Source organism: Archangium violaceum (assembly GCF_016887565.1).
Classification (GTDB): Bacteria; Myxococcota; Myxococcia; order Myxococcales; family Myxococcaceae; genus Archangium; species Archangium violaceum_B.
In genome coordinates, this window is sequence record NZ_CP069396.1 from 6319836 (window position 1) to 6550521 (window position 230686).

Annotated in this window: 183 protein-coding genes and 3 pseudogenes (2 of these 186 only partly in view); 100 read left to right on the forward strand and 86 right to left on the reverse strand. The window is 68.9% G+C overall.

Annotated features, from left to right (window positions below; all coding sequences use genetic code 11):
• The 3 genes from JRI60_RS25410 to JRI60_RS55170 form a co-directional block, all read left to right on the forward strand.
• Positions 1 to 691, forward strand: the 3' portion of a protein-coding gene (locus JRI60_RS25410) for a PfkB family carbohydrate kinase (protein ID WP_204228463.1). It extends 500 nt beyond the left edge of the window; 691 of the gene's 1191 nt are visible here — the last part of the coding sequence; its start codon lies beyond the left edge, outside the window; its stop codon occupies positions 689 to 691.
• A complete protein-coding gene (locus JRI60_RS25415) occupies positions 688 to 1284 on the forward strand; it encodes a 7-cyano-7-deazaguanine synthase (RefSeq protein WP_204228464.1) in 597 nt (198 codons plus the stop codon). The genes JRI60_RS25410 and JRI60_RS25415 overlap by 4 nt, the downstream gene beginning before the upstream one ends.
• A 145-nt stretch (positions 1285 to 1429) precedes the next feature.
• Positions 1430 to 1945: a nitroreductase family protein gene (locus JRI60_RS55170; protein ID WP_204228465.1), complete on the forward strand. Its 516-nt coding sequence runs from the start codon at positions 1430 to 1432 to the stop codon at positions 1943 to 1945.
• Positions 1946 to 2093: 148 nt separating this feature from the next.
• Here the strand turns inward: JRI60_RS55170 and JRI60_RS53555 are convergent.
• Both JRI60_RS53555 and JRI60_RS25425 read right to left on the reverse strand, forming a co-directional pair.
• Positions 2094 to 2789: pseudogene (locus JRI60_RS53555) on the reverse strand (hypothetical protein); the annotation flags it as partial.
• A gap of 118 nt (positions 2790 to 2907) precedes the next feature.
• Positions 2908 to 3753 carry a nuclear transport factor 2 family protein gene (locus JRI60_RS25425; RefSeq protein ID WP_239470721.1) on the reverse strand — a complete coding sequence of 282 codons (846 nt, stop codon included), beginning with the start codon at positions 3751 to 3753 and terminating at the stop codon, positions 2908 to 2910.
• Between the two features lie 71 nt (positions 3754 to 3824).
• Between JRI60_RS25425 and JRI60_RS25430 the strand changes: the two genes are divergently transcribed.
• A complete protein-coding gene (locus tag JRI60_RS25430) occupies positions 3825 to 4691 on the forward strand; it encodes a LysR family transcriptional regulator (protein WP_204228467.1) in 867 nt (288 codons plus the stop codon).
• Between the two features lie 43 nt (positions 4692 to 4734).
• Here JRI60_RS25430 and JRI60_RS25435 read toward each other — a convergent pair whose 3' ends face one another.
• Complete coding sequence (locus JRI60_RS25435) at positions 4735 to 5520, reverse strand: NAD(P)H-dependent oxidoreductase (RefSeq protein ID WP_204228468.1); 786 nt, start codon at positions 5518 to 5520, stop codon at positions 4735 to 4737.
• 100 nt (positions 5521 to 5620) lie between these two features.
• On the opposite strand from JRI60_RS25435, the gene JRI60_RS25440 reads away from it, so the two are divergent.
• Positions 5621 to 6538, forward strand: a complete 918-nt coding sequence (locus tag JRI60_RS25440; RefSeq protein WP_204228469.1) for a LysR family transcriptional regulator — start codon at positions 5621 to 5623, stop codon at positions 6536 to 6538.
• Between the two features lie 42 nt (positions 6539 to 6580).
• Here the strand turns inward: JRI60_RS25440 and JRI60_RS25445 are convergent, their stop codons facing one another.
• Complete coding sequence (locus JRI60_RS25445) at positions 6581 to 8008, reverse strand: aldehyde dehydrogenase family protein (RefSeq protein ID WP_204228470.1); 1428 nt, start codon at positions 8006 to 8008, stop codon at positions 6581 to 6583.
• A 119-nt stretch (positions 8009 to 8127) separates the two neighbouring features.
• Here JRI60_RS25445 and JRI60_RS25450 point away from each other — a divergent pair, with 119 nt between their 5' ends.
• Positions 8128 to 9039, forward strand: coding sequence for a LysR family transcriptional regulator (locus JRI60_RS25450; RefSeq protein ID WP_204228471.1), 912 nt, complete (start codon positions 8128 to 8130; stop codon positions 9037 to 9039).
• Positions 9040 to 9111: 72 nt separating this feature from the next.
• Here the strand turns inward: JRI60_RS25450 and JRI60_RS25455 are convergent, their stop codons facing one another.
• Positions 9112 to 10005, reverse strand: a complete 894-nt coding sequence (locus JRI60_RS25455) for an alpha/beta fold hydrolase (RefSeq protein WP_204228472.1) — start codon at positions 10003 to 10005, stop codon at positions 9112 to 9114.
• A 189-nt stretch (positions 10006 to 10194) separates the two neighbouring features.
• On the opposite strand from JRI60_RS25455, the gene JRI60_RS25460 reads away from it, so the two are divergent.
• Complete coding sequence (locus JRI60_RS25460) at positions 10195 to 16758, forward strand: IPT/TIG domain-containing protein (protein WP_204228473.1); 6564 nt, start codon at positions 10195 to 10197, stop codon at positions 16756 to 16758.
• A gap of 207 nt (positions 16759 to 16965) precedes the next feature.
• Positions 16966 to 17241, forward strand: a complete 276-nt coding sequence (locus JRI60_RS25465) for a hypothetical protein (protein WP_204228474.1) — start codon at positions 16966 to 16968, stop codon at positions 17239 to 17241.
• Here the strand turns inward: JRI60_RS25465 and JRI60_RS25470 are convergent.
• A complete protein-coding gene (locus JRI60_RS25470) occupies positions 17196 to 18461 on the reverse strand; it encodes a PAS domain-containing sensor histidine kinase (RefSeq protein ID WP_204228475.1) in 1266 nt (421 codons plus the stop codon). The two genes, JRI60_RS25465 and JRI60_RS25470, sit on opposite strands and share 46 nt — an antisense overlap.
• Positions 18445 to 19608: an alcohol dehydrogenase-like regulatory protein ErcA gene (gene ercA, locus JRI60_RS25475; protein ID WP_204228476.1), complete on the reverse strand. Its 1164-nt coding sequence runs from the start codon at positions 19606 to 19608 to the stop codon at positions 18445 to 18447. Before ercA ends, JRI60_RS25470 begins: the two co-directional genes overlap by 17 nt.
• 248 nt (positions 19609 to 19856) lie before the next feature.
• Here ercA and JRI60_RS25480 point away from each other — a divergent pair, with 248 nt between their 5' ends.
• Genes JRI60_RS25480 through JRI60_RS25490 form a run of 3 tightly spaced genes read left to right on the forward strand, consistent with a single transcriptional unit; the run spans position 19857 to position 23889 of the window.
• Positions 19857 to 20630 carry a TetR/AcrR family transcriptional regulator gene (locus tag JRI60_RS25480; protein WP_204228477.1) on the forward strand — a complete coding sequence of 258 codons (774 nt, stop codon included), beginning with the start codon at positions 19857 to 19859 and terminating at the stop codon, positions 20628 to 20630.
• A complete protein-coding gene (locus JRI60_RS25485) occupies positions 20627 to 23386 on the forward strand; it encodes a phosphoenolpyruvate synthase (RefSeq protein ID WP_204228478.1) in 2760 nt (919 codons plus the stop codon). Before JRI60_RS25480 ends, JRI60_RS25485 begins: the two co-directional genes overlap by 4 nt.
• Complete coding sequence (locus JRI60_RS25490) at positions 23383 to 23889, forward strand: hypothetical protein (RefSeq protein ID WP_204228479.1); 507 nt, start codon at positions 23383 to 23385, stop codon at positions 23887 to 23889. Before JRI60_RS25485 ends, JRI60_RS25490 begins: the two co-directional genes overlap by 4 nt.
• A gap of 23 nt (positions 23890 to 23912) precedes the next feature.
• Here JRI60_RS25490 and JRI60_RS25495 read toward each other — a convergent pair whose 3' ends face one another.
• From JRI60_RS25495 to JRI60_RS25505, 3 genes are all read right to left on the reverse strand, one after another.
• Positions 23913 to 24845 carry a polysaccharide deacetylase family protein gene (locus JRI60_RS25495; protein ID WP_204228480.1) on the reverse strand — a complete coding sequence of 311 codons (933 nt, stop codon included), beginning with the start codon at positions 24843 to 24845 and terminating at the stop codon, positions 23913 to 23915.
• A gap of 67 nt (positions 24846 to 24912) precedes the next feature.
• Entirely contained in the window at positions 24913 to 25464 is a 552-nt protein-coding gene (locus tag JRI60_RS25500; protein WP_204228481.1) for an antibiotic biosynthesis monooxygenase family protein, read from the reverse strand.
• 37 nt (positions 25465 to 25501) lie between these two features.
• Positions 25502 to 25930 carry a hypothetical protein gene (locus JRI60_RS25505; protein WP_204228482.1) on the reverse strand — a complete coding sequence of 143 codons (429 nt, stop codon included), beginning with the start codon at positions 25928 to 25930 and terminating at the stop codon, positions 25502 to 25504.
• A 267-nt stretch (positions 25931 to 26197) separates the two neighbouring features.
• Here JRI60_RS25505 and JRI60_RS25510 point away from each other — a divergent pair, with 267 nt between their 5' ends.
• Positions 26198 to 26503, forward strand: a complete 306-nt coding sequence (locus JRI60_RS25510; protein ID WP_239470722.1) for a hypothetical protein — start codon at positions 26198 to 26200, stop codon at positions 26501 to 26503.
• Between the two features lie 78 nt (positions 26504 to 26581).
• On the opposite strand, the gene JRI60_RS25515 is transcribed toward JRI60_RS25510, so the two are convergent.
• Together JRI60_RS25515 and JRI60_RS25520 are read right to left on the reverse strand one after the other, a co-directional pair.
• Complete coding sequence (locus tag JRI60_RS25515; protein ID WP_204228484.1) at positions 26582 to 27040, reverse strand: hypothetical protein; 459 nt, start codon at positions 27038 to 27040, stop codon at positions 26582 to 26584.
• Entirely contained in the window at positions 26989 to 28008 is a 1020-nt protein-coding gene (locus tag JRI60_RS25520; RefSeq protein WP_204228485.1) for a hypothetical protein, read from the reverse strand. The genes JRI60_RS25515 and JRI60_RS25520 overlap by 52 nt, the downstream gene beginning before the upstream one ends.
• Before the next feature lie 218 nt (positions 28009 to 28226).
• Between JRI60_RS25520 and JRI60_RS25525 the strand changes: the two are divergent.
• Positions 28227 to 28367, forward strand: a pseudogene (locus tag JRI60_RS25525) (LysR family transcriptional regulator); the annotation flags it as partial.
• Positions 28368 to 28403: 36 nt separating this feature from the next.
• On the opposite strand, the gene JRI60_RS25530 reads toward JRI60_RS25525, so the two are convergent.
• From JRI60_RS25530 to JRI60_RS25540, 3 genes are all read right to left on the reverse strand, one after another.
• Positions 28404 to 29096: a RibD family protein gene (locus JRI60_RS25530; protein ID WP_204228486.1), complete on the reverse strand. Its 693-nt coding sequence runs from the start codon at positions 29094 to 29096 to the stop codon at positions 28404 to 28406.
• Positions 29097 to 29107: 11 nt separating this feature from the next.
• Positions 29108 to 30754 carry a Na+/H+ antiporter gene (locus JRI60_RS25535; RefSeq protein ID WP_204228487.1) on the reverse strand — a complete coding sequence of 549 codons (1647 nt, stop codon included), beginning with the start codon at positions 30752 to 30754 and terminating at the stop codon, positions 29108 to 29110.
• A 181-nt stretch (positions 30755 to 30935) separates the two neighbouring features.
• Positions 30936 to 32279, reverse strand: coding sequence for a cytochrome P450 (locus JRI60_RS25540; RefSeq protein ID WP_204228488.1), 1344 nt, complete (start codon positions 32277 to 32279; stop codon positions 30936 to 30938).
• 211 nt (positions 32280 to 32490) lie between these two features.
• Between JRI60_RS25540 and JRI60_RS25545 the strand changes: the two genes are divergently transcribed.
• The gene (locus tag JRI60_RS25545) at positions 32491 to 33669 is read left to right on the forward strand and encodes a cytochrome P450 (protein ID WP_204228489.1); all 1179 of its coding nucleotides are present in this window, start codon (positions 32491 to 32493) and stop codon (positions 33667 to 33669) included.
• Positions 33670 to 33750: 81 nt separating this feature from the next.
• Here the strand turns inward: JRI60_RS25545 and JRI60_RS25550 are convergent, their stop codons facing one another.
• Complete coding sequence (locus JRI60_RS25550; RefSeq protein WP_204228490.1) at positions 33751 to 35667, reverse strand: DUF7151 family protein; 1917 nt, start codon at positions 35665 to 35667, stop codon at positions 33751 to 33753.
• 71 nt (positions 35668 to 35738) lie between these two features.
• Between JRI60_RS25550 and JRI60_RS25555 the strand changes: the two genes are divergently transcribed.
• Positions 35739 to 37817, forward strand: a complete 2079-nt coding sequence (locus tag JRI60_RS25555; protein ID WP_204228491.1) for a prolyl oligopeptidase family serine peptidase — start codon at positions 35739 to 35741, stop codon at positions 37815 to 37817.
• Positions 37818 to 37889: 72 nt separating this feature from the next.
• Complete coding sequence (locus JRI60_RS25560) at positions 37890 to 38483, forward strand: hypothetical protein (protein WP_204228492.1); 594 nt, start codon at positions 37890 to 37892, stop codon at positions 38481 to 38483.
• 19 nt (positions 38484 to 38502) lie between these two features.
• On the opposite strand, the gene JRI60_RS25565 is transcribed toward JRI60_RS25560, so the two are convergent.
• Together JRI60_RS25565 and JRI60_RS25570 are read right to left on the reverse strand one after the other, a co-directional pair.
• Positions 38503 to 39411 (reverse strand): hypothetical protein, encoded by a 909-nt coding sequence (locus JRI60_RS25565; RefSeq protein ID WP_204228493.1) that lies wholly within the window; start codon positions 39409 to 39411, stop codon positions 38503 to 38505.
• 53 nt (positions 39412 to 39464) lie between these two features.
• The gene (locus tag JRI60_RS25570; RefSeq protein WP_204228494.1) at positions 39465 to 41018 is read right to left on the reverse strand and encodes an FG-GAP-like repeat-containing protein; all 1554 of its coding nucleotides are present in this window, start codon (positions 41016 to 41018) and stop codon (positions 39465 to 39467) included.
• A 332-nt stretch (positions 41019 to 41350) separates the two neighbouring features.
• On the opposite strand from JRI60_RS25570, the gene JRI60_RS25575 reads away from it, so the two are divergent.
• Positions 41351 to 44749, forward strand: coding sequence for a WD40 repeat domain-containing serine/threonine protein kinase (locus JRI60_RS25575; protein ID WP_204228495.1), 3399 nt, complete (start codon positions 41351 to 41353; stop codon positions 44747 to 44749).
• Positions 44750 to 44786: 37 nt separating this feature from the next.
• Here the strand turns inward: JRI60_RS25575 and JRI60_RS25580 are convergent, their stop codons facing one another.
• The 6 genes from JRI60_RS25580 to JRI60_RS25605 all read right to left on the reverse strand — a co-directional run bounded on the left by JRI60_RS25580 (position 44787) and on the right by JRI60_RS25605 (position 52555).
• Positions 44787 to 45755, reverse strand: coding sequence for an FHA domain-containing protein (locus tag JRI60_RS25580; RefSeq protein WP_204228496.1), 969 nt, complete (start codon positions 45753 to 45755; stop codon positions 44787 to 44789).
• A gap of 100 nt (positions 45756 to 45855) precedes the next feature.
• Positions 45856 to 47778: an FG-GAP-like repeat-containing protein gene (locus JRI60_RS25585; RefSeq protein ID WP_204228497.1), complete on the reverse strand. Its 1923-nt coding sequence runs from the start codon at positions 47776 to 47778 to the stop codon at positions 45856 to 45858.
• A 68-nt stretch (positions 47779 to 47846) separates the two neighbouring features.
• On the reverse strand, positions 47847 to 48218 hold the full coding sequence (locus JRI60_RS25590; protein WP_204228498.1) for a hypothetical protein: 372 nt from the start codon (positions 48216 to 48218) through the stop codon (positions 47847 to 47849).
• A 13-nt stretch (positions 48219 to 48231) separates the two neighbouring features.
• Positions 48232 to 49533 (reverse strand): UDP-glucose dehydrogenase family protein, encoded by a 1302-nt coding sequence (locus JRI60_RS25595; RefSeq protein WP_204228499.1) that lies wholly within the window; start codon positions 49531 to 49533, stop codon positions 48232 to 48234.
• Between the two features lie 40 nt (positions 49534 to 49573).
• Positions 49574 to 51232, reverse strand: a complete 1659-nt coding sequence (locus JRI60_RS25600; RefSeq protein WP_204228500.1) for an MDR family MFS transporter — start codon at positions 51230 to 51232, stop codon at positions 49574 to 49576.
• An 18-nt stretch (positions 51233 to 51250) separates the two neighbouring features.
• On the reverse strand, positions 51251 to 52555 hold the full coding sequence (locus JRI60_RS25605) for a glycosyltransferase (protein ID WP_204228501.1): 1305 nt from the start codon (positions 52553 to 52555) through the stop codon (positions 51251 to 51253).
• Positions 52556 to 52742: 187 nt separating this feature from the next.
• On the opposite strand from JRI60_RS25605, the gene JRI60_RS25610 reads away from it, so the two are divergent.
• The 4 genes from JRI60_RS25610 (at position 52743) to JRI60_RS25625 (ending at position 57994) form a co-directional block, all read left to right on the forward strand.
• Positions 52743 to 53348, forward strand: a complete 606-nt coding sequence (locus JRI60_RS25610) for a TetR/AcrR family transcriptional regulator (RefSeq protein WP_239470723.1) — start codon at positions 52743 to 52745, stop codon at positions 53346 to 53348.
• 105 nt (positions 53349 to 53453) lie between these two features.
• Positions 53454 to 55148: a hypothetical protein gene (locus JRI60_RS25615; protein ID WP_204228502.1), complete on the forward strand. Its 1695-nt coding sequence runs from the start codon at positions 53454 to 53456 to the stop codon at positions 55146 to 55148.
• A gap of 306 nt (positions 55149 to 55454) precedes the next feature.
• On the forward strand, positions 55455 to 57623 hold the full coding sequence (locus tag JRI60_RS25620) for a TonB-dependent receptor (protein WP_204228503.1): 2169 nt from the start codon (positions 55455 to 55457) through the stop codon (positions 57621 to 57623).
• A complete protein-coding gene (locus tag JRI60_RS25625; protein WP_204228504.1) occupies positions 57620 to 57994 on the forward strand; it encodes a hypothetical protein in 375 nt (124 codons plus the stop codon). Before JRI60_RS25620 ends, JRI60_RS25625 begins: the two co-directional genes overlap by 4 nt.
• A gap of 74 nt (positions 57995 to 58068) precedes the next feature.
• On the opposite strand, the gene JRI60_RS25630 is transcribed toward JRI60_RS25625, so the two are convergent.
• Together JRI60_RS25630 and JRI60_RS25635 are read right to left on the reverse strand one after the other, a co-directional pair.
• The gene (locus tag JRI60_RS25630) at positions 58069 to 60450 is read right to left on the reverse strand and encodes a WD40/YVTN/BNR-like repeat-containing protein (RefSeq protein ID WP_204228505.1); all 2382 of its coding nucleotides are present in this window, start codon (positions 60448 to 60450) and stop codon (positions 58069 to 58071) included.
• Between the two features lie 120 nt (positions 60451 to 60570).
• Positions 60571 to 61533: a helix-turn-helix transcriptional regulator gene (locus tag JRI60_RS25635; RefSeq protein WP_204228506.1), complete on the reverse strand. Its 963-nt coding sequence runs from the start codon at positions 61531 to 61533 to the stop codon at positions 60571 to 60573.
• 66 nt (positions 61534 to 61599) lie between these two features.
• Between JRI60_RS25635 and JRI60_RS25640 the strand changes: the two genes are divergently transcribed.
• Both JRI60_RS25640 and JRI60_RS25645 read left to right on the forward strand, forming a co-directional pair.
• The gene (locus JRI60_RS25640) at positions 61600 to 62190 is read left to right on the forward strand and encodes a dihydrofolate reductase family protein (RefSeq protein ID WP_204228507.1); all 591 of its coding nucleotides are present in this window, start codon (positions 61600 to 61602) and stop codon (positions 62188 to 62190) included.
• A gap of 69 nt (positions 62191 to 62259) precedes the next feature.
• The gene (locus tag JRI60_RS25645; protein WP_204228508.1) at positions 62260 to 62856 is read left to right on the forward strand and encodes a Uma2 family endonuclease; all 597 of its coding nucleotides are present in this window, start codon (positions 62260 to 62262) and stop codon (positions 62854 to 62856) included.
• Here JRI60_RS25645 and JRI60_RS25650 read toward each other — a convergent pair.
• Both JRI60_RS25650 and JRI60_RS25655 read right to left on the reverse strand, forming a co-directional pair.
• Positions 62849 to 64234 (reverse strand): tripartite tricarboxylate transporter permease, encoded by a 1386-nt coding sequence (locus tag JRI60_RS25650; protein ID WP_204228509.1) that lies wholly within the window; start codon positions 64232 to 64234, stop codon positions 62849 to 62851. The genes JRI60_RS25645 and JRI60_RS25650 overlap by 8 nt on opposite strands.
• Positions 64234 to 64743: a hypothetical protein gene (locus tag JRI60_RS25655; RefSeq protein ID WP_204228510.1), complete on the reverse strand. Its 510-nt coding sequence runs from the start codon at positions 64741 to 64743 to the stop codon at positions 64234 to 64236. Before JRI60_RS25655 ends, JRI60_RS25650 begins: the two co-directional genes overlap by 1 nt.
• A gap of 536 nt (positions 64744 to 65279) precedes the next feature.
• Between JRI60_RS25655 and JRI60_RS25660 the strand changes: the two genes are divergently transcribed.
• Complete coding sequence (locus tag JRI60_RS25660; protein WP_204228511.1) at positions 65280 to 66923, forward strand: DEAD/DEAH box helicase; 1644 nt, start codon at positions 65280 to 65282, stop codon at positions 66921 to 66923.
• A gap of 33 nt (positions 66924 to 66956) precedes the next feature.
• On the opposite strand, the gene JRI60_RS25665 is transcribed toward JRI60_RS25660, so the two are convergent.
• Positions 66957 to 68861: a potassium transporter Kup gene (locus JRI60_RS25665; RefSeq protein WP_204228512.1), complete on the reverse strand. Its 1905-nt coding sequence runs from the start codon at positions 68859 to 68861 to the stop codon at positions 66957 to 66959.
• Positions 68862 to 69068: 207 nt separating this feature from the next.
• Here JRI60_RS25665 and JRI60_RS25670 point away from each other — a divergent pair, with 207 nt between their 5' ends.
• The 8 genes from JRI60_RS25670 to JRI60_RS25705 all read left to right on the forward strand — a co-directional run bounded on the left by JRI60_RS25670 (position 69069) and on the right by JRI60_RS25705 (position 78736).
• Positions 69069 to 69797 carry an SDR family NAD(P)-dependent oxidoreductase gene (locus JRI60_RS25670; RefSeq protein WP_204228513.1) on the forward strand — a complete coding sequence of 243 codons (729 nt, stop codon included), beginning with the start codon at positions 69069 to 69071 and terminating at the stop codon, positions 69795 to 69797.
• 211 nt (positions 69798 to 70008) lie between these two features.
• Positions 70009 to 72303 (forward strand): S8 family serine peptidase, encoded by a 2295-nt coding sequence (locus JRI60_RS25675; RefSeq protein WP_239470724.1) that lies wholly within the window; start codon positions 70009 to 70011, stop codon positions 72301 to 72303.
• A 71-nt stretch (positions 72304 to 72374) separates the two neighbouring features.
• A complete protein-coding gene (locus JRI60_RS25680) occupies positions 72375 to 73076 on the forward strand; it encodes a hypothetical protein (protein WP_204228515.1) in 702 nt (233 codons plus the stop codon).
• Between the two features lie 85 nt (positions 73077 to 73161).
• Entirely contained in the window at positions 73162 to 74352 is a 1191-nt protein-coding gene (locus JRI60_RS25685) for a glycosyltransferase family 87 protein (RefSeq protein WP_239470844.1), read from the forward strand.
• 241 nt (positions 74353 to 74593) lie between these two features.
• Positions 74594 to 75604 carry a sensor histidine kinase gene (locus tag JRI60_RS25690; RefSeq protein WP_204228517.1) on the forward strand — a complete coding sequence of 337 codons (1011 nt, stop codon included), beginning with the start codon at positions 74594 to 74596 and terminating at the stop codon, positions 75602 to 75604.
• A gap of 68 nt (positions 75605 to 75672) precedes the next feature.
• On the forward strand, positions 75673 to 77172 hold the full coding sequence (locus JRI60_RS25695) for an ATPase domain-containing protein (protein ID WP_204228518.1): 1500 nt from the start codon (positions 75673 to 75675) through the stop codon (positions 77170 to 77172).
• Positions 77173 to 77174: 2 nt separating this feature from the next.
• Positions 77175 to 77531, forward strand: a complete 357-nt coding sequence (locus JRI60_RS25700; protein ID WP_204228519.1) for a response regulator — start codon at positions 77175 to 77177, stop codon at positions 77529 to 77531.
• Positions 77532 to 77635: 104 nt separating this feature from the next.
• Positions 77636 to 78736: an NADH:flavin oxidoreductase gene (locus JRI60_RS25705; protein ID WP_204228520.1), complete on the forward strand. Its 1101-nt coding sequence runs from the start codon at positions 77636 to 77638 to the stop codon at positions 78734 to 78736.
• A gap of 54 nt (positions 78737 to 78790) precedes the next feature.
• Here the strand turns inward: JRI60_RS25705 and JRI60_RS25710 are convergent, their stop codons facing one another.
• Together JRI60_RS25710 and JRI60_RS25715 are read right to left on the reverse strand one after the other, a co-directional pair.
• Positions 78791 to 80407, reverse strand: coding sequence for a carboxylesterase/lipase family protein (locus JRI60_RS25710; RefSeq protein ID WP_239470725.1), 1617 nt, complete (start codon positions 80405 to 80407; stop codon positions 78791 to 78793).
• A gap of 114 nt (positions 80408 to 80521) precedes the next feature.
• Positions 80522 to 81757: a serine hydrolase domain-containing protein gene (locus JRI60_RS25715; RefSeq protein ID WP_204228522.1), complete on the reverse strand. Its 1236-nt coding sequence runs from the start codon at positions 81755 to 81757 to the stop codon at positions 80522 to 80524.
• Positions 81758 to 81981: 224 nt separating this feature from the next.
• Between JRI60_RS25715 and JRI60_RS25720 the strand changes: the two genes are divergently transcribed.
• Positions 81982 to 83313, forward strand: coding sequence for a carboxypeptidase-like regulatory domain-containing protein (locus JRI60_RS25720; protein ID WP_239470726.1), 1332 nt, complete (start codon positions 81982 to 81984; stop codon positions 83311 to 83313).
• A 7-nt stretch (positions 83314 to 83320) separates the two neighbouring features.
• Here JRI60_RS25720 and JRI60_RS25725 read toward each other — a convergent pair whose 3' ends face one another.
• Entirely contained in the window at positions 83321 to 83911 is a 591-nt protein-coding gene (locus JRI60_RS25725; protein WP_204228523.1) for an ankyrin repeat domain-containing protein, read from the reverse strand.
• 45 nt (positions 83912 to 83956) lie between these two features.
• Entirely contained in the window at positions 83957 to 85486 is a 1530-nt protein-coding gene (locus JRI60_RS25730) for a catalase (RefSeq protein ID WP_204228524.1), read from the reverse strand.
• A gap of 315 nt (positions 85487 to 85801) precedes the next feature.
• Between JRI60_RS25730 and JRI60_RS25735 the strand changes: the two genes are divergently transcribed.
• The 5 genes from JRI60_RS25735 (at position 85802) to JRI60_RS25755 (ending at position 89511) form a co-directional block, all read left to right on the forward strand.
• Positions 85802 to 86233, forward strand: coding sequence for a nuclear transport factor 2 family protein (locus JRI60_RS25735; RefSeq protein ID WP_204228525.1), 432 nt, complete (start codon positions 85802 to 85804; stop codon positions 86231 to 86233).
• A 68-nt stretch (positions 86234 to 86301) separates the two neighbouring features.
• Positions 86302 to 86703 (forward strand): nuclear transport factor 2 family protein, encoded by a 402-nt coding sequence (locus tag JRI60_RS25740; RefSeq protein WP_204228526.1) that lies wholly within the window; start codon positions 86302 to 86304, stop codon positions 86701 to 86703.
• A gap of 18 nt (positions 86704 to 86721) precedes the next feature.
• The gene (locus tag JRI60_RS25745; RefSeq protein ID WP_204228527.1) at positions 86722 to 87111 is read left to right on the forward strand and encodes a nuclear transport factor 2 family protein; all 390 of its coding nucleotides are present in this window, start codon (positions 86722 to 86724) and stop codon (positions 87109 to 87111) included.
• Positions 87112 to 87197: 86 nt separating this feature from the next.
• Positions 87198 to 88412, forward strand: coding sequence for a nuclear transport factor 2 family protein (locus JRI60_RS25750; protein WP_204228528.1), 1215 nt, complete (start codon positions 87198 to 87200; stop codon positions 88410 to 88412).
• Positions 88413 to 88503: 91 nt separating this feature from the next.
• Entirely contained in the window at positions 88504 to 89511 is a 1008-nt protein-coding gene (locus JRI60_RS25755) for a glutamine amidotransferase-related protein (RefSeq protein WP_204228529.1), read from the forward strand.
• A 29-nt stretch (positions 89512 to 89540) separates the two neighbouring features.
• On the opposite strand, the gene JRI60_RS25760 is transcribed toward JRI60_RS25755, so the two are convergent.
• The 6 genes from JRI60_RS25760 to JRI60_RS25785 are packed head-to-tail and all read right to left on the reverse strand — an operon-like array spanning position 89541 to position 95616.
• Positions 89541 to 90914, reverse strand: coding sequence for a DUF6986 family protein (locus tag JRI60_RS25760; protein ID WP_204228530.1), 1374 nt, complete (start codon positions 90912 to 90914; stop codon positions 89541 to 89543).
• A gap of 16 nt (positions 90915 to 90930) precedes the next feature.
• Positions 90931 to 91272, reverse strand: coding sequence for a hydroxyisourate hydrolase (uraH, locus tag JRI60_RS25765; RefSeq protein ID WP_204228531.1), 342 nt, complete (start codon positions 91270 to 91272; stop codon positions 90931 to 90933).
• Complete coding sequence (gene uraD, locus JRI60_RS25770) at positions 91269 to 91781, reverse strand: 2-oxo-4-hydroxy-4-carboxy-5-ureidoimidazoline decarboxylase (RefSeq protein ID WP_204228532.1); 513 nt, start codon at positions 91779 to 91781, stop codon at positions 91269 to 91271. The genes uraH and uraD overlap by 4 nt, the downstream gene beginning before the upstream one ends.
• Positions 91778 to 92794 carry an allantoicase gene (gene alc / locus JRI60_RS25775; protein ID WP_204228533.1) on the reverse strand — a complete coding sequence of 339 codons (1017 nt, stop codon included), beginning with the start codon at positions 92792 to 92794 and terminating at the stop codon, positions 91778 to 91780. The genes uraD and alc overlap by 4 nt, the downstream gene beginning before the upstream one ends.
• An 18-nt stretch (positions 92795 to 92812) precedes the next feature.
• Complete coding sequence (gene allB, locus JRI60_RS25780; RefSeq protein ID WP_204228534.1) at positions 92813 to 94177, reverse strand: allantoinase AllB; 1365 nt, start codon at positions 94175 to 94177, stop codon at positions 92813 to 92815.
• Positions 94174 to 95616, reverse strand: a complete 1443-nt coding sequence (locus tag JRI60_RS25785; RefSeq protein WP_204228535.1) for an FAD/NAD(P)-binding protein — start codon at positions 95614 to 95616, stop codon at positions 94174 to 94176. Before JRI60_RS25785 ends, allB begins: the two co-directional genes overlap by 4 nt.
• Positions 95617 to 95795: 179 nt before the next feature.
• Here JRI60_RS25785 and JRI60_RS25790 point away from each other — a divergent pair, with 179 nt between their 5' ends.
• The gene (locus JRI60_RS25790) at positions 95796 to 96713 is read left to right on the forward strand and encodes an alpha/beta fold hydrolase (RefSeq protein WP_204228536.1); all 918 of its coding nucleotides are present in this window, start codon (positions 95796 to 95798) and stop codon (positions 96711 to 96713) included.
• Between the two features lie 6 nt (positions 96714 to 96719).
• Here the strand turns inward: JRI60_RS25790 and JRI60_RS25795 are convergent, their stop codons facing one another.
• Positions 96720 to 97259, reverse strand: a complete 540-nt coding sequence (locus tag JRI60_RS25795; protein WP_204228537.1) for an ester cyclase — start codon at positions 97257 to 97259, stop codon at positions 96720 to 96722.
• Between the two features lie 124 nt (positions 97260 to 97383).
• Between JRI60_RS25795 and JRI60_RS25800 the strand changes: the two genes are divergently transcribed.
• From JRI60_RS25800 to JRI60_RS25815, 4 genes are all read left to right on the forward strand, one after another.
• A complete protein-coding gene (locus JRI60_RS25800; RefSeq protein WP_204228538.1) occupies positions 97384 to 99789 on the forward strand; it encodes a GH92 family glycosyl hydrolase in 2406 nt (801 codons plus the stop codon).
• Positions 99790 to 99996: 207 nt separating this feature from the next.
• Positions 99997 to 100890 carry a lytic transglycosylase domain-containing protein gene (locus tag JRI60_RS25805; protein ID WP_204228539.1) on the forward strand — a complete coding sequence of 298 codons (894 nt, stop codon included), beginning with the start codon at positions 99997 to 99999 and terminating at the stop codon, positions 100888 to 100890.
• A 52-nt stretch (positions 100891 to 100942) separates the two neighbouring features.
• Positions 100943 to 101695 carry an ABC transporter ATP-binding protein gene (locus JRI60_RS25810; RefSeq protein ID WP_204228540.1) on the forward strand — a complete coding sequence of 251 codons (753 nt, stop codon included), beginning with the start codon at positions 100943 to 100945 and terminating at the stop codon, positions 101693 to 101695.
• Positions 101696 to 101697: 2 nt separating this feature from the next.
• Entirely contained in the window at positions 101698 to 102501 is an 804-nt protein-coding gene (locus JRI60_RS25815) for an ABC transporter permease (protein ID WP_204228541.1), read from the forward strand.
• A gap of 384 nt (positions 102502 to 102885) precedes the next feature.
• On the opposite strand, the gene JRI60_RS25820 is transcribed toward JRI60_RS25815, so the two are convergent.
• Positions 102886 to 106200, reverse strand: a complete 3315-nt coding sequence (locus JRI60_RS25820; protein ID WP_204228542.1) for an ATP-binding protein — start codon at positions 106198 to 106200, stop codon at positions 102886 to 102888.
• Between the two features lie 128 nt (positions 106201 to 106328).
• Here JRI60_RS25820 and JRI60_RS25825 point away from each other — a divergent pair, with 128 nt between their 5' ends.
• Positions 106329 to 107597, forward strand: a complete 1269-nt coding sequence (locus JRI60_RS25825; protein WP_204228543.1) for a leucine-rich repeat domain-containing protein — start codon at positions 106329 to 106331, stop codon at positions 107595 to 107597.
• Between the two features lie 69 nt (positions 107598 to 107666).
• On the opposite strand, the gene JRI60_RS25830 is transcribed toward JRI60_RS25825, so the two are convergent.
• Entirely contained in the window at positions 107667 to 108215 is a 549-nt protein-coding gene (locus JRI60_RS25830) for a chalcone isomerase family protein (RefSeq protein ID WP_204228544.1), read from the reverse strand.
• A gap of 298 nt (positions 108216 to 108513) precedes the next feature.
• Here JRI60_RS25830 and JRI60_RS25835 point away from each other — a divergent pair, with 298 nt between their 5' ends.
• Entirely contained in the window at positions 108514 to 108960 is a 447-nt protein-coding gene (locus tag JRI60_RS25835; protein ID WP_204228545.1) for an STAS/SEC14 domain-containing protein, read from the forward strand.
• A 41-nt stretch (positions 108961 to 109001) separates the two neighbouring features.
• On the opposite strand, the gene JRI60_RS25840 is transcribed toward JRI60_RS25835, so the two are convergent.
• Together JRI60_RS25840 and JRI60_RS25845 are read right to left on the reverse strand one after the other, a co-directional pair.
• Entirely contained in the window at positions 109002 to 110297 is a 1296-nt protein-coding gene (locus JRI60_RS25840; protein WP_204228546.1) for a cation:proton antiporter, read from the reverse strand.
• 39 nt (positions 110298 to 110336) lie between these two features.
• On the reverse strand, positions 110337 to 110825 hold the full coding sequence (locus tag JRI60_RS25845) for an FKBP-type peptidyl-prolyl cis-trans isomerase (RefSeq protein ID WP_204228547.1): 489 nt from the start codon (positions 110823 to 110825) through the stop codon (positions 110337 to 110339).
• Between the two features lie 220 nt (positions 110826 to 111045).
• On the opposite strand from JRI60_RS25845, the gene JRI60_RS25850 reads away from it, so the two are divergent.
• The 3 genes from JRI60_RS25850 (at position 111046) to JRI60_RS25860 (ending at position 114998) form a co-directional block, all read left to right on the forward strand.
• Positions 111046 to 111516, forward strand: coding sequence for a YaiI/YqxD family protein (locus JRI60_RS25850; RefSeq protein WP_204228548.1), 471 nt, complete (start codon positions 111046 to 111048; stop codon positions 111514 to 111516).
• Positions 111517 to 111576: 60 nt separating this feature from the next.
• A complete protein-coding gene (locus JRI60_RS25855) occupies positions 111577 to 112182 on the forward strand; it encodes a Uma2 family endonuclease (protein ID WP_204228549.1) in 606 nt (201 codons plus the stop codon).
• Between the two features lie 152 nt (positions 112183 to 112334).
• Complete coding sequence (locus JRI60_RS25860; RefSeq protein ID WP_239470727.1) at positions 112335 to 114998, forward strand: GH92 family glycosyl hydrolase; 2664 nt, start codon at positions 112335 to 112337, stop codon at positions 114996 to 114998.
• Between the two features lie 54 nt (positions 114999 to 115052).
• Here the strand turns inward: JRI60_RS25860 and JRI60_RS25865 are convergent, their stop codons facing one another.
• The gene (locus JRI60_RS25865) at positions 115053 to 115463 is read right to left on the reverse strand and encodes a hypothetical protein (RefSeq protein WP_204228550.1); all 411 of its coding nucleotides are present in this window, start codon (positions 115461 to 115463) and stop codon (positions 115053 to 115055) included.
• Positions 115464 to 115570: 107 nt separating this feature from the next.
• A complete protein-coding gene (locus JRI60_RS25870) occupies positions 115571 to 116146 on the reverse strand; it encodes a hypothetical protein (protein WP_204228551.1) in 576 nt (191 codons plus the stop codon).
• Positions 116147 to 116216: 70 nt separating this feature from the next.
• Between JRI60_RS25870 and JRI60_RS25875 the strand changes: the two genes are divergently transcribed.
• Entirely contained in the window at positions 116217 to 117692 is a 1476-nt protein-coding gene (locus JRI60_RS25875) for a DUF2252 domain-containing protein (RefSeq protein ID WP_204228552.1), read from the forward strand.
• Positions 117693 to 117725: 33 nt separating this feature from the next.
• On the opposite strand, the gene JRI60_RS25880 is transcribed toward JRI60_RS25875, so the two are convergent.
• Positions 117726 to 118631: a cupin-like domain-containing protein gene (locus JRI60_RS25880; RefSeq protein WP_204228553.1), complete on the reverse strand. Its 906-nt coding sequence runs from the start codon at positions 118629 to 118631 to the stop codon at positions 117726 to 117728.
• 142 nt (positions 118632 to 118773) lie between these two features.
• Here JRI60_RS25880 and JRI60_RS25885 point away from each other — a divergent pair, with 142 nt between their 5' ends.
• Genes JRI60_RS25885 through JRI60_RS25895 form a run of 3 tightly spaced genes read left to right on the forward strand, consistent with a single transcriptional unit; the run spans position 118774 to position 125842 of the window.
• A complete protein-coding gene (locus tag JRI60_RS25885; protein WP_204228554.1) occupies positions 118774 to 122322 on the forward strand; it encodes a hypothetical protein in 3549 nt (1182 codons plus the stop codon).
• A complete protein-coding gene (locus JRI60_RS25890) occupies positions 122319 to 124160 on the forward strand; it encodes an ABC transporter ATP-binding protein (protein ID WP_204228555.1) in 1842 nt (613 codons plus the stop codon). Before JRI60_RS25885 ends, JRI60_RS25890 begins: the two co-directional genes overlap by 4 nt.
• Positions 124161 to 124165: 5 nt before the next feature.
• Positions 124166 to 125842, forward strand: a complete 1677-nt coding sequence (locus tag JRI60_RS25895) for an alpha-amylase family glycosyl hydrolase (RefSeq protein WP_204228556.1) — start codon at positions 124166 to 124168, stop codon at positions 125840 to 125842.
• A 1-nt stretch (position 125843) separates the two neighbouring features.
• Here JRI60_RS25895 and JRI60_RS25900 read toward each other — a convergent pair whose 3' ends face one another.
• The 7 genes from JRI60_RS25900 to JRI60_RS25930 all read right to left on the reverse strand — a co-directional run bounded on the left by JRI60_RS25900 (position 125844) and on the right by JRI60_RS25930 (position 134438).
• Positions 125844 to 126431, reverse strand: coding sequence for a nucleotidyltransferase family protein (locus JRI60_RS25900; protein WP_204228557.1), 588 nt, complete (start codon positions 126429 to 126431; stop codon positions 125844 to 125846).
• A 3-nt stretch (positions 126432 to 126434) separates the two neighbouring features.
• A complete protein-coding gene (locus tag JRI60_RS25905) occupies positions 126435 to 127568 on the reverse strand; it encodes an XdhC family protein (protein ID WP_204228558.1) in 1134 nt (377 codons plus the stop codon).
• Positions 127565 to 129778, reverse strand: coding sequence for a xanthine dehydrogenase family protein molybdopterin-binding subunit (locus tag JRI60_RS25910; RefSeq protein WP_204228559.1), 2214 nt, complete (start codon positions 129776 to 129778; stop codon positions 127565 to 127567). The genes JRI60_RS25905 and JRI60_RS25910 overlap by 4 nt, the downstream gene beginning before the upstream one ends.
• Positions 129775 to 130761 carry an FAD binding domain-containing protein gene (locus JRI60_RS25915; RefSeq protein WP_204228560.1) on the reverse strand — a complete coding sequence of 329 codons (987 nt, stop codon included), beginning with the start codon at positions 130759 to 130761 and terminating at the stop codon, positions 129775 to 129777. Before JRI60_RS25915 ends, JRI60_RS25910 begins: the two co-directional genes overlap by 4 nt.
• A gap of 15 nt (positions 130762 to 130776) precedes the next feature.
• Positions 130777 to 131472 (reverse strand): (2Fe-2S)-binding protein, encoded by a 696-nt coding sequence (locus tag JRI60_RS25920; protein WP_204228561.1) that lies wholly within the window; start codon positions 131470 to 131472, stop codon positions 130777 to 130779.
• A 117-nt stretch (positions 131473 to 131589) separates the two neighbouring features.
• Positions 131590 to 132525 (reverse strand): DUF2381 family protein, encoded by a 936-nt coding sequence (locus tag JRI60_RS25925; RefSeq protein WP_343213423.1) that lies wholly within the window; start codon positions 132523 to 132525, stop codon positions 131590 to 131592.
• Positions 132522 to 134438 carry a serine/threonine-protein kinase gene (locus JRI60_RS25930; protein WP_204228563.1) on the reverse strand — a complete coding sequence of 639 codons (1917 nt, stop codon included), beginning with the start codon at positions 134436 to 134438 and terminating at the stop codon, positions 132522 to 132524. The genes JRI60_RS25925 and JRI60_RS25930 overlap by 4 nt, the downstream gene beginning before the upstream one ends.
• Before the next feature lie 113 nt (positions 134439 to 134551).
• On the opposite strand from JRI60_RS25930, the gene JRI60_RS25935 reads away from it, so the two are divergent.
• Positions 134552 to 134923, forward strand: a complete 372-nt coding sequence (locus JRI60_RS25935; RefSeq protein WP_204228564.1) for a helix-turn-helix domain-containing protein — start codon at positions 134552 to 134554, stop codon at positions 134921 to 134923.
• Between the two features lie 19 nt (positions 134924 to 134942).
• On the opposite strand, the gene JRI60_RS25940 is transcribed toward JRI60_RS25935, so the two are convergent.
• Both JRI60_RS25940 and JRI60_RS25945 read right to left on the reverse strand, forming a co-directional pair.
• A complete protein-coding gene (locus JRI60_RS25940; RefSeq protein WP_204228565.1) occupies positions 134943 to 135350 on the reverse strand; it encodes a helix-turn-helix transcriptional regulator in 408 nt (135 codons plus the stop codon).
• Between the two features lie 200 nt (positions 135351 to 135550).
• The gene (locus tag JRI60_RS25945) at positions 135551 to 136768 is read right to left on the reverse strand and encodes an FAD-dependent monooxygenase (protein ID WP_204228566.1); all 1218 of its coding nucleotides are present in this window, start codon (positions 136766 to 136768) and stop codon (positions 135551 to 135553) included.
• Positions 136769 to 136797: 29 nt separating this feature from the next.
• Between JRI60_RS25945 and JRI60_RS25950 the strand changes: the two genes are divergently transcribed.
• A complete protein-coding gene (locus JRI60_RS25950; RefSeq protein ID WP_204228567.1) occupies positions 136798 to 137994 on the forward strand; it encodes a trans-sulfuration enzyme family protein in 1197 nt (398 codons plus the stop codon).
• Position 137995: 1 nt separating this feature from the next.
• Here JRI60_RS25950 and JRI60_RS25955 read toward each other — a convergent pair whose 3' ends face one another.
• Positions 137996 to 140026, reverse strand: a complete 2031-nt coding sequence (locus JRI60_RS25955; protein WP_204228568.1) for a protein kinase domain-containing protein — start codon at positions 140024 to 140026, stop codon at positions 137996 to 137998.
• Between the two features lie 78 nt (positions 140027 to 140104).
• A complete protein-coding gene (locus JRI60_RS25960) occupies positions 140105 to 140242 on the reverse strand; it encodes a hypothetical protein (protein ID WP_204228569.1) in 138 nt (45 codons plus the stop codon).
• Positions 140243 to 140449: 207 nt separating this feature from the next.
• On the opposite strand from JRI60_RS25960, the gene JRI60_RS25965 reads away from it, so the two are divergent.
• The 5 genes from JRI60_RS25965 to JRI60_RS25985 all read left to right on the forward strand — a co-directional run bounded on the left by JRI60_RS25965 (position 140450) and on the right by JRI60_RS25985 (position 152464).
• Complete coding sequence (locus JRI60_RS25965) at positions 140450 to 141505, forward strand: acyltransferase domain-containing protein (protein WP_204228570.1); 1056 nt, start codon at positions 140450 to 140452, stop codon at positions 141503 to 141505.
• Between the two features lie 132 nt (positions 141506 to 141637).
• On the forward strand, positions 141638 to 145864 hold the full coding sequence (locus JRI60_RS25970; RefSeq protein WP_204228571.1) for a protein kinase domain-containing protein: 4227 nt from the start codon (positions 141638 to 141640) through the stop codon (positions 145862 to 145864).
• A gap of 85 nt (positions 145865 to 145949) precedes the next feature.
• Positions 145950 to 147977 carry a D-arabinono-1,4-lactone oxidase gene (locus tag JRI60_RS25975; RefSeq protein WP_204228572.1) on the forward strand — a complete coding sequence of 676 codons (2028 nt, stop codon included), beginning with the start codon at positions 145950 to 145952 and terminating at the stop codon, positions 147975 to 147977.
• Positions 147974 to 149809 carry a patatin-like phospholipase family protein gene (locus JRI60_RS25980; RefSeq protein ID WP_204228573.1) on the forward strand — a complete coding sequence of 612 codons (1836 nt, stop codon included), beginning with the start codon at positions 147974 to 147976 and terminating at the stop codon, positions 149807 to 149809. Before JRI60_RS25975 ends, JRI60_RS25980 begins: the two co-directional genes overlap by 4 nt.
• Positions 149810 to 150016: 207 nt before the next feature.
• Positions 150017 to 152464: an ATP-binding protein gene (locus JRI60_RS25985; protein ID WP_204228574.1), complete on the forward strand. Its 2448-nt coding sequence runs from the start codon at positions 150017 to 150019 to the stop codon at positions 152462 to 152464.
• An 81-nt stretch (positions 152465 to 152545) separates the two neighbouring features.
• Here the strand turns inward: JRI60_RS25985 and glgB are convergent, their stop codons facing one another.
• The 5 genes from glgB to JRI60_RS26010 all read right to left on the reverse strand — a co-directional run bounded on the left by glgB (position 152546) and on the right by JRI60_RS26010 (position 160506).
• Positions 152546 to 154744, reverse strand: coding sequence for a 1,4-alpha-glucan branching protein GlgB (glgB, locus tag JRI60_RS25990; RefSeq protein ID WP_204228575.1), 2199 nt, complete (start codon positions 154742 to 154744; stop codon positions 152546 to 152548).
• On the reverse strand, positions 154741 to 156078 hold the full coding sequence (locus tag JRI60_RS25995) for a maltokinase N-terminal cap-like domain-containing protein (RefSeq protein ID WP_204228576.1): 1338 nt from the start codon (positions 156076 to 156078) through the stop codon (positions 154741 to 154743). The genes glgB and JRI60_RS25995 overlap by 4 nt, the downstream gene beginning before the upstream one ends.
• Positions 156075 to 157736: a maltose alpha-D-glucosyltransferase gene (gene treS / locus JRI60_RS26000; RefSeq protein ID WP_204228577.1), complete on the reverse strand. Its 1662-nt coding sequence runs from the start codon at positions 157734 to 157736 to the stop codon at positions 156075 to 156077. The genes JRI60_RS25995 and treS overlap by 4 nt, the downstream gene beginning before the upstream one ends.
• Positions 157737 to 157751: 15 nt before the next feature.
• Entirely contained in the window at positions 157752 to 159752 is a 2001-nt protein-coding gene (locus JRI60_RS26005; protein ID WP_204228578.1) for an alpha-1,4-glucan--maltose-1-phosphate maltosyltransferase, read from the reverse strand.
• 562 nt (positions 159753 to 160314) lie between these two features.
• Entirely contained in the window at positions 160315 to 160506 is a 192-nt protein-coding gene (locus JRI60_RS26010; protein WP_204228579.1) for a hypothetical protein, read from the reverse strand.
• 208 nt (positions 160507 to 160714) lie between these two features.
• Between JRI60_RS26010 and JRI60_RS26015 the strand changes: the two genes are divergently transcribed.
• Together JRI60_RS26015 and JRI60_RS26020 are read left to right on the forward strand one after the other, a co-directional pair.
• The gene (locus JRI60_RS26015) at positions 160715 to 160990 is read left to right on the forward strand and encodes a hypothetical protein (RefSeq protein WP_204228580.1); all 276 of its coding nucleotides are present in this window, start codon (positions 160715 to 160717) and stop codon (positions 160988 to 160990) included.
• 66 nt (positions 160991 to 161056) lie between these two features.
• Positions 161057 to 161797 (forward strand): PHP-associated domain-containing protein, encoded by a 741-nt coding sequence (locus tag JRI60_RS26020; RefSeq protein WP_204228581.1) that lies wholly within the window; start codon positions 161057 to 161059, stop codon positions 161795 to 161797.
• A 125-nt stretch (positions 161798 to 161922) separates the two neighbouring features.
• On the opposite strand, the gene JRI60_RS26025 is transcribed toward JRI60_RS26020, so the two are convergent.
• Genes JRI60_RS26025 through JRI60_RS26035 form a run of 3 tightly spaced genes read right to left on the reverse strand, consistent with a single transcriptional unit; the run spans position 161923 to position 163502 of the window.
• The gene (locus JRI60_RS26025; protein ID WP_204228582.1) at positions 161923 to 162663 is read right to left on the reverse strand and encodes a hypothetical protein; all 741 of its coding nucleotides are present in this window, start codon (positions 162661 to 162663) and stop codon (positions 161923 to 161925) included.
• A 13-nt stretch (positions 162664 to 162676) separates the two neighbouring features.
• A complete protein-coding gene (locus JRI60_RS26030; protein ID WP_204228583.1) occupies positions 162677 to 163255 on the reverse strand; it encodes a hypothetical protein in 579 nt (192 codons plus the stop codon).
• A 46-nt stretch (positions 163256 to 163301) separates the two neighbouring features.
• The gene (locus tag JRI60_RS26035) at positions 163302 to 163502 is read right to left on the reverse strand and encodes a hypothetical protein (protein ID WP_204228584.1); all 201 of its coding nucleotides are present in this window, start codon (positions 163500 to 163502) and stop codon (positions 163302 to 163304) included.
• A 54-nt stretch (positions 163503 to 163556) separates the two neighbouring features.
• Here JRI60_RS26035 and JRI60_RS54605 point away from each other — a divergent pair, with 54 nt between their 5' ends.
• The gene (locus JRI60_RS54605; RefSeq protein ID WP_275439648.1) at positions 163557 to 163712 is read left to right on the forward strand and encodes a hypothetical protein; all 156 of its coding nucleotides are present in this window, start codon (positions 163557 to 163559) and stop codon (positions 163710 to 163712) included.
• Between the two features lie 74 nt (positions 163713 to 163786).
• Here JRI60_RS54605 and JRI60_RS54610 read toward each other — a convergent pair.
• Together JRI60_RS54610 and JRI60_RS26045 are read right to left on the reverse strand one after the other, a co-directional pair.
• Positions 163787 to 163885, reverse strand: a pseudogene (locus JRI60_RS54610) (FmdB family zinc ribbon protein); the annotation flags it as partial.
• A gap of 17 nt (positions 163886 to 163902) precedes the next feature.
• Positions 163903 to 165111, reverse strand: a complete 1209-nt coding sequence (locus tag JRI60_RS26045; RefSeq protein WP_204228586.1) for a hypothetical protein — start codon at positions 165109 to 165111, stop codon at positions 163903 to 163905.
• Positions 165112 to 165339: 228 nt separating this feature from the next.
• On the opposite strand from JRI60_RS26045, the gene JRI60_RS26050 reads away from it, so the two are divergent.
• The 6 genes from JRI60_RS26050 to JRI60_RS26075 all read left to right on the forward strand — a co-directional run bounded on the left by JRI60_RS26050 (position 165340) and on the right by JRI60_RS26075 (position 170689).
• A complete protein-coding gene (locus JRI60_RS26050; RefSeq protein ID WP_204228587.1) occupies positions 165340 to 165783 on the forward strand; it encodes a Fur family transcriptional regulator in 444 nt (147 codons plus the stop codon).
• On the forward strand, positions 165780 to 166301 hold the full coding sequence (locus JRI60_RS26055; RefSeq protein ID WP_204228588.1) for a TlpA family protein disulfide reductase: 522 nt from the start codon (positions 165780 to 165782) through the stop codon (positions 166299 to 166301). Before JRI60_RS26050 ends, JRI60_RS26055 begins: the two co-directional genes overlap by 4 nt.
• Positions 166302 to 166400: 99 nt before the next feature.
• Positions 166401 to 166676 carry an FtsB family cell division protein gene (locus tag JRI60_RS26060; protein ID WP_204228589.1) on the forward strand — a complete coding sequence of 92 codons (276 nt, stop codon included), beginning with the start codon at positions 166401 to 166403 and terminating at the stop codon, positions 166674 to 166676.
• A gap of 2 nt (positions 166677 to 166678) precedes the next feature.
• Positions 166679 to 168844: a sensor domain-containing diguanylate cyclase gene (locus JRI60_RS26065; RefSeq protein WP_204228590.1), complete on the forward strand. Its 2166-nt coding sequence runs from the start codon at positions 166679 to 166681 to the stop codon at positions 168842 to 168844.
• 144 nt (positions 168845 to 168988) lie between these two features.
• Positions 168989 to 169792, forward strand: a complete 804-nt coding sequence (locus tag JRI60_RS26070; protein WP_204228591.1) for a class I SAM-dependent methyltransferase — start codon at positions 168989 to 168991, stop codon at positions 169790 to 169792.
• Positions 169793 to 169882: 90 nt separating this feature from the next.
• Positions 169883 to 170689, forward strand: a complete 807-nt coding sequence (locus JRI60_RS26075) for a hypothetical protein (RefSeq protein WP_204228592.1) — start codon at positions 169883 to 169885, stop codon at positions 170687 to 170689.
• Between the two features lie 222 nt (positions 170690 to 170911).
• On the opposite strand, the gene JRI60_RS26080 is transcribed toward JRI60_RS26075, so the two are convergent.
• On the reverse strand, positions 170912 to 172609 hold the full coding sequence (locus JRI60_RS26080; protein ID WP_239470728.1) for an HAD-IG family 5'-nucleotidase: 1698 nt from the start codon (positions 172607 to 172609) through the stop codon (positions 170912 to 170914).
• A gap of 100 nt (positions 172610 to 172709) precedes the next feature.
• Between JRI60_RS26080 and JRI60_RS26085 the strand changes: the two genes are divergently transcribed.
• From JRI60_RS26085 to JRI60_RS26100, 4 genes are all read left to right on the forward strand, one after another.
• Positions 172710 to 173018, forward strand: a complete 309-nt coding sequence (locus JRI60_RS26085; protein WP_204228593.1) for a hypothetical protein — start codon at positions 172710 to 172712, stop codon at positions 173016 to 173018.
• Entirely contained in the window at positions 173015 to 175252 is a 2238-nt protein-coding gene (locus tag JRI60_RS26090) for a serine/threonine protein kinase (protein ID WP_204228594.1), read from the forward strand. The genes JRI60_RS26085 and JRI60_RS26090 overlap by 4 nt, the downstream gene beginning before the upstream one ends.
• A 4-nt stretch (positions 175253 to 175256) precedes the next feature.
• Positions 175257 to 175916, forward strand: a complete 660-nt coding sequence (locus tag JRI60_RS26095) for a response regulator (protein WP_204228595.1) — start codon at positions 175257 to 175259, stop codon at positions 175914 to 175916.
• Between the two features lie 114 nt (positions 175917 to 176030).
• Positions 176031 to 177413, forward strand: coding sequence for a cytochrome P450 (locus tag JRI60_RS26100; protein WP_204228596.1), 1383 nt, complete (start codon positions 176031 to 176033; stop codon positions 177411 to 177413).
• 204 nt (positions 177414 to 177617) lie between these two features.
• On the opposite strand, the gene JRI60_RS26105 is transcribed toward JRI60_RS26100, so the two are convergent.
• Positions 177618 to 178277 (reverse strand): hypothetical protein, encoded by a 660-nt coding sequence (locus tag JRI60_RS26105; protein WP_204228597.1) that lies wholly within the window; start codon positions 178275 to 178277, stop codon positions 177618 to 177620.
• Positions 178278 to 178430: 153 nt separating this feature from the next.
• On the reverse strand, positions 178431 to 179675 hold the full coding sequence (locus JRI60_RS26110; protein ID WP_430384412.1) for a hypothetical protein: 1245 nt from the start codon (positions 179673 to 179675) through the stop codon (positions 178431 to 178433).
• 267 nt (positions 179676 to 179942) lie between these two features.
• On the opposite strand from JRI60_RS26110, the gene JRI60_RS26115 reads away from it, so the two are divergent.
• Positions 179943 to 181895 (forward strand): alpha,alpha-trehalase, encoded by a 1953-nt coding sequence (locus tag JRI60_RS26115; protein WP_239470729.1) that lies wholly within the window; start codon positions 179943 to 179945, stop codon positions 181893 to 181895.
• 99 nt (positions 181896 to 181994) lie between these two features.
• Here the strand turns inward: JRI60_RS26115 and JRI60_RS26120 are convergent, their stop codons facing one another.
• On the reverse strand, positions 181995 to 185333 hold the full coding sequence (locus JRI60_RS26120; protein ID WP_204228599.1) for a hypothetical protein: 3339 nt from the start codon (positions 185331 to 185333) through the stop codon (positions 181995 to 181997).
• 263 nt (positions 185334 to 185596) lie between these two features.
• On the opposite strand from JRI60_RS26120, the gene JRI60_RS26125 reads away from it, so the two are divergent.
• Positions 185597 to 187366 (forward strand): ATP-binding protein, encoded by a 1770-nt coding sequence (locus tag JRI60_RS26125; protein WP_239470730.1) that lies wholly within the window; start codon positions 185597 to 185599, stop codon positions 187364 to 187366.
• Between the two features lie 3 nt (positions 187367 to 187369).
• Here the strand turns inward: JRI60_RS26125 and JRI60_RS26130 are convergent, their stop codons facing one another.
• Complete coding sequence (locus JRI60_RS26130) at positions 187370 to 188590, reverse strand: cytochrome P450 (RefSeq protein WP_204228600.1); 1221 nt, start codon at positions 188588 to 188590, stop codon at positions 187370 to 187372.
• Positions 188591 to 188686: 96 nt separating this feature from the next.
• Between JRI60_RS26130 and JRI60_RS26135 the strand changes: the two genes are divergently transcribed.
• The 4 genes from JRI60_RS26135 (at position 188687) to JRI60_RS26150 (ending at position 192941) form a co-directional block, all read left to right on the forward strand.
• Positions 188687 to 190030 (forward strand): M16 family metallopeptidase, encoded by a 1344-nt coding sequence (locus JRI60_RS26135; RefSeq protein ID WP_204228601.1) that lies wholly within the window; start codon positions 188687 to 188689, stop codon positions 190028 to 190030.
• 2 nt (positions 190031 to 190032) lie between these two features.
• Positions 190033 to 191436, forward strand: coding sequence for a M16 family metallopeptidase (locus JRI60_RS26140; RefSeq protein WP_204228602.1), 1404 nt, complete (start codon positions 190033 to 190035; stop codon positions 191434 to 191436).
• Positions 191433 to 192137: an RluA family pseudouridine synthase gene (locus JRI60_RS26145; protein WP_204228603.1), complete on the forward strand. Its 705-nt coding sequence runs from the start codon at positions 191433 to 191435 to the stop codon at positions 192135 to 192137. The genes JRI60_RS26140 and JRI60_RS26145 overlap by 4 nt, the downstream gene beginning before the upstream one ends.
• A 405-nt stretch (positions 192138 to 192542) precedes the next feature.
• Positions 192543 to 192941, forward strand: coding sequence for a hypothetical protein (locus JRI60_RS26150; RefSeq protein ID WP_204228604.1), 399 nt, complete (start codon positions 192543 to 192545; stop codon positions 192939 to 192941).
• A 29-nt stretch (positions 192942 to 192970) separates the two neighbouring features.
• Here JRI60_RS26150 and JRI60_RS26155 read toward each other — a convergent pair whose 3' ends face one another.
• Positions 192971 to 193288 (reverse strand): DUF3817 domain-containing protein, encoded by a 318-nt coding sequence (locus JRI60_RS26155; RefSeq protein WP_204228605.1) that lies wholly within the window; start codon positions 193286 to 193288, stop codon positions 192971 to 192973.
• A gap of 276 nt (positions 193289 to 193564) precedes the next feature.
• Between JRI60_RS26155 and JRI60_RS26160 the strand changes: the two genes are divergently transcribed.
• Both JRI60_RS26160 and JRI60_RS26165 read left to right on the forward strand, forming a co-directional pair.
• A complete protein-coding gene (locus JRI60_RS26160) occupies positions 193565 to 194074 on the forward strand; it encodes a hypothetical protein (RefSeq protein ID WP_204228606.1) in 510 nt (169 codons plus the stop codon).
• A gap of 89 nt (positions 194075 to 194163) precedes the next feature.
• Positions 194164 to 194628 carry a hypothetical protein gene (locus tag JRI60_RS26165; protein WP_204228607.1) on the forward strand — a complete coding sequence of 155 codons (465 nt, stop codon included), beginning with the start codon at positions 194164 to 194166 and terminating at the stop codon, positions 194626 to 194628.
• Positions 194629 to 194634: 6 nt separating this feature from the next.
• Here JRI60_RS26165 and JRI60_RS26170 read toward each other — a convergent pair whose 3' ends face one another.
• Together JRI60_RS26170 and JRI60_RS26175 are read right to left on the reverse strand one after the other, a co-directional pair.
• Complete coding sequence (locus tag JRI60_RS26170) at positions 194635 to 198420, reverse strand: protein kinase domain-containing protein (protein WP_239470731.1); 3786 nt, start codon at positions 198418 to 198420, stop codon at positions 194635 to 194637.
• Positions 198417 to 198872: a response regulator gene (locus JRI60_RS26175; RefSeq protein ID WP_204228608.1), complete on the reverse strand. Its 456-nt coding sequence runs from the start codon at positions 198870 to 198872 to the stop codon at positions 198417 to 198419. Before JRI60_RS26175 ends, JRI60_RS26170 begins: the two co-directional genes overlap by 4 nt.
• Before the next feature lie 209 nt (positions 198873 to 199081).
• Here JRI60_RS26175 and JRI60_RS26180 point away from each other — a divergent pair, with 209 nt between their 5' ends.
• Positions 199082 to 200281 carry a peptidase C39 family protein gene (locus tag JRI60_RS26180; protein ID WP_204228609.1) on the forward strand — a complete coding sequence of 400 codons (1200 nt, stop codon included), beginning with the start codon at positions 199082 to 199084 and terminating at the stop codon, positions 200279 to 200281.
• 174 nt (positions 200282 to 200455) lie between these two features.
• Here JRI60_RS26180 and JRI60_RS26185 read toward each other — a convergent pair whose 3' ends face one another.
• From JRI60_RS26185 to JRI60_RS26200, 4 genes are read right to left on the reverse strand one after another with little or no spacing between them, the layout of a single operon-like run.
• Positions 200456 to 201823: a M50 family metallopeptidase gene (locus tag JRI60_RS26185; protein ID WP_204228610.1), complete on the reverse strand. Its 1368-nt coding sequence runs from the start codon at positions 201821 to 201823 to the stop codon at positions 200456 to 200458.
• Positions 201813 to 202502: a hypothetical protein gene (locus JRI60_RS26190; RefSeq protein ID WP_204228611.1), complete on the reverse strand. Its 690-nt coding sequence runs from the start codon at positions 202500 to 202502 to the stop codon at positions 201813 to 201815. The genes JRI60_RS26185 and JRI60_RS26190 overlap by 11 nt, the downstream gene beginning before the upstream one ends.
• Positions 202499 to 203902: a hypothetical protein gene (locus JRI60_RS26195; protein WP_204228612.1), complete on the reverse strand. Its 1404-nt coding sequence runs from the start codon at positions 203900 to 203902 to the stop codon at positions 202499 to 202501. Before JRI60_RS26195 ends, JRI60_RS26190 begins: the two co-directional genes overlap by 4 nt.
• A gap of 39 nt (positions 203903 to 203941) precedes the next feature.
• Positions 203942 to 204517 (reverse strand): hypothetical protein, encoded by a 576-nt coding sequence (locus JRI60_RS26200; protein ID WP_204228613.1) that lies wholly within the window; start codon positions 204515 to 204517, stop codon positions 203942 to 203944.
• 200 nt (positions 204518 to 204717) lie between these two features.
• On the opposite strand from JRI60_RS26200, the gene JRI60_RS26205 reads away from it, so the two are divergent.
• The 17 genes from JRI60_RS26205 (at position 204718) to JRI60_RS26285 (ending at position 219862) form a co-directional block, all read left to right on the forward strand.
• Positions 204718 to 205542 (forward strand): MlaE family ABC transporter permease, encoded by an 825-nt coding sequence (locus JRI60_RS26205; protein WP_204228614.1) that lies wholly within the window; start codon positions 204718 to 204720, stop codon positions 205540 to 205542.
• A 23-nt stretch (positions 205543 to 205565) separates the two neighbouring features.
• Entirely contained in the window at positions 205566 to 206306 is a 741-nt protein-coding gene (locus JRI60_RS26210; RefSeq protein WP_204229103.1) for an ABC transporter ATP-binding protein, read from the forward strand.
• Positions 206307 to 206318: 12 nt separating this feature from the next.
• Complete coding sequence (locus JRI60_RS26215) at positions 206319 to 207842, forward strand: MlaD family protein (protein WP_204228615.1); 1524 nt, start codon at positions 206319 to 206321, stop codon at positions 207840 to 207842.
• Positions 207843 to 207962: 120 nt separating this feature from the next.
• A complete protein-coding gene (locus JRI60_RS26220; protein WP_204228616.1) occupies positions 207963 to 208886 on the forward strand; it encodes a PfkB family carbohydrate kinase in 924 nt (307 codons plus the stop codon).
• 142 nt (positions 208887 to 209028) lie between these two features.
• The gene (locus JRI60_RS26225) at positions 209029 to 209376 is read left to right on the forward strand and encodes a TIGR02266 family protein (RefSeq protein WP_204228617.1); all 348 of its coding nucleotides are present in this window, start codon (positions 209029 to 209031) and stop codon (positions 209374 to 209376) included.
• Between the two features lie 31 nt (positions 209377 to 209407).
• Positions 209408 to 210139: a metallophosphoesterase family protein gene (locus JRI60_RS26230; RefSeq protein ID WP_204228618.1), complete on the forward strand. Its 732-nt coding sequence runs from the start codon at positions 209408 to 209410 to the stop codon at positions 210137 to 210139.
• Between the two features lie 303 nt (positions 210140 to 210442).
• Positions 210443 to 210847, forward strand: a complete 405-nt coding sequence (locus tag JRI60_RS26235) for a hypothetical protein (protein ID WP_204228619.1) — start codon at positions 210443 to 210445, stop codon at positions 210845 to 210847.
• A complete protein-coding gene (locus tag JRI60_RS26240) occupies positions 210831 to 211523 on the forward strand; it encodes a DUF3396 domain-containing protein (protein WP_239470732.1) in 693 nt (230 codons plus the stop codon). Before JRI60_RS26235 ends, JRI60_RS26240 begins: the two co-directional genes overlap by 17 nt.
• A gap of 65 nt (positions 211524 to 211588) precedes the next feature.
• Entirely contained in the window at positions 211589 to 212302 is a 714-nt protein-coding gene (locus JRI60_RS26245; protein WP_204228621.1) for a hypothetical protein, read from the forward strand.
• A 57-nt stretch (positions 212303 to 212359) separates the two neighbouring features.
• Positions 212360 to 213202, forward strand: a complete 843-nt coding sequence (gene asd, locus JRI60_RS26250) for an archaetidylserine decarboxylase (RefSeq protein ID WP_204228622.1) — start codon at positions 212360 to 212362, stop codon at positions 213200 to 213202.
• Positions 213203 to 213228: 26 nt separating this feature from the next.
• Positions 213229 to 214473 (forward strand): histidine--tRNA ligase, encoded by a 1245-nt coding sequence (gene hisS, locus JRI60_RS26255; RefSeq protein WP_239470845.1) that lies wholly within the window; start codon positions 213229 to 213231, stop codon positions 214471 to 214473.
• 131 nt (positions 214474 to 214604) lie between these two features.
• Complete coding sequence (locus JRI60_RS26260) at positions 214605 to 215012, forward strand: S24/S26 family peptidase (RefSeq protein WP_343213424.1); 408 nt, start codon at positions 214605 to 214607, stop codon at positions 215010 to 215012.
• A complete protein-coding gene (locus JRI60_RS26265) occupies positions 215009 to 215299 on the forward strand; it encodes a PqqD family protein (protein ID WP_204228625.1) in 291 nt (96 codons plus the stop codon). The genes JRI60_RS26260 and JRI60_RS26265 overlap by 4 nt, the downstream gene beginning before the upstream one ends.
• The gene (locus tag JRI60_RS26270) at positions 215296 to 215772 is read left to right on the forward strand and encodes a hypothetical protein (RefSeq protein ID WP_204228626.1); all 477 of its coding nucleotides are present in this window, start codon (positions 215296 to 215298) and stop codon (positions 215770 to 215772) included. Before JRI60_RS26265 ends, JRI60_RS26270 begins: the two co-directional genes overlap by 4 nt.
• A gap of 8 nt (positions 215773 to 215780) precedes the next feature.
• Positions 215781 to 218849: a PQQ-binding-like beta-propeller repeat protein gene (locus JRI60_RS26275; RefSeq protein ID WP_204228627.1), complete on the forward strand. Its 3069-nt coding sequence runs from the start codon at positions 215781 to 215783 to the stop codon at positions 218847 to 218849.
• 7 nt (positions 218850 to 218856) lie between these two features.
• A complete protein-coding gene (locus JRI60_RS26280; protein ID WP_204228628.1) occupies positions 218857 to 219048 on the forward strand; it encodes a hypothetical protein in 192 nt (63 codons plus the stop codon).
• A 46-nt stretch (positions 219049 to 219094) separates the two neighbouring features.
• Positions 219095 to 219862: a hypothetical protein gene (locus tag JRI60_RS26285; protein ID WP_239470733.1), complete on the forward strand. Its 768-nt coding sequence runs from the start codon at positions 219095 to 219097 to the stop codon at positions 219860 to 219862.
• 13 nt (positions 219863 to 219875) lie between these two features.
• On the opposite strand, the gene JRI60_RS26290 is transcribed toward JRI60_RS26285, so the two are convergent.
• The 4 genes from JRI60_RS26290 to JRI60_RS26305 all read right to left on the reverse strand — a co-directional run bounded on the left by JRI60_RS26290 (position 219876) and on the right by JRI60_RS26305 (position 226087).
• Complete coding sequence (locus JRI60_RS26290; protein ID WP_204228629.1) at positions 219876 to 221216, reverse strand: hypothetical protein; 1341 nt, start codon at positions 221214 to 221216, stop codon at positions 219876 to 219878.
• Positions 221213 to 223381: a hypothetical protein gene (locus tag JRI60_RS26295; protein WP_239470734.1), complete on the reverse strand. Its 2169-nt coding sequence runs from the start codon at positions 223379 to 223381 to the stop codon at positions 221213 to 221215. Before JRI60_RS26295 ends, JRI60_RS26290 begins: the two co-directional genes overlap by 4 nt.
• A gap of 108 nt (positions 223382 to 223489) precedes the next feature.
• Positions 223490 to 224410: a DUF2381 family protein gene (locus JRI60_RS26300; protein ID WP_343213425.1), complete on the reverse strand. Its 921-nt coding sequence runs from the start codon at positions 224408 to 224410 to the stop codon at positions 223490 to 223492.
• A gap of 18 nt (positions 224411 to 224428) precedes the next feature.
• Positions 224429 to 226087 carry a serine/threonine protein kinase gene (locus tag JRI60_RS26305; RefSeq protein WP_204228631.1) on the reverse strand — a complete coding sequence of 553 codons (1659 nt, stop codon included), beginning with the start codon at positions 226085 to 226087 and terminating at the stop codon, positions 224429 to 224431.
• Between the two features lie 167 nt (positions 226088 to 226254).
• Between JRI60_RS26305 and miaA the strand changes: the two genes are divergently transcribed.
• Together miaA and JRI60_RS26315 are read left to right on the forward strand one after the other, a co-directional pair.
• Positions 226255 to 227154 (forward strand): tRNA (adenosine(37)-N6)-dimethylallyltransferase MiaA, encoded by a 900-nt coding sequence (gene miaA, locus JRI60_RS26310; protein WP_204228632.1) that lies wholly within the window; start codon positions 226255 to 226257, stop codon positions 227152 to 227154.
• Positions 227151 to 227993 carry an SDR family oxidoreductase gene (locus tag JRI60_RS26315; protein ID WP_204228633.1) on the forward strand — a complete coding sequence of 281 codons (843 nt, stop codon included), beginning with the start codon at positions 227151 to 227153 and terminating at the stop codon, positions 227991 to 227993. The genes miaA and JRI60_RS26315 overlap by 4 nt, the downstream gene beginning before the upstream one ends.
• Here the strand turns inward: JRI60_RS26315 and JRI60_RS26320 are convergent.
• Together JRI60_RS26320 and JRI60_RS26325 are read right to left on the reverse strand one after the other, a co-directional pair.
• On the reverse strand, positions 227981 to 229714 hold the full coding sequence (locus JRI60_RS26320; protein ID WP_204228634.1) for a response regulator: 1734 nt from the start codon (positions 229712 to 229714) through the stop codon (positions 227981 to 227983). The two genes, JRI60_RS26315 and JRI60_RS26320, sit on opposite strands and share 13 nt — an antisense overlap.
• A gap of 51 nt (positions 229715 to 229765) precedes the next feature.
• Positions 229766 to 230686, reverse strand: the 3' portion of a protein-coding gene (locus JRI60_RS26325; RefSeq protein ID WP_204228635.1) for a diguanylate cyclase. It continues 39 nt past the right edge of the window; only the last 921 of its 960 coding nucleotides appear in the window; the start codon falls outside the window, past its right edge — the gene reads right to left on this strand; its stop codon occupies positions 229766 to 229768.

Genomic DNA, 230686 nt, shown 5'->3' on the forward strand with positions numbered 1-230686 from the left:
TGCGGCAGCGCAGTCCTTGTTGAAACGCGGTGCCGAGGTCGTGGTTGTCAAGTCCGGAGCGAAAGGCGCCTATATCGTGGAAGCGAGCGGCGTTTCCCACGTCTCAGCCTACCGGACGGACCGGGTCTGGACGGTTGGCTCTGGGGATGTGTTCGCGGCCATCTTCGCCGCCTACTGGGGAGCTCACGGAGCCACCACGGTCCATGCCGCCGAGCTCGCCTCCCGCGCCGTCGCCGCATACGTCGACTCGATGGCGCTCCCCGTTCCGCTGCCGCCCGTACTGCTCCAGAGCCCTCGTCCCAAGACTGTGGCCGCAGGTGGGAAGGTCTATCTCGCGGCTCCCTTCTTCACGCTCGGCCAGCGCTGGTTGGTCGACGAGGCACGGCGCGGCCTGGGTGAGCTGGGTCTCGAGGTCTTCTCTCCCGTTCACGACGTGGGAGCCGGCCCGGCGGACCAGGTGGCGCCCGCCGACCTCGCCGCGCTCGACGTCTGCGACGCGGTGTTCGCCATCCTCGATGGCACGGACAGCGGCACCCTGTTCGAAGTCGGCTACGCGCGTGCCCGTGGCAAGCCCGTCTATGCGCTCGCTCAGACTGTCTCGGATGAGGACTTGAAGATGGTGCAGGGCTCCAACTGCCGCATCTTCGATGACTTCGTGACGGCTCTGCACCACACGGCGTGGCGGACATGAAGACGGCACTGCTGCTCTCCGGTGGAATGGACTCGATAGCCATCGCCTGGTGGCGACGACCGGAGCTGGCCATTACTGTGGACTACGGCCAGCGTCCCGCCCTGGCGGAGCTCCGCGCCGCAGCGTCGGCCGCCGAGGCCATGGGAATCGAGCACCTGTCCGTGAAGGCGGACCTCAGCGCCCTGGGCAGCGGAGACATGGCTGGAGCCGAGCCCCTGTCCCTGGCCCCTGTGACTGAGTGGTGGCCTTTCCGGAATCAGATGCTCGTCACGCTCGCGGCCATGAAGGCCGTGGCCCATGGCGTCCAGCGTCTGCTCATCGGAACCCTGAAGACCGATGGACTTCATGCGGATGGTCGGCCGGACTTCGTCATGACCCTGGACGCGTTGCTGCGCCTGCAAGAGGGCGGACTTCGGCTGGAAGCACCAGCAATCGCGCTGACCTCCGCCGAGCTGATCCGCACCTCGAACATCCCCATGGAGGTCCTCGCCTGGGCACACTCCTGCCACGTGGGTATCCATGCCTGTGGCCAGTGTCGGGGGTGTCAGAAGCACTATCAAACCCTGGCGGAGCTCGGTGTTGACCCCTACTGATAAGGATCCACGACCGAGACGCAACGCCGGAACGCCGGTTCCTCTCGGCTGGCCCGTCCGGTCCCGTGTCGGCTGTCCACCAGTGGTGCCGCCCATCCCCCAGACATTCGCCGCCGTCCTGGAGGCACGGCGCTCGATTCGAGTCATGCAGCGGGCGCCGCTCCGTGAGCTCGTCAACGCGCTCGCGTTTGCGACGCGCCCACGCGCTTTACGTGAGGGGGATGTCCTCATGCGGTCGCGAAGGCCCAGCCCATCGGCGGGTGCGCTCCATCCCATCGAGCTCGTCCTCGTGGACTGGCGAGGGAGCCCGCGCGTCATGCGCTACGACACACTTTCACACCAGCTCGAGCTCCTGACCGTCGCCGACCCGGAGGCGCTCAGGCGATTCATTCGAGCCTGCGGCGACTTGCTTCCCGAGGTCCGGGGAACCGCGCTCGTCCTCATCGGTCATGCGTCACGGGTCGCGGCGGTGTACGAAACGGCGGCCTCCCTCTTGTGGCGTGATGCGGGAGCCCTGACGCAGACGCTGTTTCTCACCGCGACAGCCTTCCGGCTGGCTTTCTGTCCGCTCGGTATCCTCGGACATGAGGTCGTGCAGGCCCTGGGACTGCCTGCGGATGCTCTCGCGACGGGCGCTGCCTTGATGGGACGTTCCCCTTGAACTTTCGAGTCGAGGTGGACTCCAGGACGCTTGCCGGAAGACGACGCATGTAGTCCCACATCAGCCCGTCAAGCATCGCGGCTGGCACCTCGAGCGCGGTGGCGAACGCCAGGAACGCCGCCTCGAGCTCACGATAGTGGCGCTGCGGCTCCTGATCCTGGGCGAAGAGGCCCATGTGCCGTCCCGCTCGGAGGATGTGGACGTCGATGATGGCGACCTCGCTGGAGCCCCTGTGGTTGCGGACGATCCACGATGCGGTCTTCAGCCCAATGCCGGGGAGCTCCGCCAGGCGGTCCCTCAGCACCGTGTCGCTGGCATGGAGCTCCAGCCCCGCGAGCTGGGCGAGACACGCCGACAGGTAGCGCGCCTTCTGCCGGGGGAACCGATAGCCGCAGGTCCGGCCATGGATGACGAAGGGCCTGCTCAGCGCGACCTCGAGAGCCTCGGCCGTGGGTGTCCCCACCAGGAGCCCCTGGTCCCGCAGCCGCGCGAACGCGGCGAGACCGAGCTCAGCCTTCATGCCAAAGCCACCCAGCATGCAGGCCGCCACTTCCTCTGACAGCGTCCGGCCCAGGCGCAAGTCGCGATAGCTGCCGAGCTTCTCGTGCTGCCAGGCTTGCCCGCGCCAGAACGCGGGCGTCAGGAGCTCGTCGAATGCGCCCCACGGAATTCCTGCTAGCACATATGAGTCGGGCAGGGGCAGGGGCAGCTTCTGGACCGTGCCACCTATGACTGAGTACATGATCTGCACGGCATCTCCGAGGTGGGCTCCTCGTGGCGAAGGAGCGCGACGGCGCGGCAGTGCACCACAGTCTTGGCGTTCCGCGAAACCTTCTTGCCGCATCGCGGTGGATTCTGATCGCCGAGCCGCTCCCTTCAGAGGCCCGTGGCCTTCTCCATGTGCTCGGGGTAGCGGATTCCAGTACACGCCGCGGTACAGGGCTGCGGCGTCTGTGTGCGCGTCAGGGGCCGGGCCGTGGATTGCCCCATGCCGCCGCGGCGATCTTCCACTGCCCGTTGGTGCGCACGAGCAGCAGGTGATCGATGTAGCGCACGCCCTCGAACACGACGTCGAGTTTGGCGGCCGCCACGCTCCCACGGACCTCAACCTTCAGGATGCGCCAGGGGCTCGCGCGGTCCTGCACCCCCACGTCCTGGTTCGCCGCGTAGCGGGCCGCGGCCTCGGAGAGGGGCTCCCACGAGAAGGGGACTCCCTGGACGTGCACGCGGAAATAGAGGCAATCGGGGGTGTGCGTCTGGTGCAGCAGGGCGGGGCTGTAGATGGCGTGCGCCTCGATCTTCCCGGCGAGCACCGCGCGAATCTCCTCCTGTGCGGAGGCGGACGCGGTTGCTTGCTCCCCGGCTTCGAGCCGCTGGAACACCTTGCCCACGATTCGCCAGCCCGCGGGCGTGTCCACCACGAGTAGCAGGTCGTCGAACGTGTGTCCGGGCCAGCGGGAAACCGCCTCCACCAGGGCGAGCGGGCCCTCGTGGTCGAGCACTGTCATGTGTCGCTCGGTAGCGGGCAGCGGGTGGCTCGCCCCCTCGTCCAGCCGCTGCCACCATTCCAGTTGCGTGAGTGCCCGTGGCACCCCGCCATCGCCCTCCACCCAGTGCATGACGGCGCCGGGATGGAAGGCCGAGCGCAGCAGGTGGCTGGAACTCGTGTCGGAGGCGAGGAAGTACGTTCGTACGGCCTCCTCGGGTGTGAGGTTTTGACGAGGGGGAGGGGAGGGAGACATGGCGCGGGTGTGCGAGCAGGCGGGGAGCAGTGCGAGGGTCATCAGCAAGAGGAGTGACCTGGGCATGGCGGGAATGTGCGACCGAACCTGCCCGGGCACCAATTGATAGTTCCGGGCCCGAATCATAGAAATGCTCGATGGACTTCCCGGAGCTTCCCTTCCTACGCACCTTCGTGATCGTCTACGAGGCGCGCAGCATCACGGCGGCCTCGGCGCGCCTGCACCGCACCCAACCCACGGTGAGCTACCAATTGCGCCGTCTGGAGGAGGCGGTTGGCGCGCCGCTGTTCGAGCGCCGCTCGGCGCGCCTCGTCCCCACGCCCATGGCGGACCGGCTCTTCCGGTTTCTCAGCGGCTTCGCCCGTGATGTGCAACTCGTGCTGCGGGGAGACGAGGAGGACCGGCCGTTGGAGATCGCGGCGGTCTCCGGCTTCGGTCGCTACGTTCTGTTCCCAAGGGTGCTCGAATCGGAGCGGCTACGGCGGGCGCTGACACTGCGCTATCCATCGGCCGAGGAGGTCTTCCGCCGGGTGCTCGAAGGACAGGTGGACGTGGGCTTCTCCTACCGGGCCACGGTGCACCCGCGCCTCGTCCTGGAGCCTGTGTATGAGGAGAAGCTGGTGCTCGTGGCGGGGCCCGCCTGGGCCCGCCGCTTGCGCGCCCAGGCGGGCTTCCAGGACGTGCCGCTCGTGACGTACGACGAGGGCGACTATGTGGTGGGCCGCTGGCTCGGTCACCACTTCGGCAGGCGCCACCCACGCTGGTACAGCACCGCGCATTTCGAGGAGCTGGAGGAGGTGCTGGAGCTGGTGGCGCGCGGGCAGGGCGTCGCTGTCGTCCCCGGCTTCTGCATCACCAGGGAACGCCCCCTGCGGGTGGTGGGTTGGGGCAAGGCCGCGCTGACGAACACGATCTACGCGGTGCAGAGAACCCATGCGCCCGTGCATCCGGCCGTCGTGGAACTGCTCGCCCGCCTGCGCGGGTCCAGGAGTGGACCCGCATGACCCTGTGGGGGGAACCGGGCGATGGGCCCAGGCCTATGCGGTCTCAGTCCGCGTCGTCGACATGCAGCGCGAAGCTCGAGCGCCCCGTCCCAAGACCCGCGCGAAGCTCGAGCGACGGGATGTTGTAGTCGCCATGATTCTGGCGCCGATAGGGAATGGGCGGCTCGCTCATGATCGTCGCCAGCCTTCGCCCGAGCGTCGATGTGGCCGCATCGAACCCGGCCGCATCGAGCTTGTCGGCCCGGTAGACGACGAAGGGCCGGAGCACGTCGAAGCCGGGGTAGAACAGCATCCCGTGGTTGATCGGGAACAGGAGGTCGTCGATCGGCCCGTTGACCCCGCGCGGCCCGTAGTGCGAGGCCCAGCCGCCAACCGTGACGCTCAGCATCGCCCGCTTGCCGACGAGCATGCCCTCCCCGTAGCGATCACCCCAGTGTGTCTCGGAATGCTCGCCGACCCCGTAGGCGAAGCCATAGGCATAGACGCGCTCGAACCAGCCCTTGAGGATCGCCGGCATGGTGAACCACCACATCGGGAACTGGAGGATGAGCAGGTCCGCCCAGCGCAGCCTGGCCTGTTCCGCGGTGACGTCAGGGGGCTGGCAGCCGGTCGCATAGGCCACGCGCGATGCCTCGACAGGGCGCAGCCGCTCGTCCTTGGCGAGCTGCGGGAAGTCGCCGCGGTCGAGCACCGCCGACCAGCCGGCGCGATAGAGATCGGTGATCTGCACCGAGTGACCGGCCCGCTCGAGCGTCGCCGCCGCATGGCGCGCCAGCGCGGCATTGAGCGAGTGGGGATCTGGGTGAGCAAGGACGATGAGCGTGTTCATGGGCGGCCTCTTTCGGAGTGTGGACCGCACTGAAGTAGACCGGCGGCCATTTTGCCGCTATTCGCATGGGACGCATGATGGTTTGCCGGAAAAGGGATAGATGACGGCAGAGCTTCAGCATCTGCAGACCTTCGTCCGCGTCGTCGAGCGCGGCAGCCTCAGCGCGGTCGCGCGTGAGCTCGGCGTCGGCCAATCGACGATCAGCCGCCACCTCAGCGCGCTCGAGGCAAGCGTCGGGACCCCGCTTCTCCATCGGACGACACGGCACAGCGCGCTCACCGAGGCGGGTACCCGCTATTACGAGGAAGCACTGCGCATCCTCGAGCTCGTCGACCGCGCCGGCGAGGCGGCGCGTGCCGCCGTCGGCACCGCGGCGGGACGGCTGCGTGTCACCTGTTCCTCCGCGTTCGGTATCCTGCATGTCACCCGGTGGTTGCTGGCCTTCCAGGCGGAGCATCCGGGCGTGAGCATCGATCTCAGCCTGACAGACGAACGCGCCGACCTCGTGCGCGACGGCTTCGACCTCGCGATCCGCATCGGCACCCTGCACGATAGCGCCCTGGTTGCGCGCAAGCTCGGTGAGGCGCGGCGCGTCGTCGTCGCCGCGCCGGCCTATCTGGCGCGCCATGGCACGCCGCGCCGGCCCGAGGACCTTGCCCGCCATAACGCGATCCGCTTCGCCGGCCGGCCCGACATCGCACGACTGGCGTTCGCCGCCCGGGACGGCGGCACCGTGACCGTCCGGTTGCAGGGCGACTTCGAGGTCAACCATGGGCTGGCGATCCGCGAGGCGCTGCTCGCCGGGCGCGGACTGGCGGTGGCGCATTGGTGGCTCGTCGCAGACCTCGTCGAGCGCGGCGACCTGTCCGTCGTCCTGTCGCACCACCGGCTCGCGACCCTGCCGATCCACCTGCTCACCGTGCGCGGCGCGCGGGCGACCACCCGGCTGCGCCTGCTCGTCGACCATCTCGTCAGCGCCGCCGCGACGATCCCGGGTCTCGAGCGCGGCGGGCCATGAGGTGAGGGCCGTCCCAGGCGGGGGCCTCGAGCGGCGAACGCGTCATCGAGCGGCTGCCACCACCACGGCCTTCGGTTCCAGGTAGGCCTCCAGTCCATACGGGCCGTTCTCGCGGCCGATGCCGGACTGCTTGAAGCCGCCGAACGGGGCCTTGGGCTCGTGGGCGAGGGTGTTGACCAGTACGCGGCCGGCCTCGAGCCGCGCGGCCACTCGCGCGCCGCGCTGGGGATCGCCAGAGGCCACGTAGCCGTGCAGGCCGTAGGTCGTGTCGTTGGCGATGGCAACCGCCTCGTCCTCGTCACGGTAGGTGATGAGCGACAACACCGGCCCGAAGATCTCCTCGCGCGCGATGGTCATGTCGTTGCGCACGCCGGTGAACACGGTGGGTTTCACGCACCAGCCACGTTCCATGCCCTCGGGCCGGCCTTCGCCGCCGACCAGCAGGCGCGCGCCTTCGTTGATGCCCAGGCGGATGTAGCGCTGCACGCGCTCCCACTGTTTCGCGCTCACCATCGGGCCGATGGCGGTGTCGGCGTCGCGCGGGTCGCCGGACTTCGTCGCGTGCACTTCGCGGGCGAGCAGCGATTCGAACTCGGCCTGTCGAGACGCCGGCACCAGGATGCGGGTACCGGCGATGCATGCCTGTCCACTGTTCATGAACCCGGCTTGCACCGCCAGTGGTACCGCGGTGGCGAAGTCGGCATCGTCCAACACCACCATGGGCGACTTGCCGCCCAGCTCCAGCGTCACCCGTTTCAGGGTTTCCGCGCCGGCGCGAAGGATGGTCTTGCCCACCACGGTCGAGCCGGTGAACGAAATCTTGGCCACGTCCGGCGAGGCGCTGAGCTCCGCGCCCACCACCTCGCCACGCCCGGTGACGATGTTGAATACACCGGGCGGCAGGCGGGCCTCGTGCAGTGCCCGGGTGACGATGCGCGTCTGGAGCGCGCTCATCTCACTGGGCTTGAGCACCGCGGTGCAACCGGCGGCCAGCGCGGTGGCCAGTTTGCCGCAGATGAAGCCGGCGTCGTTGTTCCAGGGAGTGATCAGGCCGGCCACGCCCATCGGCTGCATCACCACCCGCGCGGCCCCCGCCTGGCGCTCGAAGTCGTACCGCGCCAGCACCTCGATCATTTCGCCGATCACCTGGTGGGCATGGCTCGCCATCCAGCGGGCGCGCGACACCGGCGCGCCGTACTCGCTGACGATGGCCTCGAACAGCTCGTCCTCGCACGCGGCCACCGCCGCCCGCATGCGCTCGAGCATCGCGATGCGCTCGGCCCGGGTCGTGCGTGAGAACGCCGGGAAGGCACGTCTGGCCGCGTCGATGGCGCGACGCGCGTCCTCGGCATCGGCCAGTCGCACCTGACCGATCACCTCCTCGGTGGCGGGGTTGAACAGGTTGAACCATTCGTCGCCATGCGGGGTGACGAAGGCGCCGTCGATGTAGATCTGGTCGATGCGTTCCATAGAAAGGACTCCGGTGAAGGCCGGGCTTGGTACCCGTCGAAATCCAGTCTGTGGGTGGCTGACCATCCCGACAAGCAGGTGTATTCTGCAAGGGCCATCCTGAAAATCAGGACAATCCCATGCACCGCTCAGGACTGATCGAACTGGAGACCGTGCTCGCCGTCGCCCGTCTCGGCAGCTTCCGCGCCGCCGCCAGGCAACTGGGCATGTCCACCTCGGCGGTCAGCAGCGCGGTCGCTGGGCTGGAGGCGCGGCTGCGGGCGCGCCTGTTTCACCGCACCACCCGCAGCGTGGCGTTGACCGAGGCCGGCCAGCGCTACGTGCAGCGCATTGCTCCGGCGGTGGCGGAGATCCGCGGTGCCAACGAGGACATCAACAGCCAGCCCGAAGCCCCGGCCGGCACGCTGCGAATCAACGCGCCGAGGGACGCGGTGCGGATGATCTTCGAGCCCCTGTTGCTCGAATACCTGCACCGCTATCCGCAGGTGAATCTGGACATCGTCAGCGAGGAGCGGATGATCGACATCGTCGCCGACGGTTTCGACGCCGGCATCCGCCTGGCCGAAGCGGTGCCGCGGGACATGGTCTCCGTGCCGCTCAGCGAGGACCTGCGCATGGTTGTCGTCGGCTCACCCGCTTATTTCGCGGAACACGGCAAGCCGCGGGTGCCGGACGACCTGACCGGCCACGCCGCCATCCGCATGCGTCTGTCGCATGGCGGTCTGTATCGCTGGGAATTGGAGCGCCGCGGCGAGGCACTGGAGATCGATCTACCGCCGCGGGTGGCCCTCAACGATCAGCACACCGTGCGCCAGGCCGCCCGCGCGGGGATCGGCCTGGCGTTCCTGTCCGAGTGGCACATCGCCGATGACCTGGCCAGTGGCCACCTGGTGACCGTGCTGGACGACTGGTGCCCCTCCTTTCCAGGCCTTCGCCTGTATTACCCCAGGCACCGGTACGTACCGGCGGGATTGAAGGCGCTGGTGGAGCTGATCCGCGAGAAGAACATCGGTCGCCGCGCGGCGCGCTGAGCCACTCGAGCAGGTGTTGGGGAGGGGCCGTGCCCCTGGATTCGAGACCCAGGGGCGCGGGTTCAAATCCTGTTACGGGCGCAAGAACCTGGCGATGTGCGCGGCGGCGGCGTCGGACGAGGCTGGCTCCCTCCACATGTTGTGGGTGGCCCCGGCGAGCTCGATCCACCTTGCATGCTTGACGTTGCACGCGAACGCCATCGCGGCCTGCTGGAAGGCCGAGTCCGCGGCGCTCGCGTCGACACCCAGGGAGGGCGGAATCGTGGGCAGGCTGAAGTCGCGGGTGAGGAGCAGCGCCTTCTTCACCGCCGGCCAGGTCTCCGTCACATCGAACTGGGTGTAGGCCGTGAGCCCGGTGATGTACTCGTCATACGTCATGCTCGAGGAGGAGGGATCGAAGAACAGGGCCTCGATCTGGAGCACGCTGTAGGGTCCGGCCGGCAAGCCGAAGACGTTGTCCGGGAGGAACTGGATGGGCGGAACCTGGCCCAGCGAGATCTGCCCGTCATCGAGGAGCACCACCTTGTTGAGTGCCCGGGTCGGATGCGCCTGCTCGAAGGCCAGCGCCTGCAGCGCACCGGCGGAGTGTCCCGCCAGATACGCGTTGTGAATCCCCTCCTGGTTCATGAAGGCGAGGATGACCTTGTTCATCAGGTCGACGAGGTCGGCCCTGATGGCGTGGTCCGACTGTCCCTGATTGAGCGGATCGATGGAGAGGACGGCGTAGTCCGCGAACAGGTCCCGGTGGAAGATCGAATCACCGGTGGTGCCCGGGTCGCCGTACCCGGGGATGTAGATGATCGTCTTCTTCTTGCCGTGATTCCAGTACACGCCGTGGAACGAGAGCCCCTCCTGCTCGACCCAGACGTCTCGGGTGGGAACCTGTGCCGTGGCTGGAGCCGCTCCGAGGAAGAGCACCGCGGCGAGAACACCCAATATCCATGACCCCATTCTCATGCTGTTCATCTGGCTGTCCTTTGCCGGCGGGAGACGGAAGCGCCACGGTCCGCCGGAAGTGGCCAGATTGCGGTCGCCGCGTGACATGTCAACGCCGAAGAGATGCTCGAAGATGCCGCCGCCCACCTCGATGCTGGCCCTGGACCTTCCTCCGTGGAACCCCGAGGATGCGCATCCCTCGCGGAGGAGCACGACGGCATGTCACGGTTCTGGGGATTCTTCCTGGTGGTCTCGGCGCTGGTGTTGGGGGGATGTGGGGATGCGCGTCCGGTCTCGGATGCAGCTCGGAGAGAGGCTCGTCAGGAACTGGCCGCTCCGACCTTCACGAGCTTCAGCCCGACGAGTGGTGAGGCCGGGTGGACCACCATCACCCTGACCGGTACCGGCCTCACCGGGACGAGGGTGGTGCGCTTCAACGGCGTGGCCGCCGAATTCACGGTCTACAGCGACACGAGGGTGTCGGCGGATGTGCCCGATGGGGCTTCCTCCGGGCCCATCACCCTCGTCACGGACGCGGGCTCGGTGAGCTCCTCGACCTCCTTCACGGTGCTTCCAGAGCCGGAGCCCACCGGTTTCTCGCCGCGGTATGGAACCGCCGGCACCACGGTCACCCTCACCGGCAACAACCTGGCGGGCGCGACGGATGTCACCTTCGATGGGGTCGACGCCACCTCCTTCACGGTGGTCGACAACACCCGAATCACCGCCACGGTTCCACCGGGCGCGACGACCGGAGAGCTGCGGGTGGACGCGCCGGGCGGGTACACCTCCTTTGGTATCTTCACCGTGCTCAGCAGCGCCGTGCCCACCCTCACGTCCTTCAGCCCGGCCTCCGCGGGCAAGGACAAGCGCGTCACCCTCACCGGGACGGGCTTCACGGGAGCCACCGCGGTGAGCTTCAACGGGACCGATGTCTCCTCCGTCTACGTGGAGAGCGACACCAGCCTCTACGTCTACGTCCCCACGGGCGCGACCACCGGTCGTCTCCGTGTGTACAACTCGCAGGGAGTGGGGAGTTCCTCGTCCGACTTCACCGTCCTGCCCGCCCCTCGCATCACCGGCTTCAGTCCCACGTCCGGCCCTGTCGGTACGGTCGTCACCCTGAACGGCAGTGGCTTCACCGGTGCCACGGACGTCCGCCTGGGGAACACCACGCTGACCGTCACCCCCAAAAGCGATACCCAGCTCACCGTCACCGTCCGGACCGGAACCCTGAGCGGAACCTTCCGCGTCGACGCTCCGGGCGGACAGGCCACCTCCGACTCCAGCTTCTCCGTGCAGAGCGGTGGCAGCCCCACCCTGAGCAGCTTCTCTCCGAATTCCGGCTGGGTCGGCACCAGCGTCACCCTCGATGGCGCCAACTTCACCGGGACCACGGAGGTCAGCTTCAACGGCACTCCCGCGACGAACTTCTCGCTCAGTGGCGACTCGCGCCTCTATGTCAACGTTCCGAGCGGTGCCACCAGTGGGTCCATCCGCGTGGTGAACACGAAGGGGCAGGTGGGTTCGCCCCCTTTCACCGTCATGGCGACGCCCACGCTCACCGGGTTCAGCCCCGCGAGCGGCGCGGTGGGGACCGTGGTGACGCTCACCGGCAGCGGCTTCGCGGGGTCCCCGTCCGTGCGGTTCGGGGGAGAGTACGCGGACGCCACCGTGGTGAGTGCCACCCAACTGACCGCCATCGTTCCGGCAGGAGCCGAGTCGGGGCAGCTGGTGGTCTCCGTGGGGGGGCAGTGGCTCACCTCCACGGAGAGCTTCACGGTGCTCGGCAGCGCCGCGCCCACCCTCGCCCGGTTCTCCCCGGCGAGCGGTGACGTGGGCACCGACGTCATCATCGATGGGTCGTACTTCACCGGGGTGAGCCGGGTCGAGTTCAACGGAGTCCCGGCGTCATCCGTCTCCCTCACGAGCGATGGGCGGCTGCGTGCGTCCGTGCCAGCCGGTGCCAGCACCGGCCCCATCCGGATCGTCACCAGCGCGGGGGCGGTCACCTCGAGCACGCCCTTCACCGTGCTCTCGATGCCGGCCATCACCGGCTTCACTCCCGCGCGTGGCACCATCGGCACCACGGTGACGCTCACCGGCACCGGTTTCACCCGGGTCCGCCGGGCGTGGTTCTCGCCGTCACGGGACGCCACCTTCATGGTGGTCAGCGACACCGAGATGAAGCTCATCGTCCCTCTCGGGGCGATCACCGGGAGCATCACCCTCATCTCCGGGTCTGTCAGCTACTCCGATCGCGAGTTCGTCGTGGATGCCAACAGCGCGCCCACCCTCACGAGCATCAGCCCTTCGGCGGGCGGCGTCGAAACGATCGTCTATCTCTACGGCTCGGGGTTCACCGGCACCACGCGGGTGAGCTTCAATGGCATCCCGGCGAGGTATTTCTCCCCCTCCGCTGATGGCGCGTTGACCGTCCAGGTGCCGCCCGGAGCCACGAGCGGGCCCATCCAGGTCACCAACTCGGTGGGCAGCGCCACGTCCAGCACCTCCTTCACGGTCCTCCCACCGCCGGCCGTTACGGGCCTCTCACCGACGAGTGGCCCGGTCGGGACCCGGGTGACGCTCACCGGCACGGGCTTCACCGGCACCAGCACCGTGCGCTTCGGAGGCGTCTCCTCCTCCCGGATCGAGGTGCTGAGCGATACCCAGATGACCGCCGACGTGCCGGGCGGAGCGCTCTCCGGGCCCGTGACGCTCCACGGAGCGGCGGGCAACTCCCTGACTTCCGTGGACTTCTCCGTGGTGAGCGGCTGTGCGCCCTTCATCACCGGGTTCTCTCCGGACTCCGGTGGGCCGAATGGCGTGACCATCACGGTGCGGGGTGGCTGCTTCACCGGGACCACCCAGGTGCGCCTCAATGGCACCCCAGCCCGGTTCTCGATGGGCTCCGACGGGGTCCTCTATCTCTGGGTACCCGAGGGAGCGACCTCGGGTCCCATCTCGGTGCGGAACTCTCTGGGCACCGCCACGTCGAGCCTGCCTTTCACGGTAGTGCCGGGACCGGTCATCTCCCGCATCTCGCCCACGAGCGGCCCGCCCGGCACCCAGGTGACGATCACCGGTACGGGCCTCGCCAGTACGTATTGGGCGGGCGTGACGGGGGGGAGCAGGGGGGGCTCCTACAAGGTCCTCGGTGACACGCAGGTCGTCGTCACCATCCCCTGGGGTGGGCGCTCGGGTCCCATCTCGCTCATGACGAACGGTGGCAGTGCGGTCTCGACGGAGATCTTCACCGTCCAGGCCGTGAACGCGCCCACCCTCACCGGCTTCGCCCCGGCCCGGGCCGGCCCCGGTACGGAGGTGCTGCTCGAAGGCTCCAGCTTCACCGGCCTCACCGAGGTCCGTTTCAACGGGGTGAAGTCGGAGCTCTTCTCGTACACCGGGAGTGACACGCGGCTGTTCGTCGTGGTGCCTCCGGGAGCCACCACCGGTCCCATCACCGTGGTGAACACCCAGGGCAGCGCCACCTCCTCGGCCAGCCTCATCATCGACTCCGGGAGCGCCGTGTCGCTCACCGGCATCAGCCCCGCCCGAGCCGCGGTGGGCGCCACCGTCGAGCTGTCCGGCACGAACCTGTCCGGGTGCCAGGCCCTCTTCCCCGGCCTCACCAGTGGAGCCAGGGTCCTCTCCAATACGGGGACGCGGATGCAGGTCGTCGTGCCGGAGTCCTCGGCGTCCGGGTTCCTCCAGGTGCGCTGTGCCACGGGAGCGGCGTGGATCAACTTCGAGCTGGCGCCGCCGCCGCGCATCACGGGCATCAGCCCGTCGTCCGGCCCCTCCACCGGAGGGACGCGGGTGGGCCTCACCGGCTCGGGCTTCGAGCCGGGTGCCACGGTGTCCTTCGGTGGGGTGGCGGCGAGCGGGGTCACCGTGGCGGATGGCGAGCACCTCACCGCCACGGCTCCGGCGCACGCGGTGGGGGTGGTGGACGTGGTGGTCTCCAACCCGAGCGGGAGCCGCGCCACCCTGGGCGGGGGCTTCACGTATGAGAAGGCCCCCGCGCCGGTGCTCACGGGCGTCGCTCCGGGCTCCGGGCCGACGCGAGGGGGGAGTGCGCTCACGCTCACGGGCTCGAACTTCGTGGCGGGGGCCCGGGTGACCCTGGGCTCCGTCGAGGCCACCGATGTGACCGTCGTCAGTGCCAACACCCTCACCGCCACGGCTCCGGCGCACGCCGCGGGGGTCGTGGACGTGGCGGTCATCAACCCGGACGAGCAGTCCGCGGTGCTCGCCAAGGGGTTCACCTACCTGGCGCCGCCGACGATCTCCTCCGTCACCCCGGATTCCGGCGAGAGCAACGGGGGCCAACGCGTGACGATCTCCGGCTCGGGCTTCCGGACCGGAGTGAAGGTGCGCTTCGGTGGGGCGGAGGCCGAGGGCGTATCCGTCCTCGGTGACACCTCGCTCTCGGCCTTCACGCCGGTGCATGCCCCGGGCCTCGTGGACGTGCAGGTGGAGAACGCGGACGGGCAGTCGGCCACGCGGGGTGGTGGCTTCACGTACGTTGCCTCGCGGGGGCCGTACCTCACGTTCGTGAGCCCGAACACCGGCGTGTCCTCGGGTGGAGAGTCCTTCACCCTGCGCGGCGGAGACTTCGCGCCCGGAGCCACCGTGAGCATGGGCGGCGTCAGCGCGACGAGCGTCACCGTGGTCGATTCCACCACCCTCACCGGGCTCACGCCCGCGCATGCGCCGGGGAGGGTGGACGTGGTGGTGCGCAACCCGGATGGGCAGACGGCCACGCTCGGTGCTTCCTTCACCTACAGCCTGTCCCCGGCGCCGGAGGTGACGGGGCTCGGCCCCATCGAGGGCACCTCCAACGGTGGCACGCGGATCTTCCTCACTGGCAGGTACTTCGTCCCGGGCATCACGGTGCTCGTCGGCGGGGTGCCGGCCACGGAGGTGTACGTGAACGATGCCACGTCGCTCGCCGCGACCACGCCCGCGCATGCGCCGGGGAGGGTGGACGTGGTGGTGAGGAATCCCGACGGGCAGACCGGCACCCTGGCGAACGGCTTCACGTACGTCGCGGCTCCCGCGCCGGGAGTCTCGGGCATCAGCCCCGGAAGGGGCCCGAGCACCGGCGGGACGCGCGTCACGCTCACGGGGAGCAACTTCGTACCGGGTGCCACGGTGTTGATCGGCGGAGCGAGCGCCACCGAGGTGACGTGGGAGGCCTCCAACACCCTCACCGCGACCACGAGCGCTCGGGCGGCGGGCACGGTGGACGTGGTGGTGAGGAACCCCGATGGGCAACTGGCCACGCTGCCCGGATCCTACACGTACGAGCTCGCGCCGGCGCCGACCCTGGCCGCCATCAACCCGGGGCATGGTCCCGCCACGGGAGGCACGCGCGTCACCCTCACCGGTACCCACTTCGCGCCGGGGGCCCAGGTGCTCCTCGGGGATGTCGCGGCCACGGAGGTGAGCGTGACCAGCGCGACGTCCCTCTCCGCGACCACGCCCGCGCACGCGCCGGGCAGGGTGGACGTGGTGGTGCGCAACGCGGACGGGCAGGGCGCCACCCTGGCGGGGGCCTTCACCTACGACGTGCCGCCTCCGCCCACTGTCCTCTCGGTGGCTCCGGGCAGTGGCCTCTCGACGGGAGGAGCGCGGGTGACCGTCACGGGGACCGGCTTTGGCCCGGGGGCCTCGGTGCGCTTCGGCGGTGAGGTGGCCAGCGGCGTCACCGTCACCAGTGACACCTCGCTCTCCGCGATCCTGCCGCCGCACGCGCCGGGCAATGTGGATGTGGTGGTGCGCAACACCGATGGGCAGGAGGGCTCCCTGCTCGGGGGCTTCACGTACGAGGCGGCTCCGGCCCCCACGCTCGTGGGGCTCTCTCCGGGGAGCGGCTCGGGCAACGGCGGGACGATGGTGACGCTCAGCGGCAGCGGTTTCGTTCCGGGAGCCCGCGTGACGTTCGGGGGTGTGGCGGCCCCGGTGGTGGAGGTGGCGAGCCCGAGCTCCCTCACGGCCACCACGCCGGCCCACGCGGCGGGACGAGTGGACGTCACCGTGACCAATCCGGATGGGCAGGGGGCGACGTTGTCCGGGGCGTTCACCTATGAGGCGGCGCCTCTCCCGGTCCTCTCCTCCATCTCGCCGGCCGCGGGCCCGTCCAGGGGCGGCACGGCGGTCACCCTGCGGGGCTCGGGCTTCGTGCCGGGCGCCACCGTGCGCTTCGGAGGCGTGGCGGCCACCTCGGTGCTCGTGGTGAGCGGCACCTCCATCAGTACCCTCTCGCCGGCCCACGAGCCGGGTCGGGTGGACGTGGAGGTCATCAACCCGGGCGGGGGTCGGGCAGTCCAGGCGGGAGGTTTCCTCTACGAGGTGGACGGGCCCCCGACGGTCTCCTCCGTCAGCCCCAACACCGGCTCCACGAAGGGGGGCACCGTCATCACCATTCGAGGCCTCAACTTCGCCCCCGACGCCCGAGTGATGCTCGGAGGGGTGGATGCCACGAATGTCGTCGTGGCCAGCTCGACTTCCCTCACGGCCACCACACCTCCCCGCGCCACGCCGGGGACAGTGGATGTGTTCGTCCTCAACCCGGGTGGGGCCGACGGCCGTCTGGCGGGGGGCTTCACCTATACGGAGGAGCCGCGGCCGGATGAGGGGGAGGGCGAGGAGGAGGGCGGGGGGTGTGGAGGTTGCGCGGGAGTCCCTGGCCTGCCGGGGGTCGCGCCGTTCCTCCTGCTCGGCCTGGCGCTGCGGCTGCGACGGAATCCACTCAAGGCCACCGTCTCAAGATTCTGACACCTCCATTGATTTCCGAGGCGACTCTCTAGAGCCAGATTGGCGCGAAGGCCCATCGGACGGGCGGGTACGCATTCTGCATTCCCGCTGAACATGACATCGAGAATCCTCTCTCTGCTTGCATTGCTGATGCTGTCCGCCTGTGCCGAGGACCCCGTCGACGGGGTCTGCCGGGAAATAGCCTGTCTGGCCGTATACACCCCGCCCGTGTCGCTCGTCGTGAAGTCACCCGCTGGACGGGTACTTCCCGACATCACCGTGACGGGAGTGGAGGCCCCTTCGTGCAACCGCGTCGGGCCGGATGCAATCTCCTGCTTCATCGGCACGGGGCCGGGCCAGTATGTCTTCGACGTCCAGGCGGAAGGCTTCCAGCCGGTTCACCTTGAAGTGAATGTGCCCCAGCGAGAGCGGACGAAGTGCGACTGCTGCTCACCCGGCTATGCGCCGCAGTCCCTGGGGCTCAGGCTCGAGCCAGCGACCTGAGCAGCATCCCCGCGGTCCGGTCTGGAGACGAGTGGCAGGGAGAAGGTGAAGGTCGTGCCTCGACCATCCGCCGGCTCCAGACGCAGCTGTCCTCCCTGGAGCTCGGCGAGCTGGCGGGAAATGTAGAGACCCAGTCCGAGCCCCGGAGAGTCCTGTCCCACTTCCCTCAGGCGCCCGAATGGCGTGAAGAGCAGGGCACGTTGCTCCTCGGGGATTTCCGGCCCCTGGTCGCGCACCCGCACGCGAGCAATCCCTTCCATCCTCTCGAGACGGACCTCGACGGGTGCTCCTTCGAGTGAGTACTTGTCAGCGTTCTCCAGGAGATTCGAGAGCACCTGCACGACGCGGGTGGTGTCCGCCTCGACGTACGCCGGTTCCGAAGGCAGTCGAAGACTGAAATGCCGGTCGGGCGCACGGGCGCGGAAGTCCGCCACCACATCGGCCACGAGCGCTCGCAGATCGATGTGCGTGGGCCTCATGACGATCTGATCGTGCTCGAGGCGGGAGACCTCGAGCAGATCCTCGACCAGGACGGCGAGCCGACGGGCCAGGCGGAGCATCCGGTTGAACAGCTCGCCTCCGCGGGCATCCTGCCCGGTCCGCCGGGCCCCCTGCTGAAGCAGGAGCAGCAGGGAGGTGAGGGGAGTGCGAAGCTCATGGGACGCGATGCCGAGGAACTGAGCCTTCGCTCGCGCCGCTGCCTCCGCCTCCTCCTTCGCCGCACGGAGCGCCTGCTCGATTCTCATCCGCTCCGTGACATCGCGGGCGATGATGACCAGGTATTGGCGCTGGCCGAACGTATCCTGGCGGAGGGAGAGCTCGAGCACCCGTTCCTCGCCCTCTCGCTGGAGCGACAGCAGCCCCGGGCCCGCTCTGGGCTCCCTCTCGCTCGGGTGGACGCACGCCTCGAGCACGCACCACTCGTCCGAAGCGAAGAAGGACTCGAGCGGCTGGCAGAGCTGAGCGGTGCTGGAGACACCGAGCATCCACAGCCCCTTCCGGTTGGCATCCACGACTCGGAGGGTGGGCAACTCCGTGACGATGATGGCCTCCCGGGTCTCGTCGAGCAGCGTCCGGAAGCGAGCAAGTTCCGTGAGGTGCTCCTGTAGCGCGCCGTAGTAGCTCTTGCGAATCGAGCGCTCGCCGAGCCCGATGATGGCGTCTCGCAGAGCCTCCCAGGTCACGGGCTCTTCAGGCGCTTCATCAAAAGGCTTGTTCATACAGCACCTCCACGTCGCGGAGTGTCAAGCGACGTGGGTTCGTTGCCATGCACGGGTCCGCGAGGGCATTCCGGGCGAGGAAGGGAATATCGGAGCGTGAGATTCCCTTGTCCCGCAGCCTCTGGGCGAGGCCCGAGCCGTGCTTGAGTTGCCGGATGGCGGTGAGAAGGGCCTCCTTGCGTCTGCTCGGCGCGAGTCTGGCGGGCTCGAGCCCCAGCTTCTCCGCGATGAGGTCGAAGCGCTCGGGTGCTGCCTCGTAGTTGAAGGCCACGACATGGTCGATGAGGAGGGTGTTTGCTTCGCCGTGAGGGTTGTCGATGAGCCCTCCCATGGCGTGGGCCATGGCATGCACGGCACCGAGCGAGGTGTTCGAAAAGGCGAGCCCGGCCTCGAGGCTGCCTTCCATCAACTGATGGCGAGCGGCCTCATGGAGAGGGCTCTCCATGGCCGCTGGCAGGTTGTTCCAGATGAGCGAGATCGCCGCGAGCGCATACACATCCGTGAGTGTCGAGTGGGCATTCGAGACGAAGGCCTCGATTCCGTGCACGAAGGCGTCCATGCCGCAGCAGGCGATGAGAAAGGGGGTGAGCGTCCTCGTGGTGTCGTAGTCGACGAGCGAGATATCGGGGACGATCGCCTTGCTGATGATGGAGACCTTCAGACGGCGCTCGGTGTCCGTGATGATCGCGAACTGGGAGACATCCGCCGAGCTCCCCGCGGTTGTCGGGACGCAGACGAGCGGAGGGATGGGACTGGTGATCCGATCCACGCCCTCGAACGTGAGGATGTCCTCCTTGTTGGCCAGGACGATGCCAATCCCCTTCGCACAGTCCATGGGGCTTCCGCCCCCGACCGCCACGAGGGCATCACAGTGCTCTTGCTGGTAGACCTGGACTCCTCGATGTACCTCTTGGGCGCGGGGGTTGGGGCTCACGTCCGCGAAGAGGTGGTAGCGCACCCCCTCTTGCTCCAGTGACGCGAGGGCGTCCCGAGGCCAGCCCGCCAGGACCACGCCGGGATCGGACACGACGAGGACCCGGGTCGCGCCAAGGTTGCGCGCATAGCGGCCGGCCAGCTTCCTCGCACCCGGGCCGTAGACGATCTCGGGCGCGACGAACTTTCGGAGCTCTGTACTCGGTGTCGTCATGAGACCAATGACGGGTTGCCCGGTCCGGCATGGGGCAAGCAACCCCCCTTCCAGTAAATGTAGAGTCGGCCGTTGCCCCCTGGGTAGAACCTGTCAGGGGGGCGAGTGGACCCAAGAAAGAGTGATGCGCAAGGCCTCATGCCTCGCGGCTCCATCGACTTGATACGGCGTGAGAGAGACATCTCTCAGTCTGTATTGACGGCGTGATACGAGGGAGATATGTATCTCTCGTAGCGTCTCGATACGCCATGCCACTGCCCGAGAACATCATTGAAGCCGCCGCCCGCCTGGTCGCCCTCCATGGGCCGGATGGGTTCACCATGGATGACCTGGCGCGGGAGTCAGGGCTGTCTCGCGCCACGCTGTACCGGCAGGCCGGCAGCCGCGAAGCCGTGCTCGCCACGCTCTCCGAGCAGGGGATGGAGGTCGGCAGGCGAGTCGATGTGAGGGACCGCATCCTGGCGGCGTGCCGCGTGGTGTTCACCCGGGCCGGCTTCGAGGCGGCCACGCTCGAGGATGTCGCACGCGAGGCCGGAGTGGGCCCCGCCACGGTCTACCGCCAGTTCGGAGACAAGCAGGGGCTCATCACCGCGTTCGCCAGTCACCTCGGCCCGCGCCGCGCGATGCAGGAGGCGGCCCTGAGTCCCACCGGCGACCTGCGCGCCGACCTGGAGCGCGTCGCCGTGACCGTGATGCGTTACGTGGCGGAGGATCTCGATCTGCTCAAGCTCGCGCTCCTGGAGAAGATGCGCGGTGGGCAATGGGCGGACCTCCTGAACGCCTCCCCGATACGTGCCCGGACGACCCTCGCCCGGCTGCTGGAGTCCTATGCCGCCAGCGGAGCGCTCGGGCCCGATGACCCCGGGCGCATGGCCCTGGCGTTCGCCGGAATGCTCTTCGCATCCTTCGTGGGCCCGCTGCTGGAGGGTCAGCCCCCGCCAGACCCCGAGGCGACCGCTCGTTTCATCACCCATGTGTTCCTGGACGGCGTCGCGTCCAAGAAGGCTCGGAGAACCCCATGAGCGCCGTTGAACCCACCCACCTCACCGCCTCGCGGAGCACGGGCATGGAGCCGCTGATCCTCCCCTTCGAGCGCATCTCCGCGGCGGATCTCCCCCGCGTGGGGGGCAAGGGGGCCAACCTGGGCGAGATGGCCCGCGCCGGGTTCCCGGTGCCTCCCGGCTTCTGTGTCACCACGGCCGCCTTCGATGCGTTCCTGGCCGGATGCGGGGAGCTCCAGGCGCTGTACGCACAGTTGGAGGCGCTGGATGGGAAGGATGTGGAGGCGGCCCGCCGTGCCGCCGAGTCCACTCGCGCCGCGCTCGGCCGCGCGCCCATTCCCCCGGCCGTGGCCGACGCGGTGCTCGCCACCTGGAGGGAGCTGGGAACCGAGGCCTGCTGGGCGGTGCGCTCCAGCGCCACGGCGGAGGATCTCCCGGATGCCAGCTTCGCGGGCCAGCAGGACACCTATCTCAACATCCGCGGGGCCGAGGCCCTGCTCGACGCGGTCCGGCGGTGCTGGGTGTCGCTGTTCACCGATCGCGCCGTGCTGTACCGGGCCCGGAGCGGCTTCGGACACCACGGCGTCAGGCTGAGCGTCGTCATCCAGCGCATGGTGCTGCCCGAGGTGTCCGGCATCCTCTTCACCGCCGATCCCATCACCGGGCGGCGGGGCACCGTCTCCATCGATGCCGGCTTCGGCCTGGGCGAGGCGCTCGTCAGCGGGCTCATCAACGCCGACCTCTACAAGGTGGACAAGGAGACGGGGGAGGTTCTGGAGGTCCGGGTCGGCGACAAGGCCCTCGCCATCCGCCCCAGGCCCGAGGGCGGAACCTGGGAGGAGCGTCTGCCCGAAGCCACTCGCCGCGCCCGGGCCCTGGATGACGCGGCCCTGCGGGAGCTGGTCGCGTTGGGCGTGCGGATCGAGACGCACTACGGAAAACCGCAGGACATCGAGTGGTGCATCGAGGCGGGACGGCTCTACGTGGTCCAGACCCGGCCCATCACGAGCCTCTACCCGCTGCCCGAGCCCGCCCCCGACGACGAGGGCCTGCACGTCTACGCCAGCTTCGGCCACATCCAGATGATGACGGACCCCATGCCGCCGCTCGCCGTCCAGGTGTGGCAGCTGATGATCCCGTTCGGCAGGCCACCGACGGGCTCGGGGGATGCTCCCAGCGAGACCCGGGCCCTTGCCCTCGCGGGCAGCCGGCTCTTCGTTGACCTGACATCCGTGCTGCGCCATCCCGTCCTGCGGCGGGTGATTGGAGGCGTTCTCGGTCACATCTACGAGAACGTGGGCCAGGGCCTGGAGACGTTGGCCAGCCGGCCCGCCTTTCAGCGCGGCGCGAGCAGGGGACGGACCTCGATGAGGGCCTTCGGCCGCTTCTTCCTCCCCATCATGGCCCGGGTCCTGGCCCGGCTGATCGCCGTGAATCCCGACCGGCTCCTGCCCGGCGTCGAGGCCTTCAGCGAAGCGCGGATCGCCGAGGCGCGTGCCCGGCTCGCGGCGGTGGCTCCGGGCGAGGCGCGGCTGCGCGAGGCGCGGCGCGTGCTCTCGGAGCTCTTCTCCCGCGTCATCTACGTCCTGGCCCCGAACATCGCCGTGGGGGTCATCGGGGACCGTCTCCTTCACAGGCTGGTCCAGCGGGGGGTGCTCATCGGTACGCAGGAGGACCTCTCCGCGCTGGAGCGAGGCCTGCCCGGCAACATCACCACCGAGATGGACCTGGCCGTGGGCGACCTGGCGGACCGGGTGCGTCCTCATCCGGCACTGGCGGAGTTGCTGCGAAGCCGTCCCGCCACCGAGGCCCTGGCCGCCGCTCGCGACGTGGAGGGCGGGCCCGGATTCCTCGAGGCCTGGAGGGCCTTCATCGATCGTTATGGCATGCGCGGGCCCGGAGAGATCGATCTGTCCCGGCCTCGTTACAAGGACGACCCCGCGCCGCTCATCGCGGCCATCGTCGGAGGCATCGGGTCAGCTCCGGCCCACCGTTCCGCGGGCGAGCACCGGGCCCACCACGCGGCGCTGGCCGCCAAGGCCGAAGCCACCAGCGAGCGCCTGTGCGCCGCATCGCGGCGCGGTTTGACCGGAGGGCTGCGAGCGGCGCTGGCTCGCCGGTTGGTGCGCGTGGTCCGGGCGGGCATGGGGCTGCGAGAACACCCCAAGTTCCTGCTCGTCCGCGTCCTGGATCTCGTGCGCGACTCGGTGCGTGAGGCCGGAGCCCTTTTGGTGCAGCGCGGGGCGCTCGCGAGGGTGGACGATGTGTACCTGTTCCGCTTCGAGGAGTTGATCGCCGCGCTCGAGGCCTCCCCGGCGCCCGATCTGCGCCCCCTCGCCGAGGAGCGGCGAGCGACACTCCGGCGCGACGCCAGACGCTCGCCGCCGTTCGTGATGGCGAGCGATGGAGAGATTCCCTCGCTGGCGGCCCGCGTGGACCTGCCCCCGGGTGCCTTGTCCGGGACGGCGGCCTCCGCCGGAGTGGTGGAAGGAGTGGCCCGCGTGGTGCTCGACCCGGCGAGTGAGGTGCTCCACGCGGGTGAGATCCTCGTGGCACCGCATACGGACCCCGGCTGGACGCCCCTGTTCGTGCACGCGGCCGGACTGGTGACGGAAGTGGGAGGGCTCATGACGCACGGCTCGGTCGTGGCCCGCGAGTACGGCATCCCGGCCGTGGTCAGCGTGACGGGCGCCACGCAGCGCATCCGCACCGGCCAGCGCATCCGCGTGGAGGGGACTCGCGGCTTCGTGGAGCTGCTGGACGGAGGTGCACCGTGAAGACCGCGCTGATCATCATGGGCGTGTTGCTGCTGGGAGTGGTGGGGCTGGCGGCATGGCGAGGCGGCTGGCCGCTGGTGTCCGAGGGGCTGAAGCGGGGAGGGCGGGAGAGCGTGACGCTGCTGCCCCTGCTGGTGGTGGTCTTCGTGCTCACCGGCTTCGTGCAGGTGCTGCTGCCACGCGAGCTGGTGGCGCACTGGCTGTCCGACGAAGCGGGTCTGCGGGGAATCGCGGTGGCGTGGGTGGCGGGCGCGCTCACCCCCGGAGGTGGACCCATCGGCATGCCGCTGGCCGCGGCCCTGGTACGCTCCGGGGCGGGGCTCGGCGTCGTCGTCACCTACCTGACCTCGCTCTCCCTGCTGTCCTTCATCCGCCTGCCGATGGAGGTCGCCATGTATGGTGGCCGGCTGACCGGACTGAGGCTGTTGATCTCTCTCCTGCTTCCCCCCGTGGCCGGGCTGCTGGCCCATGCGCTCGGGCCAGCCCTCATGGGACGCACCTGAGTCGAGAGCGGCGGCAGGCTGGATTACATCCCTTTTGCGGTCAGCGCCGCGATCTCGAAATCTCCATCATCCACCAGCCTCTCCCATCCCTCGAACTTGCCGAGGCCAAGCACCCGGGACATCGACAACAGCAGGCTTTGTCCTGCCACCGGCCGGTCCGGCACGAGCTGGTAGACCGGGTCCGCGAATGCCGCCTGCGGCGTGGTAATCGTCCAGCCCATCTCCTTGAACATCGCGATCACATCGCCCAGCCACATCGCGTTGATCAGGTTGTGGTGCAGGAGGATCACCTGCGCGATATCGCGGCCCTGCAACTTCTGCGACAGCGCGCGGTAGGCGAGGGCGCGCTGGCGGATGTGGCTCAGGTAGGCCTCGCGAATCGCGCTCACATCAGCGGACGGATTCTTCTGCAGCACCTCCACCAGCTTGTCATTGAGCCGCCAGTCGCTCGTGTCGAGGCTGACATAGGCGTTGCGGTAACCCTGCTGCGCCAGGAAGCCGCGCATGCCGTCGCGCTTCTCCGGCGTATTCCCTTCGCGCAGGAAGGTGAAGCGGAACCACTTCTGGTAGCCGGGCAGGCCGCTGATGATGCGGTCGCAGTCGAGGATCTGACGCTGGTACTCCTCCAGCGTCACCTGATTCAGGTCGGGATGCGTCATCGTGTGGTTGCCGATGGCATGTCCCGCCTCGCCCCACGCCCGCGCCAGCGCCAGTCCGGCCTCGGTATTCGCGCCGTTGCCCGCCGTGACGAACAATGCGGCCTTCACGCGGTGCTTTGCCAGCGCGTCCAGCATGGACTTGTTGCGCTGCTGCGCGTTCATGCGCGGGCCGTCGCTGACATGCGGGCCATCGTCGAAGGTAAAGGCAACGGATTGTGCCTGCGCGGTCAGCGCGGCGAATGCCAGCACAGTGGCAGCCATGAGTTTTAGAGATCGCACGCCGGGTTCCTTTTTCAAGTGGTAACGCCGCGGAGTATTACGTGCTGGGCTTCGAAAGCCCACTCACTCGAGCCACCACGGCCAATCAATAGGTAGGACCCGTCTCCGAGGCGAGCTGTTCGAGCGCCTTCTCCCAGCGCGCCCCTCGCTCGTCGTCCTGCCAGCTCGTCACGATGCTGCCGCCGCGGCTCACCACGCTCACGCGAGCGATGGCCTGCGCGTGCGCGGGGCCGCCGACGAACTGGTACATCGCTTCTTCGTCCTTCCAGACGGTGAGCGTGCGTTTCGTGTTGCAGCGCGTGGATTGACTGAACTGGATCGCCACGAGCCCCGGTTGCTGCTGGAGGCTCTGGTCGATGGGGTCCATGAGTTGCTGGAACTCCGCTTGGGCTTCCTCTGTGTGCCTCATGCGCAGGTAGGTGCTGCTCATGATGTAGGTACCGGGCACGAGCTTGCCCTGGGCGTCGACCCCTGGGCCCATCAGGGGACTGGATTGGAAGTCGGGCTCCATCGTGCCGTGCGCGCAGCCGTCGTCACTGGGGACCTCGGGTGATGTCTCAGGGGGTGGCGGGGACACCAAGCCGCCACACGCGGCAACGGAGAAGGAGAGGAGAGCTGCCGCGAGGGTGCGCTTCATGATGTGACTCCTTGGAGTGGAAGGGGACTGCGGGAAGTCAGCGAGTGGCGGGCGCCGCGGCCCGGACGGTGCCGAACAGGAGCGGGGAGAAGTCGCGGCCCAGACGCTTGGAGTGGAAGTCCTCGGAGCGCGCGAAGATCCGCACCTGGATCTCATCCGCCGCCGAGGCGGTGGAGGTCAGCGTGGCGACCCAGTGCCGCGCACCGGCCGGATCCCGTACACGGAGATAGAGATAGGAGCCGGCGGGCAGGCGCTCCTCGACGCGACCGGTGAAGCCGAACCTCGCCGACGGCTCGAGCGCGTATCGCACCAGGGGATTGCCGGAAGGCGCCTCGGGCCAGACCGTGTGGGCCGCCGCGAGCCCCGCGGTGAGCAGGATCCCGCAGACGATGACCGTTCGTCGCAGGCCCGGGAAACGACGGCCCGTACCGTTCGCCTCCGGCCCGAGCTTCTGTGGTGCGTCCATGGTTTCGCCTCCAGCGTGTCCTGCTTCAACACCCTGGGGGCTCGAAACTGTTACCCGACTCCGCGGGCCCAATCGAAGTTCAGAGAGTCATTGCTGTTGCTTCTTAATCTATCAAAAGTTGGAGCCCGGCCCGGGAACACGAGTCTGTTCTTGAAACGAGCTTTGGATTGCGGCTTGAAGTCATTCACGTCATGATTCAAGCCATTGACATTGATGTCTTGGGAGGACGTCAGTATGCGCAGAACCGCTCTTCGTGCTGCTCTTGCCTTGACCGCCGTCGCCACCGCCGCGGGCCTCGCCGTCCCACCGGATGCCGCATCCGCCGCCCCCGCAACCAACTGGGAGACGGGCCTGACGTTCTACGGCGACGAGTTCATGACCCCCGTGGCGAACTTCCCCGCTCCCGACGGCGAGTGCACGCCGTTCCCGGCCACCGCCCACACTCTCGTCGGGTGGAGCAACGTCAACAACGTGATCGCGTACCGGACCGACGACTGCAGCGGACAGCCGATCGCGCTCGGCACGCTGAGGTCGTTCCAGCCAGGCGAATACGCGAGCTTCACCGCCTTCTGAGGTGTCACATGTCGTAGGAGTGGTCGGCGGAGAGGCAGAGGTGAAAGCGCCGCCTCCGCCCCCTCCCTGTGAGTCCTGCTACTTCGTGAGCCACGCGGCGAAGCGCTTGTCGAGGATGGGCGCCGCCTTGTCGACGGCATCCCACGTGTCGTCATCCAGCTTCGGCTCATCGTGACCGAAAGAGCCCGCGCGCTTGCCGAACGTCTTCTTGAGGTCCGCCGTAATCCAGAGGCCGTTCATGTTGTGGAACCAGCGCCACGCCATCTCCCGGAGCCCCGGCGCATCCCGGAGGTGGTCGTCCCAGAGGCCGCGAGGTAGCGCCTGCTTCACGAGCTCCGACCCCTGGGCCTTACGCTTCCCGATTGCGGCGAGCAGCTCGCGGTGCGCCGGGAACCGCGAGGGGTCGAGCAGGCCTCGGGTCGCGGCATAGCCGACGAAGAGCCCGGTCGTGACATCGGGATACTGTTCGAGCGCGCCCGCGCTCTTCACGCCGAGGGTGACGGTGATGGAATCCTCGAACGAGATCTCGAGATCCACGTGCCCCGAGCTGTCGAGCTCATAGACCCAGTATGCGACGGTGAGCTCATCCTCGTCCGCGAAGGCGGCCCGGCGGCCGGTGGGCGGGCCGAGCACCTTCTCGTGACCTCCGCCTCCGAGGTCGCCTTCCACGGCACGCCCAGAATCGTCTCGCCAATCCCAGACCTCACCCACGCGAAGGAGACGTAGGGGATGAACGTCTTGGAGGTCTTCGGGACCAGCGGAAAGGCATCGTTCAGGATGTTGTGCGAGAAGACGAGCTCGACGCCGTGCTTGGGCGCCTCGACGTTCACCGAGTCGTTGTTCTCGTTTGTGGACTGCGGCACCTTCTTGCCGAGCACCTCGGTCACATAGGTGATGACCTCGGGAGAATCCGCGCGCCGTCCGAGCACTGACGCCAGGCGCTGCGTCTTCGGGCCGAGCTTCTTCATCACCGCGGTCGGCGAGAACGTGGGGGCGGCAACCGCCTGCGCTGTCGCGGGGACCTGGGCGTCTCCATCGAGCCAGGCCGCGAAATCGAAGTCCTTCGCCTTCGGCGCCTTGACCTTGTTCTCCTTCAACCACGCAGCCAGCGCCTTTCGCCCGGACGCTCCTTCCTCGTCGTCGAGCTCGTCAATCCCCGTCTCGCCCTGGGACCACAGCGCCAGGAACTCCTCGAGGCTGTTCGCGACGGTCCGCGCCTCGCCCTCGGAGCCAAGCAACGCCACCGCGGCCGGAGCCTTGGCTCCGGTGTTCACGAGCGCGAGCAGCGAGCCATCCGGGAGGTGCAGGAACGCGAAGGCGTCGCGGCGGAGGCGGTCCGCCTTCTCCGGATTCCACTCCTTCGGAATGGCCTCGGCCGCCAGCGCATCGAACCAGCCCAGCTTTCCGTGGGTCTGCCTGGCGACCCAGGCGCCGACGTCCGCGAGCAGCGGTGGAACTTCGTGACCTTTGGGAGCTGCGGAGAGTTTCACTGTGTATTGGGTCATCCGGAGGGAGCTTGTCGGGGTCATCGGGAAATCTCCATGGGAACCTCCACGACCTGGCCCAGGTGGGCAATGCGCTGTTAATCTATGCTTGACAATGGGGTGCGGCCTCACCCGCACGACGCGCAGCGTGTCGCTGACGGATGCGGGCAGGCGGCTCGTGGAGGGCGCGGGTCCGGCACTGGGACAGGCGCTCGCCACCCTCACCGAGGTTTCCGCCCGGGCGGCTCGTGCGGGTGCTCGAGCCCTACGCGCCCACCGTCCCCGGCTTCTTCCTCTACTTCCCCAGCCGTGCGCAGCGCTCCACGCCACTGCGCCTCTTCGTCGAGGTTGCCAGGGAGCTGGCCGCCAGGACGGTGTGAAGTGTCGCCGAGGCGTTGAGCGAGAGCGTGACCAGGTCAGCGCTTCGGCTTGTAGCGCAGCCAGAGCAGGTCGCCCGTGCGCTTCTCGAAGGAGACCAGCTTCAGGTGGCGAGCGGGCCCCTTTCCCGCTCTCGCATCGAAGAGCGACGGGGTGCCGATGGCACCGTCCGCGATGGGCGCCACCAGCACGCTCAGCTCGTCGATGAGGTCCGCGGCCAGGAAGGAGCCATTGATCTTCCCTCCGCCCTCGAGGAGCAGCTTCTTGATGCCGAACTCCTTCCTGAGCTTCTCGAGCACCTTCTTCAGGTTCAAGTCCGTCTTGCCACCAAACAGGTAGGAGACGCCCTTGGATTGAAGGAAGGCCAGGTAGTCGTCCGAGACCTTCTCCGTGAGGACCGTAATCACGTGCTCCTCGTCGATGGAGCTCGACTTCCAGGTGAGCTTGCCGGAGGGGTCCAGCGCGATGGCATAGGACTCCGCATCGCGCCTCGCGATGAAGTCCGTCCTCGGAATCGGCTGTGACACCTTGCGCGCTGGAACCCTTGCCTTCCCGGCGTAGGGCTCCATCGAAATCCGGCCGATCATCCACGCATCGGCGTCGAAGGTCCGGGCCGTACGCTCGTACTCGGCATGGGCGCTGGGCGGGAGCTTCCAACTCCCGGTGACGATCCGCCCATCGACGGAGGGAACCATGTGGCAAATCACGTACGGCCGTTTCGCTCCATTCATCTGTCAGGTCCTCATGCAATCGAGTCCGATGCCCCCCCGGAATCGGCGCCGGGGACGAGCTGCTGCAAGTCCAACTCCTTCAGGTCGAGCTCCTGCTCGACTCGCTGAAAGGCCGCATCGCCGATGGTGCCGTCCGCCCGCAGCGCGAGGAGCCGCTGCCGCTCGGCCGAGGTTGCCCTGCGCACGATGGCCGCGTTGACGTTGACCGCGCGGCCGTCACTCGCGGTCGCCCCGTGAGACGTGTGGCCGTCGCCGTCCAGTTCCGCTTCGGCGCGCCGGAGCATGACCTCGTAGCGTCGACGCAGCAGCCCCGACAGCTCCTCGTCGGGCAGCTCGGTCGTGGTCGAGAGCGCGGCGCGCAACGTCTCGACACGGGCGAGCCGCACCTCTCGCTCCACCGAGCCGTCGTCCTCGAGCTGGAGCACGTTGATGAGTGGGCGCAGCGTCATGCCCTGGACGACGAGCGTCCCGAGCACGACGGAGAATGCGGTGAACAGGACCAGGTCACGGTAGGGAAACGCGGGACCGTCGGACCCGCCGGTCGGAAGCGCGAGCGCCGCGGCGAGGGTCACGATCCCTCGCATGCCGCACCACCCGACGACCGCCGCGGCGCGCTTCGACAGGGCCACCGTGTCGCGATGCCCCGTCGTGCCGTCCGGCGCTGGACGACACCGCCAGCGGCTGAAGGCCGCGGCGCCCGACACCCAGGCGATCCGCGCGAGGATCGTCGCGACGCACACCGCGCCCGCGATGCCGGCGTACTCGATGAGCGTGCGCGAGTCGAGCCGGCCGAGGATCGCCTTCAGCTGGAACCCGACGAGGATGAAGGCGAGCACGTTCAACACGAACACAGCGAACTCCCAGACCGCATACGAAGGGATCCGGACGCGTGCCGGGATCACGTCCGCGGCGCGGCGGGTGGTCGCCATCGCGAAGACGACCACGGTGAGGATGCCGGAGAGATGGAGCCGCTCCGCGAGCATCCAGACCGCGAACGTCCCGCAGAACTGAACGACGACCGCGATGGCGACGTCGTGTATCCGCGCGGTCAGCAGGAGGATCACCCGCGACAGCACGAACCCGAGCACCACGCTGCCCACGGTGACGATGAAGAGCAGCGGGAGCACGCCCGCTGGCGACAGCGCGCCCGCGAGCGTCGCACCGACGGCCAGACGGTAGATCAGAAGCGCGCTCGCATCATTGAAGAGGCTCTCGCCCTCGAGGATGACGAGGAGCCGATGCGGCGGACGGAGCTGCTTGAGGACGGCGGTCGCGGCCGCCGCGTCAGGGGGCGCGACGATCGCGCCGAGCGCGACCGCGACGGCCCAGGGCATGCCGGGCACGAGCAGGCGGGCCACCACCGCGACGACGACGATGGTGAGTGCAACGGCGCCGATGGCGAGGCCGGCGACGGTCCGCCAGTTCGCCCGGAGGTCGCGCGGGGACGCATCGAACGCGGCGTCCAGCAGCACCGGCGCGACGAAGAGCGTGAGCGCGAGCTCGGGATCCAGGACGAGCGTCGGCGTGCCAGGAACGAGCGCCAGGCCCGCGCCAGCGAGCGCCACCATCGCCGGGTAGGGAGTCCCGATGCGCTGGGACAGCGCGGTGAGGCCCGCACCGGCGAGCAACAACGCGATGATGATCTCGAAGACGTGCATGCGTCCTATTTCCTCGACCTCTCCTGGGTCTCGGCGATGGAATGACACGAAGAGAAATACGCCCTGGTCCCGCGGAGGACCAGTCGCCATGGAGGCAATGGGCTGTTAAGCCCTGCTTGATAATGCACCGCCGCCTCGCTGGCGGCCGGCGCCAGCTCCGGCACGCAGCGGTGCCCTCGCCTCATCGCCGGGTGAGCTTCACCCAGACGCCGGACTTCGCGCGCAGGGTGGTGCTGAGCAGCAGCTCGGCCACTCGGCCGGGCACGGCCTCCACGTGGAAGCGCTGCGCGAGGCGGGCGAGGATGAGCTGCGCCTCCATCAGCGCGAACTCCTTGCCGATGCACTGCCGCTGGCCCGCGCCGAAGGGCACCCAGGCATGCTTGTGGCGGCCCGCCGAGCGCTCCGGCGTGAAGCGGTCCGGGTCGAAGCGCTCCGGTGCTTCCCATTCCCCCGGGTGGCGGTGGATGTGGTGCACCATCACGGCCATGGACTTGCCGGCGGGGATGCGGAAACCATCGATGACGTCCTCCTCCACCGCCTTGCGTGCCACCCAGTACACCGGTGGGTAGAGCCGCAGCGATTCCTGCGCCACGTTGCGGCACCAGGCGAGCGACGTCAGGTCCGCGAACCCGGGCACGCGCGTGCCCACCGCGCGCTCCACCTCGGCCTGGAGCCGCTGGAAGAGGTGAGGCTGCTGGGTGAGGGCGTGCATGGCCCACGCCATGGTCACCGAAGTCGTCTCGTAGCCGGCGAGGAAGAGCGTCACCGCCTCGTCGCGCAGCTCCCGCTGGCTCATCCGCTCGCCGGACTCCTCGTCCACCATGTCCAGCAGCAGGGAGAGCAGGGTGGCCTCTCCACCCGTGTCCCGGCGCGCCCGCTCGATGACGCCGAACACCGTCTCGTCGATGGTGCGCAGGGCCTCCCGGTAGCGGGCGCGGCCGGGAACGGGCACCCAGCCGGGCAGGGACTGGGTCGCGAAGCCGAGCAGGATGAAGTCGATGACGTAGACGAGCGCATTCGCCACGCGCTCCGTCTCGCTGGGCTCCAGCCCCGCGCCGAACATGGTGCGCACCATCACGTTCATCGTCACGCGGTTGAAGGCCCGGGCGATGTCGAAGGGCTCGCCCGCCGCGGCGGCGGCCTCCCAGCCCTCCAGGCACTCGTCGATGGCCTCCACCATCTTCTGTGTCAGGGCCGCGAGGCGCTGGTGGTGGAAGGCCGGCTGCATCATCCGCCGCTGGCGCATCCAGAAGTCCCCCTCGCTCATGGCCAGGCCGTTGCCGAGCAGGGTGCGCAGGGAGTCGAACACGGGACCGCTCTTGCCGTAGCTGCGCGCCCGGTCCACGAAGACGTGCTGGGCGTGGCGCGGATGGCAGAGCAACACCACCTCACCGACCTTCAGGTCGAGCGTGAAGATGTCTCCGTGCCGCTCGCGCAGCTCGGAGACGTAATCGAGCTTCCGGGTCAGCAGCTCCGGCAGGGTCCCCAGCAAGGGGAGGCCTGGGACGCGGGGCGGTGTCTGCATGTTGGCGGCGTGGCGCAAGTAGGCTCCCCTGGCTGGACGAGGAGAGCATAGACCCACACCCTCAGTCCGGTCTTCAGCTCCGGGCCCCCATCCCGGGGGAATGGAGGCCCGTGATACTTTCACTCGCCTTGCCTACCCCGCGAAGGAGAGCTTCATGACACAGGCCGCGAGCGCGTCGTCTCCCCGTAGTTACAATCTCTTCGATCCCGGAATGTTCGACAACCCGTTCCGCATCTACAACGAGATGCGCGAGGCGGATCCCGTCTACTGGTGTGAGCCGTTGCAGGGATGGATGATCTCCCGCTACGCGGACTGCGTGACGGCTCTGCGCGATGGGGCGCGCTTCTCGGCCGCGCGCATGGCGCACCTGGTGGCGGCGCAGGCGCCGGACGTCAAGCCGGACGACATGCCGTTCTCCTTCCGCCTCAACACCCTGGGGATCATCTTCCAGGACGGGTCGGCGCACGTCCGCCTGCGCAGCCATGCCAACCGGGCCTTCACGCCTCGCGCGCTCGAGGCCTATCAGGCCCTGGTGCGCGACACGGTGGACCAGCTCGTGACCGATGCACTGGCCCGGGGCAGCATGGATTACCAGAAGGACTTCGCCGAGCCGCTGCCGGCCATCATCATCGCCCGCATCTTCGGCGTGCCCGTGCAGGACCGGCACCGCTTCAAGCAGTGGACCGAGGATCTGACACTCTTCTTCAGCCAGGGCGTTTCGGACCGCGCTGGCGCCCAGCGCGCCGAGGCGGGTGCCCGGGACTTCGGTGCCTACCTGCAGGATCTGATCGACAAGCGCCGCCGCGAGCCCGGCGAGGACATGCTCAGCTACCTCATCGAGGGCGAGAGCGAGGGCCGCATCACCGCCGAGGAGCTCGTGGTCCAGGCGGTGATGCTGATCGCCGCCGGCCACATCACCACGCTGGACATGCTCGGTACGGGCATGCTCGCGCTCCTGGAGAACCCGGCCGAGCTGCGCCGCGTCCAGGAGTCGCCCGAGCTGTTGCCCAATGCCATCGAGGAGTTGCTGCGTTTCCAGAGCCCCGTGCAGATCATGCACCGGTTGGTGGCGGAGGACGTGGAGATGGGCGGCCAGCGGATGCGCAAGGGCCAGCTCGCCTACATCAACTTCGCGGCGGCCAACAGGGATCCCCGGGTGTTCTCGGAGCCGGACCGCCTGGACGTGGGCCGGGCCAACGCGAAGCAGCACCTGGCCTTCGGTGGTGGCGCCCACTACTGCGTGGGGGCCAACCTCTCGCGCATGGAGGCGGAGCGGGCCTTCGGAGAGCTCTTCCGGCGCATGCCGGGTCTCCGGATCTCGGCCGAGCCCGTCTGGCGCCGGCATGGGCTGGTGTACCGCGGCCTGGCCTCGCTGCCCATCTCCTGGTGAGGGTGCCGGGTCATTGCCCTCCAAGCGGGCTCTCCTGGCTGGACGAGGAGAGCCCTGGCCCATGGGCGTTTCATGGGCGGGTCATTGGCAGACGTGGCTGTCGTCCAGGCCCAGCAATGTGACCTCGAGCGGCGGGGCGGAAAGTCGCTCGAGGAGGGCGTTCACCCGGCAGCGCGGAAGAGCAGGGGAGGAATAGATGTAGAGCGAGTCGGAGATGAGCCGGGCGGCCGGCAGCTCGAGCGTCTCCAGGACCGGGTTGTCGGCGAGGCCCAGCGAGGTGGCCGTTGCCAGTCTGGGAAACTGGATGGACTTCAGCTGCTCGTTCTCCTGGCCCGCCCGTCCGATGATGATGATCCATGCGTGACGCAGGGATGGCAGGCGGAAGCTCGTGAAGCCGCTGTACAGGACCTGCATGTAGGACGCCACGCTCGTGAGCGAGGCCAGTCCCTCCGCCGAAGTGAGTCGGGCATTTCCGTAGAGCAGAAGCTGATTCCCTATGGAGGTCACGTTGCGCAGGCCGGAGAGCGTCGTGAGCGCATCGTTGTCGGCGATGTAGACCCAGCCGCCCACGCTCCGCAGCGCGGGTGCGTCGAACGTGGTCAGGCCCGCGTTGTCCCAGAGGTTGAACTCTCCCAGGAGCTCCTGGAGGAGGGGCAACGAGAAGGAGGCCAGCGCCTCCGTGTCGCGGACGATGAACTTCTTGCCGACGTGGTAGAGCACGGGCAATTCCAGCCGCTGGAGCCGCGGCATCCTGGCGATGACCAGGTCCTCCAACGCATAATTGAGCGACGGGAGGTGTACCTCCGTGGCGGCGCAGTCGGCGATGGAGAGCGAGCGGACCTGCTGCAGTCTGGGAAACTCGAGCCGGCTCGAGGCCACATTCAACAGGGAGATCCTGTCCGCCCAGTACAGATGGGGAAGACCGAACACCGTGAGCTTGGGATTCGCGTACACCAGAATGCTGGCGCTCACGTTCATGAGCGATGCGAGCTCCATTCCCACCAGCTCGGGGTTCTCGGTGACGCGCAGCTCCCCACTCACATCGCGTAGGGCCCCCAGGTCCACCCGGTCCAGCTTCGGGATGCTGGTGATGATGACGGAGCCGCCGACCCGCTCCAGTGCTGGGAGCGAGACGTTGCGCAGCTCGCGCAGGTAATCCAGATCGAGAGTACCGCCGATGTACTTCAACGCCGGAAGGTCCACGTTGACGACCTTGTCCGTGTAGTCGATCCGCAGGTCTCCGATGATGGCCTCCACGTCCTGGAGCGCCAGCAGCTCCACCTGGGAGCGGATGTCCACGCTGCCGAGGATGACCCGGTCGCAAACGTACTCCGTCTTCGCCACCTCTGAATCCTGCAGGATGCCGTCACCGTTGGTGTCGGGTCCGCTCCGCACCGCCGCCCCCTCTCCGGGGCAGTGGGAACCAGCCAGCACGGCCTCCACCCGCACGAGCTCTCGCGTCTCACACACGTATCGGGTGTCCAGGACCTCCCCATCATCGAGGACACCGTCGCGATCGCGATCCAGTCCGTTGAGGATGCGCCGTCCGCCCGCCGGGCAGTTGACCCCCGGAGTCTCCACTTCGAGGCGCAGCAATGCCTGAGGGGCGGCGTCGTGGCACAGGTACTCGGTGGTGGTGACCTCCGCAGGGTCCAGGACGTCATTGCCGTTCGTATCCGGGCCCGTCAGCAGCGCCGTACCCCCATGGGGGCAGTGGGTCCCTTCTGGCTCGGGGACGATCCGTGAGCGCTGCCCGGGTTGCTGACACGCGTAGTGCGTCTCCTCGATCTCCTCATCCGCCAGACGCCCATCCTGGTTGGTGTCGTGGCCGGTGTGGATGACCGTTCCTCCCAGAGGGCAGGAAGCCCCGCGTGCTACGTCTTCCACCCGGACGAGCCGCTCCGGCTTCACGAGTGGCTCGGGCTCCTCCACGCGGCCACACCCAAGTCCACACATCAAGACGAATCCGCTGATGGCCGCAATCCCCCACTTGCTCATGCGCGCACTCTCTAGTGGAAGTTTTCATCGAAAGCCAGCAGGAGGGGCTGTCTTTGGCGGAGGATTTCCCGATGAAGAACCTGGACCAGGCCCTGGAATTTCCCACGACCCGACGCGATCCGGAGAGCGGCTACACGTTGCACGGCAGGCGGTTCGACGATCCCTACGCATGGCTGGAGCGGCTCGACGCCCCGGAGACCCAGGCGTGGATCGCGGCGCAGGAAGCCGTCACGCACGCCGTGCTGCGCTCGGTGCCGGGACGCGAGGGGCTGAGGGCAGCGGTGGCTCGCTCCGCGCGCTATGCGCGGCTCTCGCCGCCGATTCCCGCCGGGCCGCACGGACGCGAGTTCCTCTGGCAGGCGGATGCCAGCGACGACAAGCTCAAGCTCATGCTCCGGCGTGGCAAGGGCGCGCCGCTCGAGCCGGTGCTCGATCCCAACACGTGGGCGAGCGACGAGGCGCTGGTCTTCGCCGTGCCGTCACCCGACGGTGCGCGGGTCGCGTTCGGCAAGGCCATTGGTAGCACCCATGGCGCGGTGATCCACGTGCTCGACGTCGAGACGGGGCGGCTGCTGCCCGACCGGCCCCGAGGTACGAGCCACTCGTCGGTGGCCTGGAGACCCGACGCATCGGGCTTCTTCTACGCGGCGTGTCCCGAGCCGGGCGAGGTGCCCGCGGGCGACGAGGCGCACTGGAACGCCATCTACGAGCACCGGATCGGGTCGGGCGCGCCGGCCCGCCGCATCTTCGGCGACGACCAGGAGAAGGAGTACTGGTGCTCGGTCAAGCTCAGCGAGTGTCGCCGCTTCGCCGTGCTCTACAAGTGGGACTACGTGCACGCCAACGTCGTCTACCTGCTGCGCCTCGCCGACGACGCCCTCGTGCCGGTGGCTCCCGCCATGCGGTCTCTCAACCAGGTGCAGGTGATTGGTGACTCGCTGCTCGTTCATACCGACCTCGACGCGCCGCGCGGCCGTCTCTGCGTCGCGCCACTGATGGCACCGACGGAGTGGCGGACGCTCATCCCCGAGAGCTCGGACACGCTGCAGACGGTCGCTGGCGTCGGTGGCCGCCTCTACGCCGTCTACTCGCATGCGGCGTCGCATCGCGTGCGCATCCACGCCCAGGACGGCGCCTACCTCCGCGACCTGGTGCTGCCCGCACTCGGCTCCGTGAATCGCAATGAAGGGGAGGGCATCGTCAGCGGCATCAGCGGCGCTTGGAGCGGCGACGAGGTGTGGGTGAGCTTCATGTCGTACGTGCAGGCCCCCTCGGTCTACCGGTACGACTACGCGACGGACCGCTTGTCGCCGTACCACATCCCCGACGTCGGGCTCGACGCCTCCGAGTATGTGACGGACCAGGTCTGGTACGAGTCGCTCGACGGGACGCGGGTGTCGATGTTCATCATCCACCGGAAGGACCTGCCTCGCGACGGGCGCCAGCCCGTGCGGCTGAGCGGCTACGGTGGCTTCAACATCTCGGTGGAGCCGCGCTTCGCGGCGGTCCATGCTGCCTGGCTGAAGCTGGGCGGCGTGCTCGCCTTCGCCAACGTGCGAGGTGGCGGCGAATACGGACGTGCCTGGCACCAGGCGGCATGCAAGACGCGGCGGCAGAACGCCTTCGACGACTACATCGCGGCGGCGCGTTGGCTCGTCTCGGCGGGCTACACGAGGCCCTCCAGGCTCGCCTCGCGCGGCAACAGCAACGGCGGTCTGCTCGTCGCCGTCGCCGCCATGCAGGCCCCCGAGGCCTTCGGAGCCGTCTTCTGCCGCGCGCCCACCCTCGACATGCTGCGCTTCCCGAATTTCGGCCACATGAGCTCGGCGACCGTCGAATACGGCTCGCCCGACGATCCCGTCGAGGGTCCGTATCTCGCCGGGTATTCGCCCTATCACAACGTCCGAGCCGATCGCCGCTACCCCGTGATGGCCTTCGTGTCGGCGTTGAACGACCGGGTCGCGCCTCCGCATGATCCGCTCAAGATGGTCGCCAGGCTCCAGGCGGAAGGCACGGGGGGCGGACCCTATTTCCTGCTGCCGCTCCGGGACTCGGGACACGGCGGCGGCACCACGCTGACGGCGCTCATCGAGCAAGACGTCGACGAGCTGAGCTTCTACTGCCGGACGCTCGACGTCGCACCGCTCTGATTTCGCGGCGATATGCCGGGCTCGCCAGTGCGTTCTAGCTGCATGCCGTCTCATCCGCGTCAGGAGAAATGCATGCACGCCCAGCGCTGGCCGTCAGAAGAACCACGAACCCGGACCCTGCTCCCGGTGGCCCTTCTCGGTCTGTTGCTCCTGGGGATGACTGGCTGTGCCACCGCTACCACCGGGCGCACGCACCTGCTCGAGCGCAGCGCCGCCTACGTCACCTACCGGCTCCCCGCCGAGCAGGTCCTGGAGGTGGCCCGCGAGATCCTCAAGGAGAGGGGGTATGTCATCATCGAGAGTACGGACCCCCTGTACGTGCGTACCGCCTGGCGGGTGAAGTTCGACGACACCCTCGACATCGGGGCGCTCCGGGAGCGGCAGTTCGTCATGGGGAAGCAGCTCGACGACGGTCGCTTCGTGGTGAACGCGTACCGGTTCTCCTACACCACCGTCGGCCGGACCGCGCCCCACCCGAGCTCCCCCGAGAAGGATGAGTCGGGGGGCTACAAGAGGATGGTCAAGGGCGACCCTCTCTCCTATGCCCCCCCGGTGCTCACCCGGGACCTGGAGCTGGAATGGCAGATCCTCTCCCGGGTCTCACCCTCCGTCGCCCGCGAGCTGGAATCCCAGGTGGACCAGTACCTCGCCACCGGGTCGAAATGAGCGTCGGGCGCCCGGCGGCTCAGCGCTGGCAGTAGGACGGCATGGTGCTCGGCAGTCCATTCGCGTAGGGCGACGGGACGGTTCCGAAGGGATGCGCCTGGAAGAACTGCCAGACCGCCGCGCGCGCGTCCGTGGGGATGGTGTGCCCCCTGCCGTGGTTGCACAGCATGGCGAACTGGGTCTTGGACTTCAGATCGTTGTAGTAGTTCTGGCTCACCGTCTGGAAGTTGATGACGACCTGGTCGGACGCCCCGCCGTGGAAGATCATGGCGGCGAACTTGTTCGACGAATCCTGCGTCGGAATCGTGGAGACCCTTCCGCCCGAGTAGGTCGCCACGCTCGCGATGTACCCGGAGCGGCGGTAGCTCATCTGCGTCGTGTTCAGGCCACCCGCGCTCATGCCCATGCTGTGGATGCGGCTCACATTGATGCCGACCTTCTGGATGGCACACGCCAGGACTTCGTCCGCCACGCGGAAGTCATCGTCGCGTGAGGTGGACGAGACATAGAACCAAGGGAAGGTCCCCGCGGAGGGGTCATGCGCTGGCGCCGCGACGATGCCGCCCAGGGCCTTGATGGCATTGATCTGCGTCGTGCCAATGCCCGTGCTGGCCTCCGTCGGCTGGCTGCCCGTGCCGTGCCAGTAGAAGACGAGCGGACCATCCAACGTCTTGGCCGCGTCCGACATCCAGATGCGAACGGCGCGGGCCGGGATGCCCGCCGGCCGGAAGGTCAGCGTCCCCTCCTGGAACTCGGGACAGGGGCCGGTGGGCTTTGGAATGAAGGTAGGGGAGGGCTGGGCCAGGCTGGCGCTCGTGCCTGACAGCGCCTCGGGGTGACTGTCTTGTGTATCGCTCCACTCGTCCCCGGGTTCACCGCCACAGGCGGAAAGGGTCGAAATGAGCGCGGCGGCGAGAATTCTCTTCATGGCAAACGACCTCCAGGCGGGGGACAGCGGTCAAAGGGGAGACATCACGCGAATCAGGGAACGGAAACGCCGGATGCGACTCGGCCCTGGTTGATCCAGCCGCCGTGGCCGTCGCCGCCGGCCCAGGAGTACACGGTGGCGGCGTTGGTGGACGGGTCGGCCAGGATGTAGTCGGCGTTACCGTCGCCAGTGAAGTCCGCGAACGAGACCTGGGCGGCCTGGGTGGTCAGGCCAGTGGCGACCTGACCGAGGACGAGCCAGCCTCCGCGCCCGTCGCCGCCGCGATTCAGGTAGGTCTGGACGGAGCCATCGGTGCCGATCACGCTGTAGTCGGCCCGGCTGTCGCCGTCGAGGTCGGCGAACCGGACGCGGCTGGCATCGGTGGTGACGCCGGTGGCGATCTGGCCGAGGCCGAGCCAGCCACCGCGTCCGTCGCCGCCGCGATTCAGGTAGGCCTGGACCGCGCCGTTCGTACCGATGACGAGGTAGTCGGTCTTGCCGTCGCCATCGTAGTCGGCGAACCGGACGCGGCTGGCATCGGTGGTGACGCCGGTGGCGATCTGGCCGAGGCCGAGCCAGCCGCCGCGTCCGTCGCCGCCGCGATTCAGGTAGACCTGGACCGCGCCGTTCGTGCCGATGAGGAGGTAGTCGGCCTTGCCGTCGCCGTCGAAGTCGGCGAACCGGACCCGGCTGCCGTCCGTGGTGACGCCGGTGGCGACCTGGCCGAGAATGGCCCAACCGCCACGTCCGTCGCCTCCGCGATTGAGGAAGGCGGACACCGCGCCACTGCTGGCGACGGTGAGGTAGTCCATCCGGCCGTCGCCGTCGAAGTCCGCCCATCGCACCTTGCCCGTGCCGGCCTCGGTGCCCGCGCCCAGTGCCGGCGCGCCCACCGCCCAGCCGTCGGTGAACGCCTGGTCCAGCGGCCCGTGGAAGGCCTGGGCCATGCGCTGGTAGCCCGCGTCGTTGGGGTGGAGGCGGTCGGGAAGCTCGGCGGCGGTGAGCGCGGGCGGTTCGACATAGCGGAGCTTGTGGCCCGCCTGCTGCTGGCTGCTCTCCAGGGCGCGGACCCGGCTGTTGAACGTGCTGACCTGCGCTTCCAGGCCCGGCGTGGTCGGAATCAGTCCCAGCACGAGGACGGTGACACCGGGCTTGTTCGCGAAGATCTGCTCGACCAGGGCCGTCAGCCGGTTGGGCGCGTTGGGGATGTCGACACCGCGGTTGAGATCATTGATGCCGATATGCAGCAGGACGACGTCCGGCCGTGCCCCGGCCATCCAGCCGTCGATGCCGGCGCGGATCTGGTCGATCGTGTAGCCGCTGTGCCCTTCATTGGAGAAATCGGGAAGGCTGCCGGATGCTTGAGAGCCGACGAAGCTCACGGCGTACCGGGACTGGCCGGCCAGCAGGTTCGCCAGCGGCCTCCGGTACGACGACGTGGTCGCGCTGCCCACTCCCCAGGTGATGGAATCGCCGAGCGGCATCACTCTCAGGGTGGGCGCCGCCGCGGAGGCGCTCGCGGGCGCCAGCGCCAGTCCAACTCCGCTGGCAAGCGCGAGGGCGCAGCGGGCCACCTCCATTGTCCAACTCATGGCGGTCGACTTCATCCGTCTCTCCTTCGCGACGCGGTAACTGGTTTTCGTGACGTGCCCGTAACCGGATGGCTCAGCGGCGGGCGAGATATAACAGTCTTCAACCCGCAAGCCAATGAAGTCATGCAATAACAGACAAATCCGTGAGAGCTGTAAGGGTGTGAGTCTTTAAGGCTTTTCGAGATTCTGAAAGCCATATCGGGCTTGAGCTTGATTTCCGCGAACTGGGGGTGGGCCTCGAACAGGCCTCGTGCCCACATGGTCCCATATGTGTGCTCGACTCTCGCGGCGGAGGGTCATACAAGGCGGCTCCATCGAGAGTCCGGAAGTGAACAGGGAGTGGATTCATGAGCCAGGCCAGACCCGTTGATGAGGCGGGTGTACCCATCGACTCCGACCGCGCGCAGGACGCCTCCGGCATCGGGGAGGCGCCCACGTTGCGGACGTCCTCTTCCTCGCGCCTGGAGCCACCCCCTCCAGGTCACCTGCTGCCGGTGGTGGACCCCGCGCACTACGCCCTCGAGGGGGAGCTCGCGCACGGCGGCATCGGCCGCATCCTCCGCGCCAGGGATCTGCGGCTCGGCCGGCCCGTGGCCATCAAGCAGATGCTCTCGCCCTCCCCGGAGGCCGAGTCCCGCTTCATGACCGAGGCGTTCGTCACCGCGCGTCTGCAGCACCCCGCCATCGTGCCGGTGTATGAGGCGGGACGCTGGCCGGACGGCGAGCTCTTCTACTCGATGAAGCTCGTCTCCGGCCGCTCGCTGGCGGACGTCGTCTCCGAGCTGAAGACATTGGAGGAGCGGCTGGCCCTGTTGCCCCACGTGTTGGCGGTGGCCGAGGCCATGGCCTACGCGCACTCCGAACGCATCATCCACCGCGACCTCAAGCCGGCCAACATCCTGGTGGGAGGGTTCGGCGAGACGGTGGTCATCGACTGGGGCCTGGCCAAGGATCTCTCGCGCGCGGAGCACACCGCGTCCACGGACGCAGTCAGCTCCGCGGAGGCCGCCGCGGACGGCGCCATGACCCGGGTCGGCACGGTGATGGGAACACCCGCGTACATGCCTCCGGAGCAGGCCGCGGGCCAGCCCGTGGACGAGCGCGCCGACGTGTACGCCCTGGGGGCCATCCTCTATCACCTGCTCGCGGGCTCCCGTCCCTATGACGGGACGACCTCGGATCAGGTGCTGGCTCGGGTGATGAAGGGTCCACCGCCGCCACTGGCCAGCCTCCAGGACTGCATCCCGGGGGATCTGCTGGCCATCGTGACCAAGGCGATGGCGCGCCATCCCGCCGATCGCTACGCCACCGCGCGCGAGCTGGCGGAGGATCTGCGGCGCTTCCAGACGGGTCAGATCGTCGGAGCCTACCAATACTCGTGGATGGAGCTGGTGCGCCGCTTCGTGCGGCGCTACCGGGCCGTGGTGACCGTCACCGCGGTGGCCCTGGCGTTGCTCGCCGCCCTGGGCACGGAGAGCTTCCGCCAGGTCAGGTCCGAGCGCGATGATGCCCAGGCGGCCCGGCGGCAGGCGCAGGCCCAATCCGATGAGCTCCTGCTGACCCAGGCGCGGGACACCGTGGAGGAAGCGCCCAACGACTCGCTCGACTCCCTGCGAGCGCTCTCGCCCGGCTTCGAGAAGTGGTCGGCGGCGCGGACGATCGCCGCGGATGCTCAGGCCCAGGGGTTCGCCAGGGTGCTGCGCGGCCACACCCAGCACGTCAACGACATCGCCTTCACGGCCGACGGCAGATACCTCGTCTCCGCCAGTGACGATCGCACGTTGCGTGTCTGGGACGCCGAGCAGGGCAGGGAACATCAGGTCTTGCGCGGTCACACCGACGAGGTGTGGAGGATCGGGATGCTCCCGAATGGCCAGGGCTTCATCTCCAGCGACAAGGATGGCGTCCTGCGCCAGTGGAACCCCAACGCCGGGGACGGCAAGGCCGAGGTCAAGGTCTTCCCGGCCCTCCCGGGTCCCGTCTCGGCGATCACCGTGGGCTGTCAGGGCCGGTGCCTGCTCGCGGCCACCCAGACGGATGACGTGATCCACCGCTGGGACCTGGCCACGGGCGAGATCCGCACGTTCCACACGGGCGTCCAGGGCATCGAGGACCTGTTGGTCTCGCCGCTCGGCTCCTGGGTGTTCGTGCGAGGCCATCGCAACGCCGTCTCGGCCCTGGGAGACGCGGAGACGGGTTCCTTCCAGGTGTTGGAGCGGTCCCGGCCCACCGTGGGGGGCTTCTCCGCGGACGGCCGCCTCTTCACGGTGGACATGAATGGGGAGCTCCAGGCCTGGAGGCCCGGAGCCACCGAGGGGCAGCTGCTCGCGCGCAACCTCGGCTTCGGTACGGCGCTGGCCTTCGTTCCGGGTACTTCCTGGGTGGCGATCGGTACCCAGGAGGGGGTGATCCGGCTGCTCGACTCCGCCACGGGCCAGATGCGGGAGCTCCACCATCACGAAGGGCTCGTCAACAGCCTGGACGTCACCTCGGACGGCCGCTACCTCGCCTCGGCCAGCGCCGACCGGACAGCGATCCTCTGGGAGCTCGCGACCGGAGAGCCCCGCGTGCTCCGCGGGCCCCGGCAACAAGCCCACCTCGTCCAGTTCTCGCCGGATGACCGGCGGCTGGCCGTCGCCAGCTACACCGGGCAGGTGCGCGTGTTCGCCATGGAGACGAAGCTCCACCGCGTGCTCTCGGCGGTTTCCGCTCCCCAGGCCTCGCTGGTGCTCTCCTCCGACGGCCAGCGGTTGGCCTCGCTGTCCGAGCAGGGCGTCCTACGGCTCCTCGAGGCCTCCTCGGGGAAACCCCTCCTGGAGGCGCCCGGCTTCGCCCCGGGCGCGGTGGGCTTCTCCCCGGATGGCCAGTGGCTGGCCGCGGGTGGACTCGGTGGACGGCTCCACCTGTACGCCGCCGCCACCGGGAGCGCACGGCCCCTTCCTCCTGGACATGCCGCCCGCGTCACGGCGGTCACCTTCTCCGGGGATGGCCAGCGGCTCGCCACGGCGGACGAGAAGGGAGAGGTGTGGCTGTGGGAGCCCGCCTCGGGAAAGGGACACCGCTTCGGAACACACGGCGCGAAGGTGTGGCAGCTCGCGTTCTCACCCGACGGCGGGCAGCTCGCCTCCGCGGGCGAGGACAAGGAGGCGCGGTTGTGGAACGTGACCACGGGCGAGTTCCGGAGCCTGAGCGGTCACCAGGACGCCGTGCGCGCCGTGGCCTTCTCCCCGAAGGGCGAGCTGCTCGTCACGGGCGGAATGGATCACCTCGTGATCTTCTGGGATGTGCGAAGTGGCCAGTACCGTCGCCAGGAGACGAGCGCTGGAGGTGTCCTGGAGCTGAGCTACTCGCCCCTGGGCGATGTGGTGGCCGGCCGTCACCAGAAGGATGGACGCGTGATGCTCTGGGACGGGCGGACGGGGGAGCCGCGTGCCTTGCCCCGAGGACACCAGGGCGATGTCCTGGACCTCGCCTTCTCGCCGGATGGAACGCGCCTGGCCTCGGCGAGTCTGGACAAGACCGTGCGGCTGTGGGACCTGTCCACCGGGGAGAACCGCGCGCTGCGAGGCCACGCCGGGCAGGTGGAGGCGGTGGCCTTCTTCCCGGACGGCAAGACCCTGGCCTCCACTGGCCAGGACGGCAGCATCCGGCTCTGGCCGGACGACCTGCCCCTGGAGCCGAAGGCCCTGCGCGCCTGGCTGATGTCCTTCACGAGCGACGAGCCGCCGGAGAACTCCTGGCATTGAGGCGGGGTGGGCCCGATGGAGGAGCGCCGGGTCGTCACTACGCGTGCAGGCGGTGCCAGTGGATGTGAAGGACATCCCCCAGCTTGAGCGAATCCAGATCGTCCAGGGTGGTGGTCTCGATCTGCGTCTGGCCGTCCCAGGTGCCGTTGGTGCTGGCGGTGTCGATCGCCAGCAGCTCCTCTCCGATCTGGACCAGGAGCAGGTGCACGCGCGAGACATCCTGGAGATCCTCCAGCGGGATTCCGCAGCGCTCGTAGCGGCCCAGCAGCACGCCCTGCTCCAGGCGGTCGAGCGAGATGCGGTGACTCTCCACCTTCTTCTTCCCGTCCAGTCGCAGCTCGCCCCAGGCGGCCTCGGGCCCCTCGTGGTCGCCCAGCATCATCAGCGGGCCCACCCGGGTGATCTGCGTCTGGTACGGCTGGCCGTCCAGCCTCAGGCGCTGGGAGTGCCGGAAACGGGTGGCGCTCGGGGTGCGCCGGTCGATGAACTGGCGCTGAGGGAGGGCACCCCAGGCCTCCTCGGCGCGAGCCGGCCAGGGCGCTTCCGAGGGCCCGCGCGTGGGGACGAAGAGGAGCGCGTACTGCTCCACCGCCGCGTAGAGCATCCCCTGGGCGATCACCGCCGCGCTGGGCTGCCCGTCCTCGGTGCGGAAGGGGTGCTGGGTGTTGAGGTCCCAGAGCCGCGTGACCGGTGCGGCGCCAGGTGACTCGGACCGTGCGTGCACCACCAGCTGCCGCAACGAGACGCTGCCGGACTTGAGCCGGAGTCCGCAGCCGGTGTGCCGGCCGATGATGAGCGAGTCTCCGGATTCGACGAGCACCGCCTCCACCACGCGTGCGCGCTCGTCCACCGCCGCCACCAGCACCGCCGGACATGGGGCGATGCTGGCCAGTTCCCTCAGCCGGTCATGGGCGGCGATGAATGCCTCCCGCGCCCCGAGTGGGCGCGGGCGAAGGTTCATGTCGCTCAACCCCGCGACACGTGTCTTCTCGTTTTCATCCGGCATCCCGCGGCCCCCCCGTCTCCTCGGACAGGAATCCATTCTAACGGAGCGGCCCTGGCTTTTTCAGCCGGGGCTACCCATCGAGGGGCGCGGTGTCTCCGCGTCAATATCGGGAGAGGTAGGCGCGGGAGCCGCCGTCGTTCGCGCCGGGGTTCCAGTAGACCTTGTCCGCCGCACCGCTCCCGTCGAGGTCGGCGAAGAGGTACTCGGTGTTGGAGGACTGGCTCCAGCCCGTGTTGTCCATGAGGGGGGCGCCCGCGAAGCCCGTGGCCGAGCCGAGGTAGACCTGGATGCGGCCCTCGCGATAGTTGGGGCGCCAGAAGAGCTTGTCGGCGTGGCCGTCGCCATTGACGTCGGTGAAGTAGAGGCGCGTCTCGGGCACGCCGCTCGAGCCTCCCGTGTGCGTGCTCAACGCGGTGAACGTGCCGTTGCCGTTCGAGGCGTAGATGCGGGTGCGCCCGGACTCCGCCGCGGGATCCCAGAGGATCTTGTCGGCACGGCCATCGCCGGTGACGTCCGCGAAGTAGAAGTGCGCGTCGCTGTTCTGGCTGCTTCCCGTGTCGGTGTTCGTGTTCGACCAGCGGAAGGTGCCGTCACAGTTCGACAGGTAGATCCGCGCCCGCCCCGAGTCGTAGGTCGGGTTCCAGTAGATCTTGTCCGCGCATTGGTCCCCGGTCAGATCCGCGAAGTAGAAGGTGGTCGCACTGGATTCGCTGCCTCCGTTGTCGTTCGAATTCGACCAGCGGAAGGTGCCGTCACAGTTCGACAGGTAGATCCGCGTATGGCCCGTATCGTAGGTCGGGTTCCAGTAGATCTTGTCCGCGCACCTGTCCCCATTCACATCCGCGAAGTAGAACGTGGTCTTGGTGGACGCGCTCTCTCCGTTGTCGTTCACGACTCCGGTACCGAAGGTGCCGTTGCAGTTGGAGCGGAAGACCTGGGTCGCTCCGCCGAGCAGCGTGGGGTTCCAGGCCAGCTTGTCCGCGCAGCCGTCACCCGTCACGTCCGCGAAGTAGAGCCGCGTGCTCGCCGAGCTCCCGCTGCCGTGCGTATCCACCGTCGAGCCCGTCTGGAACACCGCGGGCCGGATGGTCGCCATCACGGCGAAGTGATCCGACGGCGTGATGCCGTCGTACGTGCTCCTGTCGATCAACGGGTCCGACGTGGTCATGTCCCCGCCGCTCACCAGGATGTAGTCGAGTCGTGTGTAGCTCGTGCTCGGGCTCTTCCAGGAGCTGTTGAAGGTCGCGGTGTCGTCGGTCGTCTCACCGGTATGACGCGCCGAGCGGAACAGCGCGGGAGAGCCCTCCGACTCCAGGATGGAGATGGAGGTGTCACCCGCCCAGCTCGGGTGCTGCGGGTCGGAGTTGAAATCACCGAACACGACGACGGAGCGACCCAGGGCCTTCTCGGTGATGACGGTGCGAATCTGCTCGGCGTTCTTCTCACGTGCCAGGCCGCACGCCCCGGAATGGGCCGGGTGCGAGTTGACCAGGAAGTACTGGCGGCCCGAGAGCTTGTCATCCAGCTTGATCCACGACGCGGTCCGCCCGGAGGCGTTCGGGTAGCACGCGTCGGATGCCGAGTACGGATTGGGGATGCTGAAGTAGCCCTGCACGTCGGTGCCGGCGGCCAGCTGGAACCGGCTCCGGCGATAGAAGATCATCTTCGGGCTGCCGTTCGGCGGCTTGTAGTAGTCGTAGGACGCCTGGAAGGCATTGATCAGGTCGTTCTGGATGACCGTGGCCGAGGCCTCCTGCACACCGAAGATGTCCGGGTTCCTCGCGGAGATGAGCTTGATGACGTTGGGGCTCCGCCGCGTCCAGGTGTAGGCGCCCGTGTCGTCCGCGTTCACCTGCCGGACGTTGTAGGTCATCACGGTGAAGGGCCGGTGGTCCACGGTCGCGGTCACGGCCGACTCGTGGTTCGCGAGCTCGAGCTGCTGGGGGCCGTCGAGCTCCCCGGGTCCACAGCTGGATCCCAGGGCGATCAGGACCAGGCCCTGGAGATACTTGCCGATGTTCATTGCTGCTCCTCGTGGGGGGGTTCACCCATGAGGAGGGGCCGGCGCCGCCGCCGTCTCAAGAAAATGAATCAAGAGGGGAGGGTGGACCTCTTCGCGGGGCGGGCGAGCGTGGTGGCCGTGAGCGCGAGCAGGAAGACGGGCGCGGTGAAGGTCCCGGGCAGGCGCGCGAACTTCTCCCAGAGGCCCACCACCATGGCGGCCCAGAAGACGTCCTGGAGGATCGTCACTCCCAGGGCCACGGTGCGAAGCAGGGGGAGCGCGTGCCCATGATGGATTCTCAAGAGGTGGAAGATCCCCGTGAAGAGCAGCGTCGTGCCTCCGTTGAACCACCAGAAGGCCGGCTCCTGGAGCACGGGGAAGAACACGGGCGTGGAGGCCCACTGCATGACGCCCAGGACCAGGAGGCCCCAGGCGAGCACTCGATCGACGCGGTGGAGCATGGCTCGCCCCAGCCTACGGCCTCCCGATGCCGGTGTACCAGAAGCCGAGTGCGCGCAGCTCCCTGGACTCCCAGATGTTGCGGCCGTCGAGGAGCGTGGGGGTCCGCATGAGGCGCTTGACGCGAGCGAAGTCCGGCTGCCGGTACTCCCGCCACTCGGTGACGAGCGCGAGGGCGTCGGCGCCCTCGGCGGCCTGGTACATGTCCTCGCAGTACGTGATGCGGTCGCCGAGGAGCGCACGCACGTTGTCCATGGCCTCCGGATCATGCGCGCGCACCCGGGCTCCGGCCTCGAGCAGCTCGTGGATCAACACGAGCGCGGGCGACTCGCGGATGTCGTCGGTCTGGGGCTTGAACGCGAGCCCCCATACCGCCACCGTCCGGCCCTCGAGCGCGCCGTCCAGGTGACGGCGGAGCTTCTCGAACAGCAGCCGCTTCTGCCGCTTGTTCACGGACTCGACCGCGCGCACCACCTCGAGCTCGTGTCCCACGCCCCGCCCGATGTGCAGCAGCGCCGAGATGTCCTTGGGGAAGCACGAGCCGCCGAAGCCCGCGCCCGGATACAGGAACCTGGGGCCCACGCGCGGATCGGCGCCCACCGCCTTGCGCACCCGCTCGATGTCCGCGCCCAGCTTCTCGCTGAGCACGGCCAGGTCGTTCATGAACGAGATGCGCGTGGCGAGCATGGCGTTGGCCGCGTACTTGGTCAGCTCGGCCGAGCGCGCGTCCATCGTGTGGATGTCCTCGCTCGTGCGGACGAGCGGGGTGTACAGGCCCCTCAGCACCTCGAGAGCGCGCGCGTTGTTCGAACCGATCACCACGCGATCGGGCTTCATGAAGTCCTCGATCGCCGCTCCCTCCTTCAAGAACTCCGGATTGGACGCGACGCCGAAGGGCTGCTCCGTGTAGCGGCGGATGATCTCCTCGATGCGATCGGCGGTGCCCACCGGCACGGTGCTCTTGGTGACCACCACCTTGAAGCCATTCAGGTTCTGGCCGATCGTCTCGGCGACCGCGAACACCGCGGACAGATCCGCGGAGCCGTCCGCCGCGGGGGGCGTGCCCACGGCGATGATGACGACCTCGGCGGCGCGGATCGCGGAGGCGATGTCGGTCGAGAACGTCAGGCGCCCCGCCTGGGCGTTGGCGGCCAGGAGGGTGTCGAGCCCGGGCTCGTAGATGGGCACCTCGCCGCGCTTCAGGCGCGCGATCTTGGATGCATCGACGTCCACGCAGGTGACGTCGTTCCCGATGTTGGCGAACCCCACGCCGGCCACGAGGCCGACGTAACCCGTTCCAATGACAGCAAGATGCATGTGACTTCCCATGGTGCTGAGGGTGATGCGAGAGACGTCTCTATTCGCTCGCGACCGGGGTCTCCGGACGGTTCGCCTTGCGCAGAGGGAGCTCTCGGGTGAACAAGGCCAGCAGCAGCGCGCACAGCCCCAGGGGCAGTGCCCAGTCATAGACGCGCGTCACCGCCTGGACGAACGAGCGGCTCACCGCCGTCTGGCCAGCATGGACGAGCGCACGTTCCTTCTCGTCGGCGCCCGGCTCACTCTGGAGGGCGTCGTAGGAGCCCTCCTGCACCATCCCGCCCTTCTGGAGGCGAGCCGGGTCGAACCGGTGATCGAACCGCTCGCGCATGGCCACGGGGACCTCGGCGCGCACGGGCTCGAGCTCGGTCGTGAGCGCATGTGCCAGCGCGCTGGTGAGGATGATACCGAAGACCGCGCTGCCCATGGCCTGCCCGAGCTGCTGGAAGAACTGCCGCCCCGCCGTGGCGCTGCCCACCTGATCGAGCGGCACGGCGTTCTGGATGGACAGGGTGAGCATCGGCAGCACGGGGCCCATGCCGCAGCCGAAGACGAACGTGCGCACGCCGATGTCCCAGAGCGTGCTCTCCACCGTGAGCGTGCTCAGCAGGAACAGCCCCAGGCACAGCATCACGAGGCCGCCCACGATGACCACCTTGTAGCGCCCGGTGCGGCCCACCCAGCGCGCCGTCACCAGCGACGTCAGCACCACGGCGGCGGTGAGCGGCATCATCGCCATTCCCGCCTCCCGCGCCGTGGCGCCAAGCCCGTTGACGGCGAGGACCGACATGAAGAGCAGGGCGGCGAAGAACGCCGCGCCGGTGCACACCGATGTCAGGCACACCAGTACGAACACCCGGCTGCGGAACAGCGCGAACGGGATGATCGCATGCGGGGTGCGCCGCTCGACGAGGATGAACAGCACCAGCCCCACCAGCGACAGGGCGAGCATCCCGAGCACCTCGGGTGACAGCCAGGCCTCGAGCGGCCGGTTCCCCCGCAGCGTGAGCAGGAAGGGCACCGTCGCGACGATCAGCAGGAAGGCCCCGAGCCAGTCCACCTTGCTGGACAGACCGCTGTGCAGGCGCGGCATCTTGCCGACGATGAACGCGACCGCGATGGCGCCGAGCGGCAGGTTGATGAAGAACACCCAGCGCCAGCCCACCGTGTCCGTGAGCGTGCCGCCCAGGATCGGTCCGATGATGCTGGAGGCGGCGAACACCGTGCCGAAGATGCCCTGGTAGCGCGCGCGCTCGGCGGGGACGAACAGGTCCGCCGGGACGGCGAAGGCGGTGGAGGTGATCGCCGCCGCCCCCATCCCCTGGATGCCCCGGAAGATGACCAGCGCGAGCATGGAGCCCGCCAGGCCGCACAGCACCGAGCCCAGCAGGAAGATGCCGATCCCCGCGAGGATGACCGTCTTGCGGCCGAAGCTGTCCGACAGCTTGCCGTAGATGGGCACCAGGGTGGTGCTGGCGAGCAGATAGGACGTCGAGGTCCACGCGAAGAGCTCCATTCCCTGGAGCTCGGAGACGATGCGCGGCAGGGCCGTGGCGACGATCGTCTGGTCGAGCGCGGCCAGGAACAGGCCCATCATCACGCCAGCGAGGACGAGCGCCTTCGTGCGCGGCGAGAGCGTGCTCGCGTAATCGATGCGCTCGCCGGGCATCGTCCCGGGGGTGGTAGCGGTCAGATTCATGGAAGTCCCAGTCGCTCGTCAGGCCGCGGAGGCCCGGGCCGTGGCGTTCGCTCTCCCCTCGTAGGCGAGCTGCTCGAGCGCTCGGGCGGCGACCTGCTCTTCCTTGAGCTGCTTGATCTCCGCGGAGGCGCGCCGCGCGCGGGCACGGATGCCTTCGTCCGCCAGGAGCGCCTGCAGCTCGGCGCGGATCGTCTCGGGCGTCGCCTTGTCCAGCGGGAGGTGGCGTCCGAGTCCCGAGCGCTGCACCATGGCCGCGTTCAGATGCTGGTCGCCGAAGAGGGGGATGACCAGCATGGGCAGTCCGTAGGTCAGGGCTCGCCCCACCGCTCCCCAGCCGCCGTGGGTGATCAGCACTCGCGCCTGGGGGAACACCGTGTCGTGCGGGACGTACCGCTCGATACGGATATGGGCCCCCAGCCCGACGGGGATGTCCCGGGCACCCGCGGCCGTGGCGAGGACGGGGACGTTCATCGGCGCGACGGCCTCCAGCACCCTCCGGAACAAGCCGTCATCCTTGGGGGTCGTCGTCGTGCTGATGACCACGGTCCCGGGCTCGATGCGCGGCGCCTCCTCGCGAGCCTTGGCGGGCACGTTGAAGGTCGTCGGCCCGGCGAAGACCTGGTTGTCGCGGAGCGGGATGTCACCGACGAGTCCCCGATGGGCCATGATGATGTGGAGCCTGGGCGAGACCATCGCCCGGATGAGCTCCGCCGTGCGGCCGGTATAGGGCGGCAGGCCGAGCCTGGCCCGCGGCTCGCGCAGCGACAGGAACTGGTTGAAGAGCGCATGCGCCGCCGCGGGCACCTTGCCGAAGTGACTCATCGGCGGCTGCACGTTGAACATCAGCGGCAGCTCGTCGCGCGTGAGGAGGGTGCCCAGGTTCCCGGCGCTCGCCCAGGGGATGCCGGCGCGCTCCGCGGCCCAGGCCGCCCCCACCTCGAAGAAGTCGTAGAGCACGCAGTCCACCTGCTCGCGCCGCAGCACGGGCTCGAGCTCACGCGCCAGCTGGACGTTGTTCGCCTGCGTGAAGAAGCGGATGAGCGAGAGGAAGAGTGGAAACCGCGGCATCCATCGCGGCAGCTCGGCGTTCTGTGCGAGCGCCGTGAGGTCCTGAATATCCAGCTGGTGCTCGTAGGGAAGGTGTTCCGCGCCGGAGGCCTTCACCTCGGCCGCGGCGGCGGCCTTCGCCTTGACCAGCACCCGGTGGCCCCGGGAGGTGAGCTGCTGTGCCAGGTCGAGGATGCGCAGGAAGTGTCCCGGCGCGGTCGAGCTCGTCAGCAAGAACGTCGCGGGCTTGCGTGAAGCATCAGGGGGCGTGGTCATGTTCGTTCTGCTCTGAAGGTGGGGGGCGGGAGAGGGCACACGGCCCATGCGATGAACCGCAACTCAAAGTTGCGATGCCGTATACCCATGCCGTATCCGCATCGCAACAAGGAGTTGCGGTCGCGAATGTTGAGATTGCGCGAAGCGGAAGGGGTGTGCGATGCAGTGGGGAGCGAGCGGGCGATCCATGGGAGCGAAGAGGAAATCCTCGAAGAAGCGTGTGCTGGTGCGCGGCGAGCCGGTGGTGCGAGGTGTCCTCGAGGCCACGCTCGAGGAGCTCGCCCTGGTCGGCTACGGCGCGCTCCGGATCGAGGACGTGGCCGCGCGCGCCGGGGTCAACAAGACCACCATCTACCGGCGCTGGCCGATGAAGCAGGAGCTCGTGGATGCGGCCCTCCACTCGGTCACCGTCGCGCGGATCATCCAGCCGGATACGGGCTCGCTCCGTGGCGATCTGCTCGAGATCGGGCGCCACATGGCCACGCTCATGAGCTCAGCGGAGGGCCAGGCGCTCAGGCGCATCCTCATCGCCGAGGAGCGCAACCCGGAGTTCATGGCCATCGCCGGGCTGCTCCGTGAATCCATGGACGCCCTGCCGCTTCCCGTCATCGAGGCAGCCAGGACACGAGGCGAGCTGGCCCCGGGCCTCGAGTCCGTGCTGCCCTTCCAGGTCCTGGCGGCCTCCGTTCAGCATCGGCTCTTCATGGAACGCCGGGGCATCGACGAGGGCTATCTCGAGCAGCTGGTCGATCTGATCCTCCTGGGCGCGCTGGCGCCGGACAAGCGGAAGTAGGGCGGGGTGGTCCTACACTCCGCATGGCCGTTGGCGTCCCCGTCGTGTCAGACCCGTGGTGCAAATTCCCGTCAGCACTGAACAGCTGGACAGAGGGGGTTGCACATGAAGACCACGGGAATCCGTTCGGGCATTCGCTGGATGTCATTGCTCTTGTCGCTCGCGGGAGTCGGCCAGGCCGCCGCCGAGCCCCTGCAGGAGGGCAACGTGCTGATCAGCACGGGCAACTCCGTCTACGAGTACACCCGGGAGGGCGCATGGGTGCGCACGCTCCCCGTTCCCTATCCCACGGGGACGCGGCCGGCGACGGAGTACGTCCGGGACATGGTGGTGGATGCCGATGGCAACCTCCAGGTCTACAACGGCACGTTCGATCCGTACCTGAGCCGCTACGACGTGGCCGTGGGGGGTTGGGATCACTCGACGTACGCGGGCTGGAGCACGGCCAACAACGTGAGCTACGGCGGTATCGCCCGCCACGGCGACTCCGTCTTCGTCACGGACATGATGACCTATGGCACCGGCGACGAGCCGAAGGGCCTGGTGCGCTTCAATCTCCTCTCGGGTGGGGCCCAGCGCTTCGCGGACACCGTCGACTTCATCGACGTCACAGTGGGCCTGGACGGGCTGGTGTATGGCCTCGCGTATGACGAGTACCGCATCTACGTCTACGATCCGAACACCCTGGCGCAGGTGCGCACGCTCTCGCTGCCCTTCGGCCTGTCCATCCGGGGCATCGCCGTCAGCAAGACGGGGGAGATCTACGGCGCCTCGTGGAATGACTCCATCTACCGCTTCAGCTCCACCGGAGCGCAGCTCGGGGTCGTCCCCACTGGGGCCTATGACCTGACCGACATCGATCTCTCGGAGGATGGAACGCTGGTCGCGGGCTCACGCTTCGGGAAGATCATCTTCACGGACCTGACGCTGAGCGGTGTTCGCTCCTTCTCCGTGGGCGGCTCGGAGGCGTTCGTCACGTTCGTTCCACCCGGGGGTCCCTCCCTGGGCACCGACAACCTGCTGGTCTCCTCGGCGAACTCCCTCACCGAGTACACCTCGAGCGGGAGCCTCGTTCGCAGCGTTCCCATTTCCTCGAATGATCGGGCGAGGGATCTCATCGTCAGCGCCAAGGATCGCGTCGAGATCTACAACGGCACGTTCGATCCGTACCTGAGCCGCTACGACGTGGGCGCGGAGAGCTGGGTCCATTGGACGTACGCGGGCTGGAGCACGGCCAACAACGTGAGCTACGGCGGCATCGCCAGTCACGGCGACTCCGTCTTCGTCACGGACATGATGACCTATGGCACCGGCGACGAGCCGAAGGGCCTGGTGCGCTTCAACCTCCTCACGGGTGGGGCCCAGCGCTTCGCGGACACCGTCGACTTCATCGACGTCACCGTGGGCCTGGACGGGCTGGTGTATGGCCTCGCGTACGACGAGTACCGCATCTATGTCTATGACCCGGTCACCCTGGCGCAGGTGCGCACCATCTCGCTGCCCTTCAACCTGTCCATCCGGGGCATCGCCGTCAGCAAGACGGGGGAGATCTACGGCGCCTCGTGGAATGACTCCATCTACCGCTTCAGCTCCACCGGAGTGCAGCTCGCGGTCGTCCCCACCGGGGTCTACGACCTGATCGACATCGACATCTCGCCCTCCAATGCCCAGGTGGCGGTGGGCTCGCGCTTCGGGACGGTCATCCTCACGGACCTGTCGCTGGGCAACCTCCGGTCCTTCTCGGCGGGAAGCTCGGAGGCGTTCGTCTCCTTCACCGTCCCGGCCTTCCCCTCGTACTGAGGCCAGGACCCCGCCTCGCGACCCTCGCGCTCCGTCATTCCCTCCACTCCAGGAGTATGAGGGGGCGCCTTTGTTCCGCGAGGCCCGTTGGCTATGATTCGGCGTCACGGAACGAGGTCACGGCTCCACGCGTGTCCTCGCTCCGTCACCCCCCATGCCGTCTCCCGCCCGCGTCACCCGGACCTCGGAAGCCGAGGTCCCATCGTCTCCTGTCGCCCTGCTGGTGCTCTCCCTCTCGGGACTGGGGCTCTGGTGGGGGCCTCGGCTGACCCGGCGCACCGCTCCTCCCTCTCGCGATTCATGACCATGCTTCGACTCCCTCGCTCCAGGCGAGCCTTCCTCTGGTCGTGCTCGCTCTCCCTGCTCTGTCATGCCCTCCCCGTGGGGGCCCAGGAGCGGTCCGAGGAGGAACCTCCCTCCGACCCGGACTCCCAGGCGGAGACGTTGGTGACGTCCTCCAGCGTTCCCAAGCCCCTGCTGCCCGCCTCGCGCGTGGGCTCGGAGGTGACGGCGGAGGAGCTGTCCCGCCGCCCCGCGCGCTCCACGCCGGAGGCGCTCCTGGAGGAGGAGGGCATCTTCGTCCAGCGCACCAACCACGCGGGCGGCCATCCCATCATCCGCGGCCTGCTCGGCCACCAGGTGCTCATCATGGTGGACGGCGTGCGCCTCAACAACGCCGTCACGCGCTCCGGCCCCAACCAGTACCTCAACACCGTCGACCCGTTCCTCGTCGATCGTCTGGAAGTGGTGCGGGGCCCGTCCTCGGTGCTCTACGGCTCGGACGCGCTGGGGGGCGTCGTCAACGTCCTCACCCTGACGCCGCGCTTCGCCTCCGAGGGCGAGCGGCGCTTTCCCGCCAGCATCCGGGCCCAGGCCGGGAGCGCGGACCTCAGCCTCCAGGGCAGCCTGCGCCTGGGCGTGGAGTTGCCGGACACCGCGGCGCTCGGCGTGGTGACGGGGCGTGACTTCAATGACCTGCGGGGCGGGGCGGCCATCGGCGTCCAGCGCTACACGGGCTATACCGAGTACGACGCGGCGGTGAAGGTGCGCCAGCGGCTGGCCCCCGGCGCCATCCTCCTGGTGCAGTATCAGGCCGCGCGCCAGGGCGATGCTCCGCGCACGGACCGCTCGGTGCCCGGCGACTTCCGCGTCTTCTCCCTCCAGGAGCGGGACTTCCTCCATGGCCAGCTCACCGTGAGCGGGGCCGGACCCTTCCACCGCATCCGCGTGGACGCGAGCGCGCTGCGGCAGGGCGAGCGCACGGACCGCTTCCGCGTCTCCCGCGACCGCATCGAGCGCGAGGACTCGAACGTCTGGACGTTCGGCCTGCGCGCCGAGGGCGAGCGGGGCCTGGCGTGGAACGGCGCGAGCCTGCGCGTGGGCGCCGACGTCTTCCACGACAAGGTGACGGGCGGGGCCTCCCGGGGCGCCATCCTCGTGCCGGTGGACTTCTCTCCGCGTCCGGAGCTGGCGCGCTACCCGGGCTCGCCCACCTCGCTGGCCGCGGGCCTCTTCGGCCTCTTCCAGATGGATCTCGGCACGGACGCGACGGGGCACGTGGGCGCGAGGGCGCAGCTCAACCGCATCCATCTCCCCGAGGACGACCGGCTGGCCCTGCAGTTCCCCGGCAGCCCCGTGCTGACGGCCTCCAACGCGCAGGCCCTGGGCGTGGCGGGCGAGCTGGGCTTCCAACAGCGGGTGAGCGAGGACCTCACGCTCTTCACCAACCTTGGTACGGGCTTCCGCGCGCCCAACGTGGACGACTACCTGCGCCTGGGCGCGGAGGGGCCGGGCTACGTGTTGCCCAGCCGCGAGCTGTCCCCCGAGTACTCGTACACCGCCGAGGTGGGCGGGCGCTTCCAGCGGGGCGAGGTGGCGCGGGTGCAGGCCGTGTATGCCTATACCTATATCGACGGTCTGGTGACGGCGGTGCCCGGTGCGCTCAATGGCGAGACGCATACCCCGGACGGGCTGGCCTACCTGGTGCGGACGAACGCGGACCACGCGCAGGTGCACGCGGTGGAGCTCTCCGGGCAGGTGCGGCCCGTGCGCTCGGTGACGCTGCTCGCGCGGGCCGCATGGGTCCTCTCTTCACAGAAGCGGTTGGATCCGCTGCGGCCCGAAGCGCCGGCCGAGACCGAGTCGTACTCCAAGTCCCCACCGCTCAACGGGCTGGTGCGCGCCACCTGGGAGCCGGTGGACTTCGCCTTCGTCGAGGGGGTGCTCCAGTGGGCGGCGAAGCAGGAGCGGCTGAGCGCGGCGGACCGCGAGGACATCCGCATCTGCCCCGAGTCGCCCGACTGCCAGGGGACACCCGGGTGGGCGGCGGTGCACCTGCGGGCCGGAGCGAGCTGGCGCTGGTTCACCGCGACGCTGGAGCTGCGCAACCTCACCGATGCCTCGTACCGCGCGCACGCCTCGGGCGTGGACGCGCCGGGCCGCTCGGTGACGCTCGCGCTGGAGGGCCGCCTGTGAGGAAGAGGTTGTCGTGGGCCGTGCTGCTCGGAGTCCTGGGTTGCCACTCGGGCCTGGGGACGCCGTGTGACGCGGAGACGAAGTGTCCCGAGGGCCTGGTGTGCTCCTTCCCGCCACCGCCGAAGGAGGGAGGGGAGGGCCTGAAGGGGCTGTGTGACTACCCGCTTCGTGGCCAGGACGAGCCCTGCTCCCAGGCCGCCGAGTGCGAGACGGCCCTGACGTGCTCCAACCACTTCGAGCCGAACACGCGCTATGGCCGCTGCGTGCCCGGGCGGGCCTCGGGCGAGGCGTGCTTCCAGGATCGCGACTGCGCCACGGGGACGTGCGAGGGCGCGAGTGGCTCCGCGCTCGACGGCACCTGCGCGGGCTGAGGGGCGCGTTGAATGAAAAGGGGCCCGGGCCGTGTGGCCCGGACCCCCATGACTTCAGAGCGGAGCGCTCCGGACTACGGCATCAGCTCCCAGACCGAGCGGCCGAAGGTGCCGGCGCGCACGAGGCTGGAGTCCTGGAGGATCTCCAGGTCGGTCACGTTCACCAGCGGCATGCCGGTGCCGAAGCGGCTCCACGTGGCGCCCGCGTCGGTGGAGCGGTACACGCCCAGGTGCGTGGCGGCGTACACCGTGGTGTTGCTGCCCGGATCCACGGTGATGCTGTTGACCGGGACGCCGGACGGCAGGCCGCTCTCGCTCACCGCCCAGGTGGCGCCGAAGTCCGTGGACTTCCAGGCGTGGGCCTTGGTCCCGTCCGGCGCGACCGAGGAGACGTAGAGGGTGTTGGGGTTGGTCGGGTCGAACTCCACGTCGCTCAGGCTCAGGCCGTTGTTGGGCAGCGCCGCGGCCTGGGTCCAGCTCGTGCCGCCGTTGTTGGTGAGGAACACGCGGCCGGCGTTGGCGACGATGCCGAGGATGCTGCCGTTGCTCTTCGCCGTGCCGATGCCGCGGATGAAGATGTCGGTGGGCAGGCCAGTGGTGCCCAGCGCGCTCCACGAGCTGGCGTAGTTGGTCGACTTGTACACCTTGGTGTTCACGAAGGTGTAGACGGTGTTGCCCGTCGCGTCGCCCTTCCAGGTCGTCAGCACGGTGTTGAACGGCGCCGAGCTGCTGTTGTTGCTCTCGGTGATGCCGGTGCTGGCCGAGGCGAAGTTCAGGCCGCCGTCGGTGCTCTTGTAGATGCGGGAGTAGTACAGCGTGCCGAGCATCTGCTTGCCGTTGGTGGCGTGGATGTCGCAGCCGAAGCCGTCGCCGCCGAGCTCCTGGTTGTAGACGCTGGTGGAGCCCACGCGCACGCGGGTGCCGTTGTCCTGCAGGCCCGCGATGACGGCGCTGCGGTCACCCGCCGATGCGCCGATGTCGTAGATGAGGTGCGAGGCGATGCCCACGTTGAGCGTGTCCGTGAAGCTGGTGCCCGCGTTGCTCGTCAGGAAGACGCCGCCGTCGTTGCCCACGTACAGCTTGCCGCCCGTCGGGTCGAAGGCCGCGGCGTGGAAGTCCGCGTGCACGTACGGCAGGCTGAACTGGCCGAGCCAGTTGGTGACCTGGGCGTAGGTCGAGCCGCCGTCGGTGGTCTTCGCCATGTGCAGCGCGCCGCCGAAGTAGACCAGGTTGGGGTTGGTCGGGTGGACGATGATCATCTGATCGTACCAACCCTGGGTGTTGAAGAGGGCACTCACCTGGCGCGCCTCGGTGTTGCCGTTGGAGTAGCGCTTGCTGGCCGCGCCGAGCGCCGTGAAGCTGGTGCCGCCGTTGGTGGACTTGAAGATGTCCGCCAGGTTGCCGCTGGGGTTGGAGGCCAGCACGTACACGGTGGTGGGGCTGGAGGGCGCCGTGGCGACGGTCATGCGCTCCAGGCCTGCCGAGGAGGTGACGCCGGTGGAGCGCGTCCACGTGGCCCCGTTGTCGGCCGTCACCCACACCTGGCCCTGGGTGTTGCCACTGGCGGCGGAGGGCTGGGCCTCGAGGGTGATGATGAACTTCGAGCCGCCCGCGTGGGCGATGGACCAGCCGGAGGGCGTCTCCGTGTAGCCGGTGGCCAGGCTCACCTGGGACCAGGTGGCGCCCGCGTCCACCGAGCGGAAGATGCCCGCGTTGGTGGTGGCCAGCACGATGTTGCCGTTGCCCGGCACCACCTGGATGTCGGTGATGGAGGTGGCGTTGCCCAGGTACACCGGGGCGAACCAGGTGTTGCCGCCGTCGGTGGACTTCACCAGGCCGATGCCGGTGCCGTCGAACGGATCTCCCAGGCCCAGGTACAGCACCTGGCTGTTGTTGGGGTCCATCTCCAGGCTGCCGACGGACAGGCTGCCCAGCGTCTCCGTCCTGGGCGTCCAGGTGGTGCCGCCGTCGGTGGACTTCCAGACGCCGCCGCCCGAGAAGGCCACGTAGAGGGTATTGGGGTTGGTCGGGTCGACGATGATGTTGCGCACCCGGCCCGCGTCCGTCTTGTTCAGCGAATAGCTGCCGTTCTGCAGGTAGTCGGCCTTGGTGGGGCCGATGTTCACCCACGTGGTGCCCGTGGCCGCGACGGTCGCGGTCGGGTCCGTCACCGCGGTGATGGTCGAGGAGCTGCCCGGGAGCTGCGAGGCATACTTCTCACGCTCCTTGCGCGCCGCCTCGTTCATGAACTTGCGGAACTCGAGCGACCACGGCCCGCCCTTCTTCGCCTTCTTCGCCTTGCCGTAGGCCTCGTTGTACCACTGGTCCCGGAACTCACGCCGGGCGTTGGCGTCGTCCCGGTCATGCTCCCGCTCGGCGGCCAGCGAGGACAGGGGGGCGAGGGTCACGGCGATGGCCGCGGCGAACAACCGGCGCCAGCTCTTCTGCGAACGCATTTCACGGCTCCTTGAGGTCCTGGACTTCTCAGCGAGGACCCCCGGAAACGGTTATCGCCCACAATTCTTGAGAATTCCAGATGGATGAGAATTCCAGCCTTGGAGCTTCCGGACCGGGCGTCACGGCGTGTTGAGGGCTGCCATCCGCGTGCCGACCGCGTGCAGTCGCTGGCGCAGGGACAGCGGCTCGAGGACCTCGACGCCATCGCCCAAGCCGCTGAGCTGGTCGACGGCGACGTCCTCGCTCTCCAAGAGGAGGTCCACCGTGCGCCAGCCGTCCGCGTCTGGCGGCCCGGCGGCGTCGAGCATCCGGCGGACGGCATCATGTGGGACCAGGTGGGGCAGGAGCTTCTGGGCGCGAGCCGAGAGGCGGACGCGGCAGGGGTAGGTGAGCAGGGACGCGTCGAACTCCGCCGAAGATTGGGCCCACCATGCGGCGAGGTCGAAGTCTTCCGGGCGGACGAACGTCTCGTCCCGGACCTGGGCCCGGTGGATCCGGCTGAGCCGGTACGTCTTGAGCTCCCCGCGGTGCCGGGCGATCAGGTACCAGGTGCCCGACTTGAGGACGAGCCCGAGCGGGTCCACGCGGCGGATGACGGAGTGTGAGCCGTAGTGGATGTCGAGCTGGTGGCCCGTCCAGACGGCCTCGGCGGCGGCGGGCAGCGCGTCGAGCTGCTCGGGCCGGGAGAACCAGCCGGGCGCGTCGAGCAGGAACCGCTCCCGGATCCGGCCCGCCCGGCCTCGCAGCTCCGAGGGAAGGGTGGCATCCACCTTGGCCCTGGCGCTCACGGCGACCGTGGCCAGGCCCAGGTCGGTGAGGGCCTGCGGAGCCCCGGACAGGAACAGGGCGGTCGCCTCGTCGGCGGTCAGGCCGTCGAGGCGCGTGCGCCAGCCCTCGACCAGACGGATTCCACCGTGCGGACCCGGCTCGGTCCAGACGGGAACGCCAGCCGCCATCAGCGCGGCCACGTCGCGGTAGAGCGTGCGGACGGAGACCTCCAGCTCGGCGGCGAGCTCCGCCGCCGTGGCGTGTCCGCGCCGTTGGAGATTGAGGAGGAGGGCGAGCAATCGACTGGAACGCATCGTCCGCCACCCTGCCAGAGAATCCCTGACAGGAGTTGTCAGGGATGCCGTGGCAGGCTGAAGACCATGACACGGACCCAATACTACGTAGCGGCCAGTATCGACGGTTACATCGCCGACGCGGACGGTCGTCTGGACTGGCTCTTCCAGTTCAACGACGCGCAGGGGGTGACCGAGCACTACACGAAGTTCCTCTCGGGCGTGGGGGCATTGGCGATGGGCGCCGCGACCTACGAGTTCATCCTCGCCGAGCTCCGGGAAGCCTGGCCCTACGCCGGCATTCCCACCTGGGTGTTCACCCATCGCGAGCTGCCCGGCTACCCGGGGGCGGACATCCGCTTCACCACCGAGGACGTGGGCGCCGTCCACGAGCAGATGGTCCGGGCGGCGGGGGAGAAGAACATCTGGTTGATGGGCGGCGGCAACCTCGTGGCCCAGTTCTCGAAGCGAGGACTCCTGGACGAGCTGCTGCTCGGCGTCGCTCCCGTCATCCTCGGAGGTGGGATTCCGCTGCTGCCCGCCCGCCTGCCGGGTCCGCTCGAGCTCCAGGGCATCACCCGCTTCGGCCAGGGCATGGTCGAGCTGCGGTACGAGATTCCCCGCGGCGCTGGCGGCGCCTCCGGAGAACCCTACCCGAAAAGTCACAATCCGGGGTAGTCTTCGGAGTCACCGTGGAAGCGGGGTGCCGCTTCGCGGGTTCTGACCACGAAGGTAGGGGGCGCGGACATGGGGAAAGGGAAGAAGCCGGCGACGTACGAGGACATCGAGGCGCTGCCGGTCGGGTGGGTGGGGGAGATCCTCGAGGACGAGCTGGTGGCCTCGCCGCGGCCAGCCCTGCCACATGCCCGGGTGTCATCGGCGCTCAATGCCTTGTTGAGCACGGCTTTCGATCTGGAGCACCCGGGGACACGGGGAGGGTGGTGGATTCTTTCCGAGCCAGAGCTCCATCTGGGCCGGGACATCGTGGTGCCGGACCTCGCGGGCTGGCGGCGCGATCGGATGCCAGACCCCTCCTTCATGGACGAGCCTTTCGCGACGGTGGCTCCCGATTGGGTGTGTGAGGTGCTCTCGCCCTCCACCGTCCGTGTCGACAGGGAGCGCAAGCTGCCGTTCTACCACCGTGAGGGCGTGAGCCATGTCTGGTTCATCGATCCGCTGACGCGCACCCTGGAGATCCGCCACCGCCGGGAGCGGGACTGGTTGCTCACCGCCAGCCATCGCGGCGACGGGGAGGTCCGCGCCGAACCGTTCGACGTGCTCCTGTTGAGGCTGGGTGCCCTGTGGTTGCCCCGCCCTGGCGCAACGCCGGCTCCCGTCATTTGAACAGCTCGAGCAACGCGGGCACGGTGAGCACCGCCGTGTAGTAGCCCATGAACTGCACGCCCGTGTTGAATCCGAGGGTGCGCGACAACAGCCCGCCGAGCAGTCCCATCGTCAGGATCACCAGCAGCCCCAGCAACTGGCCTTCCCAGACGCTGATGACGATGATCAGACCGACGAAGGTGGAGATGATGGCCTCGTGGCTCACCTTGCGCGAGACGAACAGCGCCGCCCGCCGTGCATGGTTCATGGCGAACGGGTAGGACACCAGCGCCGCCAGCACCACGGACAGCATGCCGTAACCCAGGAACTCCCAGTGACTGAGCAGGTCGTGCAGGTTGTGCGTCTGCCCGGTGGCGGTATCCACCGTGAAACGCGGAGGCGCGTTGAACAGCGGTGCCGCCGGGCCGGCGGCCACCGGACTCAAGGGCAGGCCGAAAGCGATCAGCGGAATCAGCACTTCGGCGATGTAGGTGGCCTCGGTCACCCCGTTGCGCGCGGCCAGCACGGTGGTCAGCCGGTGATAGGCATGCTTGATGCGCGAGCCCACGGCCTCGCCCATCACCACCGTCATCGCCACCGGGCTGAACACGAACGTGGCGCTCGACACCGCCGCGGCGGCGAGCGTCCAGCGGATCTGCGTGGCATCGAGCACCTTGAACGGGTTGGGGAAATAACCCGACCAGCTCTTGACGTCCGGAGCCAGCGAGAACGTCCGGACATGGTCGCGGCGCATGCGCGGACCCTCGAGCGGGGAGAGCACCGAGAACAGATCGGCCACCAGCGGGCCGATGGCGATTCCGAGGAAGTAGCTCACGCTGAGCTTGACGCCACGGCTGGCGGTGAACGCCTGCAGCGCCACGATGACGAGGACGAAGGGCACCAGCGCGACCACGGATGCCCAGCGACCGCCAGACAGGTAGGCGATCAGCACCGCGGCCGTCACGAAGATCCACGGCGCCGACTTCGAGATGGCGCCGCCAAAGGGCGCGAGCAGCAAGGCGAACGACACCGCCAGCGGCACCGCGAGGAAGGCGGCGAGGAGCCCTCCGGACACCATCTTGCGCAGCGCGATGTGCGGCACGCCGAGGTTGCGCAGGATGTTGGCGTCCTGCAGCAGTGGAATGGCGGTGGTGTCACCGGGAATGCCGAGCAGTGCGGTGGGGACGGCATGCGTCATGTGCTTGGCGACAGCCCCGGCGAGAAAGAAGGTGAAGACGCCCGCCGGCGGCACGCCCAGCAGCGCGACCAACAGGGTCGGCGGCGCGAGCGTCGTCGTCTCGTCGGTCCCGGAGATCAATCCGATGGCGGTGAACACCACCGCACCGAGCAGCCCCATGGCCGCGGCGACCAGGATTTGATTCAGGAGGTCCGCTTGCACTACCGCTCCTCCATCGCCCGGGGCGCCGCCTGGGGCATTTCCGCCACCTGGGCTCGTGCCGACGAGGAAGAGGCCGAGGCCGCGTCGGACGCGACCGGCTGGAAGTTCGCGAACAGCTCGTAGAGGTGCAGTGCCTTCAGCTCATCCACCACCGGGGGTGGCAGCTCGGCGACCGCTCCGAGTCCGCCGGACTGCGCGGCGAGCTCGTTCAGCACCTCCTGGCGCCACGACGGATCGGCCGCCCCGTCCTCCACCACCACGCGCTTGGGAGGGAAGAGGACCCCGCAGATGATGCCAGACAGAACGCAGCCGCCCAGACCGGCCAGCATCGCGTAGGCACGTGCGAGCGCGGCACTGTCAACCCGGTCCGCCAGGAGTCGGCTGGCCAGGAGGAAGCAGGCCAGGCTCACGACGAGTCCGATACCGATGGACCACGCCAGGTGCCGCAGATCGACCGTATCGCCCCATACCTCGGCCAGGTGCCCGTGCCGCAGGTCGTGTTTCTTCATTCGTTCGTCTCCGCTCCGTCTCATCGGGGCCAGGGTCCGATGGCAAGCGGCATCATCATAGGCGCTCAGGCCGGATCGCCGAGGCCCCTGCGCGTCTCGAATACCGCCTCCGTCCAGTGCGGTTGGCCGCATCGATCGCAGGGGCCCGTGGGTTTCTCCGAGCGCTGCTCCACGCAGCCACACACGGGGCGGAGCCGTCGCCGCGCGAGCCGCCTGGGCGGCAACGAGGCGAACGGCTTCCAGGCTGATACGTCAGCAGAACCAGCCGTTCTGCACCCAGCCATCGACGCCACAGCCGCCCCAGGCATGCCCGTACACCCACTCGCCCTGGGCGCTGTAGATGGTGAAGGACTTCAAGAAGGTAATTCGCGTGAGGACTGTAATAACTACAATCCTTGTAAGAACGTTCTTGCGAGGATTGATTGTGAGAGTGGTTTTTCCCTGGATCTTCCGCGTGTCGATTTTTCGCGAGCCAGGGGACAGGCGCCGGGCGTTGTGGGTCGCCCCGCGAGTCCGGGCGTGATAGCCCCTCATGTGTGAGCAACTCCTTCAAGTCCCTCGGTCTCTCTCCTGAATCCCTCGATGCGGTGCGGCGCGCCCGCTTCGCCTCTCCCACCCCCATTCAGGCCCAGGCCATTCCTCCGGCGCTCGCCGGGCGGGACGTCATCGGCTGCGCGGCCACGGGGACGGGCAAGACGGCCGCCTACCTGCTGCCCCTGGTCGAGCGCCTGGTCGGTGAGCCGGGTCCGGCAGGGCTGGTGCTCGCCCCCACGCGCGAGCTGGTGCAGCAGATCGCCGACGAGGCCGCCTTCTTCGGTGAGCCGCGCGGTATCGCCCGGGCGGTGGTCATCGGGGGCACGGACATGGGCGCGCAGGTGGAGGCGCTGCGCCAGCGGCCCTCGCTGATCCTCGCCACCCCGGGCCGGCTGGCCGACCTGCTGAAGGCGGGCGCGGTGAACCTCTCGACGGTGCGCATGCTCGTGCTGGACGAGGCGGATCGGATGCTGGAGATGGGCTTCATGCCCGAGCTGTCGCAAATCCTCGCCGCGCTGCCCCGCGAGCGCCAGACGCTCCTGTTCTCCGCCACCTTGGGCCATAACGTGACGCGCTTCGCCCAGGAGGTGCTGCGCCGGCCCGTCCGGGTGGAGGTCACTCCGAGCGGAACTCCCGCCGCGCGCGCCGTGCAGCGGGCGTACGAGGTCGATCCGATGGAGAAGTACCCGCTGCTGCTCAGCCTGCTCGCGAGGGATCAGCTGAGCGCGATCGTCTTCACCCGCACCCGGGAGCGCGCCGAGAAGGTGCAGGAGATCCTCAAGCGCGCGGGCCACAAGAGCGCGCTCATCCACTCCGACCGCACGCAGGGACAGCGTCGTCAGGCGCTCGAGGGCTTCCGGCGGGGGCAGTACCGCTGCCTGGTGGCCACGGATATCGCGTCACGCGGGCTGGACGTGGATGACATCGGCCACGTCATCAACTTCGACCTGCCACACTCCCCGGAGGACTACGTCCACCGGATCGGCCGCACGGCGCGAGCTGGTGCCAGCGGGCGCGCCTCGACCTTCGTCACCGAGCGAGACGAGGAGACGGTGCGCGCCATCGAGCGCATCATCCGCATGGACCTGCCGCGCGCCGAGGTGCCGCGGGAGGACTCCGTCTTCCGTGAGGAGATGGAGACGTTCCGGGCCGGGCGGGAGGAAAACGACCCGCTGGCGGTCCTGGAGGACAAGCGCCCCCGCGCCCCGGAGAAGGCCCGTGCACGCCCCGTCCGCGCGAGCGAGGGCCGGGAGCGCCGTGGCGGGGACGACAGCCGTCGTGAGGCTCCGGGTCGTGGAAGGGCTTCCACCCGTGGGACGGACCGCCCGTCCGCTCCGCGCAAGGAGCGCCCGGCGGGACGGGACACCGCCCGTGGTGGAGCGAGGGATGCGCGCGGCCGGAGCGCCGGGCAGGGAAGGAGCGCCGGGCAGGGAAGGAGCGCCGGGCAGGGAAGGAGCGCCGGGCAGGGAAGGAGCGCCGGGCAGGGAAGGAGCGCCGGGCAGGGAAGGAGCGCCGGGCAGGAGAGAAGTGGCGCCCGTGGTGCGGCGCGCCCGGGAGGCAAGGGGGGAGGGCGAGGGGGTGGTTCGTCACGCGGGGCGGGCCCGTCCCCTCGTGGCCGTAGCGGCGGGGGACGGCGGGGCCGGTAGCCTCGTGGGCCCCGGTTGCCCGCCGGGGCCCTCCTACAGCTCGACCTGCGTGCCCATCTCCACCACGCGGTTGGGTGGGATGCGGAAGAAGGCGGTGGCCGAGCGGGCATTGTGGCTCATCCAGACGAAGATCGCCTCGCGCCACTGGGCCATGCCCGGCTTCTTGGTGACGATGAGCGTCTCGCGGCCCAGGAAGAAGCTGGTCCCCATGAGATTGAACTGCAGCCCAGCCTCCCGCATGCGCTTGAGGATGTCGGGGACGCTCGGGTCGTCCATGAAGCCGTAGCGCGCGTACACGCGCTTGAGGCCGAGCTCCAGCGACTCCACCTCCACGCGCTCGGAAGCCGGCACGTGGGGCACGTCCAGGGTCTGGATGGTGAGCAGCACCGTCTGCTCGTGCAGGACCTTGTTGTGCTTGAGGTTGTGCAGGAGCGCGGTGGGCGCGATCTCCGAGTTGCCCGTCATGAAGATGGCCGTGCCGGGCACTCGCGTGGGCGGATGCTCCCCGAAGCTCTCCAGCAGCGCCTCGATGGAGAGCGCCGCGGCGCGCATCCGCTGGGCCAGCAGCTCGCGGCCACGCTTCCACGTCGTCATCAGGGTGAAGATGATCAGCCCGAGCGTGAGCGGGAACCAGCCTCCATCGGGCACCTTCACCACGTTGGCGCCCAGGAACGACAGGTCGATGGCCAGGAACACCGCCGTCATGGGCAGCACCACCGCGCGGCTCATCTTCCAGCGCTCGCGGGCCACCACGTACGACAGCACCGTGGTGATGGACATGGCCGCCGTGGTCGCCATGCCGTAGGCCGCCGCCAGCGCGCTCGAGGAGCGGAAGGTGAGCACCAACACCACCACGCCCACCAGCATCGCGCGGTTGAGGCCGGGCAGGTAGATCTGCCCCTCCTCCGCCTCCGAGGTGTGCACCACCTCCATGCGCGGGCTGTAGCCCAGCTGGATGGCCTGGCGCGTGAGGCTGAACGCCCCCGAGATGAGCGCCTGGCTGGCGATGCTCGCCGCGAGCGTGGCGAGCGCCACCAGCGGGTAGAGCAGCGGCGGTGGGGCCAGCTGGTAGAACGGGTTCTCCGCCGTCGGGTCGCGCAGCAGGAGCGCGCCCTGCCCGAAATAGTTGAGCAGCAGCGCGGGCAGCGCCACCGCGAACCACGCCAGCCGGATGGGCTTGCGGCCGAAGTGACCCATGTCCGCGTAGAGCGCCTCGCCGCCGGTGATGACCAGGATGACCACCGCCAGCAGCAGGAAGCCGTGCACGCCGTTGTGGAGGAAGAACTCCACCGCGTAGCCGGGCCACACCGCCCGCAGCACGTCCGGGTAGGCCAGGATGGAGCGCATGCCCAGCGTGGCGATGGTGCCGAACCACAGGAGCATCACCGGCCCGAAGATCTTCCCGATGCCGGCCGTCCCCCGGCTCTGCACCAGGAACAGGCCGATCAGGATGACCAGCGTGAGGGGCACCACATAGGGCTCGAACACGTGCGTGGCCACGTTGAGGCCCTCGGTGGCCGACAGCACCGAGACGGCCGGGGTGATGACACCATCGCCGTAGATGAGGCCCGCGCCGAACAGCGCCATCCACACCAGCACCTGGCGGTTGCGGCCCGGGTTGCCCCCGGGCGTGCGGTGCATCACCAGCGCCATCAGCGCCAGCATTCCGCCCTCGCCCCGGTTGTCCGCGCGCATGACGAAGGCCAGGTACTTCATCGAGATGACGATGATGAGCGCCCAGAAGAACAGGCTCAGCACCCCCAGCACGTTGGCGGCCGAGGCGTCGATGGCATGCGGCCCGTGAAAACACTCACGCAGTGCGTAAAGGGGCGAGGTACCGATGTCCCCGTAGACCACGCCCAGCGCCCCCAGTGCCGTCAATGCGATGCGACGGGGGGAGTCGGGTTCGGAGCCGTTGGGGGAGGGGGAGGAGTGCATGGACGGATTCACCGTGGAAGATCGCCAGCCTTAGCGCACCCCTCGCTCCCGTGGCATCCAATTCGGCGGGTCGAGGCCAGAAGAGGAGGAAAAAAACACTGGGAGTGAACGAGGGACCCTCCAACCCGGGCCCTCGGGAGGGGCGGAGGGGCTCGCTGGTAGTGTCGCTCCCTCTTGACGGCTTCACGTCATGGAGAGGAGAGACGCATGGGCGCGCTGGATGGAAAGACCGCAATCATCACGGGAGGAGGCTCGGGAATCGGCTTCGCGATCGCCGAACGCTTCGTCAAGGAGGGCGCGAACGTCGTGCTCGCCGGACGCAGCCAGAAGCGGCTCGACGAGGCGGTGGAGAAGCTCGGACGGCGTGCCCGGGGCATGGTGACGGACGTCGCCGACGAGGCCCAGGTCCAGCGGCTCATCGACTCCGAGCCCCGTATCGATCTGTTGGTGACCTGTGCCGGAGGGGCGGTGTTCGGCCCGGTCGAGCAGGTTCCCACGAAGTCGTGGCGGGAGCTGTTCGACGGCCGCTTCTTCGGGCAGCTCTCCGCCTGTCACCACGCGGTTCCGAAGATGCCGCCGGGCAGCTCCATCGTGCTCTGCTCGGGCATCGCCGGCCATGCCGCCCTGGTGAACTACTCCGGGGGCGCGGGCTTGTGCGGCGCGGTCAACGCCATGGGACGCTCGCTCGCGGTGGAGCTGGCTCCGAAGGGCATCCGGGTGAACGTCCTGTCCCCCGGGCTGACCCATGGCACGGCGATCGACTGGAAGGTCCCTCCCGAGAAGCTGGACGAGTTCATGGCCGGGCTGATGAGCAACATCCCGATGAAGCGCTCGGCGTCCGCCCACGAGATGGCGGACGCGGCCTTCTTCCTGGCCACGTGCACGTATGCCACCGGCATGGTGCTCGACATCGACGGCGGCTGGACGGCCATCTGAGGAAAATTGCAGTAGAGGTTGCACGCGTTCGCACCCCGTCTGTCAGCTATTGACGGACGGTGGGTATTTGATTACAAATTATTTCTCGGATTCCGGATCTGTCCTGGCCTGCTCCGCGGCTGTTTCAGGCAGCCAAGGGGCGCGGTCGGATCCAATCACATACAGCCAAGGAGTTACCGAGATGCGAAGCGTGTTCTCACGATCCGCGGGCATGTGGCGTCCCCTTGCCCTGGCCCTGGGTTGCTCTCTCGTCGCGCCGTTGCCGGTCCTCGCGGCACCCGGACAGGGTAATGCCTCGCGGGAGGCCGCCCGTTCCCCCGCGCGGCTCGTGGACCTCGAAGGGGTCCGGACGGCCGGTGCCATCCAGACGCTGGAGGGCGCGTCCCTGGCGGCCGAGGGCCGCTACCTGCTGGTGACCGGGACCGGGCTCGCCTTCCACCGCACCTCCCAGCCCGTCCACGGGCTGCGGACCGTCCCCGTGTCTGGCTCGGCGTTCGAGCTCTACACGTGGGAGGAGGAGCTGCCCATCGGAGGCCGTCAGCCCTACTACGCCTACAGCCGGCAGGGAGTCGCCGCCATCGGGCGCGTGCGTCCCACCAGCTACGTGGTGCGCCTGCAGGACGCCTCGTTCGAGCCGCTCCAGGGGCTCGCGGCCGTGGCGAACCCCCAGCTCGCCGCCAGCGCGGACAACACGCTGCACCTGGTGCAGTTCCTGGCGACGCCGCTGCCCGAGTTCCGTCAGGCCATCGAGGCCCAGGGCGGCAAGGTGCTGCGCTTCCTCACCGACCACACCTTCGTCGTGGAGATGAACGCGGGGTCGCGGGCGCGCGTGGCGGAGCTGCCCTACGTGCGGTGGATCGGGCCCTACCACCCGGAGTACCGGCTGGAGCGTGAGCTGCGCGAGTCCCTGGTGGGCCTGAGGGCGTCCCAGCCGGAGCAGCGCTACTCCATCATGCTCGGCGAGGGCGGGGAGCGGCGGCAGGCGGAGGTGGTCCGGCTGGTGCGGCGCCTGGGCGGCAAGGTGGACCTGGTCGAGCCGGCGGGCCTGCGCGTCGAGGCGACGCTCACCCAGGCCCAGCTCCAGGAGGTGGCGCGCTCCAACGAGGTGCAGTTCATCGACCGGTGGGGTGGCCCCGGCGAGGTGGACATGGACATCGTCCGCGAGACGGGCGGCGCCAACTACGTCGAGACGCTCAAGGGCTGGACGGGGCAGGGCGTGCGCGGTGAGATCTTCGACACCGAGCTGCTCACCACGCACCAGGAGTGGCCCACCGCGCCCATCGTCCACAGCACGGGCACCACGAGCAGCAGCTACCACGGCACCAGCTGCTACAGCCACAACTTCGCCAAGGGGGTGAACGCGGGCGCGCGGGGCCTGCTGCCGAGCGGCCAGGGCATCTTCTTCCGCTACAACGAGTCCTCCCAGTTCGGTGGCACCAAGTCCCGCTACACCATCAACCAGGAGCTGACGGACCCGGCCGGGCCCTACCGCGCCGTCTTCCAGACGTCCAGCGTGGGCAGCACCCTGACGACCGCGTACACCACCATCTCCGCCGAGGTGGACGACTACCTCTTCAAGCACCCCATCCTCAGCACGCAGTCGCAGAGCAACTCCGGCTCCCGGAACTCGCGCCCGCAGGCGTGGGCGAAGAACATCGTCTCGGTGGGCGGCGTGCGCCACAGGAACACGCTGGCGCGCACGGATGACTACTGGGGCTCGGGCGGCAGCATCGGCCCGGCGGCGGACGGACGCATCAAGCCGGACCTGTCCTACTTCTACGACTCCGTGCGGGGTGCCGCGGGCACCGGCACCGCCAACTACACCGAGTTCAGCGGCACCAGCTCCGCCACGCCCCAGACGGCGGGCCACTTCGGTCTGCTCTTCCAGATGTGGCACCAGGGCGTCTGGGCCGGCCACGGCCTCAAGACCGACGTCTTCGCCAGCCGCCCGCAGATGGCCACGGCCAAGGCGCTGATGATCAACAACGCGTGGCGCTACAACTGGGTGGCGGGCGGAACCAACGGGGACCTCGACCGCTACAAGCAGGGCTGGGGCACGTCCGACCTCAAGCGCCTCTACGACCGCGCCGCGGCGACGAGCGTCATCGACGAGACCGACGTCATCGCTCCCCTGGGCGTCAAGAGCTACACCGTCGACGTCGCCGCCGGTCAGACCGAGCTGAACGTCACGCTCGTCTACACGGATCCCATGGGCACGGTGGGCGCGGCCCAGGCGCGCGTGAACGACCTGTCGCTGCGGGTCACCTCTCCCTCGGGAGTGGTGTACTGGGGCAACAACGGTCTCACCGCGGGCAACTTCTCCACGGCGGGGGGTAGCTCCAACACCGTCGACACGGTCGAGAACGTCTTCCTCCAGAACCCCGCGGCCGGCGCGTGGAAGGTCGAGGTGCTGGGTGACGAGATCGTCCAGGACGCGCGCGTCGAGACGACGGCCATCGACGCCGACTACGGCCTGGTGGTGAGCGGCGGGCTCATCCGGCCGTAACGGCACGTGTCCTTCCCCCGGGGCGGGCGCTCCTGCTACAGGGCCGCCCGTCCCGTTCAGAAGGACACACCATGACAAGCAAAGTGCTTCACCCCGTCGTCCTCGCCGCTCTGGTCTCGTTGAGCACGGCCCCGGTGTTCGCCAGTGCTCCACCCGAGAAGTTCGAGGATTGCGAGGCGCTGACGAAGTTCGCCGAATCCGTGAACGATGCCCCCAAGCTCACCAGGCCCAAGGGCTCGCCCGGCTTCGACATCAACATCTGCTACCATCCCAAGCGCACGAAGGGCTCGAGCGAATCCGCCGCCTGGTACGTGGTGCGCCGCCAGGTCGACGGCAAGACGGTCGAGGATGCCCAGCTCGTCCGGAAGGATGGCAACTTCGAGGACATCCTCCAGGTCCGCTATCAATACGCCGGTCCCCATGCATTCATGACGAACCTGGGGGCCGAGCGGGGCTCCACGACCCTCATCACCGTGTTCAACCCCAGCACGCAACAGTTGAAGTCCCAGGTCTACCTGGTGCCCTCGGGGGAGCAGGAGTTGGTCTTCAAGGCCGTGCCGGTGAAGGACAGCGGCGTCCGCCTGACCGTGATCGAGGCCACCCTGTCGGAGGATGGGCAGACGCCCCCCCGGTGCACGAAGAGCACCTATGTGCTCAACCCATTCGAGGATCAGAGCCTGGCCAATAGTGATTGGGAGAAGGCCTGGGAGCAGGGGCTGAGCAAGTTCCGTCAGGGCAAGACCGTGCCGGTCAAGTGCCCGAAGTCCGTGTAGTAGGGGGACGGCTTGTGTGGAGGTCGGGGCTTGTGGCACTCACCGGCGCGTGCTCCGTCCCGACACCGAGGAACCCGTGAACCCGATGACCCACCCTGGCGGGCGCCAGCCGCTCGCGGCGTGGGTCGTCGTTTCGATCGGGGTGTTCGCCCTGGCGATCCACGCGGTCGTGTTCCAGGTACAGGCGGACTGGGCCGTCTTCTACAAGGCGGGAGCGAACGCGCTCGCCGGGCAGCCCCTCTACCGCTACGAGGACCTCCCCTGGGTCTACAAGTACGCGCCCGTGACCGCGTACCTCTTCGCTCCCTTCGCGGCCCTGCCGGAGACGCTGGCCCGCTGGTCCTGGGTGCTCCTCAACGCGGCCGTGCTCGTGCGCGCCATCCACCTCTGGGCCTCGATGATGCCGCGCCCGCTTCCCCGGTGGGCACATGCGCTCGTCGTGGTGCTGGCGCTCCCGTTCGTCAAGCAGGTGTTCCTCTACGGCAATTGCGACACGCTGCTCCTGTGGCTCGCACTCGAGAGCGAGGCCCTGCGCGGGACGCGGCCAGTCGCCTCCGGTGCCTTCCTGGCGGTGGCATGTCTCTTCAAGCCGCCGCTCGCCCTGCTCGTGCTCGTGGCGCTCTTCTCGCGGGAGTGGCGGCGAGTGGTCGCGGTGGGCGTCTTCGGGCTCGCGCTGCTGTTGCTCCCCGTGCTCTTCAGCGGTCCTTCGTTCGCCTGGAGCGAGATCCTCGCCTGGCGGAAGATGCTCGAGGATTCGACCGGTCCGCTCATCTGCGCCAACCAGAACCAGGGCGTCTTCGGCTTCGCCTGCTGGTTCCTCTCTCCCGCGGATGGCGCTCGCTACACGCTGCTCGCGGCGGGACTCGGCCTCGCGCTCGCCTCCGTGCTGTCGGCGCTCCTCGTCTCGCTGGCCCGGGTCGACGCCGCGCGCGCCCGGCTCGCCGTGACCGCGGTCGCGGTGTACTGCACGGCCGTCCTGTCGCCGCTCGGCTGGCGTAACAATCTCGTGATGCTCGTGCCGTTGCTCTTCCTGTTGCTCGATGCGGCCCTGCTGCTGCGCTCCCGGGCCACCTTCGCCTGGGCCATGGTCGCTCCGGGGCTCGGGACGCTCATGGGATTGCTCGCCTATGAGATCCTCGGCCGCGCGCGCTTCCAGCAGTTCCTCGAGCTCCGCCTGTTCGGGCTCTGCGCCGCCGTGACGGCGGTCTCGGCCCTGGTGCTCCAGCTCCGGGTCGCGCGGAGGGGACTCCCGGAAGCTCCAGCCGACCAACACTGAGTTTGTACGGCGCGCGACAGTTCGCCGAGGCCCCGAGGCTCGAAGCCGGGGGCTCGTGGCTCTTGTCTTGTAGGGCAGGGCGCTCGTGGTATGGCGAGTCATCGTGGAGAGTCCATCCCCAGCGCCAGTGGCAGGTCCCGGACAGCGACAGGCGGATGGTTCCGAACCGCCCGGTGCCGTCTCCACCCCCATCGCCGCCTGCTCCTGCTCCGTCGAGGATGCCGAGAGGCTGGCGTCTCGGATGGCGGAAGCCCTCGAGTCCATGGGCGACGCCTTCATCGGTCTCGACAAGGACTGGCGCATCACGCTCGTGAACGCGAGCCTGGAGCGGCTCTCCCGCAAGGCCTCGAGCGAGCTCCTGGGCCGTGTGCTCTGGGATGTCTGGCCGCGGGCCAGGGAGCCGGGCACGAACTATTGGACGGAGTACCACCGGTGCATGGAGGAGCGCGTCCCGGTGCGGTTCGTCGAGCACGACGCGCTCCAGGACATATGGATGGAAGTCCGGGCCTACCCCACCCGAAGCGGGGGCCTCTCCCTCTTCTTCCGCGACGTGAGCGAGCAGAAGCGGGGCGTGGAGTTCGAACAGCAGCTCATCGGCATCGTCAGCCACGACCTGCGCAACCCCCTGCAGGCCATCCGTCTCTCGGCGACGCACGGCCTCAAGACGGGAGGGCTTGAGCCGCGGCAGCGCCGCTCGTTCGAGCGCATCCTCAACTCCTCGGACCGGGCGCTCCGGATGATCAACGACCTGCTCGACTTCACCCGCGTCCGCCTGGGCGGCGGCATCACGGTGGAGCGCGGCCAGGCCGTGGACCTCCATCCCCTCGTCGCCCAGGTGGTGGACGAGGTGCTCGTCGCGCGGCCCGGGCGTCACGTGACGATGGAGCGCTCCGGTGACGGGCGAGGCTCCTGGGATGCCGATCGTCTCTCCCAGGTGGTGCAGAACCTCGTCCTCAACGCGCTTCAACACACCACCGAGGACGTTCCCGTGCGGGTGCGAACGTGGGGAGAAGGGGAGGAGGTCGTGCTCGAGGTGCACAACGGGGGTTCTCCCATTCCCGCGGAGGACCTTCCCCGGCTGTTCCAGCCCTTCCAGCGAGGCCGCAATGCGCGGCCCGACGGAGGCCGCAGCATGGGTCTGGGCCTGCACATCACCTACCACCTCGTGCAGGCGCACGGCGGAGGGATCCGCGTGCGTTCGAGCGCCGACGAGGGGACGACCTTCACGGTGAGACTTCCGCGTGATGGATAGAAAGGGCGGGAAGGGCGCGTTGAGGTAGAGAGCAGCCTTCTCGTGGCACGGAAGAGGATGAGGGCGTGATGAGCGAGCCGATGACGGAGCGGCCCCAAGACAGGGTTCCCTCGGGGGTACGGGGTCTGGACCTCGTACTGCACGGTGGCTTCCTGCGCCGGGGCGTGTACATGCTTCAGGGCCGCCCGGGGGCGGGGAAGACCATCCTCGCCAACCAGGTGTGCTTCCATCATGCCGCGCAAGGGGGCCGCGTCCTCTACGCCACGCTGCTGGCGGAGACGCACGAGCGCCTGATCTTCAACCTCCAGCCGCTCTCCTTCTTCGACACGTCACGCATTCCCGAGCAGATCTCCTACCTGAGCGCCTTCTCGATCCTGGAAGAGGGTGGCTTGAAGGGGCTCGTGGAGGTGCTCCGGCGCGAGGTGCGTGCGCGCAAGGCCACCCTGCTCGTGGTGGACGGCCTGGTGACGGTGCAGGAGAGCGCCGAGACGAAGAAGGACTTCAAGAAGTTCATCCACGAGCTGCAGATCCACGCCAACTTCGCCGGCTGCACCATCCTGCTGCTCACCAGCGCGAGCGCGGAGCCGGTGGGGCCGGAGCACACCATGGTGGACGGCGTGCTGGAGCTCACCGACAACCGGCTGGGCCGGCGCGCGGAGCGTGAGCTGGAGGTGAAGAAGTTCCGGGGCAGCAGCTACCTGCGCGGCGGCCACGCCTTTCAAATCACCGGCGATGGCATCGTGGTGCTCCCGCGCATCGAGGCGCTCCTGCAGGAGCCGTCACGCGAGGATCCCTGCAAGTCGGAACGGGTCTCGACGGGAATCGCCCAGCTGGACCGGATGATGAGCGGAGGCCTTCCGTGCGCCTCCTCCTCCGTCCTCTTTGGTCCCACGGGGGCGGGCAAGACGACCTTCGGGCTGCAGTTCCTCGACAAATCGAGCAAGTCGGAGCCGGGCCTCCTCTTCGGATTCTACGAGACGCCGTCGCGCATCTTCCTCAAGGCCCGAGCACTGGGACTCGACCTGGAGAAGAAGCACGCGCAGGGCTTCTTCGACATCCAGTGGCATCCGCCCACCGAGCGCATCCTCGATGGGCTCGGCAACAAGCTGCTCGAGGCGGTGCGCGTGCGGGGCGTGAAGCGGCTCTTCATCGACGGGGTGGACGGCTTCATGCAGTCGGCGGCCCATCCCGAGCGCATCAGCCACTTCCTGGCCGCGCTCACCAACGAGCTGCGGGTGTTGGGCGTCACCACGGTGTACACCAGCGAGTTGCAAGACATGTTCTCCTCCGAGGTGAGGCTGCCGATCAGCGGTGTCTCGAGCCTCGTCGAGAACATCTTCTTCCTGCGCTTCGTGGAGCTGCGCTCGCAGCTCTACCGGATGCTGTCCGTCGTCAAGGTGCGTGACAGCGACTACGACTCCTCCCTCCGGGAGTTCCGCATCACGTCCCGGGGCATCGAGCTCGCCGACACCTTCCAGAGTGCCGAGTCCATCCTGACGGGCGATGCGAAGGTGGCGGGTTCGTCCCGGCCCAAGCGCAAGGGCCTGCTCAAGAAGCGGAGCCGTTAGCCGTGAGGACCCTCCTGGTGGTGGACGACGAGGTCGGCATCACCGATGCGCTCACGGATCTGTTGGGCGATGAAGGCTATCTCGTCCTGGTGGCACACAACGGGAAGGATGGCCTCAAGCGCATCGCCGAGAAACGGCCCGATCTCCTCCTGCTCGACTACATGATGCCGGTGATGGATGGGCGCGAGCTGTTGCTGGCCCTCCAGGCGGACCCGGCGTACCAGGGCCTTCCGGTGATCCTGATGAGTGCCATGCCCCGCTCCAGCATCCCCCCGGACTGCAAGCCCGCCGCCTTCCTGCGCAAGCCCTTCGAGCTCGACCAACTGCTCGCGGAAGTCGGCCGATTGCTCGCCCGGTAGCGCGCTGGTCTTCTTCTGGGAGGCTTCGGATTTTCTAACGGCTGGCGGAAAGCGGACTGGTTAATCAGCCGCTTCCGAAAGCGTTGACTCCGGAGTGCCCCCCCATGTCCGTAGATGCTCTGTTCCGCCCCTTCTCCCACAAGTCGCTGAAGCTGAAGAACCGCATCGTCATGGCCCCCATGACGCGCTCCTTCTCTCCCGGCGGTGTGCCCACCCCCGACGTCGCCGCGTACTACCGCCGCCGGGCCGAGGCCGAGGTGGGCCTCATCCTCTCCGAGGGCACGGTGGTGAACCGGCCCTCCGCCAAGAACGATCCCAACGTGCCCGACTTCCACGGCGAGCAGGCGCTGGCGGGGTGGAAGCGCGTCATCGACGAGGTGCACGCCGCGGGCGGGTTGATGGCTCCCCAGCTCTGGCACGTGGGCTCCGCGCGCAATCCCATGACCACCTGGGTCGCGCCGCCTCCGGTGGACAGCCCCTCCGGCCTGTCCTCGCCGGGCAAGCGTTTCACCGAGCCCATGACCGACGAGGCCATCGCCGACACCATCGCCGCTTTCGGCAAGGCGGCGGCGGACGCGCAGCGGCTGGGCTTCGACGCGGTGGAGATCCACGGCGCGCACGGCTACCTGATCGACCAGTTCTTCTGGTCCGGCACGAACACGCGGACGGACACCTTCGGTGGTGCAACCATCGCCGAGCGCGCCCGCTTCGCCGCCGAGGTGGTGAAGTCGATCCGCGCCTCCGTTCGCAAGGACTTCGTCATCATCCTGCGCCTGTCCCAGTGGAAGCAGCAGGACTTCACCGTCCGGCTCGCCCAGACCCCCCAGGAGATGGAGGCCTGGCTCACGCCGCTCGTGGAGGCCGGGACGGACATCCTGCACTGCTCGCAGCGCCGCTTCTGGGAGCCGGAGTTCGAGGGCTCGGAGCTCAACTTCGCCGGCTGGGCCAAGAAGCTCACCGGCAAGCCCACCATCACCGTCGGCTCGGTCGGGCTGAGCGGCGAGTTCACGGCCGCCTTCCGTGGCGAGACCTCCAAGCCCGCGTCCCTGGAGAACCTGCTGGTCCGTCTGGAGCGGGAGGAGTTCGACCTGGTGGCCGTCGGCCGCGCGCTGCTCTCCGATGCCCAGTGGGCCCGGAAGGTGCGCGAGGGCCGCCATGGCGAGCTGCAGGACTTCACCAAGGAGGCCCTCGCCAAACTGGCGTGAGCCTCCTGGGCGCGACGAACGCCCGCGGGGAGGAGTGCCCCGCGGGCGCCGTGCTCACTTCGTGAGGATGCCCTGCCAGAGCTGGCGCTCCTCGCTCCGCGGATCGTTCTCGACGCTGACGGGGAGATTGAAGATCAGCGTGGCGCGCTGGTCGGGGGTGTAGGCCGACCACTCGGGCAGACCCGGGTGATTCGGGTTCCCGGTGCGCGCGAAGGTCGCCCACGTCGTGCTCATCTGCTCGGCCAGCTTGAAGCGCTCGGGATCCTTTCCGGTGAGGCCGGGGACCAGGTCGGTGTTGTCGAACACGAAGGGGATCTCCACCGCGTGGGCGGACTTGAGCTTGCCCTCGAGGACCGGCGTCTCCCAGGTGAACAGGTACACGTAGACGGGGGCCTTGCCCTGGGCCACCTTGCGATCGGCGACCAGCAGCGACGGCGCCCGGAACATGTCACTGCCCGCGGAGATGATCAGCTCCGCGCCCGAGGCGTCGGGCATGCGCTTGCGGTAGTGGTCGAAGACCGGATCCTTCGCGTCGCCAGCGAGCCGCCCCAGGCCCATGCGCGCCATTCCATCGGTCATGGGCCCCAGCTTCCCGTAGAGGAACAGCGTCATCTCGTCCCTGTTGGAGCCGATCAACAGCGGCACGTCCGCCGAGACGGCGGGGGCCTCCGGGTCGAACGGATCCCGGGGCAGGACGGTCCCATCCGCCACGGGGGTGAACGGCGAGTTGAAGGTGAACCCTCCCGAGCGCTCCTTCTTCAGCACCACGCCCTGGGCATCCAGCAACTTCTCCAGGGGCACGTTCTGGAGTGCCTCGAGGTCTCCAGGCTTCACCCCGAGCTCGGTCACCAGCTCGCCGGTGATCGCGGCCGACTGCTCCGGCTTCAACGCGCGCACCAGGGCGCCGCTCTGGCTGATGGCCTTGTGGAACAGCCCCTGGGCCGCGGGCAGCGCGAGCATCAGGGTCACCTTCATGCCTCCGCCTGACTCGCCGAAAATGGTGACGTTGCCGGGGTCCCCTCCGAAGGCGGCGATGTTGTCACGCACCCACTGGAGCGCCGCGACGATGTCGAGCATGCCGGCATTGCCCGAGGACTCGTTGGCGCCGCTGCCCGTGTACAGGTAGCCGAGCGCCCCGAGCCGGTGATTGAGCGTGATGACCACGACGTCGCCGCGCCGGGCGAGCGCGGTCCCGTCATAGAGGGCGGAGGAGCCGGAGCCCTCCACGAAGCCACCCCCGTGCAGCCAGACCATGACCGGCCGCTTCCGGCCGTCTCCCGCGCCCGGGGACCAGACGTTGAGGAACAGGCAGTCCTCGCTCATGGCCTGGGTGTCGGGAGCGATGATCGCCGCCACGACCTTTCGATCCACCGCCGAACCGATGGCACTGCGCTGGGCGCAGCGAGGGCCGTACTCGAGCGCATCGCGAACGCCGCTCCACGACTCGGGCTTCGTCGGCGGCATGAAGCGGTTCTTTCCCGAGGTGGGTCCGCCGTACGGAATCCCCTTGAAGGTGTGGATGCCGTCGCGGTTGGAGCCGCGAACCTGACCCTGGGCGGTGTCCGCGATCACCGGACCCTGGTCCGGCAACTCGCGGCCCTTGTTCTCGCTCACCAGCGGTTTGTGGGCACAGCCGCTCGCCAGGATCAGCGCGAGAAGGCCAACGAGCATGGACGGGGGACGTACAACGAACGGGCGAACAGGACTCATCTTTCGTTCCTCCTGGCGGCGAGCCATATCAAGAGGGCAGGCCGCGATCCGCCAGGAAGTGGAAGAGGGGTCCCGTCAGTCGACCAGCGCCTGATAGACGAGCTGGCGCAGCTGCGAGCGGAGCGGGTAGGCGCTCGAGGGGAGCAGTTGTGTCATGAACACGACGCTCAGCTGCTCGGCCGGGTCGACCCAGAAGGCGGTGCTCGCCATGCCGCCCCAGTGGTACTCACCCACGCTCGTCGGCGAGCGGTAGGCCACCGGGTCGATGACCACGCCGAAGCCGAGCCCGAACCCGACTCCGTCGAACCGCGTCTCGGCGAACAGCGGCCGGCCGAAGGTCGCGAGATCCTCACCCCGGGGCAGGTGGTTCCGGGTCATGTAGCGGACCGTGCGCGGGGAGAGCAGCCGCGCGCCGTCGAGCTCGCCGCCGTTCTGGAGCATCCAGGTGAAGCGCGTGTAGTCGCGCGTCGTCGACACCAGCCCGCCGCCGCCCGACAGCCAGGACGGAGGCTTCGTCACGCGCTTGCCGGTCGCCTCGGCTCGCACCGGCAGGGGCTGCCCGGGAGCCATCGCGTACAGCGCGGCCAGGCGGCCCTGCTGATCCTCGGGGCACCAGAACCCGGTGTCCCTCATCCCCAGCGGGCCGAAGATGCGCTCGGCGAAGAACGCATCGAGTGACTGTCCGGACACGACCTCGACGAGCCGGCCAAGCACGTCCGTCGCCACCGAATAGTTCCACTCCGCGCCGGGTTGGAACGTGAGCGGAAGCTCCGCCCAGGCGCGGACGGCCGCGGCCAGGTCGAAGCCCTCCGGCGCGTCGAACTCGAAGCCGCGGAGCCGGTAGAGCTCGTCGGTGACGTGCACCCGGTGGAAGCCGTACGTCAGCCCCGCGGTGTGCGTCAGCAGGTGCCACACGCGGACGGGCTCCGTCGCGGGCACGGTGACCGGCTTGCTCGCCGGCCCTCCCACGTAGACGCGCGGCGCGGCGAACTCGGGCAGCCACCGGCTGACGGGATCCGACAGCTCGAACGCGCCTTCCTCCCACAGCATCATCGCCGCGACCGAAGTGATGGGCTTCGTCATGGAGTAGATGCGCCAGACGGTGTCCGTCCCGACCGCGCGGCCCGCCTCCCGATCGGCGAGCCCGTACGACGTCAGGTGCGCCACCTTGCCGCGGCGCGACACCATCACCTGCCAGCCCGCGAGCCGCCCGTCATCGACGTACCGCCGGAAATGCGTGTCGATGCGCCGCAGCCGCTGTGTATCCAGTCCGACCTCACCCGGGTCGACGTCGATGCCGAAGTCCGCCATGCATCGACTGTCCTACCGGGACGCTGATCCGACGGCAAGACAAGAGGAGGCCCTCTCGTTGCCGCGCGAGCCACGTACGCGCGCTCGCATTGTGGTCCCGCTGGCGACAGGTTCGTTGGGGGCGATGTGCTCCGCTACTCCGAGGAGAGGGCAGGGGGCGATCGCGTCCGTGCTGGTACGCGCCGTGCAGCCCTGTCCGTCTCCCTCTACCCCGGAGAACGACGATGATGAAGATGATGAGGCGCTCCGCACTTCTACTCCTTCCGGCGCTGCTCGGCCTCGGCTGTGGCGAGAGTGGCCGTGTGCCCGACGCCCCCGAGGAGCTCCAGGTCGAATCCTCCGCGCTGTCGGCGGTCTTCTCGGGCACGGTCCTGGACTCCAACCGCAGGCCGGTCCCGAACGCGCGCGTGACGGTGAATGGCATCGTCCTCTTCACCAACAGCGCTGGCGCGTATTCCGTCTCGGTGGAGGGCGCGACGGCGGGCTACCGGATCGACATCCGCAAGGACGGCTACGGGCCGGTCAATCAGTTCAAGATCTCCGGTGAGCTCAATCAAGTGCATGTGCTCGGGAGGGCCTACATCCGCCAGATCAACCCCGCGGTCAGCAACCAGATCGTGGACACGGTCTCCGGCATCCGCGTGGAGGTGCTCCCGAACAGCCTCGGCACCGCCACGGGTACACCCGCGAAGGGCACGGTGGTGTTCTCCATCGCGCCGCACGACCCGGCCACGATGCCCGGTGACTTCACCGCCCGCAACTCGCTGGGACAGACGGTGGCGCTCGAATCGGTGGGAGCGGTGACGCTGTCGGCCGTGGACAGCCTGGGCAACACGCTCACGCTGCTCCCCGGAGCGACCATGAACGTGAGCCTGCCCGTACCCGCCTCCGTCGGTGGCACCATGCCCGCCTGCGTGCTCAACGCGACCTGCCGGACCGCGATGTGGCGGTTCACCCCGTCGACGGGCCTGTGGAACGAGCAGAGCGCGAACGCCCAGTTCAACACCCAGGGCACGTCGTTCCGGATCACCGGCATCCGCAACAGCACCATCGATCCCGCCGATGGTCTGGGGACCTGGAACGCCGACATCGAGCACACCAGCCCGTCCTGCTCGATCATCGAGTTCGTCAACATCCCGCTCGATTGCTACAACCCGCCGCCCGGCACGACGCCCGAGCCGGGAATCGAGCTGGCCTTCCAGCAGCAGCTCACGAGCGGGGCGCCCTGGTCGAAGAGCGCGGGGGTGCGCTCCAGCGCCTCGTTCATCGTGCTCTACAACCTCCGGGGCAACACCCCGCTGGATCTGTCCGCGGAGTTCCCGGCGGGCGCGCCCGCCTACTGCGCGGGCAACCTGTCCATCACCTCGACCCCGGCTCCCAGCGCGGGCTTCCCGGTGTACTGGGCCACGGGCGGGGCCACGCGCTACAACACGGGCGCGCCGGCCCCCACGGCGGGCTACCCGAAGGACTCGAGCGGCAACCCGATCGACTTCGCCGACGTGGCGACCGGGAACCACCCGTGCAGCTCACACATCTATCTCCAGACGCACCCGTGAGCTGAGCTCACCGGCCCGCGGTGATGGGCGGCTCGGGGGACTGGGTCCGCGCCCAGTCCTCCGCCGTGCGCCCGCTGGCGTCCCGCTTCTGGGCCGAGGCGCCATGCTGGCGCAGCCGCTCCGCCACGTCCGTACGGCCGAAGAGGCTGGCGAACATCAGCGCCGTCTGGCCCACGCCGTTGGACTGGTCCACGGCGCAGGGTTGCTGGAGGAGCAACTCGACGATGTCCGTGTGACCCTTGAAGGCCGCGCCCATCAGCGCGGTGTTCCCGCGTGAGTCACCGGAGCAGGCGTCCGCCCCCGCCGCGAGCAGCACCCGGGCCACCTCCGTGTGCCCGTGATACGCCGCGAGGATGAGCGGGGAGAAGCCCCGCTCATTCTGGACGTTCACGGGCGTTCCGGCCTTCACCAGGCCCGCGACCACCTCCACATCCCCCTCACGCGCGGCGGCGAGCAGGTAGCGCTCCGCGTCGCTCACCGCGAGCACGCGCCCCTCGGACGGGCGATCCCAGACGAACAGATAGCCAACCATCAGCGCCGAGCCCACCAGCACCACCAGCGCCACCGAACCCAGGAGCACCATCACCTTGCGCAGCATCGATTCACTCCATGCGAGGACTTCGAGGGGGAGGGGAGGGAGGGATTACCGGGCGGCCAGCGGCGCGATGGCGGCCTTGGCGTCGTCCACCTTGATGCCCACCGCCTTGGCCAGGCGCGTGCCGTAGTCCGCGTTCGCGCTGAAGAAGAAGCCGACCATGCGCGCCTTCACCCGGGCGTCACGCACCTGACCCAGGTCCGCGGCGAGGTTCTTCACCAACCGCTCCTTCTCCGCGGGGGACAACGCCGCGTAGAAGGCGCCCGCCTGCGAGAAGTTGTCCGTCTTGGCGATCGGCGCCTGCTGCGTCGTCCCGCTCAGGGGCGCGCGGGACAGCAGGTACGCCGGCACGTCCTCGCTCTCCCGGGTGATGCTGGGCTCGTAGTTGACGTCCGACTTCGTATTGGCGGCGTTCATGTTGCCGCCCTGGTTGTTGTTGTTCACCTGGGCGCGGGCGCGGTTGATGGGCAGCTGCTGGTAGTTGGCGCCCACCCGGTAGCGCTGCGTGTCCGCGTAGGAGAACAGCCGGCCCTGCAGCAGCCGATCCTCGGAGGGCTCGATGCCCGGCGGCTGGACTCCGGGGGAGAACGCGGCCTGCTCCGTCTCCTCGAAGAAGTTGTCCGGCATCCGGTCCAGCGTGAACTTGCCCAGCTTGATGGAGGGCGCCTTGTCCTCCGGCCACACCTTGGTGGCATCCAGCGGATCGAACGCGAACGCGTCCAGATCCTTCGGCTCGAGCACCTGCGCGCTCAGCTCCCACGACGGGAACTGCCCCTTGCCGATGGCCGTGTACAGGTCATGCGTGGCGTGCTGGAAGTCCTCGGCCTGCGTGCGCGCGGCCTCCTCGGCCGTGAGCGACTTCACGCCCTGCAGCGACTTCCAGTTGAACTTGACGTAGCGCACCTCGCCCTGGGCGTTGACGAACTTGAAGGCGTGCACGCCGTGGCCATTCATCTGCCGGTAGTTCGCGGGGATTCCCAGGTCCGAGTAGACCTGCGTCAGCATGTGCGTGGACTCGGGGACGTGGGAGAAGAAGTCGAAGAAGCGGTTGGGATCCTGGCGGTTGGTGACGGGCGACGGCTTGAGCGAGTGCACCATGTCCGGGAACTTGATGGCGTCCCGGATGAAGAACACCGGCAGGTTGTTGCCCACCAGATCCCAGTTGCCCTGATCCGTGTAGAACTTGAGCGCGAAGCCGCGCGGATCCCTCACCGTCTCCGGCGAGCCCTGCGGATGGATGACGGTGGAGAAGCGCACGAACATCGGCGTCTTCTTTCCCTTGGCCGAGAAGATGGACGCGCGCGTGAGCTGCGAGAAGTCCCCGTAGCTCTCGAAGGAGCCGTAGGCCCCCACGCCTCGCGCGTGCACCACGCGCTCCGGAATGCGCTCACGGTCGAAGCGCGCGAGCTTCTCGATGAGGTGGAAGTCCTCCAACAGGATGCCGCCACGTGGACCCGCCGTCTTCGAGTTCTGGTTGGAGCCGACCGGCGCACCCGAGTCGGTGGTGAGCGGCGGGGGGTTGGCCAGGGCTGGACCACCCGTGAGCAGCGCCAGGAGGACCACGGATTTCAGGTTCATGACTGCCTCCGATGTGTGGGGGGTTAAGGCAGGTCGCTCCCAGAGCAGGCGGTGTGCCAGGGGGACACTCCTCGTGAAATCAGGTATTTGGATTCAAGGCGCCCTCCGGATACACCGATATTCCGGTACCGACACCGAAATATGGGTGGAGGAAAGTACCGATATACCGGTGTGAACAGGGGCACCGATATGTCGGTGTGTGTCGAGGTGCTTGCCTGCTGGCGGTGCGGAGAGCGCCTGGGGGCGCATCACATCGCGGGCCGCCCCTTCCACCTCAGAAGAGCGCCGAGTCCATCACGGCGAGGAGTCACTGGAATGAACGACACCCAAGTACGACCCACCACCCACCAGCTCGATGACCGGCTGGAGATTCATGAGCTCCTGTCTCGCTACTACGTCGCCGTGGATGAGCACGACGCGGACGCCTGGGTTGCCCTGTGGACGGAGGAGGGTGTCTTCGACTCGGGATACCTCCACCTCGAGGGCAGGGCGCAACTCCACCAGTTCATGGCTGGCCACGATGTCCAGACACGGCACCTGGTGACGAATATCCGCACCGAGGTGCGGGGAGATCGTGCGCTGGCCGAGAGCTACATGCTCGTCGTGCCCAGGGTCGGCAAGCCCGAGGTGGTTGCCACGGCCAACTGCCGCTCCGAGCTGCTCAAGGTGGACGGACGCTGGAAGCTGGCTCGTCACACCTACAAGCCCGATCCCAGCTTCGTCCCGCCGAGCTCCCCCTCCGGGTGAGTCACATTCCTGGCAACTCCTGTCCATCCGGTACCTGTTTCACTTCAACCCTCATCCGAGGAGGAATCATGGACGAGAGCGCATCGAATGCGAAGCAAGACACGAAGCCAGAGTTCGAGCTCATCCGTCGGATGTTCCTGGCGGGCGAGTCGATGCACGTGGAGAACTTCGTCAAATTCTTTCACGACGATGCCCTCTATCAATTCAGCAACTTTCCGCTCGCGTATGGCCCGCGCGGAATCATCGACAGCTCCCAGGGCTTCCTGGCGAAGGTCGGAGCGGTCGACCACCACATCAAGAACCTGTGGATGGTGAGTGCTGACACCGCCGTGTGCGAGATGAATGTGACGTACACGCGGCATGACGGAAAGGCCTTCACGCTCCCGTGCTGCGACACCATCCGCATCCAGGGAGGCAAGGTGCGGGAGCTTCGTATCTACATGGACATCACCCCAGTCTTCGCGGACTGACGCGAGGGAGGAATCATCATGTCGGAAGCAATCGAGGGAAGGCGTCAGGCACGTGTCGAGGCGATGCTCGCGGCGCTGATGAAGAAGGACCGGAAGGCATTCCTCAAGTACTTCAGCCCGGAGCTCCTCTACAAAGTGGGAGCCGCCGATCCCGTGCATGGCCCCGAGGCCTGTTGGAACGTCCTGGCGGGTATCTACACGAAGCTCGAGCCCACCGCCCACGACGTGCGGGGCACCTGGGAGATCGGCAACGTCGTCATCGTGGAGATGGATGCCAACTACGTGGCCCTGGAGGAGGGCAGGCGGCCCGTCGTGGTCCCCTGCTGCGACGTGTACCGCTTCGAGGGAGACCTCATCAAGGAGTGGCGGGTCTACCCGGATGCGTCGAGGACCGGCATCCGGGTCTGACGCGGAGAGCCCCGCCCGGGGGCCGCGCGGTCCCCCCGGGCGAGGCCATTCATCAAAGCATTCATCGACCGCGGAGGAGTCACACCATGAAGGACATCTCTTCCTGCCTCGTGAGGATCGAGCCGAACGGGAACCGGAGCCTCGCCCACTGCCTGCAGGGAGTGCAGCACTTCGGTTACACCGTGGATGACATGAGCAAGGCCATCGAGTTCTACACGGAGGTGCTCGGAGGCAAGCTGGCCCTGAAGGGTGATGGGTTCACCGGCGAGGTCCTGCACAACACGCTCTTCCAGAAGGAGGACATCGAGGCGATTGAGCGGGGCGTCGATCCGAAGACGCTGCTCGTGCCGAACATCCGGGATGGCACCCAGGAGTCGCTGGATGTGAGGTTCGTCTCGTTTGGCAATACCTGTGTCGAGCTCATCCACTTTCGCGATGCGAAGCTGGATTCCAGCGCGCCGAACTGGGGCCCCAGGATGCCCTCCAGCGTCGCCTCGACGAACGCGGCGCACCTGTCCTTCCATGTGAGGGACGACGTGGACCTCAACCTCTTCGCGAAGGCCCTGGAGGAGGAGTGCCAGCGGCGCGGCCTCACCAACGTCGTGTGCAATCGCGTCATCCACGTCAATTCGGAGGCCGAGCGGAGGGCGGTGGCCCTCAAGTACAACGCCAACAAGTTCTGGAACGATCCGGACTACTTCGTGGAGGGGTACTCCGACTCCGAGTTCGGAGACTTCTTCGGTTGGTCGTTGTTCTACTGCAAGGGGCCCAACGGCGAGCAGCTCGAGTTCAACCAGGTGACACGCAAGGCCCGCACGGAGTTCATCCGGGCCCAGGGCGAGTACAACGCGCTCGCCGGGACGAGCTACGTCTGGCCCTCGGGGGTCGGCGGCCCCCCCGGGCCGCTCGAGGCGCAGGGTGTGCAGACGAAGCCGGGGCGGCTGACGGCGCTCGTGCAGGAGATGTTCGACGTCGGCGCGGCGATGGACGTGGAGAAGTACGTCAGCTTCTACACCGAGGACGCGCTGTACCAGTTCGGCAATTCGCCTCCCGTCTTTGGCCCGCGCGGCATCAAGCAGTCCTCGGCCGCCCTCATGGACACGGTCTCGCGCGTCGAGCACCGCATCAAGCGCGTCTGGGAGGCGAATGACTCGGTGGTCTGCGACATGGACGTCATCTACACCCGCCGGGACGGCAAGGTGGTGACGCTGCCCTGCTGCGACATCCTCGGCTTCCGGGGCGACAAGATCTGCGAGGCGCGGATCTTCATGGACATCGCACCGGTGTTCGCCAGCAGGTAGTGTCATCAAGGCGATGGAGTACGGCACCGGGGCCCCCTTGCCGGAGAACGCGGACGGTGCATCGCGCCTCGCGCGTGCAAATGTTCCCGGCATGAACGTGACTCCCCCGTCTCCTCGAACCGCCGTCATCCTGATCCATGGGGAAGAAGCGGGTCCGGGGCAGCTCGGACCCGCGTTGCGGCGCTCCGGCTTCTCCCTGGACATCCGCTCGCGAGCCCCTCAGCCCGAGGACACGGAGGCGGATCTGGTCGTGGTGATGGGGAAGTCCCTGGGCCTCCAGGAGGAGGAGCCCCCGCCGCTCCTGGAAGAGGAGCGGCGGTTGCTGGCTCGCCGGTTGGAAGCGGGCCGGCCGAGCCTGGGCATCGGCCTGGGCGCGGGGCTGCTCGCCGCCGCGGCCGGTGCTCGCGTCCGCACGGGTGAGAAGGGCCCGGTGCTGGGAGTGCACCCGGTGTCGCTGACGGCTGAAGGGCTGGCGGATCCGCTGTTCGCAGGCTTCGAGGAGTTCTTCGACGTCCTGCACTGGCAGGGGGACACCATCGAGCCGATCCCCGGAGCGCAGGAGCTGGTTTCCACCGCCCGCTATCCGCACCAGATCTTCCGCGTGGGCAATTCCTACGGGGTGCGGTTCCACCCCGAGGTGGATGGGGGGATGTTCGAGCGTTGGGTCCGCGACTCCGGGGAGGACGTGGCCCGTGTGGGACTCACCACCGAGGAGCTGCTGAAGCGCGAGGGGCCTCGGGTGGTGCGCGTGCAGCAGCACGCGATGCTGATGATGGAGCGGCTGGCCACCTTCTTCGCAAGGCAGGTGGGGGCGGGAGGAGGGGAGCGCTACCTCTTCACCGTGGAGGCCATCCAACGGCTGGCGGGGCGGGGGGTGCTGCTCTCGCCCGGCATCCCGCGGCGCGCGCCCATCGTACGCGTGGGGCAGACGCTCTCGCTCAAGAGGCCCGACGGCTCGCGCGTGGAGGGCACCGTGCGCGGCATGGCCAGCTTCGGGGATACCGGATCGGCCATCCCCTTGCTGGTGCTGCTGGACTCGCCGGACGCCGAGGTGCCGCCGGGCTCGGAGGCCCTCACCTCCGAGCCGCTGACGGTGTAGCCCCCCGCATTCGTCTCGCGCCGAGGGCGCTACCCGGTCGCTCGGGTGCTCCCCGTGGCGTCCGTCTTCCGGCGGCCTTCGAGAATCTTCAGGAACGAGCGGCTGCGCAGCTCCTCCAGCGTCAGCCCGGCCGCTCGCGCCTCCTCCTCGGTGAGGGCCCCGCAGGCGAGGCCTCGCAGGAAGTAGTTGAGCAGGCCCTGGCCCGTGGCCGCGTCGTCGAACACGTCTCCCAGCAGCGTCGCCTGGGCCGCCTTGTCGATGAAGGCCTTCAGCCGGCGCGAGGCCGCGTCCAGTCCCTCCAGGAAGAACGCGTACACCGTCGCGTAGCGCACCGGGAGCTGGGCCGGGTGCAAGTCCCACCCCTGGTAGAAGGCCCGCTCCAGCGAGTGGCGCGTATGCCCGTGCATCAGCCGCCACGCGCGGTGCACCACCTCGCGGTTCTCCTTCTTCTGGGCCGCCGTCAGCGGGCGCGCGCCCGGCTTGTGCGGGCCCACCGGCATCACGTTCGTCGCGCCGTCCGAGAGCGCCACGCCCGTGCCCGCCAGGGACACCTGCATCATCTCCCGCGCGAAGTCGGCCGACGGGTGCGTCATGCTCTGGTACGCGGCGGTGATGTTGAAGGAGGCCGTGTAGTCGTACACCCCGAGGTGCGCTCCGACGCAGCGTCCCTCCGCCGCCGCCACGAGCGCGGGCAGCGCAAGCCGTCCCTCCCGATCGAAGAGGGACTGTGGTGTCTCCACCATCAGCTCCAGCTTCAGCGCGCCGGACTTCAGGCCCCGGTCCTTCTCGAGCAGCTCCAGCATGCGCACCAGCGCCGTCACCTGCTCGGGGACGGTGATCTTCGGCAGCGTGACGACGAAGTCGTCCGGCAGCCTGCCGCCCGTGCGCTCCAGCAGCGTGCCGACGAAGAGCTCCAGCGTGCGCGCGCTCCGGTCGAACAGCTCCTCGGACAGGGACTTGATGCGGATGCCGATGAAGGGCGGCAGCGAGCCCTGTGCCATGCCCCGGGCCACCTCCTCGGCGGTGGAGACCGCGTGGCCGTCCTCCTCCGTGGCCGGCCGGTGCCCGTAGCCGTCCTCGAAGTCGATGCGGAAGTCCTCCACCGGCTCGCGCTCGAGCTTGGCGAGGACGCGTCCGTGGACGCGCCGGGCGATGTCCGCGTCCAGCTCCAGGCACCCGGCGAGCGCCCGGGCATTGGGCGCGTACTCGTGCAGCGCGGCCAGGGCCATCTGTCCCATCTTCCGGGCCGTCTCCGCCTTGAAGAGCTGGGCGCCGCCGTACACCGTGTGCACGGGCTGGCGGCGGGCGGACTCACCCGGAAAGGTCCGGGCGTACTCCTGGTTGGCCTTCTTCAACGCCGCGCGCGCGGCGGCGAGGCGCTTGGGCGTCAGGGTCGTCTTCATAGAGGGGGAGGGGGCGTCAGCTGCCGCGGTAGGTGGAGTAGCCGAAGGGGCTCAGCAGCAGGGGCACGTGGTAGTGCTCGTCCGCCGAGGCGAGCTCGAACACCACCGAGACATACGGGTAGAAGCCGCGGACGGCGTTCGCGCGGAAGTACTCCGCCGTGTGGAACGTCATCCGGTAGGTGCCGGGCTCCAGCTTCGTGCCGGTGGGCAGGAAGTCGCGGACGCGGCCATCCGAGTTGGTCGTTCCGCGCGCCAGCTCCCTCCAGCCGTCACCGGCCTGCTGCTCCAGGGTGATGGGGACGCCGGCCGCCGGGCGGCCCCACTGCGTGTCGAGGACGTGGGTGGACAGGGTGCTCATGGGGACGCGAGGAGCTTCTCCAACCGGATGCGGGTGATCTTCGCCTGCTCGTCCGCCGCGACCTTCAGCTCCTGGTCCGGCGCGTTGTTCATGCGCTCGCGCAGCAGGGCGAGCATCTCCGCGGCGCTCTTCCCCGTGGCGCACACGAGGAAGATGAAGCCGAAGCGCTCCTCGTACGCGCGGTTGCCCTCGGCGAGCGCCTGGATGACGTCCTCGCCAGCGCCCTCCATGCCGCGCTGCTCCTGCTCGGACCAGGCGCCGGTGGCCTTGAACTTCTCGCGCAGCTTGGAGACGTCACCGATGCGCGGGTGGTGCAGCATGGCCTCGCGCCAGTCCTCCGGCCCCGTCTGGGACCAGAGCCAGGAGGCCTCCGCGAACAGGGCCTCCTGGTTCTGGAAGGGACGCGCACGGGCCATGGCCTCCGCCCAGCGCTGGGAGCCGCAGCAGCGCAGGAACTCCGCCTGGGCGTCCTCGAAGGACAGGCGGTTGAGCCAGTCGAGCCGGGTCACGCGGCCCGTCCGTGAACCCGGAGCCGGCTGATGCCTCCGTCCGGGAAGATGTTGAGCCGCACGTGGGTGAAGGGCCCCGCGGCGCGCAGCTCTGTCTCGAAGAAGTGGCGGTGGTGCGCCTGCAGCTTCGTGCGCGGGAGGATCTCCTGCCACGTGATGTCCTTCGCGTTGGCGAAGTCGAGGATGTCCTCCTTCAGGGAGCAGCCCTCCAGGGAGCACATGTCCGGGAAGTTGCCCTTGAAGTGGTTGGTGTCCACCTCCACGCGCTGCACGGTGCCGGGCGCGGCCAGCTTCACGACGATCCAATCGAAGCCCGGTACACGCTTGCGGCGCGTCTCCCAGCCCTCGCCCATGGTGGCGGCGCGGCCGGGGAGGATGAGGTTGTCCTTGGGTCCGAAGAAGGAGTCGTTGCAGGTGACGACGAGGCCGCCGTTCTCCGCCGCGGCCAGGTCCACCAGCTCCCCGGAGCGCAGCTTCGTCAGGTCCGGCGTCACCACCCCGTGCACGCGGAAGCGCGCCACGCCCCCGTCCGGGTAGATGTGGAGCCGCAGGTGTGTCCAGCGCCGATCGCTCGCGACGGGGAGGAAGTTCTGCGTCCCGCCGGCCAGCTTCGTCTTCGGGACGATCTCCGTCCACGCCGCGTCCACCAGGGACTCGCCCGAGGGCTGGCCCTGAATCTCCAGGCCGTCCACGGAGGCGTACTCGGGGAAGTTGCCGATGAAGTGGTTGGTATCCACGTTCACCCCGCGGATGACCCCCGGCAGGCCGAGCTGGATGATGCACCAGTCATGGCCCGGCACGCGCTTGCGGCGCGTCTCCCAGCCATCCATCCACTTGCCGAACTCCGTGTACTTGTCCGGGATGAAGACGCCACGTCCCGGTTTGAGCAGGTTCTCCTTGGGGGCGAAGAACTCGTCGTTGGCGTAGAGGGCGCGGCCACCCACCTTCTCGGCGGCCAGATCGATGAGCTCGGCGAAGGCGACGCGCACCTTGCCTTCCTCGGGTGTGTTCATGTTGGGGTCTCCTCGCGGTTACCTTATTCCACTGGCCGCCGCTCCAGGGCGGCGAATCCACCGGCCCGCCGGGCGGGGCGCGGGCTCGTTCCGGTCGTGAACCTTCTCTCCCCGGACCCAGGTCTGCTCCACCACGCCTACCAGCGGGCGGCCCGTGTACGGGGTGACTTTGTGGCGGTGCAGCACGCTCGACGCCTCGGGCGTGAAGGTGGCCTCCGGGTCGAAGACGATGAGGTCCGCGTCCGCCCCGGGCGTCAGCGAGCCCTTCATGCCCGTCAGGCCGACGAGCCGGGCCGGGTTCTGGCACATCCACCGCACCAGGGACTCCAGCCCGTGGCCGCGCGCGCGCATCCCCGTCCACACGGCCGGCAGGCTGAACTGGAGCGAGGCGATGCCGCCCCACGCCGCGCCGAAGTCTCCGCGGTCCAGGTGCTTGAGGGCGGGGGTACACGGCGAGTGGTCCGACACCACCATGTCGATGTCACCGCGCGCCAGCCCCGCCCAGAGCGCCTCGCGGTTCTCCGCCTCGCGGATGGGCGGCGCGCACTTGAAGTGCGTGGCGCCATCCGGGATGTGCTCCGCGTCGAAGGTGAGGTAGTGGGGGCACGTCTCCACGGTGAAGGGCAGGCCCTCGCGCTTGGCGGCGGCGATGTCCGGCAGCGCGTCCGAGGACGACAGGTGGACGATGTGCACCTGTCCGCGGTGTTTGCGGCACAGCTCCACCATCATCCGGATGGCGTCGTCCTCCCAGCGGCGGGGGCGCGACTCCAGGTAGCTGCGGTAGGTGCGCGTGTCTCCCTGGGGAGGCGTCTCGTGGGGCGTCAGCTCCGCGTGGACGATGAGGGGCACGCCGCGCCGCGCCAGGATGGGCATGGCGCGCTCCAGGTCCTCCCGGGTGACGTGGGGGAACTCGTCCACCCCCGAGTGGATGAGGAAGCACTTGAAGCCGGTGACGCCCGCGTCGACCATGGCCTCCAGCTCGCCCGCGTTGCCGGGGATGACGCCGCCCCAGAAGCCGTAGTCGATGGCGCAGTGGCTCTCGGCCGAGGCGGCCTTCTGCCGCAGTGCGTCCAAGGTGGTGGTGGCGGGGATGGAGTTGAGCGGCATGTCCACCACGGTGGTGATGCCGCCCGCGGCCGCCGCGCGCGTGGCCGTCTCGAAGCCTTCCCACTCGGTGCGGCCGGGCTCGTTGATGTGCGCGTGGCAGTCCACCACGCCCGGCATCACCACCTTGTCGCCCACGTCCATCACCGGCAGGCCCGAGGGGACGTCCGCCGGCGACACCACCGCGGCCACCTTGCCCTCCCGGATCACCACCGCGGCCTCGCGCACGCCGCCCCCGGTGACGACCCGCCTGCTGCGCAGTACCTGGTTTCCGCTCACGGCTCGAACTCCTTCACGTCGTACTCCATCAGGGAGGAGAAGAACGCGTCCTTGTCCTCACAATACAGCTGCCGGGTGATGCCCGAGACCAGCTTGGGCAGGCTGTATTTCATGCCGGAGATGCTCGCTCCACCGAAGCCCAGCGAGAGCAGGCATCCAAAGGTGTAGTTGAAGACGGAGCCGAGGTAGGGCGCGCGGCCGGGTACCTTCTCCTGGAACTCGAAGCTCGGGCCCAGGTAGGGGTGGCGCGCCAGGTCCGAGTTGGACTCGGCGGGCGGCGGCGTATACCGGTCCTTCCACAGGGCGATGTCCGCGACGAGGTGGGCCAGCTCCGGACGCAGCGACAGGTCCGTCACGGTGCCGCTGCCGACGATGAGCTTGTCGAAAGTGAACGTGCCGTGCGGCGTGGTGACGCGGGCGGTGCCCTCCACCGCCTGGACATCCAGCCACGGGCTCTCCGCGTGGAGATGGAAGTGGGGGAAGGCGCGGGCGCGGTGATAGGTGTCGTGCGGCGGCAGTTGCCCCATCTCCAGGATGCGGCGGATGAAGCGCCAGCGATCCGCGTCCGGCAGGTCTCCGTGGTGCTTGAGGAAGCCGACGAACTCGGCCCAGCGGTAGGCGTTCACCGTGGGCAGGCTCTTGCGGCGGTAGAAGAGATGCACCTCGGCGGCGCCTTGCTCCAGGGCCACGGAGGCGTTGTCGAAGGCCGAGGCGCCCGCTCCCAGCACGCCGATGCGCTTGCCGCGCAGGGCCTCGAAGTCGATGTCATCGCGGGTATGGGCCCAGAGCTCGCGGGGCAGGCGGGCCACCAGCGAGGGCGTCTCCCAGCGGCCCGAGCCGTCGATGCCCGTGGCGAGCACCACCTTGCGCGCCAGGAGTGTCTCCCCGGGGCCGTTGCCGTCGGTGGGCTGGACGGGGATGGCGAAGCAGGAGTCCTCGGCGCGCCAGGAGATGGCGCCCGCGCGGGCATGGCTGCGCACGGGAATGCCGAGGAACTGGCGGTACCAGTTGAGGTAGTCCGCCCAGAGCTCCTTGGGGATGAGCCCCAGGGACTGCCAGGCCTCCTCGCCATACTGGGCCTCGTACCAGCTCTGGAAGCTGAGGTTGGGGATGTTGTGGTCCGGCCCGGTGAGGTGCTTGGGCGTGCGCAGCGTGCGCATGCGCGCGAACGTCTTCCAGGGGCCCGCGAGCCCCGGCGGGCTGTCATCCACGACGAGGAGCCGGGTCACCTTCTCGCGCATCAGCCCGAAGGCCGCGGCGAGCCCGCTCTGCCCCCCGCCGATGATGAGCACGTCCAGGATGGGCTGGCCATCGCGCGTGTGACGGGGCAGGACCCAGGGGCGCTTCGGGTACTCGAGCCGTTCCAGGTCTCTGCGGAGCGAGGCTTCGAGCATGGCGAGACCGGGCCCGTGTTTCGCGGCGAGGGACGGGATGTGCATGGACCCTAGTCAAATCACGCTCCGGCCCCTCTCCGCCACGACGCCCGACTCCACACGTTGTTGGTTCACCGTACGGGGCGGAACGCGGGAGGGGAGGGGGCCAGGCCTTCCAGCTTGTCCTCCTGGGGCTCTTCCGGCAGGTTGTCGACCGAACAAGCCCGGCCGAGAGGAGGAGCGCGGTGACCGCTGGTTCCACGAGCAGTGCCGATCGTGCCCTCGAGCTGGCCCAGGCCGCCTATCTGGACCGTCGTGTCCCGGGATACCGCACGCGCCGGGTGCGCTGGTCGGGTGGCATGACGCAGGTCATCGAGGTTGGCGAAGGGCCGCCGCTGCTCCTGCTCCACGGTGGTCTGGGTGAAGCGTTCCAGTGGGGTCACATCCTCCCCGCGCTCGCCCGGAGGCACCGTGTGGTGGCCATCGACCGGCCCGGACATGGCCTCGCGGATCCGTTCGACTACCAGGGGGTGGAGGTACTGCCACACGCGCGGCGCTTCCTCGGGGAGATCCTCGATGCCGAGGGACTTCCGAGCGTGCCGATCGTGGCCGCCTCCATGGGAGGTCTCTGGGCCGTCGACTTCGCGCTGACGCATCCGGAGCGGGTGTCCCGGTTGGTGCTCGCCGGTGCTCCAGCGGGGATCTCCCGCGCGCTGCCCCTGCAGATGCGGCTGGGGACGCTGCCGGTGCTGAGGACGCTCGTGCGGAGGATGATGCTGCGGCCGACGCGCGACAGCACCCGCGCCTTCTGGGCGCAGTTGCTCGTCGCGCATCCGGAACGGCTGGAGGACGACTTCCTCGATGTGCTGACCGCGAGCCAGCGCCGCAATGCTCCGAGCTGGTTCACGCTCATCGACCGGGCCTTCGACGTGCGAGGGATGAAGAAGGAGCTGCTCCTCGGGGAGCGCTGGAAGGGGCTCTCGGTCCCCACGACCTTCGTGTGGGGCGAGAAGGATGTCTGGGGTGCACCCGAGGAGGGCGAGGCCGTGGCGGCGACGAACGCGCGGCTGCGCATGGTGCGGATTCCCGATGCGGGCCACGCGCTCTGGCGTGATGCTCCCGAGCTCGTCGTCGACGCCATCGAGCGCGCGCTCGCGCCGTAGCGGGACTCAGCGCATGGCGCGCCGGATCAGCTCGTTCATCGGCTGGCTCGGGTCGAGCACCTGGCGGGCGCTCTCGGCGCCACAGACGGGCAGGAGCGGGTCCGGCAACAGCCCGGCCTGGCGGAGGATCGTCGCGTTGTCCCAGTACAGGTGCTCGTGCGCGATCTTCCCCTTGTCGAACTGGACGATGGCCACCATCGCGAACTCGATGCGCTTGCCCGTCGGAGGTATGCCGGGCAGCACCCAATCCATCTGCATGGAGTGGGTGAAGCGAATCACCATCTCGTCGACTATGCGCTCGGTGCCCACCGTCCTGGACACCGGCGTCATCTCGATGTCCGGCGGGAGCTGGTTGAGGAAGTGCTTGGAGTAGAAGACCTCGAGCTCCTCCCTGCTGGTCGCGCCCACCATCAGCGGCACCACGTTCACCCGGGGGGTGTCCGTCATCGTGGCGAGGGCCTGCTCGGTGCTCTTCGCACTGAACTCCGACTGCAGGTGGTTATCCCAGAGGCCCATCTGGGCCGAGGCTGCGGACGACTCACTCATGGACGACTCCTTTCGAGGAGCTGCTGGCTACGGCGCCTGGGACTCTAGGCGAAATGGGAATCCCCCCGCTTGTGGCGCCAGATGCGCTAATCAGCGGTCGCGACCGTTCGGAAGGGGAGCTGGAATGAAGCAACGACATCTCGCGCGGGCAGTGCGGCGGTTCACCTGGGGCGCCTGGAGCGTGCTGGCGCTCGCCGGGGCCGCCCGGGCGGCGGAGCCCGCCGCGCACGTGAATCCGTTCATCGGCACCACCAATGGCGGCAACGTCTTCCCCGGCGCGGTGCTGCCGTTCGGCATGGCGTCGTTCAGCCCCGAGCTGACGCCGCTGCCCGGCAGGCGGTTCCCGATCGCCGCTCCCGGTGGATACGAGTGGCGGTCGATCGGCATCAAGGGCTTCAGCCTGACGCACCTGTCCGGCACCGGCTGCACCGGGGCCAGCGGTGACGTCCCGCTCATGCCGCTCACGACCGAGGTGTCGACCTCGCCGGCGCTCGACTACGCCTTCACGGCGTATTCGAGCCTGTTCTCCCATGCCAACGAGGAGGCCTCACCGGGCTACTACGCGGTCAAGCTCGGCAATGGGGTCAAGGCGGAGCTCAGCGCCACCCTCCGCACCGTGGCGGGCCGCTTCACCTACCCGCCGGACCGGCCCGCCCAGCTGTTGGTTCGCACCTCCGATTCGGAGATCGGCAGCAGCGACGCGCAGGTGAAGATCGACGCCGAGCACCGCACCGTCTCGGGCCAGGTGACGAGCGGCAACTTCTGCGGCTATCTCGCTCCCGACCGGCACGAGAGCTACTACACCCTCTATTTCGTCGCCGAGTTCGACCAGCCGTTCACCGTCGGTGGCACGTGGACTGATGGCGAGCTGAAGCCGGGCGCGACCGAGGGCCGGGGTGGCACCACCTATGGCGACCGGGGCCACCCCCCTGGAGGCAAGGGCTCGGGCGCGTGGATCGCCTTCGATGCCAGCAAGACGCCGGTGGTGGGCGTGCGCGTCGGCATCTCCTACGTCAGCGAGGAGAACGCCCGCGCCAACCTGAAGGCCGAGAACCCCGCCGGCACCTCGTTCGACACGGTCCGGCAGGCCGCGCGTCAGGCGTGGAATGACAGGCTGGGGCAGGTCCGGATCACCGGTGGAACCGAGGACGAGCGCACCGTCTTCTACACCGCGCTGTACCACTCCCTGCTGCACCCGAACGTCTACAGCGATGTCGATGGCCGCTACCGCGGCTTCGACCAGCAGATCCACAAGGTCTCCGGGCAGCAGAAGGCGCAGTACGCGAACTTCTCGGGCTGGGACGTCTACCGCTCGCAGGTCCAGCTGGTCACCTGGCTGGATCCCCGGATCGGCGCGGACATCGCCCAGTCCCTGCTCAACCAGGCCAACCAGAACGGAGGCATCTGGGACCGCTGGACGCACAACACCGGCGCGACCAGCGTCATGAACGGAGACCCGTCGCCGCCGACCGTGGCCGCCATCGCGGCGTTCGGCGGGACCGGATTCGATCTCAAGGGCGCCTACGCCTCGCTGCTCCAGGCCGCCACCGTCCCCACCGCGAAGGACCTGAGCAAGAAGGGCTGTCCGGTGCTCTGCGTCGGGCAGCGCCCGGGACTCGATCAGTGGCTGAAGCTGCACTACATGCCCGTCGACGCGCCCGGCTGGGGCATGGCGTCCGATACGCTCGAGCTGGTGGCGGCCGACTTCGGCGTGGCGGAGCTGGCCCGCCGCGCGGGCGACACCCGGAACTTCCGGCGCTTCCGCGAGCGCGCGGGTTGGTGGCGCAACCTGTTCAACCCCAAGGCCACACCGGAGGGCGGCTACATCCAGCCGCGCAACGCCGACGGCACCTGGCCCGCCTTCAAGCCCGAGCAGGACGACGGCTTCGTCGAGGGCAGCGGGGCCCAGTACGTCTGGATGGTGCCGTTCGATGCCCAGGGCCTGTTCGACGCCATGGGCGGAACGGACAAGGCCGTGGCCCGGCTCGATCGGTTCTTCCGCAAGGAGGACGGCAGCTGGGCGGTGACCAAAGCCGGCCCGCTGCACGCGGAGCTCGACAACGAGCCCTCGATCGCGGCGCCGTGGCTCTACGCCTTCGCCGGTCAGCCCTGGAAGACCCAGGCCGTGGTGCGCGAGGCCCTGCGTCAGATCTGGTCCAACAAGCCCGAGGGCATCTCCGGCAACGACGATCTCGGCCAGATGTCGTCCTGGTACGTCTGGTCCGCGCTGGGCATGTACCCCGTCATCCCGGGCCGGGCGGAGCTGGTGCTCGGCAGCCCCCTGTTCCCGGAGGCGGTGGTCACCCGTCCCGGTGGAACCCTCACGATCCGCGCGGCGGGGGCGGCCATGGACTCGCCCTATGTCACGGCGCTGAAGGTCAACGGCAAGACCAGCACCCGCCCGTGGCTGCCGGAGTCCTTCGCGCTCCAGGGCGGCACACTGGACTTCACCCTGTCGAAGACGCCGGACGAGCGTTGGGGCAGCGCGCGCGGGGATGCTCCGCCCTCGTTCGGGCCGAAGTCCCGCTGAGGTCCTTCGCGCTGGTGACAGGAGTCATCAGGCGTGCCTCCTGTCACCAGGGGTCTGGCGCCCCAAGGGGTGACCGGAGTCACCAGGGAACGCCCGGCTCCGAGGCTCCCGCGGGCCTCGAGGGGCTGGCACGGGTCCTGCTTTGGGTCAGGGCATGACGGCCTCGAGGGGCCGCATCGCCACCCGACTCCCAAAGGAACGACCGCCATGGCTCTCTCGCCCATCTCCCAGAACCCGGTTGCTTGCCGTCTCCCGCAGCAGGACGTGGCCACCCCCCGCGTGGGTGGGGTTGTCCAGACGCCTTCCGAGGCCCTCTCCCCGCGGGGGCTCGAAGCGCTGGGACTCCAGAAGGACGGTTTCAGCTCGGGCCCGCAGCTCGGAGCGCAGTGGGAGCAGTTCGTCCAGGGGGCCTCGGCCATCATCGGGGCATTGAAGGATCTGCAGGCGCTGCAGACCTCCGAGCTCGAGGGAGTGTTCGGGAAGTCCCTGGGCCTCGACTCGGAGTCCGGGCTGTCGCCCTTCGAGGACAGCTTCTCGCCGGCCGCGGAGCTGGGCACGGAGCTGCCCGGGGCGAGCGCCCCCGCCTCGACGAGCGGCGCGAACACGGTCACGCCCTCGGGCGACGCGCGGCTGGGCGCCGGGATGCCGCCGGCCCTGGCGAAGTTCAAGGACACCATCGAGTCCGCCGCGTCCAAGACGGGCGTGCCGGCGTCCGTCCTGGCGGCGCAGATCTGGCAGGAGTCGCGTGGCAACCTGGAGGCCATCTCCACCAATGGTGGCAACGGGCTGACCGATACCGGCCTGATGCAGGTGAACCCCAACACCTACAAGGAGCTCCAGTCCAAGTACCCCGAGCTCCAGGGCAAGAACCTCTCCGATCCCGCGACCAACATCCTCGCGGGCGCCTACTACATGAAGGACATGAAGGAGCAGTTCGGGAACTGGGATCTCGCCCTGCGCGCCTACAACTCGGGCCCCAACGGCGTCGATCGCTCCAACCCGAACGCCATCCCCGCGGGCACGGGTGACGCCACCTATGTCCAGAAGGTGAAGCAGTTCGCGGACATCATCTCCACCGGTAACGGTACGCTGCCCGCGTAGGACTGACTGGCGCCTCGCCAACGGCCTTCGAGTGGGTTATGGGCGCGGGTGAATGCCCTCCCCATCGAAGGTCCTCTCGGTCCAGGAGCTACGCAAGCAGTACGGGGCCACCGTCGCCGTCGACGGCATCTCGTTCGACGTGGGCCGCAATGAGATCGTCGGGCTCCTGGGGCCCAATGGTGCCGGGAAGACCACGACCATCAACATGGTCCTCGGTGTCCTCGAGCCGAGCTCGGGGTCCATCCGCATCGAGGACGTGGAGCTCTCGAGGCGCCGCTCCCAGGCGCTCGCGCGCACCAACTTCGCCGCCGTCTACGCGCCCCTGCCCGGCAACCTCACCGTGCAGCAGAACCTGCGCGTCTTCGGCCTCATCTACGGCGTGAAGGGGCTCACCCAGCGCATCGAGGAGCTGCTCGCGCAGTTCGACCTCGTGCGCTTCCGTCACGTGAAGTGCGGCGTGCTCTCCTCGGGAGAGCAGACGCGGGTGGCCCTGGCCAAGGCCATGCTCAACCGTCCCCGGCTCCTGCTGCTCGACGAGCCGACGGCCTCGTTGGATCCCTCGACGGCGCGCGACATCCGCGCCCGGATCCGCGAGTTCGCCACACAAGGGGAGGGCGGTGTGCTCTGGACCTCGCACAACATGTACGAGGTGGAGGAGGTCTGCGACCGCGTGCTCTTCGTCTCGCGCGGGAAGATCCTGCTCGAGGGAGATCCCAGGCGCCTGCCACAACAGCACGGCAAAGCGACGCTCGAGGAGCTGTTCATCACCGTGGCGCGCGAGCCGCTCGCGCTGGAGCAGGCCTGACCATGTTTCCCACCCGCGCCGCCGCCATCATCCTCCGTCAGTTCTATCTCCTGCGTGGCAGCCCCTCGCGCGTCTTCCCGCTCTTCGTGTGGGTGGCCATCGACATCGTGCTGTGGGGCTTCATCACCCGGTATCTCAATGCCGTCAGCGGCTCTGGCCTCGACTTCGTGCCCTCGCTCCTGGGCGCGGTGCTGCTCTGGGACTTCCTGACCCGGGTCATGCAGGGCGTGACGATGGCGTTCTTCGAGGACGTGTGGTCGCGCAACTTCCTCAACATCTTCGCCACGCCGCTCTCCATCTCGGAGTACGTCGGCGGGCTGGTGCTCTCGAGCATCGCGACGAGCTCGGTCGGGCTCATCGTGATGGTCGTCGTGGCGGGCACGGTGTTCGACCTGTCGCTGTTCTCGTACGGCATCCTGCTCGTGCCGTTCCTGCTCGTGCTCTTCCTGTTCGGGATTGCCCTGGGCATCTTCGGCAGCGCGGTGGTGCTCCGGCTCGGGCCGTCCGCGGAGTGGTTCGTCTGGCCCATTCCCGCCGTGGTCTCGCCGTTCGCTGGTGTGTTCTATCCGCTCGCGACGCTGCCGAAGTGGATGCAGCTCATCGCGCACCTGCTGCCGCCGTCCTACGTCTTCGAGGGCATGCGGACCATCGTCTCGGGAGGTGCGTTCTCGGGGACCACGCTGCTGTGGGGCGTGGGGCTCGCCGTGCTCTACATCCTGCTGGCGTGCTGGTTCTTCACGCGCGTCTACCGGCACGCGGTGCGCACCGGCCTCATCGCCCGCTACAGCGCCGAGAGTGTGAGCTGAGCCGGGTGGGGGAGGGGACCTTCCGGTCGCGTGCCGGACGAACTGGTCCGATGGTCGGACCAGTTGTTCCCGAGTGCGCCCGGGACCTCCCCCTGCCAAGACCTGGCTCCTGCCGCTAGTGGAATGTCCACGAAGTTCGTGGACAGAGTCGTGTTGCGCATGCTCCCTCTCCCTCTGGGAGAGGGCGGGGGGTGAGGGTCGTCACCCTCGTGTTCCTCGCCCCGGCTTGTATCGCGGCACGCAACCGCCCCCCTCGCCGTCCGCTGTGAACTCCCATGGGGTCATGCGCTCCAGGGGGAAGACCCTCACCCTAGCCCTCTCCCAGAGGGAGAGGGGACATCCACGGGCCCTCGGACTCTGTCCAAGGACTTCGTGGCCACTCCACTAGCCGGTCTTCCCGAGGCGCTGCCACTCCCGAAGGATCTGCTGATGCGCGGCGATGCCGAGGAACGAGCGCCGGAGCCCTTCGTCGTGGAGCCTCCTGGCCCAGTCCTGGAGGTGGCGGTGGGCCGTCTCCAGCACCCCCTTCGCGCGTGAGTCCTGATGCGCCTGGAGGACCCGGAAGCAGACCAGACGGATCCAGAAAGGCTCCTCGGTCCCATCGAGCCGCCCGCCCCGCTCCAGGTGCGCGAGGATCTCCTCCACGTACCCCAGGGCCTCGCGCACCTCACCGGCGGTGAGCGCCACCGCCGCCAGGCCCGCGACGGACTCCATCTCCAGGTGCGGCATCCGCGCCGCCACCCGGATGCTCCGGGCCCGCTGGTAGGCCTCGCGGGCCTCCGGGATGCGATCCAGCGCGGCCAGGGCATGGCCCCGCGTCATCCACGCGAACCCCTGGTACCGGGTGCTGCCGATATCCTGGCCGATCCGCAGCGCCTGATCGGCCAGCTCCAGCGCGGACGAGGCATGCCCCTGGAAATAGTGCAGCAGCGCCAGGTTGCAGCGGTCCACGCACTCCCAGAACCGGTAGCCGATCACCCGGCTGAACTGGAGCGTCTGCTCGAAGTCGGCCCGCGCCTCGGCGAACTCTCCCAGGCTCTTGCGCAGGTACGCCAGGTGCCTCAGCGCCGAGAACTCCAGCCAGCGGTCCTCCATCGCCCGGCAGAAGGGGAGCACCCGCTGCACGTAGGACAGGCTCGTCGCCAGGTCTCCCGTCTCCTGGATGACCGCGCTCAGGTTGAGCAGGTTCTCCACCTCCAGGTGCGCGAGCCTCGCGGACTCGGCCAGCACCAGGCTGCGCTCGAAGTGGCTCCGGGCGCTCGTGAAGTCTCCCTGGTGGTGCCTCAGCATCCGCCCCCACCGCAGGTAGCCGAGCGCCTCGCTGGCCACGTCTCCCGTCTCCTGCGCCAGCCGGATCGCCTTGCGCACCGCCTCCACGCCCGACTCGAGCTCTCCGACCTCCGAGGCGTAGAGCGCCCGGCGCAGCGCCGCCTCGGCCTGCCGCCGCGGGTCGCCGAGGATGTCCGCCAGCACCTCCATCATCTCCAGATCCCGCCGCTGCACCCGGCGCTCGCCCATCACGGCGTGGACCTTCTCCCGTGCCGCCACGATGGCGTAGCGCTCGGCGAGATCCGTCTCGGGCGTCAGCGCCAGGGCCCGCTCCAGGAACGAGCGGGCCTCCGCGTTGGCGAACAGGACCAGGGCCTCCTCTCCCGCCCGCCGCAGGTAGACGGCCGCCCGCACCGCCTGTCCGGAGGCCTCCAGGTGGTCCGCGATCAGCCCGAGGTGCTCCCGCGAGCGCTCGCCTCCGCGCGCCAGCAGCCACTCGGCGATGCGCCCGTGGAAGGCGCGCCGCTCGCGCTTGAGCACGGTGTCGTAGGCCACCTCGCGCACGATGGCGTGCTTGAAGATGTACTCGCGCGTGCCGGCGAACGCCGGGCTGGACTGCTCGAAGATGAGCTCCCGCTCCTGGAGGGCGAGCAGGGCCTCGTGGACCGCGATGGGCGCGGCCCCCTCCCGTCCCATGCTCGCGAGCGCCTCGTCCCAGAAGATGCGGCCCACCACCGAGGCGCGCTGGAGGATCTCCCGCTCGTGCACGGGAATGCTGTCCAGCCGCGCCTGGAGGACGCCGCTCAAGGTCGAGGGAACCTTGAGCGAGGTGAGCCGGCGTGGCTCGACGCGCCAGCGCTCGCCATCCACGAGGATGACGCCCTCCTCGAGGAGCATCTGGATGAGCTCCTCCAGGTAGAACGGGTTGCCCTCGGCGCGGCTGACCACGAGCTCGTGGAGGGCGGGGGGGATGTCCTCCACCTTGCGCAGCAGCTCCGCCACCAGCTGGTGGCTGTCCGCCGGGGACAGGGGCCTCAGCTCGAGCCGGAGGTGCGCGGGGTCCAGGTCCCATTCGGGCCGCCGCTCGAAGAGCTCGGGCCTGGCGGTGCAGAGCACCAGGAGCCGCTCGGGCGCCAGCGTCTGGAGCAGGCGCTCCAGGAGATCCAACGCGCTGTCATCCGCCCAGTGGATGTCCTCCAGGAAGAGGACCATGGGCTCGCGGCTCAGGAGGGCCCGGAAGTACTCGCTGAGGGCGGCGAGGCCCCGGGCCCGACGGCTCTGCTCGTCCGTGGGGGTGCCCTTCACATGGGGGCTGTCGCTGAAGTCGAAGCCGAGGAGCGAGCCGGCCAGGTGGGCGCGGCCGCGGCTCGAGTCCTCGGGGCCGAGCGCCTCGCGGAAGGCATCCTCCATCCGATCGCGCACCACGCTGGGGGGATCGCTCTCCTGCAGCTGCAGGTGGAAGGAGAAGAGATCCCGGAGCAGGGCGTTGGGGTGCCTGCGCATCTCCGGGCTGGCACGTCCGCGCAGGCACCGGGGGGGCTGGGGCAGGGACTCGAGCCAGGTCTCGAACTCCCCGAGCAGCCGTGACTTGCCCATGCCGGCCTCGCCGGTGAGCGTCACCCGCTGGCAACCGCCCCCGGAGACCGCCGCGGACAGGGCCTCGCGCAGGCGGCGCGACTCCTCCTCGCGTCCCACCAGCCGGGACCAGACGCCCTCCAGGCCCCGGCCTTGCCGGCGGAAGGCGTGCGGCCGGGCCGCCGTCACCCGGTACACCTGGAGCGGCTCCTGCTTGCCCTTCAGGCGGAGGGGGGCCTGGGGCTCGACGTCGAAGGCCCCGCTCACGTGGCGGTACGTGCCGTGCGAGATGAGGATGGTGCCCTCGGCCGCGGCCTGCTCCAGGCGGCTGGCCGTGTTGACGGTGTCTCCCATCACCGTGAGCTCCCCGAGCGTGCCCACCACGCCCAGGAGCACCGGGCCCGTGTGGACGCCGATGCGCATGCGCAGGCCCTCGGGGGGACCGGCCAGGAAGGAGGAGAGCTGCGCCTGGATGTCCAGCGCGGCGTGGAGCGCCTGCTCCGGATCATCCTCGCGCGCACCGTCCGCGCCCCAGAGCGCCATCACCGCATCGCCGATGTGCTTGTCGATCCGCCCCCCGTGCCGGACGATGGCCGCGTCCACACGCTCCCAGAGGGCGTTCATCAGCTCGCTGACGTCCTCCGGGTCCATGCGCTCGCTCATGGCGGTGAAGCCGCAGAGGTCGCCGAAGAGCACCGTGACGTGGCGGCGCTCCAGGGGCACCTGGGAGGCCAACGCCGCGATCCGGGCGCGCAACGCCACCAGCGCGGCCTCGACGGCCTCGTCGCCCAGGGCTGGGCGCTGTTGCTCCAGCATGGCGATCGCCCGCAGGAGCAGGTCGCGTTCGTTTCTCATCGTCGTTTCGGCGCCGCCATGCTTTCCGTACTCTACGTTAGGGAAACGTTCGGGCGAGATTCAACCAACGGAGAGTAGTGACCCCACGGGTTGCGGACGGAGTGCAAGTGGACTCTAACGCTTCCCCCATGCCCACCCTGGATGATTTCGAGGCACTGCTCCGGCACACCGGTCTCCTGGCTGACGGGCAATCCCTTCCTGTCGTGACAAGGGACCGGTTCGACAGCGAGGCCGAGGGGGCCGGTGTCCTGGTCGGCAACGACACCGTCCTGGCCCTGTCACTCCGGAGCCTCGGCCTGATGTCCCTCCCCGAGTCGCTCGGTGAGCTCATCCACCTCCAACGGCTCGACGTGACGGAGAACCAGCTCACCTCCCTGCCCGAGAGCGTGGGACGGCTGCGGCACCTGAAGCGGCTGGGGGCCGACGACAATCAGCTGGTGGCGCTCCCCGAGTCGCTGGGGGAGCTGAGCGCGCTCGAACAGCTCTTCGTGGATGGCAACCGGCTCACCGCCTTCCCCACGGGCCTGGAGCGGCTGATACGGCTCCAGAGGCTGGACGCGCGCCGCAACCAACTGGCCACCCTGCCAGAGAGCCTCGGCCGGTTGACGGGACTCGAGGATCTGCGGCTGGGAAGGAACCTCCTGACGTCCGTGCCCGAGTCGCTCTGGAACCTGACGAACCTCCAGACGCTGGACCTGGGGGAGAATCACCTCGAGTCCCTGTCCGATGGCATCGGGCACCTGTCGAAGCTGCGGATGCTGGACCTGGGGCACAACGCGTTGACCGCGGTGCCCGAGTCGCTCGGCGACCTGACGGGTCTGTCCGGGTATCTCTACCTCAGCGACAACCGGCTCACGTCCCTGCCCGCGTCGCTCGGGAAGCTGCGAGCACTGAGGTATTTCAATGCCACGGACAACCAACTGCGGACGCTCCCCGACACCCTGGGCGGGATGGAGTCCCTCATCGAGCTCCGCCTGTACGACAATCAGCTGACGGAGCTTCCTCCCTCGCTGGGCAATCTGGCGAACCTCCTGGAACTCCATCTGAAGAACAACGCGCTGGTGTCGCTCCCGGAGTCCATGGGCCGACTGAGGAGCCTCAGGAAGCTCAGCCTGGAGAACAACCGGCTCACGGCGCTCCCCGAGTCACTGGGGGGTCTCACGCGGCTCGTGGAGCTCGACTTGAGGAACAACAGGCTGGGGGCGCTCCCAGAGTCGATCGGCGGTCTCACCGGGCTCGTGTCCCTCGACTTGAGGGGCAACAGGCTGCGTGCGCTCCCCGCGAGCATCGGAGACCTGCCGAACCTCGAGAAGCTCGACCTGCGGTGGAACAAGTTGTCGTCCCTTCCCGGGTGGCTCGAGCGTCTCGAGCGGCGCGGATGCACGGTCTTCACGTGAGTCCTACCCAGGGGCCACACCACGGTGCTCACCCGGGTGTCATGAGCTCCCGGGGCCTGACCTGGACCCTCAGCGCGAGAAGATGGGGTGCGTCTCCAACCAGGAGACGAAGAGCGCATCCGCGAAGGACTTCCCGGCAATGGTGATGCCATGGGAAGCCTCGCCGTCCACGTGGAGCCCTCCACCGGGGACGTAGGTGAGGACGAGCTCTCCTCCCTCGGGCACATCCCGCAGCGAGGCGAGCAGCTGCTCCAGGTTGTCCCGCAGGGGCGTGTCGCGCAGCGCGGGGTTGGAGGCGAGACCGTCGCGGAAGGCCTCCACGAGCTGGTCCCTCCGCACATCGCGCAGGAAGCGGAACTGCAGCCGTTTGACGCAGTTGGCCGAGATGACCTCGGACTGCTTGGGCGACACCTGCTCCAGGTACAGCGACCAGATGTAGACCTTGAAGAAGAGCTTCTCCTTCAGCTCCATGTGAGCCAGGGAGACCCGCCGCCCTTCCAGCGTCAGCGAGTCTGGCACCCGCACTCCCGCCAGCTCCCGGGCCTCCACCACACTCGCCGTGAGCATCAGCCCCACCACGAGTCCCCATCCCCCCGCCCGCCACCCGCTCCACGTCATCCGTCTGGCCCTCCGCACCATCTCCAACCGGATACCGGGAAAAGGTGTGAATGGAGGCGCCACTCAGCCAGCGCCCCTGCCGCGTGAGGCCACCGCTCCTGTCAGATTCAGAGCAGAGCCCTCACCCTCGTCGTCGTCGCCAATGCCTGAACGACAGGATTCCAGTGAAAACATGGTAGCTGGGATCGCCAACATGTTTCAACACCAACTTCACGAGGCGTCCCTTCTCTCCGTGTGAGAAATCGGGGCAAGTTTGGATGCCATCGCTCCAGCTGGAATGGAGGCGAGAGGAAGGCGCATGCCCTTCACCCTCGACGATTCACTCTGGCCGCTGCTCATCATCCGCCTGTCGGGGACGTTGTCGGACCTGGAATACGAGAAGTTCCTCGAACGGCTGTCCGGCTTCCTGCATCGGCGGGAGCCGTACTTCAGCATCGTCGACACGAGCCAGTCCGGCCTGCCGAACAGCGCACAGCGCCAGCGCCAGGTGGAGTTTGGCCGGACGCACGATGAGCTGGAGCGAACGTGGGGGCGCGCAACGGCCTTCATCGTCACCTCGCCCTTCGTGCGGGTGGCCATGAGCCTCTACTTCCATGTCCGGCCCCTGCAGGTACCGCATGTCATCGTCGACGACATGGGCACGGCGCTGGCGTGGATCGCGAGCCGGATGGAGAGCACCGGCTACAAGGCCGAGGCCGAGCGCGTGCGTGAGCATCTCCGCTCGCGTGCCCAGCGCACCGCCTGAGCGCGCGAAGTCGCTTCGTGGTCACGGCTGTTGGGCCGTGGCTAGCCACGCTGCTTGCGCTCATAGAGCTGCATCAGGGGCGTCACCGAGATGCCGTGCACGAGGATGGACACGGCCACCACGGTGAGCACGAGTGGAACGAGCTGGTGCGCCAGCGCTCCCCGCACGCCGTGGTTGAGGGCATAGAAGAGGTAATAGAGCGAGCCGATGCCACGGATGCCGAACCAGCCCATCAACCCGCGCTGGGAGGAGGAGGTGCTCGAGCCCACGAGCGTGACGAGCACGGAGATGGGGCGGATGGCGAGGAAGAGCAGGGGAGTGAACCAGAGCGCCTCCGTGGGCAGCGGGATGCGCGCGAGCAGGATGCCGAGGATCACCACGAGGCTCACCTCGCCGATGCGCTCGATCTGCTCATTGAAGTTGAGCACCGCGTTGGCCATGTAGGAGGGAGCATGCTCCGGGTGGATGGCGGCTTCCGGGCCGTTGTGGGCGTGTGCGGCCTGCTCCACGTCCTCGGGGGGCTTGCCGTGGTTGGACTTCTTCTCGATGCGCCGCAGCGCGAGCCCGGCGGCGAACACCGCGAGGAAGCCGTAGGCGTGCAGCAGCAGCGCCACCCCGTACGAGAGCGCGATGAGGCCCAGGGCGAGGAAGTCGTCGAGCCCCACCGCCTCGCGATGGGTGCGCCGCAGATAGATGACGAGCCGCCCGACGACATTGCCCAGCGCCGTGCCCACGCCGATCCCCGCCACCACCGCCCACACCAGGTCCACCGCTACCCAGCGCCACAGGCCCTCACCCAGCGGGTGCAGCCCGAGCAGCCCCAGGCCGAGCATCACGAAGGGAAAGGCCGTGCCGTCGTTGAAGCCCGCCTCGCCGGTGAGTCCGAAGCGCAGGGCGTCCTGCTGGAAGGGGTGCTCCATCTGCACGTCCGAGGCGAGCACCGGATCCGTCGGGGCGAGCACCGCGCCCAGGAGGATGGCCGCGCCCAGGGGCAGGCCCAGCAACCAGACCCCCGCGGCGGTCACGAGCCCGATGGTGCACACCATGGCCAGCGAGGCGAGCCGCACGGCGATGCGCCACCGCGAGTCGCGCAGGGGCGCCCGCAGCTTCAGCCCCGCGGTGAAGAGGGAGACGAGCACCGCCACCTCGGTGAGGTGCTCGAGGAGTTTCGTCTGCACCTGGGCATCCAGCCGGCCGAGGCCGAGCTTCCCCAGGACGAAGCCCACCACCAGGTAGAGCAGCGAGGTGGACAGTGGCAGGCGCTTGAGGACGGAGCCCCCGAGTGCCATGGCGATGAGCAGCACGCCGACCACGATGAACCAGATCACGATCTGCATGGGGGCCGGCGGCTCTCGCGGCGGGCGTGGACGCCCGGCTCAGTGCTCGTGATCGTCGTCCGGACCGTGCGCGTGCCCGTGCTCGAGCTCCTCCTCGGTGGCCTTGCGCACCTCGCGCACGGTCACCTCGAAGTGGAGCGTCTTGCCCGCCAGCGGGTGGTTGAAGTCCACCACCACCGTCTTGGGGCGCACCTCCTTCACCAGGAAGTCCACGTCGTCGCCCTCTTCATCCGTGGCGGTCACGACGCCGCCCGCCTCCAGCTCCATGTCCGGCGGGAAGTCCTCGCGCGGCACCTCCTCCACGCCATCCGGATCGTAATCCCCGTACCCCTCCTCGGGAGTGACCTGGACCTTCAGCGAGTCGCCCACCTTCTTGCCCGCGAGCGCCTTCTCCAGCCCTGGGACGATCTGCTCGTGGCCGTGCAGGTAGACGAGCGGATCTCCCGCGTCGCTCTCGTCGATGGTCTTCCCGTCTCCCAGATGCAGCCGGTAGTCGATGGAGACGACGCTGTCCTTCGCGATTTCCATGAGTGCCCTCCTCGGGCGTGGCAGCGAGGGGGAAGGGGACTCCTGCCACACCTGGCTGATGATGGGGTTGCGCACGGGCTCGTGCAGCGGAGGTAGACGCTCACCTGCCTGCCAGGCGAGCGCGTGCCGGTGCCCTCTACCACAACGGCTCGGCCGCCTGCCCACTCATTGCGGAGATCGCGTGTCCTCCCAGGCGCCTTCTGCGAGGATGCTCGGCCGCATGAAGATCTGGGTCGACGCCGATGCGTGTCCGGGGCCGGTACGGGACATCCTCCTGAGGGCAGCGCAGCGCCTGGGGGTGGCCACCGTCTTCGTGGCCAACAAGCGCCTGTCGCTGCCCCGCTCGGAGCTCGTCTCCACGGTGCAGGTGGGCGCCGGGCTCGACGTGGCGGACAGCTACATCGCCGCCTCGGCCCAGACCGGGGATCTCACCGTCACCCAGGACATCCCCCTCGCCGCGCTGCTCGTCCCCAAGGGCGTGGTGGTCATCGACCCGCGCGGAGAGCTCTTCAGCGAGGAGAACATCGCCGAGCGCCTCTCCGTGCGGAACTTCATGCAGGAGCTGCGCGACAGCGGCGTGATGACCGGCGGCCCCAGTGGCTTCTCCGCCCAGGATCGCCAGCAGTTCGCCGCTACCCTGGACCGCGAGCTCACCCGGCTCCTCCGAACCGTCTCGAAACCTGGACCGTGAAGAACACGGACCCTGGCCTCGGGATTGCTTCGCCAGGGGGTCATGCTGAAATCTCCTCTCATGAACCCCCGTCGCCCCCCAGAGAATGGGTCCACCGAGCGCAACGCCCCGTCCGTCGAGGCGGCCTTCCAGGCGGTCCCGCCGGAGATGGTGGCGGAGATCCTCGACGGTGAGCTGCACGTCAGCCCTCGCCCGGCCCGCCCACACGCCAACGTGGCGTCGAACCTGGGCGGCATCCTCCTGGCTCCCTTCAAGTTCGGCAGGGGAGGTCCGGGAGGGTGGGTCATCATCGATGAACCCGAGCTCCATCTCGGTCCCCGCCCGGACAAAGTGGTGCCGGATCTCTCCGGGTGGCGGCGCGAGCGCCTGCCTCATGCGGTCGGAGGGGATGATGCCCCGGCGCATTATGCTCTCGCCCCGGATTGGGTCTGCGAGGTCCTCTCCGCGCGCACGCGGAACAGGGACAAGGGTCCGAAGATGCGCATCTACGCCCGCGAAGGGGTGCGGCACGTGTGGCACGTGGACCCGCTCGCGCGCACGCTCGACATCTTCCGGCTCGTGGAGGGCCAGTGGCTCGTCGCCCAGTCCTTCACGGGCGACGAGAAGGTTCGGGCTGAACCGTTCGAGGCCATCGAGCTCGAGCTGGCGCTCGTCTGGTCCGGGTGAATAATACCGGGGAAACCAGAATGACTTGAATTACCAGATATCCATGTTAAGCCGCGCCTTTCCCCCCGGGCAGTCACACGAAAGGCGGCGCACTGGTGATTCAGAGAGATTCGAGACGAGTACCCCCGCGATTCATCCGCGGTCTGACGGGATTGGGCCTGAGCGTCCTGTTGCCGTTGTGGACGGGCACCGCGCTGGCGCTTCCCTCCGACTTCGTGAACACGCTGCGAGGGAGCAACTCCAGCGGCGGCTACTCCCGAGGCAACACGTTCCCGGCGACGGCGGTCCCCTTCGGCTTCAACTTCTGGACGCCGATGACCGATGCGAATTCGAAGAGCTGGATCTACGACTTCAACCGGAGCGCGATCCAGGCCTTCACCATCAGCCACATGCCCAGCCCCTGGATGAGCGACCGCCAGACGTTCCAGGTCATGCCCCAGTCCGGCTCGGTGACCGTGGACCGCGCGACCCGTGGCGCGGCCTTCAGCCACGCGAACGAGACCGCCAGGGCTCACTCCTACAGCGTGAAGTTCAACAACGGCATCCAGACGGAGATCGCTCCGACGGACCATGCCGCGTCCTGGCGGTTCACCTTTCCGGGCACCAGCTCCTACCTGCTGTTCGACACCGTCGATGGCGTGAACGGCTCCATCACCCTCGACAAGGCCAATGGTGTCGTCTCCGGCTACACCGACCATGCGACGGGCTGGGGACCGGCGCCCCGCATGTACTTCTACGCGAAGTTCAGCAAGGCGATCGCCGAGTCGGCGAACGTGACGGGACAGCGCGCCGTCACCTCCTGGGTCCGCTTCAGCACCACCGCGGGCGAGAAGGTCACCATGTCGATCGCCACGTCCTTCATCAGCGTGGCCCAGGCGCAATCCAACCTGTCCCAGGAGATCGGCACGAAGAGCTTCGACACCGTCAAGCAGGAGGCCCAGGACGCCTGGAACGCCCTGCTGGGCAAGATCGAGGTGGAGGGCGCCACGGACGATCAGAAGACGATCCTCTACTCGAACATGTACCGGTCGTTCCTGTACCCCAACTCCGCCTGGGAGAACGTCAACGGCACGCCCACCTACGCCTCCCCGTACGCCAGTGGCCACCCGCTGAAGACCGGCAAGGTCTACGTCAACAACGGGTTCTGGGACACGTACAGGACCACCTGGCCGCTCTATGCGCTGCTGATCCCCACACGGACCGGCGAGATGCTCGACGGGTTCGTCAACGGCTACAAGGACGGAGGCTGGGTCACCCGCTGGTCCGCTCCGGGCTACGCCAACATCATGGTCGGCACCAACTCGGACGTGATCTTCGCCGATGCCTACCTCAAGGGCGTCCGCAACTTCGACGTCTCCGCGGCTTATGACTCGATGCTGCGAAACGCGATGTCCTACAGCAGTGATCCGGCCCGGGGCCGCAAGGGCATGAATCGCTCCATCTTCCTGGGCTACACGCCGCAGGACGTCGTGGGGGAGTCCACCTCCTGGTCCCTCGAGGGCTACCTCAACGACTTCGGCATCGCCCAGCTCGCCCAGGCCCTGGGCAGGACCGAGGACGCCCAGTACTTCCTCAACCGCTCCCTGAACTACGTCAACATCTTCTCGTCCTCCGTCGGGTTCTTCCGCGGCAAGAACTCGAACGGCTCGTGGCGGACGTCGGATGCGGACTTCAAGGCCAACCGCTGGGGCTGCGAGTACACCGAGGGCAATGCCTGGCATTACAGCGTGCTCGCTCCCCAGGACGGGCAGGGGCTCGCCAACCTCTACTTCGGCAAGAGCGGACTGGCCAACAAGCTCGATGCCCTGTTCGCCGCTCCCCGGGATTACGACGTGGGCTGCTACGGCGGCGTCATCCACGAGATGGTCGAGGCCTATGACGTGAACATGGGTCAGTACGCCCACTCCAACCAGCCCGTGCACCACACGCTGTACATGTACAGCTATGCCGGCACGCCGTGGCGCATCCAGCAGCGCGTCCGCGACGTCATCAACACCGGCTACCAGTCCGGTCTCGGCAACGGCTACGGCTACCTGGGCGACGAGGACAACGGCGAGATGTCCGCGTGGTACCTCTTCAGCGCCATGGGCTTCTATCCCGTCAGCATGGGACGGCCCGAGTACGCGATCGGCGCGCCGTACTTCACGAAGATGACCGTCCACCTGGAGAACGGGAAGGACCTCGTCATCAACGCCCCCAACGTCAGCAACACGAACCGGTACATCCAGAGCGTGGCCCTGAACGGGCAGGCCTATACCCGCAACTACCTGCCGCACTCGGCCCTCGTGAATGGCGCCATCCTGGACTTCAACATGGGCTCGGCCGCGACGGTCTGGGGCTCGGGCAGCGCGGACGTGCCCGTCTCCATCACCACGGGCACCGCCGTCCCGCAGCCGCTGGCCGATGTCGCCAAGGGCGGGACGATCTCCGCCAGCGGTGACAACGCGGCGAGCGGCGAGGGCACCGCGCAGGGCTTCGACGACAACTCGCTCACGAAGTGGCTCGCCTTCCAGAGCACCCCGTGGATCCGCTACCAGCTCACCGGTGGGGCGAAGACGGTCAAGATGTACACGCTGACGTCCGCCAATGACTTCCCCGGGCGCGATCCGAAGGCGTGGACCCTCCAGGCCTCCAACGATGGGACCACCTGGGTGACGCTGGATACCCGCACCGGGCAGGACTTCCCCTGGCGCTACCAGACGCGGGCGTTCACCATCAACAACGCCACGGCCTACAGCCAGTACCGGCTGCAGATCAACGAGACCCACGGCGATTCGATCACCCAGCTGGCGGAGATCGAGCTGCTCGGGAAATAAGCTCCCGCCCGTCGTCCCCGCGGCACCGCGCGCACGGTGCCGCGGGTCCGTTCCCTACCGGCGCTGGCCGCCGGGAGGGCCCTGCATGTGCTCGGGGACACAGGCGCTCTGCTGGTTGTCGGGGCCGGTCCGGCACTGCCCTTGAATCTGCTGGTCACGGAACGTCACCGAGCAGGCCTCTCCGTCCTGCTTGCCCTGGCAGGCCGCGAGGGCCTCGGGGGGAGGGCCGTGGTGAAGATGCGCCGGACGGCAGGCGAGTGTTTCTCCATCGGCCGCCGCACAGGTGCCTTCCAACTGGCGGTCCTGAAGGGTGATGGTGCAGGCGTCACCACTGCTCCTGGACGCGCACGCCTCGATGGCTTCGGGGGGAGGTGCCCTCCGGTGTGGCGGCTGGGCGGCGACGGGCAGGCAGAACAGACTCCCTCCGATGAGCAGCGCGCTGAGGGTGAGGGGATGCGGACGCATGAGACCTCCTGGGGTGGGACTTCGACGGTCCCCAGTGTCGAAGCGGCATGTTTCCGCTTGATGTCTCTTCCGTTGCGAACGGCTTCCCACCTCGCGCGTGTGCTCGCTCACCGGCCGGCCTGGCGAGGCTCGCGCCCGAGCGCCATCGCCGAGCCGACGAAGGGAATCACCTTCGTGTACCCGGGCGGTGGAGGTATCTCCGTGCTGCTGGCCATGCCGAGCTGGGTGATTCCCCCGGGAAGGAGGTCCGCCAGGTTCCAGGTCCTGCCCTCGAACGTGAAGTCGACGCTGGAGCGCAGCGCCGCCGAGAACAGGTTGTTCACGATGGGTCCCACCGTCGTGCCCACCACGAGGGAGAAGCGCTCGAAGGTGGCGATGGGCTCGCCCTGGGAGAACGTGTCCGGTTTCGAGAAGTCTCCGCGGGGCTCCCGGTTGAGGTACAGCGTGAAGCCGCCCCGGGCCTCGAGTGACACCGACAGGTCTCCATTCTGGAGCGTCTGGGAGGTGAAGGGCTCGGCCCGGAAGGTGAAGAAGGCGGTGGCCTCGCCCGGTGGGCCCGCGAAGAGGGGCTCGATGCCGCCGAGGTGGGCGAAGTAGCCCAGATCCCGCGACTTGCCGTCCTGGGATTCGTAGAAGCGTCCGATGGCGTACCAGACGACGCTCGCGATGGGTGGGAGGTGCATGGGGGGAGCGTAGGGTGTTGCCCGCCCCCTGGGGTGACTGATCCGTCCGCGATGCTTAGTTTCCCCGGCGATGGCCGTCCGTTCCAAGACACGTGTCAAGCGAACCGCGTCCCTCCGTTCCCGCCGCAAGCCCCGGGTCGTGGTGCGGCATGATCTGACCGAGCCCGAGCCCGGTCCGCCGCTGGTGCCCGAGCTCATTCCCGATCGCCGGGAGCGCAAGCGTCAGGGCCGTGTCCTCCGCGAGAAGACACCGCGGGAGGAGCACGCCCGGTGGCAGCCCCCGGCGGACCGGCCGGACCCCATCGCGCTGCTGGAGGCCAGCAACAGCGGCCGGCTCCCCTCGCTCGTGCCCATCCGCCATGCGCGCATGCTCGAGGATCCGTTCGCCTTCCTGCGCGGCTCGGCCATCATCATGGCGAACGACCTGGCGCATACCCCCAACACGGGCGTCAAGGTGCAGGCCTGCGGGGACGCGCACCTGGCCAACTTCGGCATGTACGCCACCCCCGAGCGCAATGTCGTCTTCGACGTCAACGACTTCGACGAGACGCTCCCCGCGCCCTGGGAGTGGGATCTCAAGCGGTTGGTGGCGAGCATCTGGGTCGCGGGCCGCTGCGCCTGTGGCGCGACGGAAGCCGGGTGCGAGGAGGCGGTGGCCGCCTGCGTGCGCAGCTACCGGCGCTGGATGGGGCGGATGTCCCGCTGGTCCTTCCTCGACGTGTGGTACGCGCGCGTGGACGCCGAGTCCCTGCTGGAGACGATCCACCAGCAGGAGCGGGGGAGCGCGGAGAGGACACTCGCCCAGGCGCGCCGGCGCACCCAGCTGGCCACCCTGCCCAAGCTCACCGAGCTGCGCGAGGGCCGCCGCTGCATCATCCATGATCCGCCCCTCATCGTGCGCACGCCGCGGGAGCACGCGGAGGAGCTGGCCGAGGTGCTCCAGGTGATGGCGGGGGGTTACCTGTCCTCGCTGCAGGGGGACCGCGGCACGCTGGTGCGGCGCTACCAGACGGTGGACGTGGCGCGGAAGGTGGTGGGCGTGGGCAGCGTGGGGACGCGCTGCTACGTCGCGCTGCTGCTCGGCGCGCATGCGGAGGATCCGCTCTTCCTCCAGGTGAAGGAGGCGGGGCCGTCCGTGCTGGAGCCCTTCGCCGGCAAGAGCACCTACGCCCAGGCCGGGCAGCGGGTGGTGGAGGGACAGCGGCTGATGCAGGCCGCCAGCGACATCTTCCTCGGCTGGTGCCAGGTGGGCGGGCGTGACTTCTACGTGCGCCAGTTGCGCGACATGAAGGGCTCCATCGACGTGGAGCGGCTGTCCCCCCGCGGACTGCGCGAATACGCGTCGATGTGTGGCTGGGCGCTGGCCCGGGCCCATGCGCGCGGGGGAGACGCGGCCCTGCTGCGGGGATACCTCGGCCGGGGCGACGTGTTCGACCAGGCCCTGTGCCGCTTCGCGCGGGCCTACGCCGACCAGACCGAGCGGGACTTCGCCGCCTTCCAGAAGGCGGTGCGCGGCGGCCGGCTCCAGGCACACGAGGACGCATGAGGAACGGGCGCGGAGTTTGTCATTGAGCACAGGCTATGCGGCCTGCTTCCTCCGGTTGCGCATGCGGCGAAGTTGATGATCCAGGTGCAGCTTCAAGATGGAGGGCGGCCAGGGGGCGTGCGGGCCAAACGTCTTGAATGCCTCGCTCATGTGAACGAAGTTGTATGTGAGGGATACGCTTCGCCCGAGGGTGTAGACCTCGTGGAACCAGGAGCGGGGGATGAAGAGGATGTCGCCGGCCTCCAAGATCGTCTCGAGCGGCTCCGCCGAGCCATAGGTCGGACGGCGGTGGATGTTGATGTCCTCGACCTTGCGCAACAGGAACTCCCTGTCCTTGGGGAGGGATGGCTCGCACTCGGGAGGGAAGAGGAAGCAGCGCTTGCGGCCGTACACCTGGCAGAGGATGGCGTTGCTCAGATCGCCGTCCTGATGGAGCTTCGTGATGGCTCCCCGCGGAGAGATATAGACACCAAATCCCGGGTATCTCTCCTGGGTGGGATCCGAATGGAACAGGCCCGCCATGGGGTACAGGTACCCACGGGCTGGCATGAAATACGGTCTCGACCACATGCCCTGAGCCACCTTCAAGGCCTCGGCGCCGAAGTCCTGTTCCATCTCTGGCTTCACGCTGTACCTCAGATAGGGGAGTGTCCTGCTCACACGCCCGTTCTCATCGACGTGACTCTCGTACTCGGGGAGTGCCGCGATGTAGTCCGAGAGCGTCTGCTTCTCCATCGGGGAGAAGAAGTCACCCTGGAGCGTGACCTTCATGCTCCCCAGCGTCTTCTGGAAGTATTCCGGTGACCACACCGAGGCGATCTTCCAGTCGCGCATCGCATCCGTGATGACGACAGGCCGGTTCTTCCCCAGGTAGCTCTTGATGAACTCCTTGGGAGAGATGTCGCTACGCCGCTCAATCTGCATGTCTCGCGAAGTCATTCGGAAGGTATACAGCACGCGAAGTGCTTGATACCCTCACTGGGTCGGGCTGGACTGATTTCCTGGTCTTTGCTACAAGCTTCCCGTTTACCCATCATCCGAGAATCACCAGCGTGAGCCTCCCCCGCGCTGTACCAAGACCATGAGTACAGTCGATGTCACCGCGGTCGAGCGGCTCCTCGAGCAGGATCCGGCGGGCTTCTACACGGCGATGGATGGCGCCACGCGCGGGCGCTACATCCGGGCCTGCGAGCAGTTGGCGGAGTGGTCGCAGCGGGAGCCGGCCGAGGTCGCACGAGAGGCCGTCCTGCTCGCGCAAGCCCCTCCCAGCGACGATGTCCGCGGACGCCACGTCGGGACGTACCTGATCGCCGAGGGCCGGCCCCAACTGGAGGCCCGCCTGGGCTGCCGCGTCCCGTCGCGGGAGCGGCTCTCCCGGGTTGCCCACCGCCACGCCGCCACCGCCTACGTTGGAACGCTCGTCGCGCTCACGGCCCTGTCGCTCGCCGGAGTGGAGCGGCTGCTCGCCTCGCGAGGGATGGAGCCGCTCCACCGCGTGCTGCTGCTCGTCCTCCTGGTCTTCCCGGTGCTGGAGATCCTCCAGGAGCGCGTCGACAAGCTGCTCGCCCGCCTGGTGAAGGACGCGGGGCCACTGCCCAGACTGGAGCCCGCCCGGGTGCTGGCGCCGGACACCCGGACCCTGGTCGTCACCCCGCTGCTCATCACGAGCGCGGAGGACATCGACCAGCAGTTGCGCAAGCTGGAGAACAACTATCTGGGCAACATCTCGCCCGACCTGCTCTTCGCGCTGCTGACCGACTTCGGCGACGCGCAGGACAAGGAGCTGCCGGGTGAGCGCGAGCTGGTCGAGCGGCTGGAGCACGGCCTGCGCGAGCTCAACGCGCGGCATGGGTTCACGGACGCACCGCGCTTCCTGCTGCTGCACCGCGAGCGGCGCTGGAACCCGGTCGCGCGCCGCTGGATGGGCTGGGAGCGCAAGCGCGGCAAGCTCGAGGAGTTCAACCGGCTGGTGCTGGGGGCGCGCGACACGAGCTACACGGGCCCCGTGCCGGACGTGGTGCACACCGTGCGCTATGTCATCACGCTCGACGCGGACAACCAGCTCATCCCCGGTAGCGCTGCGCTCCTGGTCGCCACGCTCCACCACCCCCTCAACCGGGCGAAGTTCGACGCGAGCGGCCAGCGGGTGATCGCCGGCTACTCGATGCTCCAGCCGACGATCCAGGAGAGCCCCTCCCGGTCCGAGTGGCTCGCCTCGGGCGGGTGGCCCGTCTCCATCGTGTCGCGGGAGCAGAAGGCGCCGCCGGACCAGGCCATGCGCGCCCTGGGCCAGAACCTCTTCGGGGTAGGGGAGTTCTTCGGCAAGGGCATCTACGACGTGGCCGCGTTCACGCGCAGCCTCGAGGGGCGCATCCCCGAGAACATCGTCCTCAGCCACGACAAGCTGGAGGGGATGTTCTCGCGCGTCGCGTTCGCCTTCGACGTCACGCTGCTCGAGGGCCGGCCCAGGGATCTCGCGAGCATGGGGCGCATCTGGCACCGGTGGATTCGGGGCGACTGGCAGCTCCTGCCCTGGCTCTTGCCGTGGGTGCCGACCCGGAGCGGCCGTTGGGTCCCCAATACCCTGTCGCTGCTCGACCGGTGGAAGCTGTTGGCCGACCTCCGCACGAGCCTGGGCCGCCCGATGATGCTCCCCACGTTCGCCTACGGGTGGCTGTTGCTGCCCGCTGACAGCGTGGGGGCCTGGACGCTCGGTGTGTCGCTCTGGTGCTGCCGCTACCCGCTCTTCTACGCCTCCGCGGCCACGCTGCGCACCGCGTTGCGCAAGTCGCGCGAGGAGTCGCCCGCCGCCGCCCTGGGCCACATCGCCTACATGGTGCCGCGCATCCTCCGCAACGCCGCCATGGACCTGGGGGTCCTCGTCCCGCTCTCCGGCATCGTGCTCGATGCCATCGTCCGCGCCCTGTACCGGCTCGCGTTCGACCGGACGCGGATCCTCGACTGGACCACGCATGCGCAGACGCGCCGCAAGGTGGACGGGCTCTCGTCGTTCGCGCTGCCCGAGGTGCGGGCGGGGTTGGTGCTGGCGCTCGGGTGGGTGGCCGTGGTGGCCGTGTTCAACCCGCGGTCGCTGCCCTGGGCCTGTCCGCTGCTGCTGGCGTGGACTCCCTTCGTCGTGCTCATCCGCCAGGGCGGTGGGGTGGCCACTCCACCGCTGGTGCTGGAGTCGGAGGAGCTCGCCCGGCTGCGCGCCCTGGCCCGGCGCTCGTGGGCCCTGTACGAGCACATGGGCCCGACAGGCCAGGAGTTGCCCTGGCGCATGCTCGCGGAGAACGGCGCGCCCACCGAAGCGGCGGAGACCCGGCCGGAGGACCTCGCCCTCTGGCTCGTGGCGCCGCTGAGTGCCTATCACCTGGGCTACCTCGGGTTGGACGGGCTGGGCTCCCGGCTCGAGGCCTCGCTCACCACCCTCGAGCGGCTCGAGCGCCACCGTGGGCACCTCTTCGAGCGGTACGACGCGCGCACCGGGCTGCCCCTGGCTCCCCGGCGCATCTGCGTGGCCGGCAGCGGCATGCTGGCCGCGGCACTCACGGTGCTCGAGAGCGGACTGCACGCCGTGAGCAAGGCCCCCCATGGCACCGGACCCCTGCGCCAGGGCGTGGCCGATACGCTCGCGGTCCTCGGCGAGGAGGCCGGGCTCGCACCGCCCTCGGCACGGCGCGAGCGGTTGGCGGGAGTGCTCCGCCTGTTGCGCGAGTGGGTGGCGGATGGCTCGCTGCCGCTCGACGAGGTGCTCGCGCGCATCCAGCGCCAACGGGCGAGCCTGGCGGCCGAGCGCATCGCCCACCTCAACGCGGTGCCTGCCGAGGCGGCGTCCCTGGCCACGTGGTGGGACCGCTTCGAGCACCAGCTCTCCCTGCTGGAGGGAGCCCGCCAGATGGAGGCACCCACCCCGTTGGCGCTGGAGCGGCTCGCGGGCGTCGAGGCGCGGGTGAGGGCCCTGCGCGAGGCCATGCGCTTCGCGTTCCTCGTCGAGTCCGGTTCGTCCGAGGAGGCCCACGCCGGACGGTTCGCCTCGGGGGCGCTGCTCGCCGCGTTCATGGCGATCGCGCGGCGCGAGGTCCCTCTCCAGCACTGGCTGACGCTCGTCGAGTCGGATGAGCGGCCGCGCGAGGAGGAGGCCGTCGTGGCCAGGCGGGCGGCGCTCGGTGAGCACCTGCCGCCGACGCTCTTCCTCTGGTTTCCCCCGGCGACGCTGCTGGGGCACTCCGCGAACGCCGCGCTCGAGGCCGACGTCGGTGCGGCGCGCGGCCTGCCCTGGGGCCTGGATGAGCCGCCGCGCGGCATCCAGGGGGACCCGCCCGTCACCGCCCTGCCGCATCTGTCGGTGCTCGCGCTGCGCTTCAGGACCCGGGACGCGCTGGCCAATCTCTCTCGCCTGCTGGAGCTGGGGGCCCTGGGGCGTTATGGACTCTTCGACTCGGTCCGCGTTTCCACGGCGGCCCCGGAGCCAGCGGTACGGCGTCAGTTCACCTGCCGGTACCAGGGTATGGTGCTCGCGACCGTGACCAACCTGGCGTGCGACGACATCCTGATCCAGCACTTCCACCGGCACCGGGAGACCGCGTGGGTGGAAGGGCTCATCTACGAGACGAAGAGCGCCGCATGACGGAGCCAGACGTCGTGAAAGGACCCGGGACCGGTCGCTGGTCCGTCGTCGCGGAGCGGGTGGCCTCGCTCAAGAACCTCCTGCCGCTGCTGCGCATGGTCTGGGCCTCGGGCCGTGGGGTGGTGGTGGCGAACCTCGTGCTGCGCCTGGTCGCGGCGCTGGTGCCCGTGGCCGTGCTGGCCGTGGCGCGATGGATCGTCGATGGCGTGGTGGCCGCCGTGGGAGCCCACCAGGGGATGACGCCGCAGCTGGCCCGGCTGGTCGCGCTCGAGTTCGTCCTGGCCGCGGTGGGGGCGCTCCTCGGGCGCCTCATCCAATACTTCAACATCCTGCTCGCGGAGAAGTACACGCGGCACGCGAGCCTCCAGTTGATGGACCACGCCTCGCGGCTCGACCTGGCGACCTACGAGGATCCCTCCTTCTACGACCGGATGGAGCGGGCGCGTGTGCAGGCCACGGATCGGATCGTGACGGTCGAGATGATCGCCCGCTTCCTGCAGCAGGCGGTCACCACGGTGAGTCTTGGCATCGGCATCCTGGTGTTCTCCCCGTGGCTGTTGTTGGGCATCGTCATCTGCCTGGTGCCGGCGGCCGTGGCCGAGGCGCGCTTCGGGGCCCGCATCTACGCGCTCAACTTCCGGCTCACGCCCAAGCGACGCGAGCTCGACTACCTGCGCCAGCTGGGTGCGAGCAAGGAGAGCGCCAAGGAGCTGAAGATCTTCGGCCTGAGCCCGTTCCTCCGGCACCGCTATGAGCAGTTGTCGGGTGAGCTGCTGGGCGAGCTGGTGACGGTGTGGCGGCGGGCCATCGGCGGCCTGTCCATGCTGTCGGTCCTGGGGGTGCTCGGCTACTACGGCGCGTACGCGTTCGTCGTCTACGAGGCGGCACGCGGCGAGCTGAGCGTGGGCTCTCTGGCGTTCCTGACCGGTGCGATCGTCGCCGCGAACCGGACGTTCCAGGAGATGTTCTCCACCGCCGTGGGGATCGCCGATCAGTCCCTGTACCTCAAGGATCTGCTGAGCTTCTTCTCCCTGAAGCCGACCATCCGGTCCGGTGAACGGGCGCTCAAGGTCCCCCGCCCGATACGCCAGGGTTTCGAGTTCCGGAATGTGACCTTCAAGTACCCGGGCCGGGTGGAGCCAGTCCTCCAGGGGGCGAGCTTCCACTTGAGGCCGGGAGAGCGGCTCGCGCTGATCGGGGAGAACGGCCAGGGCAAGACGACGATCGTCAAGCTGCTGATGCGGCTCTACGATCCGACCGAGGGGCAGATCCTGCTCGATGGCGTGGATCTGCGCGAGTACGACATCGAGGACCTGTGGCGCGAGATGGGCGTCATCTTCCAGGACTTCGCCCGCTACGACATGACGGCCGCCGACAACATCGCGGTGGGGCGCATCGAGCAGCGGGGTGACCGGGCGCTCATCGAGGAGTCGGCGCGCAAGAGCCTGGCCAACACGGTGATCGACCGTCTGCCCGGAGGGTACGAGCAGATCCTCGGCCGCCGCTTCGAAGGGGGCGTCGATCTCTCGGGAGGAGAGTGGCAGAAGCTCGCGCTCTCGCGGGCGTACATGCGGGACGCGCAGGTGCTCGTCCTGGATGAGCCGACGGCGGCGCTGGACGCGCGAGCCGAGCTGGATGTGTTCACCCACTTTGGCGAGCTGGCGCGGGGCAAGATGGCCCTGCTGATCTCGCATCGCTTCTCCACCGTGCGGATGGCGGACCGCATCCTCGTCCTCACGGGGGGAAGAATCGTCGAGGAGGGCAACCACGAGCAGCTCATCACGCTGGGGGGGCGCTACTCGACGATGTACGAGCTACAGGCATCACGCTACCGTTGAGTCCCATGCGCGCTCTCCCTTCCCATTCCCCTGGAGCGTTCCTCCTCTCGCGGCACTGGGCCGCGGTCCTCCTGGCGGGGGTGCTCGCGGCCTCCGTCTCCCAGGCCGCCGAAGCCGGGCCCGTGGCCAGCGCGACCACCGCGTCGCCTCCCGGCTGGAAGACCGACTGGGCGCGCGGCGCCGTCTTCTACGAGGTCTTCGTCCGCAGCTTCCAGGACTCGGATGGTGACGGCGTTGGCGACCTGAAGGGCCTCACCTCGCGGCTCGACTACCTGAAGGAGCTGGGCGTCGACGCCATCTGGCTGATGCCCATCTTCGAGTCGCCCAGCTACCACGGCTACGACACGGAGGATTACGAGAACATCAACTCCGACTACGGCACCAACGCCGACTTCGAGGCGTTCGTCCGCGAGGCGCACGCACGCGGCATGCGTGTCATCCTCGACTTCGTCATCAATCACACCTCCGCGGAGCACCCGTGGTTCATCCAGTCCGCGTCCTCGCGCAGCTCGCCCAAGCGGGACTGGTACATCTGGCGCGAGGATGATCCGGGTTGGATCCAGCCCTTTGGTGACAAGCGCACCTGGCACAAGAAGAACGGCTCGTACTTCTACGGTGTCTTCTGGGAGGGCATGCCGGACCTGAACCTGCGCAACCAGGAAGTGCGCGCGGAGATGAAGCGGGTGACGCGGTTGTGGTTGGACCGGGGCGTGGACGGCTTCCGGCTGGACGCCGCGCGCCACATGATCGAGACGGGCCCTGGCAAGGAGGGTCAGAACAACACCCCCGATACGCACGCCTACTGGAAGGATCTCTCCGACTACGTCCGGAGCATCAAGCCCGAGGCGCTGCTCATCGGTGAGATGTGGGACACGACTCCCGCCATCGCCGCCTACTACGGCTCCACCCGCGAGGTCCGCGGCGGCGACGAGCTGCCGATGACCATCAACTTCCCGCTCTCCGACGCCGTCCGCGAGGCGGTGAAGACGGGCGAGACCGTTCCCCTCGCTGCCAAGCTGGAGGAGATCCATCGCCTCTACCCGGCGGGCGTGCTGGACGGCACCTTCCTGACCAACCACGACCAGCCCCGCCTGGCCGCGCTGCTCGACAATGATCCGGCGAAGCTGAGGAGCGCCGCCGCCCTCCTGCTCACGCTGCCGGGCTCGCCGTTCCTGTACTACGGAGAGGAGCTCGGAATCTGGAACACCATCGGGGGAGGGGACGTGCGCCAGCGCACGCCCATGCCGTGGGATGGCTCGCCCAACGCCGGCTTCATCACCAACAGGCCCTGGTACTACATCACCCGAGGTAGGCCCTGGGCCCCCCTCGCCCCCGGCCACGAGACGGCCAACGTCGCCACCGAACAGGCGGATCCGGACTCGCTGCTGTCGCACTATCGCCGGCTCACGCGCCTGCGGCGGGACTCACGGGCGATTCGTGAGGGCACGCTGAAGCTGCTCACGCCGACGGTGGGCAGCTCGCCCGTGTTCGCCTTCACGTTGGAGGCGGGCTCGGACAAGGTGCTCGTCCTCCACAACCTGGGCAAGAGCCCCGCCGAGGTGACGTACCCGTACAAGGTGACGGAGACCCTGTTCGGAAAGGACGTGGGGGGTCAGAAGCTCGAGACCGGGTGGACCGGCACGCTCCCCGCCCAATCGAGCGTGGTGCTGCGAATCCAGTAGCTCACGTCCGGAGCAGGCGCTCGACGTCCTCGGGGGTGTCCACGTCCAGCTCACCTCCGGGCAGCGGTACCACGGCCACCCGGCCCGGCTCCTTCGTGAGCAGCGGCCGTGCCCCCGCGCTGGCCGGAAGCGCCTCCAGCTCGGCGAAGAGGCTCCGGTCGAAGAGCGCGGGCACTCCCACCGTTCCCGCGTACCCCGAGGCGATGATGGGCTGGCCCCGCTCCTGGTGGGTCCGCGTCAGTGCCATCAGGTGCTCGGCTGTCACCGCGGGCTGATCGCACACCATCAGCACCACCGCCTCCAGCGACGGTTCCCCGCGCAGTGCTTCCATCCCCAGGCGCAGCGAGCCGCCCATGCCCTCCCGCCAGCGCGCGTTCTCCACCACGCGCACGGGCAGTCCCTCCAGCTCCGCGCGGTGGGCCTCGGCCTCGGCTCCCAGCACCACCACCACCGGGTGGCAGCCCGAGGCCAGCGCCGTCTCGGCCGCGCGCCTCAGCAGGCTCTTGCCGTTCCAGCGCAGCAACTGCTTGGAGTGCCCCAACCGCGTGGAGCCTCCAGCCGCCAGCAGCACCAGTCCCGTGGTGGCCATGCCTCAGCTTCCCGAAGGCCCGCCGTGGATGGGACCCTTGCGGTCCTTGAGGAAGCCGCCACTCCGTCCCGCCATGATGGCGCGCACCTCGGCGATGATGGAGACGGCGATCTCCTCCGGGCCCTCGGCGCCCACGTCCAGTCCGGCCGGCCCGTACACCCGCGCGCGCTGGGCCTCGGTGCCCGCCCGTCCCTCGCGAGCCAGCTCCTCCAGCATGCGCTCGGTGCGGCTGCGCGGGCCCAGCACGCCGATGTAGCGCACCGGCGAGTGCAGCAGCGCCTCCAGCAGCGTGCGATCCGTCTCGTAGCCGTGGCTCATGATGACGGCCGCCGTGCGCGGGCCCAGCACCACCGCCGAGAGCGCCGTCTCCGGAGGGCTGCCCACCACCAGGTCCGCCCGGCCCGCCAGCCGCGCGCTCAGCTCCTGCGGCCGGCGCGACACCACCGTCACGTGCCAGCCCACCGCTCGCGCCGCCTCCACCAGTGGCACCACGTCATGCCCGCTGCCGAACACCACCAGCGGCTGTGGCGGTTGCACCACCTCGAGGAAGAGCTCCAGCTTCCCGCCCTCTACATCGTAGGTGCGCGTGCGCGAGCCGCCCTCGGCCAGCACGGCCCTCGCGTCCGCCTCCAGTCCCGGCACGGCCTCCCGAAGCCCCGGCGAGGCCCGCACCTGTCCGTCCGCGTCCAGCAGCAGCCGTGCCGCGAGCTCCACCGGGGACGTGCCCTCGGTGTGCAGCACCGTGGCCATCAGCCCCGCCTGGCGCCGCCGCACGCAGCCGGAGACGAACTCCACCGGGTTGAGCGCGTCGTCCGGCCGGAGCCGCTCCAGCAGCAGCTCCACCCGGCCTCCGCACCCGGTGCGCAGGAACACCGCCTCGTCCTCGGACAGCGAGTCGAAGACGAGGCGTGCCGGCCTGCCCTCGGAGGTGAGCCAGAAGGCCTTGCGCAGCAGCTCCCGCTCCAGGCAGCCGCCGCTGACACTGCCCGCGTGCCAGTGCTCCTCCGTCATCAACATGCGGGCCCCGGGGCGCCGGTACGCCGAGCCGGTGACTCCCACCACCGTGGCCAGCACACAGGGAGCGCCCTGCGCGCGCAGGGCCTCCCACGACTCCATCAGGGCCCGCGATTCCTTCACAGCAGCTTGTCCAGGGTGATGGGGAGGTCCCTCACGCGCTTGCCGGTGGCGTGGAAGACTGCGTTGGCCACCGCGGCGGCGACGCCCGTGGTGCCAATCTCTCCAATGCCCTTCACCCCCATGGGGTTGACGTGCGGATCCTTCTCGTCGACGAAGTGCACGTCGATGTCGGGCACGTCCGCCTGCACGGGCACGTGGTAGTCGGCCAGGTCCGCCGTCATCACCCGTCCCGTCCTCGGGTCGCGCAGCGTCTCCTCGGTGAGCGCCATGCCCAGGCCGAAGATGACGCCGCCGATGATCTGGCTGCGCGCCGTCTTGGGGTTGAGGATGCGGCCGGCTCCCATGGCGGACACGATGCGGCTGACGCGCACCGTGCCCAGCGCCTCGTCCACACGCACCTCGACGAAGTGGACGCCGAAGGCGTGCGAGGAGTACTTGCGCTCCTCCGGGAGGGGCGCCGCGTCGGCCTTGCCCTCCACGTGGGGCAGACCCTGGCGCGCCAGCAGCTGGGCATACGTCTCGCCCCGGCTCTTGTCCTTGAGCGAGAAGAGCCGTCCAGCCTCGGCGTCCACGTCCTTCTCGGCCAGCCCGTGCAGTGGCGAGGCCTTGTCCGCCACGGCGAGCTGCACCAGCTTGCGGCGCGCCTCGATGGCGGCGTTGCGGATGGCGGGCGTGGCGGAGGCCGTGGTGGACGAGCCACCCGCGAGCGGACCAGGCGGCAGCACCGTGTCACCCATCTCCGCGCGCACCTTCTCCGCGGGCAGCTTCAGCTCCTCGGCGGCCACCTGCGTGAAGACGGTGTAGGCGCCGGTGCCCAGGTCGGAGCCGCCGCACTGCACCACCGCGGTGCCATCCGCCATCACCCGCGCCAGGGCGGAGGCGGGGCTGCGGAAGGCGGGGAAGGTGGCGGTGCCCATGCCCCAACCGATGAGCACGTCCCCGTCGCGCATCGAGCGCGGCTGCAGCGAGCGCTTCTTCCAGCCGAAGCGCTCGGCTCCCCAGCGGTAGCACTCCAGCAGCGACTTGCTGGACCAGGGGCGGCCATCCTCCGGATCCTTGTCCGCGTGGTTGATGCGCCGCAGCTCCAGCGGATCCATCTTCAGCGCGTACGCCAGCTCGTCCATGGCGCTCTCGAGCGCATAGGTGCCGGGCGCCTCACCCGGGCCACGCATGAAGGTGGGGGTGGACGTGCTCAGCCGGACGATCTGCTGCGAGGCCGTCACGTTGGGGCACGCGTACAGCATGCCGCTGATGTTGGAGAAGGGCTCGTTGAAGCCGTCGTTCTCGGACGTCTCCGAGTAGCCCGTGTGGCGGATGGCGGTGAGCTTGCCCTTGGCGTCCGCGGCCAGCTCCACCTTCTGCAGCGTCTTGGGCCGGTAGCCCACGAGGGTGAACATCTGCCGGCGGCTGAGCACCAGCTTCACCGGGCGGTTCACGGCCTTGGCGGCCATGATGCTCAGGATGAGGTGGGACCAGGGCAGCGCCTTGCACCCGAAGCCTCCACCCACGTAGCGCGAGATGATGCGGATGTTCTCCTGCGGCAGCCCGATGAGCCCGGCGATGAACTGGCGCGTGAAGAAGACGCCCTGGTTGGCGTCGTACACGGTGAGGTGCTCGGGGTCGTCCCACACCGCGATGGAGGCGTGGGGCTCCATGGGGTTGTGGTGCTCGGTGGGGGTGCGGTAGGTGGCCTCCACGCGCACCTTGGCCGCCGCCAGCGCGGCCGCCGCGTCCCCGCGGGTGTGGCCCGGGGGCGGGCCGAACTGGGCCGGGGCCGGCTGCCCGTTCTCCAGCTCCGCCTCCATGTCCAGCTTGGCGGGCTTGTCCACGTAGAAGGTGCGCACCAGCGAGGCGGCGTGCGTGGCGCGCTCCAGCGTGTCGGCCACCACCAGGGCGATGGGCTGGCCGTTGTAGAGCACCTCGCTGTCCTGCATCACCGTGAGCCGGGGCAGGATGGGCACGGCGGCGAACTTGTCCACGCCCGGCAGCTTGGGCGCGTTGCGTGGGGTGAGCACCGCGAGCACGCCGGGCGCCTTCTCCGCCTCCGCCGTCTGCATGCGCAGCACGCTGCCGCGCGGCACCGTGCTCTGCACGATGACGGCGTAGGTCATGTTGGGCGGGTTGAACTCCGCGGCGTACTGCGCCTGGCCCGTCACCTTCAGCCGGCCGTCCACCCGATCCAGGGGCTGGCCGATGATCTTGTCACTCATGAGCGACCTCCCAGCGTCGTCAGGGCGCGCACGACGAGCCGCCGCGCCAGCTCCACCTTGAAACCATTGTGCTCGCGGGGACGGGCGCCCTCGAGCGCCGCCTCCGCCGCCGCCTTGAACACCTCGGGCGAGGGGGCCTGGCCAGCCAGCTTCTGCTCGGCGCCCAGGGCGCGCCACGGCTTGGTGCCCACGCCGCCCAGCGCCAGCCGGGCCTCGCGGATGCGTCCGCCCTCCACGTCGAGCACCGCGGCCACCGAGGCCAGGGCGAAGGCGTAGGAGGCGCGATCGCGCACCTTCATGTACAGCGAGCGGCGCGCGGCCGGCAGGGCCGGCAGGTCCACCGAGAGCACCAGCTCCCCGTGCTCCAGGGCCGTCTCGCGGTGGGGCGTGTTGCCCGGCAGCAGGTGCAGGTCGGTGAAGGGCAGGGTGCGCTCGCCCTTGGGTCCCTTGACGCGCACGGTGGCGCCCAGGGCGGCCAGGGGCACGCACATGTCCGAGGGGTGCGTGGCGATGCACGCGTCGCTGGTGCCCAGCACCGCGTGGCCGCGGTTGATGCCCTCGAGCGCGGAGCAGCCCGAGCCGGGCTCGCGCTTGTTGCAGGGGGTGGCCGTGTCGCGGAAGTAGGAACAGCGGGTGCGCTGCAGGATGTTGCCGCCCACGGTGGCCATGTTGCGGATCTGCCCCGAGGCGCCCGCGAGCAGGGCCTGGGAGAGCACCGGGTAGCGCTCGCGGATGAGCGGGTGGTGGGCCACGTCGCTGTTGCGCGCGAGGGCGCCGAGGCGGATGCCGCCGTCGGGGAGCTCCTCGATCTTCGCCAGGGGAAGCTTGCGCACGTCCACCAGCGCGGCGGGGTTCTCCACCCCCAGCTTCATCAGATCCAACAGGCCCGTTCCGCCGGCCAGGAAGGAGGCCTCGGGCGCGCGGCTGACGCTGTCGACGCTGGAGTCCAACTCCAGCGACTGCACGTAGTTGAAGGGATTCATGCTCGGGACCTGGGGCTACAGCTTGGGCTTGGAGAGCTGCCGCACCTGCTGGATGGCGGCGACGATGTTGGGATAGGCGCTGCAGCGGCAGATGTTGCCGCTCATGCACTCGCGCACGTCCGCGTCCGAGGGCCCACAGGGCTCGGACATGAGGCCGGCCGCGCTCATGAGCTGGCCGGGGGTGCAGTAGCCACACTGGAAGGCATCGTTCTCCAGGAAGGCCTGCTGCAGCGGGTGCAGGGTGTCGCCCTTGGCGAGGCCCTCCACCGTGAGGACCTCCGCGCCCTGCTGCATGACGGCGAGCGACAGACAGCTCAGCTCGCGCCGGCCATCCACCAACACCGTGCAGGCACCGCACTGGCCGTGATCACAGCCCTTCTTGGTGCCGGTGAGCTGCATGCGCTCGCGCAGCGCGTCGAGCAGGCTGGTGCGCGGATCCACCTTCAGCGTCCGCTGCTGGCCGTTGATCTTCAGGGCCACCTCCACCTCGGAGGCAGGAGCGGGGGTGCTGGTGGTGGGGGCGGGGGTGGAGGGCGCGGAGCCCTCGGTGGCGGGGGCCACGTGGCCACAGGCCTCCAACAGGATGGCACTGCCCACCGTGGCCGCGGTGGCGGTGGCGAGGAATTCGCGGCGGGTGGCTCCCGGGGCCTCTGTTGTGAGGGCCTCCTGGGTTGCCAGCTCGTCCGGGGGGGTTTGCTTCGGGTCCGTCATGGCGTCTCCATCGAGGAAGACAACAGGGACGGCTTTATAACGTACTCAACAGCAGCGTGGGGGACCGAGCTTGCCTGGGCGGTGGGGGCGCGGGGGTAGGCGCCGCACGCACCCGATTCAAGGCTCTGGCTTCTCGGCCAGGGATGGGAAGGTCACACCGCCGAGCGTGACGGTTCGCGGCCCCTCCGCCTCCCAGAGCTTCAGGATGAAGGGTCCATCGGTCTGCACGTTCGTGGCTTGTACCTCGATGAAGAGAGTGCGGGTTTCGGTTGGGAGAATGGGGCCCAGGGGCCACACGGAGCCCATCAGCTCCTGGCCCTTCGGACCCACCAGCTTCGCCCCTTGTGCGCTCCAGGGGGCCGCACCGTCCGGATTCGTCAATTCCACCAACACGGCCATCTTTCCGGGAGCACGGCAGGCCAGGAGCTTCCACCCATTCAGTGTCTCTCCCTTGCGTTGAATGACATGGAGTCGTGAGCAGGGGATGCCCGCCTCGCCCATCATGCCGGAAGTGTAGAGACCGGTCAGGCCATCCGGCCTGTTCCGCTCCGCATGCAGCCGTCCGAGCTCCGCGCGCAGTCGTGCGTTCTCCTCGTAGGACTTCGTCAAGTCGGCTTGGATGGAGTCCACCGGACGCGGATGGCGGAAGAGATCCACCTGGCGTTCGGCAATCGCGGGATGAACGACCAACCGGAAGGTCGCACATGCCGGGGCCGCGCCATCCGCGAAGCACACCATCATCTTGCCGGGTTTTTCACCGTGCATCTTTTCCGAGGGGACGAGCGTGATGAGGCGCTTGCCAAGTGCCACCTCGAAACGTTCACGATTCTCCAGCGACATCTCGTCAGCGAGCACATCCGAGTCGAAGAGGAAGGTGGTGGGCTGTCCGGGGCTGAGCTGCACCTCGGACGCATCAGAGGTCCCCTCCGCCATCAACTCGATGCAGCGGCTCTCGCTTTCCCCAGACGGGGGGCACGTTCGCACGGTGGTGGAGGTGCCTGCCAGAAGTACCAGTGGCAGAACGATGGATGGCGATGCGAACACGGCGTTCACTCGAAACCACGGACGGCCATCACGTCCGGCGCATTATCGATACGGACGGAATCCGAGCCTCCGCTGGGCTCATGGACGACGCCTCTTCCACGGCCCCATCCATCCCACAGCTCGAAGCACACGGGAAACGGTTGCCCGTCCGCCTTCAAGTCACGCGCTTCGGTGAATCTGCCGAAGACGCGCTCCTTCCCGATGGTGAGTGTCCCCGAAAGGATGATGACGCCCGAACTCTCTCCTGGTCGGCGGGGTCCGAGCTGGGCGGAGATGGGGCCATCGCGAATGATGATGTCAGGAGGCCCCGCTTTGCCGAGATAGGCGGAGAACTTTTGCCCGACGCGAACACCCAGCTTCTCCGCCATGGCCTCGACCGCACCGGCCGGACACGCAGCGGGTTCCGGAGTGGGCCGAACCTGTGGAGCGGGGCACGCCGCCAGGGTCGTACAGATGGCTGCCGTCCCCAGGACCTTGCCTGCGGATCCGAGAGACTTCGTCTTCTTCTGCTGGGGCTTCTCTCCGAGGTCGTCCTTGCCAAGCATCGTGATCATCACTGGCGCGGAGATGGAGTCCATCGTGGGCGCCGCGCCCTCTCCATCTGGAGGATCTGGTGGCTTCGCCGTGGACGCCACTTCGTGACCGGGCCCGGTTTGTCGCGTCGTGGCAGTGTTGGAGGACGTGTAGGGTGGCTCCGATACAGAAGTGAAGAGCGGCGAATGAGCGAACAGGAAGAGGCCGAGCACCACTCCCGCAACGAGCCCGGCTGACGCGACAAGGCGACCGCGACGCCGCGACGCCGGAGGGGGTGGAACCGAGGTCTCGCTCGGTGCTTCCACTGAAGCCGTAGCTTGGGAGGCGGGCGGCGCGGTGGCAGGCTCGGGAGCATCTCCGGCCTTCTCCAGGAGCTTCCGCCCTCTCCGGCGCTTCTCCTTCCGCCAACGATGGAGCCAGCGCTTCGAGTCGTTTGCGTCCACCCGCGCAGGATCTTCCTCCGTTGTCCTGTCATGGGGTTCATCCGGATCGATCAGAGGGAGATCCCAGCTTCCGTCGAGCTCCGCCCCGGCCAGGGCGGCATCCAGTGCCGCGCAGAACTCCACCACGCTCGGGTAACGCGCCGCCGGCTCCTTCTCCAGCATGCGCATGCAGATGTCGGAGAGTGCTCGCGGTACGCGCGGGTTGAGGAGGTGGGGCGCGATGGGCGTCTGGTGGAGTACGCGCTCGGCGAGCCCGCCGTCGTCTTCGTCCCCCCTGTCACCAAAGGGCAAGACGTCCGTCAGCAGCCAGTAGAACGTCACGCCGAGCGCCCACAGCTCGTCGGCCATGCTGTAATCGTAGCTCGCGGAGTCGTTCTCCCGGCTGAAGCGCCAGGCCTCCGGAGCTCGGAACTCGAGGGTGCCAGGAGGATGGCGCGCGCTGGTGATGGCCGGAGCCCCCATGAGCGTGCCCACTCCGAAGTCGATCAGGAGCGGCCTCACGTTCACATCACGGATGATGATGTTGTCCGGCTTGAGATCTCGGTGCATGGCACCTTGCCGGAGCACCTCGCCGAGCGTCAGGGCGACATCCATCACGATGCGCGCGGATCTGCGGGCCGAGGGGTTCTCCTCCGAGGCGTACGCCTCCAGTGTTCGCCCTCCAGCGAATTCCATGACGATGTACCAATGCCCGGTGGAGGGCTCTGGCCAGTAGCCGCACCCGTAGAAGCGGACGACGTCGGGGTGATCCAGATGAAGCAGGATGCGGATCTCTCGCCGGACCCGTTCATGTAACAGGCGTCCCCGGAGGACCTTCACCGCGTAGAACTTCCCAGCGTGTTCGGCCTTGTAGACATGGCCGTAGCTGCCGGAGCCGAGCACCTCGACGATGCGGTACTGCCCGAGCAGCTCACCGACTTCGGGCAGCCTGTGGACCCATCCCATGGCGCGGACCTCCGGGAACGCGGAGCCTGGTACCAGACCCCCTCAAGGGGCTTCGTTGACGGAGCGGCACTCCGAGGGCGCCGGCTCCGCGTTCATCGTGGTAGACGCCCTCCATGGACACGGACATTCAGCCAGCGCTGGGCGAGGTAGCGCGTGAAGCCCGCGAGCGTCTTGGTCTCACGCAGACCCAGGTCGCCAACAAGGTGGGACTCGTCCCTGGCGTTTACGGGCGCATCGAGCGCGGGGACATGATGCCCAGTGTGCCGACCCTCCATCGCATCTGCCTCGTTCTGGGGATCTCCTCCGATGCGCTGCTGGGGTTGGACCCTTCGCGAGTCGTCGCCCGGGTGGACGAATCGCCCTCCGAGGAGAAGCTCCCCCCGGAATTGCGGCGCGTCCTTCATCAACTTCGGGCGTGGCCAGCGAAGCGGTTGAAGATGCTCAGCAGGGTCCTGACCTTGATCGCCTCCGAGACCGAGGACTGAGACAGGTGGACTTCTCGGCTCACTCCGAGGGGTCCTCTGGCCGTTGTCCCGAGTATCTCAGCAGGGCGGTAGCCGTGCTGCCCACCACGGAGAGCTGCGCGGCATCCATCCGGCGCAGCGTCCGCAGCACCCGGCGCAACTCCGGGAGATCCTCCGCCTCGCGGTCGGGCTCCTCCGGCCAGGACGGAGCAGTCTCGGCGTCGAGCCCCAACATGGCATTGGCGTCCACGTGCAGTGTGCGGCACAGCTTGCGCAGGGTCGGCACGCTCGGGAGCATGTTCCCTCGTTCGATCCGGCCAAGCACCTCGGTCGCGAGCTCGACGCGCTCCGCGACATCGACCTGGGTCAGCTCCGCTCGCTTGCGTGCCTCGCGCAGTGTCTCTCCCAGGTGCATCGCCAGCCGATTCCTGTCTTTGTTTTCCATCATGGGCGTGTGCTCGTCTCCTCGGGCGGGATATCGGGTCCGGCCATGTATCCCTTCTGTGTGCATGGTGGCCCGTGAGAGGAGGGGAGTGCTCTCATGGGTCACCCGCGTTCCACCCCGACAGGTAACACAGAAGGGCGGAGGATTGGAAGCCGCCTTACCGGGTAGGTCATCACTCCGGGCCAACCGGCCCGGGTAGGGCTTCACGGGAGCTGGGACACCGGGACGCCGTAGCGCATCTCCACCTGGGTGACGCCCTGGCTGCTCTGATCCGCCTTCTTCATGAGCCGCAACACCAGGCCGAGCAGGGTGAACATGATGTGCTCGACGAACATCGGGGCCATCACCATCCGGTGCACCCGCGTCTGCATGCCCTGGATCATGTCGGTCTCGGGCCGACGCTCGTCCTCGATCTTCTGGAAGACCCGCTCGTCGAGCGGCTGACCCGCGTGGATCGCATCGAGCAGGTGGTTGGCGGCTACGAGGCTGTCTCGGATCGCCAGGTTCAATCCCAATCCTCCCGAGGGAGACATCGTATGCGCGGCATCGCCCAGGAACAGGATCCCCGGGGCATGCCAGCGCTCGACGCGATCGACCACCACCCGCAGGAACTGGGATTCGGTGCGCTCGTCGAGCTTCGCCTCGATGTGGGGCCGCAGCTTCTCGGGCACCGTCGGCAGCAACCGGCGGCGCAGCTCGGGCAGATCCTTTCGCAAGCCGCCGAGATCTCCAGGAGCGCTGTAGGCCACCTGCAGTCGCGACCGCGTCGTCGGGACGAAGACGACCACCACGCCCTTGCCGAACATGTGCACGTCGACGCTCTCCGGGAGGGCCTCCGGCGTGTCCGAGAGATCGAAGCGCAGCCACACCACGTCCGCGGGAACCTGCGTCGTCTGGACCTGGAGCCCCACGTCCCTGCGCAGCCCGCTGTTCCGGCCGCTGCAGTCCACGAAGAGATCGCCCTCGACACGGCCCTCGATGCCTTCCCGCCGCGTCTTCAGCGCCACCACCCGGCCATCCTCACGGATCGTCTGGAGGGCCGTGGTGCCGAAGTCCAGCTGGTAATGGGGATGGCGGCCGCACAGCTCGTGCAGCAGTTGCAGCAGCCCCGCCTGGGAGACCAGCGAGCCTCGCTCCTTTCCACCCGGGACCATCACCCGCCGGGTCCGCCCGACGAACAGCCGTCGCTCGACGTTCGGGAGCGCCAGCTTCCGCTCCACCAGCAGCGGGAGGATACCGAGCTTCTCCAGCGGGGCGAGCGCCGAGGGTTGCAGCAGCTCGCCGCGGAACTCGCGCTCGAAGTCGGGATGCCGCTCGAGCACCCGTACCGGGACACCATTCGTCACCAACTGGTAGGCGAGCAGCATTCCGGCGGGACCCGCACCAACGATGACGACCTGGGGATTCGTTTTCTGAGACATTGGGCGGACTGTACCCAACGAGGTGATCGATGGCTTCGGAATGGGATGTGCGTACACGGCTGGTGCAGACCGACGCGGACTCGGAGGAAGGGGCTCCGCTCAATACGCCCCTCGTGATGTCCACCACCTTCCGCGCCCACCCCGAGGGCGTGGGGTTCTCCGCCGTGGACATGGGGGAGGAGTCCCCCTTCTTCTACGCGCGCTGGTCCACGCCCACCGTGCGGACCCTGGAGCGGCGTCTGGCCGATCTCGAAGGAGGCGAGGACGCGCTCTGCTTCGCCAGCGGCATGGCCGCCATCACCGGCCTCCTGCTGCACCTGCTCAAGCCCGGCGACCACCTCGTTCTCAGTGACGTCTGCTACGCGGGCGCGGCCGAGTTCGCCCGGGGCATGTTGCGGCGCTATGGCGTGGAGGTGTCGCCCGTGGATACCTCGGACCTCGCCCAGGTCCGTGCCGCCCTTCGTCCGAACACGCGGCTCGTCTACATCGAGACGCCGTGCAACCCCATCCTGAAGCTGACCGACGTCCAGGCCGTAGCCTCCCTCGCGCACGAGGCCGGAGCGCGCCTGGTGGTCGATGCCACCCTCGCCACGCCCATCGGCCTCCAGCCGCTCGCACTCGGGGCCGACTTCGTCATCCACTCGCTCACCAAGTACATCGGCGGCCACGGTGACGTGCTGGGCGGCGTCGTCGTGGGCCGGAGGACCGAGCTCGCGGCGCTGCGTCAGGACTCGCTCATCCACCTGGGCGCCGTGCTCAGCCCGTTCCCCGCGTGGCTCATCCTCCGCAGCCTGCCGACCCTGCCTCAGCGCATGGCCGCTCACGAGGCCTCGGCTCGCGCGGTGGCCTCGTTCCTCCAGAACCACCCGCGCGTGCGCCACGTCATCTACCCGGGGCTCGACTCCCATCCGCAGGCGGAGCTCGCCCGCCGGCAGCTGCGCAACACCTCCGGCATGATCGCCTTCCAGACCGAAGACGGTCCCGCCATGGCGCGCCGCCTCGCCGAGCGCATGAAGGTCGTCAAGTACGCCGTGTCACTCGGCAAGCCGCACAGCCTCGTCTTCTACCTGCCGACGGAGGACTTGCAGCGCACGTCCTTCCAGCTCCCACCCGACCTGCTGGAGCGCTACCGGGCCTGGGCGGGAGACGGCATCTTCCGGCTGTCGATCGGACTGGAGGCCCCGGACGATCTCATCCGGGACCTCGATCAGGCGCTGGGCCCCTGACTCACTCCTCCGCGTCGAACTCGGGGACGAGGACCTGGCGCTGGTCCCCCATCAGCTGGAAGGTCTTCTCCCAGACGGCCCCGTCCGAAGCGGTGACTCGCACGTCGTACACGCCCTCGAACAGCGTCATCTCCGCGAGCGGCGCCGTCCCCACGTCCTTGCCATTGAGGCTGATGCGAGACCCCTCGGGCCCCTGGATCAGGACCGAGCCCATGCCCAGGCGGATGTGGAACGTCGACGTGCCTTCGTGGGTGATGTCGATCATCCGGGCCGTCTTCAGCCCCTTCGACGTGTCGGTGAACGTCAGCGTGTGACGGCCGAGGGGGAGGGGAACCGTCAACGGCGTGCGGCCGATCACCCGGCCGTTGATGGACACCTCCACGTCGGGGTTCACGAAGAGCTCGGTCACCGAGGGCGTCGCTGGCGCGGGCGCCGGGGCCTTGCTCGGCACGCGCACCCCGGCGTCCCTCGGGGCCTCGGGCTCCGCGGTGAGCAGCACGGAAGGCTCGATCGCCGGAAGGTTCGTGTCCTCGAACACCTCCGGCTTGTTCCGGGTGCTCCAGACGGCGCCAATCCCGCTCAGGAGCAGCACGGCCCCGATGGTGATGGCGATGAGCCCCATCGGGCGCCGCGAGGGCACGGGCGCGGTGGTCCGCTCGGCCCGGGTCGCGGCGGCGGGCGGCACCGCTTCGGCGGGCTGCGTCACGCGCGAGGAGGTGGTGGCCGCCTCGGTCCCGATGGGAATGGCCCGCTCGGTCTCGACGAGGGACGTGTCCGCGACGGCCGGCGCGGGCGGGGCACTGGGGGCGACCGGAATGGCCCGCTCGGTCTCGACGAGGGACGTGTCCGCGACGGCCGGCGTGGGCTGGGTGATGCGCTCGGAGATGGGGCGTATGGGCTGGGTGATGCGCGCGGCCACCGGCACGGGCACCGACTGGCCGGTGGGCATGGCCGCGGCCGGGATGACGGGCACGGGCACCGGCTGGGTGATGCGCTCGGAGATCGGAACGGGCACCGGTTGGCTGGTGGGCCGGGCCGGGACGACGGGCACGGGCACCGGCTGGGTGATGCGCTCGGCCACCGGAATGGGCACGGGCTGGGTGATGGGTCCCCCGGAGAGGCCCTTCTCGAGCAGCTTCTTCCGGGCGAGCCGGGCCTCGCCCTCGGGAGGCAGCAGCTTGGCGAGCAGCTCCGCGAACGCGGCGGTGGTGGGCAGCGCGCCGCTGGCGGCCACCAGGGCCTCGCGGAAGGCATGGGCGCTCGGGTAGCGCTGATCGGCGCGCTTGGCCGTGGCGCGGCGCACCACGTCGTTGAGCACGGCCGGCACTTCCACCGGCAGGGGCGGCAGCGGGCGGTTGAGGATGGCCTTGTCGGGCTCCAGCGAGTCCTGGAACGGCCTGCGCCCCGACAGGCACTCGTACAGCAGCAGGCCCAGGAGGAACACATCCGTCAGCACCGAGGACGCCGCACGGCCTCCCATGAGCTGCTCGGGGGCGCTGTAGAGGCGCTGGTTGCGCTTGCGCAGGATGTTGCGCTCCTGCGGCGCCACGCTCAGCGCGCCGTAGCCCGACACCTTGCACACGCCACTGAAGGAGACCATCACCGTCTCCGGGCGCAGGTCTCCGTGGATCAGCGGGGTACCGTCATCGCTGCCGGCCACGTGGGCGTAATGGACACCCGTCGCCACGTCCGCCACCACGAGCGCGGCGAAGGGCGGCGGCAGGCGGTGGGCCACCTCCAACACCTTGCGCAGGGGCTCACCGTCCGCGTACTCCGTCACTCGGGCGAGCCGGCCGTCCAGCGTCACCAGCCCGTGCACCCGCAGGATGTTGGGGTGATCGAAGATGGTGGCGCGCTGCGTCTCCCGCTCGAGCTTGGTCAGCAGCGTGGGATCCCGCGTTACCTCTGGCGGGGCCCAGACGAGGACGACGGGAAGGGGGGACCTGCCCTCTTCGAGAGCCAGTGCGAGGAAGGGGCGGGATCCTTCACCCGGGACGAGGGGACCGAGCGGATGATGACGAACCGGGGGCATGGGATGCACACATGCTAGGCTGTTCACCCCTTCCATCGCCAGTCCACACCCCCCCCGGGGCGTGTTCCCCATCGTGCGCTACCGCAGGCGCAGGGCGGGCAGCACCAGCGCCAGGGCCAGCAGCAGCACGGCGGCCCAGAGCGGCACCCGGGCGTTGACCGCATGGGCGAAGCACAGGACGAGGGCGATGAGTCCCAGGATGGTCTGAAGTGACATGGTCGGTCCTCTCTCTCCGGCTGAGACGCCCGCGCCCTGGCCCTCGTGACACCTCGCCGGGCCGCTTCACACCCGGAGCCGTGACCCATCGTTTCACTTCACTCTCCGGAAAAAATGGTTAATATGTCCACCAACGCTGTAGAGATTCAGCCGGGCTGTCCGAAGCCGCTTGTGTGCGGGGCAGGACACTCCAGAGCGGGAGTGGGCATGCGGCGGACCTTCGAGGAGTCCCTGATGCGTCACGAGGATCAGGCGGATCGGGACGAGGGCCCGTGCCGACCGGTCTTCGTCTTCTCGGGCCAGGGCTCGCAGTGGACGGGCATGGGGCGGGCGCTGCTGGAGTCGCCGGTATGCGCCCCGGTGCTGGAGGCCTGTGAGGCCGAGGTCCAGCGGCACATGGGCTGGTCGCTGCGGGAGGCGCTGACGGCGGAGGGCGCGCGCCTGGGCGACATCGAGGTGAGCTGCCCGGCCATCGTGGCGATGGAGATCGCGCTGGCGGCGCTGTGGCGCTCGTGGGGCGTGGAGCCGGCGGCGGTGGTGGGGCACAGCATCGGCGAGGTGGCGGCGGCGCACGTGGCGGGGGTGCTCTCGCTGGAGGACGCGATGCGCGTCATCTGCCACCAGGGCCGCATCATCGGGCGCCTGCGAGGGCAGGGGGCCATGGCGGTGGTGGGCCTGCCCTGGGCGCGGGCCGGCGAGGTGCTGCCCGAGTTCGAGGGCCGGGTGTGGCGGGCCATCCACGCGAGCCCCGACTGGACGGTGCTGGCCGCGGAGCCGGAGGTGCTGGAGGAGGTGTTGGTGGCGCTGCGCCGGAAGGGCGTGCCGGCCCGGCGTGTCGACTCGGAGGTGGCGGCGCACTGGCCGAAGGTGGATCCGCTCCGCGGCGAGCTGCGCGGGCTGCTCGAGGAGCTCCGCCCCGGCCCGGAGCGGCTGCCGGTGGTCTCCACGGTGACGGGCGGCACGCTCGCGGGAGCGCGGTTCGACGCGGACTACTGGGTGCGCAACCTGGCCGAGCCGGTGCTGTTCCGCGAGGCGGTGGATGTGCTGCTCGGCGCGGGGCACGACGTCTTCCTGGAGGTCAGCCCGCACCCGCTGGTGAAGCACTCGCTGGAGTCGTGCCTGGAGCGGGCGGGACGTCGCGGGACGCTGCTCGTGTCGCTGCGGCGGGGCAGGGCGCCCGGCCAGGAGATGCCGGGTGCGCTGCGCACGCTGTCCGAGCTGGGTCCTCGGTGCCGGCGCTCGGCGCTGGCGAACGTGGCCTGAGGGGGCTGCGCGAGCAGGGCCCCGAGCGGGGGAGCGGGCGCTCGGAGCCTCACCCTTGGAAGGGCGGGGAGGGGCCGCGCTCGGAGTGTGCCATCCGGGCCCAGGGTCCTCATCGTTTCCTCGAGGGTGGTCATGACCCGGCACAACGACGACAGCCAGGGGACTCCGTTGGAAGCGCGGCCTGTCTCCGAGGGAAGGGATTCGTCCGACTTCGGGGACTCCTTCCTGCGCGAGGTGAGCCAGTTCTCCCTGGCCTTTCCGGCGCCCCGGCCAGGAGAGCGCCTCGGGGGACGGGATGGCAGGCGCTTCGAGATCCTCGGGAGGCTCGGAAAGGGAGGCATGGGGTTGGTCGTCCGCGCCCGTGACGAGCTGTTGCAGCGCATCGTGGCGCTCAAGTTCATCTCCTCGGGCCGGGAGCTCACGCGGGAGTCGTTGGACCAGCTGATCCAGGAGGAGGCCCGGCTCGTGGCCCAGCTCGACCACGAGAACATCGTCCGCATCTTCGATGTCTCCGAATGGAAGGGCACTCCCTTCCTCATCATGGAGTACCTGGAGGGACAGTCGCTCGACACGCTGCTGCGGCGCGGAGCACTGGAGCCCCGGCGGGCCCTGCGCATCCTGAGCGACGTCACGGCCGGGCTGGCGCATGCCCACTCGCGCCAGGTCCTCCATCGGGATCTCAAGCCGAGCAATGTCTTCATCCTCCCGGACGGGCGGGTGAAGCTGCTCGACTTCGGCCTGGGTGGGTTCGCCTCCTCGCTCGGGTTCGACCTGTTGAAATCGGGCACGCCCGCCTTCATGGCACCGGAGCAATGGCGGGGGCAGCCGCAGGACATGCGCACCGACACCTGGGCGGTCGGGCTGCTGCTGTACCAGATGCTCACCGGGGAGCTGCCCCATCCCGCGGGGAACCTCCGGATGCTCCGCAAGCGGGTGCTCTCGGCCGAGCCCGTGCCGTCGGTGCGCGCGCGCCATCCGGATCTGCCCGAGACGGTGGACCGGTTCCTGGCACGGGCGCTCGCCAAGGATCCCTCCCGGCGCTTCCAGAGCGCCCTCGAGATGTATGAGCGGCTGCGGGTGCTGGAGTGGAGCCTGGCCCCCTCGGACGAGGCGACGCCTCCACGCTTCACGCCCCACCGCCGGCAGGTGACGCTGGTGTGCTGCCGGCTCACGGGGCATCTGGCGTCCCTGGATCCCGAGGACCTGAGCGACGTGCAGGCGGCGTTCCACCAGGCCTGCTCGCGCATCCTCGAGCATCACGGGGGCTGGGTGACGCTCCGCATGGGTGACGAGGTGCTGGGCTGCTTCGGTTATCCCCTGATCCGGGAGGAGGACGTCGTGTGCGCGGTGCGGGCCGCGCTCGAGCTCACGCGGATGGTGGAGGAGCTGCCGCGGGCCTTCCAGTCCGAGCTCGCGGTCCAGGTGGGCGTGCATACGGATCTGGTGGTGCTGGACGTGTCCGAGCCCTCCGCGCCGAGTGGACGACACTCGCCCTCCATTCGCGGCGAGGCGCCCCACCTGGCGAGATGGTTGGCGAGGCAGGCGGAACCCCAGACGGTGGACCTGAGCGAGAACACTTGGCAGGGCGCTCAGGGAAACTTCGTGACGGAGCCGCTGGGCCAGCGGTTCTTCCAGTCGTCGCTGGGGCCGATGCGGGTGGGTGTCCACCGGCTGCGGAGCGAGCGGCCGGAGACCACCCGCTTCGGGAGGGCGCTGGCCCGGGGCCTCACGCCGCTGGTGGGCCGGAGCGCGGAGCTCCGCCAGCTCTTCGCCTGGTGGGAGGAGGCCCGGCGCGGACAGGGTACGGTGGTGCTGCTCAGCGGTGAGGCGGGAATCGGCAAGTCCCGGCTCATCCAGGAGCTGAGCGAGCACGTGGTTCACGAGGGGGGCGTCCTCGTGTCCAGCCAGTGCTGGCCACAGCTCAGCCGCAGCGCCTTCCATCCGGTGCTCGAATGGGTGACGCACCTGGCCGCGCTGGAACCAGAGGCATCACCCGAGCGGCGGAGGGACCACCTGGAGGAAGTGCTGCGCTCCCTCGACATGCCCCTGCCGGAGAGCCTGCTGCTGCTCGGGCAGCTCCTGGGCCTGCCCCCTCGCGAGGAGCTGCCTCCGCTGCTGCTGTCTCCCGAGCAGCAACGCGCACGGACCCTGGAGACGCTGACCACCTTGCTGCTGCGGCTGTCGGCGCGGCTCCCGGGGAGGCATGGACAGGGGCCGCTGCTCCTCGTGCTCGAGGATCTGCACTGGGTGGATCCCTCCACGCTGCGCTTCCTCTCACGCCTGGGGGAGCTCATCGACGGCACCCGGTTGCTCCTGCTGTTGAGCGCTCGCCCCGAGCTGCGGCTCTCCTTGCGGCAGCACCCCCGCTTCCACCTGCTCGTGCTCGATCGGCTCGCGGCGGACGAGACCGCGGAGATGGTGCGGCGGCTCATCGGAAACCGGCCCGAGCCGTCGGCGGAGACGGTCGCGCTGCTGGTGCGGCGGACGGAGGGCATTCCGCTCTTCGTCGAGGAGATGACCCGCAGCATGGTGCTCACGCATGGCTCCCAGAGCACCGCGGAGGGCACGCTGCCCGTCACCTTGCAGGAACTACTCCTGGCCCGGTTGGATCCGCTCCCTCCCGAGCAGAAGGAGCTGGCGTGGAAGGGGGCCGTGATTGGCCGAGGCTTCACGGAGGCACAACTGGCCGCCCTCTCGGAGCGGGGTGGCTCCACGCTGAGGAGGGATCTCGAGGAGCTGGTCGAGGCGGGACTGCTCCTGCACACCGGAGAGGAGCCGGAGCTTCGTTACGAGTTCAGACATGCCCTCATCCAGGAGGCCGCCTACGAGTCCCTGGTGAAGCCTCGCAGGCGGCAGTACCACCATCAGATCGCGGTGCTCCTGGAGCACCCGGTGTCGGGAGCTCCCACCGCTCCGCCCGAGCTGATCGCCCACCATTACACCCGGGCCGGGGAACTGCTCCCCGCCGTCCGGTACTGGGCCCTGGCCGGGGAGCTGGCCTTGAATCGCTCGGCGTTCGAGGAGTCCATCAGTCACCTGGAACAGGCGCTGCGGTTGTTCAAACGCTTGCCGGGAGCGGCCCGGCGCGTCGAGGAGGAGCTCCGGCTGCTGGTGCTGCTCGGCCAGGCCCTGATCGCCGCCCGCAACTACTCTGCGCCCGAGGTGGAGCAGCTCTACGCGCGCATCGCGCAGCTCTTCCATGACGTGAGGAACACGCCCATCCTCGTCTCCGCCAGCATGGGCCTCTTCAACCGGAACCTGATGCGGTTGAACTTCCCGCTGGCCCGCGAGCTGTCGGAGCAGATCGTCTCCCTGGGCCAGCGCGTCCACGAGCCCCAGCTCCGGGTGGTCGGCCGGTTGATGGGGGGATCGAACTGCCTGATCCAGGGAGATGTTCTCGGAGCGGTGCCCCTGCTCGAGGAGGCCGTGGCCCTGGGGACCTCGGAAAGGGAGCGGGCACCCCGGACGCTGGGCATGCTCGAGCCCGATCCGTTGGCCATGGCCCAGGCCTATCTGGCCCTGACCCTGACCCTCCGGTGCGAGCAGCGAGAGGGTCAGCGGCTCAGCGATTCCGCGCTGTGCCGCACCGAGCAGCTGGGCCACCCCTACACCTTCGTCCTGGTCAGCACCGTGACCAACGCCCTGTACCAGATGCGGTTCGACGCGCGGCGGGTGCTCGCGATGACGGAGCGGGAGGGCCTCATCTACGAGCAGAACCCGTCCCTGCGCGTGGAGTCGTGGATGCCCGTCCTGAGGGGATGGGCGCTCGTGCTGACGGGCCAGCGGCGGGAAGAGGGCTACACCCTGATGCTCGAGGGGCTCGATCACCTGCGGCAGAACCACGCGGAGACGGGTTGGCCCTACCTGCTCTGCCTGCTCGCGGATGCGCGCGCGCGGCTGGGGATGATTCCCGAGGGTCTGGCGGCGGTGGCGGAGGGACTGGCCTGGGGCGAGCGGACGGGACAGCACCTCGAGGAGGCCGAGCTGTACCGGCTGCGAGGCGAGCTCCTGCTTCTCGATGGCGAGACCGCCAGGGCGGTGAACGAATTCCAGGAGTCCTCGCGGAGCGCCCGCCGATCCGGCGCCCGGTGTGTCGAGCTTCGGGCCACCTTGCGTCTGTGCCAGCTGCAGCGGGGGCAGGACCGGCTCCGCCACGCGGAGCGCCTGCTGCGGGACGCCCTCGCGCCCCTGCCACCGGGCCTCGACTCGCCCGAGCTCCGCGTCGCGAGGGCGCTGCTCGACGGACTCCAGGACGAGCACTTCGACGAGCATGAGCTGGAGCGGCTCATGTCCGCCGCTCCCTGGGAGCTCGGTCACATCCGCGAAGGGTCTTCTCCAACTTTCATGGAACCACTCTGAGGTGTGAGCCGCCGCGGTGGCGGGGCGCGCGCCTCGGGTGCTCGAGTCTTGTCCTGTGACTCGAGTCTTCGACCTGGAGCAAACCATGCTGCCCCTTCGTAAACATCCAGCACTCGAGACTTCTTCTGGTGTGGAGCTGGCACCGTCCCGGGCCGAGGAGGCGAGGTGGCGGACCCTATTGAAGCGGGTGAAGGTCTACGGCTGGCTGAGCCTGACGGGAGCGCTCGCGGGCAGCGTGTACCTGTCACACCCTCGGCTCTTCGGCCGGTCGCGCTCCACGCTGTGCCGGAGCAGGGGGGCGGCCTGGGCCCTCCACTTCATCGAGGTCCCCATGATGGCCTGCATCTCCACCGTGGCCCTCTACGCGCTGCGCCGGTTCGATCGCACGACGGCTCGCCGGTTCTCGGAGCTCGTCGGACTGTCCAACATGGTGAAGCTGACGTTCTTCGGGTTCGAGAGCGCCGCCCTCATCGGCAGCTTCCCCCATGGCGCGAAGACGGAGGAGAAGCTCACCTACGTCGCGGGCGCGTTCCTGTTGCTGACCGGCACGGGCGTGGGCCTCTGGGTCCGGCTGGGAGTGCATGACTACTTCCACCCGGCCCTGGATCCGAGGTTCGCTCATCCCCAGACGGAGGAGGAGCTCATCCAGCTCGTCAAGCACGCCCGGGCTTCGGGCGTCCAGCTCCGCGTGCGCGGCTCGACCCACTGCGTGCCCGGGGGCATCTACACCGACGACAGCGGACATCACATCAACGTGCAGCTCGACCGGTACACACGGATCGTCGGTTGGGACGAGGGGGCCAGGCGCGTCACCGTCCAGGCCGGTTGCCACCTGGGAGTGGATCCGCACGATCCCCTGTCCAACGAGGACAACAGCCTGCTGTCTCAACTCGAGGCGCGCGACTGGGCGCTGCCGGACCTCGGCGGCATCACCCATCAGACGGTGGGCGGTTTCCTGTCCACGGGCTCGATGGGAGGCACGGCACGGCACGACCTGGGCGCGGCCCTCGTGGGCATCCGCCTCATCGATGGGACGGGCAGGGTGCACGACCTGTCGCCCGGGGACGCGGACTTCCACGCCGCGGGCGTGTCCATGGGACTGCTGGGCATCATCTCCACGGTGACCTTGCAGTGCGAGCCCCGCTACGACCTCGTCGGCAAGCAGGTCACCTGCCGCACCCGCCAGTGCGCCATCTCGTTGTTCGAGCCTGGAGAGAAGGGCCTGCGGCACTTCTTCGAGACGAATGAGGACACCTATTCCCGGCTGCTCTGGTGGCCCCAGCGGGGCGTCGACAAGGTGCAGCTCTGGCGGGCGCACCGCGAGACCGGGACCGGGTCGGAGACCTACCGCCCCGCGCTCATCCGCAGACCCTTCGTCGCGATCCCTCGCGTCCTCCAGGTCCTCGTCAACCTGTTCTTCAAATTCATCGCGCACGATGATCCGCCCTACGGGTGGCTGACCGAGAAGGTGGTGCGCCTCGTCCTGAACGTCTTCGTCCCCAAAAAGGAGACGAAGGAGTTCCGGGGCTCCTGGCACGAGATCCTGCCGATGGACAATGGAGTCTCGGACGAGCTCGTCCCCACGGACTTCACCGAGTTCTTCATCGACATCGATCAGGCCGCGGAAGTGATGAAGCTGCTCGAGGGTTATTTCAATCCCGATCCCTCGGACAAGGAGGGGGTCCAGGACGCGAAGGGAATGGGGCGCACCGGCCCGTATGCCTTCGAGATCTACGCGGGCTTCGCGAGCTCCTTCTGGATGAGCCCCAGCCATGGGAGGCACTCCATCCGGGTGGACGTGTTCTGGTTCCGCACGGACAAGGAGCACGCCCGGGAGAACTTCTACGAGCGGTTCTGGGAGCTGCTCGCGCCGTTCGGCTTCCGCCTCCATTGGGGCAAGTTCCTGCCGAAGCCAGACTCCCTGACGGGGGTCGAATACCTGCGCCGGCAATACCCCATGTGGGACAGGTTCATGGAGGTGCGCCAGCGCATGGATCCGGATGGCGTCTTCCTGAGCAGGTATTGGAAGGAGCACCTTGGCATCGAGCCCGCCCTGGCGCGCTCGACGCCCGTGGGTAGTATCGCCTCCTCTTGCTCTGGGGAGTCCGCATGACACGGTCGTTCTCCTGGTCGCTCGCGCTGGCGTCGCTCACGCTCTGTTCCTGCCACTTCGCGAGGACCGACTTCATCCTCGAGACGCTGAACAAGCCCGCGGAGAAGGGCGAGCCCGGGCCATCGGTGACGGTGACCGAGCGGGTGGGGCGGCTGACGAGGGATCACCTGGCCGACGCGTACCTGGCGCCGGCCACGGTGGCGGGCTGGATGTCGGAGCTGGGCAGGTCGCCCGCGCCCCTCGTCACCCTGGTGGACTGTCTGACCCACGCGGCGGGGGCCGACACCGGCCCCTGCTACCAGGGCTTCTTCGACACCGCGACGAAGTCGCCCTGGGGACTGCCCGAGGTACCCAAGACGGTGGAGCCCGCCGCTCCCGACGCGGCGGAGGTCGACGCGGCCCGCTTCCTGGCGAACGCCGTGTCGATCGCCCCCTCGCTGGCGGCGCTCCAGCAGGCCGTGGGCAAGCCGTTCGGCAAGGAGGAGCTCGAGAAGGGAATCCAGGAGGGGGCCGAGGCCGCCGCGCAGTACATCCATGCCCGCCGGTGGCACCGCGAGCTCCAGCGTCCCTCCACCGCGCTCGTGCTGAGCGGTGGAGCGGCCAACGGGGCCTTCTCCGCCGGGGCGCTCTGGCGGCTGCTGGGCATCCTCGAGCAGTGCCGGGGGAAGGCCACCCCCGAGGGATGTGGCGACGCGGGGATCGACCTGGTGGCCGGGGCCAGCACGGGCTCGCTCATCGGGACGCTGATCGATCTGTTCCACACGCCGGGACAGGAGCACGCCGCGCGCGAGCTGCTCGTGAGCAACTACACCTGCTCGGTGGAGTCGGACCTGTACTGCGTCAACTCGGCGTGGGACTGGGAGCTCGTGGACGATGTCCGCGGGCTGGTGCGCTTCGACGGCATCCAGAACAAGCTGAAGGCCGCCGTCACCCCCGCCATGCTCACCAACCACACGGAGCTCGTCTCCGTCTCCGTGGACTACGCCACCGGTGACATCCAGGGCATCAGCGATCAGGATCCCTCGGACTTCCCCGCCACCGCGAGCGAAGCGGAGCGCGTCGAGGGCTTCATCCAGGCCGTCATGGCCTCCATCGTCGAGCCGGTGCTCGCGGAGCCGGTGGACTGGGTGCCCTCGAAGTCCGGCAGGATGCGCGGGACGTTCGTGGATGGTGGGGTGCGCTCGGGACTGCCGTTGCTCCAGGCGGTGCAGCGGGGCGCCGAGCGCGTGCTGGTCATCTCCACCGCGGGGATCGATCCCGAGCGGGTTGCCAACCCACCGCATGCCTTCGGCGTGCTGATGAGGACGCTCGACCTGTTCGTCGCGCAGCCGCGGGTGGGCGAGGTCCAGCAGGGAGAGATGGCGGCCGTCGCGCGGCGCTTCACCGAGTACAACCTCTGCATGGAGCGGCTGGCGGGTGTCGCCTCGCGGGCGAACGTCACGAAGTTCTGCACCCGCACGGGCGCGGGCTTCTCGCCCCCCGCGCTGGTGGGCGGCGTCGAGGTCGCCACCAGCCCGTGGATGGGGCCCGCGCGCTTCGAGCAGGTGGCGTCGAGCTGGCGCAGCGCGTGGATGTACCGTCCCGAGGCCACGCTGGAAACCGCCTCGGGGTATGCCTTCACGCCCGAGGTGATGCGGCCGCTCTTCCTCCAGGGGGTGAGCACCTTCCAGGCCCGGTGCCAGGAGATCCTCCGGCTCTTCGAGATCCGCGGCACCCTCGCCGCCAACGAGTGCAAGAGGCCCGCCGAGGAGGTGCTGAAGCAGGCCGAGGAGACCTTCGCGCCCATGCGGCAGTGCATGGCGAACAAGCCGGAGCAACGCAAATGCCGGTGAGCTCGGGGGACATGCGGAGCGTGGTGCACGCCATCGCCTTCGGAGCCCTCGTGCTCGATCTCGAGGGCCGGGCGGTGGGTCTCCACCTGGGAGGCTTCCAGGGCTTGAGCGTGTGCATGCCCATCCGTTGCATGACCAGGCGTCCAAGTTTTCCAGCAAGGCGGTGGGGCACCAGCTAGGCTCCCAGGTGGCGACTCATGAGCGCCCGTGAGAAGGAGCCATCCGGTGGTGCATGACGGACCGCATGCGAGCGTGCTGCTGGTGGACGGGCACCCGGAAAGCCTCCAGGCGCTCGTCTCCACGCTCGAACCCCTGGGCCAGCGTCTGGTGAAGGCGGCCTCGGGCAGGGAGGCGAGCCAGCGGGTCCTCCACGAGGAGTTCGCCCTCATCCTCCTGGACGGAGACGGACTGGAGGATGAGGGGCTGGAGACGCTCCGCCAGCTTCGGGAGCGTGGGCCTTCCCACTCCATTCCCGTGCTGCTCCTCACTGGAAATGGGGCGCCAGCCTTCGCACTCGAGGGCTACGCGCGGGGGGCGGTGGACTGCCTCGTCAAGCCCTGGGCGCCGGAGCTGCTCCGGGCCAAGGTGTCCGCCTTCATCGCGCTGCACCGGCGGCGTGGGGAGTCCCGCCCTTCCGACGGGTTGCTCCAAGAGGGCGAGAGACGGTTCCGGCGCGTCTTCGAGTCCGACATGATGGGAGTGCTCTTCTCTGATCTCGAAGGGCGGATCCTCGACGCCAATGATGCGTTCCTCTCCATGGTGGGCCATGGCCGCGAGGAGCTCGAGTCCGGTCTCGTCCGCTGGGACACCATGACTCCGCCGGAGTGGCACGCGACCAACGCCCGGGCCATTCACGAGCTGAAGACGAAGGGCGTGGCCAGCCCGTTCGAGAAGGAGCTCTTTCGCAAGGATGGCAGCCGCGTGCCGGTGCTGATGAACAGCACGCACCTGGAGGAGCAGGGGAGGAACATCACCTTCGCCCTGGACATCACGGAGCGGAAGCGGGCCGAGGCGGCCCTGGCCGAGCGCGAGGAGCGGTTGCGCTTCATCCTCAAGGCGGTGGGGCTCGGCCACTGGCAGTTGGAGCTCTCGACGATGAGGATGGAGTCGTCCGAGGGGTGCAAGGCCAACTTCGGACTGCCGCCCGAGAGCGATCTGTCCTCGTACGAGAAGCTGCGCTCGCTCATCCATCCGGAGGACAGGGACTCCGTGGCCGAGGCGGTGGAGCGGGCCATCACCACCCGGTCCGACTACTCGGCGGAGTACCGCGTCGTGCCGCCGGGCGGTGGCGTGCGCTGGGTGGCGGCGCGCGGGCGCGTGGTGTGCGCCGCGGACGGTACGCCGCTGCGCATGGTGGGCATCACCCTGGACATCACGGACCGGATGCGTGGTGAGGAGAAGCTCGCCTTCCTGTCCGAGGCGAGCCGGTTGCTGACCGAGTCGATGGAGCCGGAGGAGACGCTTCAGCGCGTGGCCCGGCTCGCGGCCGCGACGGTGGCGACGTATTGCATCGTGGATCTCCGTGAGGAGGACGGGCGCATCCATCGGGTGGCCGTGGCGCACCGGGATCCGGAGCTGGAGGCACACATCCGGCGGATTCCGCCCTACTCAGCGGAGCGCGGAGCACCCCGGTCCGTGGTCGAGACGCTGAACCAGGGCCGCAGGAAGCTCATCGCGAGCATCACGCCCGAGCAGAGGCTCGCGTCGGCGGTGAGCCCCGAGCACCTGGCGCTCATGGAGCGGCTGGACGCGCGCTCGGTCGTGCTGGTGCCGATGCAGTCGCGGGGGAGGAAGTGGGGCGTCATCACGTTCGCCCGGGCCGGTGTGGTCCAGGGGTTCGATGAGCGCGACCTGGACATGGCCGAGGAGCTGGCGGGCCGGGCGACCACCGCGCTGGAGAACGCCGAGCTGCTGCGCACGACCCGGGAGGCGGTGCGGCTGCGGGACGAGTTCCTCTCGGTGGCCAGTCACGAGCTCAAGACGCCGCTGACGCCGTTGAGCCTCAAGCTCCAGGCGATGGCGCGTTCGGTGAAGAGCGGAGGGTTGGAGGCGCTGGAGCGGCGGTTGCCGGGAGACGTGGAGGTGATGCGCCGGCAGGTGCGGCGTCTGTCGGACCTGGTGGATGATCTGCTCGACGTGTCGCGGATCAGCACGGGCCGGCTGAAGCTGGAGCTGGAGCAGGTGGACCTGGAAGCGCTGGCGCGCGAGGTGGTCTCCCGGTTCGAGTCGGAGGCGGAGCGGGTGGGGTGCCGACTGGAGCTGGGAGCGGAAGGCGCGTCGGTGGGGCAGTGGGACAGGCTGCGCCTGGAGCAGGTGATGACGAACCTGCTCTCCAACGCCATCAAGTACGGGGCGGGCACTCCCATCCACATCCGGGTGGCGGGAGGGGAGTCACGTGTGCGGCTCGTCATCCGGGACGAGGGCATCGGGATCGATCCGGAGGCCCGCGAGCGCATCTTCGGGAAGTTCGAGCGGGCGGTGTCCGAGCGGAACTACGGAGGGCTCGGGTTGGGCCTCTACATCACGCGGCAGATCGTGGAGGCGCTCGGAGGAGACATCCGGGTGGAGAGCGCGCCGGGAGCAGGCGCGACCTTCACCGTGGATCTACCGAGGGCCCCTGTGAGCCGGGAATCGCTCCGGGGCAACCTCAGGTGAAGTGACTGCTGGCTCAAGAGTGCCTGGAGGCTCTCGGAATCGCGGAGCCTCCAGGCGGGTGGGCGGCCTTCGAGGGGTGGCCTACCCCGGAGTGAACCAGAGCACGGACAGCGGGGGCAGCGTCAGCACGGCCGAGGCATCCTGGCCGTCCCAACCCTGGGGCTCGGTGTGGATGCGCCCCTTGTTGCCGATGCCCGAGCCGCCGTAGTCCTGGGCGTCCGTGTTCAGCAGCTCCACGTAACCGCCGTGCCGGGGGAAGCCGACGCGGTAGCCCTCGCGGGGCACGGGTGACAGGTTGGCGATGCACACCACGTGGCCCCCCGGCTGCCTCGAGCGCCGCACGAAGGCCAGCACGTTGGCCGCCGCCGAGTCTGGCTGCAACCACTGGAAGCCCAGCGGCTCGCTGTCCGCGTCGTACAGCGCCGCGTGGCTCCGGTAGAGCCTGTTCAGGTCCGACATCATCGTCTGGATGCCCGCGTGGCCCGGCTCTCCCAGCAGGTGCCAGTCCAGGCTCCGGTCGTTGCTCCACTCGCCGGGCTGGCCGAACTCGCCACCCATGAAGAGCAGCTTCTTGCCCGGGTGCGCCCACATCCACGCCAGCAGCGCTCGCAGGTTCGCGCGCTTCTGCCACGCGTCTCCCGGCATCTTCCCGTACAGCGAGCCCTTGCCGTGCACCACCTCGTCATGGCTCAGCGGCAGCATGAAGTGCTCGCTGAAGGCATACAGCAGACCGAAGGTGAGCTGGTTGTGGTGGTGCTGCCTATAGATGGGATCCTTCGAGTAGTACGTCAGCGTGTCGTGCATCCAGCCCATGTTCCACTTGAAGTGGAAGCCGAGGCCCCCTTCGCTGGTGGGCTGGCTCACCTTGGGCCACGCGGTGGACTCCTCGGCGATCATCACCGCGCCCGGGAACTTGCGGCCCACGGTGTCGTTGAGCTCGCGCAGGAAGGAGATGGCCTCCTCGTTCTCGCGGCCACCCCAGCGGTTGGGGATCCACTCGCCGTGCTTGCGGCTGTAGTCGAGGTAGAGCATCGACGCCACCGCGTCCACACGCAGACCATCGATGTGGTACTCCTCCAGCCAGAAGAGGGCGTTGGCGATGAGGAAGTTGCGCACCTCGTTGCGGCCGAAGTTGAAGACGTAGGTTCCCCAGTCCGGCTGCGTGCCCTGGCGCGGGTCCGCGTGCTCGTAGAGGGCCGTGCCGTCGAACTGGCCCAGCGCATGAGCGTCCCGGGGGAAGTGCCCCGGCACCCAGTCCAGCAGCACGCCAATGCCCTGCTCGTGCAGGTAGTTGACGAGGTACCGGAAGTCATCCGGGTGCCCGAAGCGCGCGGTGGGCGCGTAGTAGTTGCCCACCTGGTAGCCCCAGGAGCCTCCGAAGGGGTGCTCCGCCACCGGCATCAGCTCCACGTGCGTGAAGCCCATCCGCTTCACGTAGTCCGCGAGCGCGGGCGCCATCTCCCGGTAGGAGAGGGACCGGTCCCCGTCCTCGATGACGCGCCGCCACGAGGCCAGGTGCACCTCGTAGACGCTCCACGGCTCGTGGTGCACGTTCTTCGTGGTGCGCCCCGTCATCCACTGCTCGTCCGTCCACTGGAAGTGGTTCAGGTCGTGCACCACCGACGCCGTGGCCGGAGGCACCTCCGTGCGGAAGGCGTATGGATCCGACTTCAAGAGGCGCCCTCCGGCGCCCGGGCGGATCTCGAACTTGTAGCGCGTGCCCTCGCCGACCTCGGGGATGAAGAGCTCCCAGATGCCCGAGGCCCCCATGCGCCGCATCGCGTGCAGCCGGCCGTCCCAGCTGTTGAAGTCACCCACCACGGACACGCCCGCGGCCGTGGGCGCCCATACGGCGAAGGCCACGCCGCTGATGCCGTGGTGGTGGATGGGGTGCGCCCCCATTCGCTTCCACAGGTGCTCGTGCCGGCCCTCGCCGGCGAAGTACAGATCCATGTCGCCCAGCGTGGGCAGGAAGCTGTACGGGTCGCGCAGGGTGAAGGTCTTGTTGCCGGGGTACTCCACCTCGAGCAGGTAGTTGAAGGGCTCCGTCTTGCCGTTGAGCCGGGCCTCGAAGACGCCTGCCTGCCGGTGCGTCATGGGGATGCGCCCGCCGAACTCCGGCACCACGTGGATGGAGACCGCGTCCGGACGGTAGGCCCGCACCACCATTCCATCCCCGTCCGGGTGGATGCCCAGCACGCGGTGGGGCTCGGGGTGCCGCAACTCCACCACCTGCTGCAACTCCGCGTCCACCTGCTGCCGATCCATCGGCTTCTTCACTTGCGAACCTCCATCTTCGAGAGCGCCTGGACGGGGATGCGCACCCAGTCCGGCCGGTTCTGTAACTCGTAACGCACCTCGTAGAGCATCTTCTCCAGCTCGAAGGCGTCAAGCATCGTGTTGAAGGTCGCGTCGTCCTGCGGGAGGAACGCGGCCCCTCGTGTGACGGTGCGGTAACCGTCCAGGAACGCCTGGCGCGCCGGTCCCACGCGCTCGCCGGCGGCCTGTCCCTCCAGCTGCAACGTGGCCTCCGCGTAGTCGAAGGAGCGCAACATTCCCGCGACGTCCCGCAGGGGCGAGTACTTCTCCCGCCGCTGGGTGAAGCTGCGTCCCGGCTCGCCCTCGAAGTCGAAGATGAGCCAGTCCCCCTCCGCCCGGAGCACCTGTCCGAGGTGCAGATCTCCGTGAATGCGGATTTTCTGCCCCGAGGGGGAAACGTGCGCCAGCCGCTTCGCGTGTTCGATGAGGCCCTCGCGCTTGCCCTCCAGGTCCGGGAACTGGCGCAGGGCCTCGTTGAGGGTAACGCCCAGCTCACCCACCATGGAGGCGCTCCAGCGCTGGAGATCCTCCGTCTGGATGGGCTCGGGGCTGAAGGCCGGGTCATCGGTGCTGGAGCCGAACGCGCGGTGCAGCTCGCCCAGCCGCTGTCCCAGCCCGCGCAGCTCCCCGAGGAACTCCTGCGTCAGCCGGGGCGCGCGGCGGAAATGATCCAACGTGTAGCGCCAGCCGTCGGCGACATTGGGGACGTAGCGATGCACGACGGCCAGGGTGGCACCCGCGGGGCCCTCGGACTGGAGCGCTCCGAGCAGGGTGGGGGTGGCGCGGAAGGACGTCTTCGTCGCCAGGTAGCGGCCCACCTCGTACTCGGGGTTGATGCCGGCCTCCAGCTTGCGGATGACCTTGAGGATGACCTTCTCGGCCACCACCACCGAGGTGTTGCTCTGCTCCACCTGGAGCCGCCGCACCGGCAGGGGCGAGGGCAGGGCCATCAACCCCTCGGGGGTGTCCAGCCACTCGCCCACGAGCTTGCCCGAGGCGCTGGGAACCTCCCGCTTCTCGCGGATGAGCTGGAAGAAGGCGCGCAGCACCTCCACGTCCTCGAAGGCGTCCTGCACGCCCTCGTCCGAGGCGAGCACGGGCAGCAGGTAGCGGGTGGGGTGGCCCAGCTCGTAGTGGACCTCCACCACGGCGAGGGTGAAGGCGCGCCCGCCGGGCAGGTCCAGGGAGACGTGGTCCACCACGGAGACCGACTTGATGGGCCAGGCCTTGCCCGCGAACCAGCGCTGGTTGCGGAGGTAGTCGGGGAGCTTGGTCAGATCGATCGGCGTCGTCACGGCATTCCCCTCCCAGGGGCGAGCTTCTCGAGGCGGAACCACAGGAACATGTAGGGCCCCAGCGTGAGCTGGTACGGCATGCTCCCGGAGATGCGGGGGAAAGGCGTCTCGCCAATGAGCTCGACGGGCACCTGTCCCTCGAAGTCACGCAGGTCGATCACCGCCGGCTGGGCGAAGCGCGAGAGGTTGCAGACGATGAGGATCGTCTGTCCCTCGTACTCGCGCACGAAGGCGAGCACCTTGCGGTTGTCCGGGTTGAGCCAGCGCAGCCGGCCCATGGCGAAGGCGGGGTAGCGCTGGCGCACCCGGAGGATGCGCTTCATCCAGTTGAGCAGCGACGAGCGGACGCGCTCCTGGGCCTCCACGTTGATGCTCTGGTAGCCGTAGACGGGATCCGCGATGAGCGGGGCGTACAGCCGCGCGCCATCCGCGCGGGAGAAGCCCGCGTTGCGGTCGCTCGTCCACTGCATGGGGGTGCGCACGCCGTTGCGATCGCCCAGGTAGATGTTGTCCCCCATGCCGATCTCGTCGCCGTAGTACATGACGGGAGTGCCCGGCAGGGTGAACAGCAGGCTGTGCATCAATTCAATCCGCCGCCGCCCGTTGTCCATGAGCGGAGCGAGCCGGCGCCGGATGCCCAGGTTGATGCGCATGCGCGGATCGGTGGCGTACTCCCGGTACATGTAGTCCCGGTCCTCGTCCGTCACCATCTCGAGCGTCAGCTCGTCGTGGTTGCGCAGGAAGATGGCCCACTGGCACGTCTCGGGGATGTCGGGCGTCTGCTGGAGGATTTCGACGATGGGGGTGCGGTCCTCCCGGCGCAGCGCCATGAAGAGGCGGGGCATCACCGGGAAGTGGAAGCCCATGTGGAACTCGTCGCCGTCGCCGAAATAGACGCGCACGTCGGCGGGCCACTGGTTGGCCTCGGCGAGCAGCAGCTTGTCCGGGTACTCGGAGTCGATCGTCTTGCGCAGCCGCTTGAGGAAGGCGTGCGTCTCCGGGAGGTTCTCGCAGTTGGTGCCCTCGCGCTCGAAGAGGTAGGGCACGGCGTCGCAGCGGAAGCCGTCCACGCCCATGTTCAGCCAGAAGCGCATGACATCCAGCATGGCCTCCTGGACCTCGGGGTTGTCGTAGTTGAGGTCCGGCTGGTGGCTGAAGAAGCGGTGCCAGAAGTACTGCTTGGCCACCGGATCCCACGTCCAGTTGGAGCGCTCGGTGTCCAGGAAGATGATGCGCGCGCCCTGGTATTTGTCGTCCGTGTCGCTCCAGACGTAGAAGTCACGCTTGGAGCTCTTCGGATCCCGGCGGGCCTCCTGGAACCAGGCGTGCTGGTCGCTGGTGTGGTTGACGACGAGCTCGCTGATGATGCGGATGTCGCGCTTGTGGGCCTCCTCCACCAGGCGCTGGAAGTCCGCGAGCGTGCCGTACTCGGGGTGCACCGCGTAGTAGTCCGCGATGTCGTAGCCGTCGTCCTTCAGGGGTGAAGGGTAGTGCGGCAGGATCCACAGGCAGGTGACGCCGAGATCCTGCAGGTAGGGCAGCTTCTCGATGAGCCCGGGGATGTCCCCGTGCCCATCCGCGTTCGAGTCGTAGAACGCGCGGATGTGCAATTCGTAGATGACGGCCTTCTGGTACCAGAGCGGATCCGACCGGGTCATAAAGGGCGAGGGTGTCTATTCGTAGTAGTCGAACGCCTGCTCACTGCGGCGGAAGCGGTAGACCGCCCAGATGGCCGCGGGCTGTTCGGGCGTGAGGCGCACGTGCGCGGTGGGCCCTTGCCAGAGGCTCCGCTGGTCCGTCATCAGCTCATGCACCTGGTACGTTTCGTCGGGCTGGATGCCCAGCTCGGCCAGGGGCACGTGCAGCACGGACTCCTGGGGCTGGAAGGGATCGAAGCTCACCGCCACCAGCACCTGGCTGGAGCCGTCCGGCGTGCGCTTCAGGTAGAACATCACCTGCTCGTTCTCCGACTTGAAGAAGCGCAGGTTGCCGTAGAGCTGGAAGGCGCGGTGCTCGCGGCGGATGGCGTTGAGCCGCGAGATGTAGTCGCGGATGTTGCCCGGCCGGTCCAGGTCCCACGCCTTGAGCTCGTACTTCTCCGAGTCGAGGTACTCCTCCTTGCCCGGCTTGATGGGCGTGCCCTCGCACAGCTCGTAGCCGCAGTACATGCCCCAGGAGCTGGAGAGGGTGGCGGCCATGGCGGCGCGCAGGCGGAACCCACCGGGCCCGCTGCGCTGGAGGAACTCGGGGAGGATGTCCGGCGTGTTGGGCCAGAGGTTGCCGCGCATGTAGTCGGACACGGGCGGGGTGGTGATCTCCTCCAGGTACTCCTCCATCTCCTGCTTGAAGTTGCGCCAGGTGAAGTAGGTGTACGACTGCTGGAAGCCCGCCTTGGCCAGGTGCTTCATCACCTTGGGACGGGTGAAGGCCTCGGAGAGGAAGACGGTGTCCGGATGGACGGTCTGCACCTCGCGGATGAGCCAGGCCCAGAACTGGAGCGGCTTGGTGTGCGGGTTGTCCACGCGGAAGATGCGCACGCCCTGTTCCACCCAGTGCAGCACCACGGACTTGAGCTCGGGCCACAGCGTGGCGCGGCCGGGGCCCAGCCAGTCGAAGTTGACGATGTCCTCGTAGCGCTTGGGCGGGTTCTCGGCCGTCTTGATGGTGCCGTCCGGCCGGTGCTGGAACCACTCCGGGTGCTCCTTCACGTAGGGGTGGTCCGGCGAGCACTGGAAGGCGATGTCCAGGGCGATCTCGATGCCCAGCCCGTTGGCGGCCTTCACGAAGCTCCGGAAGTCCTCCAGCGTGCCGAGCAGGGGATTCACGGCCTTGTGGCCACCCTCGGGGCCGCCGATGGCCCACGGGCTGCCCACGTCCTCGGGAGTGGCGGTGAGGCTGTTGTTCTTGCCCTTGCGCGCCTTGCGGCCGATGGGGTGGATGGGCGGCAGGTAGATGATGTCGAAGCCCAGCGACTGCACGTAGGGCAGCCACTTCTCGGCGTCGCGGAAGGTGCCGTGCGTGCGGCCGTCACGCAGCGCCGAGCGCGGGAAGAACTCGTACCAGGAGCCGAAGCGCGCCTTCTCCCGGTCCACGAAGACCTCGGGGACGCGGTCGTACCGGGTGGCGATGGAGCGGTCCGCGTACTTCGACGCGACCAGGGTGAGCCCTGGATCCATGGCCGCGGCGATGGCGTTGGCGCTCATGCCCTTCTCGAAGAGCGTGGCGGCCTCGACCATGCGCCGGGCCTCATCGGGGCTGCCGGCCTTCTGGGCGCGCTCGGCATGGGCGCGGAGCATGGCGGCGCCCTCGAGCAGCTCGCTGCGCACGTCCCGGCCCACGTCCACCTTGCGTTTCACTTCCGTGACCCAGGTGGCGTAGAGGTCGGGCCAGGCCTCGACCGTGAACTCGTAGCGCCCGTTGCGCGCCAGGAGGAACTCGCCCTCCCAGAGGTCGTTGCCCTTGGAGACCATGGGCGTTTCGGCCCACTCCGTCGCCTGCTCCTTCGGCGCGGACTGCCTCCAGCGCACCACGGCCACCAGGATGTCGTGGCCCTCCTTGAAGATGTCGGCCTGGACTTTGAGGGACTCGCCCTCGACCCGCTTCACGGCCCAACGGCCCGCGTCCAGTTCCGGTCGGACGTTCTCGATGACCGTGCTTCCGATTCGCTCGCTCATAAATGCAGGCGGCCCCTTATAGGTCGCGCGCCACGATGCCCCGGCGGTGTCTTTCACCGTGCGTTGATTCCGAACGCTCCAAGCGTCCGGTTTGTTGGCCCGACAACCTTAGGAATGGCTCCGCGCGGTGCACACCCGTCGGAAATGGCCGCTCCCTCGACCGGCTTCCATGCCGGGCAGACGGGCGGGCGGGGGAGGGGGCTGGGGGGTCGCGGGGGCGGAGCCCGGCGCACAGGCTGCCTGCTATCCGGGCGGGTGAGGAGGTACGGTGGCCGGACCCATGCGATGGAACTCCTCTGCTGGAGGGCCCCTGGTCGTCGTCCCCCCTGTCTGGTGCGGTGGGTCTACGCTCCGTGCTACCGGGCAGGCATGGGGACGGCGCTCAGTGCCCAGGCGGCAGGGGAGGGGACATGCCCATGAGGAGGGGCCGCCACCAGCTCCAGGGAGCCAGCCACGATGCACTGCTCGGGGAAAACAAGAAGCGCCCCTGGCGATGAACGCGGCGCAGGGGAACGCTCTACGGGTGGCTCCCAGCCCTGGCAGGGCAGGGCGGAACCCGGCTCTACGGCTGCGACTTGTGCTTGTAGAAGAGGACCAGCGTGTAGCAGTGGAACTCGTTGTCGCTGGACTGGCACACCACCCGGTCGACGATCTCCAGATCCGAGTTGCTCTTCATCCAGCGGGTGACATTCTCACCCAGCTCCTCGCGCTCCTTGGCCTTCGTCGCGGAGAACACCTTCACGCCCGTGAACATCGCCTTCCACTCCTTGCACTGAGTTTTGTACTGGGTGTCTGGGGGAAGGTTATCGCGCGCTATTCACAGGTGTCAAAAAACCTTACTTCCGGCGACCGGGTGGGGGGCCTCACTTCCCACCCGAGGGGGCGTGCCTAGATTTCAGGGGTCGCTGGATCAGGCCCGGGGGAATGGCCCCCGGCAAGGGGACGGGCGAAGGGGGATGGCCGTGGACGTGAAGACCAAGAAGGACCTGGCGGTGGACTTCATCAACGAGATCCGCACGATGGATCCCGCCGCGCTGAACGCGCTGATCGTCAAGGAAGCCGGCGAGGACCTCGCCCAGTTCTTCCTCAACTACAGCGCCAACCTCATCTCCAAGGACCCCTCCCGGGTCCTCGAGAACACCTCCTCCCTCATGCTGATGGGCTACCTCATCCGCACCCACGAGGAGCGTAACTCCCAGACGAAGCAGACGGGCCTCCAGGGCTACGCTTTCGCCTGATTCCGGGCGGGGCAGGTGCGCCGAGGCTCGACAGCTCCCACGGGAGCCTGTTAGGGAGCGGCGCTCATGCTCATCGATCTGCACGCGCATTCCTACCTGTCGAAGGGTTGCGACCTGGATCCGCGCGCGGTCCTCGACCGTGCCGCGCTGTTCGGTCTGGACGGCGTGGCCTTCACCGAGACCAACACCCAGGACGGCTGTGACGAGCTGTTCGAGATCGGCGCGAAGTCCAAGGTCAAGGTCTTCGTCGGTCTGGAGCTCATCACCGACCGCGGTCAGTACCTGTGCTTCTTCCCGAAGCCGGAGCTGGCTCCCGAGCCCGTGCAGATGTGGGGCAGCAACCGCGAGAAGCCGTGGAGCGCCGCCGAGTGTCTCTCGAAGGTCCGCTCGCTGGGCGCCGCCATCGTCGCGGCTCGGCCCTACGATCGGGACACTCCCAACCCCGCCATGGACTATGTCCGGTCCCTGGGGGGCCTGCTGTGCGCCGTCGAGGGCTACAACGCCCGCGTGAAGCAGACGTCCAACGACCTCGCCGTCGAGGCCGCCGAGGTGCTCAAGCTGCCCTGCACCGGTGGCAGTGACGCCCGTGGCTCCCTGGACGAGGTGGGTTATGGCGCCACCTGCTTCAAGAAGCCCGTGCAGACCCAGGAGCAGCTGGTCGCCGCGCTGCTGGCCGGGGAGTTCTACCCGGTCATGGCCGGCGAGCTGCCTCGGCTGACTCGCCCCGGTGAGGCCCAGGCGGCCCGCAGCGGTGGCAAGCGCCGCGGGGGCGGGGGCGGCGGAGGCGGTGGGCGCCGCCGTCGCTAGGGTTTCCGCCCGTGTATGTCCCCTCTCCCTTTGGGAGAGGGCTAGGGTGAGGGTCTTTCCACGGTGAGCAACCCGGGGGGCGTATACCCTCACCCCGTCCCTCTCCCAGAGGGAGAGGGTCTGACTCACTTCGTCACGGTGGGGGAGCCTTCCTCGACTCGGGTCACCAGGCCGTCGGTGATGAACACCCGACGCTTTCCTCCCGGGTACGACCACTCCTGCTTCACCTGCTGGCCGTCCAGCGTCCGGCGGATGCTCTCCGGTTTCCCCCACGACATCTCCACCGCCGCCTCCGGCATGTACTCGAGCACCTTCTTCTGCTTGAGCGCCTCCTGGAAGCGCGGCTGGAACTTCGCCAGCCTCGGCGCCAGCTCGTGGTCCGCCAGGTGCCGATCCACCTCCGCCAGGAAGTCCTCCTTCGTCTTGATCATCGGCGGCAGCACCAGGATCACCGGCGGCCCCGGCGGTGCTCCCTCCACCTCCAGGTACACCCAGGGCTGCGTGCGCGGCGAGTACAGCACCCGCTCGGCCATCACCCAGGCCGTCGGGAACTCCACCTTCAGCACGCGCACCTTCGTGCCCGCAGGCACCAGCGCCTGCACCGGGCCGGGGTTGATCGGGTTGCCCTTGGTGTCGTTGAGCAACCGCACCTCCTCGGGCGGGTAGGGCGTCAGCAGCCGCTTGGACGCATCCCCGAAGAACGGGGTGATGTAGCTGGAGGCCTTCAGGTAGCGCACCGCTCCCGGGCCGGTGGACAGGTCTTGCTGCACCATCGTCCGATCCTCCGCGCTCAGCAGGGTCTGGCTCGCGCAGCCGGTGGTCAGTGCCAGGGGAATGAGGACGAGCAGGGCGAGAAGTCTTCTCACGGTGGAACCTCGGTCAGAAGGTGAAGGCGAAGGCGCGGGTGGTGATCGTCGGAGCGTCCCTTCCTCCCGTGACGTCCGAGACGAGCACCGCCTTCTGGCGCGTCTCCTCGACGATCCGCGGGCCGCCCGCCTTGCCCAGCGCGTCCACGCCCTGGATGACGTGCGAGATGAGCAGCGCGAGCCCTCCCAGCCCCCAGAACCAGCCGCCCAGGACGAACTTGAAGACGCTGCTCACCACGATGATGGCCAGATCCACCACCAGGAACAGGATGAAGCCGTCTCGATCCCTCGCCACCAGGTGGCCCGTGCCGAAGCCGATGATCAGCCCCAGCACCAGCGCGAGGATCTGCCGCGTCTCCGCGTCCACGCCGCCTCCGGTGTCCAGGGGCAGGGGAGCGTTCATCAAACCGAACCGCATCGCGTCCGTGATGCGCAGCGGTGGAGTCTCGGAAGGCTTGAAGGTGGCCGCCAGCTCCAGCCCCTCCAGAAGCCGCGCGTGGCGGCCTTCCATGGAAGCGGCGAAGGACACCGTCGGATCTGCGGCGGTGGGGGTGACGGCCAGGAACGACGCGAGCAGCAGGGTAACGACCATCGGGCGCACCTCGGCGTGGACTACGCGGGAGGGGCCCTTCCTTAGCTCAGCGGGGGCTCGGCGTCAGCGATGCATTGTCGCCCGCGCGCCGCTGCACTCCACAGCCCTTCACCGGCGGGCAGATGGGTCCACGGCCATCGGGATCCGGCACGAGCAGGAATCGGCCCAGGCCGCGAGCATCGATCAGCTCCGGATGGCCACAAAGCACGCAACGGCGGGGTGGGCGCTTGGAGGGAGGAAATGGCACGCGGCCAGTCTCCCTCTCCTCCAACGCACGCGCGAATTTTCCGCCACTCAGCTCTTGCTGCCAGCCGCCGCCGCGGGGGCGCTCGACGTGGTGCTGCTGGAGGAACTGCTCGACCCCGAGTCCGACGAGCTCGTGCTGGACGACGAGCTGCTGGAGCTGGACGAAGAGGAGGAGCTGGAGGTGCTCCCATCCTTCTTGGTGGAGCTGTAGAGGTCCGAATACCAGCCGCCACCCTTGAGGACGAAGCTGGAGCGGCTGACGACCTTGCTCAGCGTGCCCTGGGCACCGCACGCAGTGCAGGTCTCGGGCGTCGGATCGCTCACCTTCTGCAGGACATCGATCGTCTTTTCACAGGACTTGCAGGAGTACTCGTAGATGGGCATGGCTTGACCTCGTTCTTCTAAGTCGTGGAGGGGCGGGAGCCGTCCGAAGTCCGCTTGCGCAGGTCCTCGGCCACTCCCAGTCGTTCGAGAGCGCGGAGCACGAGCTCGCTCGGGGCCCCGTGCTTGCGGGCCACGGACTCGGCGAGCGCGGACATCGATGCGGCCGCCGGCAGCTCGTCGCGCACCAGCACCTCGAGCTCGCGGCGCAGCAGGTCCGTGAACCGCTTCTTGATTCCCAGGTCCGCCAGGTACTTGTCGCGCCCGAGCAGATCCAACCGCTGGGTCAGGTGGCGCGTGGTGAGGGCCTCGCGGCGGAAGCGCTCGCGCAGCTCCTCGACCTCCTGGGAGATGCCCGCCTTCGCCTCGAGCTGCTTGAGCTCGGACGGGCTGAGCCCCAGCGCCCAGCCCACCCGGCCGGCGGCGCCGCGGTGCTCGGTGAAGGCGGCGAGGATGGCCGTGCGCTCGCGGGTTTCCATGGCCTCCATCAACCCATGAGACCTCAGCGCTCCTTCCAGCTCCGACAGCGTCAGGTCTCCCCGGCTGCCGTTGTACTGGCCCTCCAGGGACTTCAGCAGCGCGAAGCGGTGCTCGTGCGCCTCGAGCGAGGCCTCCAGCGTCTCCTTGCCCGAGGCCCGCGTCAGCTCCTGGAAGCTCGTCTTGGGAGCGTCCAGGCGGGTGAAGCGCCCGCGGGGCTTGGGCAGATCGCGCTTGAGGAAGCTGGGCGCCTCCTCGATCTCCTCGGGCTCGGGCGGGAGCGGCTCGGGGCCGGAGCGCTTGCGAGGAGCGATCCGCGCCTGGACCGTCTCGCCACGCGACTTCGGGAGGGCTTCCTTCCTGGCGGGCACGGGGGCGGGGATGGCCGGGGTGGCGAAGGAGGGCACCTCCGGGGCGGGGGGCGGCGCGGGCGGCCGCTTCTCCTCCCGGACACGCGCCAGCTCCTGCACCACCTCATAGTAGCCGGACCCTTGCCGCACCGCGGCGAGCGCCGGCGCCGTTCCCTTCAGGACATCCACCACGGCGAAGGGCCCGAGCGGCGTGGCTTCCGGCTCGGTGTCGGTCAAGGTACGTACCCGGAAGTCCTCCGATTCGGCGAGCAGGGCGAGTGCCTCGCGAACCTCGGTGGGGGTTGCAGGCGATTTGGCTCGCCGGCAGTAGTCGGAGACGGCCACCGCCACGGGGGTGGGGACGTCATCGGGTTGCCGCTGTCTCTGCCAGTGACTGTTCATGAAAGTTGCGGAAAAATGCTCGTTTACGAGGCCGGGTGCCTCTATCTTCGCTGGCAGACGGGTGTCAATGAATCCGACCGGCCCCAATCTAAACAGTCAGCGGAAGGTGCAAGTCGGTATCGCACCCGGGCATGGGTGCGTGCATTCCGTACGTTCGGCCGGTAGACATTCCGCGGATCGAGGGGCCATCGCGGTGGCTCGGAGGGCAGGCGAGCCTTGAATCAGAACATGGACGAAGTCCTCCAGCGCTACATGGCGCAGCACGGGCTGAAGAGCACGCGCCAGCGCAGTCTCATCATCGACACCTTCTTCTCCGTCGGGGGACATCTCTCCGTCGAGGAGCTGTGGAACAAGGTGCGCGAGCAGGACACCAAGGTGTCGGTGGCGACGGTGTACCGGACGATGAAGTTGCTCAACGAGTGCGGCCTGGCCCACGCGCGCAACTTCGGGGACGGGCAGACGCGCTACGAGGCCGCGGCGGGGAGGGAGCACCACGATCACCTCATCTGCACGCACTGCGGCACCATCGTCGAGTTCGAGGACGACCGCATCGAGGAGATGCAGGACGCGGTGGCGCGCAAGCACGGCTTCACGGTGACGTCGCACAAGATGGAACTGTACGGGCTGTGCAAGAACTGCCAGCGGCGCGCCCCGGCCAAGAGCGAGGCATGAGGCGCGCGGCCCTGGCGCTCGGGTGCGCGTTGGCGCTGGCCCTGGCGGGGTGCCGCACCGTGCCCGAGGGGCAGGCGGCGGGCCCGGGGCCCTCCGCGTACCTCGGGGCGCTGATGCTGCCCTCGGTGGGGCCCACGCCGTACGAGTGGAACCGGCTGCCCGGGCGCGTGGTGATGGTGGCCTTCTTCGCCACCTGGTGCTTCCCGTGTCTGGCGGAGCTGCCCACCCTGGAGGCGCTCCAGAAGGAGTACGGCCCCCAGGGGTTCCAGGTGGTGCTGGTGGGGTTGGATCTGGAGGGGACGCTCGTGCTGGAGCCCTTCGCCAACCAGTACGCGCTGAACTTCCCGGTGCTGGTGTCCGACGAGGGCATGCAGCAGGGGAGGAGCGCCTTCGGGCTCATCCCCGCGCTGCCCTCCACCTTCCTGCTGGACAAGGAGGGGCAGGTGGCGGGCGCGTGGCAGGGGGTGGCCGGCCACGGGGACATCTCGCGAGCGGTGGAAAAACTGCTGCGGCGCTGAAGCGCGTTTCCCGTGCCAGCCGAGAGGGCCAGGCACCCGCTACATGCCTGGAGCGGATTTCTTGCCGGGGGTGTCGCCGCTGGTACCTTCCGACCCCTCATGACGGTGCGGCGAAAGCTCCTCGGTGTGGCGGCGTGCGTGGCCGCGGTCCTGACGCTGGTCTCGGTCGCGGACGCCAAGGGCTTTCGTCGCTACCTGCTCCTGCGCCAGGACGTGGAGTCGATCCAGGCGCGCAACCGCGCCATCGCCGAGCAGAACGACGCCCTCCGGCGTGAGATCAACGCGCTGCGCAACGACCCCACCGCCCTCGAGCGCGCCGCGCGCGAGGAGCTTGGCTACATCAAGCCGGGCGAGATCGTCTTCCACCTGGAGTAACCATGTCCGCCCTTTCGGCCATCCCTCCAGTCTCCAAGCTGTTGCGCCCCCTGGTGCGCGCCGTGCCCGCGGCGGCCGTCCTGTCCGCCTTCGTCCACATCGCCCGGGGTGGCTTCCGCGGCCTGCAGACGCTGGGCTGGACGGAGGCCTCCATCGTCCTGTTCCTGCTGGCCGGGCTGGGCCTCATGGCCTGGAGGCGCTTCACCCGTGGCGCCGTGGGCGCTCCGCTCTACCTCCGGGATGATCTGGAGCTGGGGGCGGTGCTCATCGCCGTGGCCTTCATCGTGGTGGCCATCGCCGGGGGCGAGGTGTTCCCCCTCGTGTACCTGCTCATGGCCTTCCTGGTGGCCTTCCTGCCGCGCAACGCGGGACTGACGCTGCTGGGCGTGGCGCTGGCCTTCGACGCGCTCGTCTCCCTGCAGGGGCCGGAGCGCAGCATCACCTCCTTCCTCACCCACGCGCTCTTCCTGTCGCTCTTCGCGGGCCTGTACCAGCTGGTGCTCGCCTCGCGCATCGCCGCCGCCCGGCGCGCCGAGAGCTCCGCGGTGGAGAAGCGCATCAAGGAGGTCGAGGAGCGCGCCCGGACCTTCCGCCTCGTCAGCTCCGGCTCCCACGACAACCCGCCGGACGTGAAGGACCAGGAGAAGTGGCTGCTGGCCTCGGTGAAGGAGATCGAGGGCGCGGTGGGGGCCGCGCTGGAGATCGCCGAGACGGCGCTCAAGACGAACACGTGCGCGGCCTTCCTGCTGACGTCGGACGACAAGGGCCTGAAGCTGTACGACTGCCGCAGCATGTCGGACCGGGTGCAGCGCGAGAGCTTCAACGCGGGGGAGGGGATGCTGGGCGGGGTGCTCAAGCGCCGGGCGCCGGTGCGGATGCACTCGGCGCACGGGCTCAAGGGCATCACCTGGTACGACGGGGGTGCCCCCGAGCTGAAGGCCGTGCTGGCCGTGCCGATCATCGAGGGCAGCGGGCTGGTGCGTGGCGTGCTGGTGGCGGATCGGCTGACGCACAACCCGTTCTCGGACGACGACGAGAAGCTGTTCACCACGATCGCCGCGGAGGTGCTGCGGTCGATCGAGGTGGAGCGGGTGATGACGTACATCCGCAAGACGCGCGACGAGAAGGATCGGTTCTTCCGGGCGATCGAGGAGCTCAACCGGGCGGGGAGCCCGGAGCAGGTGTTCCTGGCGGTGCTGGAGAGCGCGAGGCAGCTGGCGGGTCTGGACTTCTGCGCCGTCACCATCGTGAACGAGGTGGAAGGCAAGCGGATGCACAAGGTGGCGCGGATGCTGGGCGTCACGGCGCAGGGGAGCAAGGCGCTCGAGGGCCGCAGCTTCCCGGACAACAACGGGCTGGTGGCCAACGTGGTGCGCTACGGGGCGCCGCTGCCCGGGCGCGACATCAAGGCGATGGACCGGCAGGTCATCTTCGACGAGGAGACGCAGCTGCGCGGCCTGGCGGCGCTGAAGATCTTCCCGCTCACGGCGGGAGACAGGATTCTGGGGACACTGGTGGCGGGCTCACGGCGCAAGGCGGCGCTGGACCACGACGTGTTGCGGATGCTGGAGGTGATCGCGATCCAGGCGGCGCAGGCGGTGCTGCGCGCGCAGCTCTACGAGGCGATGGAGCGGATGGCGACGACGGACGGCATGACGGGCCTGTACAACAACCGCACCTTCCAGACGAAGGCGGACGAGATGCTGGCGCACTCGCGGCGGTACGGGCGCAAGTGCTCGCTGATCCTCACGGACGTGGACCACTTCAAGAGCGTGAACGACACCTATGGCCACCTGACGGGAGACCAGGTGCTCAAGGGAGTAGCGCGGATCCTGAAGCAGCAGGCGAGGGACACGGACATCGTGGCGCGCTATGGCGGCGAGGAGTTCGCGATCCTGATGCCGGAGACGGAGGCGAAGGGAGCGAAGGTGATCGCCGAGCGAATCCGGGAGGCGATCAAGGCCGAGGTCTTCCAGACGGAGATGGGCCCGTTGAAGGTGACGCTGTCGCTGGGAATCGCGACGGCGCCGGACCACGGAACGGACAAGCTGGTGCTGGTGGAGCAGGCGGACCAGTGCCTGTACTACGCGAAGAGGCACGGCCGGAACCAGTCGGTGACGGTGGCCGAGGCGCAGGGCGGAAGAAAGCTCCAAGCCGTCGAGGGCTGATAAACCCCCAAGAAACACCCCTCTCCCTCCGGGAGAGGGACGGGGTGAGGGTACCAGTGACAACGGGTTGCCCCCGTGTATGCCCCCTCTCCCTCTGGGAGAGGGCTGGGGTGAGGGTCTACCTGTGTCGAGAGCATCCGAGTCATGACCAGTCCGAGACGAGTCGCGCTGGCGGTGACGACGAGCGGCAAGCCGGAGGACGCGCTGGTGGCGCGGGCGCGAGAAGCGGCGCGCGAGTGGAACCTGCCCTTCATCCCGAGGCGGAAGAAGGAGCCCATCGGCCCGCTGCTCCAATCCGCGGCGGACGCCTTCATCGTCTTCGAGCGCGAGGGCGTGTCCCTCTGGGACAAGGAAGGCTCCTTCAGCTTCAACCCGGGCATGGCGCACCTGCGCCGGCTGCGAATCCTCTCGGGGCAGCAGGGAGGAGATGACGCCCTGGTACGAGTCGCCGAGCTGCGAGCGGGGGATCACTTCCTCGATTGCACGCTGGGGCTCGGACAGGACGCGCTCGTGGCGGCGCTGGTGGTGGGGCCCGCGGGACGTGTCGTGGGCCTGGAGAAGAGCCTCGCGCTGCACGCCGTCGTCTCCGAGGGCCTGAAAGCCTACGACTACGGCCCCGACTCCTGCCGCGTGGAGGCGGTGCGCGCGGACTCGCACACCTACCTGCGTTCACTGCCCTCGGGCGCGTTCGACGTCGTCTTCTTCGATCCGATGTTCGAGAAGCCCAAGAAGTCCCAGCCGGCGTTCGAGATGCTGCGCCGGTTCGCCGAGCATGCGCCGCTCACCCCGGAGACGCTGGAGGAGGCGAGGCGCGTGGCGAGGCGGTGGGTGGTGGTGAAGGGCTCGAAGTACTCGGAGGATCTCAAGAAGCTGGGCCTCGAGGCGGAGCCCGGCTCGCGCTACACCTCCGTCGTCTGGGGGCGCGTTCCGGCGGCACCGGCACGGTAGACGTGCACCTCCGCCGGATCCGGCACGCGTTTGGAACCCCCGGTGCTCGGGGCTGTCTCCTAGGCTCGTGGGCAAGAGGAGGTTCACACGATGCGTCACGCGATGCGGTGGCTGTCCGTGGTGGGAGGGTTGTGCCTGTCGTGGGCCCCGGAGGCGATGGCGGAGGGCACGCCCGTCGACTGCGGCGGTGTGGAGTGCGAGGGCATCCGCGAGATGAAGGCGCTGTTCCAGGCGGAGACGTCCTACTTCGCGGAGAGGGACATGTACTCACAGAGCCTGGCGGCGGTCGGGTTCTCGCCCGCGGCGTGCGCGGATGGCTCACGGGCGCCCGTGCCGGGGCCGGGGTGGGTGGCGGGCTGCCACTTCGCCTATCAGGTGACGTCGGTGACGGGCCTGCCGGATTCGTCCTTCACCGCCATCGCCCAGGGGGCCGCGGGCACTCCGGCCGCGGGCCTCACGCTGCGGATCGGCTCGCCCTCGATCCAGAACGTCGTCTTCTGGCTGGAGCGCTCGGGCGTGCGCCGCTCCATCTCCTGGGACGAGTGTCTGCCGGCCGGGTCCTTCACGTGCGCCGCCCAGGAGCGCGAGGGCATCCAGGGCATCCGGGCCCTCTTCATCTCGGAGCGGGCCTTCCTCCAGGAGAAGGATCGGTACTCGAGCAACCTCGCGGAGGTGGGCTTCCTGCCCCTGGGCTGCACGGATGGCACGCGCCCCTCGGGTCCGGACAGCTCGTGGGTCGGCGGGTGCCGCTTCATCTACCGCGTCGAGGTGACGGGGCCGTTCTCCTTCACCGCCACGGCACGCGCCGTGTCCGGCCTCATCGAGGGCACGACGATCCGGATCGACGAGACGGGCACGCTCACCCTCACCCCCGTCCACTCCAGCACGTGCCAGTGAGACGGGCGCGCCACCCGCTCCCTCCTCTCGGAGTGTAAAAAAACAGACCTCGGGACCCGAGACGGAAATTCTCGGGGCCCGAGGCCGGAGCATTCCAGGGAGAGGGGGAAAACCCTGGCTGCACGCCCGATGAATAATCGGGTCTGGCTCGCCGCGCATCACCAATCTTCACGTGGGGTAGGGGGAAATGCCCATCGGGGCACAATGCCCCAGGGGAGGTGATTACCTCTCGCCCTTTGGAGGACCCTCGCTCCCCACCTGGGACAGCTTCGCCGACCACGAGCCCGCCTGCTCGTGCGACATCAGATCCCGGGGCGAGCGGTAGTACTGCATCGGCGAGTCGTGCAGGAAGTTCGACACCCGGCTCGTGTACAGGCACGCGTAGCGCTCCACCTGCTCGCCGAACCGGCTGTTCTCGTTGCCCTCCTTGAAGAGCAGCCCCCAGTACGGGTTGAAGCCTTCCTCCACCTCGCGCTCCAGCGTGTCCGCGATGTCCGTCGCCTCGCGCAGCGCCCAGCGCAGCTTGTCCAGCTCCACCTTCGTCCGCCGCCGCTCCTCCTCCAGCCGCTCCTCCGCCCCGGGCTCCAACTCCCCGCGCTCCAGCTTCCGGTCCAACGTGTTCAGCACCCCCTTGTGGTGCGCCACCTCGTCGTCCAGCCGCTCCCGCGCCAGCTCCACCTCGGACAGCCGCTCGATCCGCTCCTGCTGCCCGTCCGTGTAGGTGATCTCGTCCTCGATCTCCTGGACGATCATGCACGTGCGCCACAGCGAGGACTTCTTCGACTTGAGGATGTCCCCGTAGATGTGGTCTCCCACGTACAGCACACGCTCACCCGCGTAGCCGGTGTGTTGCTCGAACTGCACCAGGTTGCCCCCCTGGTACACCTTGCCGCGCTCCAACGAGGTGGCCTCGCCCAACACGCGCGCCTCCTCGCCCGGACCCGCCGTCTCCAGCTCCAGGAAGGGCCGCTGCTCGGAGAAGAAGGCCGGCTTGGCCGCCAGCGTCACCACGTAGTCGAAGTAGTTGCGCCAGCTCGGGTACTCGGCCAACTGCCCGTCCAGCAGGTAGCGCATCACCGCGTCCGTGTAGTCCCACGCCGAGTTCGTCAGCAGGAACAGCCGCTTGCCTCCCGAGCGCAGCTTGTGCAGCGCGGGGCCCAGCTCCGCATCCTGGAAGATGTAGCGCCCCAGCTCCTTGCGCACCTCGCGCTTGAGCGAGTTGTCCCGGTGCACCGTGTCGATGGCGTCGCGGATGTCGTCGTACAGCTTGCCGTAGTCCACGCGCTGGCCCAGCGACTCCAGCAGCTCGATGATGCCCGCGAACAGCCACGCCTCGGGCAGGGCGAAGAGCGTGTCGATCCACGCGAAGCGCGGGTTCTTCAGCTGCACCCGCTGGTTGCGGTACAGCTTCTTCCACAGCTCGCGATCCAACGGCCGCAGGCCGTGCCAGGCCCGCCCCACGTAGCCGAAGCGATCCATCTTCAGCAGGTTGCCGTTCGCCTTGTCGACCGCCAGCCCGCGCATCACGAAGTGGTGGTCGTACTGCAGCTGGCCGACGAAGGACGGGTAGCCGCGCTCGCTGACCAGCTTCGCCAGCGTCATGTCGTACGCCAGCTGCTCCAGCCGCCGCATGTGGTAGATGGCCAGCGTGTAGTCCATGTCGAAGCCGATGAGGTCGACGCCGGACATGCGCAGGTTGCGGTTGACGAAGATGTCCCGCGCGCGCGGCACCTGGCGGGTGCTCACCCGGGGCACGCTCAGCAGGCGGGCGAGCTCCCGGTCGTCGAACAGATTCCGGGCGCGGCGCTCGGCCTCCTCGGCATGGGCGCGGTTGAGGGAGGAGCGGAAGCTGCCGTGGAGGGGATCCGCGGTGGTCGGGCTCCCGGGGATGGGACCGGTCGGAGAGAGTTTCGGAGACACGGGAAGGACAGAGATAACACGCGCTCCCCACGCGGCACCATCCGCACGGGTCGTCCTTCTTGCGGGGGGACGAGCCAACGTGGCACGCTCGCGGGTCCGCATGCGATCGTCCGCCAGACGCCCCCCGTCCGACGCCGAGCTCCACGCGCGGCTGTCCGCCCGGATCGAGGCCTTGGAGGACCGTGTCCGCCGGCTCGAGGCCCTGGTGCGTGGCGCCGCCGCGTCCGGACGTGCGCGTGCCTCGGGACAGGTGCGGCGCAAGGCGGCCGCTCCCCGGGTCGCCGGCCGGGCCCGCCCCCGGTGCCCCGGGTGTACACTGGAGCTGCCCCCGGGCCGCCGGGGCGAGGCGTGCGTCTGGTGCGGGTTCCAATTCGACGCCGTCCGGCCCCCCCGGAAGAGGAAGGGATGAGCAGCTCCTACCGGTTGACCGGCCGCATCGAGGCCGGAGAGCTCGCCGAGCTGTACGAAGCCGTCCAGGAGCCGGGTGGCTTCAAGTTCGTCATCAAGCTCTTCCACCCCAAGACGTCCGATCCGCGCTACGCCACCGTGCTGGCCCAGACGTACAGCGTCCTCAACCCCCTGGGCTCCGAGGGCATCGTCCACGTCGTCGACCTGGGCTTCGTGAAGGATCGGCTCGCCGTGGTGCGCGAGGCGGTGGATGGCTACACCCTCGGCACCGCGCTGCAGCGGCTCAACACCAAGGAGGTCCTCCTCCCTCCGGCCATCGCGCTGCACCTCGTCATCCAGCTCCTCGATGCCGTGGAGCGCGCCCACTCCGTTGGAGTCATCCACGGCGCCATCACCCCGGGCAACGTCCTGCTGTCGCGCGCCGGCCAGCCCCGGGTGGCCGACTTCGGGGCGCTCCGGGCGCTCCTGGAGGTGCCCCAGCTCAAGCGCGTCTTCGCCCACCGGGGCCGCGGCGCCTACCGCGCCCCCGAGGTGGGCCGGGGCGACCACCCCGACGTGCTGGCCGACATCTATTCCATCGGCGCCATCGCCTACGAGCTGCTCACCCTGCGCGAGGCCGTCGTCCCGGATGGGGGCGTCAGCACCCGCCGCGCCGGTCTGCCCCCGCCCAGCCGCCTGGATCGCCGCATCCACGCCCGGTTGGATCCGATCATCCTGCGCGCGCTGGAGGGCATGTCCTCGCGGCGGTTCCGCTCGTGCGGCGAGTTCGCCAACGCGCTGCGCAACCACCTCGCCACCAACGGGGGCGTGCCCGGCCCCGAGGAGCTGCGCCGCTTCGTCTCCGAGCTCCTCCCCAACGAGGTGTCCGTCGGGGCGCTCGGCCCGGTGCCGTTCTCCGAGCGCTTCACGCTGACGCCCATCTCCGGTGTGTCGCTGGCGCAGGTGAACGCGGACGCGCTGGAGAAGTCCGTGATGGTGCGGCCCTCCTTCAGCCCGGCCCTCAGCGACGCCGACACCATGGAGGCCCCGCCCGCCTTCGAGGACTACCGGCCCGAGCCCACCGTGGCGCCGGGGCCCGTGATGGATCGCAGCGTCCTCGACTCCACCCACATCTTCGGGCTGTCGAAGGAGGGCTCCGCCGAGGTCACCCACTTCCCGCCGAAGCCCGAGGCGACCCGTGTCTCGGCCAAGGACAAGGAGGCCCCCCGTGTCCCGGTGACGGAGCTCGAGGCGACCCCTGTCTCGGCCAAGGACAAGGAGACCCCCGAGGCCACCCGAGTGGGACCGAAGGAGGGGAGCGAGGCGGGGCGTCAGGGTCCGCCAGGAGACGACGAGCAGACGTGGGTGGCTCCGCCGGGAGCGGCACCGCCCAAGCCGCGCCGGGGGCCCGTGCTGCCCCAGGGGGCCGCGAAGGAGGGGACACGGATCGGCAAGAACCCCCGCCTGCGCGTGGTGGAGGATCTCACCCGCCCCGAGCCCAAGCCCGAGGAGGGCGACGCGGAGGATCGGATCGACACCGCGAAGATGGAGCCCGAGCACACGGTGAGCCGATCGCGCGTGTCCGAGGGCACGGTGACGCGGGCTCGCATCCCTCCGTCCATGGTCCGGGGCCAGACCGAGAAGGCGCCGGCCGAGCCGGATCGCTCGTACATCCCCATGCCCCCGCCCACGTCGCCGGAGGTGAAGGCGGCGGTGGCCTCGCAGCGCCTGTTCACCGAGGAGCGCAACCTCCTGGCGGACGCGCGGCGCCGGCGCCAGATGCTGGCCTTGGCGGGAGTCATCGCGCTGGTGGCGACGGTGTGTTTCGCCATCGGCGTGTGGCGGTTCACGCAGCGGCCACAGCTCGACACGGACCCCAAGGTCTCCGCCGTCAGCGGTGCCGTGGAGCAGTACCTTCAGCAGGAGCCCTCGCCGCCTCCCGCGCCCGCGAGGCCCCGGAATGCCTCGTCGCCGGATCCCGTGGTGGTCTCCGAGTCCGGTGCGTCCGAGGACTCCCAGAAGAGTGGCATCGCGTACCTGACGATCTCCGCCAACCTCCCGGCACGCGCCTACATCGATGGCGTCCGCGTGAAGCGCAACCTGCCCCTGGCGCGCTATCCGGTGAGGTCGGGCACCCGGGAGATCATCGTGGAGACGACCGGCACACCGCGGCAGCGCGAGAAGTTCCAGGTGCGCCTGGACCGCGGCGAGCACAAGAAGTTGGAGCAGCTCTTCCAGCACACCCCCAGCCCCTGACTCCATGGAACGGACCCGCATCTTCGTCGTCGAGGATCAGCCGACCCTGCTGCGCAACCTCCTCAAGGTGCTCGGGACGTTCCCCGAGCTCGAGGTGGTGGGCAGCTCGCAGGACGGCGAGCAGGCCGTGGAGGACGTGGTCCAGGCCCGGCCGCAGCTGGTGCTGTTGGACCTGGAGCTGCCGGGCCTCAACGGCATCGAGGTGACGCGGCGGGTGAAGCGCCGGGCCCCCGAGGTGGAGGTGCTCATCCTCACGTCCTTCGAGGACGAGCAGAAGGTGTACGAGGCGATCCAAGCGGGGGCCTCGGGCTACCTGGTGAAGAGGGTGGGGCCGGAGAAGATCCGCTCGGGCATCCGCGAGGTGATGGAGGGCGGCACGGTGCTCGAGCCCCTCATCGCGCGGCGCTTCTGGAACTACTTCCAGTCCATCCAGGCGAAGCCGCCCGAGCCGGCGAAGCAGAACCCGTGGGGCCTGACGCCCACCGAGTTCGACGTGCTGCGCTACGTGGCCAAGGGCCTGTCCAACGCCGAGGTGGGGCGGGTGATGACGCTGGAGCGGCGCACGGTGCGCACGCACCTGACGCACATCTACCGGAAGATGGGCGTCAACTCGCACGTGGACGCGGTGGTGATGGCCCTGCGCGCGGGGTTCGTGGAGCTTTGAGCCCCCGACCTTTCGAGCAGGCCAGGGTGTTGCTGGTGGTGAAACCCGAGTAGGCGCGCATGGACCGGGGGGCGTTGTTTCCCGTGCCGTGAGGCGTGCTTCACTGGCGCCATCATGACAGCCGCCCCCGCGCTTCCTCCCACCGCTCCTCCCACCACCGGCGAGTACGCTCCCTCTCGCCTCGAGCTGATCAAGACAGCTCGGAGCCGCGGCCGTCTCGGGATGATGATGGACGTCTGGCACAACCACGGTGACCTGACGCGCCTGCGGATCGGCCAGCGCCCGTTCTTCCTGGTGGTCCACCCCTCGCACGTGCGCCACATCTCCGTCACCCACCGCCAGAACTACGACAAGCTCCAGAGCTACGAGAACGTCCGCCAGCTGTTGCTCGGCGATGGAGTGCTCTCCGCCACCGGCGAGGACTGGCGCCAGCAGCGCAAGCTCATGGCTCCGTTCTTCACCCCTCGCAACGTGGAGAAGTTCCTCCCCATCTTCATCGCCGACACCCAGCACTTCATCGAGCGCTGGCGCTCGCGCCAGGGCTCCGGCCAGCCCGTCGAGATGCTCACCGAGATGATGCTCATCACCGCCCGCGTCATCCTGCACTCCGTCTTCAGCACGGACTCGGACGAGACCCTGCTGCGCTTCAAGGGCGCGGTGGAGACGATGATCGGCTTCGTGTCGGCTCGGAGCAACCAGCCGTTCCAGATGCCGCTGTGGCTGCCCACTCCCGGCAACCTGCGCTTCAGGCGGGCCCAGCGGCTCGTGAACGCCTATATCCGCCAGCTCCTCGCGCAGCGCCGCGCCATCCCCGAGGCCCAGTGGCCCGAGGATCTCCTCACGAAGTTGATGACCACGCGCGACGAGGAGACGGGCGCCACCATGGCGGACCAGCTCCTGCTCGACAACGGCATCACCCTGTTCTTCGCCGGGCACGAGACCACGGCCCGCACGCTGTCGTTCCTCTGGTACGCGCTCTCCCAGAACCCCGAGGTGGAGGCGCGCCTGCACGCCGAGCTGGACTCGGTGCTGGGGGACGCGCCGCCGACGATCGACGACCTGAAGAAGCTCCCGTACACCCTCCGGGTCGTGAAGGAGGTGCTCCGGCTCTATCCGGCCGCGCCGTTCTACGCGCGCGATGCCATCGCCGAGGACTCGCTCGACGGGGTGACGATCCCCGCCGGTTCACGGATGCTGCTCTTCTCGTACGCCACCCACCGCCACCCGGACTTCTGGGAGGACCCGGAGCGGTTCGAGCCCGATCGCTGGTCGCCCGAGCGCGAGGCGGCACGTGACTCGCACGCCTACCACCCGTTCGCGGCCGGCCAGCGCATCTGCCTGGGCAACAACTTCTCCCTGTTCGAGACGCACCTGATCACCGCCATGCTGGCGCGCCGGTTCAAGGTGCGTCTGGAGCCCGGTCACACGCCGCACATCGACACGGCCGGCACGCTCGGCGTGCGCAACGGCCTGTGGATGCGCATCGAGGCGCGTTAGTGGGGTGTCCACGAAGTTCGTGGACAGAGTCGTGTTGCGCATGCTCCCTCTCCCTTTGGGAGAGGGCGGGGGTGAGGGTCGTCGCCTTCGTGTTCCGGGGGAAGACCCTCACCCTAGCCCTCTCCCAGAGGGAGAGGGGACATCCACGGACCCTCGGACCCTGTCCAAGGACTTCGTGGACACTCCACTCGAGGGGAAGGGGAACTACGGCCGCACCAGCCGCAGGTGCGACTTGCGGCCGCGGCCACTCGGGGGCAGGGGGGGCATTCCCTGACCGTCATCCAGTGGGAGATCCCTCAGCTCCTCGCCCTGGTTGTTCTCCGGCGCGAGCGGATCCGCCGGCCCTCGCAGGCCCGAGCGGAGAATCACCAGGAAGAGCACCGTCAGCAGCAGGGAGATGGCGATGAGCGTCAGGCTGGCGTTGAGGTACAGCGTGTCGCGCGCTCCGGGATCCGGGAAGAAGAGGATGGTGACGAGCAGCATCCACCACACCCCGAGCAGCGTGAGGCCCACGCTCCCGACCCACAGCTTCACCCGCGAGCCCAGGGAACGCCGCACCGGGAAGCCCACGACCTTTCTTGCAACGGGATACGACCCGGAGGGGTGGTTCTCCTTCTCCCTCGACGCGACCCGGGCCAGCGCGAGCTCGGGAACCGCGTCCCTCCACTCGCGAGGCCTGCTGGACGACGGCACCCACGCGAATCCGCGCTCCCGGCGCACCCAGACGAGGGCCAGCGCCATCAGGGCGACGAGGGTGAACGTGGCGGGGCTCATCCGGAGGGACTCGATGGCGCCGCGCAGGAGCACGGCACCGGCGAGGCCCGAGAGCAGCAACCGGAGGCGAGGGGGAATGAACACCGGCATGGAGCGAACGGTAGCAGAGATGGGAGGCCTCTCCAGTTTGCCATCGGTCCGGGTCGATTGCACTCCTCGCGTAACCCCTTCCACTGTCCACCCCCCGACTCCGGTCTCCTCCACCAGGGAACTCAGGCCGTGCTTGACAGCCGGCCGGGCTCCTCAGGTGGTGGGGTCGACGATCGGCTCCGGCATCACCCACAGCCCCGCGGGGTTTCCATAGGCCTGATCGAAGGCGTAGAGGATGCCCGTCCAGCGATCCCAGAAGGTGGCCCAGTTGTACTCGGTGGGAGGGGAGGTGAAGGGGTTGCCGTCCGGATCCGGCCGGCTGTAGGCATAGTCGGCGTACGTCCACTCCACGGTGCCGAAGTACGTCTTGAGCAGCGGGGTGATGGCCTCCAGCAGCGCGGAGCGGGACACCTCGTCCGGGCGCTGCACGGCCGGCGCGAAGACGGGCTGCGCCATGTCGTGCTGCTCGCGCCAGGCCACGTAGTTGTTGCCCATGGCGATGAGCGCGTCGCGCGCGGTCGGCGTGGGCGCCAGGCGGGCCTTCTCGTAGAGCGCGAAGGCGGCCACCAGCAGGCTCTTCCAGTGCATGCCCGGGAAGATGCTCTCGAACTGGTAGGGCCGGGGTGTGTCGTTGGCGTGGGCGAGCGCGTACTCATAGGCGGCCCGAGCCTCCTGCGGCACGGCCTCCGGGAGGGAGAACTCCGTCAGCACGCGCTCGGGCGTCACCTCGCCGGTGGCGGTCCGGCGCCAGTCGAGGAACAGGCGCCCCGAGCCACCGATGTCCGTGAAGATGGCGACGTTGCCCTCGTGCAGGGTGCGCTCCAGGGTGATGACGAGGGACTCCGCCTTGTCGAGCGGAAGGAAGCCCGGCGCGCTCCAGTAGAGCGAGGCGAAGCGCAGGGTGGTGGCGGTGAGGGTGCGCGGGTCGGCCAGCGCCTCCCAGTTCATGGCCGTGGTGAGCGAGGCGATCGACGTGGCCGCGTCGAGGGGAATGCCGTGCAGGACGAGCTGCAGGGAGAGGCTCTCGACGGTGAGCCGCAGCTCGCCGGTGAGGCCCAGCCGGTCGAGGGCGTTGCCCACGGTGAGCACCGGCTGTCCCCGAGCCGCGGCGATCGCCTGCCGCGCGAGGGCCGTGCCGAGCATGCCCTGGCCACCGGTCTGGGAGGCATGGGGCGCGAAGGTGAACCAGTTGGGGCGCACGGTGCTGCTGCCTCCGGGCTGGAGGCTCGGATCGAGCAGGGCGCCCAGCTCGTAGGCGATCTCGATGTAGCCCAGGGTGATGCGGCGGTTGTCCTGCAGCGGCGTGGGCTCCTCCGCGGCGTGGGCGCGGGACGCCAGCCCCAGGACGGCCAGCAGCAGCGCGGCGGTGGCGAGGGGGCGGAACGACGGCTCTTGAATCTCCACGAGGTGTCTTCTCCTGCGGTAGGGGGAACGGGGTGGAGCGGCGCGCACCGTAGTCACCTCGCGCGGCGTTCCAAACGGTTTCCCGGCGGATGATCGCAGGATGCTTTGAAGACAAACCAAATGTTTTGAAGCCAAATCATTTTCGTGGAGCGCGACGCGGACCGTGTGCCAGCAGCTGAGCGGGCGAGCCGCGTGAATGTGGATGGGCCGCGCGGCGGACTCGTGTACCTTGATCGCGCGCTTCCACGCAGAAGGTCGAACGTGCCCATCCGGACGCCGTCTCCCCGTCTTCTCCGCTCCGCTTCCTCCCCGAAGAATCCGCTTCCCCTCGCCGCGCCGTCGGTTCCCGCCGCACGGCCCGCGACTCCGGGTTCCCTGTCCGCCACCACGGCCACCGCGCGCCTCGCCTACGAGGTGCTGATGACCCTGGATCTCGATGGCGATGGTCGCCTCACCGCTCGTGACGCCGAGCGCGCCCGCGAGAGTGGGCAGCGCTTCGCGGTGGAGCTGGTGCTCGGCCCGGGGGCCCGCCTCGAGCTGGCCGGGGCGGAGCGGCTCGCGCACGCCGCGGACGTCCTCTCCGAGGAGGTGCTCGAGGGGCGGGGCGATGAGCCGGGACTGCCCGTGGAGCGGATGCTCACCCCACGCACCGAGACGATGCGGCGGCTGATCGACCAGGGCTGGGACGGACTCGTCCGCCGCTCGGACCGGGCCGAGGATCTGAAGAAGGCGCTCGCGGTGATGCCGGTGAAGGACCCGGAGGGCCGGCTGCGCGTGTACGTCCCCGCGCGCGATCGCAAGGCCCTCAAGAAGCTGCGTGCCGAGGCCCGGCGCTCCGGCGGCCTGGAGATGGTGCCGCTCCAGAAGCCTCGCGGGGCCGAGGACTGGCGGGCGCTCATGCGCGCGCCGGGGATGCTCTACCTCCCGCGCCCCTACATCGTCCCGGGTGGCCGCTTCGTGCAGATGTTCGGCTGGGACAGCTACTTCAACGCTCGGGGCGCCCTGGCCTCCGGCCGCTACGAGCTCGCGAGGGATCTGCTCGAGAACCAGCTCTACGAGATCGAGCACTATGGGAAGATCCCCAACTCGAACCTCAGCTACCACCTGTCGCGGACCCAGCCGCCGCTCATGCCCCGGCTGGCGCTGGAGCTCCACGCGGTGCGCCCGGACCGGCGCCTGCTGAAGCGGGTGGCGAAGGTGGCCGAGCAGGAGCTCGAGAACGTCTTCCGCACGGGCCCGCGCGCCACGCCGAGCGGGCTGTCCCGCTACAAGGACGACGCCGAGGGGCCCGACGCCGAGGATCTGTCCGCGTTCTACGCTGGCTCGCGGCCGGACGACGCCGAGTTCCACCGCCACGACCGCGCCATCCGCGAGAGCGGCTGGGACATGTGCCACCGCTTCGGCACGGCCACGCACCACCACGAGCCGGTGTGCCTCAACTCGCTGCTGTTCCAGTACGAGATGGATCTCGCGGAGATCCTCCGCCTGGTGGAAGGGGAGGACTCGCTGCGGGCGGCCCGGTACGCGAAGGCGGCGAAGGCCCGGGCGCGCACCATGCGCACGCGCTTCTGGGATGCCGGGCGGGGGATGTTCTTCGATCACGACTTCGTGGCCGGACGCCGCTCGCGCTACGAGTCCCTGGCCACCTTCTATCCGCTGTGGACGGGCTGGGCTTCCCGGGAGGAGGCCGCCGCCGTGGCCGCCGCGCTCCCGCGCTTCCTCCATGACGGAGGCCTGACCTCCAGCACCCGCGCCTCGCGCGAGGCCGCCGGTGGAGAGGCCCTGCAGTGGGACTGGCCCTTTGGCTGGGCGCCGCACCAGGTCATCGTGGTGGAGGGACTGCGCCGCTACGGCTTCCACGCCGAGGCCGATGCGGTGGCCTACCGCTGGGTGTCCATGATCCTGGACATCGCGGGGAGCCACAACGGCCTGGTGAAGGAGAAGTATGACGTGGTGAGCAGGTCCGCCGAGGTGGCCGTGGAGTACGGCAACCAGGGCGCGGATCGCGGGCCGCTGCTGGCGCCCCGGTCCGAGCGGACGCTGGGCTTCGCCTGGACGAATGCCTCGGTGTTGCTGCTGCTGAACGGCTTGTCCCCCGAGCTGCGCGAGGCGCTCGATGCCGGCCTCCCCGCCGACAGCGTGCTCGGGCCTCCGCGCGACCAGGGCGGCAGCGGCCGTTCCCGGAAGAAGCGCGGCGCTCGCATCGCCGCGTGAGGGACCTCCCGGGCGCGTTTCGTACGAACTGGTCTGATTGTCGGACCAGTTGCCGACGAGCGCGCCCGGACCGCCCCCTCCCGGGTGTCCCTTCTCGTATCAACCCGTCGTGACCGTGACGGCCCGGGCGGCCGCGCGGACGGCGGGGCGCGGATGCTGGCGCAGCTCGCGCAGGAGGTTCCGGGCCTCGGCTCCGCGCCAGTACCGGCGCGTGCCCGCCTCGCGCACGAGCTCCAGTGCCACGAGTGGCGCTCCGGTTCGCACGCGGGCCGCCACGTCCAGCAGCAGCTCCGGTGCGCACTCCTCGTTCGCGAACTTCATCACCGACGCCACCATGGACGCGAGCGCCTGGGCGAAGAAGGGCTCCTCGCGGGTCTCCGCCGCCAGCCCGAGCAGCACGTCCGCGACCGGGCCCGCCTCCTTCCAGGTCAGACAGTGCACCCGGATCCGGGCGGACAGGGGCCACAGCGCGGCGTCCCGGGTGAGTACGCGCGCCACCTCGGCCAGGCGCGGACGCAGGCCCAGCACCACCGGACGCGGCTGGACCAGCAGCGCCTCGATGAGCTGCTTCAGCCGGTTGAACGCGGGCAGATCCCCCTGGGGCCCGGCGTCAGGCTCCTCCTGCATGGAGGCGGAGACGAGCGCCGCCACGCAGTCCACCACCTGCTCGAAGGCGCGCCCATCCAGCGTCACCAGCACCAGCGCCAGGGTGGCGGCATTCCACTCGTCCCCGCTGGAGAGATCCACGATGCGCGCCGCCGCGAGCCGAGCCACCCGCTCCTCGAGTCCCGCCGCCCAGTGAATCAGCGCATGGAAGGTCCGCTGGCGCACCTCGGAGTCCGGGTGGTCCACCAGTTGGAAGAGGAGCCCGGCGTAGCGGGGACGGAGCCGGGCGGGGAGCGCCTCGGGAGGCTGCTTGAGGAGACTCCGGGCCACGTACGGATCCGGGTCGCGGACCAGGATCTCCATCATGTCCCAGGCGGACTCCTCCGTCTCCAACAGCCGGCGCGCGGCGTGGCCCATGGCGATGCACACGTCCCGGTGGACGTGGGGCTTGTCCCATTGCTGGCGCAGCAGGGCCAGGGCGCGCGGATCCCGGGCGGTGGCGAGCTGCCGCACCAGCTCCTTGTGCACCGTCACCTTCAGTCTGTCGCGCGAGAGCAGCGAGGCCAGCGTCCCGGTGCGGTGGGAGGGGGACAGTTGCTCCAGGATTCCGGGCAGCACGTACATGGCCACCCGCGCGCGGTCCCCGTCCAGGTGCTCCAGCAGCAGCGGGAGCGCGGACCCGGGCCGGTCCAGCCGGCCGAATGCGCCGAGCACGGCCTCCACCGTGGGCACGTCATTCCACCCGAGGAAGGGCTGGAGGTGCTTCTCCGTCACCACCGGCAGCCGGGCCAGGGTGTACAGCACGTCCGTCCGCTCCCAGTCACAGAGCACCTCATCGTTCGCGATCCGCAGGAGCAGCTCCCGGTAGCGCTCCTGGTGCCGGGGCAGCCAGCGGTGGAAACCTTCACGCAACACGGGCACCCAACCCCGGCCGTCCACGGCGAAGCGGCCCTCCAGCGGGCGGCCCTCGAGGTAGGGCTCCAACGACTCCGGCCGGTGCCGGTGAAGGTGCGCGAGCACCCGCGGGAAGATGATGGCCGAGGCGTCCCGTGCCAGCAGCTTGCGCACGCGCTGATCCCTCGTCCGGGGCGATTCCAGCCAGTACTGGATGGCCCGGTGTGCGTGCCACTCGACCTCCGACTCGGTGAGCGGTTCGAGCAGGGCCTGGAGCATGTCCACGTTCCATGCGCGCCGGCCGAGCGTCTCGCACAGGGCGAAGATGAGTCTGGCCCGCTCGTGCGGGCCGGCGGCGCGGATCCGCGGCAGCAGGGCGGCGACCAGGTGGTGCTCGGCACCTCGGGGCAGACCGTCGAGCCGGAGGGTATCCAGGGAGTCGTCCAGCCCGAGCAGCCGCTCCATCGTCCTCAGGGCGAATTGGAAGAGGGCGCCCCGGTGATCCATGAGGTGGGCACGGAGGAGCTCGAAGGTCAGGACTCGCAGCGCGGTCCGGGTGGCCTCCGAGGTGTCGCGCGCTTCGAGCGCGTCCGTCACCAACGTCTCCAGGAATGGAATGTGCTCGGAGGTGTAGAGGCCGGAGATGGCTTCGAGCGCGCGCAGGACCTCGCGGCGGACCGGATCCTGCTCGTTCTTCAGCCGGGAGAGATAGGTGAGCGTCTCGGTCACTCCCCGGCCCGACAGGCCGGTGCTGGCCACGAGGAGCGAGAGCGCCATCGCCCGGTCATGGGCGTCGCTGGCGAAGGCGGCCTCCTGGAGTTGCTCGCGCGAGTGCTCGATGGTGCGCAAGGCCAGCAGGCAGAGCCGCTGATGGCGATCCTCCCGCACCTCGGGCCGTTCGAGCTGACGCGCCACCTCGGCGTCCCGCAGGGCCAGGGGCAGGGCGCAGAGGAGCTTCGTCTGCAATCGAGGCGGAGGGACGCCGTCGAAGGCATGGGTGAAGAGGGCGGCCCGCTCGCAGGGGGAGACTCGCTGCAACAGCCGGGTGAGGAGATCCTGGCGATCCACCAGCATGCGTGCGAGCTCGAGGCGCTGATCGAAGGAGAAGCACCTCGCCACCTCGCGGAGCATGCCCTGTGTCAGGACCCTGTCGTTCAGGCCCTTGCGGAGCGCGGGCCGGCCGAGGAGCTCGAAGAGCTGCTCCGGGTACTCGCGCACGAGCCGGGGCAGGGCCTTCACCACGAGCTCGGGCAGGGCGGTGGTGGTGTGCTCGCGCACGAGGGCGAGCACCGCCTCGCACCGGAGGACGAGCAGCTCCCTCAGGGGCAGGTCCCAGGTGAGGAAGAGCCCCTGGCGCTCCGAGGCGGCGGCCCCGGTGAACCGGGCCTGGAGGAAGGCGAGCACCGTGTCCGGGTGGCGGTGCACCAGCGTGGGCCAGGCCCGCACGGCATGGGCGAGCTCCGGCAGCAAGTGCCGCACGTCCTCGGTGTCCAGCGCGGGGAGCAGCAGGGCCGCCTCGCCGTCGCCATGGCGCGCGCGGACGACCGGGAGCAGCCGGGCCGCGAGCCGCTCCCGCCGGGCGAGCGCCACGCCCTTGAGCACCCGTCGGCGGATCATCGAGGGCAGCTCGGGGAGCACCTGCTCGAGGGCGGCCTCGTCCCGGATGGCTTTCCCCGCGAGGGAGGCGGCGCGTCCCCGCACCGCGCGGGAGGGGTGGGTGAGGCCGCGGAGCAGCACGGCCTCGTTCCGGGCGGCGCGGGCCATCACCAGCGCCAGGGTCGCCTCGTGCGCATCTCCGGCCACCAGCTCGCCCATCAACGCCGGCAGGGACGGGCTGTCCCGGGCCTCATGCCCGATCCTGGCCACGCGCTCGAGGCGTGCCCTGTAGCCCTGTGAGTCCAACTCCTCCAGCAGCGCGGCGCGAGTGGGTACCTGCAAGCGTTCTCCCCTCCGGTGGAAGCCCTGACTCCACGTGCCCCGGACGTCCGGTGCCCGTCCGTCTGACAAGCCCCTCGGGCCTGTAGGCCCACGACGCACTTCTCCCTTCATTGCCTGGAGCGGATCCAACGGAGACCCTCTCGGACAATGAGAATTTCAGAACGGTCGGGTGCGCGTGGCGGGGGCGGGAGAGTTGACGGCAACGATTCTCAAGTAAGTTACGAGAATCGGATTCATCGAAAGACGAACAGGTGAGCGGACGGATGGAACTGCCCAGCCACCCCAGTCTCGCCGGGATGGGGGCCCCGGCACTCGACGTGCGCGAGGCGCAGATGAGTGGTGAGACCACGGCGGAGCAGGCCCTGCGTGCCAGCAACCTGCTGCTCAAGGCCCTCACGGAAGCCCAGACGGAGTTCATCCAGGGCCATGAGCCGTATCGATTGTTCGACAAACTCCTATCAGTTCTGCTGAGGCTGACGGGGAGCGAGTACGGCTTCATCGGCGAGGTGATGCACAACCCGGACGGCACGCCCTACCTGCGGACCAACGCCATCACCAACATCGGCTGGACGCCGGAGCTCCGGGCGTTCCATGACCGCCAGGCGCCCAAGGGCATGGAGTTCCGCAACCTCAAGACGCTCTTCGGCACCGTGATGACGACGGGCAAGCCGGTGGTGGCCAACATGCCGGCGGTGGATCCGCGCCGGGGCGGGCTGCCCGACGGCCACCCCCCGTTGCGCTGCTTCCTGGGGCTGCCCTTCCACTCCGCCACCGAGATGGTGGGCATGGTGGGCATCGCCAACCGCCCCGGTGGCTATGACGACGAGGTCATCACCTTCGTCCAGCCCTTCCTGGCCACGTGCTGCGCCATCCTCCAGGGGCTGCGCAGCGAGCAGCGGCGCCAGCAGGCCGAGGAGGAGGTGCGACGCTCGGCGGCGAGCTTCCGCACCCTCATCGAGCGCTCGCCGGATGCCATCGTCCTCCATCGGGAGGGCAAGGTGCTCTTCGCCAACCCCGCCGCCGCCAGCCTGCTGGGCCATGAGAACGAGGTGGAGCTGCGGGGCCTTTCGGTCGACGCGCTCGTCCTGCCCGGCAACGAGTTCGCCTTCGCCGAGCTCTCCAGCGTCGGCACCCCCCACGAGGTGCAGTTCCGGCACCACGAGGGCCGGCGGGTGCTGGGCGAGGTGGTGACGGTCCCCCTGATCTTCGATGGCCAGCCGGCGATGGTCTCCATCGCCCGCGACATCACCGAGCGCCGGCAGGTGCAGGAGAAGCTGCTGGCCACCGAGCGCATGGTCTCGCTGGGCACGCTGTCCGCCGGCGTGGCCCATGAGATCAACAACCCGCTGTCCTACATGTTGAGCAACCTGCGCTTCGTGGACGACGAGCTGGCCGCGCTGGCCGAGGCCGGCGAGACCCTCTCGGGCGAGCGGGGACAGGAGATCCGGGACGCGCTGAGGGAGGCGCTCTCGGGCAGCACCCGCGTGCGCGACATCGTGAGGGATCTGAAGACCTTCTCGCGCGGCAGCGACGAGCAGCAGGGCGGGCCGGTGGACGTGCGCGCCGTGCTCGACTCGTGCGTGAACATGGCCTGGAGCGAGATCCGCCACCGCGCTCGGCTGGTGAAGGACTATGGCGACGTGCCACACGTGAGCGCCAACGAATCCCGGCTCGCCCAGCTCTTCCTCAACCTGCTCGTCAACGCCGCCCAGGCCATCCCCCATGGGGATCTCCAGGCCAACGAGATCCGCCTCACCACCACCTTCGAGGAGGGACAGGTGGTGGTGTCGGTGCGGGACACCGGCGTCGGCATCCCCCAGGAGAACCTCGGCCGGCTGTTCGATCCCTTCTTCACCACCAAGCCCATCGGGGTGGGCACCGGGCTGGGCCTCTCCATCTGCCACGGCATCATCACCGCGCTGGGCGGACGCATCACCGTGCGGAGCGCGACCGGCCAGGGCACCACCTTCCGGGTCTTCCTGCCCGTGGCTGGCTCCTCGGAGCACCGGGAGCCGGATCAGGCCGCCTCGTAGGCCTCAGCGCCGCTCGAACCGCAGCCGGAGGCTCCGGGGGCCCCGCAGCAGCAAGCTGCCACCCCAGTCGATGTGACCCTCCTGGCCGGAGGCGAAGGAGACGCGGCGCACCCGGCGGAAGAGCTCCTCGAAGGCCACCTTCGCCTCGAGCCGGGACAGCGGCGCGCCCAGGCAGAAGTGGATGCCGTGGCCGAAGGAGAGGTGTCCCTGGGCCTCGCGGGTGATGTCGAACCGGTCCGGCTCGGGGAACTTCCGCGGATCCCGGTTGGCCGCCGCGATCAGGAACATGACGCGCGAGCCCTTCGGCACCACCTGGCCCCCGAGCTCCGTGTCCGCCGTGGTCTCCCGGAAGACGGCATGGGCCGGCGGCTCGTAGCGCAGCATCTCCTCGATGGCGTTGGGGATGAGCGAGGGGTCCGCCGCCAGCTTCTCCCACTCGGAGGGGTGCTGGATCAGCGCCACTAGCCCATTGCCGAGCAGGTTGGTGGTGGTCTCGTTGCCGGCCACGAGCAGCAGCCGGGTGAAGGCGATGACCTCGATGGGGGCGAGGAGCCCTTCCTGCTCACCCGCTTCCAGCAGGGCGCTGATGAGATCCTCTCGCGGCTGCTGGCGGCGCCGCTCGATGGCGCCCTCCAGGTACGCGTTGAGGTCCCGGAGGTCGGCGATCATCCGCGGCAGCTCCTGCTTGTCCGTGGAGAAATCCGTGCTCTGGACGACGGCGTCCGACCAGCGCTTGAAGTCCTCGCGGCGCTCGGGCTCGATGCCCAGCATCTCGGCGATGACGATGACGGGCAGGGGCTCGGCCAGGTCGGTCACGAAGTCGGGCTCCTCCCGGGCGAGCAGGGTGTCCAGCAGCCCGCTGGCGAGCTCCCGGATGCGCGGCTCCAGGTCGGCGATCCGGCGGGGCGTGAAGGCACGGCTCACCAGCGTGCGCAGGCGCGTGTGCAGGGGCGGGTCGTTGAAGAGCAGGCTGTTGCCGGGCTGGAAGTAGCGGAGCAGATCCTCGCCGAGCTCCTCCGGAGGCCGCCCGCCGGGCGTCGTCTTCGAGGAGAACAGGGCCGGGTTCCTCAGGGCGGGAACGATGTCCTCGTGGCGGGTGACGACGTAGCAGCCCATCAGGGCCTCGAGCTTCTGGACCGGGTGGGTGGACTCCCTCAGCGCCGCGTAGAAGGGGTAGGGGTTCGCCAGGACCTCGGGCGTCAACATGGGATTGGTCGGATTCATGGGCTCTCCGTGTCGTGGGAGCGGCTTTTGGCCGTGAGACACTCCCGCCTCGAAACACCTGCTTGCTCCGAGGGAAGCCGTGTATAGGGTGTCCCCATGCCGAAGGCACCCGCGAAACCCGCCGAGCGCATGGCGGACCCCGTCCTCCTATCCCTGTTCGATGTCCAGGAGGCCACGCTTTCCAATGGCCTCAAGGTGCGTCTGCTCGCCAATCACCAAACGCCCGTGGTGAGCCTCTACACCTTCTTCCAGGTGGGCAGCCGCAACGAGCGGCCCGGCATCACCGGCATCAGCCACCTCTTCGAGCACATGATGTTCAACGGGGCGAAGAAGTACGGCCCCAAGCAGTTCGACAAGGTGCTCGAGTCCAACGGCGGCCGCTCCAACGCGTACACGTCCACGGACATGACGGTGTACTACGAGGACTTCGCCTCGGACGCGCTGGAGACGGTGTTGGACCTGGAGTCGGACCGGATGCGCGCGCTGCGCATCAACGACGACTCGCTCACCAGCGAGCGCCAGGTGGTGATGGAGGAGCGCCGCGCCCGGGTGGACAACGACATCACCGGGATGATGGACGAGGAGCTGGGCACGCTCCTGTGGAAGGCGCACCCGTACCGCTGGCCGGTCATCGGGTGGATGAAGGACATCGAGAACATCACCCGCCAGGACTGCGAGCAGTACTTCCGCACCTACTACGCGCCCAACAACGCGGTGCTCTACATCTGCGGGGACATCGACCCGAAGAAGACGCTCGCGCTGGTGCGCCGCTACTACGGGGACATCCCCAAGGGCCCCACGCCCGCGTCCGTGCTCGACGCCGAGCCTCCCCAGAAGGGCGAGCGCCGCGCCGAGCTGCGCCACCCCGCCCAGTCCCCGTCGGTGATGATCGCCTACCGGGGTCCGGCGGCGCGTGACGAGGAGACGCTCATCCTGGACATCATCCAGTACGCGCTGACGAAGGGTGAGGGCAGCCGGCTGGTGAAGAAGCTCGTCTACGAGACGCAGCTGGCCATCTCCGTGGGAGTGGACTGGGGCTGGAGGATCGATCCCGGCGCCATCCTGGTCTTCCTGGAGCTCAAGCCGGACTCGGAGCCGCGCAAGGTGGAGGAGGTCGTCTACGAGGAGCTGGCGCGCGTGGCGCGCGAGGGCCTCACGGAGCGCGAGCTGCAGAAGGCGAAGAACAACCTGCGGGCGGACCACCTGCGGGAGCTGGCGACGAACAGCGGGCGTGCGCACGCCATGGGCCATTACGAGGCGCTGCTGGGCTCGTGGCGGGACGGGCTGTCGCTGCCCTCGGTGTACGCGGCCGCCACGAACGAGCAGGTGAAGGCGGTGGCGGCGAAGTACTTCGTCCCCGAGCGCCGCTCCGTGGTGACGCTCCTCCCCGCGCCGGGTGAGGCCGCCGAGGAAATCGAAGACGGAAAGGACGTCGAGTAGAGATGGCCACCCGAGCCAAGACCCTGAAGAAGAAGGCGGCCCCGGCCAGGAAGGCCGCCCCCGTCAAGAAGGCGGCCCCCACCACGACGGGCGCCCTGACGCTGCCCACCCTGCACGAGAGCACCACCTCCAGCGGACTGAAGGTGCTGGCCGCCGAGCGCGGGCCGCTGCCGCTGGTGGCCATGCGGCTCGTCATCCGCGCCGGGAGCGCGACGGATCCCGCGGACAAGCACGGCCTGGCGGACTTCACCGCGCGCCTGCTGCGCCGGGGCACGGCGAGGATGAGCGCGGACGAGCTCGACGAGGCGATCGAGTTCGTCGGCGCGAGCTTCTCCGTGGGCAGCAACGAGGACATCCTCTCGCTCTTCATCACCACGCCGGCCGAGTACTTCCCGGACATGCTGTCCATCCTCGGGCAGCTGGTGCGCGAGCCCTCCTTCCCCGAGCGCGAGGTGGAGCAGTCGCGCGAGCGGACACTGGCGGGCTTCTCCAATGACCTGGACGATCCCTCCGTCATCGCCGACCGGGCCTTCACGCGGGCGCTGTGGGGCAAACACCCGTACGGGCATGACGTGGGAGGCAGCACCGCGCACGTGCGGACCTTCACGCGGGATGATCTGGTGCGCTTCCACCGGGAGCGGATGGGTCCTCGGGTGTCGCTGCTGACGGTGGTGGGCGCGGTGAGCCCGCAGCGGGTGGCGGAGGAGGCGGAGAAGGCCTTCGCCGGCTGGGAGGGCGGGCCGGAGGCGCCGGTGGAGCTCGCGTCGGGCGACACGGTGGCCACGGGCCGGGTGATCGTGGTGGACAAGCCGGACCAGACGCAGTCGCAGGTACGCATCGGCGGGCCGGGCTACCGGCTCGGCCATCCGGACTACTTCCCGGCCACGGCGATGAACATCGCGCTGGGAGGGGGCTTCACCTCGCGGCTGGTGAACGAGGTGCGCGTGGAGCGCGGCCTGACGTACGGCATCCACAGCTACTTCGACGCGATGAGCGCGGGAGGCGTGTTCGGCATCTCCACGTTCACCAAGACGGAGACCACGCGGGAGATCATCGACGTGTCGCTGGCCGAGGTGGCCAAGGTGCGCCAGGGAGGCATTCCCGCGGGCGAGCTGAAGAAGGCCCAGCGCTACCTGGCGGGGCTGTACCCGCTGCGCACGGAGACGAACGAGTCGGTGGCCGCGGTCATCAGCGACATCCGGGTGCACGGGCTCGGGGACGACTGGGTGGAGAAGTTCCGGGAGCGGCTGCTGGCGGTGAAGCCGAAGCAGACGGTGGAGGTGGCGGCGAAGTACCTGTTCTCCAAGTCGCCGCTGATCGTCGTGCTGGGGCGCGCGGATGCGATTGGCAAGCAACTCAAGGGGCTGGGCCCGGTGACGGTGGTCCCGGCCTCGGAGTACGAGTGAGCGACGTCCGCGTTCTCTTCGAGGGCGCGGGGCTGCTCGCGGTGGACAAGCCGGCGGGGATGCTGGTCATCCCCGGCCGCGCCGAGGGGAGCGGGCCGTCGCTGCGCGAGGTGCTGGAGGAGCGGCTGGGGCGCAAGGTGTACGTGGTGCACCGGTTGGATCGGGACACCTCGGGGGTGGTGGTGTTCGCCCTGGAGCCGGAGAAGCACCGGACGCTGTCGATGGCCTTCGAGGCGGGCAAGGTGCGCAAGCGCTACCTGGCGCTGGTGGAGGGCCGGGTGGAGGCGCCTCGAATGGTGGACGCGGCGCTGGCGCCCGCGCGCAAGGGCCGCATGCGGGTGGCGAGGCCGGGTGAGGAGGGGAAGCCCTCGCGCACGCGGGTGAGGCCGGTGGAGGTGTTCGCGGCGGCGTCACTGGTGGAGGCCGAGCCGGAGACGGGGCGGACGCATCAGATCCGCGTGCACCTGCTGTCGGAGGGGCACCCGCTGCTGGTAGATCACCAGTACGGGCGGGCCGAGCCGCTGAAGGCGAAGGAGCTGGGCGGGGAGGGGGAGGAGGAAGTACTGGCGCGGACGCCGCTGCACGCGGCGAGGCTGGAGTGGCCGGCGATGCCCGGAGTGGAGGCGAGGACGCTGGAGTCCCCGCTACCCGCGGACATGGCGAGGACCGTGGAGTTGCTGCGCAAGGCCCCCTCTCCGTGATTGGAGCACCGTATCCACTCGGCGGAGCGGTGCGCAGTGTAGTCACTGGTCGGCAGGGTACGAAGGCATCATGTAGAGCGGTTCTGGTGCGCTGCTCCTGGCTCCGCTTGCCCTCTAGTGGAGTGTCCGACAAGTTTTTCAACATAGTCGGGAGAGACATCGGCGCAGCACCACATCGAGGAGAACGCCGGCTGCTCGGCGGCCTACCCAACTCGCGGAGACGATACCGAAGGTAGTGCGCCTTCGAGCCAGAAACCGCCCCAGAGGCACCTTCCGATCGCGCGCTGCTCGAACTGGTCTGACCATCGGACCAGTTGCTTGAACTCGCGCCCGGAGACCGCCTCGTTCTCGCTCCGCGACTATGTTGAAAGACTTGTCGGACACTCCACTAGTCCGGAGACCGAGATGAGCTACGACCACAACTTCGACGTCGATTGCGTCTTCGACATCCTGCGCACCATCAACGAAAAGTACCCAGAAGGCTCCCCAGAGGACGAAGCACTCCGAATCGCCGCAGTGGCACTGTTCTACGTCCGTGAAATCCAGAAGCTGGACGACTATCGCGAGTTCTTCCGCTCGTTCTACACGCCCGCCATCGATTACATCGTCGTGTCCCAGACGTTCGCCACGAGAGAAGAGGCGGACGAGTGGCTCGGAAGTGGAAAAGCAAGGGATGGCGCTCTCGTCCGGATCACTGGCCAGGGATTCCAGGTCATGCCCGAGCGCAAGGGCGCGGGCTTGCGGTTCGTCAGGATGCCCCTGCCGGAAGAACTGATGAAGAACCATCCTCCGAAGTCAGATTAGTGAGGGTAGGGCAGTGGCCCGCCGAGCGCCTACCTGGCGTCCAGGGCGGGAGGGGCTTGTGTCTCGCGGCGCAGCTGCGCATCGAGCCAGAAGGTTCCGCCCGGCACCAGCGACGCGACGAAGGCCAGCGTCACCCGCTTGAAGCCCCAGCGGTGCTCGATCGCCGCCATCATCAGCGTGTACAGGTAGGCGATGAACAGCACGCCGTGAGCCATTCCCACCACGCGCACCATCTGGGGCATGCCCAGCGCGTACTTCAACGGCATGGCGATGAACAGGAGGAGCAGGAAGGACAGTCCCTCCCAGAAGGCGACGAGGCGGAAACGTCCGAGGGGCGTGGTCAACATGGTGTGGATTCCCTGCTCACGGCCACGAACCGTCCGGCAATCAGCGAGCCGGCGGCCGAGATGTACGTGGCCACTGTCATCAGGATGAAAAGGAAGGCGAAGAAGTTCGCCGGGATCCGAACAAAACCCCGGTGATGGACCACCAGGGTACAGGGGCCGGAACGGTCTTCCCAGGGGCTGCTGCGGACAGGGGCGCGGAACGCATGACGGTGATGAGATAACCTCTCGCGCCATGAGCGGGCGCACCGCCCATCCTATAGAGGGAGACCCACGACCATGCAACGCCAGTCCTCAGTCGCGTGGATGCTGACGGTCGGATTCATCATCATTACCACCGGAGCATGCTCTCACGCTTCCAGTGATGTCCGCGAAGGGCCAGCCTTATCGAGGGAGACATACGAGGCGTACGGCGACGAGTCCGAGGACGGCGTACGTATCAAGGGCAGCACGGTTGCCAGCCGCATTCAGGCGTTGATCGCACAGGGTCGATTCGCCGAGGCTGAAACACTCATCGCTGAAGCGAGTGCCGGGAGTCTGATCTCTCGGGAGCAGGCCGCCCGGCTGCTGAACGATATTGCCCGTCTCAATACGAGGCTGGGGGATATCCCCGCCACGTTGCAGCGTGTCAGGGACTTTCCTTCTCAGCTTCGGGACCACACGCTCTATGAGATCGAGCAGATGTTGAATGCCAAGGACTACAGCCTCGCGACGCAAGCTCAACTCAAGATGGCCAAGAAGCTCATCCTCGAATCCCCACGTTTGATGGAGAAGGGAGGAGATCTGTGACGCATCCCAGTCTCGACGAGTTGGTGGCAAGAATGCAGGCTGCTCGCGCGGAGGGTTGCGACAACCGCCCCAGTCGGGAGCAATTGCGGTTGCATCGAGCACTGGTCGAGTCCTGTCCCGCGTTCACGCCCAACCTGCTCGAACTCGCTCGTCTCTTGCGGCTCGACGATGCGCCACCCCCCGACTCGGGTGGCGAGGAGACCCTGCCGGAGATCCGGCGTCTGTTGGAGCTGGCCGTGCGGGCTTCGGGTCGAAGTGCCCCAGCCCTGGTGGAGCTCGCCTACTTCCTGGACATCTTCCATGACTCGCCGCCCGAGGCCGAGACGCTCTTCGAGGAAGCAGCACGGAGGTCACTGCGCACGCTCGAGGAAGCCTGGGCGGGACTGATCAGCTTCTGGTCCTCGAAGAGGACCCGGGAGTCGCTGAGCAAGGCGCTTCAGCTTGGCGAGACGGCGGAGAAGCTCTTCCCGGATTCCGAGCGCATCGGCCATGAGTTGCGCTTCGCCAGGGATCTGGCGGTGACGGATGGTCTGCTTCCACCCGAGCAGCCCTGAGCCCGTTCAGGGCTCGGAAGGTGCATCCGCGCACAGCCGCAGGCCGACGCTGAGATCCCTGAAGTCGGGCTCGGGCGTCTCGCGGTTGGGCGCGCGGGCCGTGCTGGCGCCGAAGTAGTAGCTGCCTCCACGAGCCACCGGACGGCCCGGCTGGAGCACGGAGTCGGTCCACTCGAAGACGTTGCCCACCATGTCGTCCAGGCCGAAGGGGCTCCGCGACTCGGGGTGGCGGCCCACCTCGTCCGGGCCGAAGTTGGCGCCCACCTTGCCGTAGGTCTCGTCGAAGTTGGCCTGCTCGGGAAGCAGTGTGTCCCCGTGCGGAAACTCCCGCTCGTCCGCGCCTCGGGCGGCGTGCTCCCACTCCAGCTCGTTGCACAGCCGCGCGCCGGGAACGCGGCCCGTCCGGGCCAGCCAGGCCGCGTAGGCCCGGGCGTCCTCGTAGTTGATGGCCCCCACCGGCATGCGCCACCAGTCCTGCTCCACGTCACGCGGGCGCTGCGTGTAGCGGATGGGCTCGCCCTGGTCCGCCTCGTACGGCACCGTCCGGGGCTTGAAGCGCAGGTGCCAGCGTCCGTCCGGCCGCCGCTTCAACGCCACCTCGGCGTCCACCGACGCCACCGAGGCTCCATGCGGGACGCGGCGGGCCAGCTCCTCCGGGGAGAGCGTCTCCAGCCAGGCCACGTACTCGCCATATGTCACCTCGGTGCGGGAGATGAGGTAGGGCCCCGTCTCCACCTCGTGCAGCGGCACCGTGTCGAAGAACTGCCGGATGTTCTCGTCCGCCGCCGTGCCGAAGAGGAAGGTGCCGCGCGGCACGTAGACGAAGCCCTCGGGGACCCGGGTGGCCTCCGGCAGGGCCAGCTCCAGGGTGCGTTCGGCGCCGGGCTCGGCTCGCAGCAGGTAGCTCACCGGAGCCCTCCCGGGCGCGCTCAGTTCCACCACCCAGGTGCCGCGCTCCAGTGAGAGCCCCTCCTGCGGAGTGGGGCCCGGCTGGCGAGCCGGAGACAACACCCGCTTCCCGTCATGGGTGGTCTCGTAGCGCGCCAGCGACACCGTGGCTCCGGTGGGCCGGGTGCGCAGGTTCAGCCGCATGGGCGCCTCCCAGCGCGCCAGTTGCTCGCCCTGGGTGTCATAGAGGCGCAGGCGCTGCAGCAGCTCGTCCCGGGCGTCGGGGTGGAAGGTGCGCTCGGCGAGTCCGGCGCGCTCGGCGAGCACCTCCGCGAAGGCCTTCCGGAGCTCCTCTCGGCCCGGATCGAGCACCAGCACCCGCTCCAGTGCGTCACTGGCACGGGCATACGCCCGATCCGTTTCCACCTGGAGCCGGCGCGCCTCGGCCCAACGCGGCCGGGCCTCCTCCTGCTTGCCCGTGTCGAAGAGGGCGAAGGACTCCGTGCGTGCTCGCGTCAGCGTCCGGTTCCGTTCGCGGGCATGCTCCAGGCGGCCCCGCGCCTCCGTCAGCTGCGCGCGCACCTGCTTCTCCAGCGTGTACCAGTCATTCACCCGCTCGCCCACGTACACCAGCGCCAGCGAGGCGAGGAATCCCGCGGCGAGCACCCGTGTGAGCACCCTCCCGTGGCGCACCGCCTGGCGCGAAGACTCGAGGAAGGTGCTCTCCCGCACCGAGAGGCCCTCGGGGGCGAGCGCGTGGACCTCGGCCAGGTGCCGGGCTCCCCAGAGTGCCTCGCGCGGACGCCCCAGCCGCTCCCACTCCGCGGCGGCCCGCTCCAGCCGGGCGTGCAGCTGGCGCGCCTCGTTGGCCTCGGCCAGCCACTGGGCGAGCCGCGTCCAGCCCGTGAGGAGCGCCTCGTGGGCGATGTCGAAGGTGGTGCCTTCCTCGGAGCGGCGGGCCACCACCAGGCGCGCGCGGATGAGCGCCTCCAGCGCGCCGCGCGAGGCCGGATCATTTCCGAGCAGCTCGGGCTCGGAGCGGCGGGCGCGCGTGCCGTCCACCGTGACGAGCCGCATGAGCAACCGCCGCGCCGCCACCTGTTGATCCGGCAGCAGCTGGTCGATGACGCCATCCGCGTACCGGGCGAGCGCGCCATTGACTCCGCCCAGTGCATCCAGCGCCGCGGCGGGGATGATGCCCCGGGCGCGATCTCGCGCCTCCCACAGCTCCGCGAGGGTGAACTGGAGGAGCGGCAAGCTGCCCTCGGCGCGCAGGGTAGACTCCACCAGCGAGCCGATGAGGGCCTCGGACTCGAAGCGCGCGCCCTTGACGCGGGCGGGGCCCGTCACCACCTCGCGCACCTCGGCGCGGCCCAGCGGGCGCAGCAGGTAGAGGGCACGCGCGAGGGCCTCGCCCAGGCCGGGCAGCGCGCCGAGCCGGGTGAGGAAGTCGCTCCGGGCCGTGGCCAGCAGGCGCAGCCCCGGCACTCCCGAGGCGAGCTGTCCCAGCAGCTCCGCCGCTTGCGCCGCCTCCATCGACTCACTGAGGGTGGTGAGCTCCTCGAGCTGATCCACGTGGAGGATCACCCCCCGGCGCGAGCCCCCTCCGAGGGCGGCGCGCAGGGCCCGCACCAGGGTGGTGGGCTCGGCGCGGGCGAGCTGGTCGATGCGCGCCTCCTCCAGGGGCACGTGGGGGGCGAGCGCGGCGGCGAGGCCGGACACGGGGCGGCGGCCGGGCACCATGCGCGCCACGCTCCACTGGAAGCCATCCTCCAGCGCGCCCTCCACCACCCGGGGCAGCACGCCCGCCGAGCACAGGGAGGACTTGCCCACGCCCGAGTCGCCGGTGACGAGGACGAAGGAGCTGGCGCGCAGCCGCTCCAGCACGGCGCGGATCTCCTGGCGTCGGCCGAAGAAGAGGGCGCGGTGCTCCTCCTGGAAGGCCTGCAGGCCGCGGTAGGGGTTGCCCTCGGGGACGCGCGCGGCGGTGTCGCCGGCCTTCAAGTCCTCCAGCGCTTCCAGCAGCTCGTCGGCGGAGGCGAAGCGCTCGGTGGGCTCGCGGCGCAGGCAGCGGTCCACCACCGCCGCGAATCGGGGCTCCACCTCCGGGGCGGCCTCGTGCAGCGGGCGCGCCTCCTTCTCCTGGACGGCCTGGGCCAGCACCTGGAGGGGCACGTGGCGGAAGGGGCCCTGGCCAGCGGCGAGCTCGTACAGCACCGCCGCCAGCGAGTAGAGATCCGAGCGCACCGAGGCGGGCTCTCCGCGCCAGGCCTCGGGGGACATGAAGTAGGGCGTCCCCACCAGCGAGCCATGGGTGAGGGAGGGCAGCTCGACGTCCGGAGGGAGCTCCTCGTCGGGGGGCTCGCCCTGGGCGGGAGCGGCCTCCGCGGAGGGCACGTCGATGAGCTTGGCCAGACCGAAGTCGAGCAGCTTCACCTCGCCGGACTCATCGAGGATGGCGTTGCCGGGCTTGAGGTCGCGGTGGAGGACATTGCGGCGGTGGGCGGCGGCGAGCCCGCGCGCCAGATCGATCCCGATGTCCAGCACGCGCTCCCAGGGCTGGGGCCTGGGCAGCCGGTCCAGGGAGATGCCGCGCACGTACTCGGAGACGAGGTAGGGGTGACCCTCGAACTGACTGGCGCGGTAGAGGGTGGCGACGTTGGGGTGCTGGATGCGGGCGGTGGCGCGCGCCTCGACGAGGAAGCGCGCCAGGGTCTCGTCATCGAGCGCGGGGATGAACTTCACCGCCACGGTGCGATCCAGCAGCGTGTCCTGGGCGAGGTAGACGAGTCCGGTGCGTCCGCGGCCCAGGGGACGCAACAGCCGGTACTCGTCGAACTCCCGAGGGGGTTGCCAACGCGCGCGAGGGGCGTCGGCCCTGGAGGGGGGAGGGGAGTCGCTCACCGGAGGCGCGATTTGCCCCCCGTCTTCTGGAGCAGGGCGCGGATCTGATCGGCCACCGTGTCCGGGAGCGCGGGCTTGGAGACGAAGGCATCACAACCCGCCTGCCGGGCTCGCTCCGTGTGCGAGGGGAAGACATGGCCGGTGAGCGCCATCACGGGGATGTCCCGGGTGCGAGCGTCGTCCTTGAGCTGCCGGGTGGCATCCCACCCGCTGATCACGGGCAGCGACAGATCCATGAGGATGACGTCCGGGTGGTGCTCCCGCGCGGACTCGAGCGCTTCCTGTCCGTTGCGGGCGGTCTGGACCTGGTAGCCGAGGTACTCGAGGTACTCGGCGTACATCTCCCGGGCGTCGTCGTAGTCGTCCACCACGAGCACACTGCGGGCTTCCGAGGTGGGAGCCTCTTCGGACTCGGGGACTTGGGGCGGGGGAAGCTTGCGGGCGGCGTCCATATGTCCTGGGGGGAAGGATCTCCATCCTCCAGCGAGCACGCGCTCTGGACAATGGTCCCACGGCTCGAAGGGCTCCACTTCACGAGAAAACTGTTGATTGACGAAAGCTCCGTCCCCCGCGCGTCACACGCCCTGTCCGGAAATCACATTGTCGTTTCCTTGGAAAACAAGTAGTCCAGGAAGCTCCAGACAGTCAGGAGGTGGTTCTCATGCGGAGCTTCAGGACGGCGGTGATCGCGGTACTCGTCACCCTCACGTGGGTGCCGGCGGCGCTGGCGGGCCAGAGTGCGTTCGTGCGCTGGCGGGGAAGCCAGGGTGACTTCTCCTCGTGGCAGCGCAGCGGGGTGAGCGTCGCGGCGGACGGCGCGCTCCAGGTGGATGCGCAGACGGCGGCGGCCGGGACGGATCCCTACGCGGCCGGTGCCTACAGCGGAGGCAACTTCTACAACGGCGGGAGCTTCCGCGTCGGCGAGGCGATCAGCCCGGTGATGCTGGCCGGCTTCGGTTTCCGCGAGGCCATCGCCTCCTGGGAGGCGGAGACGCCCCCGGGCACCTGGGTGGAGACGCAGATGAGGGCGCAGATCTCCGGCGTCTGGACGAAGTGGTACAACCTGGGCGTGTGGGCCGCGGACGGCTCGACGGTGCGGCGCCACTCGGTGAACGGCCAGTCGGATACCAACGGGTACGTGGGCACCGACACCCTGGTCATCACCGCGAAGAAGACGGCGGCGACGGCGTTCCAGGTGAAGCTGCGGCTGTTCAGCGCGGACGGGGTCGCCCTGCCCCGCGTGCGCGCCAGCGCCGTCACGCTGTCCACCTCGCCGGAGCGCAGCCCGGCGGTCCCCCCGGGCAACGCGGCCTACTGGAACAAGGTGAACGCCGTGCCCGGGTGCTCGCAGATGGTGTACCCGGATGGGGGCGAGGTCTGGTGCAGCCCGACCTCCACGTCCATGGTGCTCGGCTACTGGACGGGTGACACCGGGGCCTGCGAGCCGCGGGTGCGCGCGGCGGTCAGCGGCGTGTACGACTGGATCTACCGTGGACACGGCAACTGGCCCTTCAACACGGCGTACGCCGCCTCCAAGGGGTTCCAGTCGCACGTGACGCGCTTCACCAGCTTCGCCCAGCTCGAGCCGTGGATCGCCGCGGGCGTGCCCGTCATCCTCAGCGTCGCCTGGGGGAGCGGGGAGCTGACCGGGGCGCCCATCGCGTCGACGGCGGGCCACCTGATCGTCCTGGTGGGCTTCGACGCCGCGGGCAACGCGGTGGTGAACGATCCAGCCGCCGCGAGCGACGCCGCGGTGCGCCGCACCTACCTGCGCTCCGAGCTCGAGCCGCTGTGGCTGAAGGCCTCCGCCGGCACGGCCTACCTCATCTACCCGGAAGGCTGGCCGGTTCCCGCGCTCTAGGAAAAGAGTGGGTTGCGCATGCTCCCTCTCCCTCTGGGAGAGGGCGGGGGGTGAGGGTAGTCGCCTCCGTGTTCCAATTCCCGTGTGGCCCGCGGGTGGGGAAATACCCTCACCCTAGCCCTCTCCCAGAGGGAGAGGGGACATCCCACGGGTCCAGGGAACTCGGACGCTCCCTCAGGCGGCGCCGCGGCTCCGGAGCTGCTCGGCGATCTCCGGATCGGACCGCACCCTGGCCAGCACGGGCTCCTGGCCGAGCGTCTCGAAGTCGTCGTACCCCGCCCGCAGCGCGCGCTTGAGCCACTCGGTGGCCAGCTCCAGCTGGCCATCGTGCGCGTGATAGCGGGCCGCCTGGTAGGCGTCCTCGGCTCGACCTCCGGCCTCGAAGGCGCTCGCGTAGAGCGCCGCCGCCGCGCCGAACTCACCCCGGGCCACCGCCACGTCCGCCCGCCGCGCGTCCCGCGTGGCCGGCGTCTTCCAGGCGAACTCCCGGGCGATGCGCTCGGCCTCGTCCAGCCGCCGCGCGCCCACCAGCAGCCGCAGCGCGAGCGCGGCCACCGCCTCCGTCGGCTCCTTCTCCAGCGCGGCGAGCGCGTGGGGGAGGGCGCGCTCGGGCAGGCCCGTGGCCTCGTACGCCATGGCGAGGCTGAAGGGCCGCGCGGCCTGGGGCGGATCCACCTTCTCCAGCTGCGACACGGCGGCGCGGCCATTGCCCTCGGCGAGCGCCACCCAGGCGAGCAGATCCCTCGCCGCGTTGCTCTCCGGACCGGGCTTCGCCGCCGACAGGGCCAGGTGGCCCAACCGCGCCGCCTCGCTCTCGTCGCCGGCGCGCAGGGCCTTCCAGGCGCGCGCGAGCGCATCCGGTTCGACCTCTTCCACCTTCGTGGGCTTCAGGGGCTTGATGTCCTTCGTCACCGACAGGCCCTGCCAGCAGCCGTAGCCCATCCAGCCGAACATGAAGGCCATGTAGAAGGCGCCAAGGCGCAGGGCCAGGGCGGTGATCGCTCCCGCGGTGATGACGCCCAGCCACAGGGCGAGCCGCTGCCGCGCGGGCCCGAGCACACCACTGGCGATGTGGCCTCCATCGAGCGGAGGCACCGGCATCAGGTTGATGACGCCCCACCAGAGGTTCACCCACTCGAGCTGGGCGAGGAGGACCTGGGCCATGTACCCGCGAGGCGGGACGACATGGTTGACGCCGACGATCAGTCCGTAGAAGAGGAAGCCCGTGAGCGGCCCGGCCGCGGAGACGGCCACGTCCCGCCAGCGGCTGAGCGCCCGGTCGTGGTAGGTGAGCCCGCCCATGGAGTAGAGCTGGATGGCCGCCACCTTGCTGCCCAGGCTCATGGCCATGAGCGCGTGCCCCAGCTCGTGCATCAGGATCGAGACGAAGACGACGCCCACCCAGGACACCAGGATGCGCCAGTCCCGGCCCGCTCCGATCAAGCCGAACATGACCGTCACCAGCCAGAAGCTCGGCTCGACCACGACCGGGATCCGACCGAGGGTGAAGTTCCAGCTGAAGGGAGAGGATTCAGTGCTCATGTGATTCGATTTTCAGTTTCTTCGAGAGGACCCGGAAGGAGTTCGACGAGGCCGAGCTGCCCTTGTCATCCATCATTCCGACGTTGAAGGTATTACCAACAACGTCGATGGTGATTTCCTGCCGGAGAACGCCCTCGGAGAACGGGTTGCTCTGGATGGAGGTGGTGGGGGAGCCATCCTGGTAGATGATGATCGTCACGGTTCCCGCGAAGTGCTCGGCGTTCGGGCCCCCGGCATGAATGGTGACGGTGAAGGGCTTGTCCTGGAGCTGATCGCCAATCGATTCGATCCAGTAGCTGAGGTACGGGGTCACCGTGTAGGCCTGGGGGAGGGTAGCCTCGCGCCCGTCGCCCAGGGAGACCTGGACATCATAGGTATCGACGTCCAGCCCCGGGGGCACGGTGCCCTGGAACTGGCGATTGCCCAGGTAGCGGACGAGCGGCACCGTCCAGGGGCCGATCCGCAACTCGGGCTTCTCGATCATCTGCGCCGAGCGCGTGTTGAAGTCCACGAGGAAGCGGGGCTCCACGTCGAGCTCCACGGTGACTTCCTTGGCCTCCAGGGCGTTCTGCTCGGTGGGCGAGATGGAGAGGATGCTGAACGAGGGCGGAGGCTCCGGAGGCACGGCCTCGCACGCACACACCACCGCCAGCAACAACATGGGCAGGAGCTTCTTCATAGCGAGTACCTCACCCCGAGGGACGCGGACAGGCCGCCGAGCTGTGCCTCGAGTTGATCCGTCCGTGCGGGAGCATGGCTGGCGCGCAGCTCGAACAGGGCGCTCACCGCGCCGAAGCGCCAGGCGGCTTGTGCGGCCAGGAAGCCCATGAACGCCTGTCCCCGCTGATAGGACTGCTTCTGCGAGTACTGCGTCGTCGTCTGGTGGTCGAAGTACATCGTTCCACCCCCCGCGCGTCCGGAGATGGACAGGGGCCCGCGTTCAAAGGCCAGGACGCGCGCGGACAGCATGATCGGTAGGGCCACCACCCGCGAGTCCAGCTCGCCCAGCGGCGTCACGGAGGGTCGAGTCCTGGACTGACGCAGCCCCACCTCCGCCTCCAGCGAGAAGCGGCCGCCCAGCGGAGGCAGGCGGTACGCCGCGCCCAGCGACAGCAGCGGCCCGAGGTTGTCGCCACCCGCGAAGAAGCCCCCGGCCAGCAGGCTGAACGACACGTTCTTCCTGTCCAGCCACGGCTCCCAGGCCGGGCGCTGGGGCGGAGTCTCCGTGACAGGCGGGCTCTTCACCACGGGCGGCGCCGGGGTGGGGGAGACGTGGGCCACGATGGGGACCAACACCGGAGCCACGATGCGCGCGGCGGCGGTGCCGTCCTGCCGGTGGGCCTCCACCACGACGGCGCTCGCCCCGGGCTCCGGCTTCACGCGGAACACGCCCGGGGAGCGCTCCTCCACGCCGCCACCCCGCACCCGCAGGGACAGCTCCGAGAGCGGGACGGGCTGCTCGCCCAGTATCACCAACCACCCGCTCCCGTCTGGCGGGAGCACGTCGGGGCTGATGAGCGCCAGCAGGGGCCGCTCGGGGGGCACGTCGAGCGGGGCGGTGCGGTTGGTCTGCTGGCCCTTGGCGGTGGCCAGCACGCGCGCCTCACGTACCCCGGGAGGCACCTCCACGTGCACCTGGGCGCCGCCCTTGCGGTTGGTGCGCACGGGGCCGAAGCGCGTGCCGGCGATCTGCACCACCACCTCGGCGCCCGCGCCCGCGTCGGTGACCACGTCCAGCACCGTGCGCCCCAACAGGGGGATGTGCACGGTGGTGACTTCCGGCGGGCCCTCGGGCGAGTCCACCCAGAAGGCGAGCACCGCCAGGAGCGGATAGCGGATGTCCGGAGGAACCCAGCGGTAGGAGTGCACGCCGCGGGCGGTGGCGGGCAGCGGCAGGAGGCTGCCCGTGGAGGCCGAGGCGCGGAGCCGGGAGGTGCCTCGCGGCACCTGCACCTGCACGCTCACCTCCATGTCCCGGCCGAGCACCACCTGGGAAGGAGTGGCCGTCACCGGGAACGGCGCCGCTGCCGCGACGGGCGGCAGGGCGAGCAGCAGCAGGGTGAGGAGCGGCGCACGCATGAGCAGGGGACGTACCGTCCAGCCTCTCCGACGCCTCTGTCAACCCTCGGCGGGGCTGCCCGGCGAGGGAGCGGCCCCTTCCGTCGGCTGTGGCTGTGGCTTGTCCGCTGGGCCCGTAGCTTTCGGGCTGGGCGGCTGGAAGGCGGGCTTTTCGGCGGGGGCGCCGCCGCGGCCGTGCACCAGCGTCTTCGTCTCAGACTTGAAGGTGATGTCCACCTTGTCGCCGCGCACCGCCGTCACCAGTCCCAGCCCGAAGGTGGGGTGATGGATGACCTGATCCACCTGGTAGGTGTCCTTGGGGCTGTACTTGGGCGCGTTGGCGATGTCCTTGCCCGCCAGCTGCTCCTCGAAGGAGATGATCACCTTCTCCTCGGAGGACTTGCTCGCCCGGGGGGCTCGCGTGGAAGAGCCGCCGCCGCTGCTGGCACGCGACGCGGGGCTCGGCCTGTCGGTGGTGCCCGGCGCGGACCGGTAGGCGTGGTCTCCGCCGCAGGTGTTGCAGCGGACTCGGGCGATCTTCGTTCCCACCATCGCGAGGATGGTGTGGGCCAGCGTGAGCTTGCACCGGGTACAGAACGCGTCGACCTCGCCGCCGACCTTGTGGTTGGTCGCCATGGGGTGTGCTTCTCGCTTCTCTCTGAGAGGGGGTTGAAAAAGGGGGGCGGAACATAACGGCAACCCGGGACGGGAGAAACCCCCTTTATCGACCTGGGAACAGGAGCCTGGATGCCTGGGCTGCCTGGGGGCGGAGGGGGGCCGGGAGGCGTAGCCTTTGCTTGTGCCGGGAAGGGGGCCACGTAGAGTAGGGCCCTCCCGTGTCCTCAGAGAACGCACAGAAGGCGGAACAGCCCACCAGGACCCCCTCCCTGATCGTCCAGGCCGTGGAGGACGTCGGCCGGGGCGCCATCGCGAACGTCGAGGAGCTGGGCAACCTGGTCACGCTCGGGGCCAACGTGGCCCGGTGGAGCGTGCGCCGGCCCTTCCGCCTGCAGAACCTCTTCTTCCAGCTGGACTTCGTGGGGGTGGGCAGCGTCCTCATCGTCCTGCTCACCGGCCTGTTCACTGGCATGGTGTTCGCCAACCAGTCCGCGCGCGCCTTCGCCATGTTCGACGCGCAGAGCCTGGTGGGTCCCACGGTGGCGCTGGTGCTCACGCGCGAGCTCGCCCCGGTGTTCTCCGCGCTGATGGTCACCATGCGCGCCGGCTCCGCCATGTGCACCGAGCTGGGCACCATGCGCGTCACCGAGCAGGTGGACGCCCTGGAGACCATGGCCGTCAACCCCATCCAGTACCTCCTGGTGCCCCGGGTGCTGGCCGGCCTGTTCATGGTGCCCCTGCTCACGCTGCTCTTCGATACCTCGGGCATCCTCGGCGCCTACATCGTGTCGGTGGGGACGCAGGGCGTGTCGGCCGGTACCTTCATCTCCCGCACCCAGCAGTGGTTGGATCCGGTGGACGTCTTCGAGGGGCTCATCAAGGGCGCCGTCTTCGGCCTGGGAGTGGCCCTCATCTGTTGCTTCAAGGGCTACAACGCCTCGGGTGGCTCCAAGGGTGTGGGCAAGGCCACCACAGAGGCCATGGTGACCAGCGCGCTCTCCATCTTCATCCTCGACTTCATCGTCGGGGTGCTCCTGCACTGATGGTCGACACGAGCTCCCGGTCGATGATCGAGATCGTCGACCTGCACAAGTCCTTCGGCGATTACCAGGTCCTCACGGGCATCAACCTCTGCGTGCCCGAGGGGAACACCTGCGTCATCCTCGGGGGAAGCGGCTCGGGCAAGACGGTGCTGATGAAGCACATGATCGGCCTGCTCAAGCCGGACAAGGGGCAGGTCGTCATCGACGGCGAGGACGTCGTCCCCATGGGCGCCGAGGAGCTGGAGCGGATGAGGCGCAAGTTCGGCATGGTGTTCCAGGCCGCCGCCCTGTTCGACTCGATGGACGTCTTCGAGAACGTGGCCTTCCCGCTGCGCGAGCACAGCCAGCTGTCCGAGCAGGAGATCCGCAAGCTCGTCCGGGAGAAGCTGGACTTGATGGGCCTGCCGAAGACGGTGGAGGACAAGTTCCCGGCGGACCTGTCCGGCGGCATGCGCAAGCGCGTGGGCCTGGCCCGCGCCATCGTGATGAATCCGAAGATCGTCCTCTATGACGAGCCCACCACGGGGTTGGATCCCATCACCACCGACTACGTGGACGAGATGATCCTCGCGGCCCAGCGGGAGCTGGGCATCACCAGTGTGGTGATCAGCCACGACATCGCCTCGGCCTTCAACATCGCGGACCAGATCGCCTTCCTCAGCAAGGGCATCATCCTGGAGCAGGGACCCCCGGAGCAGGTGCGCGCCTCGCGCCACCCCACCGTGGAGGTCTTCATGCAGACCTGGTTCGGAAAGAATGATTAGGAGTCAGACCCGGTGAAGAAGCTCGTCACGCCTTTCCGTGTAGGTCTGCTGGTGCTGGTCGCCGGAGGATTCCTGTTCGGCTTCATCCTGTTCACCCGCAAGGGAGGGCTGAGCAAGGACGAGTCCATCCAGGTGTACGCCTACTTCCGGGACGCCTCGGGCCTGGGCGCCAAGAGCCGCATCCAGATCGCCGGCATCCCCGTGGGCGAGGTGGAGGACGTGAAGCTGGAGGGCACGCGCGCCCGCGTCACCGTGCGCGTGCGCCGCGACGTGGCGCTGCACCAGGACGCCGCCCTCATCAAGCGCTCGGAGTCCCTGCTGGGCGACTACCTGTTGGACCTCAACCCCGGCTCCGAGGTGGCGCCACCGATGGAGGAGGGCGGGGAGATCCGCAAGGTGGTCGACGTGCAGGGCATGGAGGCCGTGTTCGCCTCGCTCAGTCAGATCACCTCCGACATCCAGCAGGTGACGGGGGCGCTGCGCGACGTGCTCGGCGGAGACAAGGGCACGGGCTCGCTCGAGCGCATCATCGCCAGCCTGGTGCGCGTGTCCGAGTCGGTGGACCTCACGGTGCGCAGCAGCGCCGAGCGCCTGGACGCCATCCTGCGCAACTTCGAGGGCGTGAGCGCCGACGTGCGTGGCATCACCGCCGACAACGAGGAGAGCGTCGGTCACATCGTGCACAACATCGAGATCATCACCCGCGACACGCGCGAGGTGCTCTCCACGGTGCAGAAGATCGTCGGCGGCAGCGCGGAAGGGGACCTGAAGGAGAGCGTGTCCAGCCTGAAGCAGACGATGAACCGGCTGGACAAGACGCTGGCCAACCTGGAGGAGATCACCTCCCGGGTGAACCGCGGCGAGGGCGCCGTGGGCGCGCTGGTGGCCGACAAGCGCCTGGGCCAGAAGATCTCCGAGTCCGTGGAGGACCTGTCCGACTTCTCCTCGAAGCTCACCGGGCTCCAGACGGAAGTGGGCCTGCAGGCCACCTATCTGATGGGGCAGGGGGCCTCGAAGAACAGCCTGTCGGTGCGGCTGGCCCCCAAGCCGGACAAGTACTACCTGCTGGAGCTGGTGGACGATCCGCGCGGCACCACCGAGACGCAGTACGTGCAGTCCAACCCGCCGTCCTCGGGCGATCCGGTCCTCCAGACGCAGAAGATCACCAAGGAGGGCTTCAAGTTCAGCGCCCAGTTCGCCAAGCGCTACTACTTCACCACGCTGCGCTTCGGCATCATCGAGTCCACCGGTGGCGTGGGCGCCGACTTCCACTTCTTCAAGGACCACCTGATGTTGAGGCTGGATGCCTTCAACTTCTCGGTGGACGAGCTGCGCTACCCGCGCTTGAGGGCTTCGCTCAGGGCCCAGGCGTTCGACCGGCTCTTCATCACCGCCGGCATGGACGACGTGTTCAACAACCCCGTGCGCGACAGCAACCGGCGCATGCTCGGGGGCCGGGATTTCTTCTTCGGCGGCGGCATCTACTTCACCGACGATGATTTGAAGGCCATCCTTCCCGCCGTCCCCACACCGTGAGGACCCGAGTCTCCCGGATATCTTGACCTGACTGGCCGAAAAGTCGTACCTCGCACGGGCACGGGCGGTCCGCCGGGAGCCCCGTGCCTGTCGTCACGGCCTCTTCTCCCTGGAAAGCCCATGTCTCTTCTCGTCGTTGGCTCGGTCGCGCTGGACTCGGTGGAAACCCCCTTCGGATTGAAGGAGGACATCCTCGGCGGCTCCGCCACCTACTTCTCCACCTCCGCTTCGTTCTTCACGCCCGTGAAGATGGTGGCCGTGGTGGGCGAGGACTTCCCCCAGGCCCACCTGGACTTCCTCAAGGGCCGGGGCGTGGACCTCGAGGGCATCACCCGCGAGAAGGGCCGCACCTTCCGTTGGAAGGGCCGCTACGGCTGGCAGCTCAACGAGGCCGAGACGCTCGACACCCAGCTCAACGTCTTCCAGTCGTTCTCGCCCAAGCTGCCCGAGAGCTACCGCGATGCCCAGTTCGTGTTCCTGGGCAACATCCACCCCGAGCTCCAGTCCCAGGTGGTGGATCAGGTGAAGGGGCCCAAGCTGGTGGCCGCCGACACCATGAACTTCTGGATCAACGGCAGCCGGCCCTCGCTGCTCAAGACGCTCAAGCGCGTCAACCTGCTCTTCGTCAACGACGCCGAGGCCCGCCAGCTCTCCGGTGAGCACAACATCGTGCGCGCCGCCCGCGCCATCCTCGGCATGGGCCCCCAGCGCATCGTGGTCAAGCGCGGCGAGTACGGCGCGCTCCTCTTCGACCAGGAGCACATCTTCGCCTGCCCGGCGCTGCCCCTGGCGGACGTGTTCGACCCCACCGGGGCCGGGGACACCTTCGCCGGTGGCTTCATGGGCACCCTGGCCACCGCCGGCCGCGTGGACGGCGAGGTGCTGCGCCGCGCCATGGTGATGGGCAGCGTCATGGCCTCCTTCACCGTGGAGAAGTTCAGTCTCGAACGTTTGCGCGAGGTGGAGCGCAACGACATCCGCGTCCGATTCTCGGAATTCAAGCGACTCACGCATTTCGAGGAACTGGGGCCACTCGACGGGTAAGCAGATTTCCGGTGAGGTGGGACCCCCTCCTTGACGGATTTTTACGCTGTCACTAGTCTCCGCTCTTGCGAATCCTGATTCTTGGGAAAGAGCGGTAGGGCGTGGGGACGCGCGTGACGGCCGCGCACCGGAGGACAAGGGGTTGCGGACGGAGAACCGAAAGCACGCTCGTATCACCTCGCGCCTGCGCTGCTGGTGCGAGGCGGAGAACATCACCCTGTACGCGCGGGTGGCGAATCTGAGCGAGGGGGGATTGTTCCTCCAGACGAACACGCCACTGGCCCAGGGCCGGCGGACGTTGCTGAAGCTGGGCGGGGGGACGGTGCGGGAGGTGATGGCCGAGGCGACCGTGGTGTGGCGACGTCCCCAACGGGAGCAGCTGGGCCCCCCTGGCATGGGGTTGAAGTTCGAAGGACTGGATGCTGGCGCGCTGACCCTACTACAGCGCATCATCTCCGAAGAGCAGCGAGGGTTCGTGCTCGGCACCTGACGGGCGGGCCTGGGGCCCGCGGGAACTCCACATGCGCATCGCGATCATCTCCGACATCCACTCCAACATCGAGGCGTTGACGGAGGTGCTGCGGGTCGCGGAAGAGCAGAAGGTGGATCGAATCGTGTCGCTGGGGGACGTGGTGGGCTATGGGGCCTCGCCCAATACCTGCTGTGACCTGGTGCGCTCGGTGACCGAGGTGACGCTGCTGGGCAACCACGACGCGGCGGTGGCCGGGCGGATGGACTACTCGTACTACTACGACGCCGCCCGCCACGCGCTCGACTGGTCCGCCGGGGTGTTGTCGGACGAGAACATGGATTGGCTGAAGAGCCTCCCGTACACGTACCGGATCGGGGACGTGGGGTTCAGCCATGGCTCGCCGGTGGAGCCCAAGGCGTACGAGTACATCTTCGCGCTGGAGCAGGCGCGGGAGCTGGCGCCGTACGTGGAGCACCTGCCGGAGGTGACGTTCATCGGGCACAGCCATTTGTGCAAGGCGTTCGCCATCGGCAACGGCGAGGTGCACGACGTGGTGGCGCAGAAGTTCGGCATCCGGCGGGGCTACAAGTACATCATCTCGGTGGGCAGCGTGGGGCAGCCGCGGGACTACGACAACCGGGCGTGCTTCGTCATCTGCGACACCGGGGCGCGCACGGTGGAGTACCTCCGGGTGGAGTACGACATCGAGTCGGCGGCGCAGAAGATCTTCGACGCCTCGCTGGCGCTGAACTTCGGTAAGCGCCTGTTCCTCGGGGTGTAGTTGGCTCGCCCAGCCGTGCGTCCAACGGCTTGACGACCGTCTCGGAGAGGTGCGGTTTGCTCACTCGTTTCGGCGCGCTGGCGCTGAGCGTTCTTCTGCTCCAACTCGGATGTGCCACGGGGACGGTCTACGGGACTCCGTTTGCGCCTCCGCAACGCGGTTGGGGAGGAGGGGAGCGCGGTGTTCCCTCCCACTACGCGCAATCCTGCATCTCCCAACCAGCGGCTTGCGCGCCCGTTGGAGCCACCGGGGAGATCGTCGTCTCCCCGCGGCAATTACCCGAGTGATGCCGAGTGCGGACGCGTGGTGGGCCGCACCCCGAAGGGGGTGGACATCACCAGGGCCATGGAGCTCGGAAAGATGAAGCACGAGGTGGCCTTTGCCTGTGTCGAGCGAGAGCTCGGACCGGAATTCGCGGACCACCTCACCAGGGAACCACGCTACGGCAAGAATCCCGATACCGGTCGGTATTCCCTCTCGGAGCAGTGGGACGACTCTCTGGTCCCCGACATCGTTCTGCACCTGGTTCGCAACGCCAACAGGATTCAATTCATCTACGACTTCCTTTTTCCTTGTACCTCCAAGAGCAAGAGCAATCCCCTCGGTGTGGATGCGAGGAATTTGAGCACGAAGCAGACGAAGTACACACCTCTCGGTGGCAACCAGAAGCCTGCTCTCGTCACTCCTCAGCTTGGAATCAGCCGATGAGACGGTCCATCGCTACGTGAAGAACCAGTTCGAGCGTACCGTTGAGTTGTTGAGCGGCGACTCCGTCAGTGGCTACGGTTTCTTCTACTGGGCCCGCCTGCCTTGGCGCACGCGGACTCGTGTCGCGGAAGAAGTCAGCCTGGTGAGCTTCTCCTGGCCCACGGAGTACCTCGAGGAGCACGGCCCCGGGAAAATGCGCGAGCTGGCCATGGAGCTCTCCTCGCCGCTCCCATTCTCCTCCGGTCACGCGGGCCTGGCCTTCTATTCTCCCAACACCTTCTGTGACTCCATGAAGGGGATTCACGAGGAGTGCTTTCGTCATCCGGGAATGGATGTGTCCCATGGCATCCGGGAACTCGGGACCCGAGTCGATGGGGTGCATTGGCTCAACTTCCTGGGCCAGCCGGTGCTCGGGGAGTTGGGCGGCGCGGCGGGTCTGCGCGCCCGGCTGCATTCCCCCGGGACCACCGTCCAGGAGATGGAGGAGCAACGGGCGGTGGTGACCCTGGGGCAGTGGCCCGAGGCCGGAGACCTGACCCGCGGCCAGGACCTCCCCGCGTACCGTGAGCTCGCGCGTGTGCTGGAGCCCTGGTTGTACGAGTGCCCCAGCTACTACGACTTCGACGACGCCTCCCACGAGGAGACCCTCCGGTGGTGGCGTCGCTTCCTCGACTGAGGATTCGGGCTCCCCGCGCGAAAAAGGGGCGCGGCGGCCCGGAAATGTCGTAGAAAACCGGCCCCGTGCGGACCTACACCCCTGTTTCTGGCCGGATTTTCACTGGTCTCCTGACGGCGCTCCTGGTGGTGGCGGCCCCCGTGGCCTGCCGCAAGCCCGCTCAGCCCTCAGAGGCCTACACCCAGGCTCACACCCTCTTCGGCAAGCTGTATGGCGCCAAGGGCGACGAGGCCTTCCTGGATCCCCAGATGGACCAGGTGGAATCCCTGCTGTCCCAGGTGCCCTCGGACAGCCTCGACGCACCGGCCGCCCATGATCTGCGCGCCCGCATCCAGGCCGGCAAGCAGCAGGCCCAGGCGCGGGAGAAGGCCCAGAACGACGCCCTCGCCAGCGCGCGCACGCCGGCGGGGATGCCCCCTGGATTCGGCTCGTCCTCGGAGCCCACGCCTCCCGCTCCCACTCCCTCCGAGGAGGCTCCCGAGGCCCAGGCCGAGCCCCCCGATGCCGGCACGGGCGGCATGCCCGGGATCGGTACCCCGGTGGCCCAGCTGGCGAGCGGCTTCTCCGGCTGCTTCCAGAAGGGGGAGCAGATCGACGTGAAGGGTCGCGGTTTGCGCGAACGCTGGGAATTGCAGGACCGCGTGGCGTGTCGCCAGCAGTATGCCTCGCTCCAGGAGCAGGTGCTGATCATCGAAGAAGGCAAGGTGCTCGCCCTGGTCTCCAAGAGCGCGATCCAGGCCATTCCCGTGGACGGCGGTACGCCTCCCGCGGGTCGCTGAAGCACGCCCCCCGCATCTCCATTCCACCTCGGACATCTCTCGAGCGGTACCGGTCTCATGAACGAACAGACCTTCATGAAGTTGATGCAGATCCTCCCCAAGTCCGCGCTGTCCACGGCGGTGGGAATGGCCACGCGCCTGCCCGTGCCGGCTCCGTTGCACCGGGCGGCCATCAAGACCTTCGCCAAGGCCTACAACGTCGACGTGGCCGAGGCGGAGCACGCCCTGGAGCACTACCCCACGTTCGCCCAGTTCTTCACCCGCGGGCTCAAGGCCGGCTCCCGTCCGGTCGACCCGGGTGCGAAGGTGGTCGTGTCCCCGGTGGACGGCGCCGTGTCCCAGGTGGGCTACGCCGAGCACGGCCGCGTGATGCAGGCCAAGGGCATCCACTACACGGTGGGCGAGCTGCTCGGTGACGAGAAGGCCGCCGAGCCCTTCCACGGCGGCGCGTGGACCACCATCTACCTGTCCCCGCGCGACTACCACCGCATCCACTCGCCGCTGGGCGGGAAGATCACCGGGTACGCCTACATCCCCGGCGAGTTCTGGCCCGTCAACCCGGCCTCGGTGAAGAACAAGCAGGCGCTCTTCTGCGTCAACGAGCGGCTCGTCACCTACCTGGACACCGTGGCCGGCAAGTGCGCCGTGGTGAAGGTGGGCGCCACGTGCGTGTCGCGCATCAAGGCCGCCTACGACGAGATCCTCACCCACGACGGCAAGCCGGGCAAGGTGCACCGCTACGACACCGCCATCCCCGTGGAGAAGGGTGGCGAGCTGGGCCGCTTCGAGATGGGCTCCACCGTCATCCTCGTGTTCGAGCCGGGCCGCGTGAAGTGGGACGAGGGCTTCCAGCCCGAGGCCGTGGTGCGCATGGGCCGGCGCATTGGAGAGATTCCGTGAGCCAGAAGGTCAGTGGCGTCAAGGGCATGAATGACCTCCTCCCCGGCGACGTGGAGGTGTGGCAGCACGTGGAGCGTACCGCCCGGGACATCTTCTCGCGCTTCGGCTACGGCGAGGTGCGCACGCCCATCGTCGAGGACACCGCGCTCTTCGTGCGCAGCGTGGGCGAGGAGACCGACATCGTCGGCAAGGAGATGTACACCTTCGATGACAAGGGCGGTCGCAGCCTGTCCCTGCGTCCCGAGGGCACCGCTCCCGCGGCGCGCGCGTACATCGAGCACTCGGTGGGGAACCAGGAGCCGCTCACGCGCTGGTTCTACATGGGCCCCATGTTCCGCTACGAGCGGATGAAGACGGGCCGCTACCGGCAGTTCCACCAGATCGGCGCCGAGGCGTACGGCTCGAAGGAGCCCGCCCAGGACGTCGAGGTGATGGACATGGTGGTGCAGCTCTTGCGGCAGCTGGGGCTCTCCGACGTGTCGCTCAACATCAACTCGCTGGGCGATGACGCGTGCCGGCCCGTGTACCAGGCCAGGCTCGTGGAGCACCTGCGCGGGCACGCCAGCGAGCTGTGCGCCGATTGCCAGAAGCGGCTGGAGCGCAACCCGCTCCGGGTGCTCGACTGCAAGAACGAGCGCTGCCAGCAGATCGCCGGCGCCGCGCCCAACATCCTCGAGTCACTGTGCGAGCCGTGCCGCGCGCACTTCGACGAGGTGAAGCGCAAGCTGGACGCGCTGGAGATCAAGTACGTGGTCAACCCGCGCATCATGCGCGGCCTGGACTACTACACGCGCACCACCTTCGAGTTCATCGCCGCGCACCCGGTGCTGGGCACCGCCAGCACCGTGGGCGGAGGCGGCCGCTACGACAAGCTGGTCAAGAGCCTCGGTGGGCCGGACGTGCCCGCGGTGGGCTTCGGCCTGGGGTTGGACCGGCTCTGCCTGCTGCTCAAGGAGAGCGGCCAGCACTTCGGCCGGCCGACGGATCTCTTCATCGCGGTGGCGGACGAGGGCTCGGCGGACGTGGCCTTCACCCTGGCCAGCCGGCTGCGCCGCGAGGGCCTTCGCGTGGAGTTCGACACGCGCGGCGGCAGCCTCAAGAGCCAGATGAAGCGCGCCGACAAGGTGGGGGCCATCTTCGCCCTGGTGATCGGCGAGGCCGAGCGTCAGAGCGGTCAGGCTCAGCTCAAGCCCATGGCCGGGGGTGAGCCCATGCCCGTGCGGCTCGACGAGCTGGCCAACACCCTGCGCACCCGGCTCACCCCCGCCTGAGGGGAGCGAGCAGGCGGCGACGGGAACGCGTCTGGCCGGAAAGAGCCGGAAAACCCTTGAGAATCCAGGGGTTTTCCGCGCCCCCCGGTTTGGTGTGGGTGTTTCCGTGACGTTACAATTCCGTCCCAGTCATGCCGCCAGACTGGACGCACGGACGTCGAGCCGAGGGCCTGTGCTGGATTCCCATAAAGGGAGACAGCATGTGGCCCTCGTTGCGTTCGGGGGACGTGGCGGGCGTGGAGCCGCTGGCGGAGGCACCCCGGCCGGGTGAGGTCGTGCTCGCGCGTTTCGCGCACGCCCTGGTGGTGCACCGCGTGCGCCGGTGTGACGGCGAGACGTGCGTGCTGCTCGGGGACAACGTGCTGGCGGAGGATCCGCCGCTGCCGCGCGCGCGAGTGCTGGGGCGGGTGAGCCTGGTGCGCCGCGGTGACGAGGTGCTCGCGCCGGGCCGGTGGGACCGGGGGCCGTTGCGCCGGGGCCGCTGGCGGCTGGTGGTGAAGCGCTGGCTGGCGGCACTGCTCGGACGGAGGCGCGCATGAGCTTCCGCGCGGACGGCATTCCCCGCAGGCGCGAGGGCGCGGACGGCCAGCGCTTCGGCGAGGACTTCGTGGTGATGGACCCGGAGGGGCGGACGCTGCGGGGCCTCAACGAGACCGCGGCGCGCGTCTGGGAGCTGAGCGACGGGAGTCGAACCGCGCGGGACATCGCCGGCGTGGTGGCGCACGAGTACGGCGTGGAGGTGGAGCGGGTGCTCGGGGACTGCCTGCGCTTCCTCGAGTGGCTCGCGGGACGTGGGCTGTTGGACGCGGAGGAGGTGCTTCGATGAGAGCGCTCGCGGTGGTGTCGGTGGCCTTGTGGCTGGCGGCCTGCGACGAAGGCGTTTCGGAGCCGCCGGGCTCGGGGCCCGTGGTGCCCGCCGAGGTGTCGTGGAATGGAATCACCCCGCCGGTGCGGTCCACGCCGCCGCTGCCTCCGCGGGTGGGCACGGCGGACGTCACCTACGTGCCGGCGGGGGCGCGCGGCCTGTCCGAGGTGACCTCGGTCGAGGTGCGGCTGCGCGTGGGAGGCATCGTCGGCTCGGCGTCGGTGGACGTGGAGCTCCTCGCCCCCGGGCCCTCGGCGTACGAGAGGCGCACCCGGACGGTGGTGGCGATCCCGACCGAGGAGCGCGAGCTCGTCTTCAGCCTGCCGGTGGCGGGGACGAACATTCCCATCCACGGACTGGGTGGTACCTGGGAGGCGCGCTTCTTCATCGACGGCGCGCCCCTGACCACCACTTTCTTCACCCTGGAGCGTTGAAGCCCGCCATGAACGCACGCCCGCTCGCGCTCCTGCTGCTCCTGCTGCCCGCCACCGCGCTGGCCCAGAACGCGTGGACCGTCACGCCCGTCGACGGCACCGCGGTGATGGGGGAGATCTCCTCGCTCGTCTTCGAGGTGCGCAACGCCTCCACCAGCACCCGCCCTCTCAACGAGATCAGCCTCGCGGTCGACGGTGCCGCCTATGACGTCGACGGAGGCGATGCCCCGGCCGGCTGGACGGTGAGCACCATCGACCGCAAGGAGCGCCGCATCACCTATACGGCGAGCGGTTCCTGCACCCCGGGGCCGCTGGGGCTCGCGCCGGGCACCGCCGCGCGCTTCACGCTGCGGCTCGTGGGCCTCGCCGCCAACGCCGATGCCACCGATGCGTTGGTGGGCGGGAACAACCCCAACAAGTCGAGCATGGCCCGTGACTCGTGCTCCGGCACCACGTTCAACGGAGACCCGAGCACGGCGAGCTGGAAGCGCGCGGGCCTGTCCGCGTCCCTCACGGTGCTGCCGCGCACCCTCCAGCTCGGGGGCGTTGTCTCCGTGCAGCTCCAGGTGGTGAATCGCTCCCTGGCGACCCAGGGCAACATCACCCTGAGCGGCCCGGGGGTGGTGGGCGGTGCGTCCTTCAACCAGACGGTGGCCTTCTCTCCGGCCTCGCTGTCGCTCGCGCCCGGTGCCACCGGGGCCTTCACCGGCAAGCTCCAGTCCACGGGGGAGGGGACCGCTGTCTTCCAGGCCTCGGCGGGCAACGGCACGGTGAGCACCGCGACGACCTCCTCGCTCCAGGTGATCGTCAGCAGCTTTCCGGCGCTCCTCGAGGTCCTGCCCTCCAGCATCGCCCCGGGCGACACGGTGACGGTGCGGCTCGTGGTGTCCAACCCGTCCACGAGCACCTACCGGAACGTCGTCCCCAGCGCGCCCACCTTCACGGGGACGGCGGTGCCCTCCCTGCTGAGCAGCCCCATGCCCGCGAGCGCCGCGTCGCTCGGACCGGGCTCGTCCGTCTCCTTCCTCTGGAAGTACCAGATGAACGGGCCCATTGGCTCCACATTCCAGTTCGGCGGCCAGGCGGACGCCACGCGCGACGGCGCGCCCATCTCCACGGGCACGGCACTCTCCGCTCAGGGCCGCATCGTGGAGCACCGACTCTCCATCGCTCCGTCCTCCGTCATCTCCGGGGCGAGGAACCGGACGCTCCAGTACACGATCTACAACGGCGGCACGGTGGAGATCCGGAGCGTGAGGCTGCTCACGCCGGACGCGACCTTCTTCACCGTCTCCCCGTCCGCGCCCTTCGCCAGCGACACCAGCGGTTGGACCCAGTCCGCCACCAACAAGGGCTACACGTGGACGGCCCTCTCCGGGCAGCCCGGCATCACTCCGGGCACGCAGAAGACCTTCTCGATCGACTACGCGTCCTTCGGCACCGTCTCCAGCGACACGGCCCTCACCCACCAGTTGGAGCTGACCCAGGTGAGCGGCTCCACCTCCAACACCCTGCGCGTGGACGCGCCGGTCTCGCTCTTCGTCAACCGGATGATGCCCGAGGTCGACTCGCTGGTGGCGCTCGCCGGACCTGGCCGCAACACGCTGCTGTGGACCAACCCGTCCGAGCATGACGGGGTGCTCGTGCTGCGCGCCGAGGGCCTCGCCCCCAACACCGCCCCCGAGCCCGGCCGCCGGTACGCGGTGGGGGAGACGCTCGGCAACGCCACGGTGGTGTACTCGGACGAGCTGAGCGTGGCCTCCACCTACGCGGATACCGGCGTCACCGACGGCACCGTGTACTTCTACCGCGTCTACAACCATGACCCGCTGTACCGGTACTCGCCCGGCAACGCGCCGCAGTCGCTCGGGCTGAAGTCCGTCCCCACCAGCCGTGGAACCGGTCAGCCCCTGTGGTGCTACAGCGTGGGCTTCTCCACCCTGCAGCAGCCCATCACCGAGCTGGGCGTGGGCATCTTCACCGCCAACACCTCGGGCAGCGTGACGGCCAACCTGACGAACACCTCCACGCCCGTGGCCGATGGCTCCGAGCGCTGGCGTCCGGTGCGGCTCCAGGGCTCCGTGCAGAGCCGCTTCCCCATCGTCCCGCTCTACAACCGGCCCGGGCAGTACATCCTCACCGGAGACCAGGCGGGCTTCACCTACGCCATCCGCACCGAGACCGGCGAGCTCCTCTGGCGGAGCACCTCCTCGCTCGGCACCATCCAGTCCTTCCCGGTGGTGCAGCTCTTCAACACCGGCAGCACCAATCAGGCCTACAAGGATGCCTTCCCCGGGAAGGATCTCGCCTTCTTCGCCACCCGGCTGAGCACTGGCACCACCAACCAGGTGGTGGCGCTCGAGGCCGCCACCGGCGCCCCCGTGTGGACGTACTCCCCGGGCGATCTCGGCATGGTGAGCGGGGGCATGCTGATCGATTACACGACCAACCGTCTGTACATGGGCGCTCGCTCCAACGGGGGCTCGCTGGCCTCGCTGCGCGTGCTCGACAGCCTCACGGGGACGGAGCTGGCCCGGCTGTCCCTCGGGGACATCGACTTCGGCATCATCCGGTATGGCACGAACCTGGCGCTCGTGACGAACAGCGACGGCAAGGTGTACGGCATCGACATGACGGCGATGACGGTCGCCTGGAGCGCGTCGGTGGCCTCCCGGCCGTCGGCCTCGGTGCCCGCGTTCTCCCAGTACGCCCGGCCGGTGGGTGGCGGCTTCGTCGTGAGCATCCTCGGCGCCACCGACGCGCTGGGCCGCGTGGAGCGCTGGAGCGTCACCACCGACGCCACGGGCGCCACCTCGGTGACCCGGGTCTGGTCCACGCCCATCCCGAGCCCGTCCGGCACCTTCTCGTTCACGAGCGGAGGCGTGCAGCGCCTCTACGTCGGAGGCAAGGACGAGAAGGTGCACGAGCTGGACTACACCACCGGCGTGGACGGCAAGCAGGTCTCCCTGCCCGGTGCGCTGGCCGTCGGCACGCCCACGGTGGACAGCACCGTGTCGCGCCTCCACGTGGGCACACAGGACGGCCGCATCTGCGCCTTCCCGGTGCCGTTCCCCTGAGCCCTCGATGACGCGCGATCGCACCCCCACGCCTGAAGGAACCCCGCCCGCGTTGGCCTCGTCCGAGCCGGTGCCGGCCGTGCGTGCGCGCGTCTATGAGCCGCCCGCGGTGCTCTGGGAGCAGCCCTTCGTCGCGCTCGCGCAGGTGTCCAACAAGGACTACGCCTGTGAGCCGGGTGCGTGCGAGGACGTCCCGTGAGGTTCCTCCGTTGTCCGGGGTGACACTCGCGTTGGCGGGATGGACGGTGTCCGTCGAGTCGGAGGAGCCATCGCTGGAGGAGCTGCTCCTGCGGGCCTTCGCGGCGTTCCGTACCTGCGAGCCGGCTCGGGCGCACGTGCGGGTGCTGCGCCCGGAGGCTCCGAGGCCCGCGCCCGACGTGCGTTGCCTGCCCGAGCCCCGGCCGGTCTCCGGAGGTGGCCTGCGGGTGGAAGGGGAGGACTACGTCGCGGACATCGCGCCCGAGGGCCGGAGCGCCACGGTGACGGGCGAGGGCCGCTTTCCGGTGGACACGGTGTTGAAGGTGATGCTCGCGGGCGAGCTGGCGAGGCGCGGGGGCCTGTTGGTGCACGGGGTGGCGGTGGAGCACCTCGGGCGCGCGGCGCTCTGGACGGGCCCATCCGGGGCGGGGAAGAGCACCCTGGGAGCGCTCTGGGCGGGGGCCGGAGGCACGGTGCTGACGGACGAGCTGGTGGCGGTATGGCCCGAGGCGAGGGGTTGGCGTGCGGCGGGGACGCCGTGGAACGTGGGGGTTCCCCGCGAGGCCGCGCTGTGCGTCGTGGGGACATTGGGTTGGGACACGGCCTCGCGCTGGGAGCCGGTGGGCGCCGGAGAGATTGCCCGGGTGTTGCTGCTCAACGCGCTCCTGTCCGAGGCCTCCGCCGCTGGACGTCGCCACCTGATGGGCGCGGCGAGCCGTCTGCTCGGAGGCGTGGAGACGGCCCGGCTCGTCTTCGCACGGGATGCGTCCGCGGCGGAGGTTGTGCGCGCGAGGCTGGAGGGGGCGAAGCTCTGACACCGCATTGGTTTCAGCCCCGGTGGCGCTCGGCCGCGCGGTAGAGCTGCGTGAGGGAAGAATCCAGGAGAGACTGGCACGACCGCATGTAGTGGTGGGCCCGGGCAAAAGGAAACCACACGCGGTTGCCGACGAGCACCTGGGCTTCCTCTAGCTTCTTGCGCGGTATCCACTGCCCTCCCAGGTTCCGCACCAGAACCTCGCCCAGGTAGCCGCCAATGGCGGGCACCGCGTGCGCGTCGATGTGCTGCCGCTCGAATATCCTCGGGAACTCCTCGTGCCAGAACTGGTAGTCCACATCCGTGAGTGACTCGGGTGTCCCCTTGAGCACGGAGGTCACCTTCGTGTGCAGCAGGGCCACGAGGCGCTCGGCGAGGTAGCCGTAATGCTCGAGGGCTCGCTCCGGGTCCTCTACGTCTGAGGGGAGGGCGGAGTCGGCGGAGCGCCATTCCTCTGGATCCGGCGGTTTGTACGAGTTGAGCTCGCCGATCTTTCGCTGGCGCTCATGAATGGCGACGCTGTCCACGACGCGAGAGAGAAGCGGGACCACGTCTGGGTGGAAGCAGGGCTCTACGGGGGCGAGCGTCGCGCTGCGCTCGCGCAAGGTACGAAGCACGGAGCCGTAGTCCAGGTCTGGCCGGAGGTGGACATGTGCCCGGGCCTGGGCAACGCGCGCTTCCTCGCGGGCGAAGTCCGCGGCGGTGGGCCACGCCACCAGGAGGACGGAGCCGTTGGCCAACCCCTCCACCCGGTGGGCCGGCGTGGACAGCATGCGCTGGCGGCCCACCGTCTCCACCAGCTTCGGGCCGAAGACGTTGAGCCAGGACACCTCATAAATCTTGTCGAACCCGTCCCTTCGCGAGGTCCTGTCATCGCGACCGAAGTCGGGAGCGCCCGACAACTGATCGTCAGCCAGACTGTGGGCCGAGGCATGGGAGACCGGGTAGTGAGAGGCCCACGCGCGCACCATCTCCACGAATGGGATACAGCGCTCGGCCTCCGTGAAGAAGGAGAGCGGCCGCACCTCGAGCAAGATGTCCAGTCTGGGAGGGGTGGTCGAGAAATAGAGCCTCAGCGTCATGCGTAGACCGGGCCACTTCGTCCGGTAGAGCCCGATGGTCGTGACGCGTTCGCCGTGCTTCTCCTCCAGCGCCTTCCAGATGGCGGCGCGGGCGTATGGACGTTGCCGCTTGCCTTCGACGACGTCCGGCATCCACTCGCCCGCGTACTCCTCGAGCGCTTGAAACAGGGGACCGAGTTCGCTCTCCAGTGCCGCCCGCATGTCGAAGGCCCCATCGAAGGTGAGCAGGAGACTGTCCTCCGCCTTCATGTCGTGAAACTCCAGCACCTTCATTGGAACAGCACCTCCACTCCCGGAACTTCTTCCTCGACTGCGGCCACGGCCCTCTTCAGTTCTTTTACTTCCTTGGGCATCAGGGGGCCGCCCTCGTAGACGAGACGAACCCTTGGGACCCGTACCTTGCTGCCCCCGCGGAGAAGCGGCTGGAGGGAGTCGCGACGGATGTCCAGCGTCTCACCGTATTTCCGCAGAGCTTCCCTCGCATCCGCAATCATCTGCGCATCCAGGGCTGGACCTTTCACTCCCGAGAGATCGCGGCTCTTGAAGCTGAATGTCTCCACGCGCCGAGGCTGTCCGGCGCGCTCGCTCTCCTCGATGACGAGCACATCCGCATAGCGCAGGCCGGGGTCCTCCTTCCTCACGCCCACATTCGTCTCGATGCGGGGCTTGTCGAAGTCCCCGAGAAAGCGGCGCTCTGCCCGAGGCAACTGTGCGTCGGCCTCCAGCAGTTTCACCATGATGCGCTCGAAGGCCAACCCCCGGGCGAACCACCCCCGCATCTGCTCGTAGGCCTCCCATGGCAGGGGACCCTTGGCGGCCTTGCCCTCCATCACCTCGTGGAGGCGCTTCTCGTAGTATTCGACGTACTCGCGCCAGCGTGGATTACCTCGGGCCTCGGGCGGCGGAGCGTCGAGGGAGGGACGCTGCTTCTCCAGCACACCCACGTCCTTGGGCAGGCGCGGGCCCGTGGACTCGAACTCCACCGCCGAGAGTTTTGCTTCCACCACCTCGGGCGTGAGGCCCGCCTCCTTGTCCACCAGCGAGGCCAGGCTGCCAGGGCGCTCCACACCATGAGCCTCCTTGGAAGAGGGTCCTCTCCTCCCCGCGGAGGAGCCTGTGGCCCCGGGCCTGGCCCTGGACATCAGCGGCCGTGCCTTGGTCACATCCCCCCGCGCCTCGTATAGGGCCAGCGCGGCGTCCGCTCCGCCCAAGGAGACGAAACGGCCCGCCTCTCGGCTGGCTTGTAGATACCGGGCCAGCTCCCGCATGCCGTTCACGCCCAACAGCCCTTCCAACCGCCACGCTGTCTCCTTGAGGGCCCGTAGGCGCAGCTCCATTGCCTCGAGGCCGGTGAGGACCGGTGCGCCTCGGGCCTCGGTGAGGTAGCGCATGCCCTTTCCGCCTGCGTAGATGGCTACCAGCAGTGCCGCTGGCGCCAGCTCGCGCGTGGCCTGCTCGTACTTGCCCTGCGTCAGCGAGTACGCCCCATGGCCCGTCCCGGCCAGCAGGCCGTAGAAGCCCAGCGGCACGCCGAAGGTGAGGTGGTCGAAGCCGCCCAGCACCACGTTGCCTGCCGAGAAATGCTGCTCCGCCCACTTCTTCTCCGCCTCGTCGAGGGCCTCCTGGTACTCCGGCGGCAGTTGGCCTCGTATGGTGGAGAAGGCGAAGGCTGCCCCGTCACCGCTCATGGGTGAGCTGGAGAGGGCGTCTCTGCCAGCTCGAGCAAGGCCTCGGCCCACGTCGCTCATTTCAAAGCCCCGGTCCGGACGGGCCGTGGGTTTCAGGCCCCGCTTCTCCAGTGCCGTCTGGAATGCGGGCAGGAACTCGAGAGTCTCCGCCAGCCGCTTGTCTTGGGCCAGGAGGGAGACAATCTCCCTCAAGTCGTCATCATGGGCCGAGTTGACGATGAAGAGGGCGAGCACCTCGGCCCTGAGGGTTCCATGATGCTCGGTGGCCTCCACGAGGAAGGAGGTGCGCTTGCGGTTGAGGAGGCTGGCGGCATCCTCGCGCAGTGTACCCTGGGCACCGAGTCGCACGGCCTGCCAGCCGTCCAACGCCCCCACCAGGCGGGGCATGTCCACGTGCTCCTGCAGCGCGAGGAATTCCGCGGGCGAGGTGCATGTGAGGAAGGGGGCAAGGAGTGCCTCCCTGTCGCCGGAGGAGAAATCGGGCCAGCCTGGAGGCACGGCCTCACCTCCGCAGGAGGGTGGGGCTTGGGTGGCAGGGGGCGTCTCGCCCGTGCTCGCCAGGGCGGCGTCCAGGCCCAGCCCGAGCCCCGGCGCTCGCAACGTGGAGAAGGCGCGCGGGCCCTCGGAGTTTCTCCTGCCGGGTTGCGGCGCCAGCGTGACGCAACCGCTCGTCAGCAGCGCGGCCCCCAGAAGCAGCGCCGTCCACCTGTGCGCCCGGGCATGGATCCATTCGAGGAGCTGGCGCCGCATTGCCAGCCGCCTCAGTCGCTTCCCGAAACAACGGCCGGGGTGGGTGTCGGCGTCATGGCTGCCAGTCTGTTGCCACCGCAATGCACCGCGCAAGCCTGCCTGAGAAACTCATCGCGGAATCGCCACCTTCGGGATGCTGATCGAGCGGGGTCCGTCCTCCCGAAGCATCACGGTGATGTCTCCGACAGGCTCTCCACTTCCGGCGTCCGCCTCCACCACCACCAGACGCCGCTCCTTCGGTGGGATGGCACCCTCCTGCCAGAGCCGTATGCCCGGCAACTTCGCCCCCGTGGCATCCACCAGCGCCGCGTCAGCTGCCGTCCAGGGTTCCGGACTGTCGTTGCGCAGCCATACCTCCACCGCCACCCGGTAGGTGGAGCGATAGCTGGTGCCCCTGAACACCGAGAGCATGCCCTCCGTGTATCCGATGAGTTCCTTTCTGAAGTCCTGGGCGCGGATGCCATCCTTGCCCATCGCCCTGCTGGCGATGAGCCTCCGCATCCCCCCCGGATCTCCACACTCGATACTCAACTGCTCGAATCGATGCTGGAGCCGCTCGAACTCGTTCCGCAGTTGCTCGTTCCTGGCGCGTTCCTGCTCCATCTCATGCTGGAATGACTCGCGGGTCCGCTTGTCGCGGTACACCTCCACCTGGTGCGCCGCCTGTCCCGAGTGAGCCACCAGGATGAAGGTGACTCGACCCTGGACGCTCCCGTCTCCGAACACAGCCGTCAGCCGGAGCCGTTCCCCAGGTGTCATATCCACCGGGGGGATGATGCTGATGCTGGTGCGGCTGCGCGTCACCTCCATGAAGCGCACCTCGTCTTGCAGATCCACGACGACGGGGACGTCGAAGACGAAACCCGTCAGCAGACCCGGGCTGACACAGATCTCGTATGTGCCAGCTGTCAGTGACAGTTCGATGCGCTGCACGCTCTGGCAACTCGGAGCAGCAGGGGCCGGTTGCACAACGGGTGCGCTTCGAAGCAATACCAGAGCCAGGATGGAGATGGAGCAGGGAGGGAGCACGGAGCGCGGTCTCCTGGCCTAGTTGAATGTGTATGACGCCACGACGGTGACGCTGGGGCTGATGTTGGGATTCCTGGCCGTACCGCCTTCCATGGGCAATACGCCCAGAACGCCGTTCTCGTACACCTCCAGGCAGATCGGCACGACCTCTCCGCTGGCGAGACGCGCCTCGGTGAATCGGGCGTAGACCCGCTCCTTCCCGACGAAGAGCTCCCCGGAGAATATCGTTCCGTCCGGTATCCCTCCCCAGGGCCCGATGTTCATCGCGGAGACAGGGCCCGGCTTCGCGGACATGACCATGGGTTTATCGAAGGGAGGGAACAGCGCGCCGTGCACTTCTCCGAAGCGGATATCGAATCGCTTGAACGTCTCGGCCGAGCCGGGCGGGCACGTGGTCGGGGCAGGGGGACGGAGCGGCGGGCCACTCGCGCAGGCGGTACCCACGCAGATCAGGGCGGTGGTCAGGATGCGGTTCTTCTTCATTTCGGGTTCCTCGCTGGTCGTCGCGCTGGCGACGGGCGCGGGGGTAGGTGACTTCCGCGGTTCCGCGCCGTGCACAACTTCTCCCGTCACCTCGGGGAGCGCTATTTCCTGGCGAGGAATGGCCTGGTGCGGAGGGAGGGGGGGAGGAGACGTGGAACGTTGGACGGTGTGCCAGGAGAGCACGCTGGTCGCCACCAGGACCGTGGTGAGGACGAGCCCCGCGATCCATCTCGGCCTGGAGGTCCGGCGCGCGGGTGCGGCCGTGGCTCGTTTCCCGGGGCGTCCGTCACCGGCGAAGAGCGGCACGCTCCAGGCGGCATCCGCCAGGGCCAGGAGCTCCACCAGCGCGCGCTCGAGTGCCGTGGCGTCCACGTACCGGGCCTCGGGGGCCTTCTCCAACATGCGCAGGCACAGCCGGCTCAGCGCCAGGGGAACGCGCGGGTTGCGCTCGTGCGGAGGGACCGGGTTCTCCTGGAGGATGGCGAGCATCAGATCCGGACGGCTCCGGTCCCCGAAAGGGAGCTCGCGCGTCAGCAGGCAGTAGAGCGTGACGCCCAGGGCCCACAGGTCGTCTGCCGGCCCGGCCGGGTAGTGCTCCCCCTCCCACGCCCGTGCGAAGCGCACCACGTCGGGGCTGCGGTACTCGGCCGTCCCCGGAGGGAGCCGCATCGTCAGGCGCGGCGCGCCCTCGTATCCGGCCGCGCCGAAGTCCACCAGCACCGGTTGCCCATCCGCCTCGCGCATGAGGATGTTGGCTTCCTTGATGTCCCGGTGCACCACTCCGGTTTCATGCACGTCCGCCAGGGTGCGCGCGAGCGGCAGCAGCACCTGGGTCACCAGCTCGAGCGCGGACGGGTTCTTCCCCTGGGCCCACACGTCCAGGGGCTCCCCCTCGATGAGCTCCAGGGCCAGGACCAGGAAGCGAGGCTCCTCGTCCGGCCAGAAGCCATAGCCGTGGAATTCCACCACGTTCGGGTGACGCCACACCCGGCGCAGGGTGTCCACCTCCCGGTCCCCTCGCGGGTCCATGGGGACCAGCTTGATGGCGAAGGGGTGCTCGAGCCGCCTGGCGCGATAGACGGTGCCGAAGCTGCCGGAGGCGAGCTTCCCCTCGATGATGAAGCCCGCCACCTCCGTTCCGGGAGACAGGTCCTGCCAGGATCGCTCACGTGATTCATCGCTTCCGTCTTGCATTCAGCCCACCTCCAGAGCAGTGCCGGACGCTACCAGACCGGTGAGCCAAGTCCCTGGACGCCCGAGGTAGGGAGTTTCTCGTGCGACTTCGAGAGCAGGCTCGGAACAGGGCAGATGCGGCCCCCGGGGTTCGGCGTGGACGTGATACGAGCGGGGGTGGAGCGCCGATGAAGCCCTTCCTCACCGTCATCGCCGGACCCACCGCATCGGGAAAGACAGCGATCGCCATCGAGCTCGCCCGCCGACACGGTGGGGAGATCGTCAGCGCGGACTCGCAGCAGGTGTACCGGCACTTCGACATCGGTACGGCGAAGCCCTCGGCGGAGGAGCTGGCCACGGTGCCGCACCACCTCATCTCCGTGGTGGAGCCGCTCGAGCCCTTCTCCGCGGCCGAGTATCAGCGTCGCGCCGACGAGGCCATCGCGGACATCACCTCCCGGGGCAAGCCCGTCTTCGTGGTGGGCGGGACGGGGATGTACCTGCGCATCCTGCTGCACGGGCTGGTGGAGGCACCGGGAGCGGATCCCGAGCTGCGCGCCGAGCTGGAGGCGCTCGCCGCCGCCGAGGGCCGTGAGGCCGTGCACCGCAAGCTGGCCGAGGTGGATCCGGAGACCGCCGCGAAGCTGCCGCCGCAGGATCTGGTGCGCACCATCCGGGCGCTGGAGATCCACAAGCAGACGGGGAAGCCAGCCTCCGAGTTCCGCCGGGAGCATGCCTTCACCGAGGACCGGTATCCCTTCCGGATGTACGTGCTCTCGCCGCCGCGCGAGGAGCTGTACCGGGTGATCGACGCGCGCACGGCCGCCATGTTCCAGCGCGGGCTGGTGGACGAGGTGCGGGAGCTGATCGCCCGGGGTTGGGCCGAGGCCGCGCCGATGCGCAGCGTGGGCTACGTGCAGGCGAAGGCGGTGGTGGACGGGAGTCTCTCGGTGGAAGAGGCCATCGAGCAGGCGGCCCAGGAGACGCGCCGCTACGCCAAGCGGCAGCTCACGTGGTTCCGTAAGGAGTCGGGGGCGGTCTTCGTGGAGCCCCCGTATGACGCACTCTTGAACGGAGGGGGAACATGAGCGAAGCCGAAGGAAGGGTCGTCCTCGTCACTGGAGCCTCGTCGGGCATCGGCCGGGCCTGCGCGGAGCTGCTGAGCGAGCGGGGCCACACCGTCTACGGCACGAGCCGCAAGCCGCCTCCCGCTCCGACGCGCCACCGGATGCTGGCGATGGATGTCACCGAGGACGACTCGGTCCAGAAGGCGGTGGACGCCGTGCTCCAGGAACGGGGCCGCGTCGATGTCGTCGTGAACAACGCCGGCTACGCCCTGGCCGGACCGGTCGAGGACACGTCGCTCGAGGAGGCGCGGCGTCAGCTCGACACCAACTTCTTCGGTGTCCTGCGCGTGTGCAAGGCGGTGTTGCCGTCCATGCGGGCGCGCGGCTCGGGCCTCATCGTCAACGTGAGCTCGCTGGGTGGCGTCGTGGGCCTGCCGTTCCAGGGCTTGTACAGCGCGAGCAAGTTCGCGCTGGAAGGGCTGACGGAGAGCCTGCGCCAGGAGGTGGCTCCGTTCGGCGTCCGGGTCACCCTGTTGCAACCCGGCGACGTGTGCACGCCCATCACCGACAACCGCGTGCGGGCCCGGGGCTGTGATTCGGGCTCCGTGTACTGGAACGTCTTCGAGGCCGCGCTCCGGATCATCGAGAAGGAGGAGCGGGCCGGAGCCCCCGTCGAGCTCGTGGCCCGGCGGGTGCTGGAGCTGATGGAGCGCGAGCCGCTGGCGGTGCGCTACACGGTGGGCCACGTCTCTCAGCGCCTGCTCGCGTCCACCAAGGCGTTCCTGCCCTCGCGCGTCTTCGAGCGGATCCTCATGTCCTACTACGGCCTCGAGGCCCGGCGCCCGGGTCAGGAGGCGTAGCGTCCCGTCTCATCGGCCACGCTGCTCTCCGACTCGGGCCGGTGCTGGGCCACGGACGTGCTGGTGGGGAGCTGGCCCATGAGCTGGCGCAGCAACCGCTCGGGGTCCACGGGCTTGGGGAGGAAGGCCTCGGCACCCGCGTCGAGCGCGCGCTGGCGCACGTGCGGCCGGTTCAATCCGCTCATCACCACCACGCGGGTGTCGCGCGTGAGCGGGTGCTGCTTGAGGCCCTCGCACAGCCGCAGTCCGTCCACCCAGTGCAGCACCACGTCCAGGAGGATCGCCGTGGGAGGCCGGCGCGCCACCGCGCAGAACAGGGCCAGCTCGTCAGCGAAGGCCACCACCCGTGCACCCGTGGACTCCAGCAGCTGTGTCATCGCCTCGCGCTGATCCGGATCGTCGTCCACGATGTAGTAGAGATCCGGCTCCAGGGCAGGGATGGTCGCCGGCAGGGGCTCCACCGTCGTGCGCACCCAGGAGGCCATCGTCTCGCGGATGCCGGCCCACCGGGCGGCGCTCAGCAGGGCCTGAGGAGTAGGGGAGGCGAGCCCCAGGATGCCCCCGGCGCCCATGCCACCGGACGAGCCGCGGTTGCGCGCCTTCAGGAAGGCCTGGGGCGCCCGCCCTCCGGCCCGGCGCAGCCAGTTGACGGCGCGAGCCCCGGCCGCCGAGTCATCGAGCAGCTCGCCAAGGCCCTCGCGCACATAACGGCGCTCCAGGGCCGGAGCCTCCAGGCCCGCGTCCAGCAGGGCCACCGCCGCGCGGCTGCACGAGGCCAGCGTCTCCGACAAGCCCAGCTGCAGCGGGTGGCCGAAGGCGGCCGCGCCCACCGCGAGCTGCCCAGGCGCCACGATCGTGCGTCCCGGCCCGTACGGCAGCCGTGTCGTCTCCAGCGCGGCGAGCTCGAAACCTTCCTCGACCAGCCCGTCACGGGCCGCCATCATCAACACCTGGCACAGGTCCGCGGGCGTCACCGCGGGCCCGAAGGCGAGCGCGTAGACCGAGTGCGCACCGGGCAGTAGCAACAGTCCGTCCACGGTGGGCAGAGGGGAGAGCCACAGCCGGGCCAGCGGCGTCACGGTGAGGCGCGGAGAGGCGTGGCGCAACCGGGCCTGCACCGCGGCCACGGTGGGAGCGGGCTGGAAGCCCGGGAAGAAGGCATCGCCCAGGGACGGACCGGCCCCCGTGGCCAGCACCACCGCGTGGAAGCGATCTCCACTGCCCTGGGCGCGCACCACGAGCGGGCCGCTCTTGCGCACCGCGGCGGGCGCATCCGGCGCCGAGGGCTGGTTCTCCACGCGCTCCACGTGCCGCTCCACGAAGCGAGCACCCTGGGCCGTGGCCGCGCCGGCGAGCACCTCGCGCACCAGCGCCAGTCCGCCATGGCCCTGCGGCCACCCGTCCACCACCCACAGGCCACCCGGGGCGCACGGCAGCACCTCGCGCTGACCGTGGGAGAGGATCTCCACGCCGCGCAGCTCGTGCGCGCGCCACTCGGGCGGCACCCGGCAGCCGAGCGCGGCCAGGCGCGAGCGGCACTCGGGCGTCAGCACGGCGGGAGGGGCGATGGTGCCCGGATCGCCGCCCTCGTACACCCGGACGTCCAGCGTGCAGCCCCGGGCCCTGCCGTTGAAGAGCAGCGAGGCGGCCAGCCCCGCTCCGGCGATGCCGCCTCCGATGATGGCCACCCTCGACCCGCTCGCCAGCCTGCTCCCGTTCATCCGCGCCCTCGCTCCGCCTTCCATCCGGTCCTCTGGGGGTATGGGTGTCTGTCAGTGCCGCTGTGCCTTGGGGGGAGGCATCTCTTGCGCCCCGTACACCACCACGCGATCGCGCCCCTCGCGCTTGGCCTCGTAGAGGGCGGCATCGGCGGCCCTCAACAGGGACTCCGTGCTCTCCCGCGGGTTGGCGGTCGAGTGGTCGGCGATCCCCACGCTGACGCTCAGGCCGAAGGGCGCCGGCCGCCCGTCGCTTCGCGTCACCTTCACGGTGCGCAGTCCGGCGCGGATCCGCTCGGCGAAGACCGCCGCCTCGGTCGCCGTCTGGTGGGGCAGCAGCGCGACGAACTCGTCGCCCCCGAAGCGGGCCGCGAAGTCCACCTCGCGCAGGTTGGTGCGCAGGTGGCTCGCCAGGGCGAGGATTGCCCGGTTGCCCACGTCATGCCCCATGCCGTCGTTGATGGCCTTGAGGTGGTCCAGGTCGATGACCACCACGGACATCGGGTACTGGTAGCGGTTGGAGCGCTTGAACTCCTCGTCGAGCCGGATGGACAGGGCGCGGAAGTTGGCCAGGCCCGTGAGCGCATCCGTCTGGGCGAGCACCTGCAGGCGCTGCTGCTGCTCGCTCTGGCGCAGCGCCCGGTCGATGCGGGCCATCAGCTCGCGGCCGCTCGCCGGCTTGTGGACGAAGTCCACCGCCCCCATCTCCAGACACCGCTCCAGCGTGGCCTCGTCCGAATCTCCGGTGAGGAAGATGACGGGCACGGACTCGGTCGCCTTGTCGTGCTGCAGCGACTCGAGAATCGTCAACCCGTCTTCGCGATCGAGGAAGCGATCCAGGAGCACCAGATCTGGCTGGCGTTCCCGGGCGAGCACGAGGCCCGACTGGCCGTCGCTCGCGCCCAGCACGTCGAACCTGGCGGCGAGCAGCTCCACCAGGCTGTCGCGCGTGCCCGCGTCATCTTCCACGACCAG

Coding starts and splice junctions, on each gene's coding strand:
- JRI60_RS26280 (WP_204228628.1), top strand. CDS start 218,857: ATGACGCGCGATCGCACCCCCACGCCTGAAGGAACCCCGCCCGCGTTG.
- JRI60_RS25555 (WP_204228491.1), top strand. CDS start 35,739: ATGAAGAACCTGGACCAGGCCCTGGAATTTCCCACGACCCGACGCGAT.
- JRI60_RS25740 (WP_204228526.1), top strand. CDS start 86,302: ATGGACGAGAGCGCATCGAATGCGAAGCAAGACACGAAGCCAGAGTTC.
- JRI60_RS25745 (WP_204228527.1), top strand. CDS start 86,722: ATGTCGGAAGCAATCGAGGGAAGGCGTCAGGCACGTGTCGAGGCGATG.
- JRI60_RS25815 (WP_204228541.1), top strand. CDS start 101,698: ATGTTTCCCACCCGCGCCGCCGCCATCATCCTCCGTCAGTTCTATCTC.
- JRI60_RS26090 (WP_204228594.1), top strand. CDS start 173,015: ATGAGCAGCTCCTACCGGTTGACCGGCCGCATCGAGGCCGGAGAGCTC.
- JRI60_RS25455 (WP_204228472.1), bottom strand. CDS start 10,005: ATGAACAGCATGAGAATGGGGTCATGGATATTGGGTGTTCTCGCCGCG.
- JRI60_RS25910 (WP_204228559.1), bottom strand. CDS start 129,778: ATGAGTGACAAGATCATCGGCCAGCCCCTGGATCGGGTGGACGGCCGG.
- JRI60_RS25545 (WP_204228489.1), top strand. CDS start 32,491: ATGTTCGACAACCCGTTCCGCATCTACAACGAGATGCGCGAGGCGGAT.
- JRI60_RS25835 (WP_204228545.1), top strand. CDS start 108,514: ATGCCCTTCACCCTCGACGATTCACTCTGGCCGCTGCTCATCATCCGC.
- hisS (WP_239470845.1), top strand. CDS start 213,229: ATGAATGACCTCCTCCCCGGCGACGTGGAGGTGTGGCAGCACGTGGAG.
- JRI60_RS25670 (WP_204228513.1), top strand. CDS start 69,069: ATGGGCGCGCTGGATGGAAAGACCGCAATCATCACGGGAGGAGGCTCG.
- JRI60_RS26175 (WP_204228608.1), bottom strand. CDS start 198,872: ATGGACGCCGCCCGCAAGCTTCCCCCGCCCCAAGTCCCCGAGTCCGAA.
- JRI60_RS25805 (WP_204228539.1), top strand. CDS start 99,997: ATGGCTCTCTCGCCCATCTCCCAGAACCCGGTTGCTTGCCGTCTCCCG.
- JRI60_RS26105 (WP_204228597.1), bottom strand. CDS start 178,277: ATGCCGGTGTTCATTCCCCCTCGCCTCCGGTTGCTGCTCTCGGGCCTC.
- JRI60_RS25955 (WP_204228568.1), bottom strand. CDS start 140,026: ATGCCCCCGGTTCGTCATCATCCGCTCGGTCCCCTCGTCCCGGGTGAA.
- JRI60_RS26050 (WP_204228587.1), top strand. CDS start 165,340: ATGGACGAAGTCCTCCAGCGCTACATGGCGCAGCACGGGCTGAAGAGC.
- JRI60_RS25880 (WP_204228553.1), bottom strand. CDS start 118,631: ATGACTTCGCGAGACATGCAGATTGAGCGGCGTAGCGACATCTCTCCC.
- JRI60_RS25865 (WP_204228550.1), bottom strand. CDS start 115,463: ATGCGTCCGCATCCCCTCACCCTCAGCGCGCTGCTCATCGGAGGGAGT.
- JRI60_RS25810 (WP_204228540.1), top strand. CDS start 100,943: ATGCCCTCCCCATCGAAGGTCCTCTCGGTCCAGGAGCTACGCAAGCAG.
- JRI60_RS25720 (WP_239470726.1), top strand. CDS start 81,982: ATGATGAAGATGATGAGGCGCTCCGCACTTCTACTCCTTCCGGCGCTG.
- JRI60_RS26135 (WP_204228601.1), top strand. CDS start 188,687: ATGCCGAAGGCACCCGCGAAACCCGCCGAGCGCATGGCGGACCCCGTC.
- JRI60_RS26160 (WP_204228606.1), top strand. CDS start 193,565: ATGCAACGCCAGTCCTCAGTCGCGTGGATGCTGACGGTCGGATTCATC.
- JRI60_RS25655 (WP_204228510.1), bottom strand. CDS start 64,743: ATGAAGAAACACGACCTGCGGCACGGGCACCTGGCCGAGGTATGGGGC.
- JRI60_RS26200 (WP_204228613.1), bottom strand. CDS start 204,517: ATGGCGACCAACCACAAGGTCGGCGGCGAGGTCGACGCGTTCTGTACC.
- JRI60_RS26085 (WP_204228593.1), top strand. CDS start 172,710: ATGCGATCGTCCGCCAGACGCCCCCCGTCCGACGCCGAGCTCCACGCG.
- JRI60_RS25915 (WP_204228560.1), bottom strand. CDS start 130,761: ATGAATCCCTTCAACTACGTGCAGTCGCTGGAGTTGGACTCCAGCGTC.
- ercA (WP_204228476.1), bottom strand. CDS start 19,608: ATGACGACACCGAGTACAGAGCTCCGAAAGTTCGTCGCGCCCGAGATC.
- JRI60_RS25685 (WP_239470844.1), top strand. CDS start 73,162: ATGACCCACCCTGGCGGGCGCCAGCCGCTCGCGGCGTGGGTCGTCGTT.
- JRI60_RS25715 (WP_204228522.1), bottom strand. CDS start 81,757: ATGGCGGACTTCGGCATCGACGTCGACCCGGGTGAGGTCGGACTGGAT.
- JRI60_RS26070 (WP_204228591.1), top strand. CDS start 168,989: ATGACCAGTCCGAGACGAGTCGCGCTGGCGGTGACGACGAGCGGCAAG.
- JRI60_RS26010 (WP_204228579.1), bottom strand. CDS start 160,506: ATGTTCACGGGCGTGAAGGTGTTCTCCGCGACGAAGGCCAAGGAGCGC.
- JRI60_RS25445 (WP_204228470.1), bottom strand. CDS start 8,008: ATGGAACGCATCGACCAGATCTACATCGACGGCGCCTTCGTCACCCCG.
- JRI60_RS55170 (WP_204228465.1), top strand. CDS start 1,430: ATGCAGCGGGCGCCGCTCCGTGAGCTCGTCAACGCGCTCGCGTTTGCG.
- JRI60_RS25470 (WP_204228475.1), bottom strand. CDS start 18,461: ATGAACAAGCCTTTTGATGAAGCGCCTGAAGAGCCCGTGACCTGGGAG.
- miaA (WP_204228632.1), top strand. CDS start 226,255: ATGAAGCCCTTCCTCACCGTCATCGCCGGACCCACCGCATCGGGAAAG.
- JRI60_RS25970 (WP_204228571.1), top strand. CDS start 141,638: ATGACCCGGCACAACGACGACAGCCAGGGGACTCCGTTGGAAGCGCGG.
- JRI60_RS26020 (WP_204228581.1), top strand. CDS start 161,057: ATGCTCATCGATCTGCACGCGCATTCCTACCTGTCGAAGGGTTGCGAC.
- JRI60_RS25875 (WP_204228552.1), top strand. CDS start 116,217: ATGGCCGTCCGTTCCAAGACACGTGTCAAGCGAACCGCGTCCCTCCGT.
- JRI60_RS25595 (WP_204228499.1), bottom strand. CDS start 49,533: ATGCATCTTGCTGTCATTGGAACGGGTTACGTCGGCCTCGTGGCCGGC.
- JRI60_RS25585 (WP_204228497.1), bottom strand. CDS start 47,778: ATGAACATCGGCAAGTATCTCCAGGGCCTGGTCCTGATCGCCCTGGGA.
- JRI60_RS26265 (WP_204228625.1), top strand. CDS start 215,009: ATGAGCTTCCGCGCGGACGGCATTCCCCGCAGGCGCGAGGGCGCGGAC.
- JRI60_RS26220 (WP_204228616.1), top strand. CDS start 207,963: ATGTCTCTTCTCGTCGTTGGCTCGGTCGCGCTGGACTCGGTGGAAACC.
- JRI60_RS25460 (WP_204228473.1), top strand. CDS start 10,195: ATGTCACGGTTCTGGGGATTCTTCCTGGTGGTCTCGGCGCTGGTGTTG.
- JRI60_RS26075 (WP_204228592.1), top strand. CDS start 169,883: ATGCGTCACGCGATGCGGTGGCTGTCCGTGGTGGGAGGGTTGTGCCTG.
- uraH (WP_204228531.1), bottom strand. CDS start 91,272: ATGAGCACCCTGTCCACCCACGTCCTCGACACGCAGTGGGGCCGCCCG.
- JRI60_RS26185 (WP_204228610.1), bottom strand. CDS start 201,823: ATGAGCACTGAATCCTCTCCCTTCAGCTGGAACTTCACCCTCGGTCGG.
- JRI60_RS25640 (WP_204228507.1), top strand. CDS start 61,600: ATGACACGGACCCAATACTACGTAGCGGCCAGTATCGACGGTTACATC.
- JRI60_RS25975 (WP_204228572.1), top strand. CDS start 145,950: ATGCTGCCCCTTCGTAAACATCCAGCACTCGAGACTTCTTCTGGTGTG.
- JRI60_RS26315 (WP_204228633.1), top strand. CDS start 227,151: ATGAGCGAAGCCGAAGGAAGGGTCGTCCTCGTCACTGGAGCCTCGTCG.
- JRI60_RS26290 (WP_204228629.1), bottom strand. CDS start 221,216: ATGAAGGTGCTGGAGTTTCACGACATGAAGGCGGAGGACAGTCTCCTG.
- JRI60_RS25725 (WP_204228523.1), bottom strand. CDS start 83,911: ATGCTGCGCAAGGTGATGGTGCTCCTGGGTTCGGTGGCGCTGGTGGTG.
- JRI60_RS25680 (WP_204228515.1), top strand. CDS start 72,375: ATGACAAGCAAAGTGCTTCACCCCGTCGTCCTCGCCGCTCTGGTCTCG.
- JRI60_RS26140 (WP_204228602.1), top strand. CDS start 190,033: ATGGCCACCCGAGCCAAGACCCTGAAGAAGAAGGCGGCCCCGGCCAGG.
- JRI60_RS25615 (WP_204228502.1), top strand. CDS start 53,454: ATGAAGACCACGGGAATCCGTTCGGGCATTCGCTGGATGTCATTGCTC.
- JRI60_RS25575 (WP_204228495.1), top strand. CDS start 41,351: ATGAGCCAGGCCAGACCCGTTGATGAGGCGGGTGTACCCATCGACTCC.
- JRI60_RS25520 (WP_204228485.1), bottom strand. CDS start 28,008: ATGACCCAATACACAGTGAAACTCTCCGCAGCTCCCAAAGGTCACGAA.
- JRI60_RS25645 (WP_204228508.1), top strand. CDS start 62,260: ATGGGGAAAGGGAAGAAGCCGGCGACGTACGAGGACATCGAGGCGCTG.
- JRI60_RS25430 (WP_204228467.1), top strand. CDS start 3,825: ATGGACTTCCCGGAGCTTCCCTTCCTACGCACCTTCGTGATCGTCTAC.
- JRI60_RS25760 (WP_204228530.1), bottom strand. CDS start 90,914: ATGAAGACGACCCTGACGCCCAAGCGCCTCGCCGCCGCGCGCGCGGCG.
- JRI60_RS25785 (WP_204228535.1), bottom strand. CDS start 95,616: ATGCACATCCCGTCCCTCGCCGCGAAACACGGGCCCGGTCTCGCCATG.
- JRI60_RS25800 (WP_204228538.1), top strand. CDS start 97,384: ATGAAGCAACGACATCTCGCGCGGGCAGTGCGGCGGTTCACCTGGGGC.
- JRI60_RS25855 (WP_204228549.1), top strand. CDS start 111,577: ATGAACCCCCGTCGCCCCCCAGAGAATGGGTCCACCGAGCGCAACGCC.
- JRI60_RS25840 (WP_204228546.1), bottom strand. CDS start 110,297: ATGCAGATCGTGATCTGGTTCATCGTGGTCGGCGTGCTGCTCATCGCC.
- JRI60_RS25425 (WP_239470721.1), bottom strand. CDS start 3,753: ATGCCCAGGTCACTCCTCTTGCTGATGACCCTCGCACTGCTCCCCGCC.
- JRI60_RS25530 (WP_204228486.1), bottom strand. CDS start 29,096: ATGAATGGAGCGAAACGGCCGTACGTGATTTGCCACATGGTTCCCTCC.
- alc (WP_204228533.1), bottom strand. CDS start 92,794: ATGAACACACCCGAGGAAGGCAAGGTGCGCGTCGCCTTCGCCGAGCTC.
- JRI60_RS25965 (WP_204228570.1), top strand. CDS start 140,450: ATGCGGCGGACCTTCGAGGAGTCCCTGATGCGTCACGAGGATCAGGCG.
- asd (WP_204228622.1), top strand. CDS start 212,360: ATGAACGAACAGACCTTCATGAAGTTGATGCAGATCCTCCCCAAGTCC.
- JRI60_RS25605 (WP_204228501.1), bottom strand. CDS start 52,555: ATGACCACGCCCCCTGATGCTTCACGCAAGCCCGCGACGTTCTTGCTG.
- JRI60_RS25565 (WP_204228493.1), bottom strand. CDS start 39,411: ATGAAGAGAATTCTCGCCGCCGCGCTCATTTCGACCCTTTCCGCCTGT.
- JRI60_RS26055 (WP_204228588.1), top strand. CDS start 165,780: ATGAGGCGCGCGGCCCTGGCGCTCGGGTGCGCGTTGGCGCTGGCCCTG.
- JRI60_RS26095 (WP_204228595.1), top strand. CDS start 175,257: ATGGAACGGACCCGCATCTTCGTCGTCGAGGATCAGCCGACCCTGCTG.
- JRI60_RS25600 (WP_204228500.1), bottom strand. CDS start 51,232: ATGAATCTGACCGCTACCACCCCCGGGACGATGCCCGGCGAGCGCATC.
- JRI60_RS25885 (WP_204228554.1), top strand. CDS start 118,774: ATGAGTACAGTCGATGTCACCGCGGTCGAGCGGCTCCTCGAGCAGGAT.
- JRI60_RS25710 (WP_239470725.1), bottom strand. CDS start 80,407: ATGCTCGTTGGCCTTCTCGCGCTGATCCTGGCGAGCGGCTGTGCCCAC.
- JRI60_RS25980 (WP_204228573.1), top strand. CDS start 147,974: ATGACACGGTCGTTCTCCTGGTCGCTCGCGCTGGCGTCGCTCACGCTC.
- JRI60_RS25675 (WP_239470724.1), top strand. CDS start 70,009: ATGTGGCGTCCCCTTGCCCTGGCCCTGGGTTGCTCTCTCGTCGCGCCG.
- JRI60_RS25930 (WP_204228563.1), bottom strand. CDS start 134,438: ATGGGATGGGTCCACAGGCTGCCCGAAGTCGGTGAGCTGCTCGGGCAG.
- JRI60_RS26230 (WP_204228618.1), top strand. CDS start 209,408: ATGCGCATCGCGATCATCTCCGACATCCACTCCAACATCGAGGCGTTG.
- JRI60_RS25895 (WP_204228556.1), top strand. CDS start 124,166: ATGCGCGCTCTCCCTTCCCATTCCCCTGGAGCGTTCCTCCTCTCGCGG.
- JRI60_RS25705 (WP_204228520.1), top strand. CDS start 77,636: ATGTCCGTAGATGCTCTGTTCCGCCCCTTCTCCCACAAGTCGCTGAAG.
- JRI60_RS26305 (WP_204228631.1), bottom strand. CDS start 226,087: ATGCAAGACGGAAGCGATGAATCACGTGAGCGATCCTGGCAGGACCTG.
- JRI60_RS25485 (WP_204228478.1), top strand. CDS start 20,627: ATGAGCGCCGTTGAACCCACCCACCTCACCGCCTCGCGGAGCACGGGC.
- JRI60_RS25665 (WP_204228512.1), bottom strand. CDS start 68,861: ATGCACTCCTCCCCCTCCCCCAACGGCTCCGAACCCGACTCCCCCCGT.
- JRI60_RS25570 (WP_204228494.1), bottom strand. CDS start 41,018: ATGAAGTCGACCGCCATGAGTTGGACAATGGAGGTGGCCCGCTGCGCC.
- JRI60_RS25540 (WP_204228488.1), bottom strand. CDS start 32,279: ATGCAGACACCGCCCCGCGTCCCAGGCCTCCCCTTGCTGGGGACCCTG.
- JRI60_RS25920 (WP_204228561.1), bottom strand. CDS start 131,472: ATGACGGACCCGAAGCAAACCCCCCCGGACGAGCTGGCAACCCAGGAG.
- JRI60_RS25450 (WP_204228471.1), top strand. CDS start 8,128: ATGCACCGCTCAGGACTGATCGAACTGGAGACCGTGCTCGCCGTCGCC.
- JRI60_RS25870 (WP_204228551.1), bottom strand. CDS start 116,146: ATGCACCTCCCACCCATCGCGAGCGTCGTCTGGTACGCCATCGGACGC.
- JRI60_RS25550 (WP_204228490.1), bottom strand. CDS start 35,667: ATGAGCAAGTGGGGGATTGCGGCCATCAGCGGATTCGTCTTGATGTGT.
- JRI60_RS26180 (WP_204228609.1), top strand. CDS start 199,082: ATGCGGAGCTTCAGGACGGCGGTGATCGCGGTACTCGTCACCCTCACG.
- JRI60_RS25730 (WP_204228524.1), bottom strand. CDS start 85,486: ATGAACCTGAAATCCGTGGTCCTCCTGGCGCTGCTCACGGGTGGTCCA.
- JRI60_RS25500 (WP_204228481.1), bottom strand. CDS start 25,464: ATGAAGCGCACCCTCGCGGCAGCTCTCCTCTCCTTCTCCGTTGCCGCG.
- JRI60_RS26320 (WP_204228634.1), bottom strand. CDS start 229,714: ATGAACGGGAGCAGGCTGGCGAGCGGGTCGAGGGTGGCCATCATCGGA.
- JRI60_RS25795 (WP_204228537.1), bottom strand. CDS start 97,259: ATGAGTGAGTCGTCCGCAGCCTCGGCCCAGATGGGCCTCTGGGATAAC.
- JRI60_RS25560 (WP_204228492.1), top strand. CDS start 37,890: ATGCACGCCCAGCGCTGGCCGTCAGAAGAACCACGAACCCGGACCCTG.
- JRI60_RS25535 (WP_204228487.1), bottom strand. CDS start 30,754: ATGCACGTCTTCGAGATCATCATCGCGTTGTTGCTCGCCGGTGCGGGC.
- JRI60_RS25610 (WP_239470723.1), top strand. CDS start 52,743: ATGGGAGCGAAGAGGAAATCCTCGAAGAAGCGTGTGCTGGTGCGCGGC.
- JRI60_RS25480 (WP_204228477.1), top strand. CDS start 19,857: ATGCCACTGCCCGAGAACATCATTGAAGCCGCCGCCCGCCTGGTCGCC.
- JRI60_RS25825 (WP_204228543.1), top strand. CDS start 106,329: ATGCCCACCCTGGATGATTTCGAGGCACTGCTCCGGCACACCGGTCTC.
- JRI60_RS26005 (WP_204228578.1), bottom strand. CDS start 159,752: ATGAGCGAGCGAATCGGAAGCACGGTCATCGAGAACGTCCGACCGGAA.
- JRI60_RS26065 (WP_204228590.1), top strand. CDS start 166,679: ATGTCCGCCCTTTCGGCCATCCCTCCAGTCTCCAAGCTGTTGCGCCCC.
- JRI60_RS25755 (WP_204228529.1), top strand. CDS start 88,504: ATGAACGTGACTCCCCCGTCTCCTCGAACCGCCGTCATCCTGATCCAT.
- JRI60_RS25940 (WP_204228565.1), bottom strand. CDS start 135,350: ATGATGGAAAACAAAGACAGGAATCGGCTGGCGATGCACCTGGGAGAG.
- JRI60_RS26295 (WP_239470734.1), bottom strand. CDS start 223,381: ATGCGGCGCCAGCTCCTCGAATGGATCCATGCCCGGGCGCACAGGTGG.
- JRI60_RS25935 (WP_204228564.1), top strand. CDS start 134,552: ATGGACACGGACATTCAGCCAGCGCTGGGCGAGGTAGCGCGTGAAGCC.
- JRI60_RS25620 (WP_204228503.1), top strand. CDS start 55,455: ATGCTTCGACTCCCTCGCTCCAGGCGAGCCTTCCTCTGGTCGTGCTCG.
- JRI60_RS26125 (WP_239470730.1), top strand. CDS start 185,597: ATGGAACTGCCCAGCCACCCCAGTCTCGCCGGGATGGGGGCCCCGGCA.
- JRI60_RS25440 (WP_204228469.1), top strand. CDS start 5,621: ATGACGGCAGAGCTTCAGCATCTGCAGACCTTCGTCCGCGTCGTCGAG.
- JRI60_RS26045 (WP_204228586.1), bottom strand. CDS start 165,111: ATGAACAGTCACTGGCAGAGACAGCGGCAACCCGATGACGTCCCCACC.
- JRI60_RS25690 (WP_204228517.1), top strand. CDS start 74,594: ATGGCGGAAGCCCTCGAGTCCATGGGCGACGCCTTCATCGGTCTCGAC.
- JRI60_RS26155 (WP_204228605.1), bottom strand. CDS start 193,288: ATGTTGACCACGCCCCTCGGACGTTTCCGCCTCGTCGCCTTCTGGGAG.
- JRI60_RS25950 (WP_204228567.1), top strand. CDS start 136,798: ATGGCTTCGGAATGGGATGTGCGTACACGGCTGGTGCAGACCGACGCG.
- JRI60_RS25635 (WP_204228506.1), bottom strand. CDS start 61,533: ATGCGTTCCAGTCGATTGCTCGCCCTCCTCCTCAATCTCCAACGGCGC.
- JRI60_RS26275 (WP_204228627.1), top strand. CDS start 215,781: ATGAACGCACGCCCGCTCGCGCTCCTGCTGCTCCTGCTGCCCGCCACC.
- JRI60_RS25900 (WP_204228557.1), bottom strand. CDS start 126,431: ATGGCCACCACGGGACTGGTGCTGCTGGCGGCTGGAGGCTCCACGCGG.
- JRI60_RS25505 (WP_204228482.1), bottom strand. CDS start 25,930: ATGGACGCACCACAGAAGCTCGGGCCGGAGGCGAACGGTACGGGCCGT.
- JRI60_RS25630 (WP_204228505.1), bottom strand. CDS start 60,450: ATGCGTTCGCAGAAGAGCTGGCGCCGGTTGTTCGCCGCGGCCATCGCC.
- JRI60_RS25435 (WP_204228468.1), bottom strand. CDS start 5,520: ATGAACACGCTCATCGTCCTTGCTCACCCAGATCCCCACTCGCTCAAT.
- JRI60_RS25845 (WP_204228547.1), bottom strand. CDS start 110,825: ATGGAAATCGCGAAGGACAGCGTCGTCTCCATCGACTACCGGCTGCAT.
- JRI60_RS26130 (WP_204228600.1), bottom strand. CDS start 188,590: ATGAATCCGACCAATCCCATGTTGACGCCCGAGGTCCTGGCGAACCCC.
- JRI60_RS26150 (WP_204228604.1), top strand. CDS start 192,543: ATGAGCTACGACCACAACTTCGACGTCGATTGCGTCTTCGACATCCTG.
- JRI60_RS25850 (WP_204228548.1), top strand. CDS start 111,046: ATGAAGATCTGGGTCGACGCCGATGCGTGTCCGGGGCCGGTACGGGAC.
- JRI60_RS26270 (WP_204228626.1), top strand. CDS start 215,296: ATGAGAGCGCTCGCGGTGGTGTCGGTGGCCTTGTGGCTGGCGGCCTGC.
- treS (WP_204228577.1), bottom strand. CDS start 157,736: ATGACCCGGTCGGATCCGCTCTGGTACCAGAAGGCCGTCATCTACGAA.
- JRI60_RS25890 (WP_204228555.1), top strand. CDS start 122,319: ATGACGGAGCCAGACGTCGTGAAAGGACCCGGGACCGGTCGCTGGTCC.
- JRI60_RS26060 (WP_204228589.1), top strand. CDS start 166,401: ATGACGGTGCGGCGAAAGCTCCTCGGTGTGGCGGCGTGCGTGGCCGCG.
- JRI60_RS26195 (WP_204228612.1), bottom strand. CDS start 203,902: ATGCGTGCGCCGCTCCTCACCCTGCTGCTGCTCGCCCTGCCGCCCGTC.
- JRI60_RS25580 (WP_204228496.1), bottom strand. CDS start 45,755: ATGCCGGATGAAAACGAGAAGACACGTGTCGCGGGGTTGAGCGACATG.
- JRI60_RS25750 (WP_204228528.1), top strand. CDS start 87,198: ATGAAGGACATCTCTTCCTGCCTCGTGAGGATCGAGCCGAACGGGAAC.
- JRI60_RS25820 (WP_204228542.1), bottom strand. CDS start 106,200: ATGAGAAACGAACGCGACCTGCTCCTGCGGGCGATCGCCATGCTGGAG.
- JRI60_RS26030 (WP_204228583.1), bottom strand. CDS start 163,255: ATGGTCGTTACCCTGCTGCTCGCGTCGTTCCTGGCCGTCACCCCCACC.
- JRI60_RS25735 (WP_204228525.1), top strand. CDS start 85,802: ATGAACGACACCCAAGTACGACCCACCACCCACCAGCTCGATGACCGG.
- JRI60_RS25415 (WP_204228464.1), top strand. CDS start 688: ATGAAGACGGCACTGCTGCTCTCCGGTGGAATGGACTCGATAGCCATC.
- JRI60_RS26260 (WP_343213424.1), top strand. CDS start 214,605: ATGCCGCCAGACTGGACGCACGGACGTCGAGCCGAGGGCCTGTGCTGG.
- JRI60_RS25695 (WP_204228518.1), top strand. CDS start 75,673: ATGAGCGAGCCGATGACGGAGCGGCCCCAAGACAGGGTTCCCTCGGGG.
- JRI60_RS25945 (WP_204228566.1), bottom strand. CDS start 136,768: ATGTCTCAGAAAACGAATCCCCAGGTCGTCATCGTTGGTGCGGGTCCC.
- JRI60_RS25590 (WP_204228498.1), bottom strand. CDS start 48,218: ATGCTCCACCGCGTCGATCGAGTGCTCGCCTGGGGCCTCCTGGTCCTG.
- JRI60_RS25830 (WP_204228544.1), bottom strand. CDS start 108,215: ATGACGTGGAGCGGGTGGCGGGCGGGGGGATGGGGACTCGTGGTGGGG.
- JRI60_RS26210 (WP_204229103.1), top strand. CDS start 205,566: ATGATCGAGATCGTCGACCTGCACAAGTCCTTCGGCGATTACCAGGTC.
- JRI60_RS25960 (WP_204228569.1), bottom strand. CDS start 140,242: ATGTCACTTCAGACCATCCTGGGACTCATCGCCCTCGTCCTGTGCTTC.
- JRI60_RS26100 (WP_204228596.1), top strand. CDS start 176,031: ATGACAGCCGCCCCCGCGCTTCCTCCCACCGCTCCTCCCACCACCGGC.
- JRI60_RS26190 (WP_204228611.1), bottom strand. CDS start 202,502: ATGAAGAAGCTCCTGCCCATGTTGTTGCTGGCGGTGGTGTGTGCGTGC.